Source organism: Stenotrophomonas sp. 220_Sma, from assembly GCF_056487375.1.
Window position 1 is genome coordinate 2,755,039 of the sequence record NZ_CM151348.1, and the last position, 226,362, is coordinate 2,981,400.

Here is a 226,362-nt window from a genome sequence, read left to right on the forward strand (position 1 = left end):
ACGCCCGTGACTGCCCGGCATGCAGGCACTGCACACTGCCATCGCCCGGCCGCACTTCGACCACACCCTCGCTGACCTGGGTGGTGACCGTGGTATCCAGCATCGACACACTGAAGGCGGTACCGATGTCACGTACCAGGCCGCCCACCGCCTCGACCTGGAACGGGCGCGCCTCGTGCGCCACCTGGAACCAGGCCTGGCCGCGCAGCAGGCGCAGGTGCCGCTGCTGGCCATCGAACTCGACCGCCAATGCGGTGCCCGCATCGAGCACGGCAGTGCTGCCGTCGTCCAGCTGCACCACGCGCGGCGCATCACTGCTGCGCAGGTCACTGCGCGCCAGCAACAGCGCGTGCGGTGCCGCCGTCACCATCAGTGCGACGGCGGCGGCACTGGCCAGCAGCCATGGCAGGCGACGGCGCGGCGCGATCGGGCGCAGGCCCTCGCGATCGGTGGTGAGCTCGGGCAGCGCCGCCAGCACGTCGGGCCCGGCGGCATCCAACCCCTGCCAGAAGGCCTGCTGCTGGCGCCAGGCCAGCGCATGGCGCGGATCGGCCCGCAGCCAGCGCTGCAGGGCTCGTTGCTGGCGTTCTGGCAGCGGGCCTGCACTGCACCGGATCACCCAGCGCAACGCCTGCCTGGCCTGACGCGGCGAGGGTTCGGACGTGGTCATGGTTGTGGCCTGCCGCACCACGAACGGGTGCGCTTTCCTGTTGTGACAACGGCGGGCGCGATCTGCCCACTGCAATCGCCGCTCATCGATGCATTCCCTGCTGGTGCTGCTGGATCAACAGTGCCGCGCGCAGCACATGCTTGCCGACCAAGCTCTTGGAAATACCCAGCCGTGTGGCGATCTCGCGCTCGCTCAGGCCCAGGTAGCGGTTGAGCACGAAGCACTCGCGGACCTGCGCTGGCAGCGCGAGGATGGTCTGGGTGATCTCGCGCAGCTGTGCCTGGTCCAGTGCCTGGGCCTCGCCGTCGTGGCCCGCCTCGGCCATGTCGGCGGCGTACTCGGCCATCGCGCGCCGCTCGCGGGCGTCGGCCTGGCTGCGGTTGAGCGCATGGTGATAGGCCATCCGGTACAGATAGCCGCGCGGCTCCAGGATCGGTGGATCACCGGGCACGCTGCTGGCCTTCAGGTACAGGTTCTGCAGGGTGTCCTCGGTACTGGCCGGGTCGAGATAGCGCGCGATGAAGCGAGACAACGCACGGCGCTCGCGGATCAGCAGCTCGACCAGCGCCAGGGCATTGGGAGACATAGGTGCCAAGGCCGGACCGGGGAATGATGGGCGTGATGGCGACGGTCCGGACATGGATTGTGGGCTGCGCGGCCGCAGGCGGCAAGCGAAAGCCCGTCGCGCGGCACCAGGATCTCCACGCATGGCGTGGATCTCCCAGGCGGCGCCGGATCCAGTAGATCCACGCCATGCGTGGATGCGGAGCCTACGGTTCGTCCAACGCCTCGAAACGCTCGGCGAGGTAATCGATCAACGCGCGTACCGCCGGCAGCAGCCCACGCCGCGAAGGGAACACCGCATGCACGATGCCGTGCTTCGGCACCCACTCGGGGAGCACCGGCAGCAGCGCCCCGCTCTCCAGCTCATCGGTGATCATCATCCGCGGCAGCATCAACAGCCCGACCCCGGCCACCGCGGCTGCGCGCAGCGCGATCATGTCATCGCTGACCAGGCGCGGGCGGTGATGCACGCTGGCCTGGATCTCGCCGGGCCCACTGTATTCCCACACATGCTGCTGACTGGGCGAGGCCAGATCGACGGTCGGCATCATCGCCAGGTCGGCCGGCACCTGCGGCGTGCCCAGCCGCTGCAGCAGCGCCGGACTGGCACTGGTGCACCACACCCGGCGCGCCAGCACACGCACCACCAGGTCGCTGTCCTCCAGCGGCGGCGGCCGTACCCGGATCGCCACGTCCACACCCTCGCCCACCACGTCCACGCGGCGGTTGGTGGCGTCCAGCTGCACCGTCACCTGCGGATGCAGGGCCAGGAAGTCGGCCAGCATCGCGCCGATGCGCGCGTGCAGGATCGCGATCGGGCACGCCAGGCGGATCGTGCCGCGCGGCTCGGCGCGTGACATCGCTATGGCTTCTTCGGCCGCCTCGGCCTCGACCAGCATTGCCTTGCAATGGCGGTAGTAGTCCTGGCCGACCTCGGTGACCGAGAAACGCCGGGTCGAGCGCTGGATCAGGCGCACGCCCAACCGTTCTTCCAGCAGCGCGATGCGCCGGCTCAGTTTCGACTTCGGCATGGCCAGCGCCCGGCCGGCCTGCGAGAAGCCGCCGTGCTCGACCACCATGGCGAAGTAGAACAGGTCGTTGAGGTCGCAACGGCGGATATCAGCGATGAACACGGGGCGATCTCCTGTGGCGCAAGGCCCGCACCAATTGTTCACCAGATAGGACTATGACGGCAAATATTGGCGTCTACCGGCCCCATTGTCGCGGCGATATCGTCCCCTGCAACGAAGAACAGCGGCCGGCAACCCCGGCCAGGAGATCGCCATGAAGCGTGTCACCGGTACCTACAGCGCCCCCCGCCCGCACTGGGTGGGCGACGGATTCCCCGCCCGTTCGATGTTTTCCTACAACACCCACGGCCAGCACCTGAGCCCGTTCCTGCTGCTGGACTATGCCGGCCCGTACAGCTTCGCCCCCAGCGATACCCCGCGTGGGGTCGGCCAGCATCCGCACCGCGGTTTCGAGACGGTCACCATCGTCTATGAGGGCGAGGTCGCCCACCGCGATTCGACCGGGGCCGGCGGCACCATCGGCCCGGGTGACGTGCAGTGGATGACGGCTGCCTCCGGCATCCTCCACGAGGAATTCCACACGCCGGAATTCAGCAAGCGCGGCGGCACGCTGGACATGGTCCAGCTGTGGGTCAACCTGCCGGCGCGGGACAAGATGGGCGCACCGGGCTACCAGACCCTGCTTGACGCAGAGATCCCCTCGGTGGATCTGCCTGAGGGCGCCGGCCGCGTGCGTGTCATCGCCGGCCGCTTCGACGGCCATGGCGGCCCGGCCCGCACCCACACGCCGATGGATGTCTGGGACATCCGCCTGCAGCAGGGCCACCACGCCGAACTGCCGGTGGCCGACGGCCGCACGCTGGCGCTGGTGGTGCTGAAGGGCTCGGTCCGGATCAACGGCGGCCAGCCGGTCGGCGAGGCGCAGCTCGTCACCTTCGATCGCAGCGGCGAGGACGTGTTCGTCGACGCCGACAGCGACGCCACTGTACTGCTGCTCAGCGGCGAGCCGATCGACGAGCCGGTGGTGGGCTATGGCCCGTTCGTGATGAACAGCCAGGCCGAGATCGCACAGGCGGTCAACGACTTCAACAGCGGCCGTTTCGGCCGGATCGCGCACTGAGCGCTTCCGCGCGGCGGGTAATGACCCGCCGCGCCAATGGGCCATCGCCCACCTTCCCCAGGAGACTGACCATGAGTACCCCCGCCAACTTCAATGGTGCCCGCCCGGTGATCGATCCGGACAACGCCGCGATGCTGCTGATCGACCACCAGAGCGGCCTGTTCCAGACCATCGGTGACATGCCATTCACCAGCGTGCGCGCCCACGCCACTGCGCTGGCGAAGATGGCCACGCTGGCAAAGATGCCGGTGATCACCACCGCCTCGGTCCCGCAGGGCCCGAACGGTCCGCTGATCCCGGAGATCCACGACGCGGCCCCGCATGCCCAGTACGTGGCGCGCAAGGGTGAGATCAATGCCTGGGACAACCCGGAATTCGTTGCTGCAGTGAAGGCCACCGGCCGCAAGCAGCTGATCATTGCCGGCACCATCACCAGCGTGTGCATGGCCTTCCCGTCGATCGCCGCCGTGGCCGATGGCTACCAGGTGTTCGCGGTGATCGATGCCTCGGGTACCTATTCGAAGATGGCCGAAGAGATCACCCTGGCCCGCGTGGTGCAGGCCGGCGTGGTGCCGATGGACACCGCCGCGGTGGCCTCGGAAATCCAGCGCAGCTGGAACCGCGACGATGCCCAGCAGTGGGCCGAGGTCTACACGAAGATCTTCCCGAACTACCAGCTGCTGATCGAAAGCTACCTGAAGGCGCAGGACGTGCAGAAGAACCAGGAGCAGCTGGATTCGCAGCGCAGCTGAGCTGCCCCCGGGGTGCCGGCCAGCCGCCGGCCCCCTCCCAACCGGAGACCCACCATGTCCAGTGAACCGATCCGCGACCCGGCCAGCGACCACCTGCTGACCCCGCAGAATTCCGCCTTCATCATCATCGACTACCAGCCGGTGCAGGTGAACTCCATCGCCTCGATGGACCGCCAGCTGCTGGTCAACAACATCGTCGGCACCGCCAAGGCCGCTGTGGCTTACGGTCTGCCGATCGTGCATTCGACGGTCAACGTCAAGACCGGCCTGAACAAGCCGCCGATTCCGCAGCTGCGCAAGGTGCTGGGCGACTACCCCACCTACGACCGCACCACCATCAATTCCTGGGAAGACGTCGAGTTCCGCAAGGCGGTGGAGGCCACCGGCCGCCGCAAGCTGATCATGACCGCACTGTGGACCGAAGCCTGCCTGACTTTCCCGGCCCTGGATGCGTTGAAGGAAGGCTATGAGGTGTATGTGGTGGTCGACGCCGTCGGTGGCACTTCGCTGGCGGCGCATGATGCCGCGCTGCGGCGCATCGAACAGGCCGGTGGCCAGCTGATCAGCGTGCCGCAGCTGTTCTGCGAGCTGCAGCGCGACTGGGCCCGTTCGGAAACGGTGCCGGCGTTCATGAACCTCTTCATCGAAACCGGTGGTACCGCCGGCATCCAGTTCTCGTACGATCGTACCGAGTGATTTCGTGGCGGCGCTGGCCTTGGCTGGCGCCGCCTTTTGGAGCAGTCGAGCACGGCTCGACTTTACAGTGGGTTGGTCGAGCATGGCTCGACGCTATAGACAGATGGAGACTCCGATGGCCTACGCGCGCATTGTTTCGACCGGCGACAACTACCTGCACCACATCAGCAATGGCAGCTTTGATGTGGACGCGGACGAGCCCGCCTCGCTGGGCGGCCAGGGCAAGGGCTTCGCCCCCTTCGATCTGTACCTGGCCTCGCTGGCCGCCTGCACCGCCATCACCCTGCGCATGTATGCGCAACGCAAGGGCTGGGAGCTGGGCGAGTTCCATGCCGAGCTGCGCTCGGAACGCGACGAAGATGGACGCTTCCACGTGCACCGCGTGCTGCATGCCAGCGCCGAGCTGAGCGATGCGCAGTGGCAGCGGTTGCTGGAGGTGGTGGAAAAGACCCCGGTGACGCTGGTGATGCGTGAAGGTGCACGGATCACCAGCGAGCGCGGCTGAAGGAGGTCTGGCCCACCTGCGGCGGATCTTGGCCGGTTCCTCGCTTGTTCCGGCCTCGCCCCTGTTCCAAGCTGCGCGTCCGCGTTCGGATGCAGTGAGCGCGCAGCAACAGGAGGACCGCACGCGATGTTACGTGCCCATGCTTTGGATCTGGATTTCAACGGCCGCGCCCTGCTGGCCGACGTCAACCTGCCCCTGCCCTCAGGTGCCCGCATCGCCCTGATCGGCGACAACGGCAGCGGCAAGAGCTGCCTGCTGCAGATGTTGGCCGGTACTCTGGTGCCCAGTGGCGGGACCATCATCCGCCGCGATGGCGCACGCATCGCCTACGTGCCGCAGCACGTACTGGATGACTCCTCTCGCAGCGGCGGCGAGCAGATGCGCCATGCGCTCGCCCGCGCGCTCGATGCCGCCCCCGATGTACTGCTGCTCGATGAACCCAGCAATCACCTGGACCGCAGTGCACGCCGCTCGCTGATCGCGCGCCTGCGCCAGTTCCACGGCGCACTGTTGGTGGCCACCCACGATGAAGCCCTGATCGATGCGCTCTGTAATGAGCTCTGGCACATACGTGGCGGGCGCGTGAGCCACTTCGGCGGTCGCTACCGCGACTATCAGGCGGACCTGCAGCAGCGACGCGAGGCCAGCGACCGGCAGCTGCGCCAGCTGGATCAGGAGCGCGGCCAGGCCCATGAGGCGTTGATGCGCGAACAGCAGCGCGCTGCCAGCTCGCGGGAACGCGGTGTGCGCAAGGTGGAACAGCGCAAGTGGGGCGGCGTGCGTTCAGCCACCAAGCTCGGCCGTGGCAATACCACCGCCGGCAGCAAGCAACTGCTGATCCGTGAGCAGCAGGAAGACATCGTGGCTCGTCGCAATGACCTGCAGCGGGAGACCATCATCGAGCCTACCTTCGCCTTGCCGGCCGGCTGGCGACGTGAGGGAGTGGTGGTGCAGCTGACCGACGCCAGCGTGGCGCATGCCACGGAAACGGTGCTGGGTGGACTGCATCTGCGCCTGGATGTCGGCGATCGCCTGGCGATCACCGGTGACAACGGCAGCGGCAAGTCCACGCTGGCACGCGCGCTGTGCGGCGACCCAAGCATCCGCCGTGATGGTGACTGGTTGCTGCCGCCAGCTGATCAGATCGCCCTGCTCGACCAGCACTACCGGGACCTGCCGATGCAGGCCACGCCTCTCCAGGCGCTGTCTGCCCAGATGCCGGACTGGAGCCAGACCCAGTGCCGGCTGCACCTGGCCGACTTCCTGTTCCGCGGCGATGCCACGGCGCAGACGCCCGTGTCCGCATTGTCCGGTGGCGAACGGGCGCGGCTTTCATTGGCATTGATGGCGGCCAAGCCCCCAGCGCTGCTGGTTCTGGACGAACCAACCAACAACCTGGACATGACGCTGCGGATGCACCTGCTGCAGGTGCTGCGGATGTTCCCGGGCACTTTGGTGGTGGTGTCGCATGACGACGCGTTTCTGCAGGCGCTGGAACCGGGACAGGTGCTGGCGTTGTAGCTGCGGCCGAGTGTGGCCTATCCACATACGGCGTGGATCTACTGTAGAGCCGAAGGCAACGGCAGGGGCTGTTGCCAACGTCGCGTGCACCCGCCCGAAAAGCCGAGCATGGGCTCGGCTCTACGGAAGGCTCAGCGCCGCGAATGCAGCACGGTGCGCTGGCGCATCGCGTTGAATTCCTGCTCCACCTGCTGGATGTCCTCGGCCTGGAAACCGGCCGCATCCAGCAGCTGGTCGGCGGCAGCCGCCGCCAGCGGATCATCGTCACGCTGGCGCCAGCAGCGCGCCGGCAGGAAATAGCCCACTTCGCTGCGCCCGCGCATGATCACCACCGGCCGGCCTGCGTACAGCAGGAACTCGGCCAGGTGCTGGCGCAGGCCCTCCACTGAAACATAGGCCGGTCCAACACCCAGCATCTGGCTGGACGGTTCGGGACTTTCGAACAGCTTGCGACGGCTCATCCACTCCTCCTTTTGAACAACGCGTGGTCTCCTTTCCTTAGACGGGCACATCGCTGCGCCCCCGCCACGCACTACGTGATCCGCATCACGCCCGCCACTCAGAAGCCGGTGTTGAACTCCAGCTGGAACACGTCGATCGACAGCGGCGCACCGGACACTTCCTTGGCCGCCATCCACTTGCCGCTGATCCAGCTGCGCGCGTCCAGCGCGTAGGCACCGCCCACGTAGTAACCGCGGGCGTTGGTGCCGCCCAGGTGGAAGTTCGGATCGTTGTAGGCGTCGGGCAGAGCGTCGGCCTCAATGTGCTTGTAGCCCAGCAGTGCCTGCCACTGGCCCTTCTCCTTCAGCTCGGTAGCACCGAAGGTGGCCTGCAGCATCCAGGCGGTGTCGCCGCTGCGGAAGGTATCGATGCCGACAGTATCGCCGGCGCCGTAGTTGTTGACGATGCCGTTCTGGGCACGACTGAACATGGCCTGCTTGTCGTAGGCCAGGTTGCGGATGTAGTCGCCATCCAGGCGCAGACCGATGCCCTGCGCCAGCTGTGTATCCCAGCGCAGGTTCAGCGTGGCCAGGCGGAAGGCCGAGGCCAGGCCGACATACTGCGGGGTCGGCGTACCGGCCGGATCCACCGGATTGCGCGCGATGTTGCGGATCAGCATCAGGGTGTTGCCCTTCTGCATGAACGCCGGGCGCGACCAGTCAGTGTCGCAGCCCACCGCACCCGAATACAGCGAGCACGTTGAGGACAGGCGACCGCTGATGTTCTTGAAGTCGTAGTAGCCCAGCGCAGCACGCAGCGCGTTGTCATCGTTGAAGCGCCAGTTCACGCCCACCTGGGCACCGGACAGCCACTTGTTCTCGTTCGGAGTCTTGACCTTGCTCTGGCTCGGCGAGCTGTCGGAGGTGTACTCCAGCGGTACCACCGCGAGGTTGCCGAACAGGTCGAGGTCGCCACCATCGAAGTCATACTTCAGGTTCGCGGCCAGGCCATCGAAATTGAGATCGCTGGAGAACAGCGTGTCGCTGGTCCAGAACGGATTGCCGAAGCGGCCGCCACGCAACGTCACCCAGTCCGCCGGGCTGTAGGCCAGCCAGGCCTGGTCCAGCCACACGTCCTTCTTGCTCAGGCCGCCCCCCAGCTGCTCGGTGGTCGACACCGGGCCATTGCTGCTGCCGCTGGCCAGGCGCACGCCGGCCGTGGTGTGCTGGCCAATGGTTGCCTCGATGCCCAGGCGGGCACGGATGCGCCACAGGTTGCGGCGGTCCTGGCGGGTGTTCAGCAGCGGCGGCAGCTGCAGGTTGGTATTGGTGTTGGTGTCGAAGCCGTTGCCGGCGTTGATCGACGACCAGTTGCTCACGATGTCGCTGTTGCGCTCGGAGTAGAAGCGCGACTCGCTGCGCACACGCATGTCACCGGTGACCTTGATGCGCTTGGTCCACTCGGCCACTTCGTTGGGTGCCGCCCAGCCTTCCGACTTCGCCTGCGCCATCACGTCCTGGCGCACTTCGTCGCGGATACCGTCGCGCACGCTCTGCGGTACGTACGGCACGCGCACGTCACCGGCCTCCAGGGCCACGCCACCGCTCGCCGCGGTGCTGCCCGTGGCTGCAGTGCGCTGTGCGGCCGCCGCTTCGGCTTCGGCCTGTACCAGCAGTGCCTGGCCGTCTTCAGGCTTCAGTGCACCGCTGGCGATCAGGCCCTTGATCAGCTTGACCATGGTGGTTTCGGCCGCCATCGCACCGGCCGGGGCGGCCAGGCTGAGCAGCACGGCGCAGCACAGCAGCGCCCGTCGGGCCGGCCGCGGGCGGCGGGAGTCGGTTCGTGCGCGGACGTGGTCGTTCATCACGGTTCTCATCGAAAGAAGGGAAATCACGGAGGTCGGGAATCAGGCCCCGGGCCGGCGGCCCTGGATCAGGACGCGGGCGGGGAAATCGAGTGACGGCGGCGGTGCCTGGTCAACCTTGCCGATGCGACGCAGGGCATCGAGCACGGCCGCGTCGGCCTCCTCGTTGCCACTGCCGCGTACCAGCTCGACCTTCTCCAGGCGGCCGTCGTTGGCCAGCCACACATTCACCTGCAGCTGGAACGCCAGGCGCTTGACCTTGTCGTCGCGCGAGATCGCCTGCTGCATCAGGTAGCCCAGGTAGCGGCCGTAGGTAGCGTTGCCGGCGCCACCACGGCCAACGCCGGACGAACCGCCACCACTGCCGGACTGGATACCGAAGTTGTCACCACCGGCCTGCGCATCGGCGTTCATCGTTACCGGATCGGCGTTGTCCGGCGTCGGCGTCGGCTCTTCGGCCGGCGTCGGCTGATCCAGCGGCTCCGGTTCGGGCATCGTCTCTTCCGGCGGCGTCTCCGGCTCCGGTGGTTTTTCCGGGGGCGGCGGGGGCGGCGGCGGAGGGGGTGGCAGCGCCAGCATCGGCGGCTGCACCACCGGCCGACGGGTGCTGGCGGTGTCCTTGAACAACAGCCACCACACCGCGATGCCGAGCACCAGCAACGCGGCCAGCACCAGTGCCACGGTCACCAGCAACTGGCGACCGCGCATGCCGGGCTCCGGCCGAGGGGGTTGATGGGCCGTCATGCCTCAGCCCTGCGCCTTGCCGGTGACCAGGCCGACCTGGGCCAGCTCCAGGCGCCGCAGCAGGTCCAGTACCTCGACCACGCGGGCGTACTGCACCTGCGCATCACCGCGCACGATCACCGGGAAATCCGGTGTGGTCGCGCGCTCGGTACGCAGGCGGTCTTCCAGCTCGGCCATCGTCACCGGGTAGGCATCCAGGAACACCTGGCCACTGGGGTCGATGGTGATCGCCTTGGTCTTCGGCTTTTCCAGGGCCACGCTGTTGCTGGCCTTCGGCAGGTTGACCTCGATGCCGGGGATGGAGGCGTTGCTGGTCAGGATGAAGATCACCAGCACCACCAGCAGCACGTCGACGAAGGGCGTTACGTTGATGCCCTTCTCGCGCTTCTTGATGCCGAACTTCGCCTTCTGGCCCATGGCGCGCCCCTCAGCCCTGGACCGCGGCCGGGCCGCGCCCGTCCTGCTCTTCGGCCAGGCGCGCGGCGAACTCGTCGATGAACACCGCCATGTCGGCGCCGATCGCTTCGGCACGCGCACCCAGGTAGTTGTAGCCGAACAGTGCCGGGATCGCGACGCCGAGGCCGGCAGCGGTACACAGCAGCGCCGCGGCCATGCCGGGCGCCACCGAGTTGATGTCCACCGCGCCGGCCATCGCCGCCACCACGAACACCAGCATGATGCCGATCACGGTGCCGAACAGGCCCACGTAGGGCGCACCTTCGATGGTGGTCGACAGCCAGTTCATGCGCCGCGCCATCGCCTCCTGCTCGCGCACCATCACCGCATCCATCGAGGAACGGATCGCGGCGATGGTGGCGCCACTCAGGTAGCCACTGTTGCCGTCGCGCTGGTGGCGCTGCTGCATTTCATCGATGGCCACCTGGTAGATGCGCCACAACGAGCCATCGTGCATCGCAGTCGGCGCCTTGCCCTGGCGATCCATGTCCGACAGGGTACGCAGCGGCACGCCGGACAGCTTGCCGAAACTCTCGGTGAACACCGCATTGGCCTTGCTGGTACGGCCGAAGTGGCGGCTCTTGGCGATCATGATCGCCCACGACAGCAGCATCATCAGGCCAAGGATGGCGACCACCACCCAGGCATCGAACGGCATCGCCTTGAGGATGAAGGCGAAGTGGCTCTGCCCGGCGGACTGTTCGTCGGCACCGTAGCTGATCAGGCGTGAATCGGCGCCCTGCGCGGTGGCGTCGGCCAGCAGCAGCGCCGCCGGGCGCGCCACCCGCGAGACGCGCAGCTCATCCAGCGCTCCTTCGAAGTTGGCCAGCGGCTGTGCCGCACCCGGGGCATCGGCGCCGACCACCGGCGCGGTGCCCAGCGCCGGCAGCTCGCCGCTCAGCTGGGCCACCACACGGCCGTTGAGGTACAGCTGCAACGCGCCCTTCTCCGCCGTCAGCGCCACGTGCGCCCACTGCCCTTCCGGAATCGGCTGTGCCGGCGTGCTGCGCTGGCCATTGAGTTGCACGAACGGCACCCGGTTCTCGATACCGACCACCAGCTCGGAGGCGCCATCGCGACGGGCATAGATCGCCTGCGCGGCAGTGTTGCTGCCCGGCTTGATCCAGGCCGAGACGGTCAGCGGCGCACCCGCTTCCTGGGCCAGCGACGCGCTGGCGGGCAGTGGCAGCGGGCCCGCACCCAGCTGCACGCCACGACCGATCACCGCGCCCTCGGACGGCGGCACGACGGCGCCGGCGTTGTTGCCGTAAGCGGTGGTGTCGCGCGCCGGCGCATTGGCCTCGGCAAAGTGGTAGACCAGCGTGTAGTCCGGGTCGAACACCTGCTGGCCGTTGCCGCTGGCCGGTGCCTTCTCATTGCCGTAGTACATCCAGATCGTCTGCGGCGCGGCGGCGCTGACTGCCGGCACGTCCACCCAGACCAGGGCCAGGCCCAGCTTGGGATCGAACTGTTCGATCTGATGGGCCAGCACGGTGCGGCCATCGCCCGACACGAAGCGCAGGTCGTTGCCCGCGTCCTGGGTACCGTCGAAACCGAAGTTGCCGGTATGCAGGCGCAGCAGCAGCGGCGTGCGGCCCGGGTCACCGGCCAGGCCCGCGCCCTGCGGGCCGGCGTCGACGGTGATCGGCTTGCGGTACTTCCATTCGGCCTGCCACCAATTGGCATCGGCCGCAGCAGCAGGCAACGCAACCAGCGCGGCCAGCAGCAGCAACACTCGGGAAAGCAAACGGTCCATGCGAGGGGTCTCCGGAGAACGCATGTTCAAGGGAAGGGTCAGTAACTGGTGCTGATGTTGAAATGCAGGCGCGGGTCGTCCTTGCGCGTGACCGGGCCATCGGCATAGGGCCAGGCGTAGTCCAGGCGCAGCTGCAGGTGCTCACCCAGGCGCAGCTGCGCGCCCAGGCCGACCGAGGCCAGGTTGTACTTGTCACGCTGCTCGGGCAGCGGCTGCCGCAGGCGCAGGTAGGCGGCGTCGGCAAAGCTGTAGACGCGCAGATCCGTGCCGCTCCACAGCGACCACGCCGGGGTACGCCATTCCAGGCTGGCCAGGCCGCCGTAGTCGCCGATCGCCTCGGCCGACAGATAGCCGCGCACGGTGTACATGCCACCGGCGGCGAACTGCTCGGCCGACACCAGCGGTGCGTCGGTCACCTGCAGCGAGCCGCGCGCGTACCACTGCCAGTCGTTGCCGAAGGTGTGGGTGTTGGCCACATCGGCCTTGAACGCGATGAAACTGGGGTCCGCCCAGTAGCGCTTCTGCCCGAATCCGATGGCATCGCTGCCATAGCCGAACAGGCGGCGGGTGCCGGCCACCAGCTGGGTGTTGATGCTCAACTGATCCTGCTCGCCCTGGCGCACACCGACAAACGCCAGGGTGATCGGCGCGTACTTCAGCGGCGTCTTCAGGCTTTCCTTGCCCATCTGCGTGTCTTCCTCGGTGTCCTTGAAGTCCACGCCGAGGCTGAGCTGGCGCCACCACTGGCTGCTGCCGGCCAGTCGATAGTTGAGCTTGAGACCGATCGAATGGCCGTTGCCGATCACGTTGGTACCGGTGCCGGTACCCACCTGTCCGCCCGCGTTCAGCACGCGGCTGTCGGACTTGTAGCCGGACGCTTCCAGGCTCCACGGCGTGCCTTCGAACGGCATCATGTACGAGGCCGAGAACACCTTGGCCTGCTTGGTATCTTCCGGCGCCAGGTACACGCCGATGTTGGCGCTATGGCTGCGCTTCCACAGGTTGTCGTAGGCCAGCGATGCACTCAGGCGCAGCTTCTCGGTATCGGCGCTGTGGTCGTTGTTGAGCGCCGCGCTGGCACGCCACGGCGACTTCTCCTCGACCTGCAGGTCCACATCCATCGTGCCCGGCACCTGGCCCTCTCGCACCAGCGGCATCACCTGGCGACGTCCGCCTTCATTCAGCGCGGTCAGTTCCTTCTGCGCCTGGTCGAAGTCCGGCACCTTGCCCTCGGCAAGTGCCGGCACGCGTTCGCGGATGCGTTCGGGCGATTCGTGCTTCGTGCCTACGACCCGCAGCTGCCCGATCGGCGTCTGCTGCACCTTCAGCAGCACCACGCCACCACTGACCTGCTGCTCGGGCAGCTCGACGTAGACCGACTGGTAGCCTGCCTGCTGGTACAGCGCATTGACGGCATCGCGCGCCTTCTCGACATCGGCCAGGGTCTTGCCCGGGCCGAGGAACGGCTCCACCGCACGTTCGATCTGGCGCGGATCGAGCACGGTGTTGCCGCGCACGATGTATTCATTGATGTTCACGCTGGGCGCAGGCGCCGCGTCCTGCGCGAACAATGGCAGCGGCATCGCGGCCAGAGCCAGCACCAGCGGATGCAGGCGCAGCGGAAGGCGGACGGCTCGGCACGGAACAGGAGTCATCGAAGGCATCGCGTCGTATCGAAGGGAGTGGCCAGGGAGCGGCGCGTGGGTCTATCAACAGGACGTGTACGTCGCGTCAAAACCGCCAACAGTTTTGTGACAGTGCTGTCATCTTTTGACAGCGCCGGAACAGTTGCAGGCGGACACTGTCTTCGCCATACGTCTTCATTGCTGAGCGTCGGTTTTCGCAGGAGATTCAAGATGAGTGAGTCGTTGAAGGCGGGCCTTCGCCCTGCCCTCGCCCTTGCCTTGTTGCTGGCGTTGCCATCGGCCTGGGCCGGAGAGACGAAGAAGCAGGACGATGCCGCACCCTGCATCGAAGTACAGGTCAACGGCGAGCGCATCCCCGCCTGGGAGTGCCTGCAACGCAAACTGGCCCCGGCGCCGAAATCGGCGAAGTCACCGGCGCTGCCTGAAGCCGAACGCCTGATGCGGCAGCCGGGCAACCAGCTGATGCAGTACAACCTGGAAGGCACACGACAGCGCATGGGCGATGCCTTTGGTCGTTCGGTGGAACCGCAGCGTCCGGCGCGCTGAGCCTGCGCAGCTGTAGAGCCGGGCCCGCGCTCGGCTGCGCCTACCTGCGTTGCGGACGGCACGCGAAAAGCAGCCGAGCGCGGGCTCGGCTCTACAGGGACCCGCCCGGCACGATGCCATCGGTCGGCACCGCTGGCAGCGCGGGTACCGGCAGGCTGCGCGATTGCCCGGCCTGGTTCAGTTCCACTGCGCTGGCACTGATGCTGGCCAGTACCGTGCAGGGTCCGAGTCGTTGGCCGGGCGCATACGCTTCCGCTGGGCGTCCATCTACCGAGAGCAGGGCCAATGGCGCATGGTCACCCGCCATCACGCCCAGCACGACCACCTCGGTCTGCACCGCACCGGGCGACAGCAGTCGCACCAGTGGCAGGCTGGCCACTGCATCGAACATCGGCCGTACCGGCGCCTCGGCATGCGCTTCGCTCGCGGCCGCCGCTGGCGCCACCGCAGACAGGGTGACGCTCCAATAGGCCACCACGGCCAGCAGCAGCGTCGCCGCCAGCAGGGTCAACATCCGATTCCGATCCCAGCGCCTGCCGTCCATGTTCCACATCATCGCCACGTTCGTGTCCGCCTACGCTAGCAGGTGCGGCTGACGCTTTTGTTTCATCATGCAGGCCTACGCTGGCACGCATCGGCAAGGGACAGGAGGCAATGTCGATGCGACGCATCCCGCGTGGATTCACCCTGCTGGAACTGATGGTGGTGCTGGTGATCATCGGCATCTGCACGGCAGGCATTGGCCTGGGCCTGGGCAGCCTGCTCGACCCCGCGCGCCAGCTGCGGCAGGAAGGCGAACGCCTGGCGCAGCGCCTGCAGGTGGCGCGCGACGAGGCCCGCATCGATGGCCGCCCCCTGCGTTGGCAGGCCGACGCCGCCGGCTATCGTTTCAGCCGCCTCGAAGGCAGCCGCTGGGTCACCGTTGAACGCGATGATCTGCTGCGTCCACAGAAGTGGCAGGCTGCAGGCATCACGGTGCAGCCCACCAACGCCATCGAGCTGAGCCCGGAGTGGATCGGTACCGCCTGGGAGCTTGGACTGTCGCTGGACGGCCGCGCACTGCGTCTTCGTGATGATGGCAGCGGACAATTGCAGGTCGTGCAGTGAAGCAGGCGGCGCGCGGTTTCACCCTGATCGAGGTGCTGATCGCGCTGGCGATCGTATCGATTGCACTGGCTGCGGTGATGCGCTCGGTGGCAGTGGCGACCGACGATCAGTCACGGCTGCGCGACCGTCGCCTGGCGCTGTTGTGCGCGCAGGACCGCTGGCAGGAGCTGCGCCTCGCCGGGCAGCCGCCGCGGGATGCGCGGCAGCGCTGTGTGCAGGGACGCGGCAACTTCCTGGTCCTGCAGCATCTGGGCACTGGCAGCGACGGGCAGCCGCAACTGGAATTGACCGTGGTGGCCGAAGATGCACCGCGACAGTCGCTGGCCCGGATGCAGCTGCCGTGGACTGCGGCGCAATGAGGCGCGCCGTGCGTGGCTTCACCCTGATCGAGGTGATGATCGCGATCACCATCATGGGCGTGCTGGCGCTGATCTGCTGGCGTGCGCTGGACAGCGTGGCCAACAGCGACCAGCGCCTGCGCCAGGCCGATGCCGAGACCACGACGGCGCTGCGCGTGCTGCAGCAGTTCCAGCGCGATATTGAAATGCGTGCCGACGATGCGCTGATGAATGGCGCGGTGCGCCCGGCAGATCGTCCGCAGCGATTGCTGCCCCCGTCGCTGGTGAGCGAGCGGCACCCGGATGGTAGCTTCGCACTGGAGATCACCCGCAGTGTCGGCAGTGATGGGCTGCACTGGCAGCGGGTGCGCTGGTGGCGGCAGGGCAGCACGCTGTGGCGGGCCAGTGGTGCGGCTACGGACCGGTATCCCCTGCCCGCACCGGATCCGTCGAAGGGCCTTGCGGTGGCGCGCGATGTGCAGCGGTTCGAGGTGCGGGCGTGGCAGCCTGGAACGGGATGGGCCGTGTTGCCGAGCGAGGGCGAGGTATTGCCGGCCACCGGACTTGAACTGCGGTTGGGCCTGCGCGATGGGCGTGGGCCGTTGAGTTACCGGCGGGTGCTGGAGCTTTAGGATTGGTTCGTGGCGCCGCATCCACGCATGGCGTGGATCTACTGCCGAGCCTGTTCCTGCTGCGCGGCCTGCTCTGGTGGGTGCCGACCTTGGTCGGCACTGAAGCTGGCCAAGCCATCCACGCATGGCGTGGATCTACTGCCGACCAAGGTCGGCATCTACCGTGACACATGCGCGCGTCCCTCCTGCCGCCGGGTGCTCTCCTGCACCCGGCGGCGCTGTGTCGGTGGTCCTCACCGCTGATGGCCTCTCCCTGCCCTCCGTGCCGTCCTGGCTGGGGCCGCCACCGCTCCCTGGCGGCTGGCCCGATGCTGTCTGTTCTTCCGGCCCGTTCGCGTCCATGCCTGCCGTGGATCTACTGCCGACCGAGATCGGCAGCGGTGTGTGCCGACCAAGGTCGGCACCTACCGGGATCGCGCGATGCCTACCGGCGCTGCGTGCCCTCGTCGCGGCTTGCCTGCGGGAACTGGAACGCGCTGTTGGCGTCGTAGCCGCTGTTGGCAGTAGTGCCGCGTGCCGGCGGCGCAATGCTGCTGGTGCCACTGCCGAAACCGAGGATCTGCACGCTGATCACCGAGGGCTGGTTGCGCCGCGCGTCGTCCTGGCTCTTGCGCATCACGTCCTGTGCCGCCTGGCTGGCGCTGTTCGCTGCCGCACTGGCCGAAGCCAGCGCATTGACGTTCACCGTGGCCAGCACCGGCAGGCCCTTGCTCTCACCCTGCACCTGGATGTTGGCCGCGTTGAGCACCTGCAGTGCGGCGAGGTTGATGTTGCCCGAGACACGGATGCCCGCTTCGCCCGCATCGATGGTGCCCAGCGGCGCGATCAGGTCGACGTCGCCCGGCGGCACTTCGGGAATCGGGTCCAGCGTAGCGAAGCCGGCACCGCTGACAGGTGCGAGCGGTGACAGACTGACGTTGCCCCAACGGTCGTACAGGCGGCGTGGCGGGGTATACACCAGCGTGGTGCGCGAGCCACGGCCCGCATTGATGTCGCCCTGTTCGGACCAGGCCAGGATGTCACCGCCAAAGGTGGTCATCACCCGCGACAGGCCCAACAGCACGCTGTCCTGGCTGAACAGCCGGATGTCGCCCTGCCCCTGGGTCACCAGGCCCGCGCTTGCCGGCGGCGCCTCGCCAACCACGCCCACCACGATCTGCCCGCCCGGCGCCATCAGCTCGATGTTGCCACCGGCCTCGGTGCGTACGCCGGCGCCGCCATACATCACGATATCGCCGGTGCGCTGGATCGTCTTGCCCGCTGCATCCTTGTCCGGCATCAAGGTGGCGATGGCCTCGCGGCCCCGCAGGTAGGAGCCTACCCGCGGGCCATCCGCATCGGTGTACTCGCGGCCGCCCTCGCGCAGTTCGGCGTAGTAGACCTGGCGCAGGAAGATGCGCTGCTGCTCCTGTGGCAGTGTGTCGAACAGGGCCAGTGCCTGCGCGCCGTCAGCGCTGATGTTGAAACGCTCCAGCAGCCACTGCTTCAGTTCCTTGTCATAGACCTTGACCACCTTGCCCGGCTGCGACGCCAGTGTCTGCGCAGGATCGGCCAGCCGGGTCGCATCCAGGTAGCGTGCACGCACGGCGCCAAAGTCGACCTGCTGGTTGCCGGCGGTCATCGCGATGCTGGCACCCGGGCGCGTGTCGCCCTGCACCAGGCCGCCGCGGCTGACGATGCTGCCGCGGTCTTCCTGGCGCAGCTGACGGCCGGCGCTGACATCGACATTGCCGCTGCCGTATACGGTGACGTTGGCATGCACGATGTCCCGCCCGGCCTGCAGCACCGTGACATCGCTGGCACTGTTGTTCAACGCAAGGACGGTGCTGGACAGGATGTCCTGGCCTGCACGCAGCTGCACCGGCGCAGCCACATCAATCCACTCGCGAACGGTGCGGCGGCTGCCACCGGCGGCGTTCAGCATCCATTGTTCGCCCGTGCGCAGACCGATGATGTCGCCCGAGCCTGCGTAGAAGCGGTTCGGCGTGCCCCCGGCGGTGCGTGTCACCGCCGCCATGGGACGGTTCGGCCCAAAGGCGAACAGCGGTATGGCATCGCCCCATGTGGGTACCCGAGCATTGATGCCATCGGGCGAAATGTTGCCGAGCAATTCGGTGCCCTTCGCGTCCCGTGCGGTGAACACCGGATCGAACGGGGATGGCAGGCGCGTGTCCGCACCGGAGCTGCTGATGTACGGCGACCGATCGCCGGCGATGATCGAATTGCCAGCCAGCAACTGCATGCTGCCCGTAGGGGAAGGAGCGGTAAGCAGTATGTTGTTCTCACCGCCTTCGCCCAACTTGATGTCGCCGCTGGTGGCCTGCACCTGCAGCCTGGAGGGATAGATCCAGTAGGCGAAATTGTCGCCGGTGGATTCCGATCGCAGATTCTGCCCCGGGGTGCTGGCATGCGCTGTCAGCGGGGTGGCGTCGCCGCCGAACGAAACCAGATTTACTGCCGTGGCCGCGGTCCACAGCGAGAAGCCGGTAGTACCCGCCGCAAGACCGCCTCCCGCCAGCGCCACCTGCGGCGCATTGAATTGCACCACACGGCCGGCATCGGCGACGCCGCCCAGGATGACGTCGCCCCGGGCGTGCAGGTTTGCCACGGCGTCGCCCAGCACCAGCACCGGACCACCCATCGCCTTGCCACCGAAAGCGCGGAACGGATCGCTGGGGCGCAGGCCACTGCTGGGATCAGTGTACTGGGAGATGCCGACGGCACTGCCGCCAATGCGGGAGGCCTCAAGACTCAGGCTGCCGCGCAGGTTCGTGAATGTGCCATTGAGTTCCAGGTCCTGCTCGTTGCTGACGTGATTGATCGTAGTGGCCATCAGGTTCGGGTTGAGTGCACCGCTGGCGCGCAGGCTCAGATCGCCACCACCTGTCAGCACCAGCCGCCCATCATCCACACGTCCGGTCGAGCCCACGGCTGCGTTGATCGCGGTGGAGAAACGGGTGCTGCTTGTGTTCTTCAGCGCGTCACCCTTGGCATCGGTCACACCGGCATGCCTGCCCGCATCAATCTCCAGATTGCCGCCACCCAACGTACCAAAGCCGGTGAAGCCGACCATGCGTGGACTGGGGTTGGAGAACGTGGACACATTGGCGTAAGTGCCGAAGTTGATCCACCAGGCGACAGGCTGCTGCTCGACGCCCGCAACCGCACCTGTGCCCTGGCGCCACAGCCAGTTGGCAACCGCGCTGCTGGCGTGGTTGGCCAGGTCACCCGCCGCCGAGCCGGACGACGACAGCGCACCCCATGTTGCCCCGGTCACGTCGCGGCCGGCCGCGATGCTCAGGTTGCCGCCGTGATCCGGATACCACGCGCGATAGGCGGCAAGTGCCGCGTCATAGTCACCGCTGGACTGCTGCAGCCCGAGCAATGCCTCGCGTCCGGACGGCGGCGCGCGCTCGGACTGGAAACGGGCATCGAGGCCATTACCCAGCGCGGTCGGCGTTCCCGCGGTATAGACGCCGTACACCGAGCGCATCGACAGATCGCGGCCGGCCATCAACTGCAGGTCGCCACTGCCGGTGCGCAGCACGCTCCACAGCGGCGTGCCATGTTTCGGTTGACCCATGGTCGCAACGTCACGCATCTCGCCGGGCATCACGCAGATGCCCGAACTGACCGAACCGCACAGCTCCTCTTCGGTCATCCCGAACATCTCGGCAGTTTCCTTCACGGGCATGCCGACCAGCGACGGATCGCCCATTTCATCGGCACCTTGCGCCGTGAACAAGTAAGGTGCCGCCTCGCAGCTGCTGCCAGCCGCGCAGATCGCAGACTCGGGCTTGCCCAGGTGCTCGGCCAGCGCCTTCACCGGCTTGCCGACCCAGCTTGCATCCACTCCTTCGCGCTGCGCGCCCAGGGCGGTCACCCGTTGTTCGCGCACGAACGTGGAGACCATGGTAGCCGCACGCACAACGCCGTAATGGGTATCGGCCATCACCAGATCGCCGCTGCCGATCCGCCGTGCGCGCGGGTCGGCCGCCTCGGTATCGGCGCCCGCAACGGCGGTCAGATCCCACGAGGTGGTGCCCTCGGGCAACATCTGCGCCAACGCCCAGTTGCGCCCCTGTCGACCATCGCTGCCCACCGGGCGCAGGTTGATCGGTTGCCCACCGGCCAGCTCCAGCGTGGTCATTGCCGGAATCAGTGAACCTCGCGCCAACGGGGTGCGCGTCGCCAGTCGCAGCTCCGTCGGCAATCGCGCGCCGGCCGGCCAGGTCGTGGCCCTTAAGTTGGCCTCGCTGCGCAGCTGGAAACCGGCGCCCAGGCGCGAACCAGCGGGCAGCTGCAGCGCCTGCGCCAGCACGCTGCCTGCGGCATGCACCTGGCCATCGGTCAGCGTGACGGAGGCCGGCAGCACATAGCCTGCCGGCAACGTAAGTGCCTGCCCCAGCGTCATCTCCACCGGCAACGTGGTGCCGGCAGGCAGCACCGCATCGCGCACCGCAATCGCGTAATTCAGCACGGCACCCGCCGGGAAGCGCGTACCGGCCTCCAGTACGACGTTGTCATTGGGCACCAGGATGTCGCTGCCGAACGGTGTAATGCCGGCACCGAAACTCTGTCCAGGCACCAGCTGCCAACCGCGATCATCCGGGCTGGCAGGTGGCGGCGCAAAGCCGTCGTTGATGCTGCCATGGATGAACAGGTCGCCGGCTGCGCGCAGGCGCAACGCGCCCGCCTCACCGAAGCCGCGTCGCGCGGGGTCCTGTCGATTGGCCTGCGGGCCGTAGCGATAGCCGGAAAGATCGATATCGCCGCTGACGGTCAGATCACCATGCGGGTTGCTGGACGAGATCGCGCCGACGACATCCACGCCGGGACGCAGGCGCACGGTCCCCAGTGTGGCCAGCCGTGCCGACAGCCCGGCATTGCCCAGCGCGGCGTTCATCCATGCAGTGTTGGCTGGGTCAACCACCGTATCCAGCCACGACTGGGTAACCAGCTGGCCGCGTCGGCCGTTCACATCCGCCGTATCAGCCAGGGGTGCGTCGTCATAGCGGCGCACGCCGGTCACGAAGATATCGCGCGCGCCGAGTACCTGCACGCCACTGCCGGTATCGACGCCGGCATCGTCGCTGCCCACTCGCGGCACGTTCAGCACGAACGTGCCGCGGGCGCGTCCATCGTTCTGCCCTGCTCCGGTACCGACGGCAACGCCGGTGCCGCTGCGAAGATCGATCCGCGCCGCCGAACCCAGCTGCACGCGCCCATCGCGGCTTTCCAGCTCGACGATGGCACGGTTCGGGCTGTCGATGATCTTGCCATAGCTGTCCACACGCAGTGCCGTGCCGTGGGCGTCCAGGCTTCCGTCCAACTGCAGGCCATCGCGCGCGGCCAGGCGGATGCTGCCAACCTGGTCGCCGCTGGCGTCGATGCGCCCGAGCACCCGAAGCGCACCACCGTCGACGCTGATATCCACCTTGCGCGCTTTCACTTCGTCGCCGATCAGCAGGTCTCCCTGCTTGATCTGGAAGCTGCGCGCTCCAGTGACACCGTCGCGGGTAAGGCGCTGGTTGAGGCCACTGAAGTCTGTCAGTTCACTTGCGCGCACCACCAGCTCACCGTTCTCATACGGCACCAGGCTGCCACCTGCGTCCAGCGTGCCGCTGGCCTGGCCAAGCAGCCGTCCTGCCAGGTCGACATGCCCGCCGGCAGTACCCAGCGCGGTCACAGTGAGACGACCCGCGCGGTTGTTCTGCGCCGACAGATCGACGCGCGATGCTGCGTCGCTGCGCACGTCACCTTCCGTTGCTGTCAGCGTGACGTCACCGCCGACACTGTAGGTATCCACATCGAACAGGCTGACCTTGCGCCCGGCCAGATCGAGGTTGGCGCTGCTGCCAAGCTGCACCGAGCGGGCCGCCGTGGCCGCCAGGCGGCCCGAGGCCAGCGCGATACGGGTGTCGAGGAGAATATCGTCGGCGTCCAGCGTCAATTCTGCGCCCAGAGCATCGGCCGCCGTCGAGGCGCCTGCGCCGTGCACGCGCAGCGTGCCACCAGCAGTCACCGCCAGCTTCGCGCCTGCTTCGGCAGTGACCAGCGGTGCCTGGATATCGAGGTTGCCGCCACTGTAGGTCCAGCCCTTGGCTGGGTCGTAGGCGCCCTGGAACTGATGCACATTCAACGCACCATTGCCGGCGAAGACCACCTGCTGTGCGGCACGCAGGTTCACCCCGGCGAAGCCGAGGACCTGGCGTCCGGCCACGACCTCCGAGGCGGGCCACGACTGTGGCGCCGGGCCGAGCCGCAACGTATCGGCAATGATGTCCAGCTGGCCACTGCCAAGGCGGTCGACCATCGCCGCCCCGCCGGGCTGCGCGGCATTCGAATCCGCAAACCCACTTGCCGCAAGTGCACCGGCCCAGGTGAGGTTGCCGGCGAAGATGCGCGCACGGTCGCTGCTGTTGCCATAGCCATGGATGGCCGGTGCGCCCAGCACCAGGGTGCGCAGGCTCGACTTGCCGGTCGCGCTGTCGCGCGTATCAAGATCGACACTGCCGAATACATTGATTGACTCGGCCGCCGAGAGCTTCAGCGTCTCCAGTGCCGGTGCGCCGGTGGCGGTATTGCCGCGCAGCAAGGTGGTCAGCACCTGCTGGTTCATCAGCATGCCCGGCGGCAAAGCGGCGGCCGCGGCGGCCTGCGCGATGGCATCGTCGCTGCCCAGATTGATCGCCGCCACGCTGACGCCGAGCTGGCGGGTGCCGTAGCTGGCCGTGTCGCGCAGCTGCAGGCCGCCATTGGTGGCGACGTTGATGCTTCCCTCCGACACCAATCGTGCCTGGCCCGCACACTGACGGCCCGGGTCGCAGGTGCCGATGTCGAAGCTGACCAGCGACGGATCGGCTCCCTCGCGCAAGGGCGCGGCCAGCAGATCGGTGCGCCCGTTGGACACCACCATCACTCCGCCTTCGGCCTGGTAGTAGAAACCGGCGTTGTCGGGCAACGGAGCGGCGCCGCGACCGAGCGTGTCGACGCCTGCGCCTGCCTCCACGCGCACGCCCTTGCCTCCGGCCACCGCCCCCAGAATCACCTCAGGCGCACGCAGGACCGCGCCGTCCCGCAACACCAGGTTCTGGCCGACACCGGCCACCTGCAGGCGCTGGTTGCTGGTCGCGCGGACCTGTGCGTTGAGCACCAGGCGCGAGGGCTGCAACGCGTTGAGCACGTCCGCCTCGATGGTGGCACCATTGCCAGTAGAACTGGGCGTGCGACCGGCCGCCACCACTTCCAGTTCACCCAGCCGGTTGACCAGGTTCACTTCCACCGAACCGCCAATGCCGGCGCTGCCCGCCGCCGGCGCAAACCGGGTCTGGCCCTGGAAACTCACAGCGGGCGTGCCGTCCCTGCCTGCGCCATTGCCAAGCCCGAGGCGCAGCGTTCCGGCATCGACGGTCTGCCAGCCGCGCGGCGTGCCCAACCGTTGTGCCGACGTGGTCACGAATGCGTTGTAGCTGGTCTCGTTGTAGCTGGAATGCCGGCGAACGGTATCGGCCGGGGTCAGCAGCAACGCGGTCAGCAAGGGCGAACGCAGGCCACCCAGCGTCGACCCCGTGTGTCCGCCGACCATCCAGGAGCCGGTGCCGGTGGCCAGCGGTGCACCGATACCGACCGCGCCGGTGCGCCCCAGCTCCACCCGGAACGCGCCCTGCTGCAGCGCGAAGCTGGCCGGCAACAACGTGTAGGTGCCAGCCGGCAATCCAGGCACGCCTGCGGGAATCGTGATCTGCTGGCCAATGCCAGGGTCCAGCGAGCCGTCACTCAATCCCAGCGGCGCTGCACTGCCGGTGTAGCCGGGCAGGATCGCATATACCGGACTGGCCGATTCGCTGAAGCCATAACGCGGATTGGCATCGGCCAATGCATGGCGCAGGATGTCGACCGAGCCACCGCGCCCGCTGACAAAGGCAGCACCGGTCAACTCGCCCCCGCCGGAGAGATCCAGCAGCGCCCCTTCGGCCACCTCGGTACGGCTGCTGATGATGGCGATGCCCTTGGGGTCCGCGCCGGGCGCGACACCGCCTACCGGCGGTATGGCATGGGCGCTGCCGTCCCTGCGCCAGTCCACGCCATCGACGGTGCCACCGAACGGCACACTGAGCCCCGCGCCGCTGGTGGAGGTCACGCTTCCGGGCAGCAGCGTCACCGAGCCGGCCCGGCGCCCGTCGGCATCGGTACCACCCAGGGTGATGGCGCCCAACGGCGCCCGGAGGATGCCGCCCTGCTCGATGGTCGCTGCCACCACTGACAGGCCGCCGGACACCGACAACGGCAGGACTGGAACCGCCCCGCCAAGACCATGGATGCGCACGATGCCTTCGGCATCATCCCAGCGGCTGATCGCACTGCCCGGCTGCGACACACCGGCCGCCAGCACGCCGCCCGCATCGGCCACCGGGTACAGCTGCGCTGCGGTTACGTCCAGGCTGCGCGGCGCGATCAGCTGCGCGCCGGTACTGCCGAGCGCTGCGCCACTGCCCAGGAAGCGCAGATCGCCGCGACTGCGCAGTTGCACGTCATCGAACCCCGCCAGCCAGGTGGTATTGCGCAGGTCGATCAGGTCCGCATCCACACTGAAGCGATGCTGGCGACCGGTATCCACCGCCACGGCAGCGGTACCGACCAGGGTATCGCCAGGCAGCCTCAACCAGCTGCTCTGCGCCAAGCGCACGTAGGGCGCGCTCAGCGCAAGCAGGCCGCCAGCGCTGCCGCCCTGCAGCATGCCCAGCCCATCCTGTTGCAGACCTTGGAAGCGCAGGCTCTGGCCGAGGCGCAGTTCCACATCACCTTCGGCACGCACGTTGCCGAACAGCGAAAGATTGTCGAAACCACCGGCACCGACCTGCGCCGCCGACAGACGTGCGTGCCCGTACTGCAGCTTCGCCGGCACGGCCTGCTCGCGATCGTCCTGGCTGAGCACGATGGCGCGCGGCGCCAACACATCTTCGCTGGCACCGCCCGCATGGATGCTGCCTCCGAAGGCGATACCCAGGGTTCCGCCCTGCGCGCCGGCGCCGCCTGCAGCGGCCTGCAGAGCGCCCTGCAAGTACAGCGCATTGGCCGAGCGCACCACGATGGTGCCGCCATCGCTGGCCACATCCTGGCGGCCGGCGCCATCGATGTCCAGCTGCGCCGAACTGCCGTTGGCCAGCAGTTTCGCACCGCGTTCAACCACCACGAATGCATCCACCGGCCGGTCAGGCACGTTGTCCTGGCCGTCCCAGTCGAGCGCGCCTCCAATCTCGATGCTGCCCCCCTTGCGCACCTGCCCGCGCAGGCGGCCACTGGCATCACGCGCAGTGAAGGCGTCACCGCTGACGTCGAGTACACCCTGTGCACCGATGCGGTAGGTGCGCTCGTTGCGCTGCGAATCGAACAGGCTGGTCGGTTCGCGAATGTCATCCAGGCGGATGCGGCCACCCGCCGCTTTCAGGCTGCCATCAACCGTGATGCTGCCCGCGCCGCGCAGGGTGATCGATTGACCGGCATCCACGCTGACCAGGGCGCCGCGACCGATGCGCAGATCACCACCGGCCTCGCCCTGCTGTGAACGCAGCGTCAGGCTCGCACCGTTGCGCTGACTGAACCTGCCGGTGATCGGATCCGCGCTGTACAGGGGTGCCGACCAGACCTGCAATGCGTCGTGCCGGTCGCGTGCCTGCATCGCTGCTTCGGCCAGGCGCAGGCCCGGCATGCGCACGGCGACGATGGCTCCGTCCGCCACCTCCACACCTTGCTGGCCATTGATGTCATAGCTGGCAAAGCCCTTGTTGAACAGGGTCTCCTGCAGGGTGAGTGCGCCGTCGGCCGGCTGCCCGCCGATCACGATACGTCCACCATCGCCCAACGACAGCGTGCCGCTGCCGCCGCCGAGCGCGCTCAAGCGTGCATCGCCGGACAGCTGCAGGCGACCGACCCGTCCACTGCTGTCGGCCACGCTCGCTGCCTGCAGGCTGACGTCGCCGCCCTTGCCGATCGTGACCTTGCCCTTTGCATCAACCCGACCGCCGCCATCGACGCGCACGTCGCTGCCCGGCACCACAACATCATGGCTGTTCTGCAGCCGCAGCTTGCCGCCGTCAGTCCACGCCATGCCCGGGCTGGACGCCGGTTCCAGCAACGCATTCACCCAGCGGCCACTGAGATCGATGCGCGTGCCCTCCGCCAGGGCCACGTGCGAACGGCCGCCCTGCAGCAGCCAGGCGGCGGGAGCGCCCACGCGGGTCAGTTCATTGCCCGCCTGCACCTGTCCACCCGCGATCTGAATGTCACCCCCCAGCAGTACATCGGCGGCCGTGAGCACCAGCTGGCCACCGTCCTGCAGGCGCAGCCCACCCTCCACCGCGATGCTGCCACCGCTGGCCAGATCGATGCGTCCCCACTGCTGCGCGCTGAGCTGGTTGGCATCCAGCCACAGCGTATTGCGCTGTTCCTGTTGCAGCGGCGCCTGCAGGGACACGTCGGCGGCAGGCAGCCCGCCATCGACGATCCGCACCTGTGTGTCGAACACCGCGTTTCTGCCGTTGCCGTCGTAGCGCCCAAGCCACAGCTGGGCATTGCGCGCTACGGCGGTCTGCGCCTGCGCGTAGCCGTCGCGCGCAGCATCGGGTGTCTTCGATTGCTGCGCACCCTGGAAAGTATCGGTCGCCACCTGACCCTGCAGTACCGCACTGGGCGCGGACACCAGCAGACGGCCCGCGTCGCGGCCCACGGTATAGCCGTTCTCCACCCGCTGTTCGGCACCGATCAGCGGATTGCGGAACACATCGGTGGCTCCCCAGCGCTCCTGCTTTACTTCAAAGCCCCGATACAAGCCGTCGTACCGCATCTCGGCCGGCGCATCATCCAGCCGGTACAGCTGACCGTCGGTGCCACGCAACCAGCTCTGCTTGATGGCACCGCTCTGCACATCCAGGCTGCCGCCAGCCAGGTTGATCCTCGAGCCGGCATGGGTGACCACTTCGCTGCCGGACAATTGCACGGTACCGCCCTGCGCGGCCCATTCGCCGATCGAATGGCCCTGGTTGTCGAGATACCCCCCGACTTCCAGCAGGCCACCACCGGCATACCAGCGCTCGGCGGTGTTGCCACCGGTGCCTGCGGCCACGTGCTGCAGCTGGCGGCGATCGATCCAGACCTCGCTGCTGATCAGCTTGCCGCTGTCGCGGTTGTCGGGCGAATCACGCAGTTCGTTGCCCTGCACCTTCACCTGGACGTTGTTGCTCTCCATCGCAACCCGCACGCCCACCGCACCGGACACATCAATGCGCGCGGCATTGCCGGCGTAAGTCCGGCGTGCGGCTTCCGCTACCACCTGACCGCCGGTGGCCACGGTCAGCGAACCGTCCTGGAAATTCACGTCGCCGCCGGACACAATCTCCACGCGTGACTGGTCACGCCGGTCCTGCATGCGCGAGAGATTGTCGAATGTGCCAGTGCTGCTGGCGCCGCGCAGCAGGTCCTGCTCGGCCGAAGCCTTGACCAACGCATCACGGCGGCTGTCCAGGGCCGTGTTCTTGCCATCGTCTTCGATCAGCACCGCCGTGGTCGCGCCGCTGGCCAGGGTGACCGTACCGGCACGGTCGCTGATGGCGTTGAGCAGGTGCACCGTGCCGCGCTGGTCCAGCGTGGTAGTGGCCACGGCTACGCCGGCCTGTTCCACCCTGCGCCCGGCCAGCGTGATGTCGCCCTCGCGCGCCTGGATCAGGCCGCTGTTGCGCACGCCGCCGGCATTGCTGCCGGCCGCGATGCGTGGCGCGATCTCGTTGCCGGCTGTGGTCGATGCGGTGTTCTGCGCGGTACCCACACCACGTCGTATCACGAACGCGTCACCAGCGGCCAACTGCGTCTGGCCCTTGCGCGTTTCAATCTGCCCTGCATTCTCCACGGTGTGGCCGGCCAGCAGCACATAACCACCGGCGCGGGTTGCCGAGGCAGGCGCCTGCGTGGTGATGCGTGCACCCTGCTCAACCAGGACCTTGCCGAAGGCATCGGTGAGCGCAGCGGTGTTGTTGTCGCCACTGTACAGGCCGTTGTCACGGAACTGCCCATCGCTGATCCGTGTCGCTGCCGCGACCAGATTGCCCACGTTGACCTGGCTGTTGTTGCCGAACACCACGCCGTTGCGATTGACCACGAACACGGTGCCGTTGGCCTTCAGCTGGCCGAGGATCTGGCTCGGACGCGCGCTCGGATCATTGACCCGGTTCAGCACCGCCCAGTCCGCATTCTGTTTGAAATCGAGCGTGGTGTTGCCGCCGATGTTGAAGGTTTCCCAGTTCAGGATCGCGCGGTCGGCGGTCTGCTCGATGCTGACCTGCACCTTGCCGTCGCTGCCCCGCGACTGGATGGCTTCGCGCGCATTCACCCAGCCACGGGTCAGCGGATTCTCATCAACCTTCAGGCCGTCCTTGCCGAGGCCGTCAGCAATCACGAACCCGGCGGCGCGCTGCTGCGTGCGCGCCTGCTCCTGCAAGCGCTGCTGCAGCGCAATGGCCTGCGCGGCGGTGCCCAGATTGTCGATCGACTGCTGCAGTTTCTGTCGCGCTGCATCCTGTTGCTGGACAGGCAACTGGAACTGGATCGGCACACCGTTGGGCATGCGCCCGCTCTGCGCGGCTGCGCCCTGCGCTGCACCGCGGTCGGCAAACCAGCCTGGCGAGAATGCCTGCTGCGCCTGGGCAGACACCATCGGCGCGGCCCCCAGGGCGAGCGCGATGGCCCAGGCCATCGGATGGCTGCGTGGCGCAGTGTGCAGGACGGGCATGTGCGGGTGCGACATCAGGACCTCGAGCGACCGACGGACGGTCTTCGGCATAGGAGGAGATTCGGCTGCCCGCAGGTACGGCCGGGCACTACCAGATAGACGGGGCATGCGCCAGAAAAACGACAGTGCCTTCACAGGCGAAGGACGCAAAAAAAAGCGCCGACCTCGCGGCCGGCGCCCGGTTCAGCAGGTACGGTGGATCAACGGCCGATACCGGCGCAGGTGCTGGCGTTGCCCAGACCGGTGGCCGGGGTGGCCGAGATCAGGTTGTTGGCAACGGCTTCACGCCAGGTCTGGGTCAGCGGGATGAAACCGTGCGCACGCACGGCAGCATCGTTGTTGCCATCGACGCCCAGGTTGTAGTGCTTTTCCAGGAAGTTGCGCACGGCCTGGCGCTGCGGCAGGGTGCGGTAGCACTGTGCGAACAGCAGGTTGGTGTAACCGGCGATCGGGTAGCCGGCGGTCGGGTTGGTGAACACCGGCACCCACTTGGCCGGGTTGGAGATGTCGGCACCGGTCGGCGGAGCGATGGTGTTCAGGGTGGCGGCAACGCTCACTTCATCCGGCGAGAAACCCTTCACCTTGGCAACCTTGGTCGCGTCCTGCAGGTTCGGGATCACGTCCGGGCCGACATAGCCGATGGCGCCGGCAACCTGGTAGACACGGTTGTACAGCGAGGTGCCGCCGGTGGCCGGGGCCGCTTCCAGGAAGGCCGGCAGGTTGTTCTGCGCATCGCGGGTGAACAGATCAGCGAAGGTCGACTTGACCTGGAACTTGCCGCCGACCAGACGGGTGGCGCTCAGGTCTTCGGTGGCGCAGGCGGCGGTCAGGAAGCGGGTCAGCAGCTCGCTGGTGCCGCTGCTTTCGCCGCGGTAGATGACCTTGATGGCGCCGCTGCGGGCGCTGTCCAGCTGCGACCAGTCGTTGATCTTGCCCGAGAACACGCCGCAGATCTTGGCCACGTCCAGGTTCAGATCACCACCGGCCTTGTTGTACGGCACGGTGACCGAGGTGGCGACCGACGGCAGCTGCAGCACCGGGCCGAGCGTGGAGGCCAGCGCCGAGTTGTTGTAGTTGGTGATCTCGGTGCTGCTCAGGACCGAGTCGCTGCCAGCGAAATGCACGTTGCCGGTGCCGTTGGTGATGAACAGGCCGATGGTGTTCTCGAGGAACGCCTTCTTGCCGGTGCCCGAGCCGGTCACGGCGTAGCTGAAGTTGGCCGGCAGGATGCTGTCGGCCTGGCCCTTGTACAGGTCGGCCGGCAGCGAGGCGCCGCCACCGTTGATGAGCGACTGCTGGGCCGAAGCGGCACCGGCGGTGGCGAGCAGCGCGGTAGCAACCAGCGCGGCCAGGGTCTTGTACTTGTTCATGATCTTCTCCTGAAGGGTTTACTGCGAAGGGAAACACCAAGGGAGGAACGGTCACTACACGCCTGCTGCCGCCGAGGGCCTCCCAGCCCACTCTGCGGCGACGTGGCTATGCTGGTCCGCGCCGATGACAGGCCGCTTAAGAAACCTGTGGAAGATCGAAAAAAGGTGTGGAGGATTGTGTGGAGAATCGAGAGCGTGCCGCGCTGCGCGCTCGCCGGGCATGGCCCGGCGCTACCCGTGATGTCCGTTGCGCATCACTGCACCAGCTGGTTCATTTCCATGATCGGCATCAGCACGGCCAGCACGATCGTCAGCACCACGCCGCCCATCACCAGGATCATGGTCGGCTCCAGCAGCGCGGTCAGTGCCATCGCGCGACGTTCGATCTCGCGCGAGATCGTCTGTGCAGCACGATCCAGCAGCGGTGCCAGCGAGCCGGTCTTCTCACCGCTGGCCACCAGGTGCACCAGGATAGGCGGATACACCTTCTGCACCTTCAACGCAGCACCCAACGCCGCACCTTCGCGCACGCGCGCGGACACGTCATCGGCACAGCGCGCCAGCAGCGCATTGCCAAGCGTCTGCCGCGCCGCCTCCAAGGCACGCAGCAGTGGCACACCGGCATCCAGCAGGATCGCCAGCGTCGAGGCAAAGCGCGCACTGTTCACGCCCAGCACGAAACGCCCGACCATCGGCACCCGCAGCAGCATCGCGTCCCATCGCAGGCGCAGCTCGGGCTTGCGCAGGGCCAACCGCCATGCCACCACCAACGCAGCGATGCCGAGCCCTGCCCACACGCCCCAGCTGCGCACGAACGCGCTGGCGGCCAGCATCACCTGGGTCAGCATCGGCAGCGTCTGCCGCGCCTGCACGAACGCGGTCACCACCTGCGGCACCACGTAGCTGAGCAGGAAGATCACGATCGCCACCGACACCAGGCTGATCGCCGCTGGGTAGATGAAGGCGGTCAGTACTTTGGCCTGCAGCGCGTTGCGTTCTTCGATGTAGTCGGCAAGGCGCTCCATCACCCGTGCCAGGTCGCCGGAGTCTTCACCGGCGCCCACCAGCGCCCGATAGATCGGCGGGAAATCGCGCGGCCGCGCAGCCAGCGCAACGATCAGGCGCTGGCCGGCACGCACGTCGGCGCGTACGGCGGTGAGTGCCTGGGCCACATGCGGCCGCTCGGCCTGTTCGATCACCGCAGTCAATGCGGCTTCCAACGGCAGGCTCGCGGCCAGCAGGCTGGCCAGCTGGCGCGTGGCCCAGGCCAGCTCGCTGGCAGACAGCCGGCGGGCGCCCCAGCCACTGCCCGCACCGCGCGCCGCGCTGACCTGCACGGGTGTCAGCCCGCGACCGCGCAGCAGCTGGCGTGCGCCGCGCGGGCTGTCGGCGTCCAGCTGACCCTTCTCGATGCGGCCCTGCGCGTTGGCAGCCTGGTAGTCGAACAGTGCCATGCAGGCCTCAGTCGTCGCCGGTGACGCGCAGGATCTCTTCCAGCGTGGTCACCCCGCTGTCGACCCAACGCTGGCCGTCCTGGCGCAAGGTCCGCATGCCGGCACGCCGCGCCGCCTCGCGCAGCGCAGGTTCACCCTGCCCTTCATGGATCAGCGCACGCACGCGATCGTCCACCACGAACAGCTCGTGGATGCCGGTACGCCCCCGGTAGCCGCTGTTGGCACAGGCCGCGCAGCCCACCGCGCGCCACACGGTACGGCCTTCACCGTCCACCTCGGCGCGCCGGCACTGCGTGCACAGCCGCCGCACCAGCCGCTGCGCCAGCACGCCGCGCAGCGACGAGGCCAGCAGGAACGGTTCCACGCCCATGTCGGCCAGGCGCGTCACCGCCGAAATCGCGTCGTTGGTGTGCAGGGAGGCCAGTACGCCATGGCCAGTCAGCGACGACTGCACCGCAATCTGCGCGGTCTCCAGGTCGCGGATCTCACCGATCATGATGGTGTCCGGATCCTGGCGCAGGATCGCGCGCAGCGCCGTGCCGAAGCTCATGCCGATACGCGCGTTGACCTGGATCTGGCCGATGCCGGCGAAGTCATACTCCACCGGGTCCTCCACGGTGAGGATGTTGCTGGTGCTGCTGTCGAGCTGGCCCAGCGCCGCATACAACGAGGTGGTCTTGCCGCTGCCGGTCGGGCCGGTGACCAGCACGATGCCGTGCGGCTGCCGGATCAATCCGGTGAACGTGGCCAGGGTGTCATCGGCCATGCCCAGCCGCTGCAGCTGCAGACGGCCGGCATCCTTCTCCAGCAGGCGCAGCACAGCACGCTCGCCATGCCCGGTCGGCACCGTGGAGACACGGATGTCCAGCGGACGCCCACCCACGCGGATCGCGATGCGCCCGTCCTGCGGCAGCCGCTTCTCGGCAATGTCCAGGTGGGCCATGATCTTGATGCGCGACACCAGCGCCGCGTGCAGTGCGCGCCGCGGCTGCACCATGTCGCGCAGGGTGCCGTCCACCCGGTAGCGCACCACCGAGTGGGTCTCGAACGGCTCGATGTGCAGGTCGCTGGCGCCATCGCGTGCGGCCTGTGCCAGCAGCGCGTTGATCATGCGGATCACCGGCGCATCGTCCTGCGCGTCCAGCAGATCGGTGACTTCCGGCATGTCCTGCATCAGCCGGTCCAGATCCACTTCACTTTCAGCAGCCCCGACCACGGCAGCGGCATCGCCGCCGTCACGGTACTGCTCACCCAGCCGCTGCTGCCAGGTCGCTGCATCCAGCGCCTGGAACGGCAGCGGGCCATGCCGTCGGCGCAGTTCGGCCACAGCCCACGCCGCGGTGTCGGCGGTGCCCAGCAGCACCGACTCGCCGCCAACTTCGGACAGCATCACGCCGTGGCTGCGCACCCAGGCGTACGGCAGCGGCGCGGCGGCGCTCACGGCCCGATCACCAGTTCCGGCGTGTAGCCGAGTCCGCGCAGCTGCTGCAGTGCCGGGTCCAGCGTCGCCGGATCGCGTGGCAATCGCACGCGCAGGCGTTGCCCGCTCTCGCCGGGCGTCGCTTCGGCATACGCCTGCAGGCCCAGTGCCCGCACCTGCGCCACGCCCTGGCTGGCACGCGCCGGGTCCAGCCCCTGTGCGAACTGCACCAGCTGGGCATCGCCCTCACCGGCCGGATACAACGCCGCCAGGCTGGTGTTCTGCAGCGGCTGGCCCTGCCCATCGCGCGCATTGCCTTGGCCGAGTACAGACAGGTCCTGCGGCGGCAGCTGCGGTGCCGACAAGGCGGGCAGTGCCCAGCTCTGTAGCGGCTGTGCACCGGCCTGTGCATTGCGCATGTAGTCGTAGCGGTCACGGGTCAGGCGCTGCCCGGCGGCCGGATCACGCACCACGTGCGGGCGCAGGAACACCATCAGGTTGGTCTTGGCGCGCTTGCGCGTGTCGCTGCGGAACAAGGCGCCCAGCACTGGAATCTTGCCCAGCCCCGGCACCGCATCACGGCCATGACTGACGCTGTCTTCCAGCAGGCCACCGAGCACCATGATCTGGCCATCGTCCAGCAGCACGCTGGTATCCAGGGCGCGTTTGTTGGTGATGATGCCGGCCGTGCTGTTCGCGCTCTGCGCGTCGATGCTGCTGACTTCCTGGTAGATGTCCAGCTTGACCGTGCCGCCCTCGGAAATCTGCGGGCGCACCCGCAGCTTCAGGCCCACGTCCTCGCGCACGATGGTCTGGAACGGGTTGTTGCTGCCGCCACCACCGTCGGTCACGTAGCGGCCGCTGACGAACGGCACGGTCTGCCCGACCATGATGCTGGCCGCTTCATTGTCCAGCGTCATCAGGTTCGGCGTGGACAGGATGTTGGCACCGCCCTTGCTCTGCAGCGCGTTGGCCAACGCCTTCATGTTGAGGATCTGGCCGACGCCGGGCAGGTTGATGGTGCCGTCGATCACGCCGATCTTCAGGCCATCCTTGGGCAGCACGTCCAGAGTGGTGCGTGCGGTGGTGTTCAGCCCGCTGCCACCGGTGGTGCCGCCGAAGTGGGTGCCGCCGAAGGTGCGGCCATTGCCCAGCATCCACTGCACGCCCAGTTCGGCCGCGTCGGTCTGGTTGACCTCCACGATCAGGCTTTCCACCAGCACCTGTGCACGACGCTGGTCGAGCTGGTCGATCACCCGCCGCAGGTTGCGGTACACCGGTTCCGGTGCCGAGATCAGCAGCGTGTTGGTGGCCACGTCCGCCTGCACCGAAATGCCGTTCTGGCTGAAGCCGGTGCTTCCGGCGTCGATCGGGTCGCGACGGTTCGGGTCCAGCCGCTGCGACTCCAGCGCATTGCCACCGGTCTTGGCCTGCGGTGGCTGCGACGGTTGCGCCGGTGCGGCGCGGTTGGCGTCACCCGGCAGTGGCGTGATGCCTTCGTTGCTGCCCATTGCCGGTGCATCGCTCTGCCCGGCCACCACGCCGCGCAGCACGCCGGCGAGCTGATTGGCCTGGGCATTGCGCAGGTAGACCACATGCAGGTTGCCGGATTCATCCTGGGCACGGTCCAGCTTCTCCACCAGCTGCCGCGCCAGGCGCGTTCGGCCCGGGCTGCTGGAACGCAGCAGCACGCTGTTGCTGCGGGGGTCGGCCATCACCACCACCTTCTGGCTGGGCTCGGCGCCCTGCGCATCCAGCAGCGGCGCGACCATCGCCGCTACGTCAACGGCAATACCCTGCTGCAGCTTCACCACATCGGTGTCCATGCCGGCCGGGGTGTCCACGCTGGCGATCACCCGCGCGATGCGCTCCAGGTTGTCGGCATAGTCGGTGATCACCAGGGTGTTGTTGCCCGGGTTGGCGGTGATCGGATTGTCCGGGCTGATCATCGGCCGCAGCACCGCCACCAGCGCGGCTGCGTTCTCGTAGCGCAGCGCGAAGGTGCGCGTGGCCACCTCACCGCCCGCACCGCCGGTGCCGACGCGCCCGCCCAACAGCTTGGCCTCGGCCTGCGGCACCACCCGGCTGACACCGCCGTTCTCGACCACGGCAAAGCCACGCATGCGCAGTGCGCCCAGCAGCAACTGGTACGCCTGGGTACGGCTGACCGGGCCATCAGAGACCACGGTCATCTTGCCGGTCACCCGCGGGTCGACCAGGAACTGGCGACCGGTGAAGCGTGCCGCCATGCGCAGTACGCCGCCGATATCCGTATCCACCAGGTTCAACTGCACCGGTTCATCGGGGGCGTCCTGCGCCTGTGCCGGTGCAACAACGTGAGCGCCACCCACGATCAGGGCCAGTACAGTGCTGCAGGCAAGGCTGCGCATCGCCCTCATGAATGGCCACCCGCAGTGAGTGCCATCACGATGTTTCCGGATATCCGTGCCGCCGGCATGTTCGCACCCCCTGTGCGTGTCAGTTGCAGCTGCTGCAGTTCGATGGCCGGATCGGCCAGCACGGGCAGCAGCCAGTTCCACAGTGCGTCAGCAGGTACGGCCTGCACCTGCAGGTGCCAACGCCCGTCGCGTGCTTCGACATGCAGTCCATCGGCGAGGCCGGCGGACTTGATTCCATTACGCAGCGCGGCCAGCGTCGGGCGCTGCCCCTGAACCTGCTGCTGGCGTTCGCGTGCACGCAGCAGCGGCGCCAGTGCGCGCGCCTGCGCCTGCAGCCGCGGCAGCTCAGCCTGCCAGTGCGCACGCTGTTTCAGCAGCGGCTCCAGCCAGAATGACCACAGCCCCGCTGCCAGCAGCGCCAGCACCATCACCCCCAGCATCCAGCGGTCGCGCGGCGGCAGGTGCTGCCAGCGCTGCTGCAGGCCGGCCAGACCCTCGCCCAGGCGCATGGCTCTGGCGGTCACTGTCCGCCCCCGCTCACGCGCAGGCGTCCACCGGCCTCGCGCGCCAGCTGCAGGCCCTGCGCCTGCGCCGCCTGCTGCCACTGCTCCAGCCGCTGCGCGTCATCGGCTACCGCCTGCGCATCGGCGTCCAGCTCCAGTTCCAGCTGGCCGGGTTGATAGCGCAGGCCGCGCACCTGGCCGCCCAACTCAGGAATCGCCTGCAGCGTCGTTGCGACCTGCCGCTGCACCGGTGGCAACGGCGGCGCCGGCAACGGCACGGCCAGCGCGCGCCGCGCCTGCAGCACCGGGTCCACCACATCGGTGATCTCCGGAAAGTGCGAGCTGAACTGCCGCGCCATGTCCTGCTGCAACGCCTCGCCCTCGCTGCGCCAGCGCGAGACCTGCAGCTGCAGCCCAAGCGCAGCCAGCAACACCGCCGCCAATGCGAGGCCGATCGCAACGCGTGGTGCCTGCCTGCTGCGGCCCGGCAGTGGCAACGACCACGCTGGCACGGGTCCGCACGCCTGCCGTTCATGCGCGACCACGGTGGCCGGCAGGTTCTCCGGCCACGCCGACGGCACGCTGTCGATCCACTGCACGGCCTGCACCCCGGATTGCTGAAGACGCGCCGCGAGCGACTGCAGCACCGCCGCTGTGTCGCGCCCACCGCACCACTGCACAAAGCCACGATCGCGCCCGCAGCGCACCAGCAGATGCTCACCGGCTGCCTGCAGCGTTGCCTGGCCGTTCTGCCACGGCAGCAGCAGCGGGGTCGGGTACAGTGCCTGCAGCTGCAGTGCACATGAAGCCAGCAGCTGTTGCGCCTGCAGGACGGCCTGCTGGCCAAGCCACGCCACAGGAACCGTGCCGTCCGCCGCCTGCATGCCGTGTGCCAACGCGACCTCCTGCAGGTCATCCAGCAGCATCGCCTCTACTTCGCCCTGCAATGCGGCCTGCAGCCTGCGGCCCGACAGCGGCGGCAGCTGCAGTTCCAGCAGGATCAGGTCCTGCGGATCGAGACAGGCCAGCACCTCGGCCTGCGGATGACGTTGCCCGAGCACGGCCAAGCCCTCGCGGCCATGGGCCAGCACCCCACCCTTGTGCATCTGCGCCCACTCGACCGTACTGTCGGCGCGCAGGTGTTCCAGCGCCGGCAGGCGCACCCTCAGCTGCACGCTCATGCTCCAATCCTCGTCCACACACGCTGCACGCGCACACTGTCATCGCGGTACTCGCGCCAGATCAGGGCCCGGAAGTCGACCGCATTGCCATCGGCCTGTACCTGGCCGACGGCAAGGAACCACTCGCTATGAATGCCAAGCGGCACCACGGCCATCTGCGCGTTGCTCAGTTGCAGTCGATTGGCGATATCGCCGCGGTTGAGCAGCCAATGGCCACCGTCGCGCTCACCGAGCAGCGCCTGCAGGCGCCCCGGCTCCACGCCGGGAGTGACCGCCTGCAACACGCTGATGTCACTGGTGTTGGCATTGACCAGGGTCTGGGCCGGCAGCACCACGGTGCGCCGTGCCAGTGCCTGCACCGCCACTGGGTCGGCGCCCGCAAGGGCCTGCTCGATCACCGATTCACGCGGCAACGGCGCCTGCGCCTGCAGGTCGCCATCACGCAGCCGCGCCTGGATGTGATCGGCAGCAGATGCACAGGCACCCTGCCCCAGCCCCTGCCCGGCACACAGCGCGATGAACGCGCGCCGTGCCTCCGGGTCCGGCTTGCCATAGGCCAGCAGGTTGCGCAGGTTGAACATGGACTGTGCATCGACCAGCTGCAACTGCACCGGCAGCGGCGCCTGCAGCGTCAGTGGACGCGCCCAACGGCCGCTGCGCACCGTGGTCAACTGCTCCTTTACATCGTCACGCAGCTGCTGCGCCGCGCGTTCCAGGGTGGCATCGACCGCCATGCGCACCTGCGCACGCAGCTGGTCGCCACGCAGCGCACGCAGCTGTGCCGACTGCCGGGTCAGCAGTGCAGTGGCAATCACCGCCACCAATGCCACCACCAGCAGGGCGACGATCACCGCCATGCCGCGCTGGCGGGTGCACGGGACCGAACGCGTCCGGGCTGTCATCTGCACGCCTCACAGCTGCCAGGAGCCGATGTCCGCGTTCCCGGCGTCGCCACCGGGCTTGCTGTCCGCACCCAGCGAGAACACATCGATGTCGCCATGGGTTCCGGGAATCTGGTACTGGTACGGATGGCCCCATGGGTCATTCGGCAGGCGATCCAGATACGGTGTCACCGGCATCGCACCGCCGCCCTGCGGCGGCTTCACCAGCGCCTGCAGGCCCTGTTCGGCGCTGGGATAGCGACCGTTGTCCAGCTTGAACAACTTCAATGCCTGCATCAGCGCCGCGATGTCCTGGCGCGCCGCCACCACGCGCGCCTGGTCGGGACGGTCCATCAACCGCGGCACGATCAATGCCGCGAGAATGCCGATGATCACCACCACCACCATGATCTCGATCAGGCTGAAGCCCTGCTGCCGAGCCCTGCGACCACCCACCTGCCTTGCCATTGTTCCGCCCTCGTCATCCTGGAAGAGACCGCTGCGCCATGGTCAGCGGTGCATGTGTCAGTACGATAAACATCCGCCTGCTATTCGCTGCGCGTGTGCCTGTGCAGGCGCAGCACGTGCCGCAGGTACACATGCAGACTCCAACAAGTGCTGCGGCACGCTGGCCAGCGCATCGTCGATGCAGCCGCGCAGCAACGGGTGCGCGCAGGCCTGCAGCAGGCGCACGCACTGCATCGGCGACCACGCGGTGCCATGGTCGAGGCCGATGAACATCCGGTAGGCCTGGTGGTAGCGCAGATCGTCGTACACGCGCTGCGCACTGTTGAGATCACGCACGACCACCAGCAACGCCGCACGTTGCAGCTGCCGCACATCGCCCGCGTCAAGCGGCAGCGCGTTCATGGCCGCTTCGGGCCAGGGCCGCAGCTGCAGATCGAGGGCGCGCCGCAGCGCGGCCAGCGGATGCGCGCTGCTGTCCAGTGCCGCCCAGCGTGCCGCATCGGCCCAGGCATCACTGGACAGCACCCAGACCCACGAGTGCCCATAGCGCTGCACGTTCACAGGCGTGTGCCGAGCCTGCTCCAGCGACTGGCTCAGGTGGCGATCCAGTTCCAGCATGCTGATCCTGCGACTATCTGCCATCGGCGCCGCCCGTGCTCCACGACGCGTGGTGCGTCGTACTCTGGAGAAGACGTCAGCAAGGCAGGTGAAGCGACAACGCGAATGCGTCTCTGTGCGCTGCGTGGCGTTTCATCAGCAACGTCATCGCAGCGTCATCTGCCTGCAGGCTTCGCGCTCCAGTCGCGGCGCTTCGCCCCCGCAACGGCGCGCCAGTATCGCCACATCGCTGCGTGCGGCGAACGTTGTCAGCGCATTGGACATATCCACGTCATCGCACCATGACGCCATCGCAACACGCAGCGCCGGCAGCTGCCAGCCATCCATCACGCCCTGGGTGCCGGCCACGAACCAGTGCCAAAGACGATGGTGCTGTACCTGTTCGTGCAGTTGCACGAGATCGTCGATGCCGTGCATGCCCATCAGCAGCAGCACGCGCGCCATCGCCGCAGGCGGCAGCGTGCCGGCCTCAGCGAGGGGCAGCACCTGCTGCTGCAGCCGCAACAGCATCGCCAACGGGTGGGACTGCGGATCGAACTCCAGCAGAACGGCCTGTTGCTGCCATTGCGCATCGGAGACCACGCACACCCACGGCGATCCATAGCGATGCACCATCAAGGGCCGTCGCTGCGTGGTTTCCAGCAACGCCGACAGATTGCGGCGCAGATCCAGCACACCGATGGTCTCGTTGCGCATCCTTGGCGTCTCCTTGCTTGCAACAGCCCTGCGCGGCGCGCACGGCCAGCGTCTTCACCTAACCAAGGACGGCAATGCCACCCGGAAAGCGACGCAGATCCAGCGACATCGTCAGTCGCAGCTGCTCCAGCGCCGCGTCCGGATCATCGATGCGGAAACGGCCGCTGACCGGGGCCCGCGCCAATGCCGATTCGCCCAGCAGCACCTTGCCGCGGCGGTAGCGGTTGATTTCATCCACCACCTCGCGCAATGGAGCGCGGCGGAACACCAGCATGCCCTCGGTCCAGGCGCTCACTTCCGACGCCAGGGCTTCGGCCACCACGCCACTGAGGCGCTCGTCGTACTGGGTCTGCTGGCCCGCCTGCAGCTGCAGGCGGCCCTGCGGGTGCTCGATGCGGGCGCTGCCCTGCAGGCAGGTTACCCGTACCTGGCCGTGGGTGTTGCGGACGTCCAGGCGCACCGCACCTTCATCGGCAATCACGCAGCCCGGCCCCGCGAACAGGGCAAGGCGCAGGCCTGCCTGGGTTTCGATCGCGGCCTGGCCCTGCACCAGCTCGAAGCCTTCGCCCTGCGTGTCCGAACGACGGCGCAGGCTGCTCTGCGTATCCAGCTCGATCTTCAGCTGCGGCAAGGGTGCGATCTGCAGCCGTTCACCGGTGCCGGTGTGGAAATCGGCCGCCATCGCCGTCACCGAGGGCCACAGCCCCAGCGGCGGGCGGATCGCCGCCACCACCACCAGACTGGCCGGTGCGGCAATCGCGGCGCCCAGGAAGGCGCGCCGGCTCCAGCGCTGGGCCGGCGTCGGCGCGACCGGCTGGCGCGCAGCGGCGGGCAGCTGCTCGCCGGCCAGGCGTACCTGCTCCCATTGCCGGCGCGCACGGCCGAATGCTTCGCGATGACGCGGATCAGCCTCGCACCACTCACGGAACCTGCGCCCATCGGCGGCGGTCGCCTCGCCCGAGGTCAACCGCACCACCCACGCGTGGGCCTGACGCTCGACGGCATCCAGCGGGCGTTGCGGGCGATCGTCAGGATCCATGGGGGCTCATGCCGGACCCGCACGCTGCGGGGTTCTGCTCGGCGTCAAAGTGTAGACGGATGCCGCCGCTCAGAACCGCACCTGACGCCCCTGTCCGCTGCGCTCGGCCAGGTAGTCCTGGGCCGCTTTCAGCTCGCGCTGCACAAGCCGCAGCGACACGCCCAGCTGGTCGGCGACGTCGCGCTGCTGCAGGCCATCGACGCGGATCGCCAGCAGGATGCGGCGTCGGCGCTCGGGCATGCGCTGCAGCAGGCCGACCATGTCCTCCAGCGCGAAATCCAGTTCGGCCGCCTGCGCCGGGCCCGGTGCAGGGTCGGCCATCTCCATCAGCGTATCCACCTCTTCCAGGCTCAGCAGGCGGTGGTCGGCACGCTGGCGGTCGATCACCGTGTTCATCGCCATGCGCAACAGGTAGGCCGCGGGGTTCTGCACGGCATCCAGGCGGTCACGGCGCGCACTCAGGCGCATCCAGGTGTCCTGCAGCGCATCGCCGGCCAGCTCCTCCGAGCCCAGCTTGCGCACCAGGCGGCGCTTCAGCTCGTCGTAGGCCCCCAGAAGGTGGTCCATCAGGTCAACTGCCCCAGCCGTACCGTTGCTCATGTTCGAATCCTTGAAGTCATGGAAGGGGCGCGCGCCGGCCACAGTCGTGGTCGGCGCCGGAAGGACGGATCTGCAGGGTCACCGGCTGCGGCAGCGCAGCGGCATCGCGCGCCAGCACCAGGCCCTGCAGCGCCTGAAGCAGGCGCGCATCGCGGCGGGCACTGCCACTGCCGGACAGCAGCTCGGGCTGCTGCACCTGGCCCTCGCCGTCGACGTGGAAGCGCAGCGTTGCGGCATAGCGGCCGGGCGCGATCTCGGGGTCGTCACAGAACGCCGCACGCAGGCGCTGCTGCAGCCCGCCATAGCGGCGCCGACGCTCGGCATCCGGGAGCTCGGCGCCAATACCGGGTTCGGCTGCCGCGGGCGTGCCCCGGCGCAGCACCACGCGCTGCTCGCCGATCACCTCGGCCTCGATACCGGAATCCTGCAGCAGCATCTGCAAGGCAGGCAGCGGCGCAAGACTGGCGCGCAGCGCATGGCTGCTACGGCCCGCGGCAAGATCGCCCGGGTACATCACCGACCACCCGCTGATGACGCTGAAGCGCTCGACCGCCTGCTCCAGCGGCTGCGCAGGGATGTCGTAGGCATGAACACCGTCCTGCGCCACAGCGGCAAAGGACAGCAGCAGCCATGCGGCGATGGCCACCTTCCAAGTTCTGACCGCATGGTGTCCATTCAGCCCCCTGACGTAGAACACATGACCCTCGGCAGCGACAGCAGCTGCAGTGGACGCGCGCCACGACCGGAACCCCGGCCCGCGCGCGACCAGCAAGCGGGCTCAAACCGTACCGGGGGCACATGTCATTGCGATGACCGCCGCCCACGGCCGACCGTCGGGCCAGCCTTCCTGGAGCCAGTCACGGATCAGGCATCAACGAGTCGAACAGACCATGTCCTCCAGGCGTGGGGTCAGAGCCCGTTGCACAGCAACGGGATCCGACCCCGACAGGTCGCGGGGAACTGTCAGGCGCGGGGCGGTGTGGGCAGGCAGGACCGTTGGCGCCATGGATGGCGCCATCGAGCCCCCATGGATGGGTCTACGGCGTGTCCTGCCTGGCCACACCGCCCCGCCGCCCTGGGAACATCGCCGTTGCAGTTGCTTCGGCCGTTGCCTCTGCGGGTGCCGGGTGCAACCCGGCCGGAACCCCCATCCCTCAAAGCGGCAACTGGGTCGTCTGCTTGATCCGCTGCATCGGAATCTCGGTCTTGGTGTTCTGCACCCCGGCAATCCGGTTCAGGTGCTGCATCTGGAACTGCCGGTACGCATCCAGGTCCGCCACCGCCACCCGCAACAGGAAATCGCAGTCGCCCGCCATCAGATGGCATTCAAGCACTTCCGGGAAAGACTTGATGCTGTTGATGAAGTGATTGGTGGTGTCCTCGTCCTGCCCGCGCAGCCAGACCCGCACGAACACGGTGAAGCCACGGCCCACCTTGGCCTCGTTCAACAAGGCCACATAGCGGTCGATGTAGCCGCCCTCCTCCAGCAGCCGCACCCGCCGCAGGCAGGCAGAGGGCGAAAGGCCCACCAGCCGGGCCAGCTCCAGGTTCTGCAGCCGTCCGTCACGCTGCAGGGCATCGAGGATGCGGCGATCGAGGTTGTCGAGCTGATACTGCACGGGATTTCACCTTTGGCGACCTTGGCCGCATGGAATCTCAATATTCCCGAATTGAATGGCATCAACGCAACCCGATTTCGCGATCGGACCGCTAGCATGGGCCACCCCCACCTCGTTGTGCCGTTCCATGGACGCCCGTACCACCCTCCCCCTGCCCGATACCTGCGATACCGCCCCGCGCGCCGAATTCCTGCGCGGCCTGCGCGCCGCCGTACCGGTGATGATCGGCTTCATTCCCTTCGCCCTGGTGCTCGGCGCCCAGGCCGCCCAGAAAGGCCTCAGCGCCCTGGAAGTGCCGCTGATGACCGGCCTCAACTTCGCCGGCGGCTCGGAGTTCGCCGCCGTCGAACTGTGGACCTCGCCGCCGCATATCGCGCTGATCGTGGCGATCACCGCGCTGGTCAACAGCCGCCACCTGCTGATGGGCGCCAGCCTGGCCCCGCTGCTGCAGCACCTGCCGCGCCGCCGCGTGCTGCCGGCACTGTTCTTCATGTGCGACGAGAGCTGGGCGATGGGCGTGGCCGATGCGCGCCGCCGTGCGCTCGGCTTCAGCCTGGCCTATTACCTGGGTGTGTCGGCAGGCCTGTACACGGTCTGGGTGGCCTGCACCGCGCTGGGCGCGATCGTTGGGCCGATGCTGGGCGACATCCACGCCTACGGCTTCGACATGGCCTTCCCCGCCGTGTTCCTGGTGCTGCTGCGTGGCATGTGGCAGGGCATGAAGGCCGCGCGCCCGTGGCTGGTCAGCCTGGTGGTGGCCGCTGCCACCTACCTGCTGGTGCCGGGTGCGTGGTACGTGGCCAGCGGCGCACTGGCGGGCCTGGCCGCGGCCTGGCTGCTGGCGGAGGACGCAGCATGATCTTCAACGGCCTGATCCACTGGACTTCGGTACTGACCATCGTGCTGATGGCCGCCGCCACCTACCTGACCCGCATCGTCGGCTTCCTCGCACTGCGCAACCGCACACTGAGCAAGCGCGCGGTAACGGTGATGGAAGCCGCGCCGGGCTGCGTGCTGATCTCGGTGATCGCGCCCGACTTCGTCGCCGACAAGCCCGCCGACCTCGCCGCGCTGGCGATCACCCTGCTGGCTGCCACGCGGCTGTCGATGCTGCCGACGGTGCTGATCGGCGTGTTCTCGGCGGGTGTACTGCGCTATCTGATGGGCTGACGCGCTCGCCGTTCCTGTAGAGCCGAGCCCATGCTCGGCTACTGGCATTCCCGCTTGCCGCGTGAGCCGAGCATGGGCTCGTCTCTGCAGAGATTCTCCCTGCGACACCCGGTCGCAGCCGATCCCGGCATCCACTTGATCAATGTCAAACCGCCCGCCGCCGTGCGGGCGTATTTCTATGCAGGACCCGAACACGCCGGCGTTACCGGCATTCACAAGGACCCTGCGATGAGCTACACCCCCGACAACGCCCAGCTGCTGAATGCCATGCAGAACGTCATGGTGATCTCCACCACCGACCTGCAGGGCAACATCACCTACGCCAATGACCTGTTCTGCACGCTCACCGGCTTCGCCCGCGAGGAGCTGATCGGCCAGCCGCACAGCATCGTGCGCCATCCGGATGTGCCCAAGGCGGTCTACAAGGACATGTGGGACACCATCAAGGCCGGCAAGACCTGGACCGGCATCGTTCCCAACCTTGGCAAGGGTGGCGTGCTCTACGTGGTCGACACCACCGTGCAACCGCTGTTCGACGCCGACGGCAACATCACCTCGTACATCAGCATCCGCCGCGTGGTGAACGACCTGATGCAGAACTACGACCTGGTCGAGTTCAGCAAGGAAAAGTTCGACGATTTCTACGAGGCCGCGTGAACGCTCTCCCGACCAGTACGCCCTTCAGCCGCCTGCTGGTGGGTTTCGCGTCCGAGTCGGGCAATGCCCGCGCCCTGGCCCAGCGCCTGGGCGCGGACCTGCAGCCGCACGCGCCGCAGGTGCTTGCATTCAATGACATCGACGTGGCCAGCCTCGGCCACGGCGACGTGCTGCTGGCGATCTCCAGCTCGTTCGGCGATGGCGAACCGCCGGCCAACGGCGAGCAGTTCTTCGAAACGCTGCGCCAGACCCCAACGCTGAGCGGCCTGCGCTATGCGGTGTTCGGCCTGGGCGACACCGGCTACCCCAGCTTCTGCGGCTTCACCAAGGCGCTGGATGCGGCGCTGAGCGATCGCCAGGCGCAGCCGCTGCTGCAGCGCGTGGATGCCGACCTGGGCTACGAGCAGTTCTTCCAGCAATGGCAGCCGGTGCTGGGCCAGGTACTGGATGGCGACGTGAACGCTGGCCAGGACCTGCACCTGCAGGTGACCGCGTATGGCGAAGACAATGCCTTTGCCGCCCCCATTCTCGAACGCCGCCGCTTGAACAGCAGCGACCCGGCCGCCTGGCATCTGCAGCTGGACATTGCCGGCAGTGGCATGGCGTACCGCGCGGGCGACACCCTGCACGTAGTACCCGAGAACGACCCTGCCCTGATGCAGGCATTGGCCCGCTGGTATGGCGACAACGCCACCGTGGCCGCACTGCACGACCGCGAGCTGCGCCTGCTGAGCAAGGGCGTGCTGCGCGAATTGGCCAAATTGGGCGGCAGCGAGGTGCTGAAGGGCCTGTTGAAGGTCAGCCAGAAGCGCGAACTGGAAGCCTACCTGCACGGGCTGGACCTGCTGGACGTGCTGCAGGACCACGCCACGCCGGACAGCGTGCCGCTGGCCCGCCTGCGCGAACTGCTGTCACCGCGCCTGCCGCGCGCCTATTCGATTGCCTCGCACCCGTGCGACGACCAGCTGAGCCTGTGCGTGCGCGAAGTGCGCTACACCCTGCGCGGCCGTGAGCGCTTTGGCACAGCCACCGGCAGCCTGCTGCACGGTGGCGACCACGCCCGTGTGTACTGCCGCTCCAATCCGGGCTTCCATCTGCCCGATACCGGCGAAGCACCGCTGCTGCTGGTCGGCACCGGCACCGGCATTGCACCGTTGATGGGGCTGATGCAGGAGCTGCAGGCCAGCGCCTGCGCGCGCGAAGTGCACCTGGTGTTCGGCGAGAAGCACAGCCAGCACGATTACCTGTACCGCGAACAGCTGCAGGACTGGCACACGCGAGGCGTGCTGGCCGGCCTGCATACTGCATTCTCGCGCGACGGCGCCGAAAAGGTCTATGTGCAGCATGTGCTGCAGCAGCGCGGCGATGACGTGCGCGATGTACTGGCCCGCGGCGGGCATCTGTACCTGTGCGGCAACAAGAGCCACCTGGAAAGCGCGGTGCGCGAGGCTATCGATGCCATCGTTGGCGAGGGCCAGTGGGACGCGCTGCGGGGCGAAGGCCGCACGCACTGCGAGTTGTATTGATCCATCACCACTGGACTGCACGAACCCTGGACCGGTAGAGCCCACCGCTGGCCGGCTGCGCTTCGCACCATGAAGCTGCCGGCCAGCGGCCGGCACTACCAGACCGCTCTACATCGGCACGCCCACGATCACGCTCGACGCCTTGAACAGCGCTGCGGTACTGGCGCGGGTGATCACCGTCGGTGGCCAGGGGCACTGGGACACGCTACGAGGTGAAGACTGCACGCACTGCGAGTTGTATTGATCCATCACCACTGGACCACACGAACCCTGGATCGGTAGAGCCGGCCGCTGGCCGGCTGCGCTTCGCACCATGAAGCTGCCGGCCAGCGGCCGGCACTACCAGACCGCTCTACATCGGCACGCCCACGATAACGCTCGACGCCTTGAACAGTACTGTTGCCGTGCTGCCTTCGCGTAGTTCCAGCGCTGCGGTACTGGCACGGGTGATCACCGCCACCACGCTGCAGCCATGGCCGATGTCCACCACCACCTCGTCATTCACCGCGCCCTCGGTGATCCGCTCCACCGTGCCGGCGAACTGGTTGCGCGCCGAGTAGCGCGCGCCCTCGCCCTGCGCCACGATCACCGACGAAGCTTTCACCAGCGCATAGGCCGGCACGCCCACCGCCAGGCCCAGCGATTCCACGCTGCCATGGGTGATGGTGGCGACCAGCGCCAGGCCCGGCGCCACTTCGATCTGCACTTCATCATTCACCGCACCGGTGGCCAGCGCGCTGACCCGGCCGTGGAACTGGTTGCGTGCACTGGTGATCATGCCGATTCTCCGGATCAGGGCCAGATCCTCGTCCAGCCCGGGGGTGGCCTGCAGCGACTGCAGGAACGTACGGTGCGCGCGCTCGACCTCCTCGAAACGGGCGATCAGCTGGTGGCCGCGCTCGGTCAGTCGTGCACCGCCGCCACCACGGCCGCCCACGCTGCGCGCGACCAGCGGTTCGCCGGCCGCGGTGTTCATCGCGTCCACCGCGTCCCAGGCGTTCTTGTAGGTCATGCCCATGCGCTTGGCGGCCTGGCTGATCGAGCCACACGCATCGATCAGGCCCAGCAGCGCGAAGCGTCCGCGGCCACCCACGCTCTGCCCGGCAATGCTCAGCCACAGGTTGCCCTGCAGCTCCAACGGCGGCTCGGCCTCACTCATCGTGCTTCGATCCCTGCGTTCGCGCGAGCGCCCAGTGTACGGCGTGGCCGCCCTGCACCGTGCTTGATATCGATCAAGGTGGCCGTGCCGGCCAGCGCCGAGAATCCCCGGGTCGGTCATCAAGTTGACCCCTGCCAACCGTTATATCATCTTGGATATAACGAACCCGAGGAATCGCGAGGATGCGTACCTGTCGTTTCGTTCTACCCCTGTCCGCCCTGCTGCTCCCGCTTGCCGCCACGGCGGCCGACACGGCCTCGCCGCCAGTGTTCACCCTGGGCACGATCGACGTGCATGCCGAGCGCGGCACGTCGCCCACCGTGGCCGAACGCAGCCTCGACGCCGAACGCATCCAGCAGCTCGACCGCAACACGGTCGGTGATGCGGTCAGCGTATTGCCGGGCGTGAGCCTGGCGCGCAACTCGCGCAACGAGGACATGGTCTACCTGCGCGGCTTCGATGCGCGCCAGGTGCCGGTGTTCCTCGACGGCATCCCGCTGTACGTGCCCTATGACGGCTACGTGGACTTCGGCCGCTTCACCACCTTCGACCTGGCCGAGATCCAGGTCGCCAGCGGCGGCGCCTCGCTGTTGTACGGACCGAACATCCTCGGCGGTGCGATCAACCTGGTCAGCCGCCGCCCGGAGCGCCCGCTGGAAGGCGACGTGCGGCTGGGCATCGCCGATGGCGGCGAGCGCAAGGCGGCGGTCAACCTCGGCGGGCGTCGTGGCGACTGGTACTTCCAGCTCGGTGCGTCGATCCTGAAAGCCGATGAGTTCCCGCTGCCGAAGGGCTTCGTCGACTACAAGCGCGTGCCCACCGACACCGGCAAGGACCGCCGCAACGCCTCGCGCGACGACCGCCGCCTGTCGTTCAAGCTGGGCTACACCCCGCGCGAGGGCGACGAGTACGCAATCGGCTACGCGCGCCAGGACGGCGAGAAGGACAACCCGGTCTACACCGGCACCGCGCGCAGCGGCATCCGCTACTGGCGCTGGCCGTGGTGGGACAAGGACAGCCTGTACTTCATCGGCAACACCCGCCTGGGCGAGCACACCACGCTGCGCACCCGCGTCTACCGCGATACCTATGGCAACGGCCTGGACGCCTATACCGACGGCAGCTACCAGGTGGCGATGGACAACAGCAGCTTCCCCAGCATCTACGATGACCGCACCGTGGGCGGCTCGGTAACCCTGGCCACCACGGCGCTGCCGCGCCAGGAACTGCAGTTCGCGATCCACTACAAGGAAGACCAGCACAGCGAGCGCAACCCGCACTCGCCCACCAAGGACTTCCGTGATGTCACCACCTCGGTGGCGATCGAGGACCGCATCGCGCTGACCGACACCTCGCACCTGCGCGTGGGCATCGGCCATGACCGCCGCGACGCCAAGCGCGTGTATTTCTGGCCAACCGGCAGCACCGATGCCACCAATGCGGTGCTGGAGTACGTGCAGCAACTGGCGCCGGACCAGCAGTGGTATGCAAGCGCCGCGCGGCGTACGCGTTTCCCGACCATCAAGGACCGCTATTCCGCGCGCATGGGTTCAGCCCTGCCCAATCCGGACCTGAAGGCCGAGCATGCGACCCACTTCGAAGTGGGCCTGCGTGGCCGCTGGTGGGAGGGCGGCCAGCTGCAGGCGGCGCTGTTCCAGAGCCGCATCGATGACCTGATCCAGAACGCCGTGGTGGCCTCGCGCGAATGCGGCGGCAGCACCTGCAACCAGGCGCAGAACATCGGCAAGGCCCGCCACCAGGGCGTGGAACTGGGCCTGCGCCAGCGCATCGGCGACGACTGGGACGTGCAGACCAGCTACACCTGGCTGCGCCGCACCAACCTGGAAGACCGCCGCGTGGCCCTGCTCGACAGTCCGCGCCAACGGTTGTTCATGGCGGTGGGCTGGCAGCTGCTGCCACAGCTGAAGCTGCAGGCCACGCTGGAAGCCGAACAGGGCCGCAAGGTCAGCTACGCCGATGCCGCACGACCGGTGCGCGAGCTGCCCGGTTATGGCATCACCGGCTTCAAGGCCAGCTGGAGCCCACGCGAGGCCTGGGATTTCGACCTCGGCGTGCGCAACATCGGTGACACGTGGTACGAGTTGGCGGACGGCTACCCGATGCCGGGCCGTACTTGGTTCGCCAATGCCAACTGGAGATTCTGAGCATGAGCGCTACACAGCCACCACGCATCGCGGCCATCGTGCATGACCACAGCGGCGAGCCCGATGCCCTGCTGGCCGCGTTCGCCGCACGCCAGCTGGCCGCCGGCCACCGCGTGCGCGGGCTGGTGCACCTGCCGCACGAACCCACCGCCAACGGCAACAAGCGCATGGCACTGATGGACGTGACCGATCCCGGTTCGCGTTATCCGATCAGCCAGGCGCTGGGCCCGGCCTCCTGTGGCTGCAACCTGGACCCGGGCGGCATCGCCGATGCCAGCGTGGTGCTGCGCCGCGCGTTGCAGGACCACGCCGCGCTGGCCATTGCCAACCGTTTCGGCACGCTGGAATCGGAAGGCGGCGGCATGGCCGATGAGCTGCTGGCGCTGATGCTGGCCGGCATCCCGTTGTTGACGGCGGTGAAGCTGCCCTACCTCGACGCGTGGCGCCAGTTCACCGGCGGCATGGCCGTCGAGCTGCCTGCCGATGACGCGGCGTTGCAGGCCTGGTGGGATGCCTGCCGCACCGCGCCGGAGGCCGCCGCATGAGGCGGCGCGCCCTGCTGCAGGCATTCGCGCTGGCACCGTTGCTGGTCGCCAATGCCAAGCTGCTGGCGATGCCGGCGCAGCGCGTGCTGCGGCTGGGTGCACCCAAGGCCACGCCCAAGCGCGTGTTCGCTGCCGGTCCGCCGGCCGCGGTACTGCTTGCCGCGGTGGCACCCGAACGCCTGCTCGGTTGGCCGATGAAGGTATCGCCCGAGGCACTGGCGCAGCTGCCGGCGTCGCTGCGCACGCTGCCGGTGGTCGGTCGCCTGGCCGGGCGCGGCAGCACGGTCAGCCTTGAACGCCTGCTGGCAATGCAGCCGGACCTGGTGCTGGATGCCGGTGACTTCGATGCCAATTACCGCGACTCGGCCGAGAGGGTCTGGAAGCAGACCGCGATTCCGTTCGAGCTGATTGCCGGCCGCCTGCCTGATCATCCGGCGCAGCTGCGCCACGTCGGCAGGCTGCTGGGCGTTGCCGCACGCGGCGAAGCGCTGGCCCAGGCGGCCGAGGCGCAGCTGGCACTGGTACGTGAGGTGCTGGCGACACGTCCCGCTGCGACACGGCCCACGGTGTATTACGGGCGTGGCAGCGACGGCCTGGAAAGTGGACTGTCCGGTTCGATCAACACCGAAGTCATCGAGTTCTGTGGCGGCCGCAACGTGGCCGCCAGCGCCGGTGCCGGCGGCCTCGCCCGCGTGTCGTTCGAGCAACTGCTGGCCTGGGATCCGGACGTGATCCTGACCCAGGATGCCGGGTTCGCTGCTCGTGCAACAGAGGACCCGCGCTGGCGCGCCTTGCGTGCCGTGCGCGAGCGTCGCCTGCACTGCGCGCCGGTATTGCCATTCGGATGGCTGGATGGTCCGCCCGGTGTCAACCGCCTGCCCGGCCTGCCGTGGCTGCTGTCCAGGCTGCATCCCGGTGCAGTGCCCGCGCTGGCACCCGCCGCACTCCACGCGCGCATCGGCGCGCTGCATCAGCTGCTGTGGGGCCAACCATTGCCCACCACGCTTGCACGCAGCCTGGATGCGAACGTCTGAGCATGCGCACGCTTCCACGTTGGGCCTGGCATGCCGGTGGCTGGAGCCTGCTGCTGGCGATGTTGTTGCTGGCGTTCTCGGTCGGCCAGTTTCCGGTACGTCCGGCGGCGCTGCTGCATGCCGTCGGCTGGCAGCTGTTCGGCATCGGCGAACCCAGCCCGCCTGCCGTGCAGGCCGCGCTCTGGCATATCCGCCTGCCTCGCGTGCTCGCGGCCATGCTGATCGGCGCGGTACTGTCGGCAGCCGGTGCCGCCTACCAGGCCATGTTCCGCAATCCGCTGGTGTCGCCGGACATCCTCGGCGTCTCGGCCGGCGCGGGCCTTGGCGCTTCGCTGGGGCTGTTCCTCGGCCTGCCGATGCTGCTGGTGCAGGGCATTGCCTTCGCCGGTGGGCTGGGGGCCGTGGGCCTGGTCTGCCTGGTGGCAGCGCTGGTACGGCGGCACGATCCGGTCTTGGTGCTGGTGCTCGCCGGCGTTGCGGTGTCGGCGCTGCTCGGTGCCGGCATCTCGCTGCTGAAACTGCTGGCCGATCCGTACACTCAGTTGCCGTCAATCACCTTCTGGCTGCTGGGTGGTTTGAACGCCGTGGTCATCGACGACCTCAAGGTCACCGCGCCGCTGCTGCTGGTCGGGCTGTTGCCGCTGGTGCTGCTGCGCTGGCGGGTGAACCTGCTCGGCCTGGGTGATGAAGAGGCCAGCGCGCTGGGCGTGGCGGTCACCCCGCTGCGCTGGACGCTGATCGCCGCCGCTACGCTATGCACCGCCGCGGCGGTGTCACTTGCCGGCATCATCGGCTGGGTCGGGTTGGTGGTTCCGCATATCGCGCGGCTGCTGGTCGGCGCTGATTTCCGCCGCCTGCTGCCGGCCAGCCTGCTGCTCGGTGCCAGCTTCCTGCTCGCCGCCGATACACTGGCACGCACCCTGGCGCCGATCGAACTGCCACTCGGCATCCTCACCGCCTTCGTCGGCGTGCCGTGTTTCCTGCTGGTGCTGGCACGCAGCGAGCGTCGCCCATGAATGCGGCGGCCCCGCTTCTGGAAGCCCGTGGTCTGGTCATCGGCCATGCCGGCGTGGCACTCGGCGCGCAGTTTGCACTGTCGGTGCAGCCCGGCGAGGTGCTGTGCCTGCTTGGTCCGAACGGCTGTGGCAAGACCACCCTGTTCCGCACCCTGCTCGGCCTGCTGCCTGCCGTACGCGGCGAAGTGGACCTGCAGGGCACGCCGCTGCGCGCGCATGATCGCGCCGCCCGTGCCCGCCGCATGGCGTACGTGCCGCAGGCCGCGCCACTGCCCTTCGCCTGGCGCGTGCGCGAGGTGGTGGCCATGGGCCGCGCCGCGCACCTGGGCCTGCTGTCCGCACCTGGCCGCGCCGACGAGGCCATCGCCGATGACTGCCTGCGCGAACTGGGCCTGCAGGCGCTGGCCGAACGCACCGTCACTACGCTCAGCGGTGGCGAACGCCAGCTGGTACTGATCGCACGTGCACTGGCCCAGCAGGCACAACTGCTGGTGATGGATGAACCCACCGCCAGCCTCGACTTCGGCAACCAGCTGCGCATCCTCGATACCGTGCGCCGCCTGGCCGAGCGTGGCATCGGCGTGCTGCTGTCCACCCATCAACCGCAGCACGCGCTGCAGGTGGCCGACCGCATCGCGTTGATGTCCACCGGCAGCCTGCAGGCGCTCGGTCCTGCCCGTGAGGTCGCAACGCCCGAACGCCTCGCCACCCTGTATGGCGTCGATGCCGCACGCGTCGCCGCCGCCCTGCCCGCTTCTGGAACGCCACTATGAGTACACCCCTACCGACCCCGATCGACCACAGCGCACGCTACCGCCAACATCTGCAGGCCTGTGGTTTCCAAGCCAAGCCGGCCAGTGCCTGGGATACGCGTGCCGCACAGTCCAGCTGGAGGCGGCGCCACGATGACTACAGCGAGGCATTCCTCGACCGGCTTGATCTCAGTGGTGTCGCCACGGTCCTGGATGTCGGCTGTGGCCCCGGCCTGCTGAGCCTGCCGATTGCCGCACAGGTGGGCCATGTGCACGCGCTCGACTACAGCACCGGCATGCTCGAAGGACTGCGCGCTGCGATCATCCGCGACGGCGTTTCCAACGTCACGCCGTGGGCGCTGTCGTGGACCGATGACTGGCACGACGTGCCGCGTTGCGACCTGGCGATTGCCTCCCGCTCATTGATGGTGCCGGATCTGGAGGCCGCGCTGCGCAGGCTGGATGCGCACGCCCGCCAGCGCGCTTGCATTACCTTCGCCACCGGCCCTCGTGCCGGCGTACCGGAGCTGGCCGGGCTGCTTGGCCGTGACTGGGTGCCGATGCCCGACCATCGCTACCCGATCAACATGCTGCTGGACATGGGGCGCGAGCCGCAGGTCGACTACCTGCCCGAATCAGTGCGTGATGTCGCACAGGATGCCGATGGCCTGGTGCGCCAGGCCGTGGAACTGTTCGGTGCGTTGGATGCGGATGAGGAAGCACGCGTGCGCGCATGGCATGCCCGCTCACCGCAGCATCGTTTCGGCATGGCGCCGACGCGACGCTGGGCGTTCATCCAGTGGGCGACGAACGGTTGAACCGGTAGAGCCGGCCGCTGGCCGGCTGCTCCGGATTCCATGGTTGCCGGCCAGCGGCCGGCACTACCATCAGATGTAGCCATTCATCGCCTGAGCCTCGCGGAACCCCTGAACCGGTAGAGCCGGCCGCAGGCCGGCTGCTCTGGATTCCATGGTTGCCGGCCAGCGGCCGGCACTACCATCAGATGCAACCATTCATCGCCTGAGCGTCGCTGAACCCCTGAACCGGTAGAACCGGCCGCTGGCCGGCTGCTCCGGAATCCGTGGTTGCCGGCCAGCGGCCGGCACTACCATCAGCTGTAGTCAACCCTCGCCTGTGCGTCGCGGAACCCCTGAACCGGTAGAGCCGGCCGCTGGCCGGCTGCTCCGGATTCCATGGTTGCCGGCCAGCGGCCGGCACTACCATCAGATGTAGCCATTCATCGCCAGTGCGTCCATCGCGGGTCAACCGCCGACGATGCGACCATCCACCACGCGTGCTACCTGCTGGCCGAACATGGCCACATCCTGCGGGTCGTGGCTGATCAACAGCAACGGAATACCAGTCTTGTCCAGCACGGTCTCAAGCTCCTGGCGCAGGTGCTGGCGCAGATCATGGTCCAGCGCGGAGAACGGCTCATCCAGCAGCAGCGCCTGCGGCTGTGTCACCAGGGCCCGTGCCAGTGCAGTGCGCTGGCGCTGTCCCCCGGATACCTGTGACGGTAGAAGATCACCGACCGTGTCGATGCGGAATGCGTGCAACCACTGCTCCACCGCTTCGAAGCGCTGCCCGGCGCGCGGATTCAACCAGCCCTTCTGCAGACCGAACGCCACGTTCTGGCGCACGCTCAGGTGCGGGAACAGTGCGTAATCCTGGAACACGTAGCCCAGCCGGCGGCGCTGCGGCGGCAGGTCCACGCCGGCCGCCGCGTCAAACAAGGTCTGCCCCTGCAGGCGCACGTGGCCCTGGCCCGGCCGCAGCAGCCCGGCCACCGCCTTCAGCGTCAGGCTCTTGCCCGCGCCCGAGGGCCCGAACAGCACCACCTGCCGCTGCGTGCACTGCAGCGATACGTCCAACACGAAATCCTGGCCGGCCGCCTGCAGCCGACGCTGCACCTGCAGGTCAAGCCACATCACGCAGCTCCCGGCGACGCCCGCCCACCAGCCGTGCGGCCAGCAGCAGGATCACGATGCACACCACCGAGGTCAGGATCACCAGCGCATTGGCCTTGCCGTCCTGACCGGCCTGCACCGCTTCGTAGATGGCGATCGACAGCGTCTGCGTGCGGCCCGGAATGCTGCCGGCCACCATCAGCGTGGCACCGAACTCACCCATCGCACGGGCAAACGCCAGCAGCAGGCCGGCGAGGATGCCGCGCCAGGCCAGCGGCAGCGTGATGCGGAAGAACACCGCCGCTTCGGACACACCGAGCGTACGTGCGGCCTGTTCCAGCTGTCCGTCCACTTCCTCGAACGCCGCGCGTGCCGGCTTGAACACCAGCGGCAGCGAGGCCACTGCGGCGGCGATCACTGCAGCCTGCCAGGTAAACACCAGGTTGATGCCAAACCACGACTGCAGCCACGCGCCGATCGGTCCGTTACGGCCGATCAGCACCAGCAGGTAATAGCCCAGCACTGTTGGCGGCAACACCATCGGCAGGGTCAGCAGCGAATCCAGCAGCTCGCGGCCGGGAAATCGCCGCCGCGCCAACAGCGCGCCCAGTGCCACGCCCAGCACCAGATTGATCGCGGTGGCCCAACCGGCCACCTTCAGCGACAACCCCAGCGCGCTCCAGTCGAGATCCATGCCTCAGGGCTTGCCGAACCCGTGCCTGGCCAGGATCGCCTGGCCCTGTGCCGAACGCACGAAGGCGGTGAAGCGCTTGGCTTCAGCCGGTTGCGTACTGGCCTTGGTCACCGCCAGCGGATAGGCAATGCGCCCCGCCACAGGCACCGCGAAAGCGCGGCGCACGCGGTCGGGCATCGCCTGCGCATCGGTGGCATAGACGAAGCCGGCATCCACTTCACCACGCGCCACGTAGTCCAGCGACTGGCGCACGTTCTGGGTGGTGATGACCCTGCCCTGCACCGACGGCCACAGGCCCGCCGCTTCCAGCGCGCCCTTGGCGTAGCGGCCGACCGGCACGCTGTCCGGGTTGCCCAGTGCGATGCGCTGCACGCCGGCACCGGTCAGGTCCTTCAAGCTACGCGGCGCGGCCTTGGCCTGCGGCGGCACCACCACCCACAGCGCGTTCACCGCGAATACCTCGCGGGTGCCCGCCGCCAGCAGGTCCTGCTGCTGGGCCTGGTCCATCGTGGTTTCATCGGCCGAGGCGAACACGTCCACCGGCGCGCCACGACTGATCTGCTGCAGCAGCACGCCTGAGGCGGCGAAGTTGAAATCGACCTTGGTTCCCGGGTGCGCCTTCTCATAGGCGGCGCCGAGTTCGCGGAAGCTCTCGGTCAGGCTCGATGCCGCCGACACCGTCAGGTCGGCCGCCCAGGCTGGCAGCGTGGCCAGCAGTCCCAGCAACAACAGTCCAGCGCGTTTCATCGTCGGCTCCCGGCCAGGTTCAGTTCGAATCGGATTCGTCGGCCACCGCCAGCGCCGCCAGGCGCTCGGGCTGCAGCAGCAGGATCTCGCGCTGCTTCACCGCGATGATCCCATCATCGCTCAGGCGGCGCAGCACGCGGCTGGCGGTTTCCGGCGCCATCCGCAGGTAGTTGGCGATCTCGGTACGCGCCATGGTCAGGTTGAAGCGCGTGGCGGAAAAACCGCGCCGCGCGTAACGCTCGGACATGTCGAGCAGGAACGCCGCCATGCGCTCTTCGGTACGGTGATTCGCGGCCAGCGTGGCGACCTTGCCGATCTCCGCACTGAGCAGGCTGAACAGCTTGGCCTGCAGCCCCGGCATGCGTGTGGCCAGCAGGCTCAGCTTGGGGAACGAGATGCGGCACAGGTGCACGGTGTCCAGCGCCACCGCATTGCAGGGGAAGCGCGAGCCGTGAATCGCATTCAGGCCGATCACTTCGCCCGGCAGGCTGAAGCCCAGCACCTGCTCGTTGCCCTGGCTGTCATCGACGAAGGTCTTGACCATACCGGCGCGCACCGCAGCAATCGAATCGAACGACTCACCGGCGCGGAAGATGTAGTCGCCGGCATGGAACGGACCGACGTGGTCGACCAGCACATGCAGGTCACCCAGCGCGGTCTTGTCGTAACCCTGCGACATGCAGGCATCGGAAAATGCACAGGTACTGCAGAAGTGCAGCGCGTCGCCATCATCGGCGGCGGCGGGGTTCGGCGTGGCCCGGCCGAGGCGACCCTGGGAAGGCGGAGTTGAAGACATCGGGGCAGGACTCAAGCGATGGCGGCCGCCGGCCGGAAGCATGCGGCCATCATACGCCACAGCAACCGCCCTTCTTCGGCCAGCCGCAGCACACGTGCATCCCACTGCGCCCAGCCGCGCGCCAGCAGCGGCGACAGCGCCGGCAGCTGTTCGGCGAAGCATTCCTCGAAGGGTTCATCATTACGCCACTCGAAGGCGGCCGCATCGAGGGCATGGTCGCAGGCGATGCTCTGTGCCACCTCGGCCGCCATCCGCTCGTCCTCGGACAGGATCAGGCCCGCGGCCACGCCCATGTGACCGGACTGCAATCGCGCCCGCCATTCGCCCAGCTCGTCCTCCAGCCGGTAGAACACTTCGCCGATCTGGCTGCAGGCGGACAGGCCAAGCCCGATGAAATCACTGCGGTCACGGCGCGGCACGCCGGCCAGGTCGCAGTGGCGCTGGCCATCGCCGGGCCCATGCGGATTGGGCAGGTCACCACGCTGGTAGTGGTCACCGCCGATGGGTTCATAACCGGCATCGCGCAGCAGGCGCCAGGCCTGCAGCCAATGCGCTGCCGACGGACGCTGCGGCAGCGCGCACGGTGCCGGCAGCAGGATGCGCTCGGGTGCCTCGGCCAGCACCTCATGCAGACGCTCGATGAAACCGGTGTCCTCACTGGCGGGAACGCGCAGCTGGTAGTAGCGCGCAGTGAAGCCGACCTGCCGCGCCTGTGCCAGCAGAGTCGGCCCCGGCGCATCGGCACGGTCGATCACGTTCAGGCGGGTGCACCCCACCGCGCGCAGCTGCGCCGGTGACAGCGCACTGCCGGCGTCCAGCCGCACTTCCACCTGCGGGCGCGCCACGGTGCGCAGGTGCTGCGGCACGGCGTCCAGCAGCTGGCCCAGCTGCGGCGGCGGCAACGTCTCGGCCAATCCCAGCTGCAACACCATCGCCACCACTTCGCGGTCCTCGGCCAGGGCATCGGCCTGCAGCTGCAGGGCCAGCAGCAACGTGTCCAGATACGCCTGCGGCGGCACATCGCGCCCGCCACGACCGGCCTGGAAGCCGAGCGTCAAGCCACGCGGGATCAGGTGCTCGTTGCTGGCACGCACGGCGGCACGCCAGCCGCTTTCGCCAAACCCGGTGCTGAACTGGTCAGCCGCCGGGAACAGCACATGCCGGGGCTGCCGCAGCAATGCTGCCTGCAGCGCAGTGTCCTCACTCTCATCGACGTGGAAGCTCATGGCACACATCTTCGGGCGTTCCTCTTCGCGTGGCCCTGATTGAAATCAAGCGTGGCGCATCGGCAGGTTCATGCCGGCCAGCGGCCGGCACTACCAGGCGCCGCGTGGCTCACCGCATTGGTAGTGCCGGCCGCTGGCCGGCAACCCCGTTCACCCGCCGCGCACCCGCTCGGCGGCGGCCGCATCGATGGCTTCGGGCAGGTCGGTCTCGCGGTCGATCTGCGGGAAGTGACGGCGCTCCATGCGACGGATCGCAAAATGCATCCACGCCAGTGCAGCCGCCACCAGCACGAACAGCAGCATGAAACAGCTGCTCCAGATGCCCACGGCATCGTTCAATGCCCCGAACACGATCGGCAGGATGAAACCACCCAGGCCGCCGATCATGCCGACCACGCCGCCCACCGCACCCACGTGCTTGGGGTAGTACACCGGAATGTGCTTGTAGACCGCGGCCTTGCCCAGCGACATGAAGAAGCCCAGCACGAACACCAGCACGGTGAACATCACCACGCCGATGGCCAGATGGAAGTGGATCGGGCCGTGGATGCCCTTCACCACGTACTCGGTATCCGGGTAGGCCAGCAGGAAGGTGCAGATGGCCGACACGCCGAAGGTCCAGTACATCACCCGCCGCGCGCCCATCCGGTCCGACATCCAGCCACCGACCACGCGGAACAGGCTGGCCGGGATCGAGTAGCACGCCGCCAGCATGCCGGCGTGGCCCACGTCCATGCCGTAGGCACCCACCAGATAGTGCGGCAGCCACAGCGCCAGCGCCACGAAGCCACCGAACACGAAGAAGTAGTACAGCGAGAACCGCCACACCTGCAGGTTTTTCAGCGGCGCCATCTGCTCGGCGAACGGCACCGGCTTCACGCCCTCGCGGCGACGCTGCTCCAGCGAGGGGTCTTCCTTGCTGAAGAGGAAGAAGAGCACCGCCGTGACCGCCAGCGCGACCGCCCAGACCTTGGCAACCATGGTCCAGCCCGCGGCCACCATCACCAGCGGCGCCAACAGCTTGGTCACCGCCGAGCCGATGTTGCCGGCACCGAAGATGCCCAGCGCAGTGCCCTGCTTGCTGGCCGGGAACCACTTCGACACGTAGGCCACGCCCACCGAGAAGTTGCCGCCGGCGATGCCCACGCACAGCGCGGCAATCAGGAACTGGGTGTAGGTCTGCGCGTAGGTCAGCATCCAGGTGGCCACGGCGCCACACAGCATCACCAGCACCATCACCTTGCGGCCACCGAACTGGTCGGACCAGATGCCGAGGAAGACGCGGCTGACCGAGCCGGTCAGCACCGGCGTGGCGATCAACAGGCCGAACTGGGTGTCGTTCAAACCGAGCTGTTGGCTGATCTGGATGCCGATGATTGAAAAGATCATCCACACCGCGAAGCACACGGTGAAGGCGAACGTGCTCAGCCACAGCGCACGCTGCTGCCCGGCACTGGCGGGGGCAAGGGCCTGGTTCATGGGGTCTCCTCGTTCAATGGGGGTCAGCCGATATCCGCTTCGGCGTCGATCTCGTCCAGCCCGCGCACGGGGTAGCGTTCCTGCAGCTGCAGCAGGTAGGCCTGCACCTCGCGCTGGCGTACCTGCAGCTCCAGGTACTCACGCAGCTGCGGCAGCACCGCCTCGAACGGCTGTGGCTGGCCTTCCTCGCGGGCATCGACGCAGACCACGTGGTAGCCCCAGCGCGATTCCACCGGGAAACCGGCCAGGCCCTCGCGCAGGCGGAACACCTGGCGGTCGAACTCCGGCGTGGTCTGCCCACGCTGCAACCAGCCCAGGTCGCCGCCTTCGCTGCTGGACGGGCAGCGCGAATGGCGCAGGGCGAAATCGGCGAACAGGTGCGGCGACTCCTTCAGCAGTCCGACCAGCCGCTCGCCTTCGGTGCGTGCGGCGAAGCGCCCGGCCACGTCGTCGGCCGGCGCAGCCAGCAGGATATGGCGCAGGCGCACGCGATCGGGCGAGCGGAAGCGCTCCGGGTTTTGCTCGAAGTAGCGGCGGCAGTCCTCGTCGGTCGGCACGCGGTCTTCGATCGCGTCTTCCAGCAGTTGCTGGATCAGCACTTCCTCGTCGCTGACCCGGTTGCCCTCCGGTGCCTGCAGGCCCAGCCGCTGCGCTTCCAGCCGCAGCAGCTCGCGCACCACCAGTGCACGCGCCGCTTCGGCGCGTGACTGTTCCGGGCGCATCGCCCGATGGTGCTGCATCTCGCGGGCGATGTCGGCCTCGCTGATCGCGGTCTCGTCCACGAACAGCCGGCAGGGTGCCGGCTGCCCGAGCGAGCGCGGCCCCTGCTCCGCCGCGTCGTGATGGTGCGAATGGGCCTCGGCCGGAACCGGGGCATTGGAGTCGATCACGGTGATCGGCAGGAATTTCGGCAGGCTGCCCATCGCTTACTCCCGCGGACCGTAACGCAGCGTGGCCTGGCGGCGGCGCACCACCTGGTACGGCCGCCACAGGTAGCTGATCGGGATGCTCCACACGTGCACCAGGCGGGTGAACGGCGCGATCAGGAACAGGGTCAGGCCCAGGAAGATATGCATCTTGTAGACCCAGCTGACGCCCTCGATGTAGTCGGCGGCACCGGCGCGGAAGGTCACGATGTGCTGCGCCCATTCGGCCAGCTGCACCATCACCCCACCGTCCAGGTGGCCGGACGAGATGCGGATGCTGTAGAGGCCCAGGCATAGCTGGGCGAACAGCAGCACCAGCACCAGGGTGTCACCGAAACTGCCGGTGGCCCGTACCCGCGCGTTGAACAGGCGGCGTACCAGCAGGATGCTGATGCCGATGAAGCACAGCGCGCCGAACACACCACCGACCACCATCGCCAGCATCTGCTTCTGCGACGAGGTGATGAAGTGCTCGTACACCGCGTGCGGGGTCAGCAGGCCGACCAGGTGGCCGCCGAGGATGGCCAGGATGCCGATGTGGAAGCAGTTGCTGCCGATCCGCATGCCCTTGTCCGACAGCATCTGGCTGGAGCCGGTGCGCCAGGTATACATGGCCTTGTCATAGCGGGCCCAGCTGCCGATCAGCAGCACCGCCACGGCGATGTACGGGTAGTACTGGAAGGCGAATTGATGCAGGGAGTAACTCATGGCTGGACCTCTCGATGCGAAGGACGGGCCGGCGAACGCACGGGGGGCTTGCAGTCTTCGGAGGGTGCTTCGGCGCCGAAGCGCACCGCCTCCTCCTCCCACAAGCGGTCCATGGCCTCGGCGGTATCGTCGCGGACTTCTTCGCTGGCACGCTGGCGCAGCGCCTGCAGATCGGCCTTGCCGTCGCCGGCTTCGACCAGGATCTCGAACAGCACCCGGTGCGGCAGCTCACGCTCGGCGGCACGCGCCGCCAGCATCCCGGCGATATGGCCGATGTGGTGCAGCCACTCGCGGGCCTCGCTGCCTGGGCGATGGGCCAGGAACTCCAGCAGCAACGGCAGGTAGTCCGGCAGCTCGCGCGCATCCAGTTCGAAGCCGTTGCGGCGGTAGGTTTCGACCAGATCGACCATGGCCTGGCCGCGGTCGCGCGACTCGCCATGTATGTGTTCGAACAGCAGCAGGCTCATCGAGCGGCCACGGTCGAAACTGGCCAGCCATGCGGCCTGTGCGTCCAGCGCATCGGTGTCCAGCAGCTGCTGCACGAAGCTGCGCAGCTGCTGGCGGCGGGCGGTGTTCAGCGCCGGGTCGTCGCAGGCGGCGAGCAGTTCCTCGCCGTGCTGCCACAGTTCTTCACGTGGGTAATCCAGCAGCACCCCAATCAGCTTGAGCACGCTCATCACACCACCTCCTTGCGGCGATGATTGGGGCCGTTGTCCACCACGAACGTTGTGCTCTTGCGCTGGCCGAACAGGTCGGCCGGGCTGTCACCGTTGCAGCCGTTGCCGAAGGTGAAGCCGCAGCCGCCGCGCTCGCCGAAGGCATCGTTGGCGTATTCGCGGTGGCCGGTCGGAATCACGAAACGGTCCTCGTAGTTGGCAATGGCCAGGTAGCGGTACATCTCTTCCACCTGGGCGATGCTCAGCCCGGTCTGTTCCAGCACCGCGGTGTCTTCCACGCCATCCACGTTCTTGGCCCGGCGCCAGGCACGCATCGCCATCAGACGCTCCAGTGCGCGTACCACCGGCGCTTCGTCACCCGCCGTCAGCAGGTTGGCCAGGTAGCGCATCGGGATGCGCAGCGAGGCCACGTCCGGCAGCTCGCCGCTCATGCCCACGCGGCCACGCTCGGCGGCGGACTGGATCGGCGACAGCGGCGGTACGTACCAGACCATCGGCAACGTGCGGTATTCCGGGTGCAGCGGCAGCGCCAGCTTCCAGTCGATCGCCAGCTTGTACACCGGCGACTGCTTGGCTGCATCCAGCCAGCTGTCCGGGATGCCCTCCTTGCGCGCGGCAGCGATCACCGCCGGGTCATTCGGGTCCAGGAAGATATCCAGGTGGGCCTGGTACAGGTCCTTCTCGGCGGCCACCGAGGCGGCCTCGGCGATGCGGTCGGCGTCGTACAGCATCACGCCCAGGTAGCGGATGCGGCCCACGCAGGTTTCCGAACACACGGTCGGCTCACCCATCTCGATGCGCGGGTAGCAGAAGATGCACTTCTCCGACTTGCCGCTCTTCCAGTTGTAGTAGATCTTCTTGTACGGGCAGGCCGACACGCACATGCGCCAGCCACGGCACTTGTCCTGGTCGATCAGCACGATGCCGTCTTCCTCGCGCTTGTAGATCGCGCCCGACGGGCACGCCGACACGCACGCCGGGTTCAGGCAGTGCTCGCACAGGCGCGGCAGGTACATCATGAAGGTCTTCTCGAAGGCGCCGTAGATCTCCTTCTGCACCTGGTCGAAGTTGTAGTCGCGCGAGCGCTTGCTGAACTCCGAACCCAGGATCTCCTCCCAGTTCGGGCCCCACTCGATCTTCTGCATGCGCTCGCCACTGATCAGCGAGCGCGGCCGCGCGGTGGGCTGGTGCTGGCTGTCCTTGGCGGTGTGCAGGTTCTGGTAGTCGAAATCGAACGGCTCGTAGTAGTCGTCGATCTGCGGCAGGTCCGGGTTGGCGAAGATCTTGGCCAGCATGCGCCAGCGGCCACCGGCACGCGGCACCAGCTTGCCGGCGCGGGTGCGCACCCAGCCGCCGTTCCACTTGTCCTGGTTCTCCCATTCCTTCGGGTAGCCGATGCCCGGCTTGGTTTCCACGTTGTTGAACCAGGCGTACTCGACGCCCTCGCGCGAGGTCCAGACGTTCTTGCAGGTGATCGAGCAGGTATGGCAGCCGATGCACTTGTCCAGGTTCAGCACCATCGCGATCTGTGCACGGACCTTCATCACACCACCTCCTTGGCGGCGGCCGGTACGGCCTCGCCATCTAGCCAATCCACCTTGTCCATCTTGCGCACGATCACGAACTCGTCGCGGTTGGTGCCGCAGGTGCCGTAGTAGTTGAAACCGTAGGCCAGCTGCGCGTAGCCGCCGATCATGTGGGTGGGCTTGAGCACGATGCGGGTCACCGAGTTGTGGATGCCGCCGCGGGTCCCGGAAATCTCCGAGCCCGGCACGTTGATGATGCGTTCCTGGGCGTGGTACATCATCGCCATGCCCGGCATCACGCGCTGGCTGACCACCGCACGTGCGGCAATCGCACCGTTGACGTTGAACAGCTCGATCCAGTCGTTGTCGACGATGCCGGCGCTGCGCGCGTCGTCCTCGCTGATCCACACGATCGGGCCACCGCGCGACAGCGTCTGCATGATCAGGTTGTCGCTGTAGGTGCTGTGGATGCCCCACTTCTGGTGTGGCGTGATCCAGTTCAGCACAATCTCCTTGTTACCGTTCGGGCGCTGGTTCAGCAGCGGCTCCACCGTGCGCGTGTTGACCGGCGGCCGGTAGCCCATGAAGGCCTCGCCGAAGTCGATCATCCACTCGTGGTCCTGGTAGAACTGCTGGCGACCGGTCACCGTGCGCCACGGAATCAGCTCGTGCACGTTGGTATAGCCGGCGTTGTAGCTGACGTTGTCGTCCTCCAGGCCCGACCAGATCGGCGAAGAGATGATCTTGCGCGGCTGTGCCTGGATGTCACGGAAGCGGATCGCCTCGTGCTCCTTGCCCACCGCCAGGTGGGTGTGCTCGCGGCCGGTGAACGTGCCCAGCGATTCCCACGCCTTCACTGCGACGTGGCCGTTGGTCTCCGGCGCCAGGTGCAGGATCACCTCGGCCGCGTCGATCGCGGTCGAAATGGCCGGGCGGCCCTGGCTCACGCCCGCGTCGTGCACGGTGTGGTTGAGCTTGCCGAGGAACTCGACCTCGTGCTTCGTGTCCCAGCTCATGCCCTTGCCGCCGTTGCCCAGCTTGTCCAGCAGCGGGCCCAGCGAGGTGAACTTGCGGTACAGGTTCGGGTAGTCGCGCTCCACCACCGTCATCGACGGCATGGTCTGGCCCGGAATGGCCTCGCACTCGCCCTTCTTCCAATCAGCCACGCCGAACGGCATGCCCAGCTCGTTGGGGGTGTCATGCAGGGTCGGCACCAGCACCAGGTCCTTCTCCACGCCCAGCACGCCCGGCGCCATCTCGCTCACGGTGCGGGCAACCTCCTTGAAGATCTCCCAGTCGCTGCGCGATTCCCAGGCCGGATCCACCGCCTTCGACAGCGGGTGGATGAACGGGTGCATGTCCGAGGTGTTGAGGTCGTCCTTCTCGTACCAGGTGGCCGTGGGCAGCACGATGTCCGAGTACAGCGCGGTGGTGCACATGCGGAAGTCGAGCGTGACCAGCAGGTCAAGCTTGCCTTCCGGTGCCTCGTCACGCCACGTCACCTCCTCCGGCTTGATCGCGCCCATCTCGCCAAGGTCCTTGCCCTGCAGGCCATGACGCGTGCCGAGCAGGTGCCGCAGCATGTACTCGTGGCCCTTGCCCGACGAACCCAACAGGTTCGAGCGCCAGATGAACATCATCCGCGGATGGTTCTGCTGTGCATCCGGATCGGCGAAGGCGAAGTCCAGCGAGCCGTCCTTGAACTTGCCCAGCGCGTAGTCGGCCGGGGCAACACCCGCCGCTTCGGCCTCGCGTACCAGCTGCAGCGGGTTGCGGTCCAGCTGCGGCGCACACGGCAGCCAGCCCATGCGCACCGCGCGCAGGTTGAGGTCGGCCAGGCTGCCGCTGTACTTGCTCGCATCCGCCAGCGGCGACAGCAGCTCGTCCACCTGCAGCTTCTCGTAGCGCCATTGCCCGGTGTTGAAGTAGAAGAACGAGGTGCCGTTCATGTGGCGCGGCGGGCGGCTCCAATCCAGGCCGAAGGCCAGCGGCTGCCAGCCGGTCTGCGGGCGCAGCTTTTCCTGGCCCACGTAATGCGCCCAGCCGCCACCGGTCTGGCCCACGCAACCGCACATGATCAGCATGTTGATCAGGCCGCGGTAGTTCATATCGTTGTGGAACCAATGGTTCATCCCGGCGCCGACGATGATCATCGAACGGCCATGGGTCTTGTCGGCGGTACGGGCGAACTCGCGGGCGATCTCGATCACTTCCGCACGCGACACGCCGGTGATGCGTTCCTGCCAGGCCGGGGTGCCCGGCACCATGTCGTCGAAGCTCGATGCCACGTTGCCGCCGCCAAAGCCACGGTCCACGCCATACTGGGCCAGCAGCAGGTCGTAGACCGTGGCCACCAGGGTCTCGCCACCCTCGGCCAGGGCCAGTCGACGCACCGGGATGTTGCGCTCAAGCACGTCGTCGGCCGGCGCAGCGGTCCAGCCCTCCGACTCGATGCCACCGAAGTACGGGAAGCTGACCGCCTCGATGCCCTCATGGCCATCGGCCAGGCTCAGGCGCAGGCGTGTATCGGCGCCCTTGCTTTCCTTCTCCTCGATGTTCCACTTGCCCTTCTCGCCCCAGCGGAAGCCGATCGAGCCGTTGGGCACTACGATCTGGCCACTGTTCTCGTCGTAGGCCAAGGTCTTCCAGTCCGGGTTGTTGGCTTCACCCAGCCCGCCCAGCTCACTGGCACGCAGGAAGCGCCCCGCCACCAGGCGGCCATCGTCGCGGCGCTCCAGGCGCACCAGCATCGGCATGTCCGAGTACTGCCGACAGTAGTCCTGGAAGTACTGCGAGGGCGAATCGACGTGGAACTCGCGCAGGATCACATGGCCGAAGGCGAAGGCCAGCGCCGCATCGGTGCCCTGCTTGGGGTGCAGCCAGTGATCGGTCAGCTTGGCCAGCTCGGAATAGTCCGGGCAGATCGCCACCGTCTTGGTGCCGTTGTAGCGCGCCTCGGTGAAGAAGTGCGCATCGGGCGTACGCGTCTGCGGCACGTTCGAGCCCCAGGCGATGATGTAGCGGCTGTTGTACCAGTCGGCCGATTCGGGCACGTCGGTCTGCTCGCCCCAGATCTGCGGCGAGGCCGGCGGCAGATCGCAGTACCAGTCATAGAAGGACAGGCAGGCGCCGCCCAGCAGCGACAGGTAGCGTGCACCGGCCGCGTAGGACACCATCGACATCGCCGGGATCGGCGAGAAGCCGACCACGCGATCCGGGCCGTACTGCTTCACCGTGTACAGGTTGGAGGCCGCAATGATCTCGTTGGCCTCTTCCCATTGCAGGCGCACGAAGCCGCCCATGCCGCGGCGGGTCTTGTACGAACGCGCCTTCTCCTTGTCCTCCACGATGCTGGCCCAGGCATCGACCGGGGCCTTGCTCTTGCGCGCTTCGCGCCACAGGCGCAGCAGCGTGCCGCGGATCAGCGGGTACTTCAGCCGGTTGGCGCTGTACAGGTACCAGGAATAGCTGGCGCCACGCGGGCAGCCACGCGGTTCATGGTTGGGCAGGTCCGGGCGCGTACGCGGGTAGTCGGTCTGCTGGGTCTCCCAGGTGACCAGGCCGTTCTTGACGTAGATCTTCCAGCTGCACGAACCCGTGCAGTTCACGCCGTGGGTGGAACGTACGATCTTGTCGTACTGCCAGCGGGCGCGGTAGCTGTTTTCCCAGTCGCGGCCCTCGCTCTTGGCGAATCCGTGGCCATCGGCAAAGGTCTGGGGGTCACGCTTGAAGAACTGCAAGCGATCGAGGAAATAACTCATCGGGGGTCTCCCTTTGCGGACATCGGCATCGTGGCTGTGTGTGTCATCTGGCTGCGGTGCGTTTTCATGTCGTCAGCAGGGTGTCTCGGCACCGCGCCGGTAGTACCACCACCAGGTCACGGCCAGGCAGGTGACATAGAAAACAACGAATCCGTACAGCGCCATGTCGGGGCTGCCGGTCAAGGTGATGGACGAGCCGTAGCTCTTGGGAATGAAGAAGCCGCCGTAGGCACCGATCGCACCGGAGAAACCGACCACCGCGGCCGACTCGATGCTGGCCTGGTGCGCGGCCGTGGCCTTGCCTTCGGCGTTGTCGTTGGCCGACCAGCGCTCATGCAGGGTGCGGAAGATCACCGGGATCATGCGGAACGTGGTGCCGTTGCCGATGCCGCTGAGCACGAACAGCGCCATGAAGCTGAGCAGGAAGCCATGGAAGTTGCCGCCCTGGCCGTGACTGGGCAGGAAGTGCAGCACGCCGAACACGGCCGCGATCATCAGCGCGAACACCCAGAAGGTCAGGCGTGCGCCACCCCAGCGGTCGGCCATGCTGCCGCCCACCGAGCGCATCAGTGCGCCCAGCAGCGGGCCGATGAAGGCGTAGGCCAGCGGGTTCACATCCGGGAACTGGCTCTTCACCAGCATCGGGAAGCCGGCCGAGAAACCGATGTAGGAACCGAAGGTGCCGATGTACAACCAGCACATCAGCCAGTTGTGCTTGCGGCGGAAGATCACCGCCTGCTCGGAGAACGACGAGCGGGCGCTGGTCAGGTCGTTCATGCCGAACCAGGCCGCGATGGCGCACAGCGCAATCGCCGGCACCCAGATGAAGCCGGCGTTCTGCAGGAACAACGGCGCCCCACCCTCCACCGTGGGCTGCGGTGCACCACCCAGCGCACCGAACACGCCCACGGTGATGACCAGCGGGATCACCGCCTGCGCCACCGACACGCCCACATTGCCCAGGCCGGCGTTCAGGCCCAGCGCCAGGCCCTGCTTCTGCTTGGGGTAGAAGAAGGAGATGTTGGACATCGACGACGAGAAATTTGCGCCACCGAACCCGCACAGGATCGCGATGGCCACGAACACCCCGTACGGCGTGGCCGGGTCCTGTACCGCAAAGCCGAGCCAGAGCGTCGGCGCCAGCAGCGAGGCCGTGGACAGCGCGGTCCAGCGGCGGCCACCGAAGATCGGAATCACGAACGAATAGAAGATACGCAGCGTGGCGCCGGACAGGCTGGGCAGCGCCACCAGCCAGAACAGCTGGTCGGTGCTGAAGTTGAAGCCGATCTTCGGCAGGCTGATCGACACCGCCGAGAACAGTACCCAGACCGAGAAGGCGAGCAGCAGCGAGGGGATCGAGATGACCAGGTTGCGGGTGGCGACCCGCTTGCCGGTGCGCTCCCAATAGCCGGGGTCCTCCGGCGTCCAGTCGCTGATGACGCGACCTGGACTGGCAGTGCTGCGGACAACAGGATCGCTACCGACGGTCATACATGGCTCCAAGGCTGTGGAATGACGTGGGTACTGCTTTCAAGTTGTGACCCGTCGTCATGCAGCCATTAGGCCGTGCAGCAACAACGACGGGGTTGATCTGGATCAATCAGGGGGCGGTTTCCACCCTGCCCCTGACAAATGTCAAACCGAAGGCGCGGTGGTGCGGCGGGTCACCCCGCGCTGGCGTACGCTGTCGCGCACGTCCACATCGAACTGCAGCTGAAGCTGGCCGCCATCTTCCAGGGCAATGTCGAATGGCAGCCCATCCCGGCACGGCAGCCGCGCCGCCAAGGCCTCGACTGCCGGGCGCGGCAGTACCAGGCGGCAGAAGGTGCCGCCATCGAGCAGCACCGGTTGATCGCCGCCATGCAACGACACCGCCATGCCCCAGCCCTCGATGCCGCCAAAGCGGGTCATGTTCTCGACAGATTCACCGGCCAGCAGGCGCGCCAGTTCGGCCTCGTCCAGGCGAAGCCGTACTGATTGATCCTGCAACTGCACTTTCATGACGCAACATCCTCCCATTGTTCGGGGGTATTGCAGTTGACCAGGCAGGCTTCGTCAACGCTTTCCAGCAGCAGCGCGTACATCTGCAGGCGACGCTGGAAGGCCTGTACCGAGCGCGGCCCCTGCGCATCATCCAGCATCGCGGCCAGCACGCTACGAGTGGCATTGTCCACATTCAACAGCATGGGAAAGGGATGCCCGTCAAAGATCGTGCACGCGCCCCGCCCCTCGGCGGCCAACCGTTGCAGCAGCCGCGGTGCCAGCAACGGCGTGTCCACCGCTACCACCCAGGCTGGGCTATCGGGCATCTGCTGCATCACGCTGTGCAGTCCACCCAGGGGACCGCAGCGCGCCACCTGATCGGGGATGCCGCCGAAGGCCGGATAGTCGCCGCTCACCCACACCCGTTCGGCGCCGGCCTGCAGCAGCAGGCCACGCATGTGTTCCAGCAGGGTGCGCCCCTGCCACGGCAGCAGCGCCTTGTCGCGCCCCATCCGGCTGGACAGGCCGCCGGCCAGCACGATGCCGTTGATGCTCATCGCAGTAGTGCCACGCCATGCGTGGCTGCGTCGGCCGGATTCATCGGGAAGGCCCCATCCACGCATGGCGTGGATCTACTGAACCCCACGGCCATCCAGACATTCGGTGGTAGAGCCACGCCATGCGTGGCTGCAGCGGACTCAATGGTGGTGGTCGTGCGCATGGTCATGGGCATGTGCGGGTTCGCTGTCCGCATGGCACAGGCTGCAGCCCTCGCTCCACTCGCTGTCGCCGTCCTCGTAATGCTCCTGCTTCCAGATCGGGCACTGGTGCTTCACCACCTCGATCAACTGCCGGCAGGCCCTGAATGCCTCGTCTCGATGCGGGCTGCCCGCCGCCACCACCACCGCCACATCACCAATGCCCAACCGGCCCTTGGCATGGGCCACATACAGCTTCAGCTTCGGACCGAACGTCGCCTCGACCTCGGCGGCCAAGCGCTTGAACTCGTTCAGCACCAGCGGCTCGAACAGGTCATAGGTAATCCCGTTCACCGGCCGGCCGATGTTGACGTCGCGCACTTTGCCGATGAACACATCGATGCCACCGAAACCCGGATCGGACACCGCAGCGATGCCCTCGGCCGGATCGATCGACGCCTGCGCGCGGTCCACCACCTTGGCGATGATCTTCTCGCTCATCGCTCAGCCCCCGCTTACCGGCGGCAGGATCGCCACCCGGCCATCGTCGGGCAGCGCCTCGTGGTCACGCAGCACGCGTTGCTGGTCGGCGAACGCCGAGTAGTCCAGCAGGCCCGCGCGGAAGCCCGGCCAGCGCGCAGGCAGCAGCTCGCGCAACGCCTGGCGCAGATCAGCCACAGTGCCACCGGCTACCTCCACCGCGATCTCGCGGCTGGCATCCAGATCGGAAAACGCACCAAACAACTGCAGATTCACCTGCTTCATCATGACTCCTGGCTCGCCAGCTGCACCGGGTCATGGTGACCCCAGCCCTGCACACGCACGTAGGTGCCAGCGTTGGCCAGGTCTCCCTCGGCCTCCAGCACCACCCAGGCGTTGGCCTGCAGCATGGACATCAAACGGAACGACTCCTGCCCGGACAGCACCCGCGCACTCAGGCGGCCCTGCGCGTCCACTTCCACCCGCGCACGCGCGTGGAAGCGCAGGCCCAGCGGCTTGCGCACGTCGGCCTGCAGCGGCAGCTGCAACACGGTTTCCGGTGCCAGCCCCAGCAGGCGGCGCAGCACCGGCTCCACGAAGAAGCGCTGGCCCACGGCGGCCGAGACCGGGTTGCCGGGCAGACCGAAATACAGCGCACCATTGGGCAGCACCGCGAACAACAGCGGCTTGCCGGGGCGGATCGCTACCTTGTGGAAGACGATGCGCGCACCACGTCCACGCAGCGCATCGGGAACGAAATCGTAGCGGCCGGCCGACACCGCGCCGGTGCTGATCAGCAGCTGCGCGCCGGCAGCCAGCGCGTCATCCAGCACCGCATTGAACGCGGCCACGTCATCACCCACCGTGCCCTGCCACACCACTTCGGCACCGGCGGCCTGCAGGCGGCCAACCAGATACGGCCGGTTGCTGTCACGGATCTGGCCGGATTCCAGCGTCTGCGCCGCCTCGGTCACCAACTCCTTGCCGGTAGCGATCACTGCCGCCTTCGGCCGCGCCACCACCGCCACCTGGCCCACGCCGATGGCATGCAGCAGGGTGCGCGCATTGATGTCCAGCACCTGCCCGGCCTGCAGCACACGCTCGCCGTCGCTCACATCCTGGCCGCGCAGGCGCACGTTCTGGCCGGGCTTCACCGTGCCCTTCAGGGCAATGCGGGTCGGGCGTCCTTCCTCGCTGGCGAGGATGTCCACGTTCTCGACCGGCACCACCGTATCCAGGCCAACCGGCATGCGCGCGCCGGTCATGATTTCCCAGGCACCCTCGCCGCCTTCGGCGCCTGCATCGCCGGCTGCCTGCCAGCCCTGCACGGCAAATTCGGTACCGGCTTCGAACGTCGCGCCGTTGGCGCGCAGCGCGAAACCGTCCATCGCAGAATTGTCGAACGGCGGCAACGACTGCCCGCTGTGGATGTCACTGGCCAGGGTACGGCCGCCGGCCTCATGCAACGGCAGGCGCTCGGCCGGCAGCGGCGTGGCCGCATCCAGCAGGTGCTGCAGGGCTTCGCTATAGGCAATCATCAGTGGCCACCACCATCGACCATCGCCAAAGCGTGGCCCAGCACCGGCGCCAGAATATCGAGGCACTGCGCCGCCGCCTTCGGGCTACCCGGCAGTGCGAACACCAGCATGTTGCCCAGCTGCACCACCTCGGCGCGGCTCAGCCAGGCCATCGGCGTGTGCTGTGCGCTCAGTGCCCGCACCATCTGCGCCAGGCCATGCACCGGCCGTGCGTTCAAGGAACGCAGCGCCTCCGGGGTCAGGTCACGCGGGCCCAGCCCGGTACCGCCGGTGCACAGGCACAGGCGCACGCCCTCGGCGGCCAGTGCCTGCAGGCGGCCCGCCAACGGCTCGATGCCGTCGGGCAAGATCTCGGCGGCCACGACCTCACCGCCCAGCTTTTTCAGGCCGCTTACCAGGGTTGGGCCGGACACATCTTCATAGGTGCCCTCACTGGCGCGATCGCTCAGCGTGATCACCGCGCAGGCCGCGCCCTCCAGGCCCTTCGGCGCACGCGGATTGAAGCGCGCGCGCTCGGCATCGTCCATGCCATCCGGGTGCAGCCACACACCGCGCTTGCCGCCTTCCTTGAACAGCAGGCGGATTCCTTCAATGCGCAGGGCCGGTTCCAGCGGCTTGCTCAGGTCGTACAGGGTCAGCAGCGCCGCGTTGACGCCAGCCAGTGCCTCCATCTCCACGCCGGTGCGCGCCTCGCTGGCGCACTCGCACCACACGCGGATCGCCTGCCGTTCCGGCACCGGCGCGTAGAACACCTGCACCAGTTCCAGCGGCAGCGGGTGGCACAGCGGCATCAGCATCGAGGCCATCTTGGCGCCCTGCAGGCCGGCAATCTCGGCCATCACCAGCGCATCGCCCTTAGGCAGGCGGCGCTCGACGATCAACGGATAGGCCACCGGACCAGCATGCAGCTCGCCCACCGCCACCGCACGGCGGCGGGTGATGCGCTTGTCGCGGACATCGGCCATATGGAAGGCCGCATTCAATTCCCCACTCATCGTGTTGCTCATCCTCCAATGGAGGCCAGGTGCGGGGTCAGCCCGGTCTGGCCCTGGTGCAGTCCATGCCCGGCCGCTTTCAGGCCAAGCTGTGTGGTGATGCGTGCCAGCAGCGCGTCGTGGTCATCGTCGCGCTGCAGCAGCGGGCGCAGCGGCACGCCGAACTCGCCGAACAGGCACAGCCGCAGGTCGCCCTTGGCGGTCACCCGCAGGCGGTTGCAGCCCTTGCAGAAGTCACGCGAATACGGGGCGATGATGCCGATGCTGCCGCGATGGTCCGGATGGCCGAACTCACGCGCCGGGCCGGCATCGGCCGCGCGCGGACGCTCGTGCCAGCCGGCCGCCAGCAGCTGCTCGATCACCACGTCGGCACGCAGGTGGTGGCGCTGGAAATAGGCTTCGTTGTCGCCGGTGCGCATCAGCTCGATGAAGCGCACGCTGAAAGGACGGTCACGCAGGTAGTCCATCCACTGCGGCAGCTCGTCGTCGTTCAGGCCACGCAGCAGTACCGCGTTGAGCTTGATCGCCGGCAGGCCCAGCGCCTGTGCCAGGGCCAGGCCCTGTTCGATCTCCGGCAGGCGGTCGTGCCCGGTGATGGTCCTGAAGCGTTCGCGCTGCAGGCTGTCCATGCTCACGTTCAGCGCGGTCAGGCCGGCCCGGTGCCAGCCCGGCAGTCGACGCGGCAGCAGCGTGCCATTGGTGGTGATGGCCACCTTGCGGATGCCCGGCACTGCCGCCACGGTGGCGATGATCTCGTCCAGGTCCTTGCGCAGGCTGGGCTCGCCACCGGTCAGGCGGATCTTGCTCATGCCCAGCGCGGCAAACGCACGCACCAGGCGCGCGATTTCATCCACCTGCAGGAAGCGTGGGCGGCCATCGGCCTGGTAACCATCGGGCAGGCAGTAGCTGCAACGGAAGTTGCAGGCTTCGGTCAACGACAGGCGCAGGTACGGAAAGCTGCGTCCGAAACCGTCGGTGAGTTGGCTCATGGCTGGTCCACCTTGTTGCTCCACCGTCTTGCCTGTACCCGGAACGGCCCGGAAACCCTCGTCTGCTGGAACGATTGCCAGAGTACGCGGCCGTCAGTTCCATGGGCATGACTTAAATCAATCGTCTTCGGCCCCGCGCGGCAGGCGTTATGGCAGCATGCGGCTTTCCGTGCAGCGGGCGTGTGACAACCCTCATGATGATGAACGATTTCCAGCAGCTGCTGCACGCCGCAGGCCAGCAGGCTGAACCGCAACGCTTGCTGTTCGTATTTGTGCGCGCCGAGCTGCCCGAATCGCCCACCAGCGACCAGCGCGACCGGCATGACCGTCGCGAGGGCGGCACCCTGTCGCCGGTGCTGTGCGTGGACAAGCTGCCGGCCGAGGTGGCCAGCTTCCAGGCGCTGGCCACCGAATCGACCACCACCGGCATCGACTGGGACCTGGTCTTCGTGGCCGCGCTGGACGGCCGCGCCGGTTTCGCGCCCAACAGCGATGAGGCCGCTCGCCCGCTGCAGCTGATGGTCAACGCCATCCATGACGGTCAGATCGGCCGCTTCGCCGCCTTCGACCGGGGCGGCGAGCCTGTTCAGTTCTATTGAGCCACCAGCTGCAGGGTCAGGAAGAAGATCACCAGCACGGTGTTCAGGCCCCAGGCCACGGTCAGCCCGCGCGCGGCCACGCCCAGATTGGGGTTGTGCGCAGTAGGCGCCGCCCGCCACACCGCCGGGATGATCCAGCCGGTATAGAGCAGCAGCACGGCGAATACCCCCAGCAGCAGCGGGGTGCGCTGGTTGGCCAACGCCCAGAGGGCGACCGCCCACAGAATGTTGCTGGGAATGACGCCCTGCAGCCAGAACACACTCCAGAGCCGTGAACGCCCCGGGGTATCGGGCGTCGGATGCAGGGAAGCGGTGGCGGTCATAAGTCTCCTTCTGGTTAGGAAACGTGCCGGACCAGCCTGCGCTTGGTGGCTGGGAACGTCAACCCGAGTCGCACGTCACGCTTTGGCGTCTGTAGCGTCGAGCGATGCTCGACTCAGGCCCCTGCGGAGCCTGTCGCCATCGCCCCTCCCCACCCGCGCCCTTCCCTCCCCCAACCTCGACACCTGTCGCAGATTGCACGGTGCGGGCGGATCACCACGCCAGCCCGCGCTGGCAGTGCTTAACAGCGTGGGAGAATGCCGAAAGCGTCTCCAATCGAGTGATGTTTGCAACTCTTCTGATTGGCATTGCACAGCGCCAGGGGCTCAGATGGCGTGCCACCGGAAAAGGGTGGCCGGGCTTCGAATCCCGTGTTGGCTTTGAGTAAGTGCGCTTGCCAGCCGGCGTCACCATGCGTGGCGCCGGCTGGCAATCCGTCTGCCGGCTATGGCGGGCGGTGCGTTGGGGGCGTTCGCGCCCGCCGGCTTGAAGCCAACCCGGATTCGAACCACGTACCGCCCGCCACCTTTCGGGTGGCGGCTACCGATTGCCCTGCACGGAGTTCTGCCATGAACGAATCGGACGTCCCCCACCTGCACGCCTACCGCAGCACCGCCCACGACGACGGTTCGCCACAGGCTGCACCCGCAGTGGACAGGAACACCTTCATTGCCAACCTCAACCGCATCGGCTCCGGTGCGGCGGCCGATGGCCAACCCTGGCCGGAGCGGCATCAACTGCCCGGCCGCTGCCTGGCCCTGGCCGATGCCGATTGCGCGTTGAGTGGATTGCGGGTGGTGCTGGAAATGCTGTTGGCGGCGGAGCGCACCCGCCAGAACGGCGAACCGGAAGAGTACGTGGGCGACCGCGTGATGGAGGGGTTGGTCATGGCCTGCCAGTCGTTGTGCGCGCAGGCGGTGGGGCGGTTGCAGGTGGGTGAGCAGTAGCCTCTATCGATGTCGCCTCTGCCCCCTTTTCGCCCCGGCGTTCGCCCGCACAAATGCGACGCCCTTCTCCTTACTCACCGTGCGAGGGCCGCTCCAGACCGGCGCGCGCCCCACCCTTCTGACGACACGACCATGCTGGCAAGGCTGATCAGGGCAATTGAATCGCTCGCCCCCTCAGAGTAGTGCAGGATGGAGACGCCGAAAAATCAATGAAGATTGTCAAGAGCACTTTTGCATTGCTCGTCGCAGCTGGTTGCTGCTCGATCCCCCACATCGCACAGGCGTATCAGCTGACCCGAGAAGAGGCAGATGTCAGGCTGATCGGAAGCATCCCTGCGATCTGCCTCCCGCAAAAAGCCCGGCGGCCGTTCCCAGTGTCCTACGTGATGATGATGGAGTCCCACGCACTCCAAGCTGGAAGGTGGACCATCGAGCTGAAGGACGGCGCCGATCCGATGAAACTCAGGCCTGGCAATTGCATTTCATACGATTCAATGCCTGACGGCTACCGGCATGATCCATCCGAAGACGGTAGAGAGAACTCTCCTTTGAGTTTGAACACAATCTACTACTTTCAAATGACCCGGAGAATTCCGATTCTCTGGTACATGCCTACCGCAATCTACGAAGCGACATTCTGCTTGAAAGAGGATACCGATGGCACCGTCAGCATTCAGAAGGAGTCAGCATGCCCCGACTCAAGCAGATGAGCCTTCCGATGCCAGCAGCAATCCTCGCCCTCCTGCTTCTGAGCGGCTGCCACCTTACCCGGAATCAAGCACTTTCACCCAAGCCGGAGGCTGGCACGGTCAAGGTGACCGTCAAGGTCCCCGAGGAGCTTGTGGCCAGAGACATGCAGGTGATCTACCGCTCGACGAAATGCACCACGACGTATCGGTCCACGCTGGACTGGGAAAAACGTACACGAGACAACTATGCGGGACTTGAGCTTCAGCCTGTGCGCCGCCCAGGAACGGATGTTTATGAGGCCACAGTGGCAGTCAATGGCGGCGGAGCATGTCGATGGCGACTAAGCAACGTAACTCTCGGAGTTCGTTACGAAGACGCTTCCAAGTTTGGCGATGACGTGAAACTCGGGGGCGGAGGCGACTTCATTGTAACGTTTGATGAGGCCAACTCTGCATATGGAGGGCCCAACGCCAGGCCCAGCACCAGCATTGATGGCTTTGTTTCGCTGAAGAAGGACTACTATCCTTGGCTATCAGAGCACTTCATCGGCACCCATAGGAAATGGATCAGTCTGACAACGAACGCAGAACAGCCCATCATTATCCGCGTATTCGATGTGCACACCGTCCACTTTGAGCCGATCCTTCATTCCAAGTATCTCGTTCGCTCCTTTGGAACTAAGGAGAAGCAAATAGGCGTCGGCCCAACTTACTACTACCCCGACGGCGGTAGTGGGTCATCGCGTTACCTCAGCAGACCCGACTTCGAGAGGCTTCAGGAAATCCGCATGGCAGGTGAGTCAAGTCATTGAAATGAGCCACTCGACAGGCCCCGCCAGCAAAGGGTCAATCACATTCGGACCCGCACCAGCTGCCGGATACTGCTTGGCCCTGGCCGATGCCGATTGCGGGTTGAGTGGATTAGGGGTGGTGCACGAAATCCTGCTGGCCGCCGAGCGGACCCGGCAGAACGGCGCACCGGAAGAGTACGTGGGCGACCGGGTGATGGAGGGGTTGGTCATGGCCTGCCAGTCGTTGTGCGCGCAGGCGGTGGGGCGGTTGCAGCCCGAAGGGTGAACGCCAGGCGCAACGGCCTTCAGCGAGGAACGCTTTCAACAGGCGTCAATGCTCGCTGAAAGCGCTTCTCAGATCGACGCCGATGATCGGAGAGAAGTCCACCTTGCACAGCTCCAGCTCGAAGAGCTGATCGTGATTATCCAGGCACAGGGTGACTCTCACCGGCACGCCGTCAGCATCGGCAAGCATGGCCGTAGCAATGTCACTGCCGAAAAGCTGGGTCGTGCTGGACAGGAACACCACGCCCCCGAATCCGACGACACCCACATCCTCCATCTGAGCGAGCGCCAGATCCTTCAACAACCGTTCGGACAGCTCGGTCGTCTCCGGCAGCAGCCTGTGGATGAGGGAGACCTCGTCGGGGGTGAGGAACCTGGGCATGGGATGTCCTTCAGGGCACCGCGTCCGCCATCGGCTGATTCTCGATCCGCCATGTCTTAGCGTAGATGAGAATGACGCTTCCGGTCGAGCTGGTCTCGATACGAAAACACTTCAGACCGGACAGCGGATAGCCGACCGCCTTCCAACGATCAAGAAGATCAGCGAGTCCCGGCTCGTCATCATCCACCATGGCGAACTCAATTCGCTCTTCACCCAGTAAAACTGGCAGAGCGTTCTGCGCGAGCAGACATCCTGTGCAGCATGAGCCGGATAGGAAACAGCCATGACAACGCATCGATGGAGAACTTCTTCCAGCGACAGTAGCGGGAACATACAAAGCAGAGGATCTAAAGCAATCTCGACGAGACACGCGCAAACGTCGCCCTGCACATCGAGATGTTCTAGAACCCAAGACAGCGCCACCGCTCCAGCGACGAGCCGCCCCAATAAAGTTCGAGACGCAGCAGGCACTTGGCGGCTGATGGCTACCCGGGGAACACTGGACGATTAACCTTTGGATCAGGCCCCGCCCAGCTTCTTAACATTCTTCTCCTTCACCACGTCCAGCATCGATTTGACCGCCTCAACTCCATGATTCAGGGCCACTATTAGAGAATCGCAAAGTTTCAGATCATGATCATCCAACGCCGGGACTAGTTCCTTCAGCAACTTCAGCGCTAGATCCGTCTTGCCTAATAGCGCCAATGCAGTTGCATGATTGATATGAGCGTGAGCACCTCTCAAGCCCCGCGTCTCAAGAAATGATGCAAATTCCATCAAGGTCATTGAAGACTTCGTTTCAATAACGTTTCGCAGCTCGATCGATGAAAGAATGCTCTCAACCACATCATCGTCTGCCATTTGATCCCTTCCGATAAACGGCCGATCCGCGATTCGGCTGCTGTAGGAAAGATGCGGCCCAAAGGAGTCAAACAATGGAAATACAAAATTCCATACATAGAGCCCCCTTGGGACGAACTCCAGAACAATTCCTTGTGCCACATAGTCATAGTCACTTCGGAAAAAATATCCGCTTGACCCGCCGATCAGGCCGGACCTTTTCCGCAGAAGGCTGCAAATGTATCGCTTGTTCATCTTATCAACGGCCTTCAGGCTTAAGTTCCACCACGAGAGTTCCCTCGGGGAGATTCTTGACGTACTTATTGTACTGATCCCAGGAGATGTAAGCCCAACCAGTCTTCAGATCGAAGATGGCTTGAGGTGCATCAACTGGGCCGTACACAGCGTCCGCCCGTGAGGACCCCGGGTACCCATACCTAACAACCCTACGGCCAGCGTAGCTCACCTCAGTCGCATACTGAGACGTCGGGCATGTGGTATCCACCAGGCGCTTGAACTCACTATGGATGAGCGTTCCGCGTATCCAAGGCAGTGAGCAACGCCATCCACAGGTGGCGTCAATGGTGGACGCTGCTTGGTTTGCCAGCCTCTGGAGCCGATTTCCGACCGCCTGCAACTCCGGTGAAACAGGTACGGCCTGAGGTATGTATTTTTTATCGGCCAAGCCTAGCGGATCGACACGGCCAGTGGGATCTCCGCTTCCATACGCGAACGAGTTCAGTCCACCCATCAACCCAATTGGATCGCTCTGGGTATACCGCCCCACTGCCGGGTCGTATTCCCTCCGATAGTTGTAGAACAGCCCACTCGCATCCGTCGCCTGTTGGCCCGGGAATCGCAGCGCCAACTCGAATGCCACGCCATCGCCGTCCGGGTCGGTACTCGGAATCTGGTTGCCGAACACCTCGCTCTTGTTGCTCCACTCCCAGATCGCCACATCGCGCGCCGGGTCGATCACCACGCGCGGCGTACCCAGATGGTCCGGCTGGATGTAGGCCAACTCCGGCACACCTGCGCTTGGCACGCTGATCAGCGCCACCGGGTAGTTGTCCAGCCAGATGGCCTGCTGCTGCGCCTGGCCCGTGGCCGAGTAGTTGCCCAGCCACTGCCCTGCTTCGTTATACAGAGTGATCTGTGCAGCGCCACCAGCCGGGGTGCGCAGCACGCGCTCGCCGCGATGGTTGTAGGCGTAGCTTTCCAGTACGGCGTTGCCTTGCTTCACCGCGTTCATGCGGTTGGCATCGTTGTAGATGAACGTCTTGCCGCCGATGCTGGTGGTGTTGCCCACCGCGTCATGGTTGCGCGCTTCACCATCCACCGCAGTCAGGCGATGACTGGTTGCGGGATAGGTGTAGCTGGCAGTGCCCGCCGAAGTGGTCAGCGCGGTGCGATTGCCGGTGGCGTCGTAGGCATAGGTTTCAATCGGCGTGCCGGTCGCGCCGTCCTGGGTCTGGGTCAGGCGGCCCAGCGTGTCGTAGGCGTACCTGGCCAGCACCGTCGAGCCTGCGCCGTTCTTCAGCTCGGTGATCGAACCGACGGGGTCATAGCCATAGCCCAGCGACAGGCCGCCTGCGGCCGGGTCGTGCACCGCTCGCGGGCGGTAGTCCAGATCCAGCGGACGCTGTAGCTGGCGGCCGTTGCCATAGGTCCAACCGGTCGCCGGGCCGAAGGCCGCGTAGGTCACGTTGTTCACCACGATCTGGCGAGCTTGGCCGGGCCGGGTCAGTCCGATCTGGCTGATGCGCCCCAGGGTATCGCGCACGTAGTCGGCCACAATGCCATCGGGGTACGTCAACGCCGTCAGGCGGCCCGACTTGCTGTAGGCATAGCGCAGGGTACTGGCCACCCCATTGAGCGTCTGCACCTTGCGGGTGACCTGACCGAAGCGGTCATGGCAGTACTGGGTGCTGCCATTGGCGTGCAGCACCTGCCCCAGGCGCCCCTTGGCAAAGCGCTCGTCGGCAGTACACGCAGCGGGCGCCACGTCGTAGCTGTAGCCCACGTCCAGATTGGGGTCCGGATAGGCGATGCCGATCAGCCGGTTGAGTGCATCGTAGTGATAGGTGGCGGTGACGCCACGCGCATCGGTGGCCGTCTTGCGGTTGCCTGCCGCATCGACGGTGAAGCTGCTGGCGCCACTGTCCGGGCTGACCTGGCCGGTGAGGTCACCGAAGCCGTTATAGGCGTATGTGGTTTGGAGGCCCTTCGGGTCGGTGACCTGGGTCACCTGGTCCAGCACGTTGTACTGGCTGCGGATCTCCGCCGCCACGCCACCCACGTCCTGCAGGGTCTGGGCCAGTCGGTTGAGCGGGTCGTAGTGCTGGCTGGTCACGCGCTGCAGGGCGTCGGTCACCGTCTGCAGGTTGCCGTTGGCATCGTAGGCAAAGCCGGTAGCGTGATTGCCTGCGTCCTTCAGCGCGGTCAGCTGGCCGAGCGTGTTGAACGTCCGTGCCAGGGTGCGACGCAGGGTGCCGCCGGTGTCCAGCGTGTCTTCCTTGAGGCGGTTGCCGGCGTTGTCCAGTGTGTAGTGAATCGTGTTGCCTGCGTTGTCCGCGATGTCGGTCAAGCGCAGGGCAGCATCGTAGACGTAGGAAACGCTACTGCCATCCGGCTCGGTGATCTTCTGCACCTGGCCGGTTGGCCAGTAGCTCAGGCGGGTAACGCGGTCCTCGGCCGTGCTGGCACCGCGTACGGTGATCGAGGTTGGCCAGCCGCGAGCATGGTAGGTGTAGTCGGTGACCACGCCGTTGGCATCCTTGACCGACAACGGCCGCCCGAACGCGTCGTAGGCCAAGGTATCGACCGTCTGGCCCAGCGCATTGGTCACGCTGCGCAGGTCGCCCTTGCGATAGCTGCAGGCACCTCCGGTCGCGCACCCTGCATCATCCGCCGAGTAATAGGCATAGGTAACGGCATCGGCCACATCCGTGCGCGGGCCATCCACACTCTTCAGCAGCCCCTCCACCGGGCAGCTGCCTGCCGCTGCCACATCAGCGGCTTCGCAGTACGTGTAGCTGGTAATGCGCGTCTGACCGGAAGCGGTGTCGGTCACCGTGTTGGCCGTCGGCTGGCGTCGGGAATTGAAGGCCGTGCGGGTTTCGCGGCTACCGATCCGGGTGGTCAGTACCGCATTGGTTTCGACGTCGCGCGCCGTGGTCACCACACGCTGCTCGGGCAAGCCGACCGCTTCGGTCACGGTATGGATGCTGACGGCACGACCGCTTACCGGATCGGTGCCCTGCGCATAGGCGTGCTTGGTCTGGATGCCGCGGCGATCGGTGTAGGTATCCAGACGCCGGCGGAAGTCGACACTCTGGTCGTAGTAGGTCCGGCTGACCGTTCCCTGCGAATCCGTCAGGCCGGTCACCTTGCGCGACGGAGCGCTATCGCCTCCGGGTGTCAGGATGTAGTCGGTCTGCCGCCCCAGCGCGTCGGTCACGACTGCACCACCGTTGGGGCTGTAGGCCAGTGTCACACCATCGGCACCGCCGGCATGCTGACTGGAGATCACACGACCGATGGAATCGTAGGTGAAGGTGCTGTAGCGGCGACCGTCCTCGGTGGTGATACCGGTCAAGTGCTGGGGGAAGTCCTGGTTCTCGTAGTGATACGTCCGCACACCACCACCCGCATAGGTCACCGTGGCGACCTGGTTCTGCGGCGTGTAGGTATAGGTGGCGAGCGCAACGCCTTCGACCAGCACCGAACTGATCAACGCCTCATAGTCGTTGGACTGGTAAACGAACTCGAGCGTGCGGCCACTGCTGTGGGTGACGGCCGCAAGGCGATCGCTGTCATCGTAGATGTAGGTCAGCGACGTGCCATCCGGGAAGCGCTTGGCGGCAAGACGCCCGTCCGCGCCGAAGGTAGAGATGGAGCCCGCTGAATACAGCGTCCAGTTGCCGTTCTGGACCAGACGATCGCCACTGTCGTCGTCCGCCTCATAGGCTTGCCCGATCTTCTTGAATGCACGCTGGAAACCAGTGCTTTCAATGATGCCCACACTGTCAACGCCATCCAGTGCCAGGTGGGCGCCCAGCGAATGGGTCCAGCCATAACCGAAGCCACCGGATGAGGTGGAGATGCCGGAGTGATAGAAACGCGTCAGTGCGATCCAGCCCAGATCAAAGTCCTGCGCGATTTCGTACTTCTCGCCGGTTTTGACGTCACACGGATTGCCGACATTGCCGTCGCAAGGTGCCTTATTCGTCGCCTCGCTGTCCTCTTCCGAGGGACAATTCGTACCGGCGCTGTCCTTGTCGCACTTCTGCGACTTCGAGGTGATGGTAGCAACGAATTCTTCGCTGACGCAGGCGTTGTGCTTGTTGGACCACTGCGTGAACGGGATGGGGCAGTTCAAGCGTCGCGCGCGAACAAGCCCTGTCGTTCCTGCGTCGAAGGGCACGCACGGAGACTCCGCCGAATTGCTGCCCAGCATCCAGGTGACCCGATACTCCCTGACCTCCGAAATTCCATCCATCTCAGGGGCAGTGGCGACCCAGTCTCCTTCCGGCACCGCGGTTTCCCCTGGACACTGGGGATTGATGTCCTGCAAGTCTGCAATGAGCGCTTCCAGCACTTCCTCTTCGGACAGGAAGCCACCATCACCCGCGCCGTAGTAAGTCCAGTCAGGGTCGGAGGGCTGCGTCTTTCCCATCCAGTAGGTAATCGACGTATTTCCGTTCAAGTCCACGACTTTGGACTTGATCTTGTCGACGTACTGCCAGCCGAACTGGAACTCCGGCGGGAACGGGCTGGGCGCCGGCAGATTCTTGATGGCGGCCACCGCCGCCTGCTGGGTCTTGTATTGGGTCGCATCGCCGCCGGGCTGCGAAATACGCCAGGTGATCTTGCTTTCCTGCGCCTGTGCCACAGCAGGGGCGACGAAGCCGACGGCAACAATCGCCAGCACGGCACGCGAGAGGGTCTTCAGTCGTTCCAACATCCCTGTTCTCCTTCCTGGACGAACACAGCGCCGGCGGGAACGAGAACGCGGGGGTAGAGCCCCATCACGTCATGCTTCGGATCGTCCCTGGTCCGGAATGCGGCAGTGCCACATGCCGCCTTTATCGTTGAAGGTGATGACATATTCAAGTCAAGGCCCGCGACATCCGTCACATTTCCACCCGCGCGGATTCCAGATCCAGCCGATTACCGCGACAGCTTTCGGAGCAGCCTGCGGGCAGGAAACACCTGCAACCGCCTGCACCCCTCACGCATCAGAAGATCCTGGACACCCATGGAACAGGATCATGAGGCGCATTCCCCCGCATCACCGTACCGCACTCGGCACTCGCCGTTGGCGCAGCACTGCCATCGCCATCCTCACTCTGCTGACGCTTCCCGTGGCCACCCTCGCCTCACCCGTGGCGGATAGCACCTGTACCCTCCCCGCCCGCCCGGGCGAGCGCATCATCGACGTTCCCTTTGACGTCATCGACGGGCGCATCCATGTGCAGGTGCAGGTCAACGGCAGCGGCCCGTACCGCTTCGCCATCGATACCGGCGCCAGCGGCATGGCCCGCGCGGACAGCCGCCTGGTGCGGAAACTGGCGCTACCCGCGGACGCCAGCACCCGCCACTCCGACGGCGTGCAGACAGCCTGGGCCGATACGGTGCGCATCAACGCCCTCGCGCTCGGCGGGCTGCGCCACAGCGACGTGACCGCGCTCACCCGCGACTACAACGCACGGCAATCCAAAGACCCAGTGTTCGACGGCATCCTTGCGCGCGGATTCTTCGCTGATGGCGTGCTGATCATCGATTACCCGCAACGGCGCCTGCAGTTCCGCCGCGACATCGACCTCCTGCCCGCGCAACCGGACACGCTCGCCTACTCACGCGCCTTCCGCATCCCGGTGACGATTGGAACAGTGACCACAGAGGCGCAGCTGGACACCGGCGCCAACGTCGCGATGGTGCTGCCCACGGCACTCTTCCGGCGGGCAGCCGGTGCCGCAGTGACCACCGGGGATCGACTGACCCTCAGTCACGGCGAGGTCGATGGCGGACGCGCACGGCTGGATGCCACCGTATTGATTGGCGGCCTGGCACTGCAGGGGTTGCACGTACGGGTGTCCGACCGCTATCCGGAAGCGGTGGTGGGCGCCCATGCGCTGCAGGAAGCAGTGGTGCTGATCGATCAGCGCAGCCAACAGGTGGCAGTCTGCCCAAGCAGGCACCACCGCAACTGAGTCACTGTCGGCGTGCTGCCCGCCATGCCGGCCACGCTTCAGCGATCACGCCCACTGCCGACCTCAGGAACAACAGGGCGATCACTGCGCCAACGACAATATCCGGCCAGCCGCGCCCGGTCATGGCCACGCCACCTGCGGCCACCAGCACCCCCAGGTTCGCGGCCACGTCATTGCGCGAGCACTCGAACGTGCTCTTCATGTTGATGTTCAACCCGCGGAAACGCCACAGCAGCGCCAGGCAGGTGAGGTTCGCCACCAGGGCAATGCCACCGAACACCAGCATCAGCGTGCTGGACGGTGGCACCCCATTGACCAGCTTGCCGGCCACTTCGAACACGATGAACACGAAGAAGGCCAGGATCAGCAGACCCTTGGCCAGCGCCGCGCCCGCCTCCCAGCGCGCGCCCCGGTTTACCGCCCACAGGCTCAGGCCATAGACGATGGCATCCCCCAGCATGTCGACCGCGTCGGCCTGCAGGGCGCTGGATCGCGCGGCAAGGCCCGCGCCGAACTCGATGAAGAACATCGCCAGGTTGATTGCCAGCACCGCCACCAGCACCCGCCGCTGGGCGCTGTGCAGCGCTATCGATGCCAGCTCCTGGCGTTTGTGGCCGCAGCACTGGTCCATGGGGGCGCTCCGCCGGGCGCGCCCGGGCTTGAAATGAAAGGGAGCTGCCTTTATCAACCTTGTAGCCCCTACAAGGTCAAGCCCATGACAGCCCCACTTACCATCGGCCAACTGGCCCGCCACACCGGCACCAAGGCAGAGACCATCCGCTATTACGAAAAGATCGGGCTGCTGCAGCCGCCGTTGCGTTCGCAGGGCAACTACCGCTGCTACGGCGCGCAGGATCAACGGCGGCTGGCATTCGTGCGCCGTGCGCGCGAGCTGGGGTTCGCCATCGAGCAGATCCGCGAACTGATCGCCTTCGGCGAACAACGCGAGCACCAGTGCAGTTCGGTGGATGACGTGGTGAAGGCACACATTGCCGACATCGCGCGCAGGATTGCCGACCTGCAGGCGTTGCAGGGCGAACTGCAGCGGATGATCGGCAACTGCCCCGGCGGGCGCGTGGCCGACTGCCGGGTACTGGAAGCCCTGCAGCCTGCGCCGGCTAGCTGTGATCTCTCTGTAGGTTGTTCATCCGGGACATCTTTGGAAAATGGCGGTTACCACACCTTTCCAGACCCCAAAGAGCCCGGATGAACCACCATAAAAATGCCCGTTTGACCGTCCATAGTCGAGCACTTCTTGTTCACCGCATCCTTCACGAGGGCCTGCGCCCGGAAGAAGCAGCTCAGGCGTGTGGCGTCAGCGTGCGTACGGCTTACAAATGGCTCGGCCGATTCCGGGAGTTGGGGCCATCGGGCTTGGAGAACCGCAGCTCAAAGCCTCACCAGACGCCGCACGCCACGCCGGAGCTGGTGGTCGAGCAGATCAAGGAACGCCGCCGTAAGCGGCAGACCTACCTGACCATCTCCAAGGCACTGGGGGTCGGCCACAGTACGATTTCAAGGCTGATGCGCGCCCACGGCCTCAATCGGCTGTGTCAGCTTGATTCGCCCAAGGAGGTCATCCGATACGAATATGATCAGCCAGGAGGGCTGCTGCACCTGGACATCAAGAAGCTGGGCAACTTCCAGCGGCCAGGGCACAGAACCGATGCCAAACGCCGGGGAAACGCCGCGGGCGGTGGCTGGGGCTACGTCCACGTGGCCATCGACGATCACTCCCGAGTGGCCTTCAGCAGCGTCCACCCCAACGAACAGGGCGAAACCGCCTGCCAGGCGTTGCTGGGCGCTCTGGAGTACTACGCCAGCCTGGGAATCACCTTCAAGCGGATCCTGACCGACAACGGTGCCTGCTATCGCTCCACCGCCTTTGCCAAGCTGCTCAAATCCCTTGGAATCAAGCACATCAGAACCAAGCCCTACACGCCGCGGACCAATGGCAAAGCCGAGCGCTTCATCCAGACCAGCCTGCGCGAGTGGGCCTACGCCTGCGAGTACGCATCCTCGGACCAGCGCAATTCCGTTCTGAACCAATGGCTGCACCACTACAACTGGCATCGTCCCCATATGGCGATCGGCGGCCAGCCACCTATCTCCAGAGTGCCGCTGAACAACGTAGTGGGTTTACACAGCTAGCTGAGCAGGAACCGCACGCGATTCGGCACCCGCCTTAGACGCCGGTCGCTCCCGCCGCCCGCGCCAGCTCCGCCGCCAACGCATCGCCCTTGCGCTCGCTGTAACGATCCACGAGGTAGTCGGCGCGGCCACGGGTGAGCAGCGTGAACTTCACCAGTTCTTCGACCACATCCACCACGCGATCGTAGTAGGGCGAAGGCTTCATCCGCCCGTCTTCGTCGAACTCCTGCCAGGCCTTGGCCACCGACGACTGGTTGGGGATGGTCAGCATGCGCATCCAACGGCCCAGTACCCGCAGCGTATTGACCGTCTTGAACGACTGCGATCCGCCGCAGACCTGCATCACCGCCAGCGTCCTGCCCTGGGTCGGCCGCACGCTGCCATCTTCCAGTGGCAGCCAGTCGATCTGGTTCTTGAACACACCGGTCACCGTGCCGTGCCGCTCCGGGCTGACCCACACCTGCCCTTCCGACCAGTGCGACCACTCGCGCAGCCGCTGCACTTCCGGGTGCCCCTTGTCCACGCTATCCAGTAGCGGCAAGGCATTTGGATCGAACACGCGCGTTTCGCAGCCCAGATGCTGCAGCAGGCGTTCGGCCTCCAGTGCCAGCTTGCGGCTGGACGATTGCGGACGCAGTGAGCCATACAGCAGCAGGATGCGTGGCGGTCCCTGGCGTTCGGCCGCCAACCGCTGGTGATCTGGCTGGGGAAGCGAAGCCTCCCTCAGATGGGGCAGCGAAGGACTTGTGATCGGCTTGTTCATTCGACTATTCTAGAAATATGGAAACGTCAAATGCAATCGCTGCGCTCACCGCGCTCGGCCACGCCACCCGCCTGGCAGCCTTCCGCCTGCTGGTCGAAGCCGGCCCGGCCGGTCGCATGGCCGGCGACATCGCCGCAACGCTCCAGGTTCCTCCCGCCACCCTCAGCTTCCACCTGAAGGAGCTGGTACAGGCCGGCCTGGTCGAGAGCGAGAGCCAGGGCCGCCACGTCTGCTACCGCGCGAATTTCAGCGCAATGACCGGCCTGATCGAGTACCTCACGCACAACTGCTGCGCCGGTTCGCCCAGCGAACAGTGCGCGCCGTTGGGCAATCCCTGCAGCTGCTGATTCGGAAACGCCTTCATGTCCCGCTCCATCCTGTTTCTCTGCACCGGCAACAGCGCCCGCAGCGTGCTGGCCGAAGCCACCCTGCGCGCGTGGGGCGGCGACCGCTTCACTGCCTTCAGTGCCGGCAGCCACCCGACCGGCCAGGTCAATCCATTCGCGCTTGCACAGCTTCGCGCCGAAGGCATGCCGGTCGCGGGACTGCGCAGCAAATCCTGGGATGAGTTCGCCGACGCGGCTCCGATGGATCTGGTGATCACCGTCTGCGATGCAGCGGCAGCGGAAGCCTGCCCCGTAGTGTTTGGTGATTTCATCCGTAGCCATTGGGGTCTGCCGGACCCAGCCGAGGCAGAGGGCAGCGATGCCGACAAGGCCGCCGCCTTCGCCCACGCGCATGCCATCGTGAAGGCACGCGTGCAGGCCCTGCTGGCACTGCCCGGGCACGTGTGGCAAGACCGCGGAATGCTGCAGCAGGCGCTGGACCAGATCGGCCACCTGCTGCCGGCAGCGCGCACGCCATGAGCACAGCGGCACCCATGGGCCTGTTCGAGCGCCACCTGACGCTCTGGGTCGCGCTGTGCATCATCGTCGGCACGCTGCTCGGGCACTTCCTGCCCGGTGCTTTCTCCTCCCTGGCGGCGGCTGAAGTGGCCAAGGTCAACCTGCCGGTGGCGGTGCTGATCTGGCTGATGATCATCCCGATGCTGCTGAGGGTGGATTTCGGTGCCATGCGCCAGCTGGGCCAGCACAGGAAAGGCATCGGGGTGACGCTGTTCATCAACTGGGCGGTGAAGCCGTTCTCGATGGCGCTGCTGGGCTGGCTCTTCCTGCGTCACGTCTTTGCGGACTGGCTGCCCGCCGGCCAGATCGACAGCTACATCGCCGGCCTGATCCTGCTGGCGGCCGCGCCCTGCACGGCCATGGTGTTCGTATGGAGCAACCTGTGCCGCGGCGATGCCAACTTCACACTGAGCCAGGTGGCACTGAACGACGCGATCATGGTGGTGGCCTATGCGCCGGTGGTGGCGCTGCTGCTGGGGCTGTCGGCCATCACCGTACCGTGGGATACGCTGCTGCTGTCGGTCGGCCTGTACATCGTGGTTCCGGTACTGGTGGCCGCATTGCTGCGGCGCTGGATCCTGTCGCGCCATGGCGAATCCGGGCTGCAGACGGCGCTGCGCCAGCTGGGGCCACTGTCACTGTCGGCGCTGCTGCTGACGCTGGTGCTGCTGTTCGGGTTCCAGGGCCAGCAGATCGTGCAGCAGCCGCTGGTGATTGCGTTGATCGCGGTCCCGATCCTGATCCAGGTCTATTTCACCTCCGGCCTGGCCTACCTGCTCAACCGGCGCCTGGGTGTGGCGCATTGTGTGGCCGGGCCGTCGGCACTGATCGGCGCAAGCAACTTCTTCGAACTGGCGGTGGCGACGGCCGTGGGCCTTTTCGGTGTCCACTCCGGTGCGGCGCTGGCCACGGTGGTGGGGGTGCTGATTGAAGTCCCCGTGATGCTTTCGGTGGTGAAGATCGTGAACCGGTCACGCAACTGGTATGAGGTACGCGAGCGCGCCTGAGGCAGCCATGCCGGAGGCCGCTGCGTCGTGCCCGAGCCGCAAATTGCAACGCCGTGGAATGCGCCCTGCTGCAACGGTGACAGCTCAAAAGTCCGTTCACACTCCCTGATCCATACTTCACGGCACGACGCCGCATGCAGCGGCAAGGCCCGGAGGTTGCGATGAACACCGCACGCTTGTTCGCCATCGTTTTGACCACGGCTGCCGCGCTGGCCGCGGCACCGGCCTTCGCCGATCCGCCGCACCATGCGCGCGGCAACGGGCCACCGCCGCACGCCGGTGGCCCGCACAACCGTGATGCACCGCCGCCGGGCTGGCAGAAGAAGGCCTGGCGTCGCGGCGAGCGCCTGCCATGGGCGGAAGTGGACCGCCGTTACTGGGTGGATGACTATGCGCGCTACCACCTGCGCGAGCCGGGCCGCGACCAGCGTTGGGTCCGGCAGTCCGATAGCGAGTACCTGCTGGTGGAGATTGCTACCGGGTTGATCATCGACGCGCTGCATCGTTGAATGAGAGGATCCGCCGGGGCACTGATGTAACGAAACGTCCCGACAGCATCCCCTTGTCCCCGGAAGCTGCAGATGCAGACATCAAGAGCACCACTCGCCCTCCTCGCGCTTCTGCTGTCAGCGTCGCCAGGCCATGCCGGCAACAACAGTCCAGCCCACAGTCCAGCCGATGGAAAAGCCATCGAACAGGTGGTCGAATCGTTCCGCACCTCGCTGATCAACAAGGACAAGCCGACCTACATGGGCCTGTTCTTCTCCGACAAACCGGAAGACATCGATCCGCGATTCACGCAGCCCGGCCGAATGAGTGATCTGTCAGACTGGTGCCCACCGTTCGTCCATGCCAGCCAGACCCGATGACCCGGATTGCCGACCTCAACGCCGACCAGCTCGCCCACCACGCGTTCAACATCTTCATCGCCCAGGGCCGTCACGTGGAAGGCGCCCGCGTGATCTACCGTGCGCTGCAACTGGACCCGCATCATCCCGCTGCACTGCGCTGCCTGAGCGATTTCCTGGCCCACCAGGGCACCGAGCCGTTCGCAGCGGCCACGCTGGAGCACGCCCTGTCCGGCGCCGTTCCACTGAATGACGATGCGCGCCGGATGCTGGATGACCTGCGCTTCCTCGACATCTGGTCCTGGGGATTCTCCCGGCACGTCTCCGGCGAAACCAACCTCAGCGGCGAAGCATTCAAGAACCGCGAGGATTTCGTGTTCGATGGCCCGGCCTATGCGGCCTTCCTCAACACGGTCACCGAGCCGGCCGGTTCTCTGCAGGGCGCCTTCCAGGCGGCCGTCCGCATCTGCGGGCTGATGTCCGGCCTGCTGCGCCACCCGGAGAAGGACAATCCGGCGTTCGATGATGTGCTGCGATCCTCCGCCTTCGTCGAGACCGAGGCGTACCCGGCATGGCTGGCCTCGCCGACGGACGATCTGGATGCCCTCGACCAGACCATCCAGGCGCAGCGCCAGGCCGGCTGAAGGAAAATCCAACGGGCGTCCGACGCTTTCCCGACGCCCGCCTGCACATCCTGTCGTGAGATCACTTCATGGCAGGACCGGCATGCAGCCACCCTCCCCCAAGGACAGCGGCAAGTACCCGCATGGCAAGACCGGCCTTCGCCGCATCTTCTACACGCTGATCCATTCGCGCGACGGCTTCATCGCCACCTTCCGTGGCGAAGCCGCCTTCCGGCAGCTGTTGCTGCTGCATGCGCTGCTGATCACCACCGCGTTCGTGCTGGACATCAGCCAGGTCGAACGCGCCGTGGTGCTGGCGGTCTGCTTCATCAGCCTGCTGGTGGAGCTACTGAACTCGGCCATCGAAGCGGTGGTCGACCGCATCTCGCTTGACCACCACCCACTGTCCAAGAACGCCAAGGACATGGGCAGCGCCGCCCAGACCACCGCACTGCTGATGGTCGGCACGGTGTGGGGCGTGATCCTGCTGGGTTAGCTCGCGCCCGATCCGCCGGGCATGGCCCGGCGCCACAACGCCGCAGCCGCTAGCGCCAATGCGAGATGGCGAGCTTGGTCAACATGGTTGCGGCGATGGCCCAACCGAAGCTGAGCATGGTACCGATGATCACATATTCGGTGTGTGCCCGCGCCTGCCGGTCGGCGAAGCGCAGCACCGATTTGGCGGCCAGCATCAACCCCACGCCCTCCGGCTGGCCCAGCAGCAGGAACATGAAGATCAAGCCTCTTTCCAGCCGCCCGATATAGCGCCCTGCGGTCTGCATGCCCTTGTGATCGTCGCTCTGCACGGCTGCGGTCGTAGGCGCCGATTCGGCGCTTCCCATATTGAGTCCTGCCGTGAACGGCGCAAGCAGCTTCTCCACCAGGACGCCGCCGACGTTGACCACCAGGATCAAGCCGCTCGCGATCGACATGCCCTGATACATCAACAGTTGGACCTGGGTCGGGATCATCCCGTACCAGCCATCGCGGGCAACGTGAGGGAACATCAACGCGATCAACACGATGAAGGCGATATGCACCAACTGGTCAATGACGAATGCGTGCACGCCATCGGGGAGCCAATGCACCTTGATCCAGTCCATCACCGCATGGCTGAAACCGATGATGAGATAGACCCATGGGTTGATTGAACCGGTCAGCGCGGCGATGACGAGCAGCACCACTGCTACGTGCAGCAGCAGGCCATGCAGTTCCTGCTTGCGCGCGATCATCTTCGTGGTCTGCAGCACGAAATCGGCGACAAGGTGAGCGGTCAACAGTACGAGCAGCGTTTCAAGCATGTCCTTTCTGCCTGTGAGTCCTTCCTGTGGCTCGCTTCGCGATAGCCAAGTCGCCGCGAAAAGCAACGAAATTTAGTTGCTTAAGCCAAAGCAACGCTATTTAGTTGCTTTTCCAGAACCGTGAACGCTCCCGTACGGCTGCATCAGTGCACGTTCAGCCGCGGTGATCAGCGCCAGCAAGGCAAAGACGCCAGCATCGTGATAGACCCGGTTCACCGATTGTCGGTGCCGGTTCAACGCATTGGCAGCTTCCAACTGCGAGGGGGCATCGGGGATCAGAAACAACGACGCCACCTCAGCCTGACTGCGTGTCCAGCGCGCGACAATAACATCGCAGGCAGACACCACTGCCGGTAACCAGTACAGATCCTCCCGTTGTACTGGCAGGGCTACGTCCATGTCCTGCGTGCGCCCCATGGATTCAAGCAACCGACCGGACAGCACGAATGCCTCACCCAGCGAACGCGACACCGCCTTCCGGTCCAATGCCTCTACCGTACCCAGTCCAATCGCGATCCGGGTGCGCGCCCGCGACTCCGATGCGGCAAGCTTGGCCTTGATCCAGGTCGCCAACCTCAGGAAACCGTGCGGCTGGGTGACCGCCAGCTGCCAGGCGTCGCCCCGGTAGAACTCGGGCCCGACAATGCCCGGCAAAGGCCACTCCATGGCCTGGGCCACGGCAACGGAAATCACTTCACGGACGTCATCAATGGTGGCCGCGTCCATCTCCGTGGACTTGACCAGGTCGCCGGTAAGCACGGCAATCAGATCAGACGATGTATCGGGCATGTTCATACCTTGGGCTGCACAGGCTGTACCTCACAGGACATCTGCGGCTGGGCAGCGCCGGCCACATCTGTGCCGGGCCCGCTCAACGCCATTCTACCGTCGTAGCGGTTGATCACCGCCTGCAGCCTGCCCGCGCCAGCGACCGGCGGAAAATCCAGCCGATACACGTTTGCCTCCACCTCCAGCCTGCCCGCGCGCGCGCTCGGACGGTTGACCCAGACCACCGACGCCTGGCCGGAGTCCAGGATCAACACCATCGGCGCCTGGGGCGTGGCGCTTGTGCTGCTGCAGGACAGCTGGATCACCCGCGGCGGCGTCAGATCAGGCGCCGACAGCTTGCATCCACCGAGTGCGGTCGTCGCCACCAGGACCGATACGAGTGATGGCCAGAGCAGAATCTTGATCGTGGTCATCGCCCGATCGTAACCCGACAATCGATCCTGTGACCCGGCGCATCGTGCAGGAACCTGCCGGGTCCGCTTGCACACCCACGTGCCTTACTTCGTCAGGGCGAAATCCAGGCCTGCGCACACCGCCGCCACCTGCGCATCATTGCATTCCTGCGGGTTGGTACGCGGGCTGTCCGGGTAGACCTCGGTGGTGGTGGCAAAGCGCGCGTCGGTGAAGCCGGCGCAGGCGCCGATCGAACGCGACTCACCCCAGACCACGCCTGGCGACTGCAGCGGCAGGCCGACCAGGTTGCCTTCGGCGTCTGCCGGGGCGATGTGGGTGACCGGGGCAACGGCGGTGATCAATGCCTTCTGGAATTCCGCCTGCGGATCTTCGCTGTTGCCGATCACGTAGAAGCCATCCGGAATGGTGTCGCGCTCGAACGGCTTGCCGTCGCGGGCGCAGCGCGCTGGATCGAACTCGTGCAGGTCGCTGTCGGTGGTCTCGTGCAGGTCCAGGTGCACCAGCAGGTTCGGCTTGCGCTCAGCCACCCAGCGCATCAGCGCGGCGGCCTCTTCGATCTGGCCACCGTCACGGAAGCTGCGGTTCGGGTCGATGGCATCCGGGTTCCAGCGCTGGATGCGCTCGTAGCCCCACGGGCTGACGCACGGCGCCACGATCAGGTTCAGCCGGCCCAGGTAACGCTCGGCCTGCTGCTCCAGGAACTGCAGGGCGCCATGCACGCCGCTGGTCTCGTAACCATGCACGCCGCCGGTGATCAGCGCGGTCGGCAACGCCGGGTTCCAGTCGTGGTTGACCACGGCGAACAGCGGGTAATGGTCCGGCGCATAGTCCAACTGGCCGTACTGGATCACGTCGAAGCTGTCGTCCAGGCGTTCAAGGGCGGCCACCACGTCGTCATGGTAGCTGCGCTGGCGCTGCTGGCGCGCCCGCCACTGTGCGCGTTCCGCGTCGCCCCAGGGCTGTCCGGGGGTGCCGATCGGGTAGAACTGCGCAACAGTCATTGGGTACTCCAAGGGTCGAACGGGATGGGTGCAGCCGGTCATTCTAAGCCTTGTCGCGCCTGCTGGTCCCCTCCCCCCGCCCCGCCTTCATCCAGGCCGGGTCATCTGGTTGTAAAATCAACGGTTTTTGGCCCCTCACCCCTTGATGGCGAACGCAGCGCAGCCGGTCCTGGGTGGACCGGAATTCCTCCGCCTGCTCGCCCGTCTCAGCGACGGCGCGATGCCGGCCAGCAGTCCCGCCCTGACCGATCGCCTCGGCCAATGGGTGGACTGGAGCCGTGCCGTGGCCCTGTCCGGGGCGCTCGGCGGACGCCTGCCCGAGCCGGGTGAGGCCACCGAAGCGGCCGGGGATGTGCTGGACGACTGCGCCCAGGCCCATGCCAGCCTGCTGGCCTCGATCAGTGAGGATGCCGAGGCCGAGCGCCTGCTGGACCTGGCCGAAGCCGCCGCCGCACCCAACTTCGCCTCGCTGCGCCAGCGCTACCGGGTACTGCAGCAGGCCATCCAGACCGCCACCGGGCGCCTGCGCGGCCGCCTGCGCGACCAGCTGGTGCAGGTTTCACCCGAGCTGGCACGGCTGGCCGAGGTCGATGCGGTGATGGAACAGACCCTCACCCCGCGCGAGCACAGCCTGCTGGCCACCGCGCCGGCGGTGCTCGGCGCCCGTTTTGAACGCGTGCATGGCCAGCCCGGCTGGCGCGCGGCCTTCCGCCATGACATGCGCACCCTGCTGCTTGCCGAGCTGCAGCTGCGCTTCCACCCGATCGAAGGGCTGCAAGACGCCCTGCGCTCCCACTGACCGGAACACCATGTCCAGAACTGCTTTCCATGTCGTTGTTTTCCTTGTCGGCCTGCTGGCCGTGTGCTGGATCGGCATTGGCTACGTTTCGGTGCATCCGCTGGGTGCAGCGGTGGCGGCAATCATCGCGGCCTGCTACATCGCCGGTGGCGTGGAGCTGTACCGCTATCGGCAGGCCAGCAGCGGCCTGCGCAGCGCGCTGAGTGACCTGTCCAGCGCGAAGGAGAGCCTTGCGCCCTGGCTGGAGCGCGTGCCGATGGGCCTGCGCAACGCCGTGCGCCTGCGCGTGGAAGGCGAGCGCACCGCCCTGCCCGCGCCGGTGCTGACCCCGTACCTGGTTGGCCTGCTGGTGCTGCTGGGCATGCTCGGCACCCTGCTGGGCATGATGGACACGCTGCGTGGCACTGGCCTGGCCCTGCAGAGCGCGACCGACATGGCCGCCATCCGCGGCTCGCTGGCCTCGCCGGTGCAGGGCCTGGCCGTGGCATTCGGCACCTCGATCGCCGGTGTGGCCAGCTCGGCCATGCTCGGCCTGCTGGCGGCGCTGCTGCGCCGTGACCGCCTGCAGGCCGTGCAGCAGCTGGACCGTGCCATTGCCGGCGACCTGCACCCGTACTCGCAGGCCTGGCAGCGCGCCGAATCGCTGCGCCTGCTGCAGGCACAATCTGCCGCGCTGCCGGCGCTGGTCGACCGCCTGCAGGCGATGACCAGCACCTTCGAACAGCACAGTGCGGCCGCCAATGAGCGCCTGCTGGCCGGCCAGGCCGAGTTCCTGACCCAGAGCCAGGCGCTGCAGGAACGCCTGGCGGTCTCGCTGCAGCAGTCGCTACGCGAAGGTGCCGAGGCCAGCGCCGCCGCCATCGGTGGCGCGCTGCAGCCGATGGCCGAGACCACCCTGGCCGGACTGGCCCACCATGGTGAGGCGCTGCATGCCCGTGTCGAACAGGCGGTGCAGCAGCAGTTGTCTGGCCTGAGCGAAGGCTTCGAGCGCAGCCGCGTGGCGACCGAGGCCAGCTGGGCCAAGGCGTTGAGTGAACAGAGCCAGACACAGCAGGCACTGGTCAGTGAACTGCGTCAGCACCTGCAGGCCTTCAGCGATGGCCAGGGCACGCAGGCCGAAGCACTGGTGACACGCATCGGCGAGCGCCTGCATGCCGATGCCAGCGGCAATGCCGAGGCCTGGCGCGCCGCCGCCGAACAGCAGCAGGCATTGAATACCGCGCTGGTCGAACGCCAGCAGCAGGCATTGCTGGCCACCAGCGAGCATCTGGACGCGCGTGCGCAGGCGCTGCTGCAGGCACTGGAACAGCACCACAGCGCCAGCCAGGCGCTGCTGCAGGATCACGAACTGCAGCGTTCGCAGCAGTGGCAGGCCGCGCAGGCCGCCACCGCCACCGCGCACGCCGAACTGCAGGCCAGCCTGGACAGCCGCGAGCAGCAGCGCCAGGCGCGCTGGGATGCGGTCAGTGCCGAACTACAGCAGGCCCACGCCGCGCTGCAGGCCCAGCTGCAGGCCGGCGACGAACAGCGCCTGCAGCGCTGGAGCGATGCCCTGCAGCATGTTTCCACCGATCTGGCCGAGCGCCTGCAGGCCAACGGCGAACGCCTGGCCACCCAGCAGCAGCAGGTCTGCGACACGTTGGCAGCCACCGCGCAGCAGATCGGCGAGAACGGTCGCGCCCAGGCCAGCGCCACGCTGGCGGAAGTGTCCACCCTGCTGCAGACCGCGGCCGCTGCACCGAAGGCCGCCGCCGACGTCATCAACGAGCTGCGCAGTACGCTCTCCGAGAGCCTGGTGCGCGACAACGCGATGCTGGAAGAACGCGGCCGGCTGCTGGCCACCGTGCAGACCCTGCTCGATGCGATCAACCATGCCTCGCACGAACAGCGCACCGCCGTGGACGCGCTGGTCGGTGGTTCGGCCGAGCTGCTGGAACGCGTCGGCAACCGCTTCACCGACCATATCGCCGCCGAGACCGGCAAGCTGGATGGCATTGCCGCAGCGCTCAGCGGCAGCGCCGGTGACGTCGGCCAGCTGGCCGGCACCTTCGGTTCCGCTGTCGAGCAGTTCGGTACGGCCTCGGCTGAGCTGTCCGGCCGCCTGGAACAGATCGGCGGCGCACTGGATGCCTCGCTGGCCCGCAGCGACGAGCAGCTGGCCTACTACGTGGCGCAGGCACGCGAGGTGGTCGACCTCAGCCTGCTGTCGCAGAAGCAGGTGATGGAAGAACTGCAGCAGCTGGCCACGCGCCGCGGCAAGGCCGGCAGCGCATGAGCGACGAGCTGGAGGTCGATGGCGGTTCGCACGCCCCGATCTGGGCCGCCTTTGGCGACCTGATGTCGGTGCTGCTGGGCGCGTTCGTGCTGATCCTGGTTGGCGTGGTCGCCGTGCAGCTGGAGCTGTCGCAGCGGCTGGACCTGGAAGTGAAGCAGCGCCAGGCCGAAGCCAAGCGCCTGCAGACCCTGGAACAGGCGCTGGCCGGCCCGTTGGCCGCCGGTCGCGTGACCCTGGTCGATGGACGCATCGGCATCAGTGGCAGCGTGCTGTTCGCGCTGAACTCCGACCAGCTGCAGCCGGAAGGCCAGGAGCTGCTGCGCAGCCTGGCCGCACCGCTGGCCGCCTACCTGGGCAGCCGCGAAGAAATCCTGATGGTCAGCGGCTTCACCGATGACGCGCCGGTGCGCGAAGGCAACCGCCGTTTCGCCGACAACTGGGAGTTGTCGGCGCAGCGGTCGCTGACCGTGACCCGCACGTTGATTGCCGATGGCGTACCGGCCGACGCGGTGTTCGCCGCCGCGTTCGGCAGCGAGCAGCCGGTCAGCTCCAATGCCAGCGAAGACGGCCGCGCGCGCAACCGGCGCGTGGAAATCGCGCCGATTGCCAAGCCCAAGGCCGCGGATGCCAAGTAAGCCGCCCGCACTGGAAGGCCTGCGCGCACTGGTGCGCGATCTCGATGCGGGGTCGCGCTCGCTGCCGCATTACCCGCAGGTGCCGATGCTGCAGCAGGTGCAGCGCGAGTGGTCGGAACTGCGCAGCGAACTGCAGGTGCGCCGCTCGCTGCGCACCGAAGCCCCCGCCGACGGCGGCCCGCTGAACTCGGCGGTGCTGGTGCAACGCATGCTCGATACGATGCAGGCGACCAGCCCCGGTTACCTGCGCCACTTCATCGACTACGTGGACACCCTGTCCTGGCTGCAGGCGCTGCAGGATGGCGCCGCCAGCGGCGGCGATACCGCGAAGCCAAAGCGCACGCGCAAGCCGCGCAACGCGGGTTGATCGCGCGTTGATGCCGACCTCGTTCGGCCCCCCTGGATACGACAATCCTGTTCCGCGCTCCTGGTAGACGCCAACCTTGGTTGGCGCTCCACCAACGATGCCGCGCATGCCAACCAAGGTTGGCATCTACCAATGCACGCGTCGGCATGCACGCGTGTAGCGGTGTCACCAGACAGTCATCTGTCTAGCGCACCATTTTCACGTTGATCCACGGCGCCTGCAGCGCCACCGGTCGCATCGCTTGTCTCCCCTTTTGAACTCCATGAGCTCCGCGCCCGTGCGGTGGCTCGTGCCTGCCTGAGTGTCCGTAACATGACGAAGACTTTGTTGGCCGCTGCGCTGTCGATCGCGCTCGCTCCCGCGGCCTGGGCGCAGGATGCTGCCCCGACCTCCACTGGCACGTCCGCCACCGATCTCGATGCGGTTTCGGTGATCGGCAGCGGTGAAGCGCGCCAGGTGCAGCGCATCACCCGCGAGAACCTCGACATCCTGCCGCCGGGCACCAGCCTGCAGAAGACGCTCAATCTACTGCCTGGCGTCAACGCGCAGTCGGCCGATGCGCTGGGCACCAACGAGCAGTCGATGACACTGAGCCTGCGCGGCTTCAACTCCACTCGTCTCGGTTACACGCTCGACGGCGTGCCGCTGGGCGACGGCGCGTACAACAACTACAACGGCCTGACCATCAACCGTGCGCTGATCAGCGAGAACATGGCCGGCGCGGAACTGGCGGTGGGCATCGGCAGCCTCGGTACGCCATCCACCAGCAACCTCGGCGGCACCATCTCGTATACCTCCGACCGCCCGGCCCAGGAACTCGGCGGCCGCGTGGTGCAGACCTTCGGCAGCGATGCCAACCGCCGCACCTTCGTGCGCGTGGACAGCGGCGAGTACAACGGCTTCTCCGGCTACGTTTCCGGCATGAATGCCGTCTCCGATCTGTGGAACGACCAGACCGCCTACAACAAATCCACCACCAAGCAGTTCAACGCCAAGGGCGTGTGGAACTTTGGCCGCGGCCAGATCACCGGTTTCGTCGATACCTCGCGCACCACCCAGGCCGACTACTTCTACCTGTCCAAGGACGAGATGTCGCGCGGCCTGGGCTGGGACTGGGGCGGCTACGCGCCGGACTGGAACAAGGCCGTGGCCAAGGCCTACTGCAACACCGCCAGCTTCAATGCGAAGAAGTGCGACAGCAGCGGCCCGGACAAGGATGCCGATGGTGCCTTCACCGCCGGGCAGATCCTGCGCGACGATAACCTGTACTACCTGGCCGGCGACTTCTTCCTGGCCGATGGCTTCAGCCTGCGCGCCCTGGCCTACCACCACGATGACCGCGGCGAAGGCCACAACTGGAACAGCGGCGCCTGGTCGAACAAAGGCACCGCACAGGAGATCCCGATCATCTTCCGCAACACCATCTACACCATCGACCGCGATGGCGGCACGCTGTCGTTCGACTGGGAGCTGGGCGCGCACCGCATCGAAGGCGGCGTCTGGTACGAGCGCAACACCAGCAGCGCCGAGCGCTACCAGACCGCCGTGGACGGCCCGCGTGACCTGAGTGGCATGAACACCCTGCCCTCCGATGTCGGCGTGTTTGCCCAACGCACGCGCTGGAAGACTCACCAGTTCTTCCTGAAGGACACCTGGCGCCTGCTCGATGACCGCCTGACTCTGGAGTTCGGCGCCAAGAGCCCGCACGCCACCTCCGATGCACAGGCACTGCCGGGCGATGCGAAGACGCCGATCTCGCCGACCTCCAACAACCAGTTCGCCACCGGTTCGCTGAAGGCCAGCAAGAACTTCCTGCCCAGCATCGGCGCCAACTTCCACCTGACCGAGCACCACGAAATCTTCGCCAGCTACGCCGAGAACATCGCCATGTTCCAGGGCGGCTTCAAGCTGGGCCCGCAGGCGGTCAGCCAGGCCACCTGGAATGCGCAGGGCAACCTGAAGCCGGAGGAGTCACGCTCGCTGGAAGCCGGCTACCGCTTCGTCACCGATACTCTGCAGGCCTCGATCGCGGCCTACAGCGTGCGCTTCGACAACCGCCTGCTGCAGTACAACCCCTGCGATTCGCGGCAACCGGTCGGCCCGACCTGCGGCAACCGCTTCTACAACGTCGGCGGCGTCGACAGCCGCGGTGCCGAGCTGACCGTGCTGTGGACCCCGAACGAGCACTTCAGCTGGTACACCTCGGCCTCGCTGAACCGTTCGACCTACGCCTCCAACTACGTGCAGGCCGGTGTCGAGCAGCAGATCAAGGGCAGGATCCAGACTGATACGCCCAAGCAGCTGCTGGCCACCGAGATCACCTGGCGCGACAACGGCTGGTTCGCCAGCCTGCGTGGCAAGTACACCGGCGAGCGCTTCTACACCTACACCAACGACCAGGGCTTCGGCGGCTTCACCGTATTCGACCTGGCCGGCGGCTACGACTTCGGCCAGCTCCGCTTCGCCAAGGGCATGCGCCTGTCGTTCAACGTGACCAACCTGACCAACAAGCGCTACGCCAGCAACCTGGATTCGAGCGTGTTCGCGCCCAGCGACCCGGCCGGCAAGCTGTACGTGTTCCATGCCTCGGCACCGCGCCAGGTGTTCGGTACGATCGACCTTCGCTTCTGATCTTCCGCCCGGAGTCCACTGATGCTCACGACCGCCCTGCTGCTGGCCACCCTCTCCGCCAGCGGATACTCCGCTCCGCATGAGGCAACGGGTGCACCACCGCGCACCCTGCAGCTGGGCGGTCGTACCTATGTGGACAAGGGCCTGGTCGCTGCCGGACGGTTGCCCGCGGGCACGGTGGACTTCCTCGGCGATACGCTGGGCTCGTTTTCGTCGCTGGCGGTGCAGCCCGGCACCTGGAAGCGCACCGCCAGCGGCTACGAAGGCGTGCTCTGGACCCTGCCCGACCGCGGTCGTAATGATCCCGAGGCCGGCCTGTTCTACGACTACGCCGGTCGCGTGGAGCGCATGCAGCTGCGCATCGACGTTACCCCGGGCAAGCCCGGTGCGCTCGGCGCGCTGACGATGGTGCCCGACAAGGGCGTGGTACTGAAGGATTTCAAGGGGCAGCCGTTCACCGGTGCCGACCCGGGTGAGCACACGATCACCCAGTGCGAGGTGGTGCTGCCCTCACCGGCCAGCGGCGCAGGCGCGGGCAAGGTCTCGCTGGATGCGGAGTCGCTGCAGTTCACCGCCGATGGCCACTTCTACATCGGCGATGAGTACACCGCCAACGTCTACTACTTCGATGCACAGGGCCAGCTGCAGGGCGTGATCGTGGCGCCGCCGGCGATCCGTCCGCAGCGCGATGGCAAGCCCGCCTTCGGTTCACTGGCGCCACCGCAGACCGGCCGCCGCAACAACCAAGGCGTGGAAGGCATGGGCCTGTCACCCGACGGCAGCCGCCTGTTTGTCGCCCTGCAGAGTGCAACGCTGCAGGACAGCGCGCAGGGCAATGCGGCCGGACGCATCAACACCCGCGTGCTGGTCTACGACGTGACGGCCTCGCCGACGCCACAGCAACCGATCGGCCATTACGTGATGGCCCTGCCCGCCTATGCACACGACGGCAAGGGCAAGCTGGACCGCACCGCCGCGCAGAGCGAGCTGCGTGCGTTGGACGACCATCGCTTCCTGCTGCTGGCCCGCGATGGCAATGGCCTGGGCAAGGATGGCGACGACCCGATCGTCTTCAAGTCGGTGCTGCTGGTGGATGTGGCCGATGCCAGCAACCTGGCAGGAAGCAACTATGAGTCCGGTACGGCCTCGGTGCTGGCCGACCCGGCGGGCACCGTGTTGAAGGACGGCATCGTGCCCGCACGCAGCGACGAACTGCTGAACCTGCTCGACCGCCCCCAGCTGGCGCGTGCCGGCCTTGACCTGAACACCAAGCGCGGCCCGCATGCCGGGCTGCTCTCGGAAAAGTGGGAAGCCATGGACGTACTGCCAGCGCTGGACCCGCAGCATCCGAACGACGTGCTGTTGCTGATCGGCAACGACAACGACTTCATCGCCCGCCACTGCCGCATGCAGGGCCAATCCTGCGACAGCCCGTACGACAACGACAATCGCGTGCTGGTTTACCGCTTCACGCTACCCTGACTGCAACGGGTAGTGCCGGCCCCTGGCCGGCAACCGCCATGTTCGAACCCCTGGTAGTGCCGGCCGCTGGCCGGCATCACGACCAGACCGACCACGCATACGGATAATTGCCAATCTGCCCAGCAACACCGGCGCGTACCGGATTCCCAGGATGTACAGCGCCTGCTCAGCCCTCACCGCAACCGGTAGTGCCGGCCGCTGGCCGGCATCACGTCCAGGCCGACCACGCATGCGGGTACTCGCCGATCTGCTCGGCAAGACCGGCGCGTACCGGATTCCCCAGGATGTACAGCGCCTGCCGCGCCAGCGACTCCTCGGCCCTCACGGCGTGGTCGAAGTAGCCAGGCTGCCACACCGTACTTCGACGACCCGCCAGGCGATTCAGGGCAAGCGCGCTCGACGACTTCATTCGGCGCGCAATGCCTGGAAGATGAGCTGCACGCAGCTCGAACATCCAGTGGACATGATCCGGCATGACGACCCATGCGAGTGACTGTACGAGCCCGCGCTGTTCGATGTAATGAAGCTGGTCGATTACACATGCCACTGCAGCTTCGCTTTCAAAGAGCCGGCGGCGCTGATGTGTGGTCGTTGTCAGAATGTAGACCTGACCGACAATGGAACGTCGGCCCAGGCGGAGGCGGTGGCTGCTCATGCCCCATGGTGGAGCGATCATTGCGCGTTGAACGTCAGGCCATGCCTCGAGGGGTGTTCGGAGTTGTCTGAAGTTGAATGAGGTTGCCGGCCAGCGGCCGGCACTACCGGAGACTATCGGCTGCCGGCCAGCGGCCGGCACTACCGGGAACTATGGGTTGCCGGCCAGCGGCCGGCACTACCGGGGCCATGGATTGCCGGCGGGTATCGACAGGACTCAGCCGCGCAGGGTGGCGCCGCCGTCCACGTACAGGTCGCTCATCGCCACGTGCCCGGCCTGCTCGGAGAGCAGGAACATCACCGAGTGCGCGATGTCTTCCGGGGTGGCCAGCTTGCGCATCGGGATGCCGGCCTTGTACGTCTCCAGGTTGCCGGCGATCACCCGCTCGGCCCCGTGCTCGTCCTGCCACATGCCGGTCTGCATCGGGGTCAGCGTTGAACCCGGGGCGACGATATTGCAGCGGATGCCCAGCGGCGCCAGCTCCAGCCCGAGGCAGCGGGTGAACATCGTGGCGGCGGCCTTGGACGCGGCATAGGCGGCCATGCCGTGCCGCGGCACGCCGGCGGCATTCGAACTGACGGTGACGATCGCGCCCTGGCCTCGCGGTGACATCACCCGCGCCAGCGCACGGCCAACATGGAACACACCATCGGCATTGACTGCGAACACCCGGCGCCAATCGGCATCGGTAGTCCCGGTCACCTCGCCCACGTGCAGGACCCCGGCCACGCTTGCGGCGAGACCGATCGGCCCAATGCTGGCTTCCACACGATCCACCAGTGCGTCCACCGCTACGCTGTCGGTCACATCGAGCGCAAGCGCCTGCACACGTGCATCCACTACCACGGGCGCCTCACGGTCGGTTGCCACGACCGTGCAGCCGGCCTCGGCCAACAGCCGTACCAGGGCCTCGCCGATGCCACCGGCGGCGCCGGTCACCAGTGCCACGCGACCTTCAAAGCCGGTCAACTGCATGTTGCGATCTCCTGTTGCTCATCCCAGTGGCGCAGGCGCGCCGACAACCACGGTGCCAGCTGCGCCACCGCATCGCGTCCGGTCAGCTCGGCATGCAGGAACGGCAGTTCCAGCGCCTGCACCCTGCGCGCGTGCGTGCGCCACAACGCCGACTGCAGCTGCGGCCGCGCCTGATGATCCCGGCCAGCGCGCACGTGCACCAGCGTGCCGTCGAACGGTTGGTGGATGTGTTCGCGAATCAACCGGTTGGTGCCGGTCACCGCACGCACCACGCCATCGAGCACTACATCCGGCAGGCTACCGAGCGCACTACCGCCACGGCGCAGGAAACCAAGAATGCGTTCACGGCTGTCCAGCTCCGGATGCGCCTCCGGGTCATGGCCTGCAATCGCCAGCAGCGCACGCAATGCGGCGATGGCATCGGGTTCCGGCTCAGCCCGCCAGCATTCGCTGGGGTAGGCGTCGAGCAGCACCAGTTCACCGACTTCACGCCCGATTTCATGCAGACGCACCGCCATCGCCTGGGCCAGGATGCCGCCCACCGACCAGCCCAGCAGATGCACCGGTCCCTTCGGTTGCAGCGTGACCACCCGCTGCACATAGTCATTGGCCATGGCTTCGATGCTGGACGGCAACGGTTGCTTCGGATCCAGCGCGGGCGACTGCAGGCCATATACCGGGCGTGCCGGCTGCAAGGCGCGCGCCAGCGTCCGGTAGTTCCAGGCGATGCCACCGGCCGGGTGCAGCACGAACAACGGAGTGGGCCCGTCAGCATCAGTGGCAGCCAACGAGATCACCGGCCCCAACGCGTGGTCGGCCAGCGCCGGCGGTTCGCCAATGCGCGTCGCCAATGCGGCCACGGTCGGCTGCGCGAACAAGGCACCGAGGCCGAGGTCACAGCGCCAGCGTTGTTCGATCGCCAGCAGCAGGTGCACCGCGGACAGCGAGTCGCCGCCGAGGCTGAAGAAGTCCGCATCCACTGCCACCGCTGCCTCGCGGCCCAGCGCCTGTGCGAACAGCATTGCCAGTTCCTGTTCCAGCGGCGTGCGCGGCAACAGTCCACCCGCTTCCTGCTGCGGTGGTTTCGGCAGCGCGTTGCGGTCCAGCTTACCGTTGGCGGTCACCGGCCAGTACTCCACGCCGACAAAGGCCGACGGCACCATGTAGTCCGGCACCCGCGTGGCCAGATGGCTGCGCAGCGTCGCCGCATCGGCAAGTGCCGAAGGCACGTAGGCCACCAGCCTGGCGTCACCGGGAGCGTCCTGGCGCAGCAGCACCTCCACCCGATCCATGCCCGGCAGCTCGCGCAATGCCGCTTCAATTTCACCGAGCTCGATGCGCAGGCCGCGCAGCTTTACCTGATGGTCGCTGCGGCCCAGGTATTCGACTGCGCCGTCGCTGCGCCAGCGCGCCACGTCGCCGGTGCGGTAGATGCGCTCCCCTGGCAGGAAGGGATCGGCCAGGAAGCGCTCGGCGGTCAAATCATCGCGACCGAGGTAGCCACGCGCCAGCTGCACGCCGCCCAGATACAGATCGCCCGGCACACCCACCGGCAGCGGCTGCATCCGCGCGTCAAGCACGTACAGGCGTGTGTTCCAGACCGGGAAGCCGATCGGTACCGGCCGTGAGCGGTCCTGCGCAGAGGCCGGCCAGTAGCTCACGTCCACGGCCGCTTCGGTCGGGCCATACAGGTTGTGCAGTTCGGCCTGCATGCGCCCATGGAAACGATCACGCAGCGATGCGTCCAGCGCCTCGCCACTGGTGAACACGCGGCGCAGCTGCAGGCCTTCGGAGGCAGGCGCGGCAAGGAACGCGTCGAGCATCGACGGCACGAAATGTGCGGTGGTGATGGCATGCGCACGGATCAGCCGCGCCAGCTCGGTCGGATCGCGATGCGCGTCCGGGCCCGCCACCACCAGCGTCGCGCCGCACAGCAGCGGCAGGAAGAACTCCCAGACCGAAACATCGAACGTGGCCGGGGTTTTCTGCAGAACACGGTCATCGGCACGGATGCCGTAGTGCTCGCGCATCCACAGCAGGCGGTTGACGATGGCGCGGTGCTCGATGACGACGCCCTTCGGCTCGCCGGTCGAACCGGAGGTATAGATCACATAGGCTGCATCGCTGGGCGCCGGATCGGCCCACGGTGCTGCGAAACTCAGCGCGGTCCATTGATCGGGGGCAAGCACCGGCACGCCGTCCGTGCGCGCCGATACCTCTGCCGCAGCCAGTACGCACGCCGGCTGCGCCGAGGCGAGAATACGCGCGAGGCGCTCATCGGGATGGGCAAGGTCCAGCGGCAGGTAGGCGGCACCCGCACGCAGCACCGCCACCAGCGCGATCACCAGTTCCAGCGAGCGCGGCAATGCCACCGCCACCACACTGCCCGGACCGACCGCCATCGCGCGCAGTTGTGCCGCCAGCGCGAAACTCCGCGCTTCCAGCGTTGCGTAGTCCAGCGTAGTGTCGCCGAACACCAGCGCAGGCGCGTGCGGACCACGGTCCATGCCCTGCTGCAGCAGTTCAACCAACGTAGTCTGTGGCAGCGCATGCGCGGTGGCATTGAAGCCATGCACCACCTGCTGCGCTTCTGCGACGGTGGCCAGCGGCACCGCCGCGATGTCTCCGGCCTCCAGCGCCGCCGATACGAAATGCAGCAACCGGGTCGCGTGCGCCTCGACATCCTCCCGACTGTACAACGCGGGATTGGCTTCGATCTCCAGATCCAGCAGGTGCTGGCCGTCGCCACGGAAGCCCAGCGTCAGATCATCCACCGGCCCGGTGCACAGCACCTCCAGCGTCGCCCGCACGCCGTTCAGTGCCAGTGGCTTGTAGAACGGCTGCACATTCACCAGCGGACCGTGCAGGCGCTGCTGCGCGCCCACCAGGCCCAGGTCGCGGCGCAACTGCTCGCCACGGTAGCGGCCGTGCTTGCGGCCCTGGCTGAGCTGCCGGCCCAATGCCCGGGTAAACGCCTCGACACTGCCCTCGCCGGCCGCCACCCGCAGCGGCAGCACATTCATCACCATCGCCGGCACCCGCGCCGATGCGTTGCCAAGCCGCCCCATGTAGGGCACCCCCAGCACCACTTCACCGGCGGCGCTCATCCGCCGCAGGTACTCGGCCGACAACGCGGCCAGCACATCCGGCCAGGGCTGCAGCCAACGCACCGATGCCTGCAGCAGCTGCTCACGGAATGCAGCATCGAGCGGCTGCACCCAGCGCAGCGCGTCGTCACTGGCCGCGAGCGTACCGGCCAGGCCCGCGCCCGCCGGCGCGCCCTGCATCTGCTCGCGCCACCACTGCCCGGCCTGCGTGCGACGCGGGTCGGCACGATAGGCGGCATCGTCGGCCAGCACGCCCGCCAGTCCCGGCAGTGCCTCACCCGCACGACCGGCATACAAGGCGCATACGCGATCAGTGAACAGCGCCATGCCATAGCCATCGGCTGCAAGGTGATGCACACGCAGATACCAGACCCAGCGCTGCCCACCCAGATCGAACAACACCTGCTGGCTTATGCGGTCGCGGGTCGGATCGACCGCGCTGAGCCGGTCGGCCTGCATCAGGGCACGCGCCGCCGATGCCGGGTCGGTATCGCCGGATAGATCGCGCACCGGCAGCAGCGGCACGTGCGACGGGTCATGCCACTGCAGCGGCTGGCCGTCGGCCCCCTCGGCAAAGCGCAGTGCGAAGGCCTGGGCTTCGCCCGCTGCCTGGTCTGCCGCGGCGACGAACGCGGCCACGTCCAGCGCACCCTCGATCCACACCGCATGCGCGGTATTGAACGACGGATTGTCCGGTGCCAGCCGCTGCGCGAACCACAGTCCGGCCTGGGCCTCGGTCAGTGCCACCGGCGTGGCCAGCACAGCGACGTTCATGCGTTCTGCGCGGCCTGCAGTTTCTGCACCACACCCCACCACTGACGCAGCGTGGTGTGTTCGGCCAACTGCGAGAACTCCAGCGGCAACCCGGTGTTGCCCCAGGCCAGGACCAGGCCGAGCATGCGCATCGAGTCCAGGTCCAGGTCGATCAGGTTGTCGTCGTCACCGATCTCGGCCGGCGTGCACTCCAGCACGCGCGCAACGTCGGTACGCATCCGCTCCAGATCCAGCGCATCACCCGTGGCAGCCATCACAGCACCTCCAGCAACTGATCGGTGGTCATCGGCACGCCACAGGTGCGTGCGATCCAGTGCAGCGCCTGATCGTGATCGGCACGCGAAAAGTCCGCCACCGCATCGGCGGCGATGAAGGCCTCGATGTCACGCTGGAACGCCTCCACCACGGTCGCGGTGCAGCCGATATGCGCGTACACACCGGTCACCAGCAGCTGGTCGCGGCCACGCACCCGCATCAGCGTCTCCAGGTTGCTGCGCTGGAACGCGCTGTAGCGGTGCTTCACCAGCACGTGCTCACCCGGCTGTGGTGCCAGCGCCTCGATGATCGGTTCATGGTCGGCGCTGCGGCGCATTCCGGGCCCCCACAGATCGGCCTGCAGGCCACGGTCACGGCGATCCTGGTCGCCATGCTGGGCGGTGTAGAACACGGGAATGCCGTGCGCGCGGCAATGCGCCAGCAGGCGCACGATATTGTCCACCGCCGGCCGCAGCGGCGTACTACCGGCGTCGAATGCCGCCAGGAAGTAGCGCTGCATGTCATGCACCAGCAGCGCAATACGATCACGCTGCGGGCGCCACGGGCCACGGGCCTGCGGCAGTTCGGCGGCGGTCGGCAAGGGGTAATCGGTGATACGGGGCAGCGCCATCAGCGCGTTCCTCCTGTCTGTTGCAGATGACGCGCACGCAGCTGCGCACGCAGTTCGCGGCGGCTGATCTTGCCGACCGCAGTGGTATCGAAACTGTCGACGAACACGACCTGGTCCGGCACCTTGAACGCCGCCAGGCCGCGCGTACGCATCCAGGCTTTCAGTGCCGGCGCCTTGATCGGCTCCCCCTGCTGGATCACGAACGCGCAGCTGCGCTCACCGAGATACTCGTCGGGAATGGAGACCACGGCGGCGTCGAACACGCCGGGGTGGGCCAGCAGGTGATCTTCAATCTCCTCGGCGGAGATCTTCTCGCCCGCGCGGTTGATGTGGTCACCGGCACGGCCCTGCACCACCAGATAGCCGCCGGGCAACTGCTGCACGCGGTCACCGGTGCGGTAGAACCCATCGTCGGTGAACGAGCGCGCGTTGGCCACCGCATCGTTGTGATAGCCACGGATGGTGTACGGGCCGCGGGTCAGCAGATGGCCCACTTCGCCTTCGGCCACCGGCTGGTCGTGGTCATCGACCACGCGCACTTCGTCGTCCGGACTGATCGGACGGCCCTGGCAGGCCACGATCAATTCCTCCGGATCATCCAGGCGGGTGTAGTTGACCAGGCCTTCGGCCATGCCGAACACCTGCTGCAGGGTACAGCCCAGGCCGTCAATCACTCGCCGTGCGGCTTCCGGTACCAGTTTGGCGCCGCCTACCTGCAGTACCTGCAGGCTGGACAGATCGTGCGGAGTGGTTGCCGCCGCCTGCGCCCACAGCAGCGCCAGCGGCGGCACCAGTCCGCAGCAGGTCACCTGTTCGCGGGCGATCAGCGGGAAGGCCGCATCCGGGCCGGGACCGGGGCTGAGCACCACGCGGGCGCCGGCATACAGCGCACCGAAGAAGCCGGGCGAACTCATCGGGAAGTTGTGCGCGGCCGGCAGCGCGACCAGGTAGACGCTGTCGCGGTCGATGCCGCAGAGGTCATTGCTGGCGCGGAACGAATAGATGTAGTCGTCGTGCGTGCGCGGGATCAGCTTGGACAGGCCGGTGCTGCCACCGGAGATCTGCAGGAACGCCACCGACTGCGGATCCGGGTCGGCCGGCAGCTCGCTGCGATCGCCCTGCAGCGCCTCCAGCGCGGTGAACTCCGCCGCATCGCCGTCGATGACCACGTGGCGCAGTGCCGGCACCTCGGCCTGCAGCGCCCGCGCCAGCCCGCGATGATCGAAGCCATCGTGCAGGTCGGCAGTGATGTAGGCACTGGCCTCGGCCTTGTTGGCGAAGTGCACCAGCTCGGTGATGCGATGCGCCGGCAACGCGTATACCGGCACCAGACCCGCACGGAACAGCCCGCATATGGTGGTGATGAAGCCGGCGGTATTGCCCAGCTGCACCAGCACCCGCTCACCCGGCTGCAGGCCGAGTGCCAGCAGTCCGGCACCGATGCGGCCGGCTTCGTGCCACAGCTGCGCGTAGCTCAGGCGGACGTCACCGGCAACCACCGCGATGTCATCCGCATAGCGTTCCGCGCGCTCGCGCAGGAACGCCGGGAAGGTCTCGCCGCGCCAGTGACCGGCCTCGCGATAGCGCGCCATCAGTTCATCAGGCCACACCTGCTGCAGTGGCAGGCGGGAGGGATCAATGGAGGTAGTCATGCGGCAGGCTCGATGGCGGGCGCGGATTCATGGACACCCAGCGCGTTCAACAGGGCAGCGAACTTCGCCGCGGTTTCGGCCACCTCGGCCTCGGGTTCCGAGTCGGCGACGATGCCGGCACCGGCATACAGGCGCAGCTGCGTGCCCTGCAGGCGTGCGCAGCGGATCGCCACGTACCAGTCGCCGTCACCCTGCGCATCCAGCCAGCCCACGGCGCCGGCGTAGAAGCCGCGCGGCACCGGTTCCAGTTCGCGGATGCGCTGCAGTGCCGCCAGCCGCGGCGTACCGCAGACCGCCGGCGTGGGGTGCAGCTGTGCCAGCAGTTCGGCGGCAGACGTCTGCGGATCCTTCAGGGTGGCATGGATGCGGGTGCCCAGGTGCCACATGCTGGCGGTGGCATGCAGCACCGGCCGTGGCTGTGCATCGATGTGGCTGCAGTACGGTGCCAGGCCCTCGACGATGGCGTCCACCACATGGCGATGCTCGTCATGGTCCTTGGTCGAGGCCAGCAGCGCCTGCGCGGCACGCTCGTCCTCGGCAGCATCGGCGCTGCGGCGTGCTGAACCGGCGAGTGGATGCGACAGCAGTTCGGCACCGCGCTTGCGCAGCAGCAGTTCCGGGGTTGCCCCCACCAGCCACGCCGGCGCCTGGCCCAGCTCCACCGGCAACGGCACCGCGTAGGTCGCCACCGACGGATCCGCGCCCAGGCGCGCCAGCAGCACGTCCGGCGACAGCGCCTGGCGGGTGCGTGCCAACAGGCTGCGCGCCAGCACCACCTTGTGCAGGTTCTGCTCGGGCGCACGCAGGACCTGCACCGCCGCGGCAACCGCTGACGCATAGTCCTGCGGCACAGGCTCGGCCCGCAGGGCGCCGTCCAGCGGCGGTGCGGCCTGCGGTTGCAGTGCCAGCGCAGGCAACAGGCGCTCGGGCTGGTACAACGCATCGTCCGCACGCGGTTCGAACGGCACCGCGCCAACCAACAGGCCCGGACCACCGCGCTGCTGGGCAAAGAACTCCGAAACGCGCTCTGCCAGCGTCGCCAGTGCACCGACCGGCAGCGCGGCGCGGCACCCGCGTGCGTGCACGTGCTGGCCCGCATGCTGCAGCAGGAACAGCGACGCGTCGTCGGTGCTTTCCAGCGCAGCCGGCGCAGCCTCCGGCCACGCGCCCTGCATCAGGGAATCGTTCATGGGGTCTCCTTCATCCGATGCGCTGCGGCCAGCGCGCACAGCAACAGCAGCAGCGCGCCGACCAGCAGGTAAGGCAGGCTTGGCCCGCCGCGATACAACAGCGTGCCGAGCATCGGCCCGGCCACCATGCCCAGCCCCTGCGCGGCCGCCACCGTGCCGGCCGCGGCGCCCTGCTCGTGCGCCTCCACCGCATCGGCGGCCAGCGCCTGGAACGAGGGGAATACGAAACCCATGCCGAACGCGGCCAGCGCGTACGCCGCCGGCAACTGCCAGGCCTGCTGCACGCCCGCCACCGAAGCGAAGCCGATGCCGGAAATGAGCGCGCCGAGGACGATCCAGCGGCGTGGATGTACCTCCAGCTTCATCACCAGCGCCTGCGCCAGGATCAGGCCGACGCCAACCGCTGTGAGTGCAATGCCGGCCATGCGCGCGCCCGCCGCTGCATCCAGGCCGAGGCGGTCGATTGCGAAGAAGCCGACCGTGACCTGCGCGATGGTCACCGAGATCATGGCGATGAACGCCGCCAGCTGTGGCAGGCGCAGACGCGGGTCGAGACGGCTCATCGGCTGGCGGCGTTGCGCAGCAGCGCTCTCCACCGGCGGTGTGGCCGGCAACCGCCACGCCAGCAATGCCAGTGCCAGCACCGGCAGCAACGCGGCCACATACAGCGCCAGCGACAGATTCGTATAGGCCAGCCAGCCAGCGGCGGCCGGGCCAAGCACCATCCCCAGTGCGTTGGCGCTGCCCAGCCGGGCGAGGAATTTCGCACGCTGCCCGGTCGGTGCCTTGTCAGCGATCAGCGCGGCAGCGGTAGGAGGCACCGCGGCGTAGAACAGGCCGATCAGGCCACGCGCACCGACCAGCACCAGCACCGATACCAACACAGGCGGCACCGCCTGCAGGGCCACGTCGATGAACACCGCCAGCGCGATGTAGACCACGGTGTAGGCACTCATCGCCAGCATCAGCACGCGCTTGCGGCCGATGCGGTCGCTGAGCTGGCCCCACGGGCGCGCGGCCAGCATCCACAACACACCGGCGGCGGTGACCGACAGGCCGGCATGCCACTCGGACAAACCGAGCATGCGGACCACCGGGCCGATCACGGCGACGAAGGACATCATCGCCATGGTGCCGATCAGGGCAGCCAACACCAGCGCCGGCAAGCCGGGAACGACGGGACGTGCGTGCATGAAACACCAGCCGTAACAGGAAAGGATGGCCGGGCGCGTCTGTACGCCCCCGCCCGGCATCAGTCCTGCTCAGGGCCCGATGCCATCCTTAAATGATAACGGCTCGTATTTGCATTTGATACCCATTCTCTTGAATGGGCATGCAACAGTGGGTTCAGCGCATTGCACGCAGGCCCAGCAGGCCACGGCGCTTGAACCACCACTCCAGCGGCAGCGTCACCAGCGGCGGGATCGCCGCCAGCAGGGCCAGGGCACTGGCCCACCACGGCCAACGCAGGCGTACTGCCGCGAACAGCGTCACCGCCACATAGACCAGGAACGCCACGCCGTGCAGGGGTCCGAACAACTTCACCAGCGCCACGTTGGCCATCGGGCCGTATTTCATCCACATGCCGATGAGCAGGCCGGCCCAGGTCACGGCCTCGATGAAAGCGACCGCCGCGAACAGGCGTCCAGTTGGGTGCATGGGGGAACGTTGGGTCACGCGGAGCTCCGGCATCGGGATATCAAATGCGAATGATACGCAGATGCGAACCCCATGTAGAGTCGAGCCGTGCTCGACTGCTGGAACGTGTCCACCAAGGTGGACACCTACCGGAGCACATCCGGCAGAACCTGCTCGCCGATCTCGCGCAGCACCGCGTCCATCGGCCGTCCATTGTCGACCAGATTGAACATCACGTGCGCCACACCCTGCGCATGCACGCGCAGCAGGTAGTCACGCAGGCCATCGCGGCCGACCTTCAGGCCCAGCGGCAGCGGCTCGGATGGCGCCTGCGGATCCGCCTGCAGGTCCAGCAGCATCGACTGCACGAACGGCTTGCCCGGCCCGCCGCGCTGCACCAGCGCCTGCTGCCACAGGCCGATGCGTCCTTCCTGCGCAACCTCCTCGCGGTGATAGGTTGCCCAGCCTTCGCTTTCACGCGCGATCCATTGCAGGCTCTGCCGCGCAGTACCCACCACCAGCATCGGAATCCGCGTTGCCGGCGCCGGCAGCACGTCGAAACCACCGGTCGCCTGCAGTACGGCGGTCCGTTCATCGGCCTCTGGTGACAACGCTGCGCGCAACAACGTCCAGCGCTCACGGAACGCCGCCGCCCTGCCCTCCAGATCCTCACCGAACGCGGCAAATTCTTCCGGGCGGTCACCCGAACCCAGGCCCAGCACGAAGCGCCCGCCACTGATCCGGTCCAGGCTCAAGGCCGACTTCGCCACCTGCAGCGGCTGGCGCAATGGCAGCACGATGGCTGCGCTGCCGACCACGATGCGCTCAGTCGCGGCAGCCAGCATGCCCAGCCACAGGAACGGGTCATCCAGCGCACTCGCTGTTGCATCCGGGCCCTGCGGCACCATCAACGGTACATCGCGGGTCCAAAGCGCGGCGAAGCCAAGATCATCGGCCAGCCGTGCGATCCGCCTGGCTTCATGCGGATCGGCCAGCCCATGTGCGGCGACAGGCGTCATCAGGCCCAGGCTCAGTCCTTGTTGAGGAAACAACGAAGCATGGGCGGGATTGAATTCACTCATGACGCCAGCTTAGCCTGCAGGTCTGCGGCAACGATGATGCGCCGCCCACCACAGGAAGAACACTGCATGCCAAGGATCCGCCCTGCCCACGTCGATGACCTGCCTGCGATCAGCGCGGTGTGCCTGGCCGCGTTCAACCAGGCAGTGGCGCCGTCTCTCAGCGCGGCCGGCATAGCCACCTTCGGCAGTGTCGCAGCAGCCGACGCATTTGGTGCGCGCCTGCAGGGTGACAACCACATCCTGGTGGCCGAACAGGATGCGCGCGTGGTCGGCGTGGTCGAACTGAAGGAGGGCCGGCACCTGGCAATGCTGTTCGTCGATCCCGCCTGCCAGGGCCAGGGCATCGGCCATGCCTTGTTCGAAGCCGTGCTGCCGCAGGTACGCGAGCCGGTACTGACAGTGCGCGCCTCGCTCAACGCAGTGCCTACCTACCTGCGCTATGGCTTTTTGCTGGATGGCGAGGTCGGCGAGTTCAACGGGCTGGTGTACCAGCAGATGGTGCGGGCAGCGGCCTGAAGGCATCCGCCCGGCAATGCCCGGTGGGCGTCATGCCCTGCGGCACGCCTGTCATAAGCAAACTGAATCAGCAGGCTCCCCGGCGGTTCCTACAATGGCCTGTCACCCTGCCCTTCGAGATGCTGCCGATGCGCGTCGCGCTTTCCGTGTTGCTGCTGGCTTCGGCGCTGAGCGCCTGCACCCCGGCCCCGGTATCCACCGCCAATTCCGCCGAGGCACCCGCGCCGGCATCCGCCATCGCCTGGCGCCAGGGCGATGTGGACGATGCCTTCGCCGAAGCCGCCGACAGCGGCAAGCCGGTGCTGCTGTACTGGGGCGCGGTCTGGTGCCCGCCGTGCAACCAGCTCAAGGCGGGCCTGTTCAAGGACCCGGCTTTCATCGCGCTGACCAGCAAATTCGTTCCTGTCTACCTGGATGGCGACGAGGAAGGTGCGCAGGCCTGGGGCGAACGCTTCGGCGTACGCGGCTATCCGACCCTGATCGTGCTGGACCCACAGCGCAACGAAATCACCCGCGTGGCCGGTGGCAATGACGCCGCCGAACTGACCCGGGCACTGACCGTCGCCGCTGGCCGCCGCAGTGCTGTTGCCGCCACCTTGGCCACCGCGCTGGCAACGCCGGACCGGCTGGCCGCCGAAGACTGGCAGGTGCTGGGCGACTATGGCTGGGAAGTGGACGCCAACCGCCTGGCCGGCGAGCGCAGGAGCCAGGATGTGCTGCGCCAGTTGTCCAAGGCGGCACCCGACGCCGCCCTGCAGCGCCGTTTCGCCCTGCTGGCTCTGGCTACAGCCGAAAAGCCCGATACCTCGCCCACCGAAGTGCGCGAGCTGCTGCAGGCCGTACTGGCACAACCGGCGGAAGTGCGCCGCAACCGTGAATTGCTCGGCTATGCAGGCGTGCAGCTGGTCAAGCAGGCCAGTGCCGGGCCGGCCACGTCCAACACCCTGGGCCAGCAATTGCTGGTCGCACTGGAGCGCGCCGATGCCGAGCGCGGTGATCGCGCCGACGACGCGTTGTCGCGTGCGCTGACCGAAGTATCGCTGGCCCGTCAGCAACAGCCCAAGGGCGCACTGCCCGCGGCGCTGGTCGAGCGGGTCAAGCAGCGCGTGGCCGCTGCCGATTCCGCCGCCACCGATGCGCATGCACGCCAGGCCACGATCAGCAGCGCGGTGTACGCATTGCGCGAGGTAGGTGACGACGCGGGTGCCGAGGCACTGTTGCTGGCCGAGCTGAAGCGCAGCGAGCAGCCGTACTACTACATGCCCGAGCTGGCCGAACTGGCCGAGCAGCGCGGCGACGCCGCCGGCGCGCTGGAGTGGTTGAAGCGCGCCTACGATGGTGCACAGGGCCCGGCCACCCGCGTGCAATGGGGCGTGCTGTACGTGGAAGGCCTGCTGAAGCTGGCGCCGGACGATGCACCACGCATCGAGCAGGCCACCGCCTCGCTGATCGCCGAACTGGAAGCGCAGCCGTCGGGCTACCACCAGCGCACCCGCCAGCGCTTCGAGCGACTTGCCGGGCAGTTGAAGGCGTGGAGCGGCAAGCACCAGGGTGCGGAGACGCTGGCACGGCTGCAGCAGCGGATGCAGCAGGCGTGCGGTGACCAGGTGGATGGCGCGTGCAAGGACTGGTTGAGTTGAGTTGATGAAAGCGCTGGCGGCGGGTTCGCCTGCCGGCGCTTTTGTTGATCCGTGTGTGAGGGGGCGGGGGCAGCGCATCAGCGCGCCGGTGAGGGTTCGGAAAGCGGGTTCTGGTAGTGCCGGCCGCTGGCCGGCAACCCGACCTTCGCTGAATGCCGGCCAGCGGCCGGCACTACCATGCCTCCGTCTTGACCTCTTGATCTCTTGACCTCAACCAATGTTGAGGTGCGATAACAGTCTCCCCACGGCCAGCCCTCTTGGCCTTCCCCACGGAGATTGCTTCGATGTCGTACTCGCTTCCCCCGCTCCCCTATGCCTATGACGCCCTTGAGCCGCATTTCGATGCGCGCACGATGGAAATCCATCACAGCAAGCACCACCAGACCTACGTCAACAACCTCAATGCCGCCATCGAGCAGGCCGGCATCGCCGAGCAGCCGGTCGAGGCGCTGATCGCCAACCTCGATGCAGTGCCCGAGGCGCAGCGTGGCGCGGTCCGCAACAACGGTGGCGGGCACGCCAATCACAGCCTGTTCTGGACCGTACTCAACGCCAACGGCGGCACGCCCGATGATGAGCTGGCCGCCGCCATCGGCCGCGATCTGGGTGGCTTCGATGCCTTCAAGGAGGCCTTCACCAAGGCCGCGCAGACCCGCTTCGGCAGTGGCTGGGCCTGGCTGACCAGCGATCGCGACGGCCGCCTGAAGGTTGAAAGCAGCGCCAACCAGGACAGCCCGCTGATGGGTGCAACGGTCGGCCTGTCCGGCAATACCCCGATCCTCGCACTGGACGTCTGGGAACACGCCTACTACCTGCACTACCAGAACCGCCGCCCGGACTACATCGGTGCGTTCTTCAACATCATCAACTGGGCCGAGGTCGGCCGGCGCTACCGCCAGGCCCGGGCCTCATGAGCGGCGAGACACTGCCGTACGCCGGGCCGTGGGCGGGGGTCTTCCCCGCCCCGGCCCCGGTGCCGTCGGTCGAGATGCCGCCGCGGGCACTGCGGCGGCTGCTCGGCCACTTTCCTACCGGCGTGGCCATCGTCTGCGCGCGCGATGCGCAGGGCAAGCCCATCGGCCTGACCATCAATTCGTTCGTGCCGGTGTCATTGCAGCCGCCACTGGTGCTGTGGAACCTGGCGTTGCACGCGCAGAGTCTTTCCACCTTCCAGCGCGCCACCCGCTTTGCGATCAGCGTGCTGGCGGCCGACCAGGAAGCACTGGCCCGGCGCTTTGCCGATCCGCAGGTACGCAACCGCTTCGACGGTCTGGCATTGCTGGATGACGACGAGGACGCCCCGCCACGCATCGCCGGTGCGGTAGCGCATCTCACCTGTACCCGCCACGCACAGTGGCCGGTGGGCGATCACCTGTTGCTGGCCGGCCGCATCATCGAAGTGCACGAGAACGGCGGCGCGCCGCTGCTGTTCCATCGCGGCCGCTTCCAGCCGGGACCGGCCGAGCTGCTGGTGGAGGTGCGCTGATGAACATCGAGGCTCTGGAATGCATGCTCGCCAGCGGCAAGGACGGCGCGCTGCTGCGCTTCGGCCTGGGCAAGGGCTGGCTGGATGCCGGCAACCCGGTGCGCGCGGCAACCCATCTGGGCCGTTGCGTGGTCCTTGATCCGCAGTATTCGGCGGCGTGGAAGCTGCTGGGCAAGGCCTGGCTGGCCAGTGGCCAGCCGCAGGCGGCGCGCGAAGCGTGGCAACGCGGGCTGAGCGTGGCCGGCAGCAAGGGCGACCAGCAGGCACGCAAGGAAATGCAGGTATTCCTGCGTCGCCTGGACCGCGAACAGGCGGCCCTGGCGAAGGCGGGCTGAGTCGATCAGCCCGCGTTGGCCGATGCCGGTGCGGACATGATGTCCGACATCGGCAGGCGGCGCGGCTTGCTCGGGAACGCGTGGCGCAGGATGCGCCAGACCACCTGGCCGAACTGGCGCGGCAGCGAGCCGTTGTTGTAGTGCTGGCCGTAACGGCGGCAGATGTCCTTCACTTCCTTGGCGATGGCCGCATAGCGGTTGGCCGGCAGGTCCGGATAGAAGTGGTGCTCGATCTGGTGGCTGAGGTTGCCCGACAGCACGTTGATCAGGAAACCGCCACTGATGTTCGACGAACCGCGCAGCTGGCGCAGGTACCAATGGCCGCGCGACTCATTGCGCAGGCACTCCTTCGGGAAGGTTTCCGATTCGGCGGTGAAGTGCCCGCAGAAGATGATCACGTAGGTCCAGATGTTGCGCAGGCCGTTGGCGACCAGGTTGCCCAGCATCACCGTGAGGAAGAACGGACCGGCCAGCAGCGGGAAGAACACGTAGTCCTTCAGCACCTGGCGCAGCATCTTGCGCGCCACCGGGCGGGTCTGCATCCACATCGCACGGCCACTGATGCGGCCCTTCAGCCAGCGGCCCAGGCGCAGGTCCTGCGCGGCCACGCCCCACTGGAACAGCAGCGCGAAGATCGGCGCGATGATCGGCTGCAGCAGGTAGAACGGCTTCCAGCGCTGTTCCGGGAAGATGCGCAGCAGGCCGTAGCCGATGTCATCGTCCATGCCACGCACGTTGGTGTAGGTGTGGTGGCGGAAATTGTGGGTCTTGCGCCAGTTGTCGGCGGTGGCAACGATGTCCCACTCGTAGGTGTTGCCGTTGAGCTTGGGGTCGCCGGTCCAGTCGAACTGGCCGTGCATGACGTTGTGGCCCAGCTCCATGTTCTCCAGGATCTTCGACAGCGCCAGCAGCAGCGTGCCGGTGATCGCGGCCGGCCACAGCAACGGCATCCAGAACAACGGCGAGAACGCCGCCAGGAACAGCAGGCCACGGCCACCCACGCCGAACCAGCGCACGGCGGCGGCCACGCGGCGGATGTAGCGGGTATCGGAGGCGCCGAGGCTGCCGATCACACGGTCGCGGATCGCGTCGAGTTCCTCACCGAAGGCATGCATCTCGGCGGTGCTCAGGGCACGGTCGGTAGCGCGGGTCATGGCAGGCGTCCTCAGAGATCCAGGGTCAGGTCGGTGGTCGGTGCGCTCACGCAGATCCGCACCGGCTGTGCCGATTCGGACTGCAGGTCGCCGGTGCGCAGGTGGCGGGTGGCGCCACTGACGCGGTCACAGCTGCAGCTGTTGCAGATACCCATGCGGCAGCCGTGTTTGGGCTTGATGCCATGGGCTTCGAGGCTTTCCAGCAGCGAGCGGCCACGCGGCACGCTCAATTGGCGGCCACTGCGCGCAAGCGTCAGCGACACCTCACCTTCGCTGCTGGCATCGCGCAGCGGCGCCGGCGGTGTGAAGGCTTCGGCCTGGAAACCGGCCACCTGGTGCGCCAGACGCTCGCGCGCAGCGGCAACGAAGCCGTCCGGGCCGCAGGCCAGCACATGGCGCTGCGCCAACGGCGTGTCATCGCCGGCCACCTGCAGATCATGGGTATCGATACGCGCGGCCGGCGCCTCACCCTCGCGGGTGGTCAGCAGATGCACGCGCAGGTTCGGATGCGCTGCGGCCAGCGCCTGCAGTTCATCACGGAACTGCAGATGGGCAGCGGTACGCTCCCAGTAGAACAGGTCCACGGGCGCGGCCAGCGGGCGCTGGCAGGCGTCGCGCAACAGGCTGCGCATCGGCGTGATGCCACTGCCGGCCGCCAGCAGCAAGACCGGCGCCGCGGCCGGCATATGGAATTCGCCGAAGGCGGCATCGAGGCGGAACAGTTCGCCCGGCTGCGCATGATTGACCAGATGCTGGCTGACCCGGCCGCCATCGACCGCCTTGACGGTGATCGCCAGCTCGCGCCGACCCAGTGCGGTAGGGCTGTAGCTGCGCTGCCACAGGCGTCCTTCAATCTCGACGCCGAGGGTGACGTGCTGGCCAGCGCGCATGCCAGCCCAGTGCCGGTTGGTGCGCAGGACCAGGGTCGCCGCGCCCTCGCCGGCCGGCTCGCGCCGGACCAGGCGGGCCACCGGCTCGCGCAGGGTCCACAGGGGATTGAGCTGGCCCGCCCAGAAATCGAACAGCGACGGCGAGACCCAGCGGTATGGAGAGAACAGGGACGGACGGACGACAGCGCTCATGGGCGCACTATACGGGCGCACATACACCTGTGTATACATGTGTATATTGAACCGGATTGGGTATGATTCAGCCTCGCCCCACCGGAACCCCCATGGCCGCCGCCACCGCCTTGTCGACGCCCGAAGATGCCAACAGCCCGGCCCGCCGTACGGTGAGCCGTGAGGATCTGCTGGCAGCCGCCCTGAAACTGATCGGGCCGCACCGCAGCCTGTCCACGCTCAGCCTGCGCGAAGTGGCACGTGAGGCTGGCATCGCGCCGAACAGCTTCTACCGGCAGTTCCGCGACATGGACGAACTGGCCGTGGCGCTGATCGATGCGGCCGGCCGCTCGCTGCGCACCATCATCGGCGAGGCCCGGCAGCGCGCCACCTCCACCGCCACCAGCGTGGTGCGGGTCTCGGTGGAGACCTTCATGGAACAGCTGCGCGCCGACGACAAGCTGCTGCACGTGCTGCTGCGCGAGGGCGCAGTCGGCTCGGACGACTTCAAGCATGCGGTCGAACGCGAGCTGCACTACTTCGAGGAAGAGCTGCAGCACGACCTGGTGCGCCTGGCCGCACTGGATGGCGCCGTACTGCATGCCCCGGAACTGGTGGCCAAGGCCATCACCCGGCTGGTGTTCGCGATGGGCGCCACCGCCATGGACCTGCCGCCGGAGAAGGATCCGGAGCTGGTCGAGCAGATCTCCACGATGATCCGCATGATCATCGTCGGCGCCCGTACCCCCGCCGCGTTCCGCCGCGGCTGATCGAGGCCCCTGGGTCGGATCCCTTTCCAGAGGAAAGGGCTCTGAGCCGTCCCCGACTCCATGCCCCCCCGCCACGCAGCGCCACGGCGCCGATGAACTGTGGCCGCTGTCACGGATTTACATTGCAGATGCGCAGCTTGAGCATCCTGCACGCGCCATTCACTGCGCTCTCACGCACGCTGAACTATTCAGACCACGCGCTCCATTCAGTTTGGTGAGTTATTGAACGGGGTTTGAATCCGGCAAGTGCCGCTGCAGTCGTTTCAAATTAATTGCATGGCCCAGGCAAGACCCGATCCGCACAGTGCCGCCTCCGGTCCTGCGGATGCAGGTCCACCCCAATAGGCTTCAAGGAGAAACACCCATGCGCATGATGCAGTTCACGCCGAAGTTTCCTTCCACGTTTGTCCGTTCACGGTTGGGTCTGGCCGTAGCCAGCTCATTGATGCTCGCCGCCATGGGCACCGCAAATGCTGTCGACGTCGGCCCAGGCCAGACCGTCACCATTACCCCAGGAAGTGCATTCGAAGGACAGAATCTCTCCGTCCATGGAGGAACCGCCAATGTTCTCGGCGCTCGCATGGGTGCACTGGACTCGTACTCTGCAGGCGGCACCTACCAAACAATCATCAATGCAGATGGTGCTGCCTTCACGTCATCCACGAGCAATTTCGTACGGAGCTCAACAGCGGTCTTCCGCAATTCGGTGCTGAGCGCTACAACCGGCCCGGCCCTTGGTTTGGCACGATCAGGCGCCGTCGATGGCAATGGGCGGCCCTATCCCAGGGCGACGTTGATCAATAGCTCCCTCACCTCCACGCGCGTTGGATTGCAGGTGTTCGCCGGCGGTTACGCCGATGCCGACAGTTCGACCATTTCCGGCGGTACGTATGGGGTCTCTGTCGGTGCGGGCTCCGTTTCGCTGCGCAATGGCTCGACGGTCAACGGAGTCACGGCTGGGATCCTGATCCTCTCAAGCCCAACCATCGAAGAGAATCTTGCGGACTGGGGCGTCACGGTCGATGGCTCACACATCGAAGCAAGCAACGGCAGTGCCATTTTGTTCGGCGCTCATCTGCCTTCTGTATCCCGCCCGGATACGCTGTTGATACAGAATGGTGCGACTCTGGTGGGGAGCAATGGCGTCCTCATCTCCACCCGCAACAACGCCCACTTCGACGTCACCGCCCGCACCTCCACGCTCAACGGCGATATCACCATCGCCGATACCGCCACCGGCACGCTGCGCTTCCTTGACGGCCTCGACCTCACCGGCCGCATCCTCGGCCCGGCCGACGTCATCGTCGACCAGGGCGGCCGCTGGACGCTGTCCGGCGACAGCAACACCGGCAACCTCACCCTGGGTGCAGGCAGCAATATCTTCCTCGGTGCCGCGGGTACGGCTGCCTATCCGCAGCTGACCGTCAACGGCAACTACGCCGGCAATGGCGGCACCCTGCACTTCAACACGGTGCTGGCCGGCGACGACGCAGCGAGTTCGCGCATGCACGTGACCGGTGATACCAGCGGCACCACCCAGGTCACCGTCAACAACATTGCCGGCGCTGGTGCACAGACCGTCAACGGCATTCCGCTGGTGCAGGTGGATGGTGCCAGCAATGGCAGGTTCACTCTGCAGGGCCGTGCCATCGGCGGCATGCACGAGTACTTCCTGCACAAAGGCTCGCCGGGCGCAGCCAATGGCAACTGGTACCTGACCTCGGCCTACACCGGCAATCCGTGCGACATCAATCCGGCGCTGCCGGAGTGTGCGCCGGTGGATCCGGTCGATCCTGTTGACCCGGTCGATCCGGTGGATCCGGTGGACCCGGTCAATCCCGTCGATCCGGTCCCCGTGCTGCGTCCGGAGCCGGGCGCGTACCTGGCCAACCAGGCCGCGGCCGTGCAGATGTTCCAGCTGCGCCGCCATGACCGCGGCGAGCCCGGCTTCGACCGCGCCCGCATCGGCACCTGGGTGCGCGCCGGGCGTGACCAGCTGCAGGCGAACGTGGCCGGCCAGGTTGACGCCCGTACCCACATCAACACCCTGCAGCTGGGCAGCGATGTCTGGCGCTGGGGCGATGGCCGTGGCCAGGTCGGCCTGATGCTCGGCACCGGCGAGGCGACCACGCAGGCGGTGTCGACGCTGAGCGGTTATGGCACCCGCGGCAAGGTCAAGGGCAAGTCGGCCGGTGTCTACCTGGGCTGGGTGCAGGATGCACAGAGCAGTGCCGGCCTGTATGTGGACGGCTGGCTGCAGGCAGCACGCTTCGACAACGAGGTGCAGGGCGAAGGCATCGCCCGCGAGACCTACGACTCCAGGACCCGCAGCGCATCGCTGGAAGCCGGATATGCCTGGGCCATTCGCAGTAGTGAGGCCAGCACGCTGTACCTGCAGCCGCAGGCGCAGCTGACCTGGACCGACTACGACGGTGACAGCCTGATCGAAAACAATGGCACCACGGTCGAGGATGGTCGCGGCGGCGGCCTCAACAGCCGCCTCGGCGTACGCCTGTTTGGCCAGGGCACGCTGCAGGGCAACCGCGTGCAGCCGTTCCTGGCGGCGAACTGGCTGCGTGGCCAGCGCGATGAGGCCATGCGCTTCAACAGCGAGTCGCTGAGCGCGAAGACGCCGGAGAACCGCTACGAAGTGCAGGCCGGTGCCCAGCTGCAACTGGGCCAGCGCTGGAGCGCATGGGGTGACCTGCGTGTGCAGCGTGGCGACAGCGGCTATCGCAACCACGGTGCCCAGGTGGGCCTGCGCGCCGCCTGGTAATCCCCTCGCCGCCCCGGGGCCAGACCGGGGCGGCGTTCCTCGATTTCGATCGCACCCTGCCGGGCATGACATCCGGCAGGGTTCTGCCGCCTAATTGTAATGCTATAACACCGTCGTCCGCGATGTTCTGATCCGGCTTTCGGCTTCGTGATTGCATGGACTTATTTATATAGCCGTTGCTATATCTATGACCCTCTGCTTTCATATGCGTCAGCCAGGTCGCCCTCGCCGCCTTTCCTCTCCCAAGGACGACGCCCTCATGCCCGTTTCCAGACCCCTTTCCCGCCGGCTGCCTCTGGCTGCCGCCATCGCCCTGACCCTGCCGTTGCCCGTGCTGGCAGCCACACCGAAGCCGACCGAGTTGGACCGCGTGCAGGTCAAGGTCAGCACTGCAACCCGCAGCGAACGCCTGCTGTCCGATGTCCCGATCCGCACCGAAGTGCTGCGCAAGGAAGACATCGCGCTGCGCGCGGCCACTGACTTCTCGCGTGCCGCCGAACTGATCAATGGCCTGCGCGTGGAAAGCAACTGCCAGAACTGCAACACCAGCGAGGTACAGCTGCTGGGCCTGCCCGGCGCCTACAACCAGCTGTTGTTCGATGGCATCCCGTTGCTGTCCACATTGGGCAGCGTGTACGGCCTGGAACAGATCCCGGCCGGGTTCGTCGACCGCATCGAAGTGGTCAAGGGCGGCGGCTCGGCACTGTACGGCCCGGGCGCGGTGGCCGGAGTGATCAACCTGATCCCGCCGCTGCCGGCGCGCAGCGGTGGCCATGTGCAGGCCGGCGTGGATGTCTTGAAGGGTACGCCGCAGAAGAACGCCGACGTGCGGCTGGACCTGGTGGCCAAGGACGCCGATGCCGGGCTGTCGGTGATCGCCCAGCGCAACTGGAACAGTGGCATCGACTACAACGGCGACGGCTACACCGAGATCACCCGCAAGAACCTCAAGGTCGGCGGGCTGCAGGCCTGGTACGCGCCCACGCCGGGCACACGGCTGCGCCTGGACCTGCAGGTGACCGATGAAACCCGCCGCGGCGGCAACCGCCTGGACCAGCCCGAATACCTGGCCAACATCGCCGAATCGCTGGATACGAAGTACCGGCGCGGCAGCGTGTCGTGGGATCAGGAGATCAATGCCGACGTCGATTTCCGCTTGGCCTATGCCTTCGCCGACATCGACCGTGACAGCTTCTATGGCGGCCTGGGCGATGTGGTCACCAATCCGTCTGCGCCCGGCTATGACCCGTCGCAGCTGGACCCGAACGTGGCCGGCAGCGCGGCCTCGCGGTCGTGGCGCCAGTACGGCCGCACCCACAATCCGCTGCACTACATCGACAGCCAGTTGAACTGGCGGTTGGGGGCGCACGCGCTGGCCTTCGGCGTGCAGTACAAGCACGAGGCGCTGCGCGACGACAACCGCAGCGGTGACGGCCAGCGGCTGGCGGTGCTGGAAGATGCCACCTTCCACAACCTCGGTGCCTTCATCCAGGACGAGTGGAGCCTGCGCGACAACGTCGACCTGGTGCTGGGTGCGCGCGTGGACAAGAGCTCGGAGCTGGACAGCGCGGTGTTCTCGCCGCGCATCGCGCTGGCCTGGCAGGCCACGCCCAACCTGAAGTGGCGGGCAGGCATTGCCACCGGCTTCCGTGCACCGGAGATCTTCGTCGAGGATGTGCATGTCGATACGCTGGGGGCCGAACAGGTGCGCGTGCGCAACACCGACGGCCTGAAGGAAGAGCGCGCGTTGACCACCCTGTTCGGCTTCGACTGGCGATCTGACCCGGCCAATCCGGTGTGGAGCTGGGATGCCACCGCCTCGTATGCGCGCATCCGCGACACCTTCGCACTGGGCGAGATCCAGCGCGGCGACGACGGCCAGCTCAGCCAGCTGCGCTACAACGCGTCCGGTTCCAATGTGCTGGGCGCGGAAACCAACCTCGGCTGGCAGCCGTCGCCGCAGTGGCGCCTGACCGCGGGTGCCTCGTGGTACCGCTCGCGCTTCCGCGAACCGCAGCGCATCTTCGACGACACCGGCGACGGCGGCGACACCGTGATCGAAAGCCGCGACTACCTGAAGACCCCACGCTGGACCGGCCTGGCCCAGCTCAGCTGGATGCCGGCCGAGCCGTGGGAGACCTTCGTCGCGCTGCGCCACACCGGCCCGATGTCGGTGCTGAACAACCGGCTGGGCGAACTGCACCGCACGCGTTCGTTCCTGGTCACCGACCTGGGTGCGCGCTGGCACCGTCATATGGGCGCGCGGGCGCAGCAGGAAGTGTCGGTGGCCGCAGGCGTCAAGAACGTGTTCGATCAGCGCCAGAAGGATCTGGAAGTGGGCGCGTTGCGTGACAGCGACTATGTCTACGGACCGCGTTTCGCGCGCTCGTGGTACGTCAACCTGCGCTATGCGTTCTGAGCTGCATCGAGCGTTGTTGCTGGCCTGTGCCGTGCTGCTGGCCGCACCGGCGATGGCTGCGGACCTCCATGCGCAGGTCTCGGCCTCGCTGATGCGGCCGGAACAGCGCTCGCTGCGGCCGATGCAGTGGTCATCGCCACCGAAGCTGGTGGCGTTGTACTTCGGCGCCGACTGGTGCGCGCCCTGCCATGCTTTCGTACCCACCCTGCGCAGCGTGCGTGACGCGTTGCGCGAGGCCGGCGCCGATACCGAAGTGGTGTACGTCAGCCTGGATGAGAGCGAGGCCGCGCTGCGCCGCTACATGCACGCGCAGGACATGCCATGGCCGGTGCTGGACCCGCGCCGCGCCGCGCGCATGCCGGCACTGCAGGCGTTGGCGGGGCTGGCACCGCCGAATCTGGTGCTGATCGATGCCGACGGCGCCGTGCTGGCCAATGGCTGGCAAGGCCGGCGTTATGAAGGCCTGCAGCCGGTGTTGAAGGAATGGGCAAAGCAGGCGTGTGCGCAGCAGCAGGCCCGTTGTCCCAACGCCGGCATCCAATCGCGGTAGCGCCGGGCTATGCCCGGCGAAATGCGTGACGCAACATTACGGCCGCCGGGCATGGCCCGGCGCTACCGTTACGGCGTCTCGCCCTCGGCCTTGCGCACGAACGCTTCGAACAGCGCCAGCGTCTGCTCGCTTACATGGTGCTCGATACCCTCGGCATCGCGCCGCGCGGTATCCGGGTCCACGCCCAGCGCCAGCAGGAAACGCTCCACGGTCTGATGACGCTGGCGACTGGCATGCGCCAGCGCCTCGCCTTCCGGGGTCAGGAACACGCCGCGGTACGGCCGCTGTACCACCCAGCCATCCCGGGCCAGCCGCCGCAGCATCTTCGCCACAGTGGGCTGGGCCACGCCCAGGCGGGTGGCGATGTCGACCTGGCGGGCCTCGCCGCCGTCGGCCAGCAGGTCCGAGATCAGCTCGACATAGTCCTCCACCAGCTCCATCCGGTGCGCCTCGCGCACTTGCCGGAAGCTCTCGACCTGGCGCTCGGCCTCGATCAAGGGGGTGCTTTTCAGCGATGTCGAATCGTCGGTCTTGCCCACGCCTGCGCCTGTCCTTCCGGTTGTTCCGGTGTTGAACCTGAATTCTGGACCAGTAACGCGATAAAGACGATTGTTTCACATTGCTAATGACTATAGCAGGAGCTATATTCGGAGCCATGAATACCCTGGCACCCCGCGACCCTTCGGCCTCCACTCCGGCCAGCCTGGGTGCGCTCAACGCCTCGGTGGCGGTGCCCGACAAGGGCCATTGGTGGTTCCGCCTGCTGGCCTTCCTCGGCCCGGGCTACATGATCTCGGTCGGCTACATGGACCCGGGCAACTGGGCCACCGACCTCGCCGGCGGTTCGCGCTTCGGCTACCTGCTGCTGTCGGTCATCCTCATTTCCAACCTGATGGCGGTGATCCTGCAGGCGCTGTCGGCGCGGCTCGGCATCGCCACCGGAATGGACCTGGCCCAGGCCTGCCGTGCCCGATACCCGAAGCCGGTGAACCTGGCGTTATGGGCGCTGTGCGAGGCGGCGATCATCGCCTGCGACCTGGCCGAAGTGATCGGCACCGCGATCGCGCTGAAGCTGCTGTTCGACCTGCCGTTGCTGTGGGGCGCGGTCATCACCGCGCTGGACACGCTGCTGGTGCTGCTGCTGATGAACCGCGGTTTCCGTGCGCTGGAAGCCTTCGTGATCGCGCTGCTGATGGTGATCTTCGCCTGCTTCGTGGTGCAGATCGCGATGGCCGCACCACCGGTGATGGCGGTGCTGGGCGGCTTCATTCCGCGCGCGCAGGCGGTGACCGATCCGCATGCGCTGTACATCGCCATCGGCATCATTGGCGCCACGGTGATGCCGCACAACCTGTACCTGCATTCGTCGATCGTGCAGACCCGTGCCTACCCGCGCACCGATGAGGGCCGTCGCAGCGCGCTGCGCTGGGCGGTGACCGACAGCACCATTGCGCTGACCCTGGCACTGTTCATCAACGCCAGCATACTGATCCTGGCGGCGGCGGTGTTCCATGCCAATGGCCGATTTGATGTGGAAGACATCGAGCAGGCGCACCAGCTGCTGGCGCCCATGCTCGGCGTAGGCGCGGCGGCGACACTGTTTGCGATTGCGCTGCTGGCCTCGGGCCTGAATTCAACGGTGACCGCCACGCTGGCCGGGCAGATCGTAATGGAAGGCTTCCTGCACCTGCGTCTGCCGCCGTGGCTGCGGCGGCTGATCACGCGGGCGCTGGCGATCATTCCGGTGGTGGTGGTGATCATGCTGTTTGGCGACCAGGGGGCGGTAAAGCTGCTGGTGCTGAGCCAGGTGGTGCTGTCGATGCAGCTGCCGTTCGCGATCATCCCGCTGGTGCGGATCGTGACCGACAAGGTGACGATGGGCGCGCTGGTGGCCCCGCGCTGGCTGGGCAGCATCGCCTGGGTGATCGCACTGGTGATCGTGGTGTTGAACGTGAAGCTGCTGGTGGATACCTTCAGCGGCGGGTAATGCCAAACGCCGGGCTCGGTCCTGCCCCAAGTAGATCCACGCCATGCGTGGATGCCTTTGTAGAGTCGAGCCATGCTCGACTCATCGCACACCGCGCGCAAAGCAGTCGAGCATGGCTCGACTCTACAGAAAGCAAATCCCGCCAGCAGATCCGCGCCACGCGTGTATGCCTTTGTAGAGTCGAGCCATGCTCGACTCATTCCATCACCGCGCGAACAGCAGTCGAGCATGGCTCGACTCTACAGAAAGCAGATCCCGCCAGCAGATCCGCGCCATGCGTGGATGCCTTTGTAGAGTCGAGCCATGCTCGACTCATTCCATCACCGCGCGAACAGCAGTCGAGCATGGCTCGACTCTACAGAAAGCAAATCCCGCCAGCAGATCCGCGCCACGCGTGTATGCCTTTGTAGAGTCGAGCCATGCTCGACTCATTCCATCACCGCGCGAACAGCAGTCGAGCATCGCTCGACTCTACAGATACAGCGCAATGGCGGCTTCAATCTGCTGCGGCGACTGGAACCCGGCCAGGCGCGTGCGTTCGTCGCCGTCACGGAACAGGGACAGCGTCGGCGTCTGCCGCAACCCCAGTCCGCTGAAGAACGCTTCACCCAGCACTTCCAGCTGCACGCGCAGCAGGGTGATGCCCTGCCCTGCACTGCTGGTCGCCACGCGGTGCAGCGACATCTCCAGCATCCGGCACCCTGGGCACTGATCCTTGTGGAAATCCACCAGCACCCGCGGGTGTGCGGCCAGCAGCTGCTGGAACTGCTCAGGCGTGGTGGCGTCGATGATCTGCATCGGTGTTGCTCCAGTAATGGGCCAGGACCGCGTCGGTCCAGGCCTCGATGGCCGCGGCATGGCGAACGCCATGCGGCATCTGTTCGATCTCCAGCGGCGGGTAGTCGCTGCGGAAGTAGCGGATCAGCCGGTGCACGGCGCCGCAGTAGTACTCCTGCCCCCACTGCGTTTCGCCGGTACCGAACACCGCCAGCTGCCGTGGCCGCTCGCCGCGCTCCGTAATACCGGCCACCCACGCCTTCATCTCCGCCGGCGTGCGGCCGGCGTTGTCGGTCCAGCAGCCCAGCAGCACCAGGTCGGCCTCGTCGGCCGCCAGGGGGGGCGCCTGGCGCAGATCGTCGGCCTCCTGCCAGTGCACCGCATGGCCCGCTGCGCGGCAACGCTCGGCAATCTGCCGGCCGAGCTCGCGGGTGTTGCCACTCAACGAGGCCACCACCAGCAGGATGCTCAGCGCTTCGCTGGGCTCAGAGGTCATCGAAGCCGTTGTCGACGTTGGTCTTCTTGTAACTTGCATTGCGCATCTCGAAGAAGTCGGTCTTGGTTTCGGTGAAGTTGTCCGCGTAGGCCTTGATCCACGGCATCACGTTGTCGGTGGTGTCGCTGTACAGGCGCTCGATGCCGAGCATGCCGGCCATCTTGTTGGCGCGGTACTTCACGTAGCGCACCATCTCGTCCACGTCGATGCCGTCGATACCGTCCAGCACCTCCGACGACCACTGCGTCTCCAGCTCGATCGCGTGTTCGAATGATTGGTGCACGTAGGCGGTCAGCTCGTTGGTCTGCAGCTCAGGGTTCTCGCCGATGATGGCGCGGATCAACTCGCTGATGAACTTGGTATGCGCCAGCTCGTCACGGTTGATGAAGCTGATGATCTTGCCCGTACCGTTCATGCGGTTCTGCCGCACCATGTTGTAGAAGTAGGCGAAACCGGAATAGAAGTTGATGCCTTCCAGGATCGAGGACTGGATCAGCGACTTCAGCAGGGTCTCGGCGGTCTTCTCGCGCATGAAGTCGTCATACGCGCCCATGATCGGTGCGTTGCGCTTGATGATGGTCGGGTGGGTGCGGGCGATCTCGAAGATGCGGTTCTGGTTCGGCAGGTCGGTGATAGAGGCCAGCACGTAGCTGTAGCTCTCGTTGTGGATCACTTCCTGCTGGCCGATGATCGCTGCATTGGCATGCGCGGCGGGATCGGTGATGTACTCGGCCACGTTGTAGATGAAGCGGGTCTGCGGTGAGTCGAGCGTGGCGAGCAGGCCGATGATCGAGTCGTAGGCGTTCTTTTCGCGTGCGTTGAGCTCGCCGTACTGGCGGGCATCGAGCTTCATGTCGACCTCGTCAGGTATCCAGAAGTTGGTCGACAGCTCCTTGTAGGCCCGATAGAACGACGGGTACGGAATGTCGTTCCAGTTGAGGATGCCGCTGGTGCGGCCGTTGATGATGCCGGTGCTGCGGTTGGGATGGCGCGGTTCGAGGATCTTGATGCGGTCGAGGGGGGTTGCCATGGGTTTCTGCCTTCGTTCTCTTTCTATCGTGTTGCCGGCCAGCGGCCGGCACTACCGTGGGTCGCCGGTGGTCAGCTGGAGCACCACTCGCATTCGCTGATGTCGATGTCGTTGGAGCGCACGTAGTAGGTGGTCTTCAGGCCCTCGCGCCAGGCGCTCAGATGCAGCTCCAGCAGCGTGCTGGCGCGGATCGTGCTGGGCACGTACAGGTTGAAGCTGATCGACTGGTCGACGTGGCGCTGGCGGCGTGCGTTCTGGCGCACGCTGGCGAACTGGTCGACCTTGTAGGCGCCCTTCTCGTAGTACGGCCAGGTTTCCAGCGACAGGCCCGGCGCGGCCACCGGCCGCCGGAAATCCTTCTTTTCCTCGTAGTAGAACGCGCTGTAGATCGGGTCGATGGAGGCGGTGGAACCGGCAATCTGCGCGGTGCTCATGTTCGGCGCCACCGCCAGCAGCCAACCGTTGCGCAGGCCGTGCGTGGCGACCTCGCGGGCCAGGCTGTCCCAGGCCGCGCCGCTGTAGTCGCGGTCACTGAAGTAGCGGCCGTTGTGCCAGTCGCTGCCGGTGAACATCGGGTAGCTGCCTTTCTCCTTCGCCAGCTGCGCGCTGGCCTGGATGGTCAGGAAGTTGATGCGCTCGTAGAGGCGGTCGGCCAGCTCTTCGGCATCCGGCGATTCCCACTGGATCGCCTGCTGCGCCAGCAGGTGGTGCCAGCCGAAGGTGCCCAGGCCGATGGCGCGGTATTTGCGGTTGGTGATGGTGGCCTGCGGCACCGGCAGCGCATTGAGGTCGATCACGTTGTCGAGCATGCGCACCTGGATCGGGATCAGGCGCTCCAGCACGTCGGTGGCCAGCAGGTCATCCGGCGCACTGATCGCACGTCCGAGGTTGATCGAGGACAGGTTGCAGACCACGAAGTCACCGGCCCGGCGTGTGGTGACGATCTGGTCGCCGCTGACGATCTCCTGGATCATCCGCGTCGGGCTCATGTTCTGCAGGATCTCGGTGCACAGGTTGCTGGAATAGATCATGCCCGCGTGCTTGTTCGGGTTCCTGCGGTTGACCTCGTCGCGGTAGAACAGGAACGGGTTGCCGGTCTCCAGCTGGCTGAGCATGATCCGCTTGAACAGATCGATGGCCTTCACCGTGCGGCGGCTGATGCGCTCATCGGCCACCAGCTCGGCGTAGCGGTCACGGAAGCTGCCAGAACCACGCTTCTCGTCGTAGAAGTCCTGCAGGTACCAGCCCTTGGCCTGCTTCACCTCGTGCGGATCGAACAGGTACCAGTCGGCGCGGCGTTCGACCGCTTCCATGAACAGGTCCGGCACGCAGACCGAGGTGAACACATCGTGCGCGCGCAGGCGCTGGTCGCCGTTGTTGAGGCGCAGGTCCATGAAGGCTTCGATATCGCGGTGCCAGATGTCCAGGTACACCGCCACCGCGCCCTTGCGCTGGCCGAGCTGATCAACCGACACCGCAGTGTTGTTGAGCTGCTTGATCCACGGCACCACGCCACCGGAGGAATTGGCAACGCCACGGATCGGCGCGCCGCTGCTGCGCACATAGCCCAGATAGGCACCAACGCCGCCGCCGTGTTTCGAAACACGGGCGATATCGGTGTTGGAGTCATAGATGCCCTGCAGGCTGTCGTCCACCGTGTCGATGAAGCAGCTCGACAACTGCCCGCCCACCTTGCCGGCATTGGCCAGGGTCGGCGTGGCCACCGTCATGTACAGGTTGGACAGCGCCCAGTACGCCTCTCCGACCAGCTGCATGCGCCGCTCGCGCGGCTTTTCCTCCTGCATCAGGTACAGCGCGATGGTCAGCCAGCGCTCCTGCGGCAGTTCATAGACCTCGCGGCTGCGGTCGCTGGCCAGGTAGCGCGTGGCCAGCAGGTACAGGCCGTTGTACGCGAACAGGCGATCGCGTTCCGGATCGATCATCTCGCCGGCCTGCTGCAATTCTTCCTTCGAGTAGCAGCGCAGGATGTCGTTGCTGTAGATGCCGCGATCGGCCAGGCTTTCCTGCAGGCCCACGTAGGAGCCGTACTTCAGGCCGACGTCGTAGAAGCGGTTGCGGCTGGCGCGCTTGTACAGGCGGCGCAGGTAGATGCGCGCGGCAAACTGTTCCCACTCCGGCGCGACCAGGTCCACGCGCGATTCGGCCTCGCGGATCAGCAGATCGACCAGGTCATCGGCGCTGATGCTCGGTTTGCGTTCGACCATCGACTGCACTACACGGCGGTAGTCGCTCACATCCAGCTGCGGGAACTCGGCATGCACGGCGTCGATGCTGCGCTGCAGGCGCTCGGCCTCGAACGGCAGGCGACGGTTGCCGGCCTCCTTGGTGATCCAGGTCGGCACGCGCTCGCCACCGGCGCGCAAGGCGTCGCCAGCGCCGGCCAGATCGGCCACGCGGAAGGTACTGTCGGTCATGGTGGTGAAACTCCAGGCTCGCACGCGCGTTGGCGGTCGATGCCATGGCGGCCCTGCACGCGATACCGGCGCACGGGGCGGTCGGGGTGGGATGCCAAAGCGCGGGAACACCAGATCGTCGGCAACAGCCTGCGCCTGCGGCCGGTATCCGGGCCGTGGGGGCGATCTGGGTCCGCTCGATGGCGGCCGCGTCGACACGGCAAGCCTTCAGGGGCGGGCCGCGGGACGTTTGCTGCATGTCCGGCGGCGGCGGCTGACCGGGAGTGACGGACACAACATAGTGGGGATATTCCAACCCGTCAACACAAGATGCGGTAATCAGCACATGTCGCGACGATCAGTCGCAGGATGCCGTGTTGCACCTGCGGCGCCTTGTCGACAACGCCTGCGTCCCCAGTTCGGTACAACATCAACTTTCCCCGGAACACCGCCCATGCGCGCTGCCCAGTACCCCTCCTTCGGCGACCCGGCCGACGTCCTTGCCATTGCCGATGCCGCCCTGCCCGAGCCCGGCCCCGGCGAGGTGCGCATCCGCACCGTGCTGGCCTCCATCCACAATCACGACCTGCTGACCGTGCGCGGCCTGTATGGCTACAAGCCAACGCTGCCGGCGATCGGGGGCAGTGAAGCACTGGGCGTGGTCGATGCACTTGGCGACGGCGTCGACGGCCTGCAGATCGGCCAGCGGGTGGCCGCCGCCTCGGTGCACGGCACCTGGGCCGAGGCCTTCATCGCCCCGGCACGCATGGTGATTCCGATGCCGGAGGCGATCCCGGACGAAATGGCCGCGCAGCTGATCGCGATGCCGCTGAGCGCGCTGATGCTGCTGGAATTCCTGCACGTCGAAGCAGGCCAGTGGATCGTGCAGAACACCGCCAACGGCGCGGTGGGCAAATCGCTGGCGATGCTGGCGCGGGCGCGTGGCGTGCATGTGGCCAACCTGGTGCGCAATGCCGATGCGGTCGCACAGTTGAAAGTGCTGGGCATCGATCATGTGTTCGACACCTCGGTGGACGGCTGGAAGGATCGCGTGCGTGAGGCGACCGGCGAAGCGCAGGCCGCGGCCGCGGTGGATTCCATCGGCGGCGACGCCAGCGGCGATCTGGTCGACCTGCTTGGCCACCACGGCACCCTGGTGTCGTTCGGTGTGATGAGCGGCGAACCCATGCGCATTCCCGCCGGCGGCCTGATCTACAAGGAAGCCACGGTGAAGGGTTTCTGGGGCAGCAAGGTCAGCCAGGCGATGGCGGTGGAGGACAAGCGCCGGCTGGTTGGCGAACTGCTGAAGCGCGCGGCGAGCGGCGAACTGACCCTGCCTGTGGAGCAGATCTTCGCACTGGACGACATCGCCCAGGCAGCAAAGGCCGGTGCCGGTTCCGGCCGCAATGGCAAGGTGCTGCTGCGGCCTTGATGGCCGGACAACCGGGGTCAGATCCCTTTCCGTTGGAAAGGGATCTGACCCGCACAGGAGTGCGGACCAACGGTCCGCACCCACCGAAGCACAGACCGCCCCACCGAGGCCACAGACTTTCGTTAAGAACCTGTGATGTATAACTGAATGCGCTTTCGTCATTGGAAGGCGCACGTGGCTGCGTGCGGTACTGACGGCTCCTCCCCCGTTTGGCGTTGTCGCTTCCATGTACCGCACCACCCTGAACCTGCTTGCCGGCGCGATCGCGCTGGGCCTCACCGCCGGCGCTGCCGGCGCCGCTGAAACCGCCGATTCCGGCAAGGACAGCACCACCCTCGGCACCGTGCTGGTGACCGGCTCCAACATCAAACGCAGCGATACCGCCGGGCCCAACCCAGTGCAGATCGTGAGCCGCGAACAGATCGAGCAGACCGGCCGCTCCACCCTCACCGACGTGCTGCGCAACCTGTCGGCCAATGCCGGCAACAGCTTCGACGAGCAGTACACCGGCAGCTTCGCCGCCGGTTCTGCATCGATCGGCCTGCGTGGCCTGTCACCGAAGAACACGCTGGTGCTGGTCAACGGCTATCGGGTGTCCAACTTCGGCTTCGCGCTCAACACCCAGGACACCTTCGTTGACCTCAATGCGCTGCCGATCAGTGCGGTCGAGCGCATCGAAGTGCTGAAGGATGGCGCCTCGGCGGTGTACGGCTCCGACGCCATCGCCGGCGTCATCAACATCATCCTGCGCAAGAACTTCCAGGGCGTGGAAGTCGGCGGCGGCTTCGGTACCGCCACCCAAGGCGGCCTGAACGAACGCAAGGCCAACCTGCTGGCCGGCTTCGGTGATCTGGAACAGCAGGGCTGGAACGTGCTGTTCGGGTTGGACCTGCTCAAGCGCGACCGCCTCGATGGCGATGACCGTGCCTATACCCGCAGCGGCGATTTCCGCGACAAGCCCGGTGGTCGCCTGGCCGGGTGGTCCACTGCCGGTGGCAACTGGCTGAGCAACCCGCGTGCGCCGCAACCGTTCGCCAACTGCCCCGACGGCAGCCAGCTGCGCCCGTACAGCGACTTCGGCAGCACCCTGCCCGGCCAGGCCTGCGCCTTCAATGCGCAGCCGTTCAAGACCCTGCAGCCCGGCGCCGAGCGCCTGCAGGCGTCGCTGAGTGCGACCTACCGCTTCAATGACAGAGTCGAAGCGTTTGCCGATGTGCTGTACAGCCACAACAAGGCCGACCAGATCTTCAGCGCGCCGTTGACCGTCGGCCCCGGCCTGCGCGCCTACAACCCGGCCACCGGCACCCTGATCGATGTGCCGGCGGTGCTGCCGGTCGGCCACCCGAACAACCCGGGCAGCACGCCGCTGCCGTTCGAGTACACCTTCTTCGATCTCGGCCCGCGCCTGAAGGACAACACCCAAGTGTTCTACCGTGCCCTAGCCGGGGTGCGTGGCAGTGGCGAGCGCTGGGACTGGGAAGTGGCAGCGCTGACCTCGCAGAGTGCACAGCGCGAGTACGTCGACAACTTCGTCAACCGCTACGCCTTCGAGCAGATCCTGCGCGATGGCAGCTACAACTTCCTCAACCCGTCCAGCACGCCGGGGGCGCTGGATGCACTGCGCCTGCAGACCAAACGCCCCGGCTGGTACAAGCTGCACTCGTTGAACGTAAAGGCGTCGACCACGCTGTGGGAGCTGCCGGCCGGTGCAGTCGGCTTCGCCTGGGGCGCCGAGTTCCGCAAGGAATCATTGGATGCGCGCACCAGCGCCCAGGTGCTGTCGGGTACCGAGCTGCGCCCGGCCATCAACGTGGTCAACGGCGAGCGCCAGGTCAGTGCCGCCTACGCCGAACTGAGCGTGCCGCTGCACCGCACGCTGGAACTGCAGCTGGCCGGTCGCGGCGACCGCTACGATGACTTCGGCAAGGCGTTCTCGCCGAAGGTGGCATTGCGCTGGCAGCCGCTGGACAGCCTGCTGCTGCGCGGCTCGTTCTCGCGTGGTTTCCGCGCCCCCTCGCTGCCGGAGATCGCGCCGGGCCAGACCGTCAGCTACGGCTCGGTGATCGATCCGTTCGACCCACTGCAACCGGGTGGCAGCCGCGGCGTGACCAACATCCGCACCGGCAACCCGGACCTGAAGGCCGAGCGCTCGCGTAACTTCAACGTGGGTGCGGTGTGGTCGCCGGATGGCGATACCAGCATCGGCCTGGACTGGTACCGCATCGAACAGGACAACCTGGTCAAGCCTGACAGTGCGCAGTTCATCGTCGACAACCCGACCCTGTTCCCGGGCCGCGTACAACGCGAGAACGGTCGCATCCAATTCATCACCAACCAGTACGCCAACCAGGGCGAACTGACCACCTCGGGGCTGGACCTGGACGCCAGCCGTACCTTCCGCACCGACGGTTGGGGCAACTTCACCGTCGCCGGCAGCTGGACCCACCTGCTCAGCTTCAAGCAGCCGCTGGTGGCCGGCCAGGCGCCCTATGACGGGGCCGGCAACAACCGCCACGGCGCACTGCCGCGCACCCGCGGCACCACGTCGTTGAACTGGGCGGTGGGCGACTGGAGCAGCACGCTGAGCCTGCAGTACGTGAGTGGCTACGACCAGCGTGTGGCGACGGTCACCAGCAACCCGGGGCTGCGTGACCGCATCAAGCCGTATCACCAGCTGGATCTTTACGTGGCCTACGAAGGTATTCCCAACACCACGCTGTCGCTGTCGGTGCTGAACCTGACCGACAAGGACCCGCCGTTCGACCCGGCCGGTGGCTCCAACGGTTTCGACATCAGCCAGTACAACCTGCGCGGGCAGTTCGTCTCGCTGGGGGCGCGCTACCGGTTCTGATGCGATATCGGGGCGGCGGTGATGCGCCGCCCCAATTGTGCTGCCGGCCAGCGGCCGGCACTACCACTGACCGCCGGGGCCAGCCCGGCGGTCGTGCATCAACGGCTCAGGTGCAGGAACTGCAGGTGCCGTTCGTACTGGCTGATGATGTCGTTGATGATCTGCTTGCGGCTGTAGCCGACCAGGTCGTAGTCCTGACTGCCTTCGAACAGGTGTACTTCAGCGCGGTAGTAGCGCTGGTTGCGCAGCTGCTGCGCGGCGAACGACGGGGTCAGGTAGCCACTCAGGATCACCCGGTACAGGAAGTCCTGCTGCTCGCCGTGGTTCACCGTCAACTCCATGTCGCCGGCCTCGAACCGCGTGGCCACATCCCAGCCCTGCCCGCGCAGCTGCTCGGCCACCGCCTCCATCGCTGGCTTCACGGTGTCGTCCATGAAGCGGTAGACCTGGTCGCGCACCGGGAAGTGCATGGCCTGGCTCAGGCGCTGGCGCCAGCCCTGATGGTGGCGGTCGTCACCGATCAGCGGCGAGGGCCGGTACTGCAGCGCGCGCTTGCGGTGCGATTCGTCACTGAAGGCGCGGGTCAGGCCCCACATCATCAGCAACAACACCGCCGAGAACGGCAGCGACGCCAGCACCACCGCCGATTTCAGCGCATCGATGCTGCCGGCCAGCAGCAACCCGGCGGTCAGCACCGCGATCACCGTGCCCCAGAACACGCGCAGCCAACGCGGACCATCATCCTCCGGCGCCCCGCCATGCGAGGACAACGTGGACAGCACCACCGCGCCGGAGTCAGCCGATGTCACGAAGAAAATGAAACTGACGAACACCGTCACCGCGATCACCGCCTTGCTCCACGGATACCCATCCAGCAGGGCATACAGCACGGTGGGGGGATCATCTACCGCCAGTTGCGCCAGTTGCTGCTGGCCATGGTGCAGCACCTGGTCCAGTGCACTGTTGCCGAAGATCGACAGCCACGCCAGGGTGAAGCCGAGCGGGATCAGCAGCACGCCGAACACGAATTCGCGGATGGTGCGGCCACGCGAGATGCGGGCGATGAACAGGCCGACGAACGGCGCCCAGCCGATCCACCAGGCCCAGTAGAACACCGTCCAGCCGCCCAGCCATTCCGGTCGGCCGCCATAGGCGTACACATCGAAACTCTTGCCGACCACGCTGCCGAGGTAGTCACCCAGGTTCTGCATCAGCGTGCTGAGCAGATACTGGGTGGGGCCGGCGCACAGCATGAACAGCACCAGCGCGATCGCCAGCAGCATGTTGATGTTGGCCATCCAGCGCACGCCCTTCTCCACGCCTGAAACGGCCACGGCCACCGCCGCGCCCATCATGCTGACCACCAGGATGATCTGCACCAGGTTGGAGTGCGGGATGTTGAACAGGTGCGACAGGCCAGCGTTGAGGTGCAGCACGCCGAAGCCCATGTCGGCGCCGATGCCGAACACGGTGGCGACAATGCCCAGCGCATCCACGGTATAGCCGATCGGGCCATTGATGCGCTTGCCGATCAGCGGGTACAGCGCCGAACGCAGCGCCAGCGGCAGGTTGTGGCGGTAGGCGAAGTAGGCCATTGCCATCGCCGCGAGTGCGAACACGCCCCAGCCATGCAGGCCCCAGTGCAGGAACAGCAGCTGCATGGCCTGGCGCGCGCCGGCCTCACTGGCCGCCGGATCGCCCTGCGGCGGCTGCAGGTAATGGGTCAGCGGTTCGGAGACACAGAAGAAGAACAGGGTGATGCTGATGCCGGCGGCGAACAGCATGCCGGCCCAGGAGAGATAGCTGAACTCCGGCTCGTCATGGTCGGCACCGAGCTTGATGCCACCGTACTTGGACAGCGCCACGCCGACCACGAACACCAGGTAGAGGGTCATCGCCAGCAGGTAGTACCAGCCGACATTGAGTGCGGCCCAGTCCTGCGCCTTGACCAGAAGGCGGCCCGCACCGAGCGGGAACAGGCTGACAAACAGCGCGAACGCCACGACAACAATCGCCGCGAAGGCGAACACAGGTCGAAGGGTGCGCACCGGGGATTGTTGCGGCTCCAGTACTTCCATGGGGCGGCGTTCTCCGGTAGATCAAAGGGTTAGCCGACCGATTCTGGCTGAACCGCAGTGGACAGAGCATGAAGTTGCGGCCTGTGGTCGCAGGCCCTGCCCACCATTCCGTGTTATCACGCGCGCGCCGAAGCGTGCCTGCGAGCGCAGCCGCGCGCGGACCGCGTGCATCGCGGCCACGCGCGTACTGTCCAATCACGACATCACATGCACCGCGCACAGCTTGTTGCCATCCGGATCGCGAAGGTAGGCCAGAAACAGCTGCCGCCCGGCCATGTTGCGGATGCCGGCCGGGTCTTCGATGGCGGTGCCACCGTGGCTTACGCCTGCGTCCTGCCAGCCACGCACGGCATCGGCACTGTCCAGGGTGAAGCCGATGGTGCCGCCATTGGCATGGCAGGCCGGCTCACCATCGATCGGTGCGGTGACGATGAACATGCGACCGTCCTTGAAATACACCAGGCGCCCCTTGTCATCGAAGACACCGGGACGGGCGCCCAATGCGGTGAACAGGGCATCGTAGAAGCGATGCGCGACGTCCATGTCGTTGGTTCCAACGGTGATGTGGCTGAACATGCGGGCACTCCCTGCGGAAAGACCGCAGTGTCGGCGAGCCCGGCGGTCATCGCAAACGCCCTGGCCGTTGCCCCCCTGCACAGGGTTTGTCGTACACCTCCCGATCACACTATAATGGGAATCATTCTCATTAATGATCGATGCCGATGGCCGTGCCCGCCGCCTCCAGCACCGCGCTGGCGGGGTTCTACCGCGAACACCATGGCTGGCTGCTGGGCTGGCTGCGCCGCCGCACCCACAACGCCGACTGCGCTGCCGACCTGACCCAGGACACCTTCCTGCGCCTGCTCAGCCGTCGCGTCGATCCGTCCGAACTGCGCCTGCCGCGCGCTTACCTCAGCACCATCGCGCACGCCCTGCTGGTCAACCACTGGCAGCGCGCGGATCTGGAGCGCGCCTACCTGACGGCCTTGGCCGCGCAGCCGGAGCCGGTGCATCCATCGGCGGAAGAACGCACGCAGGCACTGCAACTGCTGCACGCCATCGCCGACATGCTGGCCGGCCTGGCCGAACGCCCGCGGCGTGCGTTCCTGCTGGCCCGGCTGTCCGGCCTGGGCTATGCGGAAATCGGCCAACAGCTGGGCGTGTCCGAACGCATGGTCAAGAAATACATGGCGCAGGCGATGCTGCATTGCCTGCGCCTGTCCGGCGACGCAACGGCATGAGCGCCGCATTGGCCAGCCCGGCACTGGAGCAGGCGGCAGAGTGGTTCGCGCTGCGCCAGCAGGGCTGGACTGATGACGAGCAGTACCGCTGGCGCGCATGGCTGCAGGCTGATGCCGGCCACGCCGATGCGTGGCGTCGGGTCGAGTCGGTCTGGCAGTCCTTTGCGCCCCTGTCGGCGCCGGCCGCCGCCACCGCGCTGGATGCCGCAGGCCGTCGTCGCCGGCAGGCTCTGCGCAGCCTCGGTGGTGCACTTGGCATCGGCGCGGTTTCACTGCTGGGCCTGCATGGCCTGCAGGCGCAACGCGGCCTGCAGACGCAGCGAACCGTTGCCGGGCGCACCGGGCACTGGAGGCTGATTGATGGCAGCCAGTTGTGGCTCAACGCCGACAGCGAAGTCACCATCGACATCGACATCGGCAGCGGCCGCCGCGCCCTGCATCTGCTGCGTGGCGAGCTGCTGCTGCAGACCGGCCATCACCCTGCGTTCGCCGGCCAGCCGTTGACCGTGCATGTGCCGGGCGCACGCCTGCAGCCGATCGGCACCCGCTTCGCGGTCGGTCGTGAGGCGCAGGGCAGCCGCCTGGATGTGTTCGAGGGCGTGGTGCGCTGCCTGCCGATGTTTGGTGTGGCGCTGGATGTGGCTGCCGGAGGCGCGGTGCGGATCGGCCCGATGGGCGGGCTCACAACGGTCGCTGCCGATCCTCTGCGCGGTGACTGGCAGGACGGACGCCTGCAGGTACAGGACACGCCTTTGATCCGCGTCATCGATGAGCTGGCCCGCCACCATCAGGGCTATCTGGGTTGTGATCCGGCGCTCACCGCATTGAAAGTCACAGCGGTACTGCCACGCCTGGACAGCACCCAGGCGCTGCATCTGCTGGCCCGCGCCCTGCCGATCCGTGTCGAGCAGCGCTGGCCGTGGTGGACCGTCGTGCGTCCGCTTTGAAATCGCGGTTCCCTTTCTGCGCGCTCACCGGGCACTACAAGGGAACCCATTGCGGATGTTGCCGCCCCCATGAAACTGCCCTGCCCCTCCCCTCGCCCCCTGGCCATCGCGCTGTGCCTGGCCATGGCCTCCCCGTGCCTGCTGCCGGCCGCCGCCCATGCACAGGACACTGCGGCCGCCATTCGCTGGCAAATCCCGGCTGGCCCGCTCGACCAGGCCCTGACCGCATTCGGCCAGCAGTCGGGCCTGTCCATCGCTGCCGATGCGCGTCTGACCCGCGGCCGCCACAGCAGCGGTGTGCAGGCCACGCTCGGTACTGACGCCGCATTGGCGCAGCTGCTGGCCGGCACCGGCCTGGCCTTCCAGCGTGATGCCAGCGGCGTGGTGCTGCAGGCGGCACCCACCGCTGAAGCCGGGGTACGCCAGATCGGCACCCTGCGCGTGGCTGGCCAGGCCGGCGAAGGCGCTTCACCGTGGGGGCTTGCCGATGCCGATGCGGTCTACCGTGACAGCGGCTCGCGCGTGCACCTGGACCATCAGCAACTGGAACGCTTCCGCGGCCAGTCGATCGGCGACGTGCTGGCCGGTGCGGTGGGCGTGCACACCGCTGACGTTCGCAACGGCGGTGCGCTGGACGTCAACATCCGCGGCCTGCAGGGCCAGAACCGGGTGCCGGTGATCATCGACGGCGGCCAGCAGGCCATCGACGTGTACCGCGGCTATGCCGGCGTGCAGCAGCGCAGTTATCTCGACCCGGACCTGATCAGCGCGATCAGCATCGAGAAGGGGCCGAGCCTGGCCGCCAACGCGGCCAGCGCGATCGGCGGCGTGGTCTACATGGAGACGCTGAAGGTCGATGACATCCTCGACGATGGCCAGACCTGGGGCCTGCGCGTGCGCGGCGGCGTGGCCGACAACAGCATCGACCGCACCCGCACCTTCAAGCAGATCGCGCGCGGCAGCGACAACCGCAACAGCCTGCGCGACCCGCGCGACTGGAATGGCAGCGTGGCCTTCGCCCAGCGTGGCGAAGACTGGCAGCTGGTCGCGGCCTATGCGCGGCGCCGCCAGGGCAACTTCTTCGCCGGCAGCAACGGCGCGCATCGCTACGACAACCAGCACCTGTCCAGCGGCGGTACCGGCATGTCCAGCCAGGCCGTATCCAAGCTCTTCCATCCGGGCGATGAGGTGCTCAACACGCATACCGACAACGAATCGGCATTGCTGAAATTCACCTGGACGCCCAACCCGGACCAGCGGTTGGAGCTGAGCCATCGCTACTTCAACTCCAGCTTCGGCGAGATCATGCCGTCGGCGATCGGACGCGTGGGCGAGTCCAACGAATGGGTGACCTACGTGGACAAGGCCAACACCATGTTCCAGTTCGAGCCGGGAAAAATGCGGGTCAACGCCACCTCGCTGCGCCACCGCTACCGGCCCGAGGCACATCCGTGGCTGGACCTGAGCAGCACGCTGTGGTTCACCACCGCCACCAGCCGCATGTTCAACAGCAACATCGCCAACACGCCGCTGTTCAAGGACGTGCCCAACGACCAGATGCCCGACACGCTGGGCGAGACCTATGGCCCGGGACTGCAGTCGGACGTGAAGACCCAGCGCTGGGGCGTGGACAGCAGCAACACCACGCGCTTCAGCAATGATCTGGGCGACTGGACGCTGCGCTATGGCGCCTCCTTCCAGCACGAGGACACCGCGCCCAACTCACCGGTGCTGCCGGTGGATTTCAACAACAACCGCTACCTGCGCTCGGGCACGCGCCGCGAGGCCAGCGTCGTCGCCTCGCTGCAATGGCAGCCGTGGGACTGGCTGTCGCTGACTGCCGGCGGCCGCTTCACCGACTACCGCACCCGCGACCGCAACCGCGTCGCCTTCGTCAGTGAATCGCGCGACCTGCGCTACACCTTCGCGCGCCTGAGCAAGGGCGGCCAGCTGCTGCCGGGCTGGTACAAGGAGTGGTACCCGGATGCACAGGGCAATTACACCTATGACTCGCTGCGCGCCACGCCCTATGGCGACAGCACGCTGGGCCAGGCCTACGATTTCGACGGCTTCATTCCTGATCCGCGCGGTACCAACGGCTTCTATACCAAGCAGATTCCCACCGCCTGGGGCTACAAGCCGGCGATCCGGCGTTCCGGCCACGGCTTCGCGCCGTATGCAGAGGCGCGCTTCAACCTCGACCAGGACATGTTCTTCTACGTGAAGTACGCGCAGGGCTGGAAGATGCCCAGCCTGTTCGAGTCGACGCTGGGCAACAGCACATCGGCGCCGGTGGCTGACCTGAAGCCGGAGAAGAACCGCTCGTGGGACATCGGCTTCAGCCTGCTCAAGCAGGACCTGTGGCGCGACGGTGACCGCCTGGCGTTCAAGGTGGCCTGGTTCAAGAACGATATCGACAACGCGATCACCCGTCGCTTCGATTCCAGCAACTGGGCGTTCTATGTCGACAACGTCGACAATTACACCGTGTCCGGCTATGAGCTGCAGTCCGGCTATGACGCCGGCATCGCCTACCTGAACCTGTCCGCCAGCTACTACCAGCGCGCGCGCACCTGCGATGCGGCCACCGCCAAGCGCCTGCGCGAAGACCCGTATGCGAAGTGGAGCAAACTGGACACCACTCCGGACTGCGTGGACGGCGGCTTCGGCACCTCGTTCGTCAACGCACAGAACCCGCCGAAGTACTCGATCCACAGCACGCTGGGCTTCCGCCTGTTCGACAAGCGGCTGGATACCGGCATCCGCCGCACCTACAACAGCGGCCCCACCCACGAACTGGACAAGCCCTGGAACACCACCGGCTCGACCGGCCTGCAGAACATCTACCTGCCGACCGCGATCTATGACTTCTACGCACGCTGGCAGTTCACGCCGCGCAGCGAAGTGGAGCTGGTGGTCAGCAACCTGCGCAACACCTACTACATGGACACGCTGGCGATGAGCCTGATGCCGGGCCCGGGGCGCACCACGCGGCTGAACTTCACCGCACGCTTCTGAGTGCTTCAGAAACAGCAACGCCCCGGGGAGATCATCCCCGGGGCGCTTGCTTGCGGCCGCTCACGCTCTGGAAGGTGCCAACCGTGGTTCTGGTAGGCGCCAACCTTGGTTGGCGCAACGATGCATCACTTCGCGGTACTCAGCAGCAGCACTGCAATAGTGACCAGCGCAATGCCGACCCAGCCGATCGGACGCAGGCGGTTGCCGAACAACAGGCGGCCGCAGGTAGCGGTACCGATCACGCCGATCGCACCCCACATCGCATAGGCGGTGGCCAGATCCATGTAACGCACGGCCTGGCCCAGCAGGGCAAAGGCGATCCAGACCATGACGATCGCAGCGACGCCCCAGCGCCAGCGGCGGAAGCCTTCCGACTTGGCCACCATCATGTTGGCGGCGACGTCGATCAAGGCCGAACAGATCACGAAAAACAGGGCCAGGGTATTCATCAGTGCGCCTCCCCGAGGGTGACGCAGACGATGCCGACCACTGCCAGCACCAGGCCGGCCAGCTGCTGCAGCGACAGGCTTTCACCGAAGACGGTGAGGCCGACCACAGTGAGCAGGGTCAGGCCGAGGCCTTCCCATACCGCATAGGCCACGCCCACGGCGATGCGGCGCACCGACTGCGCCAGGAAGAAGTAGGACAGCGCCAGCGCGCCGGCCATGATCAGGTAACCGGTCCAGCCACCATCGCGAGCGGCATGGGCCATGAACGAGGTGCCGACCACTTCGGCGACGATCGCCACGGTCAGGCAGGCCCAGGCGACCAGCGCGCCACGGGCGGGAACAGTACGGGACATGTGAAGCTCCTTGCAGGGCGGGGACCACACCGCCTCATCAATGGGTCCACGCCATGCGTGGAGGGTCCGGAACGCCCCGCAGACAGGGGCGACGGCGGCCAGTATCATCGTCTTTTACGGTGGGATCAAAATGGATTCCATCGACAGGAGCGATGGATCAATGCCCTACTCCCCTGAATCCCTGCAGGCCTTCGTGGAAGCCGCCGCGCTGGGCTCGTTCTCGGCGGCGGCGCGGCGCCTGCGCAAGACCCAGTCGACGGTCAGCACCGCCATTGCCCACCTGGAAGCGGACCTGGGCGTGAGCCTGTTCGACCGCAGCGGGCGCTACCCGCAGCTGACCGAGGCCGGGCGCCAGGTAGTTGGGCACGCGCAGGAAATCCTGGCTGCCGATGCCCGCCTGCAGCAGTTGAGCGTGCGCCTGGCCGCACCGGTCGAGCCGCGCTTGACCGTGGCATTCTCCGACGTCTACCAACTGGCCCCGGAACAACGGGTGTTGCAACGCTTCGCCGAGGCATTCCCGGAGATCGAGCTGGAATGGCTGGATGCCGAGGGCGAGGACGTGCTGGAACTGGTGAGCAACGGACGCGCCGCGCTGGGTCTGCTGCCACGGCAGGAGCACTATCCGGACGGACTGGTGGCACGTCCGCTGGCGCACCACAGCGAACTGTCGGTGTATGTGGCGCGCGAGCATCCGCTGGCCAGCGCTGGCCGTCGCGCCGCCGCACAGCTGGCGCGGCATAGACAGGTGCGCTTGAGCGCGGAAGTCGATCAATCCCGCGTGGTCACCGGCCTGGCCTGGACCGCAACCGATTACCTGATGGTGATGGAGATGGCCGAGGACGGCCTCGGCTGGGCCGAACTACCGCGCGCACTGGTACAGCGCTACGACCGCGGGCGGCTGGTGGAACTGGTACTGCCCGGCTGGCCGCGGCGCATCCACAGCGACCTGCTGTGGCGCCGCGACGCGCCGCCAGGCCCAGCCGCACTATGGTGGGCCGACGCGTTGGGGTGAACCGAAAAAAGGGGACGGAGGGGATTAAGTCGTTTGTGGCACAAACGACTTAATCCCCTCCGTCCCCTTTTTCAGTTGCCGGCCAGCGGCCGGCACTACCGATCAGCGATGGGCCAGCGCGTAATCCATCGCCGAGCACACCGCCGCCACCTGTGCGTCGTTGCACTGCTGTGGGGTCGCACGCGGGCTGTCCGGGTAGACCTCGGTGGTGGTGGTGTACTTCGCCCCGGTAATGCCGGCGCACAGGCCCAGCTTCACCAGCGGGTACTCGATCACGCCATGCGCCACCACCGGCGAACCGATGATCTCGCCCTTCTCGTCGGCCGGCGCGATGTGGGTGACCTTCTCCACCGCGGCGATCACCGCCTGCTGGAACGCCGCCTGCGGGGCCTCGCTGTCGTCCACCAGGTAGAAACCATCTGGAATCAGGCCCGGCTCGAACGGCTTGCCGTCACGCGCGGCCAGCGCCGGGCGGAACTCGCTCTCGTCGCTGTCGGTGGTTTCGTGCAGGTCGATGTGCAGCACGAACTGGTCCTTGATCGGTGTGATCAGCTCGATCAACGCGGTCGACTCGCGGGCCGGGCCGTCGGCGCGGAAGTTGCGGTTCGGGTCGATTGCATCGAAGTTCCAGCGGTTGATGCGCTCGAAGCCCCACGGATTCACGCACGGTGCCACCAACAGGTTGGCCTTGCCGGCGTAATCGGCGGCGTGCTTTTCGAGAAACTCCAGCGCGCCCATCACGCCGCTGGTCTCGTAGCCGTGCACGCCACCGGTGACCAAGGCGGCAGGCAGCGCCGGGTTCCAGTCGCGGCTGCGCAGGGCGAACAGGGTGTAGGTCTCGCCAGCGTAGTCGAGCTGGCCATAGGCCACCTTGTCGAAGCGCGAGGCCAGCGCCTCGATGCGCGGCAGCACCTCCTCGTCGTAGCGACGCAGGCGCTGCTGGCGGCCACGCCACGCCTCCCGTTCCGCCGCTCCCCACGGCTGGCCAGGGGTTCCGACGGGGTAGAAAGCGGCTTGGGACATGGCAGATCTCAGCGAGTCAGGAAGCAATCACCCACTTTACCACCGGCCCATCAGCATGAACCGGAGGCGCATTCCATTGGCGAATGGAATCAGCAATAATTCTCATTTACGCCCTTCCACGACCTGCATCGATGCCCATCCACGCCCCGCAAACGGCCCGCCTGCCACTGGCCGCCGCCCTCGCCCTGTGCCTGCTCCCGGCTGTCAGCGCCTTCGCCCAGGACGGCGCCACCACGCTGGACAGCATCCAGGTCTCCGGCAGCTGGCTGGGCACCGGCCTGCACGACAGCGTGAAGAGCTTCGCTGGCGCGCGCACCGTGGTGGACCGTCAGCGCATCGAAGCCAGCGGCGCGGCCAGCATCGGCGATGCCATGCGCCGCATCCCCGGCGTGCAGGTCACCGACAACTCCGGCACCGCCGGCAGTTCGGTCTCGCTGAACATCGGCGTGCGCGGCCTGACCGGGCGCTACTCGCCGCGCTCGACCGTGCTGCTCGATGGCGTGCCGCTGGCAGTGGCGCCGTATGGCCAGCCGCAGCTGTCGTTCGCGCCGACCAGCCTGTCCAACATCGAATCGATCGACGTGGTGCGCGGTGGCGGCGCGGTGCGCTACGGCCCGCAGAACGTGGGCGGCATCATCAACTTCAGCACCCGCGCCATTCCCACCGAGGCCGGCCTGCACGGTGAGGCCGGCGTGCGCTACACCGCCTACGACCACGGCGGCGGCGACAGCACCCAGTACAACGCCTTCCTCGGTGGCACCAGCGACAACGGCCTGGGCGCGGCCCTGCTGTACTCCGGCCAGGATGGCCGCGGCTGGCGCCAGGGCAGCGATGACCGTTTCAACGACCTCGCGCTGAAGTTCGCCTATGCCATCGACGAACAGCAGGAACTGCGCGCCAAGCTGTCCTACTACGATGTGCGTTCGCTGACCCCGGGTGGCCTGACCCGCGCCCAGTACGAGGCCGACCCGTTCCAGAACACCCGCCCCACCGATTTCTGGAAAGGCCACCGCACCGGCATCGACCTGGGTTACACCAACACGCTGTCGGCCAACAGCGAGTTCGAGGTACTGGCCTATTACAACGAAAGCAGCCGTGCCAGCTCGCTGATCAACACCGCCAACACCCAGCTGACCGTGCAGCCGCGCGACTACCGTGTGCTCGGCATCGAGCCGCGCTACACCCAGCGCCTGCACTGGGGCAGCACGGTGCATGACATCACCGCCGGCTACCGCTTCCTGCGCGAGCGTGGCAACGACCGCAGCTACACCGTCACCCGCCGCACCGGCGCGGCCAGTGCAACCACCCGCTTCGACAACGCCACCGATGCCCACGCCTTCTACATCGACGACCGCATCGCGATCGGCCAGTGGCGCATCACCCCGGGCGTGCGCATGGAGTGGATCAACATGGACCGCCGCCAGGCCGGGGGCGCGGCGACCTTCAGCAGCCGCAACGACAAGGCCCTGCCCTCGCTCAACGTCGCCTACCTGCTGACCCCGCAGCTGACCGTGTTCGGCAACTACACCACCTCGTTCGGGCCGGTGCAGAACATCCAGCTGAACTCACAGACCGCCAGCAACCCGCTGAATCCGGAAATCGCCAAGACCACCGAACTCGGTGCGCGCTGGCAGGACGGTGCACTGCGCGCGGAAGTGACCGTGTTCAAGATGCGCTTCGACAACCAGATCCTGCAGGTGCCAGGCATCACCCCGCCGACCTTCCAGAACATCGGCGCCACCGACCACAAGGGCGTGGAAAGCGCGCTGGAGTACCGCTTCGCCGAGGGCAGTGCGCTGGCCGGGCTGGAGCTGTACGCCAACTACACCTGGACCAAGGCGATCCAGCAGTCCGGCGACAACCGTGGCCTGGACGTGCCGTTCTACTCGCGCGACACCGACAGCGTCGGCGCACGCTATGCACTGGCCGGCTGGACCTTCAATGTCTCCAGCACCCACCAGAGCGGCCAGTTCTCCGATGCGGCCAACACCTGGGCCGAGAGCGCCGATGCGCGCGTGGGCCGCGTGCCGGGCGTACGCCTGTGGAACGCGCAGGTGGCCTGGCAGGTGCCGGGACTGGGTGACAGCGAGATCGCGCTGGGCGTCAACAACCTGGCCGACAAGCGCTGGTATACCCGCAACGTCGATGGCAACGCCGGCCGCATGGTGGCCGCGCCGCGCACCTTCTACGTGCAGGGCCGCTACCGCTTCTGACGCAGTAGCCGCCCGATGCAGTGACGGCGGCGATCACGGTGGCGGCGTATCATGCCGCCACCATGTCACTGCCTGTTTCGCCATCGCGCCTGCATGCGGCCTTCCAGGGCCTGCGCCTGCGGCTGCGCGGCAGTGACTTGTGGTTCATTGCGCTTGCCCTGCTGGTCGGCCTGATCGCCGGCTACCTGACCCTGCTGCAGTCCGGCATCGCACGCTGGCTGCAGGGCACTCTGTACGGGCTGGACGACGGCATGCGCCTGAGCTCCCTGCCCTCGCTGACCTGGACCGCGCTGCTGGTGCTGCCGCTCGGTGGCCTGCTGGTCGGGCTGGTCAGCCTGGCTGCGACCCGGCTCAAGCGGCCCCTGCTCGATGCGGTGGAAGCCAACGCCCTGCATGGCGGCCGCATGTCGATGCGCGACAACCTGATCGTGCTGACCCAGACCCTGCTGTCCAACGGCTGTGGCGCCTCGGTCGGACTGGAGGCTTCCTATACGCAGATGGGCGCCGGCAGCGGCTCGCAGCTGGGCCGGGTGATGCGCCTGCGCCGCAACGATGTGCGCATCCTGGTCGGCGCCGGTGCCGCCGGTGCCATCGCCGCCGCCTTCGGTGCACCCTTGGCCGGTGCGTTCTACGCCTTCGAGATCGTCATCGGCGCCTATACCCCGGCCGCACTCGCCCCGGTCGCGGTCGCCGCACTGGCCGGCGCGTTCGTGGCCGACCAGGCCGGCATCGAGGCCTACCTGCTGCCGGCGGCCTCGACGATTGATGTCCGCGCCGCCGACTACGCCATCTACGGTCTGCTGGGGTGCTGCTGCGCGATGGTCGGCATCGCGGTGATGCGGTTGATCGCCTCGATCGAAGGCACGGTCAAGCGCAGCCCGTTGCCACTGTGGGGCCGGCCGGTGGTGGGCGGCCTGCTGCTGATTCCGCTGGCACTGGCCAGCCCACAGGTGCTGTCGTCCGGCCATGGCGCGCTGCACCTGGACCTGACCACGCATCTGCCGCTGATCTGGATCGGCGGCCTGCTGACCCTGAAGTGCCTGGCCTCGGGCATCTCGCTGGGCTTCGGCTTCCGCGGTGGCCTGTTCTTCGCCTCGTTGTTCATGGGCACCCTGGTCGGTGCCCTGTTCGCCGGCCTGCTCGCCATGGCCACCGGCGTGCCGGTGATCGACGCCACCTCCGCCGCGCTGGCCGGCATGGCCGCACTGGCCGCTGCGGTGGTCGGCGCACCGATGACCATGGCCATGCTGGTGCTGGAAGGCACCCACGACTTCCTGCTGACCAGCGTGGTGATGAGCGCGGTGCTGGTCTCCAGCACGCTCGTGCGGCAGTGGTTCGGCTATTCGTTCTCGACCTGGCGCATGCACCTGCGCGGCGAGACCATCAAGAGCGCCCGCGACGTGGGCTGGGTGCAGAACCTCAACGCCGGCCGGTTGATGCGCAAGGGCGTGGCCACCGCCCCGGCCGACCTCGATGCCGCCGCCTTCCGCCAGCGCTTCCCGCTGGGCTCGGGCAGCCGCGTGATCCTGATCGACAGCGAAGGCCATTACGCCGGGATCGTGCAGATTCCGCGCGTGTACGGCGACGGCGTGAAGCCCGAAACCACGATCGGCGAACTGGCGGAAAACCGCGACGTGTCACTGCTGCCAAGCGCGGACGTGGTCACCGTGATGCAGCGCTTCGACCACACCCAGGCCGACGAACTGGCCGTGGTCGCTGCCGACGGCCAGGTGCTGGGCGTGGTCTCCGAAGCCTTCGTACGCAAGCGCTACGCCGAGGAACTGGACAAGCGCCAGCGCGAACTGATGGGCGAGCGCGTCGAGGACGCCGACTGACCCCGCAAAAAGGGGACGGAGGGGATTAAGTCGTTTCTGGCCCCCTCGAAATCCACGTATGGCGTGGATCTACTGTCACCTCGACCGGGTAGACTCCGGCCATGCGCTTCATTGAAACCTTCCAGGCCGGCCCCTTCGCCGACACCGTGGTCAGCCTGCTGGCCGCCTTCGTGCTCGGCACGCTGATCGGCGCCGAGCGCCAGTACCGGCAACGCACCGCCGGCCTGCGCACCAACGTGCTGGTGGCGGTCGGCGCCGCCGCCTTCGTCGACCTGGGCATGCGCATCGCCGGCAGTGCCGAGGCGGTGCGGGTGATCTCCTACGTGGTCTCCGGGGTCGGCTTCCTCGGCGCCGGCGTAATCATGAAGGAAGGCATGAACGTGCGCGGCCTGAACACCGCCGCCACCCTGTGGTGCTCGGCGGCGGTCGGCAGCTGTACCGGCGCGGACATGCTGGCCGAAGGCGTGCTGCTGACCGTGCTGATCATCGCTGGCAACACCCTGCTGCGGCCGCTGGTGAATGCGATCAACCGCATCCCAATCAACGAGGCCGCCACCGAAGCGACCTACGAAGTGCGCCTGAGCGTGGATGCCGAAGCCGTGCCGCGCGTGCGCGAGCGCCTGGTCGATGCGCTGGAGGCCGCGCAGTATCCGGTCGGCGACGTACAGGTGGTCGAGCATGCCGACGCGCCCACCGATGTGATCGCGGTGCTGGTCAGTACCGCCGTCAGTGCCGACGAGCTGGACGTGGTGCTGGCACGGATGGAACACGTGCCGGGCGTGCTGCACGCCACCTGGGAAGTCAGCACCCGCGACTGATTCATCCACGCAGGGCGTGGACCTACCGAGGTCGCGACGCAGCAGATCCACGCCATGCGTGGATGCTCGTCTCTCACCCACCCGCCATGCGCTGCTGTGCCCGCAGCAACTTGCGGAATGAACCGCACTGCCGCGCGTCCTGCGCTTCCGGGCAGGCCGCCGCACGTTGCAGGTGCCGGCGTACCCGCTGCAGCTGGCTGATCTGTTGCTGCAGCACATCAGCCTGCGCCAGCAGGGCTTCGCGATCCAGCGTAATGCATCCGTGCTGAGGCGGCAGCGACAACCCGATCTGCTGCAGCGACAACCCGGCCGACTGGCCAAGGCCGATCAACGCCAGGCGCTCCAGCACCTGATCGTCGTACTGCCGGCGCAGGCCGCGACGGCCCAGCGACTGCAACAACCCGAGCTGCTCGTAGTAACGCAGGGTCGAGGCCGGCACGCCACTGAGCTTGACCACCTCGCCGATATCCAGTTCACGCATGGGCTTGACCTCAAGTCGCCTTCAAGCATCAACCTATGGGCAACTTCCCGGCAGGACAAGGCCATGGCCAGTACATCCCCCGTTGATCAGAATGCGCTCTGGAATGGACCTGGCGGCCAGATCTGGGTCGCCCAGCAGGCCATCCTCGATGGCCTGTTCCAGCCCATGGCCGACCTGCTGGTGGCCGAGCTTCCGCAGACCGTCACGCAACTGCTCGATATCGGCTGTGGCACCGGCGCGAGCCTGCTGGCATCAGCCGCCGCTCGCCCGGCGACACACAGCACCGGCCTGGACATCTCCGCGCCGATGCTGGCACTGGCCCGCCAGCGCGCCGAGGCGGCCGGACTGGACGCGGACTTCATCGTGGCCGATGCGCAGCAGCATCCGCTGCCCTCCGCGCACTTCGACTGGATCCAGTCGCGGCTGGGTGTGATGTTCTTCGAGGATACCGGCGCGGCCTTCGCCAACCTGCACCACGCCGCGCGACCGGGTGCCGGCCTGCGTTTCATCGCCTGGCGCAGCGCAGAGGAGAACCCATTCATGACGACGGCCGAGCGTGCCATTGGCGATGAACTCGATCTACCCCCACGCGTGCCAGGAGCAGCCGGCCAGTTCGCCTTTGCCGATGGCCAGCGCGTGCAGCGCCTGTTGCAGGCCGCCGGCTGGAAGGATGTGGAGTTGGTCGCGGTAGACCTGCCCTGCTCGATCGCCCGCGATGAACTGCCGACCTATGTCGGCCAGCTGGGCCCGTTGGGCTTGGCGCTGCGGAACCTGCCCGAAGACCGCGCCGACGCACTTCGAAACAAGGCGCTGGCCGCGTTCGCGCCCTTCATCGAAGGCGACCGTGTGCGCGTCGATGCCGCCTGTTGGCTGGTCCGCGCCCGCGCCTGTGACTCGTCCTGCCATAGGTTGACACCGATGGGTGGATGGTCCGGCCGCCGTCAGGCGGCCAAAGACGCCCGATGCATCGCATCGGGCGTCTGCATTTTAAGGGACAGGTGGGGGCGCTCAGCGTTGTAGATGTCTACGGCCTCAGCCACCATCTGGCGGGCTTGCCCCAGGTCCCGTGGGCGATGAAGCAGGAACTCGCACTTGAGGATCCCGTTGACTCGCTCTGCCAGAGCGTTCTGATAGCAGTCGTAGCCGTCGGTCATCGAGCAGGTCAGGCCGTGCCGCGCATGGATCTTCTGGTAGTAATCCGAGCAGTACTGGATTCCACGATCAGAGTGATGGATCAGCTTCTGCGATGTCTTTCTCCCTTTCAGCGCCATCTCCAGCGCCTGAGCTACCTGCTCTGTCTGTAGCGTTTCATGCACGCTCCAGCCCACGATCTTGCGCGACCAGGCATCGGTGACCAGGCTCAGATACACGAACTTCCCCTGCGTCGGCAGATAGGTGATGTCCGCCACCCACACCTGCTCGCTACCGGTTGGTATTACGCATCCTTGGCCAGGTTTGAGCAGATTCGGATGCCTGCGAAAGCGATGATGGCTGTCGGTAGTCTTGTGATAAGCCCGACGTTTCGGTACCAGCAGGCGCGCTTCCCGAAGTACGTCAAACAACCGGTCACGTCCCATGGTGATTCCCGCCGCCTGCAGCTTCGGTCCGATCAAATGGTGCAACTTGCGCGTCCCGATCCGTGGCTGCCGCACGCGGCAATCGCTCACCAGCGCCAGTGCTTTGGTCTCGCTGGCGCGTCGTCGTTGATGCCGGCACCCCGCTTGATAGAACGCCTGTCGACTGATGCCGAAATGGCGGCAAGCCCTTGCCACGCTTACGCCTTTGAGGCGCCCTTGCGTGAGGACTTGCCTGAAGGCTTTTTTACGATGCGCACCCCGTAATCCTCTTTGAGGACATCCACGATGGCTTCGAAAAGCTGTGCTTTCTCGTTGGCCTCCCGTAACTGGACCTGCAGGGCCTTGATCTGTTGTTCCGGCGTCAGCGGCGTGGCCGGTCCACTTTTGGGAGAAGTCGTCATGGGGGCAGATGATGCACCACCTGACCAATCCTGCCGACCATGGCGGCGAAGCCACTTCAGAACCGTGCTGCTGCCTTGGATACCGTATCGCTCCTGAGCCTTCTTATAGGTCAGTTCTCCACGCTCGACCTGATCGACCACGGACAACTTGAAGGCCAGCGAGTAATCCCGCTGACTGCGCCTGATTGTTGATTTCATTGAACATTCCTTTTCCAGAGGGAAAAGGTGTCAACCCAATTCAGGACGGGTCACTGATACAAAAAAGGGGACGGAGGGGATTAAGTCGTTTCCGGCACAGCCGGGGCGAGAACGACTTAATCCCCTCCGTCCCCTTTTTCTACTACAGCGCCTCGCCGGCGTCCGCCAGGCGCGATTCAATCAGCGCATACCACTGCTGCAGCACGTCGATCAGCATGTCCAGCTCGGCGTCGGTGCGCTGCGCGCGCCCACTGCGCAGGCAGGCCTGGGCTTCCTGCAGCTGGGCCAGGAAGCCGGCCACGGTGTCTGCCTGCAGTATCAATCCCGGCAGTCGCCGCCCGGGAATGCGCACCACCGCATGATTGCCGAGCTGGCCGTACACACTCAGTGTGGTTTCCGTCTTCATGGAAAGAGGCAGGAATTGGGCGTTCATCGCGTGCACCATGGAAAACCTGAGCCGCCGGCAGGCGTGGACAACGGGGGAGACGTGGCCACGTCCTGCCGGCGGTCAGGGGGGACTCGGGATGCCGGGGACTTGCCCCGGCGCAGGATTCTCAGCGTGGCTGCGCCACACCCGCGATCTGCACGCGCCGGTTCGGCGCCAGGCAGGCGATCAGCTCGCGACGGTTGCGCTGCTCGCACTGCACGATCGGCTCGGCCGCGCCGCGTCCTTCGGCACTGATGCTGGCTGCAGGCACGCCGCCCTGCACAAGCGCGCTGCGCACGGCCTCGGCACGTCGCTGCGACAGGGCCTGGTTGTAGCTGGCACTGCCGATACGGTCGGTATACCCGGTCACCCGGATTGACTGCACCTGACTGGCCTCGCGCACCTGCGCCAGTACGCCCTGCACGGCCTGCTGGCCTTCGGCACTGAGCACCGCGCTGTCGAAACCGAACAGCGCATCGGCGGACAGGCGCAACGGCTGCTCCGGCAACGGCGCCGGTGCAGGCGGGGCCGGCGGCCGCGGCGGGTCCAGCACCGCCGCACATGATTCAGGCTTCCAGTAGCCGCCCTGGGCAATGCCCTTGCTGTCGAAGCGGACCTGGAACTGGCAGGTGAAGTATTCGGCCCCCTGTGCGGTGCGGAAGTTGAACAGGTAGTTCCACTCGCGCACGCCCCACATGCCTTCATTGAAATGCGGCGTGCCCAGCAGCGTGTACAGCTGGCGCTTGCTCATGCCCGGCGCGAAACGGCGCAGGTCGGCGACGTCGGGATAGATGCCTTCCTTCAACGAGGCCTTCGAGGCCTCCGGGAACTGCACGGCGGTGGTTTCGGCAGGACCCTCGGCGGCCGGCGCATGGCTGCGGCAGGCGGCCAGCAGGCCCATTCCCAGGACCAGGCCCAGCACTGCGGCCATCTGGCCGGTGCGGGCGATGCGATGCTGTTTCATGTCATTCCCCCTTTGGACGTTTCCGCGATGCCGGGCCGCGCGTGCGGCCCGGCGGCGGGGATCACCACTGGATGCCTGCACCGACGGCCACACCGGCCTCGCCACGGCTGTTGGTGGAGCCGCTGAACTTGTAGATCCAGCGCCCTCCTTCGGAGACACCGGAGATACCAACCGCCACGCCCGACTCGCCGTTGTAGCTGCCGGCGGCGACCGAGGCCATGCTGCGGCCCGCTTCGCTGGGCTGCGGCAGTGCTGCGGTGGCCATAGCCGAGGCGATACCGGCCGAGGCGCGGTTGTCGGTCTTGCGCAGGTCGCGCTCGAAGCCACCCATGCGCTCGTCGGTGTAGGCCTTCGACCAGTCCAGGGTCTGCGCCATGCCCGACTTCAGCTGGTCGACGTTGACTGCGTCGGTACCGGCGGTGCCGGCGGCGACGTTACGCACCGTGGTCGGGCCGCTGTTGGTGCTGCCCAGCGTGACACTGTTGTAGTTGGTCGCGCCGTTCACCGTGGTGTCGTAACGGATCGTGCCCTGCTGCGAGGCCTGCAGCTGGCGTACGTTGACCGCATCGGTCGCCTGCGAACCGTCGGCCACGTTGACCACCTGGCGTTCGGCACCGGCGGCACCCACTGAGACCGTGTTGGCCCGGTTCGCCACCGAACCCGCACCCAGCGCCACCGAGTTGTCGGCCTGCGCCTGCGAACCATTGCCCAGCGCGGTCGAGTTGGCACCGGCGGCGGTGGAGCCAGCGCCACCTGCGGCCGAGTTGGCACCGCTGGCGGACGGATCGGCCAGGTTGTTGGTGTTGTTGGCGCGGAAGCTGCCGGCCACGTTGGTGATGTTCTGGATCTTCTGGTCGGTGTACTTCTTCGATTCGTCGATGGCGTAGTTCACGCCGTTCTTCAGCTGGCCGACATTGGTTGCGTCGTACGTATCGGAACCGTCGGCGACATGGGTGATCTTGCGCTCGCTGCCGGTGCTGCCGACCGAAACCTCACCGGCCGAGTTGCTGGCGCCGGTCTGGCCATAGGCGCCGGTGTAGCCGCTCTGCGCACCGACGCTGGCCACCGACCCGGCACCCAGGGCGACGCTGTTGCCGGCACTGGCGCTGGCGCCGTTGCCGACCGCCACGCTGTTGGCACCGGCCGCACTGGCCTGCGGGCCGACCGCCACCGCTTCCGCACCGGCAGCCGTTGCAGGCGCTGCGGTCGAGTTCACTGCCAGGTAGGCACTGCCACCGCTGTTGTTGGTGATGCGTTGGTTGAGGACCTTCAGCGAGCCGTCCACCGCAGTGAAGGCGGCGGTGACATTGTTGTAGTCGCCGCTGGTGAAGGTGCCGTCGGTGGCGATGCTGGAGATGCTGAACTTCGGCGCGGTCCACACGTTGGTGGTGCCGTTGTACGCGGTGGTGCCACCGAAGTAGTTGGCGATGGTGCTGTTCGTGCTGAACAGCTGGTCGCCGGTGATGGCATCACTGCTGCCGGCCAGGATGCTGCCGGCGGCGACGTTGGTGATCTTCACCGCGCCGGTGCCGGTACCCGTCAGCGTCACGCTGTTGAGCACGTTGCCACTGCCATCGACGTCGTACTTCACGGCCAGCTTGTCGATCTCATCGGTCTGGTCGGCAACGTTGGCCAGCGAGTTGCTGACCGCATCGAAGGCGGTACCGACGTCGTTGTAGCTGCCCTTGGTCACGGTGCCGTTGGCGGCGACGTTGTTGATCGAGTAGGTCGGTGCGGTCAGCAGGCCGCTGGCGTTGACCGCCGCGCCACCACCGAGGTGGGTGGCCACGGCCTGGTTGGCCGCAAACAGCTGGGCACCGTTGATGGCCTCGCTGCTGGTGGCACTGACCTGGCCCGGGCCGAGGTTGCGCAGCGTGGTGGCGGTGCCGCTCTGGCCCAGCGTGGCACTGGCGTAGTTGACGCTGCCGTCGCCGTTGAGGTCATAGCGCAGGGCACCCTGCTCCGACGCCTGCAGCTGGCCGACGTTGACCGCATCGGTGGCGGCGGTACCCGCAGCCAGGTTGGTGACCTGACGCTCGGCACCGGCGGCACCGATGGACACGCTGTTGGCACGGTCAGCCAGGCTGCCGGCCCCCACCGCGATGCTGTTGGCGGCGGTGGCGCGGGCGTTGGTACCGACCGCGATCGAGTCGGCGCCGCTGGCCAGTGCCTCGGTACCGGTCGAGTTCACCCGCAGGTACTTGGTGCCACCGTTGCGGATATCGGTGATCTGCGTATTGAGGTTGACCAGCGAGCCGTCGACCGCCGCGAACGCATCGGTGGCGTTGGTATACAAGCCCTTGGCAATGGCGCCACCGGTGGAGATGGTGCTGATCTCGAACAGCGGCGCGGTGAAGGCGCCACTGGCCGGATCAAACGCTGCACGGCCGCCAAAGAAGCTGGCGATGGCGGCGTTGGTCGCGGCCAGCTGGCCGCCGTTGACCGCTTCCAGGCTGCCGGCGGTGACCGCACCGCCGGCCAGGTTGCCGATGGTGGTAGTGCCGGTGCCCGCACCGAGCGTGACGCGGCGATAGTTCGGATTGCCGGCACCGTCCAGATCGTAGGTCACCGCAGCGGCCGCCACATCATCAATCAGGCTGATGGCACCCTTCAGCTGGGCCACGTTGACCGCATCGGTATTGACACTACCGGCGGCCACGTTGGTGATCTGGCGCTCGCCGCCACCGGCGGTACCCACCGACACTTCACCGGCCGAGACCTGCGGCGCAGTGAGGCCATAGGCGCTGTAGCTGGCCTGGGCACCGCGCAGCGCGGCCGAACGGTAGCCCAGTGCAACCGAATTGGCCTGGTTGGAGGTCGCCTCGGCACCGAGCAGGGTCTGCCCGTTGGCCGTACCCACCGCGCTGTCGCCGACGATCACCGAATGGCCCATGCGTGCGGCGTAGTCCGCGGTCGGCACGCCGGTCGGGTTGCTCGGGTCATTGGTGCCTGCACCCGGGAAGGCCACGTTGGCATCGACCTTCGGCAGTTCGTGCCGTGCATTGGCACCGATCACCACTTCCTTCGAACCGTTGGCGAAAGCACCGTCGCCCATCAGCACCTGGTAGTCCTGCGCGGCGTTGACGGCCCAGCAGGAAATGTCGGCCAGGGCGATGTCCAGGCACTTGGCCGCCCACGCCGGCGAGTCCTTCGGCAGCAGCAGGCCGAGCAGGCCGCCCGGATTGCCGTTGTTGATGTTGTAGATGTAGCTGTCGGAGGTGACACCGCCGATCAGGGTCAGGTGCGAGCTGCCGCCGGTGACGGCGCCGCCCAGGCCATTGAGGGTGCTGCCGACCGGCGACAGGTTGACCACCGGCAGGCCCAGCACATTGACCGTCGAGTAGGTCTGCATCACGTTGGCGTTGCTGAGCTTGAGGTTGCCGTTGCTCAGGTAGCCGTTGCCGCCGAACAGGCTGGTGGTGGTCGGGCCGATCAGCTGCCCGACATTGCCGACCAGGCCACCGGTGCCGATGATCAGGCCCGCGTTCGGATCGGCCGGAGCCGGCGCCTTCGGGCTGGTCGGCGGGATTGCCGAGGGCTTGGTCAGGCCGAGACCGCCGAGGGTGCCGCCGACCAGGCCGCCTACGGCACTGCCGAGATTGCCGATGGTGCCGTTGAGGTTGCCATTGAGCAGGTTGCCGACGGCGCCGCCGACATTGCCAAGCGTATCGCCCAGCAGGCCACCGAGGCCGCCGGTGCTGCCACCTGTAGCGCCATTGAGTACACCGCCGACGGTGCTGCCCACCGCACCCACTGTATTGTTGAGCGTGCCGCCCACGGCGCCACCAACTGCACCCACCGTGCCAACCGCACCATTGAGTGCGCCGCCGACGGTGCTGCCGACCGAACCGACCGTGCCGTTGAGCGCACCACCCACGGTGCCGCCGACCGCACCAACCGTGCCAACTGCACCGTTGAGTGCCCCGCCGACTACGCTGCCGACCGAACCGACCGTGCCGTTGAGCGCACCACCGACGGTGCCGCCGACTGCACCCACCGTGCCAACCGCACCGTTGAGTGCGCCGCCGACGGTGCTGCCGACCGCACCAGCCGTGCCGTTGAGTGCACCACCCACAGTGCCGCCGACTGCACCAACCGTGCCAACCGCACCGTTGAGTGCGCCGCCGACGGTGCTGCCGACCGAACCGACCGTGCCGTTGAGCGCACCACCCACAGTGCCGCCGACTGCACCAACCGTACCAATGGCGCCATTGAGCGTGCTGCCCACTGCTCCGCCCACCGCACCAACCGTGTTGCCTACGGTGCCATCAAGCACGCCACCCACGGCGCCACCTGCCGCGCCGACAACGCCGCCCACCAGGCCACCCACGCCCAGTGCGCTGTTCTGCGCTGCCACAGTCGCTTGGCCGGCCAGCTTCAGATTGCGGTCGGCCACGACTTCCTGGCCATCGGGCGCCTGCACGCGCACTTTGCCGGCAACACCGGTATCGAAAGCTGCGGTGATCGCACGATCATGGGTCTCGCCCGGCAGCTCCTCCTTTGCCGGCAACGTGACCGCTGCCGTCGCCTTGACCTGCCCCTGACCGTCGATCTGGTGGCCCGCCAGCTTCAGCTGCGAATCCACCTTGCCGTCAACGGACGCCTTGAGGCCGGACAGCGAGCCAGCGGATGCGCCAGCAACAGCGGCGGCCGCCTTGGCACCGGTATCGATCGAGGCCACCTGGGCACCGGCGATGCCAACCCTGGCCTTCGCCTGCGCATCCGCAGCCACACCGCGCGGTGCATGCGCGGACGGCGCAACGTTGGCCGCCAGTGAGGCATCCATCTTCGCCACATTGGACGCTGCGTGCCCCAGCCCGACATTGGCGCGAACATCGGCGGCCAGTGCAGGAACCGCGACCTGCTTCGGCGCGGCGTTCGCCGCCAGCTTCACCTGTACGGTAGCCGGCAGCACGTCGCGCACGATCGGCAGCGAGGTCGTACTCAGCTGCAGGCCCACACGCGCGTCTGCGCTGATCGCCGGACTGCTCTGCGCCTGGCGCGATGCCGCGGCCAGCGCGACTTCTGCGTCGACCTTGACCGGCATCGGCTGCGCGTACTTCGCGGCCAGTGCCTGCAGATCACGCAGCGACTGGTTGGATTCGGATGCTCCTGCATGCCCGCTGGCCAGCGCACACAGCAGGGCCAGGGCCAGTGCGGTCGGCATCAGCAGGACACTGCGCGGATCGCGGGCGGCGCTGCCGCCGCTATCGCCGGTGGCCAGTTCCGAGGCCACAACCAGAGCATTGAGCTGGCGGTTCCATACACGCCGGTAGATGCGGTTCATGAGCATTTCCCCCGTAGGCGAACAACTGGAATGTCAGTGGACTTGCCGTTAGGCAGGTGACTGACATTTCAGCGTTTGCAACGGCGGCTGCGCACTTCATTCCGGCACGGCAATCGCGCATTCCGGCAAATCCACGGTCGGAATCGGCAGCCGGTTATGCAGAAGCGGCAACCATATCGGCAAGCGGATATGCAATTCCGGCAGGAACCGCCGGGAAACCCTTATGGGGCCTGGATCAGGCGGGCTGGCCGATCTGCGCGGGTGCGCGCATCAGCGTGTCACGCGGCAGTTCACCGAAGACCTTGCGGTAGTTGTCGGCGAAACGCGAAAGGTCCCACAGGCCACAACTGAGGGCGATGGCCTTGACCGAACGGCGGCTGGAATCGGCCATCGACAGGCTGCGGCAGGCTGCGCACAGGCGCAGCATCGACAGGTAACGATTGGGCGACGTACCGAACAGGTCCTCGAACGCGTAGCGCAACCCACGCTCACTGACGCCGGCAGCGTCGCAGATCTCATTCATGTAGATATTGCGGCGCAGGTTGAGGCGCATGAAGTTTTCCGCCCGCTGTGCGATCAGATAATGCGTGCGCCGCGCACGGCTGCAACCCGGGCGTTCGGCGGAACCCGCACCCAGCAGTGCCTGCACGTGTTCGTGCAGCAGCCGCTCGGTTTCTTCCGGCTGCAGGCCCGTGCCCTGGCCCAGCTGCAGGTGCAGCTGCTGGTAATGCTGTGCCAGCGGGGCGGCCTCGCTGGCGAGATTGAACAGTGAAAGCGCCTGGCCGGCCGGCGGCGTGCTGCGCAGGCTCAGTTCGGTCAGCTTGCGTTGCACCCGTGCCACCGGCACCAGCATCAGGGTCATGTGCGTGCCCGGGCTCAGGGTGAACTCGCTGATGCCCTCGGGCATCACGGTCAGCGCCATCCCAGGGGCAAGCGGTACGCCATGGCACCAGCTCAGGGTTTCATCGGTCGCATGCAGATACCCCAGCATCGCCCAGTCCGGCGGCAGCATGAAACGTCCACGGCAATGGAATCCACAGCTGATGCTGCAGAACAACGCCTCCTCGTGCACGCGTGACGCGAAGGCCGCCCGCGGCCCATTGCCATCGAGCAGAAGCAGTTCGACATCACATACACGAAGCACGCCGCTCAGCGTCGCCAGGTCGATCGACCGCAGGCCGCTGTCGTCGCTGTCTCCTACCCCACCATCGACCATGACAGTGTCGTCCCCCCGATTATCCGCCGTGCGGTACGGCCCCCACTGCCTGACAGGGCGCGCACCTCTCATGGAATCTCTTCCATCACCGGGATGCGCGCCGCCAAGGTGCGCACCCCAAAAGAAACGCGAGTACTTGAATGCGAGTATGCCCGATAATTCAACGGGGTAAACATCTGCACCGCGTTGAATAAGAGGGATACAGAGGTGAAAATCAGATTGTCGCGTTTGGCACAGTTTTCGCATGCGATCTGAAGCCTGCCTCACATTATCTGCACGTCGATGAATCGTTGTGCGGGCGAACGGATTTCCGTCACAGAACCCGGCTTTGAAATTAAGGACCAATGGGATTCTGCCGAATTTGCATATAGGTTCCGGTTGCAGCCGGCCGCCATTCAGGCAAAGTCGATAACACGGTGATCCGGTCTTTGATAATGACCGCACCCAGGGGGACAGCATGACCATGCACGTATCGCTCGACACGTCGACCACCGGCCCCGCGCCGCGCGGTCGCGGTTGCGCGAACGGCGTCCCGCCTGGAAACGATCACCCTGCTTGAGCACAGCGGGTCCATCCCGCCGTGCCTCCTCCGCCAGGACGTGCGGAGGTCCACGGACGATCCCGGCGGAGCCGGGCCACCGCCCAACAGGTGTCCTGTAGCAGACAGGTAGAGGGAGACAAACGTCATGAACGCATCGATCCGCAAGTTCCTGAAGGAAGAAGATGGCGTCACCGCACTCGAGTACGGCCTGCTGGCGGCTGTGATTGCCGGCATCCTGATCGCGGTCGGCAATGCGCAGATCAAGTCTTTCTTCGAGACCTTGTTCACCAATCTCTCCGCATTGGCCACCAAGGCCTCCGGTAGTGCAACACCGCCTGCCGGTGGGAACTGACCGGGACCGCGCAGCCGTCGGCTGCGCTTGCGGCTCATTGCAGAAGGCGGCGGCTGACCGTCCACTGACGGACAATGGAGGGTGCGATGACACTGCTGGGATTGCTGGCCATCGGTGTGTGCCTGCGGATCGCGATCAGCGATCTGTACGCCCGTCGGGTGCCCAACGCCTGGCTGCTGTCCGCATGCGCGATCACCGTTGTCGTGCTCATCGCCGGACAGTTCAACGCGCCGCGCCTGCCGTGGGCTTCCCACGTTGCCGGCGCGGCGCTCGGCCTGGTCGCATTGCTGCCTTTCCATGCAGTGCGCTGGATGGGCGCCGGTGATGTCAAATTCTTTTCGGTACTGGGATTGATGCTGGGCTGGCAGGCACTGCTGCCGATCTGGATCGCGGCCAGCCTGGCAGCGGGCGCACATGCCGCACTGGTGCTGGTATCGCGACGGTTGGGTCCAGTACTGCCCATCGGCCTTCAAGCCCATATGCATCGGGCAAGTTCGCAATGGCATTCGCACCCGGCGCTGCGCGGGATGCAGAGCGCCCGCCAGGGACGCCAAGGCATTCCCTACGCCGCCTACCTGGCGGTATCCGCCATCGCCTGGGTCCTCATCAGCACGTACGGAGGTGTGGCATGAACATCCACAACCGACGCCGGCAACGTGGCGCGGCCAGCATCGAGTTCGCGCTGATGTTGATGCTGGGCCTGCTGCCGCTGCTGCTGTTCACGTTCTCCGGCGTAATGATCATGGCGGCCCAGCAGACGTTGGCAACCGCCTCGGCCGAGGGTGCACGTGCATCGCTGCGCTATGGCAGCGCCAACGAACGCCGTACCGCTGCCTGCGTTGCGGCGCGTAGTTCGATGCAGTGGCTGCTGAACTTCTCGGGTCAGCCGGTCGACTGCAGCAATGGCGGAAACAACGCCATTCTGGTTTCCGCGCAGGCCCCCTGCGCCGGACTGGCCAGCGCCCAGTGCATGACCGTGACGGTCAGCTACGACTACGCAAGCCATCCCTTCCTGCCAGGCACCGCCACGCTTTACAAGTGGGTGATGCGGGCTCCCATCCGCAGCGTCGCGGTCGCTCAGCTCGACCTCGGCAGCGGCAACTGACGTTCGGTACAGGAGACGGTTCCATGCTCAAGTTGACCCGCATTGCTGCCGTCGCCCTGATCGGGCTGGCCGTGCTGCTGGCGGTGATCGCCTTGATGATCGGGCGCAGGCCGGCCGCACCGGCCACGGTTGCCCCGGTAGCGCAGAGCGAAGCCCAGGCGATCACCGTGGTGGAAGCGGTGGCGCGACTGCCGGCTGGCGAACCGATCTCTGCCAACGGACTGCGTCTCGCACAGCGCAGCGCCCCGGTTTCCGGTGCCGCCACCAGCATTTCCGCCGTGGTCGGAAAGGTGCCGGTGCAGGACATCGCCGAAGGCACGGCGATCAGCAGCAACGCACTCGCGCAGGGATTCTCGCTGCAGCTGCGCCCCGGGGAACGCGCACTGGCGGTCCCGGTCGACGAGCTGGTGGGGGCCGGCAACCGCATCCTGCCCGGTGATTTCGTCGACGTGTTCCTCAACCTGCGCAATGCCCAATCCACTGCCGGCGGCCCGGCCGACGCAGCACAGACGCGCCTGCTGCTGTCGCGCCTGCGCGTGCTCAGCTATGGCCAGCAGGACATCGCCCCAGCCAACCATGACGCTGTTGCCAGCAACGAGGCCGATGGCCGCAACGATCCACGCGCCGCCGACATCACCGGAAGCAGCAGCACCCAGAGCACGGGCAGCGGGACCGCCCAGCCGGCACGCAGCGCGGTACTGGCGGTGCCGGTGGCCGATGCCAACCGGCTGCTGCTGGGTGCACAGCAGGGCAAGCTGTTCCTCGCCCTGCGCAACCCTGCCGATTCCGGCCAGCCCGATCTGGCGCTGTTCCCGCAGGCACGCGGGGTGATTGATCCACTGCGTGGCCTGGATGCGGAACAGCAGCTTGCGCTGCAGCGGCCAGAGAATCACGCCTTCGCCGGCATCGACGGCGATGCATTGGCCGGCCGCAGCAACGCGCCCGCGCGCAGCACCCAGGATGCCCCGGCACGCGTACCCGCACCACGGCGCAGCGCCCCACGCGCATCGGGCATCGAAATCATCCGAGGTGACAGCTCCGCCCCCCGTGGTTCCCTTTGACCTGCATCGAGCGCATCCATGACCGAACGTCGCCGCAGTCCACGCCCTTCCCCCCGCCAGCGCTGGCTGGCCCTGCTGCTGGTGCTGCTGGCACCGGCGACAAGCGTGGCCGCCGACGACCTGGTGCTGCAGGCGCGTGAGCAGCGCCCCTGGACCCTGCCGGGTGATCTGGAGCGGGTCGCCATTGCCGATCCGGGCGTGGCCGATATCGTGATGCTGCGCGGCCAGCGCCAGGCCCTGCTGGTCGGCAAGGCGCCGGGCACCACCACGCTCCTGCTCTGGCACCGCAAGCAGACCGAACCACAGCGCCTGCAGGTGCGGGTACAAAGTGCGGTGCAGGGTGCCGCCGACGCCGGCGCGAACGGGCTGGTATTCACCCAGCAGGACAATCAGGGCCTGCTGCAGGGAAGCACCGAGAGCGTGCTGTCGCACATGCAGGAGCAGAAGGCTGCCGCCATGGCCCTGGGCAAGGATGGCCTGCTTGCCGACGCATCCACGGTGAGCAGCGGCGGCGTGGTCCAGGTCGAGGTCAAGGTGGTCGAGTTCAACAAGACCGCACTGAAGCAGATCGGCATCAGCTTCCAGAACCGCAATGGCAACTTCGCCTACGGCTTCGCCCGCCCGGGCGGCCAGCTGCCGGGCAATACCGGCATCCTGCCCGGCATGAAGGAAGGCAACTCCGGCAACGAAGCCGAATCGCCCATTTCTTCGGCCTTCCGCCTGGTGTTCGGCTCGACCAAGGGCCTGTGGAATGCCGACGTCGACCTGCTGCAGAGCAATGGCATGGCGCGTGTGCTGGCCGAACCGACACTGGTCGCGCTGTCCGGGCAGAGCGCCAGTTTCCTGGCCGGCGGCGAGCTGCCGATCCTGGAACCGCAGGGACTGGGCACCACCACCATCACCTACAAGCCCTTCGGCATCGGCCTGACCGTGACACCGACGGTACTGGCACCGAACCGCATCGCCCTGAAAGTCGCACCGGAAGCCAGCGACCTGGACTACAGCAACGCCATCGCGCTCAACGGCGTGCAGATTCCCTCCATCACCACCCGCCGCGCCGACACCACGGTCGAACTGGGCGATGGCGAGAGCTTCGTGATCGGTGGCCTGGTCAGTTCCAACGTGGTTTCCAGCGTCGGCAAGATCCCGCTGCTGGGTGACCTGCCGATCATCGGCTCGTTCTTCCGCAACTTCGACTACAAGCGCCAGGACAAGGAACTGGTGATCATCGTCACGCCACGCCTGGTGAAGCCGCTGGCACGCAACACCGAGCTGCCGCTGCCCGGCGACCGCGAGGCCAAGCCGCACATGCCCGAATGGGGCGCCTGGCTGCTGGGTCCTATCAGCCAGGACCCGGTGCCCGGCTTCTCACGCTGATTCCATGATGCCTGCGATACCACGCCCATGCCCTACGCCACTGCCCAGCCGCTGCATCCGCAAGGACCGCCGATGAACCTGGTCCTGTACGGAATGGATCGCGAACTGCTGCCCCGGCTGGCGGCGAAACTGCCGCCAACCACCACCCTGCACTGGCAGGACAGCAGCACGCCGACCTCCGCCCAGGACCTGCAACGCGGGCCGCAGAGCCTTGTGCTGCTCGACTTCCGCCCGGAACATGCGGCCGCCTCCAGCGTGCTGGCGCAGCAACTGCAGCAGACCGAGCCGGATCTGGCATTGGTTGCAGTCGGTGCCACCAGTGCCGGCCAGGTGGAAGGCGTTGTCATCGCATTGCGGGCGGGCCTGCGTGATGTGCTGGACCTGGACAGCGACAACGTCGGCATCGAGGCCGCGCTGCGTCGCGCCCTGTCACCACGACCGGCTGCCGCCGCGCAGCAGGCGCACAAGGCCCGCCTGATCGTCCTGCTGGGCGTGCGCGCCGGGGTCGGCACCAGTACGCTGGCCGCGCATCTTTCGGTGCTGGCACAGCAGACCCGTGCACTGGCACAGGGCGAGGCACTGCAGCAGGATGGCCTGCTGATGGAGCTGGCCCAGCCTTCGGGCGACCTCGCCCTGTACCTCAACCTGGACAGCCGCTTCCACTACGAAGACGCGCTGCGCAACGCCAGTCGCATCGACGCCACCCTCGCCCGTACGGCCATGGCCCGTCACGATTCCGGACTGGTGCTGCTGGACCGCGCCAGCGGCAGCGATGCGGTACCGCCGTCCGATCCGGGTGCGCTGCTGCAGCGCCTGCGCACCGTGTTCGCCAGCGTGCTGTGTGATGCCGGTGGCTGCCCGCTGCGTCAGCTGCCGCCGCTGCTGCTGGACCAGGCCGACGAGATCTGGCTGGTCACCGATGCCTCCATTGCCACACTGGTGTCGCTCGACCAGGCACTGAAGCATCTTGCCGGCCAGCGCGAACGCGAAAAGCGCCTGCAGCTGGTGATCAACCGCCACGATGACAGCAGCGGCATGAGCCCGGAGCAGATCGCGCGCCGCTTCGAGGTTCCCCTGCTGGCCACGCTTCCCGAACGACCGCGCGTGCGCCTGGCTGCCAGCCAGGGCCACCTGCTGCTGCAGGATGCGCCGCGCGACCCCTACCTGCGTGCCCTCGCCCCGCTGGTTTCGCGCCTGGATCCGGCTGCCTGCCCGGTCCAGGCGCAGGGCCTGCGGGAAAGACTCTCCCTTGCCCTGGGTGGATCGCAATGGAAGACAAGGTAACCCCGTTCCCGCATGCCGTTGCCCGGCCGGTGCTGCCCGAAAGCTCGCCGGGCCATCAGCCGTTCGCGCAGACCGAGCAGTACCAGAAGGTGCTGTCGGCCGCGCATGAGCACCTGCTCAACAGCATCGAGGACGAGCGCATCGACATCGATTCCTGGGCCCCCGACACCATCGCCCGCTGGGTGCAGGTGCAGACGGTGGGCTTCATCCAGGAGTGGCGCATCCCGATCAACGAAGAGGAGATGCAGGTGGTCGCCGACGGCCTGGTCAAGGAGCTGACCGGCTTCGGCCCGCTGGACGACCTGCTGCACGACCCGTCCATCGAAGACATCCTGATCAACGGTTTCAAGGATGTGCACGTGTCCCAGGGCGGCCAGCTCAAGCGGGCCACCCAGCGCTTCACCGACGATACGCATCTGCTGCGCATCCTGCGCCGCATCCTCGCCCCGCTTGGACGCCGCCTGGATGACTCCAATCCGATGGTCGATGCGCGCCTGCCCAACGGCGGCCGTCTCAACGCGATCATCTCGCCGCTGGCGGTGGATGGACCGATGGTGTCCATCCGCAAGTTCCGCAAGGACCCGTTCACCCCCGATGAACTGCTGGCCAAGGGCACCTTCGATGCGCCGATGCAGGCCTTGCTGAAGGCGATGGTACTGGGTCGCTGCAACATCCTGGTGTCCGGCGGCACCAGCTCGGGCAAGACCTCGCTGCTGAACGCCCTGGCCAGCTACGTCCCCGCGAACGAGCGCGTGATCACCGTCGAAGACACCGCCGAGCTCTCGCTCAACCACCCGCATGTAGTTCGCCTGGAAAGCCGTATCGGCGGCGCCGAAGGGCACGGTGCGGTCAGCATCCGCGATCTGGTCCGCAACAGCCTGCGCATGCGCCCCGACCGCATCGTCGTCGGCGAAGTGCGCGGTGCCGAGGTGCTGGAAATGCTGCAGGCGATGAACACCGGCCACGACGGCTCGATGGCCACCATCCACGCCAATTCGCCCCGCGACTGCCTGTACCGGATCGAGATGCTGGCCGGCTTTGCCGGCTTCCAGGGCAGCGAGGACAGCCTGCGCCGGCAGATCGCCAGTGCCATCGACTTCATCGTGCAGATCTCGCGCCTGGGCAGCGGCCGCCGCGTGCTGGTCTCGATCACCGAGATCACCGGTGTCAGCGACAACCTGATCACCACCCAGGAAATGTTCCGCCACGAGCTGCAGATCGACGGCAACGGCAAAGAGATCGATCGCTGGGTCGGGCTGGGCTTCCATCCGCACTCGCACAAGCTGGAGCCGTTCCGCCAGCAGCTGCGCGAATCGCTCTACGGAGACTTCTGAGCATGGGAACCGGCGCGCTGCTGGGCATGCTGAGCATCATCGCGGTGCTGCTGGCGCTGGCAGCCTGGCTGTGGGGCACGGCCAGCAGCCGTGAGCAGCGCCAGGTTTCAATGCGGCACGCCGAGCAGCAGCTTTCGCGCGGAAGCGCCACGGGCGGAGCACCCGCCGGGCCGTCCGTCACCGCTGCCAACGACCCGGCGCGGCCCGCCAGCGCCGGGCGCCGCGTGCTGCCGTTGGATGGCCTGCTGCAGCGCGCAGGGCTGCAGACCGGCTGGAAAATTCCCATCATGCTGCTGGTACCGGGGCTGGTACTGTCGGTGGTGGCGATGCTGCGGCTGGGCACCGCATGGATGTTTCCGCTGACCCTGCTGCTGTACCTGCTTGGCTGCTGGCTGTGGGTGATGCGGCGGACCACCAAGCTGCGTGCGCAACTGCTGCATCAGCTGCCGGACTTCCTCGACAACCTGGTGCGGCTGACCGCACTGGGCAACAGCCTGCAGGCCGCGTTCCAGGTTGCGTCGATGCAGACGAGCGCGCCGTTGCGCGGGCTGCTGGACACCACGGTGCGCTTTGCACGCAGCGGCATGGAGCTGGACCGTGCACTCGCACAGGCCTCGCATCCCTATCGCATGGATGTGCTGAAGGTGTTGTCGGTGGTGATCGGTGTCAGCGTGCGCATCGGCGGGCGCTCCGACCAGATCCTGCAGCGCATGGGCGATTTCATGCGCGATCTGGAACAGGCCCAGCAGGAGCTTGCAGCGACCACCTCGGAGACGCGGATGTCAGCGTGGGTGCTGGGCCTGTTGCCACCGGCCTGCGCGGTACTGATGGCGATCACCAGCCCGGACTTCTTCCAGCCGGTGCTGCACGATCCGCTCGGCCACAAGATCCTGCTGCTTGCACTGGGCATGGAACTTGTCGGTGGCTTCCTGCTGTATCGCCTGGCCAAGTCGCTATGAACCCCCTTCGCCCCGCCGGAGACAACCGATGAGCGCCAGCGCCTGGTTCGCCCTCTCCCTGCTCGTGCTGGCCGCCGGTATCGCCCTGCTCGGTATCGGCGGCTGGGTACGCAGCCATCGTGAGCAACGTACAACGGCCACCTTGAAGACCGCCCTGCAGCCGCGCGAGGCGTCCCGTGACACCGAGCCTGCGCGGCACGATTCGCTGGGCTGGCTGGAACGCTTCGGCCGTGCCCTCAGCGGCGGCCGGCTGGAAACGGCGTTGCTGGCCAATGAAGACCGGCTGCTGTTGGATCTGGCCGGGTGGAACACCCGCCGCGGTACGGCCATCTACCTCGGCCTGCGCCTGCTGCTGGCCGTGCTGGTGCTGGTACTGGTGCTGACATTCAGCAGCGTCACCGGGCTGGCCAGGATCATGGTGATCATCGGCGCCCTCGCCGCCGGCCTGCTGCTGCCCAAGTTCGTTCTCTCCTCCTGGGTGAAACGGCGCCGACGAGCGGTCGACAACGAGCTGCCGCTGCTGATCGACCTGCTGCGTCTGCTGCAGGGCGTGGGCTTCAGCATGGACCAGAGCCTGCAGACGCTAGGCGACAAGCTGCGCGATGCATTGCCGGTCCTCGGCGGCGAGCTGCAGGAGGCCAACATCGCCTATACCCACGGCCGCACGCGCGCACAATCCCTGCGCCGGCTGAGCGAGGTCTATGCCGACGATGACCTGACCAGCCTGATGCAGCTGATCCTGCAGGTGCACGCCCATGGCGGCGCGGTGCAGGAGCCCCTGCGGCAGTTCAGCATCCGCCTGCGCGAACAGCGTCGCAACACGCTGAAGGAAAAGGTCGGCAAGCTCTCGGTGAAGATGACCGTGGTGATGATGCTGACCCTGCTGCCAGCGTTGATGCTGGTCCTTGCCGGTCCGGCGCTGGTCGCGCTGGCCACCACCATGTCCAAGATGGGGTCCCCCTGATGCCTGCCCTGCGCACTTCCTGCCTGATTGTTGCCCTGGCTGCCGTTGCCGGCGCCAGCGGCTGTGCATCGACCACGCCGAAGTACCTGCGCGCGCCCAGCCTGGCCGCGCCCGAACCGGCACCGCAGGACAGCCGCAATGCCTACCTGGAGCTGATCGAGCGCATGCAGCAGCAAGGCGCATGGTATGCCTCGCTCGCCCACGTCGACGCCTTCCGCCAGCGCTACGGCGATCCGCCGGCGTTGCGCCTGCTGCAGGCCGACGCGCTGCGCGAGACCGGCCAGGCCGATGCCGCGGTCACCCTGTACCGCGATCTTTCCAGTGGCCCCCAGGCCGCCGCGGCCGCCCATGGCCTGGGCCTGATTGCCGCGCGCCGCGACGACGACGCCGGCAGTGAGCAGGCGTTGGCGCGGGCGACCGAACTGCAGCCATTGAACACAAGTTATCTCGGCGACCTGGGCTATGCGCGGCTGCGCGCCGGGCAGTTCGAGCGCGCGCGCGAACCCCTGGCCAAGGCGCTGGAGCTGTCGCCGGGCAATGCCAAGGCCACCGCCAACCTCGCCCTCTGGGCGGTGCTGCGGGGCGACACCGCCACTGCCGAACGCCTCGCCCAGCAAGCGAACCTCAACGACGAGACCCGGCTCAGCATCCAGCAGCAGGCGGCGCAGATCCGTGCCCGCCTGCAGCAGCGCCAGGCCGCAGCGGCAGCCGCCGCAGTCGTGCCGGCCACTGCCCGTGCTCTCGCCAGCGATGCCGCCGGCAACCCGCCCGGCGCCACGCGATTGGCGGCGGAACCGCGCCGCGACAGCCGCGATGAACGCGATCCGCAGCGCCTGCCGCCCTCGATGCTGGAACGCTTCAGCGCCTCCGACCATCCGAACGGGAACACACCATGACCGCGACGCCCCTGACCCGACGCCTGCTGCCCGTTCTGATCTGCCTGCTGCCGGCCGCCGCCGTGCAGGCGCAGCAACAGCCGCTGACCGGGCAGATGCTTGGCGGCAGCACGCCGGCTGCGTCGGCTTCGCAGCCGCTGCAGTCCGAGTCACTGCCCACCGTGGACCTGGCGGCCCCGCCAGCACCGGTGCCGCAGGCGGCGCCTGCAGCAGTGGCCAACACCGACGGCAGCACTGCAGCCCCGCGGCCCGGCCGCAGCCAGATCGGCGATACCACGCGCAACCTGTTCCGCCTGCAGGCATCGGGGCAACAGGCCGGACAGCATCTGCCGATCCTCGGCGACCAGGCGACGCTGAGCTACGCCCGCTACATGAAGAGTTTCGAACACGAGATCCCTGACTTCTTTGAAGCCGATGTCGCCAAGTCCAAGGGATCATCCTCATCCGGACGCTGAGGTAGGCCATGAAACGCCCACGCCAGTTCAGTTTCAGCCGCCCACGGGGCGGCATGTCGATCACCATGATGCTGGTCATGCTGGCGCTGCTGGCGATGCTGGGCCTGATCGAGATCGGTTACCTGTTCTGGGCCAAGCGCGATGCACAGAAGGTCGCTGATCTGGCCGCACTGGCCGGAGCGCAGCGACTGGAACTGTGCACCTCGGACAACAGCGACAACAGTGCTGCGCGGCAGAGCGCACTCACCCAGAACACCTTCGCAGGAAGCCTGGAAATCCGCTGCGGAAACTGGAACGTGACCCGCGCCACCGAAGGGCACTTCAGCCCGGTCGTCGATGCAGCGAATCAACGCAACGCTGTCCGTGTCATCACCCGCCGCGCGGTGCTTCCCTTCTTCGGGCAGAACAGCAGCCTGCCGACCGTGACCGCCCAGGCGGTGGCGCGCCGTGCAGAACCCACGGCGGTTTTCAGTGTCGGCTCGCAACTGCTGCGCATCAATGGCAACACGCCACTGGGAAATGTCCTGAAACTGGTGGGCGCCGACCTCGACAAGACCACCCTGCTCGGCTACGACGGCCTTGCACAGGCGCATATCACCCCGAATGGACTGCTGCAGGCACTGGGCATTCCGATCGACGTCAACATGGGCGTGGCGGAGTTCAACAATCTGCTGGCCGGCCGCAAGGTCAAGCTGGGCAAGATCCTTCAGGCGACCGTTGACCTGCTCACCCAGCAGGGCGTTGCCCACGTGGACCTGAGTGCACTGGAGAATGCCCTGGTCGTGAAGGGCATCGACCTCAAGCAGCTGGAGGTGAAACTCGGCTCCGATGACAGCGGTGGCGGCCTGTTCGCACGCGTGGTCGCGCCGGATGGAACGATTTCCAGCGCGCTGCAGGCCGATGTCAATGTGCTGGACCTGATCGGCACCAGCATCAGCATCGCCAATGGCGGCCGTGCGGTCTCGGTCGATGAACTCAACCTGCTGGGCCTGGTCAATGCCAAAGCCGCTGTGGTGGAACCGCCGTCCATCGCCATCGGTGGCGTTGGCTCGCGCGCTTACAACGCGCAGATCCGTGTCTTCCTCGACATCGACACCAACAACATTCCCGTTGCGGGCGGCGTGCTTTCACTGCTGGGCATCCGCCTGAAGCTGCCGGTCCATGCGGACGTGACCAATGCAATGGCGACCCTGACCAGCCTGCAATGTGGCAGCACGCCTCCCACGGCGACGATCAAGGTCGAGTCTTCCGTGCTGCGCGCCTGCGTCGGCAAGGTGGCCGACAGCGAGCGGTTCTCCAAGCAGAATGTCTGTGGCGACACCCTGCAGAAGGAACAGATGCTCACACTGCTCGGCGCCCCGTTGATCAATGACAGCATCAAGGTCAATACGCTGACCGACACGCAAAGCCTCACCCTCCCCGCCGGCGCGACCGGTTCAACCCAGGTCAACTCCCTGGAGGTGGGCACCGCGGTGTCCGAGCTGGTCAGCGAACTGCTGCGCGTACTGTCCGGCATGCTCGATCCGCGCGACGATGGCATGAGCCAGGGCTCGACCGCAGCGCAGTTGGCCGATCGCTACCTGAAAGCAGCCAATGTTGGTCGCAATCGCTACGACGTCGATGCGTCCATCAAGCTGCTTGAACTTGGCGACCAGACGCGGGGGTTGAAGCCTTTGGGCGCGTGGGATGTACCCAAGGGTGTTCCAAAACCCTGCCTGGTGGGCCTGCTCACATGCTGGGAGGATGGCTCGGTCTGGAAAGGCTATCGCACGGCTGTGACTGGCGAAGGGCTGGGCGTGCTGCCGGCACTGCTGGGTAGCCTGCTCGGCGGACTGACCGTCAACCGGTGTGCAAGCCTGCTGATTTCCTTGAGCGACCAGGCCTACAACAACTGCATGACGCAGAACCTCGCGTCTTACCTGCAGACCGCCCACGACGGCTTCCTGGACCAGTTCGCCGGCGACGGCGTCACCGCTCCCGGCAATGGCCCGGTCAGTTGTTCGGGCCTGCTGTGCTTGCTGCTGAAGCCCGCCCTGGACGTCCTGAAGCCGCTGCTCAACAGCGTCGGCTCCCTGCTGCGCTCGCTGCTGGCGCAGGTGCTGGGCCTGGAACTGGGCCGTACGGATGTGCATGTCCAGTCCATCCAGTGCACGCCCGCACAGCTGGTCTACTGACCCGTGACGGGCGCCCTTGGCGGCGCCCGCGCACATGCTAGACTCCCGGCGGGGAACCACCTTCATCTCAACCCACACTCATCCGTGGATGGTCTAGACATGCGAGAAACTTCAGGGGGCGCGGTCTTCGCCCGGCACGCGCGCGGCGCGGCACTGCTGGCCGTGGCCATGATGCTGGTGGCACCGGCGGCGATGGCTGCCCGTGGCGACCGCGAAGCAGCCGCAGAGCCGGCCGCACGTACCGCACCGGTGGTGCGCAACACCGTTGACGAGCTCAAGCAGCTGATGGATGCCCGCCAGCTGACCGAGCTGCGCACCACCTACAACGGCAACTACGGCGCCAGCCTGCTGTTCAATGCCAACACCCTGACCTACTACGTCGCCCTGTTCCAGGAGAAGAACTTCTGGCGGGTGATCAAGACCGATGCCGTCGACAACGCCGAGCGTGTCTACCGCACCTTCGCGCAGCAGTCAGAGCAGCTGGCCCAGGTCTACATCGACACCACCCGACTGGAAGCCGGCAAGCGTTATACCGAGCGCCTGGTGGCCTACAACGAGGAGCGCCTGCGCACCCTGCAGCAGGAAATGGAACAGCAGCAGGCACAGTCGGCCCAGGTCAGCGCTGCCCTGCAGCAGGCCCAGCAGCAGGCGGTCAGCCTGAGCAGCGACGTGCAGAGCACCAACAGCCAGCTGGATTCCCTGCAGCGCCGCATCCAGATCCTGCAGGCCGAACAGGGCAACCCGGAGCTGAGCCTGCCCAAGCCGGACAGCGTGCCCTCGCCGGCACCGGCGGCCGCCAGCGACGGTCGCTGAGGTCCAGCGCCTGGCGTGCCGTCCAACGGCGCCTACGGGCGCCGTTGTCGTTTTCGGCACCATTCCATTTCAACGGCACGCCTCATGCACGGCATCGTCCAGTTGCCGGCGCTGCACGAAATCCATGCGCTTGCCATTGGCCAGCACCTTCCCACGATGCTGCCGCGCGCGCTCACAGGCGGCGGGATCCGCGCTGATCGCTATCAGTGCAGCCCGCGCACGCCGCTGCTGCACCACACGCGGACGCATTGAAGCTGGGCTCGCTGCCTTGGCCGCGCTCGTACCTGTCGAGGGCGGCTCCGCCGGCACCTCCCAGCGCCATTCCGCGCGCCCCTGGCACGGCGTCTGCTGGTAGACCGGATGCGGCCCGTCCACACATTTGTAGACGTTGGTCTGAGCATGCGCCCCCGTGGCCAGCAGCAGGTACAACAGCGGGCTCCAACACGCGTTCGACATTGCAGGCTCCTCGTCAGGGCTGCCGCCATCCTCGATGCCGGCACGGCTTCGTGCCAGAGCGATACACGTCACATCCGGCGTAATCCAGCACAGCCGTGCAAGTCATCGGTCTGGCGCTGCGCTGTACTGCCGAAGGCACCGGCATCCACGCCAGCGCCTTCCCTCCCTTCCGTCAAGGAAACCACAATGAGCAACTTCGTCACCGTCGCCGACGGCGCGCGCATCTTCTACAAGGATTGGGGTACCGGCCAGCCGATCGTGTTCGCGCACGGCTGGCCGCTGTCGTCCGATGCCTGGGACCCGCAGATGCTGTTCATGGGCCAGAACGGCTTCCGCGTGATCGCTCACGACCGTCGCAGCCACGGCCGTTCCAGCCAGACCTGGGACGGCAACAACATGGACACCTACGCCGATGACCTGGCCGCCGTGCTCGAGGCGCTGGACCTGAAGGACGCGATCCTGGTCGGCCACTCCACCGGTGGCGGCGAAGTGGCCCATTACATCGGGCGCCACGGCAGCAAGCGCGTGGCCAAGGTGGTGCTGGTCGGCGCCGTGCCGCCGCTGATGCTGAAGACCGATGCCAACCCGGCCGGTACCCCGCTGGAGGTCTTCGACGGCATCCGCAAGGGCACCGGCGGTGACCGCTCGCAGTTCTTCAAGGACCTGACCACGCCGTTCTTCGGCGCCAACCGCGACGGCAACAGCGTTACCCAGGGCATGCGTGATTCGTTCTGGCTGCAGGGCATGCTCGGTGGCGTCAAGGGCCAGTACGACTGCGTGCACGAATTCTCGGAAGTGGATTACACCGAGGACCTGAAGAAGATCGATGTGCCAGCGCTGGTGGTGCATGGCGATGACGACCAGATCGTGCCGTTCGATGCCTCAGCCAAGCTGTCCTCGCAGATCATCAAGGACGCCGAGTTGAAGGTGTACGCCGGTGCGCCGCACGGCCTGACCGTCACCCACGCCGACCGGTTCAACGCCGACCTGCTGGCGTTCGCACGCGGGTGAGGCACTGCGGCGGCGCCACCCAGCGCCGCCGCCCCTGTGGTAGAGCCGGCCGCTGGCCGGCTGCGCAGGATCGGGATGGATTGATCGCGCAAAAAGGGGACGGAGGGGATTAAGTCGTTTGTGCACAAACGACTTAATCCCCTCCGTCCCCTTTTTTGTCAGATATCGCTGTGGTGGTGCGGGACCCCGGTCTTCGGCAGCGGGTCATGCCCGCCCACGAAGTGGCGTACCACCGGTGCACGCTCACCGCGATGCAGCCCGCGCAGCACTTCCTGGATCGCCTTGTCATCGGCGGTGATGCGCTCGTGCTGGCGCAGGTGCTCCAGCCACGATGGGGTCACGAAATACTCCAGGTGGATGCCCGGACTGGCCACATCCTCGACCACGCCCCAGACCACCGCGCCATCGCGGCGGCGGATCGTGCCCAGCGCGCGCATCTGCGCCTGGAACGCGGCGCGGTCAGCCTCGTCGATGCGGTACTCCAGGGTGACCAGTACCGGGCCGCGATCGTTGGATACCGGCACCGACAGTTCCGGTGCAGGCCAGTGCCCGGCCGGACGCAGGTTCAGATCCTCGGTGCCAGCGATGCGCACGCGCCACACCAGCAATCCGCCGATCACCGCGCCGGCAGCCGCCACCAGCAACGCCAGCTCCGGCGAGGTGCGCTGCGCCAGCGCGCCCCAGCTCAGGCCACCGGCCGCCATGCCAGCGGAGAACACCATGATGTACAGCGCCAGTGCACGCGCCCGTACCCACGCTGGCACTGCGGTCTGCGCGGCAATCTGCAGCGACGACAGCACGGTGATCCAGGCAAAGCCATTGATCAGCATCACCAATGGCAGCACGTACCAGCTGCGGGTCAGCGCCAGCCCGACCAGGCTGAGCGCCAGCGACAGCGTGGCCAGCAGCACCAGCAGGTCGCGATCCATCTGCGCGCGCAGCTTCGGCAGCAACAACGCACCACCCACGGCACCGATCCCGATGCAGCCGAGCAGCATGCCGTACTGCCCCGCCCCACCCTGCATCTGGCCGCGTACCACCACCGGCAGCAGTGCATTCATTGCTGCAGCAAAGAAGAAGAAGCCGACCGACTTGATCAACACCGCCTGCAGGCGCCCGGCTCGGCTGGCATAGCGCAGGCCCGCCTTCAGGCCGGCACCGAAGCCTTCCGGCGGCAGGCTGGACTGTTTCGGGTCGCGCTTCCAGCCCCACACCACGAACAGCATCGCGGCAAAGGTGATGGCGTTGAAACCGAACGCCCAGACCGCGCCGAGCTGGGCCACGATCACGCCGCCGATGGCCGGGCCGATCGAGCGCGCGATGTTGATGCCGATCGAGTTCAGCGCCACCGCCGAGGCCAGCATCGGCTGCGGCACCAGTTCGGATACGATCGCGGCCTGCGCCGGCATCGCCATCGCCGCACCGCAGCCCATGCAGAAGGTCAGCAGCACCAGCAGCTGCGGGGTCAGCATGTCCAACGCAGTCAGCGCCGCCATCACTGCCGCGACCAGCAGCATCCAACCCTGGGTGGCCAGCAGATACCTGCGGCGATCGACGATGTCGGCCAGGGTTCCGGCGGCCAGTGCCAGCAGCACGATCGGTACGGTGGTGGCCGACTGCACCAGCGCCACCATCAACGGTGAGCCGGTACGCTCGGCCATCACCCAGGCAGCGGCCACGTCATTGACCCAGGTGCCGATGTTGCTGGCCAGGATCGCCAGCCAGATCGAGCGGAACATCCGGATTTTCAGCGGGGACCAGGCACCTGCGGCCTGTGCGGGGGGTTGCGACGCGGTTGCGTTCACCATTGCCATGCTCCAACGATCGAGGCGAACAGCGTGTCCTGGCCTCCGGCCTGCTTCAGTGCAGGACCGGCATCGACCCAGGCCAGCTGAAGCTGCCATTGCCAGTGTTCGCTGGCCTGCCAGCGGGTTTCGGATTTGTACTGATTACCGATGCGGCGCGCGCCACCGGCGCTGCCTGGCAACGCCACCAGCGGTGCCGGCGTGGTGTAGACCGCATCGGCACGACGATGCTTCCAGGCCATCTGTACGCCCAGTTCCGTCGTCACCGCGTCGTGCAGGCGCAGGGTCAGGGTCGGCTGAAGGTCCATCAGGTTGGCCGGGGCCAGCAGGCTGGCCTCGCTGAAATAGGCCGACTTCGGGAACAAGGCGTTGAAGGTTCCCAGGCGGCCGTCATGCAGGTTGCCATCGCCACTGGCGATGTCGGCCTTCAACCCCAACCGCGGCTGCAGCGGCAGGTTCGTCCAGCGCCACCCCGTATCGGTCGCCAGCGTCCAGGCGCGGATATCGAGGGTGCCGGCGGTCGTCCGCAGTTCACCGCCCTGCGCCACCAGCTCGCTGTTCCAGTCCAGTGCACCGGCATGGCCGAACCAGCGCGTGCCCAGAGTGTGCCGACGTTCGGTACCCACACCCGCGGCGAAGCGCGCGCCCTCACGGCGGTAGTCCAGAAGATACAGATCCCACTGACCCGCCCGCTGCCCGCGCGCCGTCGTGGCATACGCGCCCCAGAGATGCGCGCCGTGTTCGCCGCGATCATCGAAGGCACCTGGTCGGTTCTCCACCGGACGCAGCGCCATCAGATCCAACGTGCCGAAGCGGCCTTTCCAAGCCACACGCGCACCGTCGAACGCCAGGCGGATGTTCGGCCCGTCGCGCACTGACAGCAGCCGTGAACTGCCATAGCCGGCTTCCTGCCGGCCGAGTTGCAGGTGGAAGCCATCGCGCTGCCAGCGCCAGTACGCCTGCTGCACATCCAGCGCGCTGCGATCGGTACGGCCAGGGCCGCCGGCCTTGCCATTCTCCCCGTGCACACCCAGCTGCAGCTTCGCCTGCCAGGTCTCTTCCACATAGGTGGCCGAGGCCAGCGCGCGCAGCAGGCCATAGCCATCCTCGCTACCGCCAATGCCGAACCGGGTCGGGTCGTAGTACAGCCCACGCACGCGCAGCGACGCATCCCATTGCAGTTGCCCGTCACCGGCGTCGCTGCAGCGGCCCCCCTCGCAGGCCAGCGCCAGCGATGGCACGGCCAGCAGTGCCAGGCTCAGAACGCGAAGCACGAGCATCCCATCGCGCCCCAGAACGCGGTCAGGTCGTCGGTGGGTGCAGCATGCCGGGCCGCATGGCCGTGCGCGCCGTGGGTGCTGCAGGCCACACCGTGATGGTGGTGATGCGCGGCGGCCAACCCGGTGGCGGTACCGCCGACGTGGTAGCCGCCGAACCGGTTGACCGGCGACCAGTTGGGCATCGCCGGCGGCAGCTGCGGCGCAAGCCCTGCATAGTCGGCGTCGGCATGCACGATGCGGCCACCGACCACGGTCAACACGCTGGTGATGTCGGCGATCTGCGCATCATCCACGCGGAAGAAATCGGCCGAGAGCAGGATGAAATCGGCCAACTGGCCGACCTTCAACGTACCCTTCACCGCTTCGTCGCCGGAGAACCAGGCACTGCCCTGGGTCCACAGGCGCAGCGCCTGCTCACGTTCGAGCAGGTTCTCATCGCCATACAGGGCCAGCCCGCCCACGGTGCGTCCGGTCACCAGCCAGGACAGCGCCACCCACGGGTTGTAGCTGGCCACGCGGGTGGCATCGGTTCCAGCACCGACCGGCACGCCTTCTGCCAGCATGCGCTTGACCGGCGGCGTATGCCGCGCGGCCTGCACGCCGTAGCGCTCGACGAAGGCTTCGCCCTGATAGGCCATGCGATGCTGCACGGTGATGCCGCCACCCAGCGCACGGATGCGCTCAATGTTGCGCGGGGTGATGGTTTCGGCGTGATCGATGAACCAGTGCAGGCCATCGAACGGCACCTCGCGGTTGACCTGTTCGTACACATCGAGGATGCGGGTGATGCTCTCGTCGTACGTCGCATGGATGCGGAACGGCCAACGCTTCTCGACCAGCAGCTTCACCACATCGTGCAGTTCCGGCTCCAGCTCCGGCGGCAGTTCCGGGCGCGGCTCGTTGAACAACTCGAAGTCGGCCGCGGAGAACACCAGCATCTCGCCGGCACCGTTGTGGCGCAGCAGGTCATCACCCTGCCGCGGCTGCAGCATCTCGCTCCATCCGCGGAAGTCATCCACTTCCTTGCCCTTGTTCTGGGTGAACAGGTTGTAGGCGATGCGCACGGTCAGCTGGTCATCGCGGTGCAGCTGCTCGATGACCTGGTAGTCCTCGGGGTAGTTCTGGAAACCACCGCCGGCGTCGATCACCGAGGTGATGCCGAGCCGGTTCAGTTCACGCATGAAGTGACGCGTCGAATTGGCCTGGTACTCGATCGGCAGGCGCGGCCCCTTGGCCAGCGTCGCGTACAGGATCAGCGCATTCGGCTTGGCCAGCAGCAGCCCGGTCGGGTTGCCGAGCGAATCACGCACGATCTGCCCGCCCGGCGGATCCGGGGTGTCCTTGGTATAGCCACAGGCACGCAGTGCGGCGCGGTTGAGCAGCGCACGGTCGTACAGGTGCAGCAGGAATACCGGCGTGTCCGGCGCGATGTCGTTGAGCTCCTGCAGCGTGGGCAGGCGCTTCTCGTTGAACTGGGTGGCGGTGAAGCCACCGACCACGCGCACCCACTGCGGTGCAGGCGTGCGGTCGACCTGCGCCTTCAGCATGTCCAAGGCATCGCCCAGCGAACGCAGGCCGTCCCAGCGCAGTTCCAGGTTGTAGTTCAGGCCACCACGTATCAGGTGGGTATGGCTGTCGTTGAGGCCGGGCAGCAGGCGCCGGCCCTGGGCGTCGATCAGGGTCGCTTCATTGCCCCAGCCACGCATGATCTCCTCGTCGCTGCCGACGGCGACAATCCGCCCTTCCTGCACGGCCAGTGCCTGTGCATGCGGCTGCTGTGGGTCAAGGGTGGTGATGCGGGCATTGCGGATGACCAGCGTGCTCATGCGACGCTCCTTGGAAGTGGAATCGAGTGCGGCACCGGCACGGCCGGCCAGGCCCAGCGCCACCGCGGCGCTGCCGGCCAGCACCACGTTGCGGCGGCCGTGATCGAGTGGATCGTGACTCATGCGAGATCTCCCGGAAGGCGTTGGCCGTCCAGTGCCCAGGCGCCGGGCCCGGTCAGCGCGAGGGCCAGCAGTACCGTGGTCCACATCAACGGGTACTCACTGCCACCGCGCATCCAGAACCAGCCCCTGGGCAGGGCCAACAGAACGGTGAAGCCGATGAAGGCCGCCGCTGCAAGCGCGGCGACGCGGGTCTGCCAGCCCAGCAGCACGGCCAGCCCTGACAGCACCTGCAGCAGGGCCAGCAGCAGCGGCAGCGGTGCCACCGCTGGCAGGCCGAAGCCGCGCAGTTCGGTGGCGAAGCCGGCCAGCCCAGGACCGCCGAACCAACCGAACAGCTTGCCCAGCGCGTGTGGCAGCAGGAATCCCCCGGCTGCCACGCGCAGCATCAGCAGGGCCAGGTCGAGGCCATGGCCAGCCAGCATGCTCAGTGCCCGCCTTCCTGCGCGCCGAACATGCGCTTGGCGTACTGGATGCCGATGCCATAGCCACCGGCGTGGTCGCGGGCGATGCCGGTGGTCAGCTCGTAGGTCTCGCCACGCGCCCAGTCACGCTGCAGCTCCAGCAGGTACTGCACGCTGGTCATCGGCACCGCACCGGCCTGCACCATGCGGGTGATCGCACGCTCGTGGGCTTCTTCGCTGACATCGCCGCAGGCATCGGTGATCACATAGACCTCGAAACCCTGCGCCAGCGCCGACAGCGCCGGGCCGACGATGCAGACGCTGGTCCACAGGCCGGCAAGGACCAGGCGACGCTTGCCGATGCGGTTGATCTCATCGATCACCGGCTGGTCTTCCCAGGTGTTCATCGAGGTGCGGTCGAACACCGTCTGGCCCGGGAAGATCTCCGGCAGTTCCGGGAACATCGGGCCGGAGAACGACGCTTCGGCGACGGTGGTCAGCAGCACCGGCACGTTGAAGCCCTTGGCGCCCTTGCTGATCAACGATACGTTGTTGCGCAGCGCGGAGATTTCGATGGTGTGGGTGGCGAATGCCATCTGCGACTGGAAGTCGATCAGCACCAGGGCATGGTCGGTGGGCGACAACAGGGCCGGGGCGGGCGTGGCGGTGGCAAGGCTCATGGTTGGACTCCGTTGGAAACACGATCAGGGGGAAGCAACAGGGCCGCGTCGCCGGCCAGGTACTGGCCGGGGCTGCAGCCGGTCTCGGCGCGGAAGCTGCGGACGAAATGACTCTGGTCGAAGAAACCCAGCTGCTGCGCCAGGCAGGACATCGGCAGCTGCGCGACCGGCAACAACTGGCGCGCACGTTCGATGCGGCGACGGCGCACGTAGCGCAGCGGGCTGGCGCCGGTACCGGTCCGGAACAGGCGCACCAGATGGAAGCGGCTGACGCAGGCGGCTGCGGCCAGCTCGGTCACCCGCAGCGGCTGCGACAGGTGCTCATCGACATAGCGCAGGGCGCGCTGCAATGCGGCGGCCTGCTGCGGTGCCAGCGCCACGGCGGGCGGATCGGGCGAAAAGACGGTGGCCATGCGGGACGCCGCGAGGGGGTGCCCCATGGTGCGTGGCCGCCGCACGATGCCCTACCCCCGTCGGTCGAGGCCAGCACCTACCCGAATGGGGGAGGCCGACGGCCGAGCAGGCGACGACCGAACAACCGCGCATCCAGTGAATAGGCGCCAGGGCCCAACATCAACAGCGCCAAGGGCAGCACCACCTGTGACCACGGCGCCTGCTGCGCGAACAGGCCCACGGCCGCCATCAGCACGGCCAGTGGCGTCAACACACCGAGCGTGAGCATCGGCACTGCCAGCAGGCACAGCGCCGACCACCCGCCCGCGTGCGTGCCGGGCGTGCACAGTGCCGCGGACAGGCACAGCCGCAACCACAGCAGGCCGATGCCCGGCCCGCGGTCGGGGAACATCACGAACAGGCGCTGCATGGCCGGGCTCCACAGGGCATGCCGGGGTGATAACCGACCGCGGCGGCCGCCGCCTACCCCGTTCGGGTCACCCCGGACTGCCCCGCACCTGCCAGAATGCGCGCCATGCGTGGCCGCCCCTTCCCGTTCCTGCGTCGCCTGCCGACGCTGCTGACGTGCCTGCTGCTGTGGACCGCCCTGCCCGCTCTTGCCGTGCAGCGCCCGCCGGTGAGCGGCGGGCTGCCCGGTTACGAGCACACCGCGTGGCGGGTCGGCCAGGGTGCACCCGGCGATATCTGGGACATCACCCAGGACCGCGACGGCCTGCTGTGGCTGGCCACCGGCTCGGGCCTGTACCGCTTCGATGGCCGTCGCTTCGAACGGCAGGCAGCGCCCGTCGGCAGCCAGTTCCCGTCCACCAACATGGTCACGCTGGCGCATGCCGCCGACGGTGCCCTGTGGATCGGCTACTTCCAGGCCGGCATCAGCCGGCTCGCACAGGGGCGGCTGCACAACTACGGCCGCGAGCAGGGGGTGCCGGTCGGCGTGGTCCCACGCTTCAGCCAGGATCACCAGGGCCAGCTGTGGGCGGCGATCAATGGCGGGCTGCGCCACTTTGATGGACAGCGCTGGCAGCCACTGCCGGCCGCAGCCGGCCTGCCCGAGCGCCGTGTGCAGTGGGTGCTGCACGACAGCCGGGGCAGGTTCTGGGTGCTGGCCGACCTGAAGATCTGGATGCGTGCGGCCGGCCAGACCACGTTCGAGGACACCGGCATCGCGGTCTCGCAGATGGCAACGCTGGCCGAAAGCCCGCAGGGTGAAGTGTGGTTGGCCGACCGGGTGCGCGGCACCTCACCCCTGGCCAACGCGCAGGGCCTGTTGGCGGCCAGCGAACGTGAAGCGCGGCGTCTTCCGGAACTGGTTGCTGCACGCCTGCAGTTCACTGCCGATGGCGCGCTGTGGGCCACGATGAGCCCGCACGGCGGCGTCGCCCGCATCACCTTCGACGGCAGCCGCGCCGTGCGCATGGAGCGTTTCGATTCGCCGCACGGGCTGACCGCCACCTCCGCGGTGCCGATCATCGTCGATCGCGAAGGCAATCTCTGGGTCGGCACCAACCTCGGCCTCAACCGCTTCCGCGCACGCAGCGTGCACACCCTGGCAGTGGGCCCGAGTGATCCCTACCGCTCGCTGGTGCGGGCCAGCGATGGCCGCGTGTATGGCTATGGCGAAGACCTCAAACCCTACGATCTGCGGCGCACTCTGCTGGATGGCAGTGCCCCGCAGCTGCAGGCCGCCGCGCGCCAGGCGCCCACGCCGATCTGGCAGTTCGACTGGGTCAATCTTGCGCGCACGGTCGCCGGCCACACCTCGTTTATCCCGCTGCCGGCCCCGTTCACCGGGCAACCGCTGCACGCCCTGCTGTTCCCCGACGACGCGCAGGCCTGGGTATGCACGGGTGAACGCGGCGTCCTGCACTACCTGCATGGCCAATGGCAGCGCGAGGTCCGCCTGCCCGAGCAGGCCTGCTCATCGCTGGCGCTGGATGCCCATGGCCAGCTGCTGCTCGGCTATGCCGACGGCCGCCTGCGCCGGATGAGCGCGGGCCACATCGAGAGCTTCGATGCCAGCCAGGGCCTGTCGGTCGGGCCGATCACCGCAATGCTGCATCACCAGGACCTGCTGCTGGTCGCCGGCGAAGCCGGTCTGGCTGCGCGCGTTGGCAACGGTCGTTTCGTTCCGGTGCGTACCGACATGGCCGGCGTGCTGGAAGGCATCACCGGCATGGTGGCCGATCCGAACGGACACCTCTGGTTCAATGGCAGCCGTGGCCTGGTCCGGCTGGGGAGCCATCAGCTGCGACGGGCGCTGCGCACCGGGCAGCCGGTGACGCCACGCCTGTTCGATGCGGTCGATGGCATGCCGGGCATCGCCCTGCAGAGCGGACCGATCGCCACCGCCACGCTGGCCGATGACGGACTGCTGTGGCTGGCCACCAACCAGGGCCTGGCCTGGCTGGACACCACCCGCTCGCACGTCAACACCATGGCGCCCAGCGTGCGCATCGGCGAAGTACTGTATGGCAGTGAGCACGAGCCACTGCGCGATGGCCTGCGCCTTCCGGCCGGCACCAGCCAATTGCAGATCGATTACGTGGCGCTGTCGCTGGCACGTCCGGAGCGCAACCGCTACCGCTATCGCCTGTCCGGCGTCGACGACGGCTGGCAGGATGCCGGCAGCAGCACGCGGGCGTACTACACCAACCTCGCCCCGGGCAATTACCGGTTCGAGGTGGAAGCCGCCAACGAAGACGGCATCTGGAGCACTGCACCGGCCAGTCGCAGCTTCCGCATCGCCCCCACTTTCATGCAGACGGTGTGGTTCAAGCTGCTGTGTGCGGCCGCGATCCTCGCACTGCTGGTGATGGCGGTGCGCATCCGCAGCGGGCAGCTGGCCGCGCTGTTCCGCGCGCGCCTGCAGGAACGCAATGGCGAACGCGAACGCATCGCACGCGACCTGCACGACACCCTGCTGCAGGGCAGCCAGGGCCTGATCCTGCGCCTGCACGCGATCAGCCAGTCGCCGCAGACCCCGGAGCAGGTACGCGGCCAGCTGGAATCGGCGATGCAACTGGCCGAGCGCAACCTGGCCGAGGGCCGCGAGCGGGTCAATGCCCTGCGTGAGGGACCGTTCGCTGGCCGCGACCTCGCTTCGGCACTGGCCGATGTGCATGCCGAGTACGCCGGGCATGGCACCAACCCACTGCGCCTGACCGTGGAAGGTGCAACGCCACCGCTGCAGGCCGACGCGGCCGAAGAAGTGTTCCTGATCGGGCGTGAGGCGATCCGCAATGCGTTGCGTCACGCCAACGCCAGCGCCATCGAAGTGGAGCTGTCCTACGGCACGCGGTGCTTCCTGCTGCACGTGCGCGACGATGGTGTCGGCATCGCCGACGACAATGCCGGCCATGGTCATTGGGGCCTGCAGGGCATGCGTGAGCGCGCGCAGCGCCTCGGTGCGGAACTACAGCTGTGGACCCGCGCCGGACTGGGAACCGAAGTCGCGCTGGCGGTTCCCGCCCGGCGCCTGTATCACCGCCGCCCATCGCGCTGGCGCTGGCCCTGGAGTAAAGCAAACCATGACTGAGTCCCCTGCCCTGATCGGCGTGCTGGTGGTCGACGACCACCCGCTGCTGCGTGACGGCCTGGCGGCGCTGCTGGGCGCACAACCCGATCTGCGCCTGCTCGGCGAAGCCGCCGATGGCGAGGAAGCCATCGCCTGCTACCAGCGGCTGCAGCCCGACGTGGTGCTGATGGACCTGCAGATGCCACGGCTGGATGGTGTGGAAGCGATCGTGCGGATCCGCGCGATGGACCCGCGCGCGCGCATCATCGTGCTGACCACCTACCGCGGTGACGTACGTGCGGTAAGGGCACTGCAGGCCGGCGCCAGCGCCTATCTGCTGAAGGACATGCTGCGCCATGAGCTGGTCGATACGATCCGCATGGTCGCTGGCGGCCGCCGCGCACCGATTCCCCCGGCGGTGGCGGCCAGCATCGCCGCGCATGTGGTGGAAGACCGGTTGTCGCCGCGCGAAACCGAGGTACTGAGGCATGTGGCCGGCGGCCTGTCGAACAAGCGCATCGGCGAGCGCATGCAGATTTCCGAGCAGACGGTGAAGGCGCACATGAAGAGCCTGATGGACAAGCTGGGCGTGGGTGATCGCACGCATGCGGTGACCCAGGCGCTGCGGCGCGGGATCATCAGCCTGGACGACAGCGGTCACGATTAGGGGTTGTTCGGCAGGGCTTGCAGCCCTGCACCCGCGGTAGTGCCGGCCGCTGGCAGGCAACCTCTACAGCAACAGCGGGCTTTCCGTGGGATGGCGGGGCGGTGTTGGTAGGTGTCGACCTTGGTCGACACGTTAGATCCACGCCATGCGTGGATGAAGCGCAATCGGATCGGAATCGAGCATCTGGCAGTTCGACTGAAGAACAGGGGTCAGCACTTTCGGCTACAGCGCCTCGGCAAGGAACGCCAGCACCGCTGGCCCTACCTCTCGGTCCGCGCGGGCATGACCCTCGGCCGTGCCCCCCACTTCAATGTACGGGCCTACATCATGGCGATGGGTGGTCGGCTGCAGGAACGGTGTGATCAGATGCCCCGCATCCGAGTAGTACAGGAAACGGTCACGGTCACCGCGCCCTGCCGCTGCAAGCCGACGCTGTGCAACAGCCAGCATCACGCCTGAGTCACCCAGCCGATCGTCACCACCTCCGATCCACAACGTGCGTGCGGCAATGTTCTCGATGGGCAGCATCGCGGTACGCAATGCCGATTCCCAGTGCGGTCCCGGCCTGCCCCAGTCAACCTCCTCGCGATACGGCAGCCACGGCAGAGGTTCGCCCTGCCAGCTCAACGGCGAGCGGTCCACCGCTCGGAAATCGGCTGGGACCACGTCACGGGCGATGCCACGAAACGGGGCTGGACTGCCCACCCAGGACACAGCGACGCGGAGCTCAGGCAGATGCACCGCCGTGGCCATGGTCACGATGCCGCCCCAGGAGCCACCCATCAGCCCTACCCGCCGTGGATCCACCCGGGGATGGCGCTGCAGCCAGTGCACTGCGTCGCGCACGGTTTCCAACGGAACCTCGATCAGGTCCTTGGGCACGCCCGGCCCGCGATACCACGCCACCGACACCGCGACATAGCCGTTGCTGGCCAGCCAGGCGGCATAGAGGTCACCACCGTCGAATCCGCCTTCGGCACCGCCCAGCGTCACCAATGCTGGCGCCCGTGCATCAGCCTGCTGGCCCGATGGCAGGTACAGATGTGCTTCGCGGCCACCGATTTCGACCCGTTGCACCTGCACGCCCGGCAGCATCAGATGGCGCTGCAGGGCCCGCCGTGCGACTACCGATCCTGCATGTTCCACCTCCAGTTCGAAGGCCTGCGACTGGAATCCCAAGCCGTCATCGGAGCGCTGCCACTGCAGGGGAAGTGCGTTGGCCCTTCCTTCCTGCGGCTGCATCGACCAGATCAGCGCGCTCGCATCGACGCCTCGATAGCTGCCCTGCTCCGAGCCGCTGCGTGCGGTGTCGACCGTCCCCTGCAGATCCGCGCGCAGTGCCGCCTGTGACTGCCAGCGCTGGCCCCGGCTGTCCTGCATCGACAACCGTAGTTGCACCACTTCGGCCGCCGCCAGCCCTTCGACCGTAATGGCTGGAGCACGATCGGCGCGCCCCTGATGGTCATCGACAATGATCCGCACATCGGCCAACGCAGGCAGCGCCAGCACGCCCAGCAACACACCCAAGCACCACCGCATCCGCATGCTCCACCCTGATCTGGAAATGCGCAGGGTGCACTGGCCGCAACGACTGGATTGCGTACTTCGGCGACGATGGCACCAACCGTGCCGCTGCAGGCACCAGCCGTGTGTCAGGTGCGTGCCGCCAAGGCCGCCTCCAGCGCCGGCCGGTAGCTGCGGCTCACCGGCAGCTGCACGCCATCGGCCAGTTCAAGCAGCGCATCGCCGTTGTGGCGCTCGATCAGTGATCGCACCCGCAACGGATTGACCAGCGCCGAGCGGTGCACGCGCAACAGTCCTCCATCCGCCAGCCGTTCGGCCAGCTGCGCCAGCGGCTCACGCAGCAGGTGCAGTCGCTGCCCCACGTGCACGCACGCGTAATGACCGGCCATGTCGATGTAGTCGATCTCCGCCAGCGGTACATACTGGACACCACCACTGCCAGGCACCGCCAGGGTCTGCGCACAGTCCTCCGTACGCGGTGCCAGGCCTGCCAGGCGGCGCACGCGCTCGATCGCTTCACGCAACCGCTGCGCTGCCACCGGCTTGAGCAGATAGTCTGCGACGCCCAGTTCGAACGCGCGCAGCGCATGCTGCGGCAGCGCGGTTACGAAGATGGTGTGCGCGGCCAGCGCCGGCTGCTGCTGGGGCAACTCCCAGCCACGACCGTCGGGCAGGACCAGATCCAGCAGCAGCAGATCGAAACGGCGCCCCTGAAGCTGCTCGCGTGCCTGCGCGAGGGTGGCGGCTTCGGCATCGATCCTGACCTGCGGAATGCCCGCCAGCAATTGGCGCAGGCGATCACGTGCCAGCGCCACGTCATCCACCAGCAGCACGCTCAGCGGACGCATCACGCGATGCACTCCGGCAAGGTCACGCGTGCACGATAGCCGCCGCCCTCGCTGGCGGCCTGCAAACGGCCTCCCATCATCGCCAGGCGCCGCTGCAGTGCAGCCTGGCCAGTGCCCAGTCCATCGTTCGTGCCGGGACGCAGGCAGGGATTGAACAGCATCACATCAAGCAGGCCGTCTTCCACACCGGCCCACAGCTCGATCCGCAATGGCCCGTCCCCCGGCTGCCAGCCACTGTGCAATACCGCATTCTCGATCAATGGCTGCAGCAACAGGCCAGGGACTGTCCAGGCCAATGCGTCAGCGCTGGCCTGCAGATGGAGATGCACTTCCTGATCGTGCAGCAGCGACTGCAGCGCGACATAGTCCTGTGCTGCGCCCAGTTCATCGGCGAAGCAGCGCTGCGGCGGGCATTGCAGGGTATCTCGCAGCAGCGACGACAGCTGTGCCAGTGCGGCATCCGCCGCGCGTGGACGTTGAAGCGCCAAACCGCCGATGGCGTTGAGCGCATTGAACAGGAAGTGGTGCTGCAGATGCTGGCGCAGCGCTGTTTCACGGGCCTGCTGCAGCACCTCCGACTGCGCCTTCAGCCGCTGCAGTCCGGCCAGGCCATGGCCCACGCCCGTCACCGCAATGAAGGTCGGCAACGCAAACAGCGCGGTGATGCCGATTGCGCGCAGCACCTGCTGCGGTGCTGGCCAGGGTTGCCCCTGCCACAGCTGCAGCAGCATGTGGCCCAGGGTCCACCCCAATGCCGTCAGCAGCGGAGTCAGCAACAGGCACAGCGCCAACCATCCGGCCAGGTGCCGGCGTCCAGACAATGGCCAGCGCCGGCACGCGGCCCACAACAGCGGCGTCGCCAGCATCCAGGGCAGCTCGGCGCCGAGGATGAACAACGCTGCGGGCATCAGGCCACCTGGTTGCTGGCTGAGGTGTACCGCTGGAATGGACGTGGCAATCAGCAGCCCCCACAGGGCCAGCATCACCCAACACGGGCGTGGCAACGAAAGCGGTGGCTCCGCGGCAGGCAGCAAGACGGCAGGGGAAACAGGCATGCAGGGATTCAAACCGGAAACGGGCACCATGCTAGGTGCCCGCATCGGATCGTTCCCGTGCCGGAAGCAAGGGGCTCATCCACGCATGGCATGGATCTACTGCTGACCGCAGGTATGGAGGCCTTGACGGTTATGGGTAGATCCACGCCATGCGTGGATTCTGCCCCGCCCCGCAATCAGTTGGCCTTGGCCGCCTCGGCATTCCAGGCCGCGACCTTGTCCTTGGTATCGGCCAGCATCTTGTCCAGCGCTGCACGGTCATACACGGTGCCACGCAGAATCACGCTGTCGATCTTCTCAGTCGCTGCAATGTCCCCAAGCGGATTGGCGGTCAGCAGCACCAGATCGGCAGCCTTGCCCTGCGCCACACCACCGTAGCGGTCCATCTGGCCGAACCAGGCCGGGCCGGAACGGGTCGCGGCAGACAGCGCCTGCGGAGCACTCAGGCCTTCCTTCACGAACAGCTGCAGCTCCTGGTGCAGGGCGATGCCCGGGAAGTTGAACGAGTTGAGGAAGCCTGCGTCCGTGCCAGCGATGATCGTCACGCCGGCTTCCTGCAGCATCGGCAGCACCGCCGCGACCTGGTGGTACTGCGCGTGACGCGCTTCGATCTGTGCCGGCGTGGCCTTCGCCGCGCGGTCCACGCGCCACTGGTAGGTCGCACGCAGGCCAGGGCCGATGTAGGCCAGGTACGGATCGTTGGCGTGGTCATCCTGGTCAAGGAAATCGAGGATGCGGCCACCGTTGAGGGTCGGGGTCACGAACACACCACGCTTGGCGAAATCACGGTAGGCGTGCATCGCCGTGTCGCGGTCGAAGCTGGCGTCGAGGCGCCGGTTGGCTTCGGCGCGGTCGATGCGACCGGCACCGAAGTCGGCGGCGATCTGCGCTTCGTCCTTGCTGCCGGCCTTGAATGCGTAATCCAGATGCTCGATCGAGGCCAGGCCCGCATCGACCGCCTGCTCCACGGTCAGTGCCATCGGAATATGCCCCGAGGCCTTGAAGCCGGCCTTGCGCGCAGCACTGGCCGAGTACAGGAACAGTTCCGGCTTCAGCGTGCTGTCGGTGATCTTCACGAAATCAACCTTGTCGTGCTGCAGGCGGGTGATCGCCTTGTCGGCGTCAGCCTCGCTACCCACTTCGATCGTACCCTTCCAGACCGGCTTGATGCCTTCGATCTTCGCGCCCGAACTCAGCAGGCGCGGGCCGAACAGCGTGCCCTTGGCGATCTCGCCGCGCCACTGCAGTACCTGTTCGGGCAGGTCGCCGGAGCAGTCACGCACGGTGGTGATGCCGTGCGCGATGTACAGCGGCAGCAGCGCCTTGTTCTCTTCGATCAGCGCCGGGCCGCCGCCGAAGTGCACGTGCATGTCCCACAGCCCCGGAATCAGGTACTTGCCCTTGGCGTCGATCTGGCGGGCCGTACTCCACTGGCTGCGCAGCTGTGCATCCGGGCCGACGGCGACGATGTCCTCGCCGCGGATCACCACGCTCTGCCCCGCCAGGGTGCTGGCGTGCTCGACATCGACCACGGTGGCATTGCGGATCAGCAGGTCGGCGCGCTCAGCGGCAGACACCGACAGCGGTGCCACCGCAAGGAGGATGGCAAGTGACAACGGACGGGAACGGAACATGGACAGCATCCTGATGGGCACGACCAGCGTGCGGGTGGAAGGGAACAGTCTTCAGCGCACTGCGCCGTGCTGGCGCAGCAGGGTTTCAATTCCGGTATAGCCGCGCTGGCGCGCATGGGCCAGCGGCGTTACGCCATCGCCATCGGCCAGCTCCGGGTCGGCACCGGCATCCAGCAGCAGCTCCACGATCTGCACGTGACGCGCGCCGCCGTCACCAAGCAGGATCGCTTCCAGCAGCGCGGTCCAGTGCAGGCGGTTGACATGATCGACCGCCACGCCCGCGCGCAGCAGCGTACGTACGGTGGCGACATGGCCGCGTTCGGCGGCCGGAATCAGCGCGGTGCCGCCATAGCGGTTGGTGCTGCGCAGGTCGGCGCCATGCGCCAGCGTCATCGCCAGGATCTCGTCCAGTCCACGCGCGCCGGCGTACAGGTAGGCGCTGTCCTGCATGGCGTCCTTGGCATTGACGTCGGCGCCGGCTTCGATCAGTTCACGCGCGGCGTCTACATTGTTGCCATGCGTGGCAAGCAGCAGCGCGGTACGACCCTGGCCATCACGCGCCTCCAGATCGGCGCCGTCCTCCAGCGCCCCACGCACTGCCTCGGCATCGCCGCGGGCGGCGGCATCGCGCAGGCGGGCATCGGCCGAGCCCGCGGTGGCCGAACAGGCTGGAATGACCATCGCCAGCAGACACAGCAGCAACAGGCGCCCCACCGGAGCGGGCCAGCGATGGCAACGATGGATTCGCATCTTCGGTTCTCCTGTGCGGCGAGCACTGCGGGCGATGCCGGTACAACCGGGGCGCGGTGCTTGCTGCCCCCTCCCCTGCATGGTAGAAGTCGTCACGCGCATCCAGAAGTGAAATGTTCAAATGCAAGACAGTGCCAAATCGAATAGAACGCTGTTCGAACTGGACCTGCTGCGGGCGCTGGTGATGGTGGCCGACTGCGGCAGCTTCACCACGGCGGCCACGCGCCTGCATTCGACCCAGTCCACGGTCAGTCAGAAGGTGCGCCGGCTGGAGGAACTGGCCGGGCATCGCCTGCTCGAACGCGGCCACCGCGACGTACACCCCACCGACGCCGGTCACACCCTGCTCGGCTACGCGCGGCGCATGCTCGACCTGAACGAGGAAATGGCACAGGCGCTGGCCGGCGCCACCGTGGAAACCGCGGTGCGCATCGGTGTCCCCGAGGACTTCGTCAACGCACAGACCACACGCATGCTGGCCGCTTTCAGCCGTCGCCACCCGCAGGTGAAGCTGGAGATCAGCAGCGGCCTCAGCCGTGACCTCGCGCAGGGCTTCGACCACGGCGAGCTGGACCTGGTGCTGGTCAAGCAACGCCGCAACAGCCGCCAGGCGGTGCATTGCCGGCGCGAGCCGATGCACTGGATCGACAGCCTGCGCAGCAGCTGCCTGCTGCAGGACCCGCTGCCGCTGGTCACCTTCCCGCCACGCGGGCTGTACCGCGACGAGATGATCCACGCCGTGGAAGCGCTGGGCCTGCGCTGGCGCATCGCCTTCACCAGTTCTTCGCTGAGTGGCATCCAGGGCGCGGTGGCCGATGGCATCGGCATCAGCCTGCTGCCGCGCCGCGCGGTCACCCGCGAACACCGCATCATCGATGGCGAGCGCGAGCTGCCGGTGATCGACAATTACGAGATCGGCCTGCTGCATCGTGCCGACGCAGATGATGCCGTGCGCGCGCTGGCCAGCGAACTGTGGCGCCAGGTGCAGCGCGAACCGGATTGACCGCGGTAGATCCACGCCATGCGTGGATGGAAACGAGCATCCGGCATCGAAAAGGGCACTGGTGCGCCAGCAAATACATGCTTGTCGCAAATGGCCCACTGATGGCGTACCCAAAGTCTGGGCGATAGGGTAGCGAACGCCCTTCTCCAAATTACCTCGCCCATGACCAACACGTACCAGGTTACTTTGACCCCTGCTCCGAAGGACGAAGCCGACATCCAGTTCGATCCGCTGCCACCTGCGCTCATCGCCCACATGCAGCAGCAGCGTGCACAGGTTGCTGCCCTCGTCGCATCTGCGTTCCCTACCGTGCCTGTTCAATGGCCGCTGCTGCCGAGCACGCTGCAACGCGTAGTCGATGCAGAACTGATCGATCACGATGATTGTGACGGTTGGGAAGCACTGGGGGTCGCATTTGGTGATTGTCTGGCACAGCGTGTACCGGAACTTGCCTGGGCCCAGGTAACCGATGCCTGGGGCGTCGATGCGGTTCTCCGCTATGGAGACGTCAATATCATGGTCAGCGCCGGCACCCTGTTGATCAAACGCGTCGAAGAAAGCAAGACCATCGAGATCAACCATCTGCTTGAAGCTCTGGAGGAGATCGTCATCCAGCAAGCGCGCAAGTCCGGCTGAGCCCTTGAGAGAACGATTGAGCTGCGCAGAATGACGTATTCGCACATTGATGCTGCGCATGCGGAAGCAATCACAGTTCGCGCACTGATCATCGATATCTGATCAGACCTGCCGCACCAGGGCACTACATCGCCGGCTACAGTCGCCCAAGTTTCCGTGCCCCACGGCGCCTCGCCATGTCCGATGAAATCCCCACCCGCTTCGATCCCCTGCCCGCTGCACTGCAGACGCATCTGCAGCACCAGCGCTCGCTGATCGCTGCGCGCGTGGCCGCCGGCTTTCCCTCCCTGCCGGTGCAGTGGCCGTTGGCGGCCACCACGTTGCAGCGCGTGGTCGATGCCGAGCTGATCGACCGTGATGACGGCGATGGCTGGGAAGCGCTGGGCGTGGCGTTCGGTGACATCCTGGCCCAGCGCGTGCCGGGCCTGGCCTGGATGCAGGTCACCGATGCCTGGGGTATCGACGCGGTGCTGCGCTATGCCGACAGCAGCCTGCAGATCGGCGCCAGCACGCTGCTGCTCAAGCGCGTCGAGCAGGGCGAGATCATCGACATCGCCCACCTGCTGGCGTGGCTTGAGGAATTCGTCGTCACCCGTGCCGACGATTACGTCTGAAAGGCCGCCGAGCATGGCTCGGCGCAACCGGAACTGGCGTGGCGTCGTGGGTAGATCCACGCCATGCGTGGATGGAACCACCGCGCGGCCACATTCATCCACGCATGGCCTGGATCTACAGCCAACGGCCATCAACTACCACGCGTCGCTCCACCGGCACTGCGGCCACAGCGGCCGGGCCGTGGTCGGCACGCACCGCCACGAAAGTGGCCGGATGCCCTTCCACAAGACCGTACTGCGGCAGCCCGATCACCTGCGCGGCATGGGTGGTCACCATGTCCAGCGCCAGCATCAGGTCGGCATCGGTATGGAAGCCGGAGCGGTAGCCCAGCAGCATCGCCCGCTGCAGCAGGTCGCCGTTGCCATACGGCCACCAGCAGTCACGGATGTTGTCGTTGCCCGCGAACACGCGCACACCGGCATCATGCAGCGCGCGCAGCGGCGGGAATGGATGATCGCCCGGCGCGTTGCTCATGATCGCCACACCCGCCGTCGCCAGCGCCTCGCCCACCTGCAGCGCGCGTGCCAGCGGCACGTCGCCCAGCGAATAGGCATGGCTGACCGCCACCCGACCCTGCAGGCCAGCGGCCCGGGTGCGCGCGGCGATGCGCAGCAGCTGCGCCAGGCCGGTTTCGCCGGGCTCATGCAGATGGATGTCCAGCTGAACGCCGTAACGCTCGGCCAAGCCGAACAGCAGCGCCAGCTGGCCTTCGGCATCACCGTCGAGCGTGGTCGGGTCGATGCCGCCGAGCACCTCCACGCCCGCAGCAAGGGCCTGCTCAAGCACCGCTGCGGTACCAGAGCAGGACATCACCCCGGCCTGTGGGAACGCCACCAGCTGGATGCGCATGATGTCGGCACAGCGCAATGCGGCCTCGCGTACCGCTTCCAGGTGACGCAGGCCGGTGCTGCCATCGATATCGACATGGCAGCGCATTGCCACTGTGCCGAAGCCGCTGCATTGGCGGATCAGCGCCTCGGCGCGATCGACCATCGGCGCCGCAGCCGCCACTGCCGCCTTTTCCACCGCCAACCGCTCACGCAGGCTGTTCACCGGCTGATGCGGATGCCAACGGTCGCCGACGAAGCTCTTGTCGAGGTGAATGTGGCCGTCGACCAGCCCGGGCAGCACCGCGAAGCCCTGCAGGTCGACGCATTCCGCCCCTTCAGCCGGCGCCGCCTCGCCATTGAGCCCGCTGATGCGGCCATCACGGATGTGGAAATGCAGTTGCGCGCCGTCGCGGTCGACACCGCCGTGGATGAACTGCAGGGTCATCGGGAATTCCCGGAAAGCCAAGACTGGCGCCATCCTGCGCCTCGATAGTGCCATCGGCCAACGAAATATCTGGATGGCACGCATTCACCAGAACGATGATTCCCCCTGCGACAACCGGTCGCAGCCACGCCGTGCACACCCCTGAACGGGTAACATGGGCGCCTGTTTCCGCTGTGATGCCGCATGGGCCCGTCCGACCGCCACGATCGTCTCCGCCGCTGGCAGGCCGCGTCCCTGCTTGCCGCCGCTCCGATCGCCAGCCTGTCCGCCACTGATGCTGCGGCCGCCGCGCCGCTGCAGTCGCCGCCAGGCCAGCAGCGCATCGCCCCGGCTGCGCTGGTCGAGCGCCTGCACCAGCGCGTGCTGTCCGGGCAGAGCGCCACCGCCACGCTGGAACACTGGTGCGCCGAGCACGGCCTGGCCGAACAGGCGCGGGTGCGCGCCGTGCGCATACACGGCCAGGACAAGCCGGCCCCCGCCGACGTGCTGCAGGCGCTGGGCGTGAAGCCGGGTACCGACCTGCGCTATCGCCGCGTGCAGCTGGTCTGCGGCAGCCGCGTGCTGTCCGAGGCCGACAACTGGTACCTGCCTGGCCACCTCAGCCCGGCCATGAACCAGGTGCTGGACAGCACCGACGAACCGTTCGGTCGCGTGGTCGGCCCGCTCGGCTTCCAGCGCCAGACCCTGGCTGACCAGACGTTCTGGCCGCCGCGGGGCGAAGGCGATCACGGCGTGATCCTGGAAGTGCGTGCCCTGCTGCGCGACCGCCAGCAGCAGCCTTTCAGCTACGTCATCGAGTCGTACCTGCAGCAGGCGCTTCCGTAACGCGCCGCGGCGCCGGGCATCCGCCGGCTACGGGCCAGTGATGGCGTTGGCTGCAGGATCCACCGAGAACACGAAGCGCCCACCACGCTGGTCCCTGCCCCATGTCATCGGCGCCGTGGTCAGACTGTAGACCGGGGCCGCCTTGTCCGTGCCGATCGCCTCGGACCAGGCACTGAAATCCTCATCGGTACGGCTTCGGATCTCGCCAACACACAGGCTGTAGCCACAGGCGAAAGACACCAGCGTGCCGTCGCTGCCGATGAGCCGGGTCGCGGCCGTCCTGTAGAGCCGGGTCAGGTCCTGCACTTCCGGGTGGCCAGCCGCATCGCGCTCGAACTGGCTGATCGCCTGCGCGAAAGCCTTGTCGGAACCCAGCAGCGCCTCGCTCTTCTGCACGGACACCGCACCCTCGCTCAGCAGCATGCGCTCGCCCTCGAGGAAGTGCCCCTCCGGTTGCGCGAGCCCAGCTGCCGCCGTCGTGGCACTCGATGCCGTTGCCGCGCGCGATGGCCCAGCGTGCTCCGCTGGCTGCGCGTGAGACTGCGCAGGCGCGGCATTGGCCACCTCCGCGGCATCCTCCACGCTGGCCGCCTGCCTGCCACTGCAACCTGCAATGGCCACCACTGCAATCACGCTCCACACCCTGACATCCATGCGCATCCTCCTCCGGGTAGCGCCACAGCATGCCACGCGCGCAGCGGCAACACGGGTGCACTGCACAAAGAAAAGCCCAGCAATGCTGGGCCTTTCGTTCGCCTGCGGAATCAGCGGAACCGGTAGTCCAGTTGCACCCAGTACTGGCGGCCATATGGGTCGTAGTTGCCAACCGGATAGAACGGCCAGCCGCCTCCGTTCTTGTCCGCCGGCGGGCGGCTGTCACGCAGGTTGTTGACGATCACACCCACCGACAGGTTCTCGCCGAACTGGCGGAACACGCTGGCGTTGTAGGTCATGTACGGCGCGATGCGGCCACTGCCATCGGTCTTCGGCAGCGAGCCGAAGCGGTTGCCGTACAGCGTGGTGGTCCAGTCACCCTGGTTCCAGGTGATGCTGCCGTTGGCCTTGCTGCGCCACTGGTAGTCATCCAGCGAATTGCGGATGTCACGCTCCGGATCATCGGAGAACTGTCGGTATTTGTGCTCCAGCACCACGGTGTAGGCCAGGCGCGTGGTGAAGCGGCCATAGCGGCCGGCATCGAAACGCCAGTTGCCCTTCAGGTCCAGACCGCGAACCGATTCGGAGGCCGCGTTGATCGGATTGATCAGCACGCGGGTCACCTGGTCCGGCTGCACGGTGGCATTGGACGGATTGCGGATCACCCGCGACAGCGCGTCCTGGCACAGCGGCGAACCGATATCGCGCGCTTCGCCGCCCAGCGTCCGGCCCAGGCGGCAATCGGCCTCATCACGCAGGATGCGGCTGGTATCGAGGCTGGTCACTTCGTTGTCGATGCGGATGTCGTAGTAGTCAGCGCTGAAATCCAGGCCGGACAGCGGCGACCAGACCACGCCGAAACCATACGACTTGGCCGATTCCGGCTGCAGCTGCGGGTTGGCGCGGTTGCTGTAATCAATCGACAGGCCGTTGTAGTCGCAGTTGTCATACGACTGGCCCGCCGTGCGGCAGCGCCAGTAATCGGTCATGCCCGGGTTGTAGCCGCGGGTTTCGGTGGCAAACACGTAGTTCATGTCCGGCGCACGGAAGCTGGTCGCCGCCGTACCACGGATCAGCAGGCTCTCGATCGGACGGAACTCGACGCCGAAACTCCAGGTGGCCTTGCCGATGTGCTCGCCACCGGCACGGTACTGGTCATAACGACCGGCCAGGGTGGTGGTCAGCGACTGCAGCAGCGGCAATTGCAGCTCCACACCTGCAGCGTAGCGGTCACGCTCGCCACCGGCGCCGACGCCTGCACTGGTGTTCCAGAACTCGCCGCTGCCCAGGCGCGGGTCCGGTCGGTTGCGATAGCCCTGGCTGCCGGCCTCGACCACCGCTGCCAACGCCGCATCGCCCCCAGGCAGCGCGAACAGGCGGCCGTTGACGCTGGCGCTGAAGGTCTGCAGCCATGCCGCGTTACGGCTTTCCTGGTAGTCGGACAGCCCCTCGTATTCGTTCGGGGTCAACGGCTGGAACAGGCGCGCCGGGTCCGGCGCATAGACCTCAACGCCGTTGCGCACACCCAGCTTCGGGCCGAGCAGGTATTCGTTGATGCCGGCCAGCAGCACCGGGCGGCGGGTGCGGTTCTCGTATCGCGAGCGGCTGTAGACCGCCTCATAGTCCCAGCCGCTGTCGCCGATCTGGCCACGCGCGCCGACGTTGAACGACCACGAGTTTTCCAGGAAGCGGTTGGCATTGCGCGGCAGGCCGCCGATTTCCTCCGGCGCGAAGCGGCGGTACCAGCTTTCCAGGTTGCCGGTGGTCTGGTTGTAGAAGTAGTTGCGGGCCGAGGTCCAGGTCGGCGCACGCGTGTTGTTGTAGATCCGCGCGCTGCCCACGGCGACATCGGCGAACAGGTCAGTGGTCTCGTTGACGTGGAAGGTCAGCAGGCCATAGCCATTGAGGTTGCGCTTCTGGGTCTGCACGGTCCAGTAGCTGGCGGCGGCCTCGTTGCTGCCGCAGTACCAGCCCTGGCGAGGGTTGAAGGCGCGGAACACGCTGCCGCCATAGATGTCAGACGCCCCGTCGCAGCCAGTGACGCCCGGATCGATGTTGCGGCCGGTGGCGGCATTGCGGCGATAGGCGATCGCGGTCGCCTGCGGTGCCTTGCCGGCCGGATCATCGTCCAGCGAATCCATGAAATCGCGCTGGCGCGCGTGGATCGCCTTGCGCACATCGAACTCGAAGCCGAACAGCGCATCCCAACGCTCGCCGGAACTACCACCGACCACCTGCGCGCGCTGGTTGTCGCCGCCGCCCTGCTGGGTGCCACCGGCGCGCACGTTCACATCCACGCCCTCAAAGCGGTCCTTGAGGATGATGTTGACCACGCCGGCGATCGCATCGGAGCCGTATACCGCAGACGCACCTGCCGCCAGGACCTCGATGCGCTCGATCAGCGCACTGGGAATGTTGGCCAGGTTGACCACGTTCACCGAGCCCTCGTAGGCCAGCGGGTAGTCGGCCTGGCGGCGGCCGTTGACCAGCACCAGCGTGCGGTTCGGGCCCAGCCCGCGCAGGTTGATGGTGTTGGCGGCCGGGGTGAAGGTGTTGCCGAAGTCCTCGCCCTGTACGTTGCCGGTGTTCTCGGTCAGCGCGCTCAGTGCGTCGAAGGCATTGCGGTAGCCCTGCGCATCGATCTGCTCGCGGCTGATCACCGTCACCGGCGACGGGCCCTCGACACTGGCGCGTGGAATGCGCGAGCCGGTGACCTTCACTTCCTGCAATGTGGTGGGTGCGCTTTCCTGCGCGAAGGCCGGCATCGAGACCAGCATCAGGGACGACAGTGCGAGCACCAGCGGACGCGGGCGCAGCGCCTTGTGGGAGGCGGACATGGGCTTCCTGGGGAGTTGGGCGGGTGGAGGTACGGGGGCAGCGGCCTGTACGGCGCATAACGATCCCGTAACGAAAGTGTCCTGAATGGGGGGGTTCAACGGAAATGACCAGGCCTGATGGCCTTATGCCTGAACCGAATCAGACCCGCAGTGCCATCCACCACACTTTTGCAATGTTTTGAATGGTGCAGGGCTGCAGGCACGGCCATCGTGCCGGGGATGATGACCCCGTACCCCACTTCCCTCCTTCCCCCATTGCGCCCGGTGCTGCGCCGTCACCTGCTGCAGCTGCAGGCCGCACCGGTCACCCTGCGCCCTTTCCAGCGTGCCGACCTGCCGCGCTGGCGCCTGTTCGATGACCGCCGCCGGCGCGGCCGCCGCGATCCGTCCGTCATCGATGAGGAAGCGCGCTTCCTCGCCCACATGCATCGCTCACGCCTGGAACAGGACAACGACCAGCTGCTGCTGGGGGTGTTCGATGACGAGCACGGCAACGTACTGGACCAGCTGCACGTACGGCTGCAATCACTACACGCGCGCAGCGCCGAACTGCTGTCGCTGCAGCATTGGCACCCGCATGCCGACGCGGCGCTGCAGGCGCTGTGCCCGTTCCTGTTCGAGGACGTCGGCCTGCATCGCCTGTTCGTGATGCTGCCACCGGACTGCAGTGATCCGTTCGCCACCGCGCTGCGGGCCTTCGGCTTCGAGCAGGAAGGCCTGCTGCGCGACCATCATCTGGATCTGGATGGCTGGAAGGATCGCCAGCTGCTGGCGCTGACCGCAACCATGTGGCGGAGCAAGCACAGGATGCTGGACTAGCGCACCCGCTCCAGCGCGTTGCCGGCACCGGTCAGCACCGAGCAGGCGTGGTCCTGCAGCTCTTCGGCGCTGGCCTCGTTGCCGGTGCCCGCGTCCACACGGGTGGCCAGCAGGATGAAGCCCGGGACGCCCTGCACGGCGTCCCGGCCCGCCACAACCAGGCTCCACTGGCCGACGTCGTCCACGCCTGCGAGGTCGTAGGCCAGCAGATTGAGCGGATTGGCGGTCAGTTCTGCGCCCGGCAGCAGGCGTGCCTGGTACTGATGGCCGCGCAGCAGCCCCGGCAGCGGTGTCCACTGGCTGCCCAGAGCGGCAGCATGCGTGTCCAGCGCCTGCAGCACGTCGGCACGCAGGCAATCCACGTGAATATGCAGCTGATGTTGCGAGCGGCCATGCGGTGAATTCAGCGCCAGGCTGGCAACGTTGCGCGGCAGCGGTTGGCCCAGCGCCCGTTCGGTGTGGGTGCGGGCCAGCCAGGCCGCGCCGAAGTAGTTGGGTGCACCACGCTGGTACAGGCTGCGGCTCTCGATGCCGCTGACCTTGTCCAGCGGCATCAGCAGGAACTGGTAGTCGCCGTGCGCGTCCTTGACCAGCACATCGCGGCGGTCTGCTGCCGTCTCCACCCGCAGGCAATCGCCACGCGGGCCTTCGGCGCCCTGGCAGTCACGTTCAATCAATCGCCACAATGCATCGGAATGGGCCGGCGGCGGCGGCGCACTGGCACAGGCAGACAACAGCAGCAGGGACGACAGCAGGAAGGGGCGCAGGGACACGGCAACGACTCACGGAGCAGGCACGGCAGACAGCGCCGCGCTGCATTCTAGCCAGTGCGAAGCTGCAATCAGTAGGTGCCGAACGGCACTTCAACCACGATCGGGGCGGCACCCTCGCCGGCCTGCAGGCTGTAGCGGTCCAGCGCGCCATCGTCATCGGCGTGCGGCTGGCGCTGGAAATGCAGCGGGTAGCGGCTGTCCCCCAGGCGCACGGCACTGCCGTCGGCCTCCAGCGCGGCACCTTCCGGAATCAGCAGGCCTCCCAGGTCACTGTAGGCGCCAGGCACATCGGCGAAGCTGTAGTCGGCCAGCTCGTCCACCCGCTGCATCGCATAGACGTGCGGCACATAGGGACGTGCGGGGCTGCGGCCATTGCTCAGGTCGGTCACCCAGGCCTGCGGCAGGTGGTACTGCTCGCGCAGCGCGGCCACGCCCAGCGAGGGGCTGGCCACCTGCAGGCAGCACACCGTGCGCTTGCCCTCACGGTCAAGAATGGCGAAACGGTCACCGCGGGTGGCCGCCTGCGGCAGCATGGCGAAGGCCAGGTTACGCTGGGCCGGCGCGTAGCCGGATTCGGTCTGCAGGTTGCGCCAGGCACCGAATACCGGGGTTTCGACCGGCGCGGGTTCCGGATCGGCAGCGGAGGCGGCAAACGCCATGCCCAGCAACGACAACACCAGCGCCGTCATCGTCTTGTCCTTGCCGCGGAAACTGCCTGCCGTCATACCGTATCCAACACCTGCGCCGGAAAGGCCCGGCCTGCCCGCTGGCGTACTGCCAGCCATTGCTCCCACTATGCAATGACCACGCTGTGCCGGCAATGACCGGGGCGCTGACGCCTTTCGCACGCTCGGTGCTATCGTTCCCGCCATCTTCCCCTGCGCAGGAGCGCTCGCATGTCTGCATTCCGTCTGTCCCTGTTGCTGCCGGCCTCCGCCCTGCTGCTGTCAGCCTGCGTCAGCACCCCTGGCCCGGAAGTCAAAGGCAGTGGCCGCTGCGACGCCAGCCAGCTGGGCTGGGCGATCGGCCAGCCGGCCAACGAGCCCAACATCCGCCGCCTGTCCCGCGAGAGCGGTGCCGGCCTGGTCAACCCGATCGGCCCCAGCACCATCACCACCAAGGACATCCGCCAGGACCGCCTGCGCGTGTTCGTGGACAAGGACAACATCATCACGTCCACCCGCTGCGAGTAAGCGCGGCAGCAGGCTTTTGTAGAGTCGAGCCATGCTCGACTGGTTTTCGGATGGGTCGCGCAGAAAACCAGTCGAGCATGGCTCGACTCTACATTTCAGGGTTCGGTATACCCCGCACAATCCGGCAGCGCCTGGTCGGGGTGGAATACCCCATCGCTGAAGCGGAACAGCCGCGTGTAGGTGCACGCCGGGTCCTGCTCGGTGCGCAGATCCTGCTTCTTCAACGGCCCCTTGGCCAGCGAATCCTCGAAGCGCGAAACACCGGCCGGGAACCGGGTCGCCACGGTCTGGTAGCGCAGCACCGGCATGCCCTCGGCGACCGTATCCAGCGCCAGCTTCGCCGAGAAGCCGTATTCGTCATGGCAGGAACCTGCGCGCTGCTTGATGTCCTGTTCGCTGAAACAGGCGCGGATCATCGCATTGCCCAGCCATGGCACGGTCAACACGTCGTCGTCCACCTGGATGTCGTCCTGCAGGTGGCGCACGCGTGCCAGTTGCAGCGTGGACGCGTCGGCACCTCCACCGGAGTACATGGCGCTGAACGTGACGATGCCACCCACCAGCACATTCTGGCGGGCGCGCTGCTGCGGGTCGGTCACCGGTTCATCGCTGCCCACGCCAGGTGCCAGCCGCACGATCCACGGCCACAGCGACAGCTCGCTTTCCTGCGGCACGTCGATGCTGACGTGGTAGGTGTGTGGCGTGCCCTGGCCCGGTGCCTTCTCAAGCACTTCCAGCACGGTCGGCCGGTCACCATCTTTGGCAACCGGCTGCACGCGCACGCACCAGTTGCCGTCCCGCGTGCACTCGTAGAGCCCCGCCGGCCCCGTCTCATGGGCGATCAGCACCTGCCCCAACGGCTCCATCACGTTGCCCGCAGCGTCACGCTGCTGCGGCAGGATCGAGCCCTGCGCCAGCGCCAGCATCGGGGTGGCCAGCAGTGCAACGCACACGGTCGTGCGGGCAAGGACGGGGGGCATGGATGAGATTCCTGCTCGTGGAATCAAGATGGTAGCGCAGGAATAACGGAACGATCGCGACCAGCCCGGTCAACCGGAACCCAAGCGGCGCACTACCTGTCAGAACGGCGCTCCCAACTACGCCCCTCCAGCAGTACGGAGAATGGCCGGGGGAGCGAAGCCGTCATCAGTTGACGACTCGAAATTCTCACCATCCCAGCTTGCCTGAGTGATCCACTCCACAGCCTTCTCAGCGAAGTCAGCGAAAGTGGGAGCAAGAAGGTACTTGGTGTCTTCATCCGCACCAAAGGCAATCATCTGTCCTTCAGCACCGTCAATATCGGGATCGAAATCCAATCCCATGTGATTGCCGCCACCATCGTGAGTCAGCGGTATCCAACGTGCATTGGTATACATCGGCTTCACCACCCCCGCAGGACTGGACTTCATGAACTCCGCGCAGTCCTCGTTCATGCCGTCGGCCTCGATCTCACGCCAACCCTGCCACTGCCGCCTGATCTCCATGGACGAGAGCATCTGAGTGCCGAACAGAAGCCCGGCCCCATCCTGCCCGTCGTGAATCATCAGCAGCTGCCTGAGCAGATCTGGCAAAGCGACTCCAAGCTGAGCTTCCAGTTCAACCAGCTCGCTTTCGGAAGCTCCCGGTCGCAACTGCACTTCATCCAGACAATTCTTCTCGTGAAGCGACGCTTTGATGGACGCCCATATCTGATCTGCACTCTGCATTGGTTCTGTATCCGTTTCAGCCAAGACCTCAGCCTAGTGCGAGCCCGATCAGTGATGAATGCAACAGATCCGAATTTTCAGAGAGTGCGCCGCTAATGCCCACTACAGTCGCAGCCACCCCACCCCTTCGCCTTCGACGTCTGGCCGATACCCGGGTTGAAGGTATTGCTCGGGTCCAGCTGCCTGTAGAACCCGGCCAATGCAGGCTTGGCCGGGTACAGGTGGCCGACGTTGTGCTCGGCTGGATACTCGGCGCCACGCTGGTCCAGCAACGCCCACATCGCATGCTCGATCGCCATCGGGTCTTCGCCTTTGCGCGCGATGTAGTCCTGGTGGAACACGTGGCACAGGAAGTGGCCGTAATACAGCTTGTGCAGCAGGCGGCCATCGATATCGACCGGCAACTGCTCGAACCAGTCGGCATCATCGCGGCGCAGGGCGATGTCCAGCGCGACGATGTCCTGCACCTGGTCGCGGTGTACCTCGCGGTAGCGCACCGCGGCGCCGGCCACAGCGAAGCGATGCAGGAACGCCTTGCGCCCCTCATCGGCCGTGCAGTGGAAGTAGCCGCCCTCATGGTCGGCGAAGAAGCCGCGCAGCCAGGCCTCGGTTTCCGCGGCGTCCTGCGCGGAGACCTTCAGCAGCAGATGATGCTCGTAGCGCTGGCGGAACTCGCCCATGCGCTTGGGCAGGTGCGAGGGCAGCAGGCCGGTCAGCACCTGCATCACCCGGTCGGTCACCCCGCGCAGGCCCAACCGCTCGAACCAGCCATCGACGCGGCTCTTCAGTGCGAAGGCGGCCGGCACGCGGGCGGTGCCGAGGCGGTCGATCAGCAGGAAACTGTCCTTGCCGTAGCGCTCGCCGATGTCATAGGCATCGCGGTGGATGTATTCGCCGGCAATCGGCAAGCGTTCGAAGCCGGTCAGCAGCTGGCGCCGGATCGCGGTGAGGCTGTCGGTGCGGTTGCTGCCGATGTAGAAGACTTCGGCGGCCTCCTTCTCGAAGGTATCCAGGCGCACCGCGAATACTGCCAGCTTGCCGGCAGACCCCGCTGCCTCGAAGTGGCGGCTGGGGTCGGCATTGAAGCGTGCCGGCGTATCGGCATCGACCCGGCGCACTTCCTCGGCGTAGCGTGGATCGGAGGCGGCGCGGCCATCGCCGTCCCCAACGTCGGCAGCAGCATAGTCGCCAGCCTGCAGGCGCTGCAGGATCTGCTCGGGCGTATCACCCAGCGCGATGCCCAGATGGTTGACCAGCTGCAGCTGGCCCTGCGCATCGACCTGCGCGTACAGTGCCAGTTCGGTATAGGCCGGGCCACGGCGCACCAGCGCGCCGCCGGAGTTGTTGCAGATGCCACCGAGTACCGACGCACCGATGCAGGACGAGCCGATCACCGAATGCGGTTCGCGGCCGAGCGGTGCCAGCGTCTGCTCCAGGCGGTCCAGCGTCGCGCCAGGCAGGCACAGCACCTGGCGGCCCTCGTTCAACAGCTGGATGCCGGTCAGGCGCAGCGTGCTGACCAGCACGATAGGACGCCCATAGTCGTTGCCATCCGGGGTCGAGCCACCGGTCAGGCCGGTGTTGGCCGCCTGCAGGATGATCGCTGCCCCGCCCTGCACCGCCGCCTGCAGCACACGCCACAGCTCCAGCAGCGTCCCCGGGCGCACCACCGCCAGCACCGGGCCGTCGCCGAAACGGTAGCCACGACGAAAACGGCGGGTGGCCTTGTCGCCTGTCAGTACATGGCGGTTGCCGACCGCATCGCGCAACTGCGCCAGCACGGCATCGTAGCCACTCATGGCAGGCTGACCAGCGAATCGCGACCGATGTCGGCGATGCGGCGCGCGCCGGTCAGCGTCATCGCCACGCGCATTTCCTTGGCGATCAGGTCCAGCAGGTTTGCCACGCCGGCCTCGCCCTGCGCGGCCAGCGCGTAGACGAAGGCACGGCCCAGCAGCACGGTGTCGGCGCCCAGCGCCAGCATGCGCACCACGTCCAGGCCGGTGCGGATGCCGGAATCGGCGAGGATCTTCAGGTCGCCCTGCACCGCATCGGCAATCGCCGGCAATGCACGCGCGGTGGACAGCACGCCGTCGAGCTGGCGGCCACCGTGGTTGGAGACCACGATGCCATCGGCGCCGAACTTGACCGCATCGCGCGCGTCATCCGGGTCGAGGATGCCCTTGATCACCATTGGGCCCTTCCAGAACTCGCGGATCCACTCCAGGTCCTTCCACGAAATGGACGGATCGAAGTTGCTGCCCAACCAACCGATGTAATCCTCCAGCCCGGTCGGGTTGCCGCGGTAGGTGGAGATGTTGCCCAGATCATGCGGACGGCCGAACAGGCCGACGTCCCACGCCCAGTGCGGGTGGGTGATGGCCTGGCCGATGCGGCGCAGCGAGGCATTCGGTCCGCTCATGCCGGAGTGAGCATCGCGGTAGCGCGCGCCCGGCACCGGCATGTCCACGGTGAACACCAGGGTGGTCACGCCCGCGGCCTGCGCCCGCTCCAGCGCGTTGCGCATGAAGCCCCGATCGCGCAGCACATACAGCTGGAACCACATCGGCCGCTGGATGGCCGGTGCCACTTCCTCGATCGGGCAGACCGATACGGTGGACAGGGTGAACGGGATGCCTCGGCTGTCGGCCGCGCGCGCCGCCTGTACCTCACCGCGCCGGGCATACATGCCGGTCAGGCCGACCGGCGCCAGCGCCACCGGCATTGCCAGCGTTTCGCCGAACAGCTCGGTTTCCAGGCTCAGGTCGGACATGTTGCGCAGGATGCGCTGGCGCAGCGCGATGTCGGACAGGTCGGAAACGTTGCGCTTCAGCGTGTGCTCGGCATACGCGCCGCCATCGATGTAGTGGAACAGGAACGGCGGCAGCCGGCGTTGCGCTGCGGCACGGTAATCGGTGGAGGCGGAGATGATCATGGGGTCAACCGTGTGGGGAAGGTAGACGCGAGGCCCGCGCACGCCGGGCTTCGTTGTCATCGAGGGTGCGCAGCGTGGTGTGCACGAACTCGAGGTGGGCATGCGCGGCGGCGCGCGCGCGTTCGGGGTCGCCGGCCAGCACCGCGTCCATCATCTCGCGGTGCTGGTCGGACAACGGCGAGAAGGTCCTCGCCGAGGTGTAGAGCTTTTCGCGGCTCTGCGAGATGTTGGTCTGCAGCAGGTCGAACAGGCCGCGCATCACCTGTAGCAGCACCAGGTTGTGCGAGGCCTCGGCGATGGACAGGTGGAAGGCCGCGTCGGCCTCGGCTTCACCGGTGGGGTCATCCTTGCCGTGCGCGTCCATCATGGTCTGGAAGGCCTGCGCGATGCGCGTACGGTCCTCATCGGTGGCGCGCAACGCTGCATGCCAGGCGGTGGCACCTTCCAGCGCGTGGCGGATCTCCAGCACGTCGAAGCGGTATTCCGGGTCGCCCTGGAACAGCGGCAGGTACGGCGCCAGCGGTTCATCCAGCGCCTGCCGCGCGCGCCGCACAGGTTCGGCTATATAGGTGCCGCCACCGACGCGTGCGGTCAGCAGGCCCTGGCTGGCCAGCTGCGCGATGGCTTCGCGCAACGCCGTGCGCGAGACCCCCAGCTGCACCGCCAGGGTGCGCTCGGCCGGCAGCCGGTCACCGGGCTGCAGCTGTTGTTCATGCACCAGACCGCGCAGCTGTGCGGCCACCTTGTCGGAAATGCGTTGCGTGCTCATGGCGCCATTGTGGCCCGAAGCGCGCAGCGGGTGGTCGGCTGACCGTGCATGGCTCAGGGAATCATCCAGGTCAGCCAGTAGGCCTGGGCCAGGGTGATCAGGCCGACCATCGTGGTGAAGATCAGGCTGTGCTTGACCGTGAAACGGAACAGGTCCGATTCCTTGCCGGCCAGGCCGACCGCTGCGCAGGCAATGGCGATCGACTGCGGCGAGATCATCTTGCCGGTGACACCGCCAGTGGTGTTGGCCGCCACCAGCAGCACGTCGGACACGCCGATCTGCTGCGCGGTGGTTGCCTGCAGGGCCGAGAACAAGGCGTTGGATGAAGTATCCGAGCCGGTCAGGAACACGCCCAACCAGCCCAGGAACGGCGAGAAGAACGGGAACGCATCACCGGTGTGCGCCAGTGCAAGCGCCAGCGTCGCCGAAAGGCCCGAGTAATTGGCGATGAAGGCGAAGGCCAGCACCATGCCGATCGAGTAGATCGGCATGCGCAGCTCACGCACGGTCTCACCGAAGGTCTGCAGCGCCGAACGGGCCGGCATGCGCAGCGCGATGATGGCGATCACAGCGGCGAGGATGATCGAGGTGCCGGTGGCCGAGAACCAGTCGAACTTGTAGATCGCCTCGTAGCTGAGCGGTGCATCCACGATCGGCGGCATCTTCTGCACCCTCTGGTCCAGGCCCGGCACCGGGATCTTGAGCACCCAGCTTTCCAGCGGGCCACCCGCCGCGAACAGCGACTTGAACGGCTTGATGCTCCACAGCGTGACCATCGCGGTGAGGATCAGGAACGGCGACCACGCCTTGGCGATCTGGCCAACGCTGTAGCGGGGCGCTTCCAGTGCCTGTGCGGCCGCCTCGGCGCTGGTTTCGGTGTCGAAGCGGAAGATCCGCACCGGCTTCCAGCGGCGCAGGAACAGCGTCAGGCAGACCAGCGAGGCCAGCGACGCGGTGATGTCCGGCAGCTCCGGGCCGATGAAGTTGGAGGTCAGGTACTGCGCGATGGCGAACGAGCCACCGGCCACCAGCACTGCCGGCCAGGTTTCCTTGATGCCGCGCCAGCCATCCATGATCGCCATGATCCAGAACAGCACGATGATCGTAAGGAACGGCAGCTGGCGCCCAGCCATCTGGCCGATCTCGAAGGCATCCAGACCGGTGACCTGCCCGGCCACGATGATCGGAATGCCCATCGCACCAAAGGCGACCGGCGCGGTGTTGACGATCAGGCACAGGCCGGCGGCATACAGCGGTTTGAAGCCCAACCCGACCAGCAGTGCCGCGGTGATCGCCACCGGTGCACCAAAACCGGCTGCACCCTCCAGGAAGGCACCGAAGGCGAAGCCGACCATCAGCATCTGCAGGCGCTGGTCCTCGGTGACCGACAGGATCGAGGCGCGGATGATGTCGAACTGCCCGGTCTTGACCGAGACTTTGTAGAGGAATACCGCGCCGATGATGATCCAGGCGATCGGCCACAGGCCGTAGACGAAGCCGAAACCGGCCGCGCCCAGCGCCTGGCTCAGCGGCATGCGGTAGAACAGCAGGGCGACGCCGAGCGCGATGGCCACGGTGATCGTGCCGGCCAGCCAGCCCTTCATGCGCAGCACGGCCAGGGCGACGAAGAAGAACGCGATCGGCAGCAGCGCGATCAGGCTGGACAACCACAGGTTGCCGGCGGGGTCGTACAGGTGTTGCCAGGGCTGCATGAAGACTCTCGACTGGGGACGGGTTCAACACCGCAGGGGTGGGCGGTCATGGGCTCCAGCATTATTGGTCGTACCAATAATGGATTTATGGAGCCACTGGACGCAGATTGAACCGCTGATTGCGCGAAGAGCCTATTAGACCATAGGGCTAGAATCAATTATTGGTACGACCATTAAGACGGTTGAGACAGTGGCGCGCATCCACCACACTGGATCCTGCCCCATCTCTGGTACACGAATGACACTCGCCCCCACCCGCGACCTGCAGTCCATGCAGCAACAGGCAGCTGACTGCCTGGCCGGCTACGCTGAAGCGAACCTTCTCAATCATGCAGGCTTGGATGCGCTCATCGCCCACCTGCGCGCATATCCGGATTCGGGCGAACCCATGGCCCTGCCAGACTGGGATCAGGCAGGCTCAGAGCTTCAGATCGCGGGTCGAGGCGATCCATTGCCGCCATCTCTGTTGGGGCAGATCGCCACAGACAAGCACGAGGAGTTGAATGACCTGATCTGTTCCTGCGTTGAAGTGGGAATCGCAGATCTGTACGGCGCTACGACGGATGTTCCTGACCAGATGCTGGCCAGAGCACTGGCCATCCTGCAGCGCAACACTTCGCAGCAGACCTGACTGCTTCAACTCCGCCTTGGAATCACGATCAGATCCCCCGAAGGGACTCTGATCCCACTCCCTCAACCCCTTAGATCTTCTTCTCCAACCGCCGCATCACCGCCAGCACCAGCACGCACAGCACGCTCACGCCGATGGCGATCACGTACTTGCTGATCCCCACCGCAATCCCGATGGCCGCCGCCATGATCAGCGAGCTGGCCGTGGTCAGGCCGCTGACCTGGTCCTCGCGTGACCCACGCAGGATGGTGCCAGCGGCAACAAAGCCGACACAGGCCACCACCGCTTCGATCAGGCGCACCGGATCAACCTGCAGCAGGTCGCGGTAGCGCTCCTGCTGGAAATGCTCGGCCACCGAGTCGCCAAGGCCGACGATCAACGCGGCGGCCCCTGCGATCAGCATGTGCGTACGCAGGCCAGCGGCGTGCTTGCCCATCTCGCGCTCGACACCGAGCACGCCGCCGAACAGCATCGCTGCGGCCACGCGCAGCAGGATCGAGACATCCTGGGTGAGTTCCATGGGCAGGCTCCGGGCGTTTCCCGGAGCGTTGCTCGGCAGCCGTGGGATGGCGGTGAAGACGATGGCACGCCCTCTTCACCGCATGCTTCACCGCATGCGCTCATCCACGCATGGCCTGGATCTACTGGCCATCGCCATGCGTAACCTTCACGCACTCGATCATTGCGCCAGGTAACCACCATCGATCGCATAGTATGTGCCGGTCGCGAACGAGGCGTCGTCGCTGGCCAGCCAGGCAACCAGCGCCGCCACTTCCTCGGCCGTGCCCAGCCGCTTCAACGCGTGGCGGCCTTCCAGCGTGGCGCGCACCTTGGGGTCCATCTTCTCCAGCAGTGGTGTGCTGATGAAGCCCGGGCCGACCGCGTTGACACGGATGCCGTCGGCCGCATGCTCCCAGGCGGCGGTCTGGGTCAGCCCGACCACGCCGTGCTTGGCCGCCACGTACGCGGTGGAACCGGCATAGCCCACCTGGCCCAGGATCGAGGCCATGTTGATGATGCTGCCACCGGTTCCGGCCGTGCGCATCGCCTGGATCTGCGCACGCTGGCACAGGAACACACTGGTGAGGTTGACGTCGATTACCCGCTGCCAGCCATCGATCGGATAGTCACCGCTGCTTGCGGCCGGCCCGCCGATACCGGCGTTGTTGACTGCCACATGCAGGCCGTCGAGTTCCTTGATCGTGCGCTGCACCGCCGCCTCCACGGCCGCGTCGTCTGTAACGTCCAGCGCAATGCCGATGGCCTGTGCACCGGCACTGCGCAGCTGCGTCACGGTGGCATCGACTGCATCCTGCTTCAGGTCCCAGACCGAAATACGGGCACCGGATGCGGCCAGCGTCTGCGCCACGGCCAGGCCGATACCGGACACGCCGCCGGTCACGATCGCGGTCTTGCCGGTGAGCTGGTAGTCAATCATCTGCGTTCTCCATCAGTGGGGGTATCGATGTGACCTGCAATGGCCAACCGCCCCACCCTACGCGCCCGCTCGTGATGGCCCGGCCGACATCGCGTCTACGGGTGATCGTTCCAGCCATGAAACCTCAACTCAAGTTGATGTATGGAATTGCGTACGGATATGCATGCAAAACGCTGGCGTATGTTCGGCGGCATTTTCACTTTGGCCGTAATCGTCAATCGTTTTGACCATATTGAAATCAAAAGCGCGCGAATCAAGGCGACAATGGGAAACGTTTCCAGTTTCTTCGACACATTCCATTCAACCTGGTGTTCCCCCACCATCCAGCGTGCCCACGCCCCTGCTTCCCAGCATGTCTGCACGGGTAACGACGGGATCTGCATCTGCATTGCAGAACGCGTGGGCGAGGTAATGCCAGCGTCCACCTCCAAAGCACGTGCCGAGCGATGTCCCGATATTTCACTTTTGCTGATTACCGCCGCTTCGGCCACCGCCATGGCTTCGATTACCGCGCCGACCCGGAACACCTGCGTGACGACCAGTGGGCCGGCCATGGCGAGGTCAACGAGCAGTTCCTGCGCGGCGGCATGAGCCTGATCGCCTCCGACGTCCATAATCGCTTCCCTTATGTCGCCACCGCCCAGCAGAGTCCCGGCCTGGCCATCCGCGTGATGCTGCAGGGCCAGGTCGATGTGCGCATTCCGCGACGTGGTGGTTTCACCCTGCGTGCTGGTACGGCGATGACCGCGCACCACCGCGAACAGGTTGAGATGACGGGTGCGCATCCTGGCGAAACGCGCATGCGCGGCGTCAGCGTGATGGTGCCCGGCCAGATCGATCCGGACCTGTTCCAGCTGCCACAGTTGGAGACCGCGCTCAACACCCACCTGGAATGCCGCCACTGGGCCATTCCGCATACCCTGCTGCCGGTGCTGGGCCAGCTGTTCGAAAGCCCATGGGAGGACGGCATCGACGCGTTGTGGCGCGAAGGCGTCGCACTGCAGCTGCTGGCTGTTGGGCTGAAGGCCGAGGATCTGCAGACCGACCATGTACGAACGCTGCGGGCTGGCCAGCGCGAGCGCCTGGAGCGCGTGCGTGCCTACCTGCATGACGATCCCAGCCACGCGCATAGTCTGATCGAACTGGCCCAGTTGGCCTGCATGAGCCCAAGTTCGCTGCGCCGTCATTTCGCCCAGCAGTACGGCTGCTCGGTGTTCGACTACCTGCACGAACAACGCATGCGCCACGCCGAGCAGGGCCTGCGCGAAGACGGCTGGACTGTCGAGCAGGCTGCGGCCGCCAGTGGTTACCGCCACCCCAGCAACTTCGCGGCTGCATTCCGTAAGCGTTTCGGCCTGGTACCCAGCCGCTGGCGCACCGGACCATCGAAAGTGGGCTGAAGGCCTCGGTAGGTGTCGACCTTGGTCGACACGCTTTGGCACCATCGCGGATGCCGGCCAGCGGCCGGCACAACCGCGGCCGCCTGAATCGACCTGCCATGGCTCCGCTCTGGTAGGTGTCGACCTTGGTCGACACGCTCTCACACCATCGCGGATGCCGGCCAGCGGCCGGCACAACCGCGGCCGCCTGAATCGACCTGCCATGGCTCCGCTCTGGTAGGTGTCGACCTTGGTCGACACGCTTTCACGCCATCGCGGATGCCGGCCAGCGGCCGGCACGACCGCGCACCGCCGGGTATCGCGCACCCGGCGCACCCCATCAACCTCAATACACCGGCAGATCGATGTAACTGGCCTGCGCCGCGCTGTGCCAGACCCGCTGCGTGGCCTTCTGGTAATCGTCGGGCTTGGCCAGGTAGACGTTCGGCACGTAGGTCTGCGGGTTGCGGTCATACAGCGGGAACAGACTGGACTGCACCTGCACCATCACCCGGTGCCCCTTCTGGAAGGTGTGGTTGGCATTGGGCAGGTCGAAGCGGTACGGCAGCACCTCGTTGGCGGCCAGCGGCTTCGGATCGCTGAAGCTCTCGCGATAGCGACCACGGAAGATCGCCAGCGACACCGGCAGCTCGTAACCGCCCATCTCCGGCGTCGACGCTTCCTGGTCCGGATACACGTCGATCAGCTTCACCACCCAGTCGCTGTCGGTGCCACTGGTCGACGCCTGCAGGTGCACCACCGGTGCGCCGCCGATGCGCAGCGGCGCGGCCAGCGGTTCGGTGATGAAGGTCAGCACGTCCGGGCGGCCATCAACGAAACGCTGGTCCTTGACCAGCCAGGTGGTCCACATGTCTCGGTCGCCGAAGCGGACCGGGCGCGGCACGAACGGCACCGGCTTGGCCGGGTCGGACACGTACTCCTCGAAGTCACCCTCGTCCGCCGCCGGCGCCTGGAACGCCAGCTTGCCGCCGGCACGCAGGTACAGCGGCTTGCTGCTGGCGGTACAGCCCTTGTCGCAGCTGCGAGGCCAACCCTTCAGGCGATCCCAGTGGTTCTCGCCGGTGTTGTAGATCAGCACCGGCGGCGTGTCCGCCTTCGGCGCACCGTCCACCAGGTACTGGTCGAAGAACGGCTTGAGCACGTCACGGCGGAACTGCAGTGCGGTATCACCATCGAACTTCAGCGCGCCCAGCTCGCTGCCACTGTAGTTCACCTGGCTGTGCCGCCACGGCCCCATCACCAGGTAGTTGCGGTTGTTGCCACTGTCGTGCCCTTCCATTGCCTGGTAGGCGTGGTTGGCACCCCACATGTCCTCCTGGTCCCACAGGCCCTGCAGCCACATGGTCGGCACCTTCAACGGTGTTTTCGCCATTACCGCGTCCAGCGCCTGGCCCTGCCAGAAGCCGTCATAGGCCGGGTGCTCCACCAGTTTCTTCCACCAGGTCAGCTGGTCCACGCCGGTGAAACGCGCGTAGTCGCCAGCCGAACCGATACGCAGGAAGGTGCTGTAGTCATCGTAGCCGAGGCTGGGCAGCGGCGTGCCCTTGCCGCGCTTCTCGGTCTGCATCGCGAAGTAGTTGAAATTGACCTGGCGGAACGCGCCGTAGTTGAGCCAGTCGTCGCCCATCCAGCCATCCACCATCGGGCTCTGCGGCGCGGCCACCTTCAGCGCCGGGTGCGGGTCGGTCAGCGCCATCACCACGGTGAAGCCCTCGTACGACGAGCCGAGCATACCGACCTTGCCGTTGCTCTCCGGCACGTTCTTCACCAGCCAGTCGATGGTGTCCCAGGCGTCGGTGGAGTGGTCCACCTTGGTGTTGTTCAACGGCCCGCGCAGCGGCCGGGTCATCACGTAATCGCCCTCGGAGCCGTACTTGCCGCGGATGTCCTGGAATACGCGGATGTAACCGCCATCGACAAATACCTCGTCGCCCTGCGGCAGCAGGTCGCGCATGCGCGGCGAATCACTGCGGCTGGCGCGACCGGCAGCATCGTAAGGCGTGCGGGTGAGCAGGATCGGGGCATTGCGCGCACCCTTGGGCACCACGATCACCGTATACAGCTTGGTGCCATCGCGCATCGGCACCATCACCACGCGCTTGTCGTAGTCACGACCGACATCAGGGGCAACGAAGGGCTTGCCGCTGATGTCCGGGGTCATCGGCGGGGTTTCGGCGGCCAGCACTGTGCTGGACAGGCAAAGGGCAATGGCTACAGCGACGGCACGCACACGCATGGACAACCCCTCCCGGCAGGAAAGCCTCAAGCCTACTCCTGCCTTGAGCCGTGAAGTGTGTGCGTGCTTTGCATTCTGCGGTGGATGCAGGCAGGACTGATGGCACATGTGCGACCAGCTGCTGCGCTCGTCGGCAACCGGTAGTGCCGGCCGCTGGCCGGCAACTTCATCCACCTCGGGCACGGTACGCGGTTGCCGGCCAGCGGCCGGCACTACCGATCAGGCTGCCGTTACCTCATGCAGCGCCAGCCAGCGCCAACGCCCCTCTTCCTGCCGCAGCACCGCCAGCGATTCCCGCCATACGGGCTCGCCGCCATCGATCGCATGCCCTTCGCGATAGCGCAGCACCGCCAGCGGTGAAGGCGCTTCCACCGCCTGCACGGCGTCGATGGAAATCTGCAGCCCTGGACGCGCGCCATGACCACCCGCGAACAGTGCCTGCACGGCCTTCCGGTCCAGCCTGCGACCCACGATGCCGACCATGCTGAAGTCCGCGCAGAAATGCGCCATCAGGTCCTCCAGCGCGTCGGTGCCGGCGTCGGCGCGGAACCAGGCCTGCAGCTTGTCGTGCAGGTGGTGGACTTCGTGTTCTGCGGTGGTATCCATCAGGTGTTCTCCGGTTGCGAAAGGGTGAGCAACTGCGGCCGGCGCAGCAACGCCATCGGCAGCAGGGTAAGTAGAGCGGCCAGACCCAGCGCCACGCCGGTGGCGCGGACCGGCAGCCACTGCATGGCCAAGGCCAGCAGCAGCGCGATGGCCGCGGTGCCCAGGCAGAAACTGAGCTGACGGTTGAGGTTCCAGAGTGCGCTTGCATCACCCAGCGCCTCGCCCTCGACCCCATGGAAGGCCAGCGTCTGCGCCGTGCTGCTGCACAGGCTGCCGCCGGCGCCCATCAAGGCAAACAGTAATGCTGCAATGGCAAAAACCGGGTGTGGCAGCAGCGCCATCAACAGCAGGCCGCTGGCCTGCAGAAGCATGCCCGTACGCAGTACCGTGGCTGGTCCGAAGCGAGCCAGCAGGCGCTTGCTGGCCGTGATCGCAATGGCCGAGGCCAGCGCCCACGGCAGCATCAGCGCGCCGATGTGCGCGGCACTATAGCCGGCCTGGTGCAACTGCAGGGTACTGACCAGCTGGCTGCCGATGAACACACCGGGTACGGCCAGATAGATCAGCATCGCCAGGCGCAGCCCGCGATGGGACAGCAGCGACCAGCGCAGCAGGGGCTGCGCCTGCTGCCGTGCATGCCGCAGGTGAGCCGCCGCCAACAGCATTGCGATCAACAGCAGTACGGCACCGGCGGTCCGATGTCCGGGCTCGCCCAGCCAAGTCAACGCCAGCAGCAGCGCGCCCAGCGCCGCCATCGCGGTGGACAGCGCATAGGCCTGCAGGCGTGGCGCACTACGCGCGCCATCGGCCGGCATCCACGCCAGCACCAGTCCAATCGCCACCACGGCCAGCGGCAGGCTGGCCCAGAGCACACCGCGCCAGGACAACCACTGCACCAGCAGCCCACCGAGCGCAGGCGCCAGTGCCGGCACCAGCAGCGCCACCAGCAGGATGCGGCGGGTCAGCGCGCCACGCTGGTCAGGCGTGCACTGTCGGTACGCTGCCGCTTGTGCCACCGGAATCAGCAGGCCACCGGCCAGGCCCTGCAGCAGGCGCCAGCCCAGCAGCCAGCCGATACCCGGTGCTGCGCCGGCCAGCGCAGCGGCAACCGCGAACAGCAGCAACGCCACCAGCAGCAGGCGACGCTCACCGCAGCGTGCGGCCAGCCAGGGCGCCAGCGGAATCACCACGCTCAGGCCCAGCATGTAGGCGGTGCCGACCCAGGCCAGGGTACCGACGTCGGCATGCAGTTCCGCCGCCAGCGCCGGATAGGCCACCGTGGCGATGAACATGTTGACCAGATCCAGGGCGAACACCAGCAGAAAGATCGCCTCATGGCGCAGGCGGGGGGACGGCATCGGCGGCGCTCCAGCGGGGAAGCGGCCAGCATGCCGTCCGGACCTTGTTGGAAAAACCCGACGGCAGCTGCAACACTGTCAAACCTGTTTTGACAATGGATCATCATGGTCAGCCTCGATCGCTTCGATATCTTCCGCGCCGTGGTCGACGCCGGCAGCCTGACTGCCGCGGCTGATCGGCTCGGCCTGAGCCGCGCGGTGGTCAGCTTCAACCTGAAGCGGCTCGAGCAGGAGCTGGGCGTGACCCTGCTGCTGCGCAGTACCCGCCACCTGGCCCTGACCGACGCCGGCGAGCAGTTCCTGCAGCACTGCGTGCAGGCGCTGGATGCAGCACAGGCGGCGATTGACGCCGCCCGCCGCGACCAGCATCAGCTGCAGGGCGTGCTGCGCCTGACCACCACGCCGGAGTACGCACAGCTGCGCCTGATTCCCGCACTGGAAGCCTTCCGTGCGCGGCATCCGGCTCTGCAGCTGCACCTGTCGACGTCACCCGCGCCGGCCGACCTGATTCCCGAACGCTTCGACCTGGCGATCCGCCTCGGCCGTCTGCCCGATTCGGGCCTGCGCGCCAGCGAACTGGAACGGCACCCACTATGCGCGGTGGCGGCTCCGTCCCTGCTGGCACGCCTGCCCTCTGCCGATGCTGCCGATGACCCCGTGCAGCTGGGCACCCTGCCCCGCCTCGGCTACCCACGCCTGGCCGACGTGCCGGTGATTGCACCTGACGGCAACGACGCCCTGTTCGCCACCAACCCGGGCAACGCAGTGGTGCGCGTGGATGGTGCCAGCAGCCTGCGCGCCTTCGCCGTGGCCGGCGCCGGGGTCACCGTGCTGCCACGCTGGCTGATCGAGGACGACCTGGCCCAGGACCGGCTGCGTCCGGTGCTGCGTCAGCACCGCTTCCCGCAGCAGAGCGTGTACGCGGTCTACCCTCACAGCACGCAGCCCTCGCCGAAGGTACGGCAGCTGATCGATTTCCTGCACGGGTGGTTTGGCTGAGGATATTTATCGCCATCTCCACGTATGCACACCCTGGGAGACATCACTCGGACTGGAGCCTTCGCTGCGCTGAGGCCGCCACCATCCTGTCCGGGTCGACGGAAAGCAGCTCTAGAATCCGCGGGGTCACTTTGGGGTTGCAGGCGATACGATGCCGAACGGTTGCATCAGCATCGTGCGCCAAACGGAACATGAGCTCCTCACTCAGCCGGCGTTTGCACGCGATGCTCCAACGAACGTCGACGTCTTCGCTGGCAGCCAGTTGTTCGATGATGAACTCGGGAATTGTTTTGTTCCCGGCGACACAGCGCGCCAGCTCAGGGTAGGCTGAAAGGACATCGATCCACGTCTGATCCTCGGCCTGCTGCCAGGCAAATGATGTATCTGACTCGTTTTCGCACAACTGCTTGAATGCCCATGCGCTCGTGATCATTCGCTGGTCCTTCTTCGGCAGCCGGTCAGTATTGACTGAGCAGAAGAATGCCTCCAGTGGCAGAAGCGACATGGCGTTCTGCCTGGATGTCCCTCTCTCCAGCGCCCGCCAGGCGTGGCCCGGCGAGCGCAGCGAGAGTCAGCAAACAGACACGGCCCCTTGCGGGGCCGTGTCTTCAACCCTCAATACCGCGCCGTATCAGCGCAGCACCTGCTCCACCAGCTGCACATCCACCGTCTGCAGCGGCTCGGCAGCGTTGCGCGACAGCTGCACCTGGTAGGTGCCGCCATCGATCTTCCACTGGCGGGCCTGCGCATCGTAGTGAGCCAGCGTCTTCGGCTCGGCTTCGATGCGGATGCGGCGCTGTTCGCCCGGCTGCAGGGTCACCTTGTCGTAGCCGATCAGGCGGATCGGCGTGGTGCTGCCAGCCGGCAACTTCAGGTACAGCTGGGCCACGTCGGCACCGGCGCGCTTGCCGGTGTTGCGGATGTCGACGCTGGCGACCAGGCGCGAGCCTTCCACGCTCACCTTCAGGTTTTCATAGGCGAACGAGGTGTAGGACAGGCCATGGCCGAAGGCGAAGGTCGGGGTCAGGCCCTTGGCCGCCATCCACTTGTAGCCGACGTTGGCGCCTTCGATATCGAAATCGAACACATCACCGAACGGCTTGGCCGGCTTGAAGCCGAGGCCGTCGATGTGCGGGCGCGGCAGCTGCGATTCGTCCACCACCCAGGTCACCGGCAGGCGGCCGGACGGATTGACCTGGCCGGTCAGCAGCGCGGCAATGCCTTCGCCACCGCGGATGCCCGGGTACCAGGCCTGCAGCATCGCCGGCACCTGCGCCAGCCACGGCGTGCGCACCGGGCCATTGGTTTCCAGCACCAGCACGGTCTTCGGGTTGGCCTTGGCCACCGCCGAAATCAGCGCGTCCTGGTTGTCCGGCAGCTGCATGTCCGGCAGGTCCACCGATTCGGCCGCCCACTGGGTGGCGAACACGATGGCCACATCGGCCTGCGCGGCGGCCTTGGCCGCAGCGGCGGCATTGGTGCCATCCACATACTCGAAAGTTGCATCCGGACGCGCCGCACGCAGCGACTCCAGCGGCGAGGACGGGTGGAAGATCACCGGGCCCGGCCAGGTGGTCGGCAGCACGCCCGGCACCGCGTTGGTGCCCTTGGCGGTCACGCCTACCATCGACGAACCACCACCACCGATCACGCCCTTGTCGGCGTGGCCACCGATGATGACGATGCGCTTCACGCTGTCGGCCAGCGGCAGCAGGTTGCCTTCATTGCGCAGCAGCACGCTGCCTTCTTCCACCGTGCGCTGGGCGACGGCGAAGCCAGCCTCGGCATCGACCTTCTGGTGCTGCGGCGGGTTGTCGAAGTTGCCGTGCAGGAACATCGTGCGCAGGATGCGCGCCACCATGTCGTTCAGACGCGCCTGTGGCACCACGCCACCGTGTACTGCCAGGCGCAGCGGCTCATCGAAGAACACCGCTGCGTCGAACACTTCACCGGCAGACTGCTGGTCCAGGCCGGCCAGCGCCGCCTTGGAACCACTGTGCACGCCGCCCCAGTCGGACATCACGAAACCGGGGAACTTCCATTCCTGCTTCAGCACCTGGTTCATCAGGTAGCCGTTCTCGCAGCCGTAGGTACCGTTGATCTTGTTGTACGAGCACATCGCCACGCCCGGGCGGCCGGCGTCCAGCGCGATCTCGAAGGCCAGCAGGTCGGACTCGTGCATGGCCTGTTCGCCGATGCGCACGTCGTGGAAGTTGCGGCGGGTCTCCATGTCGTTCAGCGCGAAGTGCTTCATCGAGGAGATCACGTGCTGGCTCTGCACGCCCTGGATCAGCGCGCCGACCATCGAACCGGCCAGCAGCGGGTCTTCGCCGGCGTACTCGAAATTGCGGCCGTTGCGCGGGTCGCGCTGCAGGTTGACGCTGCCCGACAGCAGGATGTTGAAACGCTGCTGCCACGCCTCACGGCCCATCGTTGCGCCGCCGGCGAAGGCGACCGCACGGTTCCAGCTGGAGGCGGTGGACGGGCCCGACGGCATCGCCGTGGCGAAGTCGCCCGGGCGGATGCCGCCTGGATTGGTCACGCCGACGCCGGCATCGGCCGACTGCTGCGATGGAATGCCCAGCCGCGCCACGCCCGGCACGAAACCGGCCGACCCGACCGCGCCTTCCGGCAGCGGGCCACCGTCCTTGCCCAGCCCGAAGTAGCTGTGCAGCATCTGGAACTTCTCATCCTCGGTCATCGCCTTCAGCAGCAGCGCAGCGCGCGCATCGGCGTTGAGGGTGGTGTCCATCCACGGCGTTTCGCCGTGCTTGTCGGCGGCATAGGCCAGGGTCAGCAGCGTGGCACGCAGGGCGCTGCCTTCCACCTTGAACGGTGCACTGCTGGCGGCCTGGAAGCCGTCGCTGAAATAGCTGGCATCCGCTTCCAGCGCCACACGCGCCGGATCAAAGCCTGCCGCCTTGGCCGATTCACCGGCCACCGCGCCAAGCAGCACCGCCGGTGCGCCCAGCCGCGAGCGCGTGACCAGCGCCGGCAGCTGCGCGGCACCTGCACCAGCATCGGTGTAGACCGCCACGGTGTGGCGACCATCGTCCAGGCGCAGGTAGTTCAGGCCCGGCTGGTCCGGGCCGGACTCAGCGGCAATCGGCAGCCGGGTCAGCACGGCCTGACCGCGCTGGGTCTGGCCATCGTCCTTGCCCGCCGCAATGAAGCGGTACGCGTAGCCCAAGCCGTCGGCCAGCACCTGCAACGGATCGACCTGGCCGATGCCGCGCTGCACCTGGCGCACGCTCACCGCGTCCACCTGCAGGGTCTTCAGCTGGGCGGCCAGGGCCGGCATGGCCTCGGCGGTCGGGGCCTGTTCCAGGGTCAGCACAGTGAACGCGGCGGGGTCGGCCCAGGCCGGGGCGGCCAGTGCGGCTGACAGGGCCAGGGACAGTGCAAGCGGCTTTGTAAACGTTTTCATCGGCAGGCGTAATTCCGTTGCCAAGGCAATCGGTCCAGGGAAAGTGCCGCCGAAGGGTGCAGCGTTCATGCCGCGCAGGGGTTGCCAGGCAACGCCCCGCAGGCCGAAGGACGGGCCGGTCTGCGCCTGGGACCCTCCTCCCGGCGTGACAACCTGCCTGTCCGGGCCGCGCAGGGCGACCCAATCATGTGAAGATTGTGCGAGGGCGTTCACACCTGTCAACAGGACCTAAGTCACAGGCCGACCCCAGCCACTGGTTATCAGGCCATCACCGGCGGTCATCAGTGCGCCGCGCGAGGCTGCTGATAATGAGGGTCCCTGGCCACGAATCGAGCCCATGACCGTACATCGCGACTTCGACCATCTCTGGCGCGACCGCTGTG

The 226,362-nt window shown here is 66.8% G+C and carries 200 protein-coding genes and 2 pseudogenes (2 of these 202 cut by a window edge); 86 read left to right on the forward strand and 116 right to left on the reverse strand.

Translation table 11 applies throughout. The annotated features are described in order from the left end of the window. The 3 genes from ACZLIB_RS12960 to ACZLIB_RS12970 form a co-directional block, all read right to left on the reverse strand. Positions 1–670 carry the 5' portion of a FecR family protein gene (locus ACZLIB_RS12960; RefSeq protein WP_478467800.1) on the reverse strand. Its footprint begins 287 nt before the window's first position, so only the first 670 of its 957 coding nucleotides appear in the window; the start codon lies at positions 668–670; the stop codon falls past the left edge of the window. Positions 671–752: 82 nt separating this feature from the next. Continuing rightward, positions 753–1,256 carry an RNA polymerase sigma factor gene (locus ACZLIB_RS12965; protein WP_049462496.1) on the reverse strand — a complete coding sequence of 168 codons (504 nt, stop codon included), beginning with the start codon at positions 1,254–1,256 and terminating at the stop codon, positions 753–755. A 184-nt stretch (positions 1,257–1,440) separates the two neighbouring features. Further along, the gene (locus ACZLIB_RS12970; RefSeq protein ID WP_164080273.1) at positions 1,441–2,367 is read right to left on the reverse strand and encodes a LysR family transcriptional regulator; all 927 of its coding nucleotides are present in this window, start codon (positions 2,365–2,367) and stop codon (positions 1,441–1,443) included. A gap of 151 nt (positions 2,368–2,518) precedes the next feature. On the opposite strand from ACZLIB_RS12970, the gene ACZLIB_RS12975 reads away from it, so the two are divergent. The 5 genes from ACZLIB_RS12975 (at position 2,519) to ACZLIB_RS12995 (ending at position 6,859) form a co-directional block, all read left to right on the forward strand. Then, positions 2,519–3,385, forward strand: a complete 867-nt coding sequence (locus tag ACZLIB_RS12975; RefSeq protein ID WP_478467801.1) for a pirin family protein — start codon at positions 2,519–2,521, stop codon at positions 3,383–3,385. A 71-nt stretch (positions 3,386–3,456) separates the two neighbouring features. Further along, positions 3,457–4,137 carry a hydrolase gene (locus tag ACZLIB_RS12980; RefSeq protein ID WP_071227966.1) on the forward strand — a complete coding sequence of 227 codons (681 nt, stop codon included), beginning with the start codon at positions 3,457–3,459 and terminating at the stop codon, positions 4,135–4,137. Between the two features lie 54 nt (positions 4,138–4,191). Continuing rightward, positions 4,192–4,833, forward strand: coding sequence for a hydrolase (locus ACZLIB_RS12985; RefSeq protein WP_005409869.1), 642 nt, complete (start codon positions 4,192–4,194; stop codon positions 4,831–4,833). Positions 4,834–4,948: 115 nt separating this feature from the next. Next, the gene (locus tag ACZLIB_RS12990) at positions 4,949–5,338 is read left to right on the forward strand and encodes an OsmC family protein (RefSeq protein ID WP_032129425.1); all 390 of its coding nucleotides are present in this window, start codon (positions 4,949–4,951) and stop codon (positions 5,336–5,338) included. A 126-nt stretch (positions 5,339–5,464) separates the two neighbouring features. Beyond that, on the forward strand, positions 5,465–6,859 hold the full coding sequence (locus ACZLIB_RS12995; protein WP_478467802.1) for an ABC-F family ATP-binding cassette domain-containing protein: 1,395 nt from the start codon (positions 5,465–5,467) through the stop codon (positions 6,857–6,859). Positions 6,860–6,990: 131 nt separating this feature from the next. Here ACZLIB_RS12995 and ACZLIB_RS13000 read toward each other — a convergent pair whose 3' ends face one another. The 6 genes from ACZLIB_RS13000 to ACZLIB_RS13025 all read right to left on the reverse strand — a co-directional run bounded on the left by ACZLIB_RS13000 (position 6,991) and on the right by ACZLIB_RS13025 (position 13,775). Next, positions 6,991–7,320, reverse strand: coding sequence for a hypothetical protein (locus tag ACZLIB_RS13000; RefSeq protein ID WP_005409871.1), 330 nt, complete (start codon positions 7,318–7,320; stop codon positions 6,991–6,993). Positions 7,321–7,418: 98 nt separating this feature from the next. Then, the gene (locus ACZLIB_RS13005; protein ID WP_478467803.1) at positions 7,419–9,164 is read right to left on the reverse strand and encodes a putative porin; all 1,746 of its coding nucleotides are present in this window, start codon (positions 9,162–9,164) and stop codon (positions 7,419–7,421) included. Positions 9,165–9,206: 42 nt separating this feature from the next. Further along, a complete protein-coding gene (gene tolA, locus ACZLIB_RS13010; protein ID WP_049462486.1) occupies positions 9,207–9,872 on the reverse strand; it encodes a cell envelope integrity protein TolA in 666 nt (221 codons plus the stop codon). A 39-nt stretch (positions 9,873–9,911) separates the two neighbouring features. Then, positions 9,912–10,325: an ExbD/TolR family protein gene (locus ACZLIB_RS13015; protein ID WP_005409874.1), complete on the reverse strand. Its 414-nt coding sequence runs from the start codon at positions 10,323–10,325 to the stop codon at positions 9,912–9,914. Positions 10,326–10,335: 10 nt separating this feature from the next. After that, entirely contained in the window at positions 10,336–12,120 is a 1,785-nt protein-coding gene (locus tag ACZLIB_RS13020; protein WP_478467804.1) for a DUF2341 domain-containing protein, read from the reverse strand. Positions 12,121–12,158: 38 nt separating this feature from the next. After that, positions 12,159–13,775, reverse strand: coding sequence for a ShlB/FhaC/HecB family hemolysin secretion/activation protein (locus ACZLIB_RS13025; RefSeq protein ID WP_478467805.1), 1,617 nt, complete (start codon positions 13,773–13,775; stop codon positions 12,159–12,161). Positions 13,776–13,976: 201 nt separating this feature from the next. On the opposite strand from ACZLIB_RS13025, the gene ACZLIB_RS13030 reads away from it, so the two are divergent. After that, positions 13,977–14,312 carry a hypothetical protein gene (locus ACZLIB_RS13030; RefSeq protein WP_107433699.1) on the forward strand — a complete coding sequence of 112 codons (336 nt, stop codon included), beginning with the start codon at positions 13,977–13,979 and terminating at the stop codon, positions 14,310–14,312. Between the two features lie 91 nt (positions 14,313–14,403). Here the strand turns inward: ACZLIB_RS13030 and ACZLIB_RS13035 are convergent, their stop codons facing one another. Next, a complete protein-coding gene (locus ACZLIB_RS13035; RefSeq protein WP_189721131.1) occupies positions 14,404–14,868 on the reverse strand; it encodes a general secretion pathway protein in 465 nt (154 codons plus the stop codon). 104 nt (positions 14,869–14,972) lie between these two features. Between ACZLIB_RS13035 and gspH the strand changes: the two genes are divergently transcribed. From gspH to ACZLIB_RS13050, 3 genes are read left to right on the forward strand one after another with little or no spacing between them, the layout of a single operon-like run. Further along, on the forward strand, positions 14,973–15,419 hold the full coding sequence (gene gspH / locus ACZLIB_RS13040) for a type II secretion system minor pseudopilin GspH (RefSeq protein WP_107433742.1): 447 nt from the start codon (positions 14,973–14,975) through the stop codon (positions 15,417–15,419). Further along, positions 15,416–15,778 (forward strand): type II secretion system minor pseudopilin GspI, encoded by a 363-nt coding sequence (gspI, locus tag ACZLIB_RS13045; RefSeq protein WP_478467808.1) that lies wholly within the window; start codon positions 15,416–15,418, stop codon positions 15,776–15,778. The genes gspH and gspI overlap by 4 nt, the downstream gene beginning before the upstream one ends. Beyond that, a complete protein-coding gene (locus ACZLIB_RS13050; RefSeq protein ID WP_478467809.1) occupies positions 15,775–16,389 on the forward strand; it encodes a prepilin-type N-terminal cleavage/methylation domain-containing protein in 615 nt (204 codons plus the stop codon). Before gspI ends, ACZLIB_RS13050 begins: the two co-directional genes overlap by 4 nt. A 424-nt stretch (positions 16,390–16,813) precedes the next feature. Here the strand turns inward: ACZLIB_RS13050 and ACZLIB_RS13055 are convergent, their stop codons facing one another. From ACZLIB_RS13055 to ACZLIB_RS13125, 15 genes are all read right to left on the reverse strand, one after another. Next, positions 16,814–29,188 (reverse strand): filamentous haemagglutinin family protein, encoded by a 12,375-nt coding sequence (locus ACZLIB_RS13055; RefSeq protein ID WP_478467811.1) that lies wholly within the window; start codon positions 29,186–29,188, stop codon positions 16,814–16,816. A 185-nt stretch (positions 29,189–29,373) separates the two neighbouring features. Further along, positions 29,374–30,543, reverse strand: a complete 1,170-nt coding sequence (locus tag ACZLIB_RS13060) for a substrate-binding domain-containing protein (RefSeq protein ID WP_164080112.1) — start codon at positions 30,541–30,543, stop codon at positions 29,374–29,376. Positions 30,544–30,797: 254 nt separating this feature from the next. After that, positions 30,798–31,997, reverse strand: a complete 1,200-nt coding sequence (gene gspF / locus ACZLIB_RS13065; protein ID WP_478467813.1) for a type II secretion system inner membrane protein GspF — start codon at positions 31,995–31,997, stop codon at positions 30,798–30,800. A gap of 7 nt (positions 31,998–32,004) precedes the next feature. Beyond that, positions 32,005–33,438, reverse strand: a complete 1,434-nt coding sequence (gene gspE, locus ACZLIB_RS13070; protein WP_478467814.1) for a type II secretion system ATPase GspE — start codon at positions 33,436–33,438, stop codon at positions 32,005–32,007. Then, on the reverse strand, positions 33,435–35,816 hold the full coding sequence (gspD, locus tag ACZLIB_RS13075; protein ID WP_478467815.1) for a type II secretion system secretin GspD: 2,382 nt from the start codon (positions 35,814–35,816) through the stop codon (positions 33,435–33,437). Before gspD ends, gspE begins: the two co-directional genes overlap by 4 nt. Next, positions 35,813–36,340 (reverse strand): type II secretion system protein GspM, encoded by a 528-nt coding sequence (gene gspM, locus ACZLIB_RS13080; RefSeq protein WP_478467816.1) that lies wholly within the window; start codon positions 36,338–36,340, stop codon positions 35,813–35,815. The genes gspD and gspM overlap by 4 nt, the downstream gene beginning before the upstream one ends. Then, complete coding sequence (gene gspL / locus ACZLIB_RS13085) at positions 36,337–37,500, reverse strand: type II secretion system protein GspL (RefSeq protein WP_478467817.1); 1,164 nt, start codon at positions 37,498–37,500, stop codon at positions 36,337–36,339. The genes gspM and gspL overlap by 4 nt, the downstream gene beginning before the upstream one ends. Next, the gene (gene gspK / locus ACZLIB_RS13090) at positions 37,497–38,402 is read right to left on the reverse strand and encodes a type II secretion system minor pseudopilin GspK (RefSeq protein ID WP_125893666.1); all 906 of its coding nucleotides are present in this window, start codon (positions 38,400–38,402) and stop codon (positions 37,497–37,499) included. The genes gspL and gspK overlap by 4 nt, the downstream gene beginning before the upstream one ends. A 9-nt stretch (positions 38,403–38,411) precedes the next feature. After that, complete coding sequence (gspG, locus tag ACZLIB_RS13095; RefSeq protein ID WP_110712520.1) at positions 38,412–38,849, reverse strand: type II secretion system major pseudopilin GspG; 438 nt, start codon at positions 38,847–38,849, stop codon at positions 38,412–38,414. Positions 38,850–38,906: 57 nt separating this feature from the next. Beyond that, positions 38,907–39,467, reverse strand: a complete 561-nt coding sequence (locus ACZLIB_RS13100; protein ID WP_478467818.1) for a hypothetical protein — start codon at positions 39,465–39,467, stop codon at positions 38,907–38,909. A gap of 144 nt (positions 39,468–39,611) precedes the next feature. After that, on the reverse strand, positions 39,612–40,163 hold the full coding sequence (locus tag ACZLIB_RS13105; protein WP_049463065.1) for a hypothetical protein: 552 nt from the start codon (positions 40,161–40,163) through the stop codon (positions 39,612–39,614). A gap of 58 nt (positions 40,164–40,221) precedes the next feature. After that, positions 40,222–41,202, reverse strand: coding sequence for a FecR family protein (locus ACZLIB_RS13110; protein ID WP_107433708.1), 981 nt, complete (start codon positions 41,200–41,202; stop codon positions 40,222–40,224). 69 nt (positions 41,203–41,271) lie between these two features. Then, the gene (locus ACZLIB_RS13115; protein ID WP_032128154.1) at positions 41,272–41,802 is read right to left on the reverse strand and encodes an RNA polymerase sigma factor; all 531 of its coding nucleotides are present in this window, start codon (positions 41,800–41,802) and stop codon (positions 41,272–41,274) included. 16 nt (positions 41,803–41,818) lie between these two features. Next, complete coding sequence (locus ACZLIB_RS13120) at positions 41,819–42,499, reverse strand: TonB-dependent receptor (RefSeq protein WP_032128127.1); 681 nt, start codon at positions 42,497–42,499, stop codon at positions 41,819–41,821. 457 nt (positions 42,500–42,956) lie between these two features. Continuing rightward, positions 42,957–43,421, reverse strand: a complete 465-nt coding sequence (locus tag ACZLIB_RS13125; RefSeq protein ID WP_005413654.1) for an Lrp/AsnC family transcriptional regulator — start codon at positions 43,419–43,421, stop codon at positions 42,957–42,959. A gap of 127 nt (positions 43,422–43,548) precedes the next feature. Here ACZLIB_RS13125 and ACZLIB_RS13130 point away from each other — a divergent pair, with 127 nt between their 5' ends. The 4 genes from ACZLIB_RS13130 to ACZLIB_RS13145 all read left to right on the forward strand — a co-directional run bounded on the left by ACZLIB_RS13130 (position 43,549) and on the right by ACZLIB_RS13145 (position 46,774). Then, complete coding sequence (locus ACZLIB_RS13130) at positions 43,549–44,280, forward strand: AzlC family ABC transporter permease (RefSeq protein ID WP_014037422.1); 732 nt, start codon at positions 43,549–43,551, stop codon at positions 44,278–44,280. Next, a complete protein-coding gene (locus ACZLIB_RS13135; RefSeq protein WP_107433709.1) occupies positions 44,277–44,591 on the forward strand; it encodes an AzlD family protein in 315 nt (104 codons plus the stop codon). Before ACZLIB_RS13130 ends, ACZLIB_RS13135 begins: the two co-directional genes overlap by 4 nt. A gap of 228 nt (positions 44,592–44,819) precedes the next feature. Beyond that, positions 44,820–45,248 (forward strand): PAS domain-containing protein, encoded by a 429-nt coding sequence (locus ACZLIB_RS13140; RefSeq protein ID WP_005409905.1) that lies wholly within the window; start codon positions 44,820–44,822, stop codon positions 45,246–45,248. Continuing rightward, on the forward strand, positions 45,245–46,774 hold the full coding sequence (locus ACZLIB_RS13145; protein ID WP_478467819.1) for a diflavin oxidoreductase: 1,530 nt from the start codon (positions 45,245–45,247) through the stop codon (positions 46,772–46,774). The genes ACZLIB_RS13140 and ACZLIB_RS13145 overlap by 4 nt, the downstream gene beginning before the upstream one ends. Before the next feature lie 352 nt (positions 46,775–47,126). Here the strand turns inward: ACZLIB_RS13145 and ACZLIB_RS13150 are convergent, their stop codons facing one another. After that, positions 47,127–47,933: a TOBE domain-containing protein gene (locus tag ACZLIB_RS13150; RefSeq protein ID WP_097047732.1), complete on the reverse strand. Its 807-nt coding sequence runs from the start codon at positions 47,931–47,933 to the stop codon at positions 47,127–47,129. Positions 47,934–48,115: 182 nt separating this feature from the next. Here ACZLIB_RS13150 and ACZLIB_RS13155 point away from each other — a divergent pair, with 182 nt between their 5' ends. The 6 genes from ACZLIB_RS13155 to ACZLIB_RS13180 are packed head-to-tail and all read left to right on the forward strand — an operon-like array spanning position 48,116 to position 54,263. Then, on the forward strand, positions 48,116–50,098 hold the full coding sequence (locus ACZLIB_RS13155; protein WP_478467821.1) for a TonB-dependent receptor plug domain-containing protein: 1,983 nt from the start codon (positions 48,116–48,118) through the stop codon (positions 50,096–50,098). Positions 50,099–50,100: 2 nt separating this feature from the next. Continuing rightward, a complete protein-coding gene (locus ACZLIB_RS13160) occupies positions 50,101–50,643 on the forward strand; it encodes a DUF2478 domain-containing protein (protein WP_329913346.1) in 543 nt (180 codons plus the stop codon). Next, positions 50,640–51,677 carry an ABC transporter substrate-binding protein gene (locus ACZLIB_RS13165; protein WP_478467823.1) on the forward strand — a complete coding sequence of 346 codons (1,038 nt, stop codon included), beginning with the start codon at positions 50,640–50,642 and terminating at the stop codon, positions 51,675–51,677. The genes ACZLIB_RS13160 and ACZLIB_RS13165 overlap by 4 nt, the downstream gene beginning before the upstream one ends. Positions 51,678–51,679: 2 nt before the next feature. After that, on the forward strand, positions 51,680–52,693 hold the full coding sequence (locus tag ACZLIB_RS13170) for a FecCD family ABC transporter permease (RefSeq protein WP_478467824.1): 1,014 nt from the start codon (positions 51,680–51,682) through the stop codon (positions 52,691–52,693). Beyond that, a complete protein-coding gene (locus ACZLIB_RS13175; protein WP_478467825.1) occupies positions 52,690–53,466 on the forward strand; it encodes an ABC transporter ATP-binding protein in 777 nt (258 codons plus the stop codon). The genes ACZLIB_RS13170 and ACZLIB_RS13175 overlap by 4 nt, the downstream gene beginning before the upstream one ends. After that, positions 53,463–54,263, forward strand: coding sequence for a class I SAM-dependent methyltransferase (locus ACZLIB_RS13180; protein WP_478467826.1), 801 nt, complete (start codon positions 53,463–53,465; stop codon positions 54,261–54,263). Before ACZLIB_RS13175 ends, ACZLIB_RS13180 begins: the two co-directional genes overlap by 4 nt. 444 nt (positions 54,264–54,707) lie before the next feature. Here ACZLIB_RS13180 and ACZLIB_RS13185 read toward each other — a convergent pair whose 3' ends face one another. From ACZLIB_RS13185 to moaA, 19 genes are all read right to left on the reverse strand, one after another. After that, positions 54,708–55,376 (reverse strand): sulfate/molybdate ABC transporter ATP-binding protein, encoded by a 669-nt coding sequence (locus tag ACZLIB_RS13185; RefSeq protein ID WP_049422059.1) that lies wholly within the window; start codon positions 55,374–55,376, stop codon positions 54,708–54,710. After that, the gene (gene modB, locus ACZLIB_RS13190; protein WP_006371078.1) at positions 55,366–56,049 is read right to left on the reverse strand and encodes a molybdate ABC transporter permease subunit; all 684 of its coding nucleotides are present in this window, start codon (positions 56,047–56,049) and stop codon (positions 55,366–55,368) included. The genes ACZLIB_RS13185 and modB overlap by 11 nt, the downstream gene beginning before the upstream one ends. A gap of 3 nt (positions 56,050–56,052) precedes the next feature. Beyond that, a complete protein-coding gene (gene modA / locus ACZLIB_RS13195) occupies positions 56,053–56,796 on the reverse strand; it encodes a molybdate ABC transporter substrate-binding protein (RefSeq protein ID WP_478467828.1) in 744 nt (247 codons plus the stop codon). A gap of 19 nt (positions 56,797–56,815) precedes the next feature. Continuing rightward, complete coding sequence (locus ACZLIB_RS13200) at positions 56,816–57,592, reverse strand: helix-turn-helix domain-containing protein (protein ID WP_049401325.1); 777 nt, start codon at positions 57,590–57,592, stop codon at positions 56,816–56,818. An 11-nt stretch (positions 57,593–57,603) separates the two neighbouring features. After that, positions 57,604–58,818: an oxygen-independent coproporphyrinogen III oxidase gene (locus ACZLIB_RS13205; RefSeq protein WP_049401265.1), complete on the reverse strand. Its 1,215-nt coding sequence runs from the start codon at positions 58,816–58,818 to the stop codon at positions 57,604–57,606. Between the two features lie 150 nt (positions 58,819–58,968). Next, positions 58,969–60,297 carry an MFS transporter gene (locus ACZLIB_RS13210; protein WP_478467830.1) on the reverse strand — a complete coding sequence of 443 codons (1,329 nt, stop codon included), beginning with the start codon at positions 60,295–60,297 and terminating at the stop codon, positions 58,969–58,971. Positions 60,298–60,320: 23 nt separating this feature from the next. After that, positions 60,321–61,220, reverse strand: coding sequence for a peptidylprolyl isomerase (locus ACZLIB_RS13215; protein ID WP_478467832.1), 900 nt, complete (start codon positions 61,218–61,220; stop codon positions 60,321–60,323). Between the two features lie 3 nt (positions 61,221–61,223). Then, positions 61,224–61,931 carry a respiratory nitrate reductase subunit gamma gene (gene narI / locus ACZLIB_RS13220; protein ID WP_010485313.1) on the reverse strand — a complete coding sequence of 236 codons (708 nt, stop codon included), beginning with the start codon at positions 61,929–61,931 and terminating at the stop codon, positions 61,224–61,226. Continuing rightward, positions 61,928–62,608 carry a nitrate reductase molybdenum cofactor assembly chaperone gene (gene narJ, locus ACZLIB_RS13225; protein WP_478467833.1) on the reverse strand — a complete coding sequence of 227 codons (681 nt, stop codon included), beginning with the start codon at positions 62,606–62,608 and terminating at the stop codon, positions 61,928–61,930. The genes narI and narJ overlap by 4 nt, the downstream gene beginning before the upstream one ends. Beyond that, entirely contained in the window at positions 62,608–64,152 is a 1,545-nt protein-coding gene (gene narH / locus ACZLIB_RS13230; protein ID WP_065723460.1) for a nitrate reductase subunit beta, read from the reverse strand. Before narH ends, narJ begins: the two co-directional genes overlap by 1 nt. Continuing rightward, on the reverse strand, positions 64,152–67,895 hold the full coding sequence (locus ACZLIB_RS13235) for a nitrate reductase subunit alpha (protein WP_478467834.1): 3,744 nt from the start codon (positions 67,893–67,895) through the stop codon (positions 64,152–64,154). Before ACZLIB_RS13235 ends, narH begins: the two co-directional genes overlap by 1 nt. 72 nt (positions 67,896–67,967) lie before the next feature. Beyond that, positions 67,968–69,386, reverse strand: a complete 1,419-nt coding sequence (locus tag ACZLIB_RS13240; RefSeq protein WP_478467836.1) for a NarK family nitrate/nitrite MFS transporter — start codon at positions 69,384–69,386, stop codon at positions 67,968–67,970. Between the two features lie 144 nt (positions 69,387–69,530). Next, positions 69,531–69,896 (reverse strand): hypothetical protein, encoded by a 366-nt coding sequence (locus tag ACZLIB_RS13245; protein WP_329893602.1) that lies wholly within the window; start codon positions 69,894–69,896, stop codon positions 69,531–69,533. After that, a complete protein-coding gene (mobA, locus tag ACZLIB_RS13250) occupies positions 69,893–70,435 on the reverse strand; it encodes a molybdenum cofactor guanylyltransferase (protein WP_478467838.1) in 543 nt (180 codons plus the stop codon). Before mobA ends, ACZLIB_RS13245 begins: the two co-directional genes overlap by 4 nt. Positions 70,436–70,576: 141 nt before the next feature. Then, positions 70,577–71,077 (reverse strand): molybdenum cofactor biosynthesis protein MoaE, encoded by a 501-nt coding sequence (locus ACZLIB_RS13255; protein WP_049401277.1) that lies wholly within the window; start codon positions 71,075–71,077, stop codon positions 70,577–70,579. Positions 71,078–71,080: 3 nt separating this feature from the next. Beyond that, positions 71,081–71,341, reverse strand: a complete 261-nt coding sequence (locus ACZLIB_RS13260; RefSeq protein WP_006371550.1) for a MoaD/ThiS family protein — start codon at positions 71,339–71,341, stop codon at positions 71,081–71,083. Continuing rightward, positions 71,341–72,594, reverse strand: coding sequence for a molybdopterin molybdotransferase MoeA (locus ACZLIB_RS13265; RefSeq protein ID WP_478467839.1), 1,254 nt, complete (start codon positions 72,592–72,594; stop codon positions 71,341–71,343). The genes ACZLIB_RS13260 and ACZLIB_RS13265 overlap by 1 nt, the downstream gene beginning before the upstream one ends. Then, a complete protein-coding gene (moaCB, locus tag ACZLIB_RS13270; RefSeq protein WP_478467840.1) occupies positions 72,594–73,589 on the reverse strand; it encodes a bifunctional molybdenum cofactor biosynthesis protein MoaC/MoaB in 996 nt (331 codons plus the stop codon). The genes ACZLIB_RS13265 and moaCB overlap by 1 nt, the downstream gene beginning before the upstream one ends. Positions 73,590–73,597: 8 nt before the next feature. Then, positions 73,598–74,578, reverse strand: a complete 981-nt coding sequence (gene moaA, locus ACZLIB_RS13275) for a GTP 3',8-cyclase MoaA (protein WP_014037448.1) — start codon at positions 74,576–74,578, stop codon at positions 73,598–73,600. A gap of 194 nt (positions 74,579–74,772) precedes the next feature. Here moaA and ACZLIB_RS13280 point away from each other — a divergent pair, with 194 nt between their 5' ends. After that, positions 74,773–75,177, forward strand: a complete 405-nt coding sequence (locus tag ACZLIB_RS13280; protein ID WP_329893665.1) for a ribonucleotide reductase subunit alpha — start codon at positions 74,773–74,775, stop codon at positions 75,175–75,177. Here the strand turns inward: ACZLIB_RS13280 and ACZLIB_RS13285 are convergent. Next, on the reverse strand, positions 75,171–75,500 hold the full coding sequence (locus tag ACZLIB_RS13285; protein ID WP_197611958.1) for a hypothetical protein: 330 nt from the start codon (positions 75,498–75,500) through the stop codon (positions 75,171–75,173). The two genes, ACZLIB_RS13280 and ACZLIB_RS13285, sit on opposite strands and share 7 nt — an antisense overlap. A 567-nt stretch (positions 75,501–76,067) precedes the next feature. On the opposite strand from ACZLIB_RS13285, the gene ACZLIB_RS13290 reads away from it, so the two are divergent. The 4 genes and pseudogenes from ACZLIB_RS13290 to ACZLIB_RS13305 all read left to right on the forward strand — a co-directional run. Beyond that, on the forward strand, positions 76,068–76,445 hold the full coding sequence (locus ACZLIB_RS13290; RefSeq protein WP_336685610.1) for a hypothetical protein: 378 nt from the start codon (positions 76,068–76,070) through the stop codon (positions 76,443–76,445). A 209-nt stretch (positions 76,446–76,654) separates the two neighbouring features. Then, positions 76,655–77,155 carry a hypothetical protein gene (locus tag ACZLIB_RS13295; RefSeq protein ID WP_329893597.1) on the forward strand — a complete coding sequence of 167 codons (501 nt, stop codon included), beginning with the start codon at positions 76,655–76,657 and terminating at the stop codon, positions 77,153–77,155. Further along, positions 77,134–77,946 carry a hypothetical protein gene (locus ACZLIB_RS13300; protein WP_050509875.1) on the forward strand — a complete coding sequence of 271 codons (813 nt, stop codon included), beginning with the start codon at positions 77,134–77,136 and terminating at the stop codon, positions 77,944–77,946. Before ACZLIB_RS13295 ends, ACZLIB_RS13300 begins: the two co-directional genes overlap by 22 nt. A gap of 50 nt (positions 77,947–77,996) precedes the next feature. Next, positions 77,997–78,211: pseudogene (locus ACZLIB_RS13305) on the forward strand (hypothetical protein); the annotation flags it as partial. 45 nt (positions 78,212–78,256) lie between these two features. Here the strand turns inward: ACZLIB_RS13305 and ACZLIB_RS13310 are convergent. The 4 genes from ACZLIB_RS13310 to ACZLIB_RS13325 form a co-directional block, all read right to left on the reverse strand. Continuing rightward, on the reverse strand, positions 78,257–78,592 hold the full coding sequence (locus tag ACZLIB_RS13310; RefSeq protein ID WP_478467843.1) for a DUF6984 family protein: 336 nt from the start codon (positions 78,590–78,592) through the stop codon (positions 78,257–78,259). A 10-nt stretch (positions 78,593–78,602) separates the two neighbouring features. After that, positions 78,603–78,782, reverse strand: coding sequence for a hypothetical protein (locus ACZLIB_RS13315; RefSeq protein ID WP_478467844.1), 180 nt, complete (start codon positions 78,780–78,782; stop codon positions 78,603–78,605). 329 nt (positions 78,783–79,111) lie between these two features. Further along, the gene (locus ACZLIB_RS13320) at positions 79,112–79,687 is read right to left on the reverse strand and encodes a hypothetical protein (protein WP_478467845.1); all 576 of its coding nucleotides are present in this window, start codon (positions 79,685–79,687) and stop codon (positions 79,112–79,114) included. A 4-nt stretch (positions 79,688–79,691) separates the two neighbouring features. Next, positions 79,692–84,398, reverse strand: a complete 4,707-nt coding sequence (locus ACZLIB_RS13325) for an RHS repeat-associated core domain-containing protein (RefSeq protein ID WP_478467846.1) — start codon at positions 84,396–84,398, stop codon at positions 79,692–79,694. A gap of 307 nt (positions 84,399–84,705) precedes the next feature. Here ACZLIB_RS13325 and ACZLIB_RS13330 point away from each other — a divergent pair, with 307 nt between their 5' ends. After that, positions 84,706–85,647 (forward strand): aspartyl protease family protein, encoded by a 942-nt coding sequence (locus tag ACZLIB_RS13330; RefSeq protein ID WP_478467847.1) that lies wholly within the window; start codon positions 84,706–84,708, stop codon positions 85,645–85,647. A 1-nt stretch (position 85,648) separates the two neighbouring features. Here the strand turns inward: ACZLIB_RS13330 and ACZLIB_RS13335 are convergent, their stop codons facing one another. After that, positions 85,649–86,278, reverse strand: a complete 630-nt coding sequence (locus ACZLIB_RS13335) for a cation efflux transmembrane domain-containing protein (protein WP_257470772.1) — start codon at positions 86,276–86,278, stop codon at positions 85,649–85,651. A gap of 84 nt (positions 86,279–86,362) precedes the next feature. Between ACZLIB_RS13335 and ACZLIB_RS13340 the strand changes: the two genes are divergently transcribed. Beyond that, positions 86,363–86,857, forward strand: coding sequence for a MerR family transcriptional regulator (locus ACZLIB_RS13340; protein ID WP_478467848.1), 495 nt, complete (start codon positions 86,363–86,365; stop codon positions 86,855–86,857). Further along, entirely contained in the window at positions 86,854–87,798 is a 945-nt protein-coding gene (locus ACZLIB_RS13345) for an IS481 family transposase (RefSeq protein WP_478469928.1), read from the forward strand. The genes ACZLIB_RS13340 and ACZLIB_RS13345 overlap by 4 nt, the downstream gene beginning before the upstream one ends. 34 nt (positions 87,799–87,832) lie before the next feature. Here ACZLIB_RS13345 and arsH read toward each other — a convergent pair whose 3' ends face one another. Then, complete coding sequence (gene arsH / locus ACZLIB_RS13350) at positions 87,833–88,561, reverse strand: arsenical resistance protein ArsH (protein WP_478467850.1); 729 nt, start codon at positions 88,559–88,561, stop codon at positions 87,833–87,835. Between the two features lie 17 nt (positions 88,562–88,578). On the opposite strand from arsH, the gene ACZLIB_RS13355 reads away from it, so the two are divergent. The 7 genes from ACZLIB_RS13355 to ACZLIB_RS13385 all read left to right on the forward strand — a co-directional run bounded on the left by ACZLIB_RS13355 (position 88,579) and on the right by ACZLIB_RS13385 (position 92,440). Further along, positions 88,579–88,908: an ArsR/SmtB family transcription factor gene (locus tag ACZLIB_RS13355; protein WP_478444730.1), complete on the forward strand. Its 330-nt coding sequence runs from the start codon at positions 88,579–88,581 to the stop codon at positions 88,906–88,908. 15 nt (positions 88,909–88,923) lie between these two features. Beyond that, positions 88,924–89,427: an arsenate reductase ArsC gene (locus ACZLIB_RS13360; protein WP_132810281.1), complete on the forward strand. Its 504-nt coding sequence runs from the start codon at positions 88,924–88,926 to the stop codon at positions 89,425–89,427. A gap of 14 nt (positions 89,428–89,441) precedes the next feature. Then, complete coding sequence (arsB, locus tag ACZLIB_RS13365; RefSeq protein ID WP_478469930.1) at positions 89,442–90,473, forward strand: ACR3 family arsenite efflux transporter; 1,032 nt, start codon at positions 89,442–89,444, stop codon at positions 90,471–90,473. Positions 90,474–90,634: 161 nt separating this feature from the next. After that, the gene (locus tag ACZLIB_RS13370) at positions 90,635–90,982 is read left to right on the forward strand and encodes an RcnB family protein (protein WP_180844400.1); all 348 of its coding nucleotides are present in this window, start codon (positions 90,635–90,637) and stop codon (positions 90,980–90,982) included. Between the two features lie 72 nt (positions 90,983–91,054). Then, a complete protein-coding gene (locus ACZLIB_RS13375) occupies positions 91,055–91,342 on the forward strand; it encodes a hypothetical protein (protein ID WP_404830378.1) in 288 nt (95 codons plus the stop codon). Further along, on the forward strand, positions 91,339–91,965 hold the full coding sequence (locus ACZLIB_RS13380) for a hypothetical protein (RefSeq protein ID WP_478467851.1): 627 nt from the start codon (positions 91,339–91,341) through the stop codon (positions 91,963–91,965). Before ACZLIB_RS13375 ends, ACZLIB_RS13380 begins: the two co-directional genes overlap by 4 nt. An 82-nt stretch (positions 91,966–92,047) precedes the next feature. Then, positions 92,048–92,440 (forward strand): diacylglycerol kinase, encoded by a 393-nt coding sequence (locus ACZLIB_RS13385; protein ID WP_180844397.1) that lies wholly within the window; start codon positions 92,048–92,050, stop codon positions 92,438–92,440. 49 nt (positions 92,441–92,489) lie between these two features. Here the strand turns inward: ACZLIB_RS13385 and ACZLIB_RS13390 are convergent, their stop codons facing one another. From ACZLIB_RS13390 to ACZLIB_RS13405, 4 genes are all read right to left on the reverse strand, one after another. Continuing rightward, entirely contained in the window at positions 92,490–93,245 is a 756-nt protein-coding gene (locus ACZLIB_RS13390) for a DUF3307 domain-containing protein (RefSeq protein ID WP_134951469.1), read from the reverse strand. 96 nt (positions 93,246–93,341) lie between these two features. Continuing rightward, the gene (locus ACZLIB_RS13395; RefSeq protein WP_152907374.1) at positions 93,342–94,040 is read right to left on the reverse strand and encodes a hypothetical protein; all 699 of its coding nucleotides are present in this window, start codon (positions 94,038–94,040) and stop codon (positions 93,342–93,344) included. Then, a complete protein-coding gene (locus ACZLIB_RS13400) occupies positions 94,037–94,447 on the reverse strand; it encodes a hypothetical protein (protein WP_478467852.1) in 411 nt (136 codons plus the stop codon). The genes ACZLIB_RS13395 and ACZLIB_RS13400 overlap by 4 nt, the downstream gene beginning before the upstream one ends. Positions 94,448–94,531: 84 nt before the next feature. Beyond that, positions 94,532–95,449, reverse strand: coding sequence for a M14 family metallopeptidase (locus ACZLIB_RS13405; protein ID WP_125895728.1), 918 nt, complete (start codon positions 95,447–95,449; stop codon positions 94,532–94,534). Between the two features lie 145 nt (positions 95,450–95,594). Between ACZLIB_RS13405 and ACZLIB_RS13410 the strand changes: the two genes are divergently transcribed. The 6 genes from ACZLIB_RS13410 (at position 95,595) to ACZLIB_RS13435 (ending at position 103,638) form a co-directional block, all read left to right on the forward strand. Continuing rightward, positions 95,595–96,248, forward strand: coding sequence for a DUF3348 family protein (locus tag ACZLIB_RS13410; RefSeq protein ID WP_049401300.1), 654 nt, complete (start codon positions 95,595–95,597; stop codon positions 96,246–96,248). 10 nt (positions 96,249–96,258) lie between these two features. Beyond that, the gene (locus ACZLIB_RS13415) at positions 96,259–98,523 is read left to right on the forward strand and encodes a DUF802 domain-containing protein (protein ID WP_478467853.1); all 2,265 of its coding nucleotides are present in this window, start codon (positions 96,259–96,261) and stop codon (positions 98,521–98,523) included. After that, positions 98,520–99,158 carry an OmpA family protein gene (locus ACZLIB_RS13420; protein ID WP_478467854.1) on the forward strand — a complete coding sequence of 213 codons (639 nt, stop codon included), beginning with the start codon at positions 98,520–98,522 and terminating at the stop codon, positions 99,156–99,158. The genes ACZLIB_RS13415 and ACZLIB_RS13420 overlap by 4 nt, the downstream gene beginning before the upstream one ends. Then, positions 99,076–99,525, forward strand: a complete 450-nt coding sequence (locus ACZLIB_RS13425) for a DUF2894 domain-containing protein (RefSeq protein ID WP_329913325.1) — start codon at positions 99,076–99,078, stop codon at positions 99,523–99,525. Before ACZLIB_RS13420 ends, ACZLIB_RS13425 begins: the two co-directional genes overlap by 83 nt. A gap of 312 nt (positions 99,526–99,837) precedes the next feature. Further along, positions 99,838–102,156, forward strand: a complete 2,319-nt coding sequence (locus ACZLIB_RS13430; protein WP_478467856.1) for a TonB-dependent receptor — start codon at positions 99,838–99,840, stop codon at positions 102,154–102,156. A gap of 21 nt (positions 102,157–102,177) precedes the next feature. Continuing rightward, positions 102,178–103,638 carry an esterase-like activity of phytase family protein gene (locus tag ACZLIB_RS13435; RefSeq protein WP_478467858.1) on the forward strand — a complete coding sequence of 487 codons (1,461 nt, stop codon included), beginning with the start codon at positions 102,178–102,180 and terminating at the stop codon, positions 103,636–103,638. Positions 103,639–103,846: 208 nt separating this feature from the next. Here ACZLIB_RS13435 and ACZLIB_RS13440 read toward each other — a convergent pair whose 3' ends face one another. The 10 genes from ACZLIB_RS13440 to ACZLIB_RS13485 all read right to left on the reverse strand — a co-directional run bounded on the left by ACZLIB_RS13440 (position 103,847) and on the right by ACZLIB_RS13485 (position 115,597). Next, on the reverse strand, positions 103,847–104,293 hold the full coding sequence (locus ACZLIB_RS13440) for an REP-associated tyrosine transposase (protein WP_164080072.1): 447 nt from the start codon (positions 104,291–104,293) through the stop codon (positions 103,847–103,849). Positions 104,294–104,509: 216 nt separating this feature from the next. Then, positions 104,510–105,268, reverse strand: a complete 759-nt coding sequence (locus ACZLIB_RS13445) for a 2,3-dihydro-2,3-dihydroxybenzoate dehydrogenase (RefSeq protein ID WP_478467860.1) — start codon at positions 105,266–105,268, stop codon at positions 104,510–104,512. Next, complete coding sequence (locus ACZLIB_RS13450) at positions 105,259–109,149, reverse strand: amino acid adenylation domain-containing protein (RefSeq protein WP_478467861.1); 3,891 nt, start codon at positions 109,147–109,149, stop codon at positions 105,259–105,261. The genes ACZLIB_RS13445 and ACZLIB_RS13450 overlap by 10 nt, the downstream gene beginning before the upstream one ends. Further along, entirely contained in the window at positions 109,146–109,403 is a 258-nt protein-coding gene (locus tag ACZLIB_RS13455; RefSeq protein WP_049401311.1) for a phosphopantetheine-binding protein, read from the reverse strand. The genes ACZLIB_RS13450 and ACZLIB_RS13455 overlap by 4 nt, the downstream gene beginning before the upstream one ends. Then, positions 109,403–110,035, reverse strand: a complete 633-nt coding sequence (locus tag ACZLIB_RS13460) for an isochorismatase family protein (RefSeq protein WP_032129987.1) — start codon at positions 110,033–110,035, stop codon at positions 109,403–109,405. Before ACZLIB_RS13460 ends, ACZLIB_RS13455 begins: the two co-directional genes overlap by 1 nt. Next, complete coding sequence (locus tag ACZLIB_RS13465; protein ID WP_478467862.1) at positions 110,035–111,687, reverse strand: (2,3-dihydroxybenzoyl)adenylate synthase; 1,653 nt, start codon at positions 111,685–111,687, stop codon at positions 110,035–110,037. The genes ACZLIB_RS13460 and ACZLIB_RS13465 overlap by 1 nt, the downstream gene beginning before the upstream one ends. After that, entirely contained in the window at positions 111,684–112,877 is a 1,194-nt protein-coding gene (locus ACZLIB_RS13470) for an isochorismate synthase (protein WP_478467864.1), read from the reverse strand. The genes ACZLIB_RS13465 and ACZLIB_RS13470 overlap by 4 nt, the downstream gene beginning before the upstream one ends. Then, complete coding sequence (locus ACZLIB_RS13475; RefSeq protein ID WP_478467866.1) at positions 112,874–114,070, reverse strand: MFS transporter; 1,197 nt, start codon at positions 114,068–114,070, stop codon at positions 112,874–112,876. Before ACZLIB_RS13475 ends, ACZLIB_RS13470 begins: the two co-directional genes overlap by 4 nt. Before the next feature lie 154 nt (positions 114,071–114,224). Further along, the gene (locus tag ACZLIB_RS13480; RefSeq protein WP_032129991.1) at positions 114,225–114,536 is read right to left on the reverse strand and encodes a DUF3817 domain-containing protein; all 312 of its coding nucleotides are present in this window, start codon (positions 114,534–114,536) and stop codon (positions 114,225–114,227) included. 125 nt (positions 114,537–114,661) lie between these two features. Beyond that, the gene (locus ACZLIB_RS13485) at positions 114,662–115,597 is read right to left on the reverse strand and encodes a TIGR03571 family LLM class oxidoreductase (RefSeq protein WP_478467868.1); all 936 of its coding nucleotides are present in this window, start codon (positions 115,595–115,597) and stop codon (positions 114,662–114,664) included. A 66-nt stretch (positions 115,598–115,663) separates the two neighbouring features. On the opposite strand from ACZLIB_RS13485, the gene ACZLIB_RS13490 reads away from it, so the two are divergent. The 5 genes from ACZLIB_RS13490 (at position 115,664) to ACZLIB_RS13510 (ending at position 119,574) form a co-directional block, all read left to right on the forward strand. Next, positions 115,664–116,113 carry a GNAT family N-acetyltransferase gene (locus ACZLIB_RS13490; protein ID WP_032129993.1) on the forward strand — a complete coding sequence of 150 codons (450 nt, stop codon included), beginning with the start codon at positions 115,664–115,666 and terminating at the stop codon, positions 116,111–116,113. A gap of 119 nt (positions 116,114–116,232) precedes the next feature. Continuing rightward, positions 116,233–117,753 carry a thioredoxin family protein gene (locus ACZLIB_RS13495; protein WP_478467870.1) on the forward strand — a complete coding sequence of 507 codons (1,521 nt, stop codon included), beginning with the start codon at positions 116,233–116,235 and terminating at the stop codon, positions 117,751–117,753. Between the two features lie 284 nt (positions 117,754–118,037). Then, positions 118,038–118,667 carry a superoxide dismutase gene (locus tag ACZLIB_RS13500; RefSeq protein ID WP_478467871.1) on the forward strand — a complete coding sequence of 210 codons (630 nt, stop codon included), beginning with the start codon at positions 118,038–118,040 and terminating at the stop codon, positions 118,665–118,667. Continuing rightward, complete coding sequence (locus tag ACZLIB_RS13505) at positions 118,664–119,239, forward strand: flavin reductase family protein (RefSeq protein WP_033833194.1); 576 nt, start codon at positions 118,664–118,666, stop codon at positions 119,237–119,239. The genes ACZLIB_RS13500 and ACZLIB_RS13505 overlap by 4 nt, the downstream gene beginning before the upstream one ends. Next, entirely contained in the window at positions 119,239–119,574 is a 336-nt protein-coding gene (locus ACZLIB_RS13510; protein ID WP_008267331.1) for a tetratricopeptide repeat protein, read from the forward strand. The genes ACZLIB_RS13505 and ACZLIB_RS13510 overlap by 1 nt, the downstream gene beginning before the upstream one ends. A 5-nt stretch (positions 119,575–119,579) precedes the next feature. Here the strand turns inward: ACZLIB_RS13510 and ACZLIB_RS13515 are convergent, their stop codons facing one another. Together ACZLIB_RS13515 and ACZLIB_RS13520 are read right to left on the reverse strand one after the other, a co-directional pair. Next, positions 119,580–120,728 carry a fatty acid desaturase family protein gene (locus tag ACZLIB_RS13515; RefSeq protein ID WP_088026244.1) on the reverse strand — a complete coding sequence of 383 codons (1,149 nt, stop codon included), beginning with the start codon at positions 120,726–120,728 and terminating at the stop codon, positions 119,580–119,582. 11 nt (positions 120,729–120,739) lie between these two features. After that, positions 120,740–121,810, reverse strand: a complete 1,071-nt coding sequence (locus tag ACZLIB_RS13520; RefSeq protein WP_478467873.1) for a ferredoxin reductase — start codon at positions 121,808–121,810, stop codon at positions 120,740–120,742. Between the two features lie 92 nt (positions 121,811–121,902). Here ACZLIB_RS13520 and fabR point away from each other — a divergent pair, with 92 nt between their 5' ends. The 4 genes from fabR (at position 121,903) to ACZLIB_RS13540 (ending at position 128,304) form a co-directional block, all read left to right on the forward strand. Next, positions 121,903–122,559 (forward strand): HTH-type transcriptional repressor FabR, encoded by a 657-nt coding sequence (fabR, locus tag ACZLIB_RS13525; RefSeq protein ID WP_005409961.1) that lies wholly within the window; start codon positions 121,903–121,905, stop codon positions 122,557–122,559. A 793-nt stretch (positions 122,560–123,352) separates the two neighbouring features. Continuing rightward, complete coding sequence (locus ACZLIB_RS13530; RefSeq protein WP_478467875.1) at positions 123,353–125,335, forward strand: autotransporter family protein; 1,983 nt, start codon at positions 123,353–123,355, stop codon at positions 125,333–125,335. Between the two features lie 259 nt (positions 125,336–125,594). Continuing rightward, complete coding sequence (locus ACZLIB_RS13535) at positions 125,595–127,754, forward strand: TonB-dependent receptor plug domain-containing protein (protein WP_478467876.1); 2,160 nt, start codon at positions 125,595–125,597, stop codon at positions 127,752–127,754. Next, a complete protein-coding gene (locus ACZLIB_RS13540) occupies positions 127,744–128,304 on the forward strand; it encodes a thioredoxin-like domain-containing protein (protein ID WP_478467878.1) in 561 nt (186 codons plus the stop codon). The genes ACZLIB_RS13535 and ACZLIB_RS13540 overlap by 11 nt, the downstream gene beginning before the upstream one ends. Positions 128,305–128,372: 68 nt before the next feature. Here ACZLIB_RS13540 and mntR read toward each other — a convergent pair whose 3' ends face one another. Then, positions 128,373–128,843 carry a manganese-binding transcriptional regulator MntR gene (mntR, locus tag ACZLIB_RS13545; protein WP_478467879.1) on the reverse strand — a complete coding sequence of 157 codons (471 nt, stop codon included), beginning with the start codon at positions 128,841–128,843 and terminating at the stop codon, positions 128,373–128,375. Between the two features lie 116 nt (positions 128,844–128,959). Between mntR and ACZLIB_RS13550 the strand changes: the two genes are divergently transcribed. Further along, on the forward strand, positions 128,960–130,291 hold the full coding sequence (locus ACZLIB_RS13550) for an Nramp family divalent metal transporter (protein ID WP_478467880.1): 1,332 nt from the start codon (positions 128,960–128,962) through the stop codon (positions 130,289–130,291). A 471-nt stretch (positions 130,292–130,762) separates the two neighbouring features. On the opposite strand, the gene ACZLIB_RS13555 is transcribed toward ACZLIB_RS13550, so the two are convergent. The 4 genes from ACZLIB_RS13555 to ACZLIB_RS13570 all read right to left on the reverse strand — a co-directional run bounded on the left by ACZLIB_RS13555 (position 130,763) and on the right by ACZLIB_RS13570 (position 135,029). Continuing rightward, on the reverse strand, positions 130,763–131,089 hold the full coding sequence (locus ACZLIB_RS13555) for a thioredoxin family protein (RefSeq protein WP_478467882.1): 327 nt from the start codon (positions 131,087–131,089) through the stop codon (positions 130,763–130,765). Beyond that, positions 131,061–131,564, reverse strand: a complete 504-nt coding sequence (locus ACZLIB_RS13560) for a flavodoxin (RefSeq protein ID WP_478467884.1) — start codon at positions 131,562–131,564, stop codon at positions 131,061–131,063. The genes ACZLIB_RS13555 and ACZLIB_RS13560 overlap by 29 nt, the downstream gene beginning before the upstream one ends. Beyond that, the gene (locus ACZLIB_RS13565; RefSeq protein ID WP_024957408.1) at positions 131,554–132,594 is read right to left on the reverse strand and encodes a ribonucleotide-diphosphate reductase subunit beta; all 1,041 of its coding nucleotides are present in this window, start codon (positions 132,592–132,594) and stop codon (positions 131,554–131,556) included. Before ACZLIB_RS13565 ends, ACZLIB_RS13560 begins: the two co-directional genes overlap by 11 nt. 71 nt (positions 132,595–132,665) lie before the next feature. Further along, positions 132,666–135,029 carry a ribonucleoside-diphosphate reductase subunit alpha gene (locus ACZLIB_RS13570; RefSeq protein ID WP_071229075.1) on the reverse strand — a complete coding sequence of 788 codons (2,364 nt, stop codon included), beginning with the start codon at positions 135,027–135,029 and terminating at the stop codon, positions 132,666–132,668. 433 nt (positions 135,030–135,462) lie between these two features. Between ACZLIB_RS13570 and ACZLIB_RS13575 the strand changes: the two genes are divergently transcribed. Beyond that, complete coding sequence (locus ACZLIB_RS13575; RefSeq protein WP_049400603.1) at positions 135,463–136,440, forward strand: zinc-binding dehydrogenase; 978 nt, start codon at positions 135,463–135,465, stop codon at positions 136,438–136,440. 226 nt (positions 136,441–136,666) lie between these two features. After that, the gene (locus tag ACZLIB_RS13580; RefSeq protein ID WP_478467886.1) at positions 136,667–139,291 is read left to right on the forward strand and encodes a TonB-dependent receptor; all 2,625 of its coding nucleotides are present in this window, start codon (positions 136,667–136,669) and stop codon (positions 139,289–139,291) included. Between the two features lie 98 nt (positions 139,292–139,389). Here ACZLIB_RS13580 and betT read toward each other — a convergent pair whose 3' ends face one another. Beyond that, the gene (betT, locus tag ACZLIB_RS13585) at positions 139,390–141,369 is read right to left on the reverse strand and encodes a choline BCCT transporter BetT (protein WP_478467888.1); all 1,980 of its coding nucleotides are present in this window, start codon (positions 141,367–141,369) and stop codon (positions 139,390–139,392) included. 195 nt (positions 141,370–141,564) lie between these two features. Continuing rightward, the gene (locus ACZLIB_RS13590) at positions 141,565–141,945 is read right to left on the reverse strand and encodes a VOC family protein (RefSeq protein ID WP_006372781.1); all 381 of its coding nucleotides are present in this window, start codon (positions 141,943–141,945) and stop codon (positions 141,565–141,567) included. A 146-nt stretch (positions 141,946–142,091) separates the two neighbouring features. Here ACZLIB_RS13590 and ACZLIB_RS13595 point away from each other — a divergent pair, with 146 nt between their 5' ends. From ACZLIB_RS13595 to ACZLIB_RS13605, 3 genes are all read left to right on the forward strand, one after another. After that, positions 142,092–142,610 (forward strand): sigma-70 family RNA polymerase sigma factor, encoded by a 519-nt coding sequence (locus tag ACZLIB_RS13595; RefSeq protein WP_032130501.1) that lies wholly within the window; start codon positions 142,092–142,094, stop codon positions 142,608–142,610. Further along, entirely contained in the window at positions 142,607–143,557 is a 951-nt protein-coding gene (locus tag ACZLIB_RS13600; protein ID WP_478467890.1) for a FecR family protein, read from the forward strand. Before ACZLIB_RS13595 ends, ACZLIB_RS13600 begins: the two co-directional genes overlap by 4 nt. Before the next feature lie 69 nt (positions 143,558–143,626). Further along, entirely contained in the window at positions 143,627–146,575 is a 2,949-nt protein-coding gene (locus tag ACZLIB_RS13605; protein ID WP_478467891.1) for a TonB-dependent receptor, read from the forward strand. 125 nt (positions 146,576–146,700) lie between these two features. Here ACZLIB_RS13605 and ACZLIB_RS13610 read toward each other — a convergent pair whose 3' ends face one another. Together ACZLIB_RS13610 and ACZLIB_RS13615 are read right to left on the reverse strand one after the other, a co-directional pair. Continuing rightward, entirely contained in the window at positions 146,701–147,024 is a 324-nt protein-coding gene (locus ACZLIB_RS13610; protein ID WP_032128064.1) for a DMT family transporter, read from the reverse strand. After that, a complete protein-coding gene (locus ACZLIB_RS13615; protein WP_010485170.1) occupies positions 147,024–147,377 on the reverse strand; it encodes an SMR family transporter in 354 nt (117 codons plus the stop codon). The genes ACZLIB_RS13610 and ACZLIB_RS13615 overlap by 1 nt, the downstream gene beginning before the upstream one ends. Before the next feature lie 160 nt (positions 147,378–147,537). Between ACZLIB_RS13615 and ACZLIB_RS13620 the strand changes: the two genes are divergently transcribed. After that, on the forward strand, positions 147,538–148,389 hold the full coding sequence (locus ACZLIB_RS13620; protein WP_478467892.1) for a LysR family transcriptional regulator: 852 nt from the start codon (positions 147,538–147,540) through the stop codon (positions 148,387–148,389). 102 nt (positions 148,390–148,491) lie between these two features. Here the strand turns inward: ACZLIB_RS13620 and ACZLIB_RS13625 are convergent, their stop codons facing one another. Then, entirely contained in the window at positions 148,492–149,412 is a 921-nt protein-coding gene (locus tag ACZLIB_RS13625; protein ID WP_478467894.1) for a M14 family metallopeptidase, read from the reverse strand. Positions 149,413–149,543: 131 nt separating this feature from the next. Between ACZLIB_RS13625 and ACZLIB_RS13630 the strand changes: the two genes are divergently transcribed. The 3 genes from ACZLIB_RS13630 (at position 149,544) to ACZLIB_RS13640 (ending at position 154,278) form a co-directional block, all read left to right on the forward strand. Further along, positions 149,544–151,625, forward strand: coding sequence for a TonB-dependent receptor family protein (locus tag ACZLIB_RS13630; RefSeq protein WP_478467896.1), 2,082 nt, complete (start codon positions 149,544–149,546; stop codon positions 151,623–151,625). 62 nt (positions 151,626–151,687) lie between these two features. Then, positions 151,688–153,460, forward strand: coding sequence for a chloride channel protein (locus ACZLIB_RS13635; protein ID WP_478467897.1), 1,773 nt, complete (start codon positions 151,688–151,690; stop codon positions 153,458–153,460). Positions 153,461–153,561: 101 nt separating this feature from the next. Next, the gene (locus ACZLIB_RS13640) at positions 153,562–154,278 is read left to right on the forward strand and encodes an MgtC/SapB family protein (RefSeq protein ID WP_005409984.1); all 717 of its coding nucleotides are present in this window, start codon (positions 153,562–153,564) and stop codon (positions 154,276–154,278) included. A gap of 73 nt (positions 154,279–154,351) precedes the next feature. Here ACZLIB_RS13640 and ACZLIB_RS13645 read toward each other — a convergent pair whose 3' ends face one another. Continuing rightward, positions 154,352–154,759 carry a MerR family transcriptional regulator gene (locus tag ACZLIB_RS13645; RefSeq protein ID WP_478467898.1) on the reverse strand — a complete coding sequence of 136 codons (408 nt, stop codon included), beginning with the start codon at positions 154,757–154,759 and terminating at the stop codon, positions 154,352–154,354. Positions 154,760–154,822: 63 nt separating this feature from the next. Here ACZLIB_RS13645 and ACZLIB_RS13650 point away from each other — a divergent pair. Further along, positions 154,823–155,647 (forward strand): annotated as a pseudogene (locus tag ACZLIB_RS13650) (class I SAM-dependent methyltransferase); the annotation flags it as partial. 53 nt (positions 155,648–155,700) lie between these two features. On the opposite strand, the gene ACZLIB_RS13655 reads toward ACZLIB_RS13650, so the two are convergent. From ACZLIB_RS13655 to ACZLIB_RS13675, 5 genes are all read right to left on the reverse strand, one after another. Then, positions 155,701–156,935 (reverse strand): IS3 family transposase gene (locus ACZLIB_RS13655; protein WP_251476039.1). Its coding sequence is split into 2 segments (ribosomal slippage): positions 155,701–156,584 and positions 156,584–156,935, totalling 1,236 coding nucleotides; the frame shifts between segments, so codons are not numbered across the junction. 142 nt (positions 156,936–157,077) lie between these two features. After that, positions 157,078–157,368, reverse strand: a complete 291-nt coding sequence (locus ACZLIB_RS13660) for a DUF6959 family protein (protein WP_019659952.1) — start codon at positions 157,366–157,368, stop codon at positions 157,078–157,080. Positions 157,369–157,489: 121 nt separating this feature from the next. Beyond that, positions 157,490–158,326 carry an OmpA family protein gene (locus ACZLIB_RS13665; RefSeq protein ID WP_012511335.1) on the reverse strand — a complete coding sequence of 279 codons (837 nt, stop codon included), beginning with the start codon at positions 158,324–158,326 and terminating at the stop codon, positions 157,490–157,492. Positions 158,327–158,387: 61 nt separating this feature from the next. Next, positions 158,388–163,613, reverse strand: coding sequence for an ESPR-type extended signal peptide-containing protein (locus ACZLIB_RS13670; RefSeq protein WP_478467899.1), 5,226 nt, complete (start codon positions 163,611–163,613; stop codon positions 158,388–158,390). Positions 163,614–163,848: 235 nt separating this feature from the next. Continuing rightward, positions 163,849–164,829: an AraC family transcriptional regulator gene (locus ACZLIB_RS13675; RefSeq protein ID WP_032128070.1), complete on the reverse strand. Its 981-nt coding sequence runs from the start codon at positions 164,827–164,829 to the stop codon at positions 163,849–163,851. A gap of 686 nt (positions 164,830–165,515) precedes the next feature. On the opposite strand from ACZLIB_RS13675, the gene ACZLIB_RS13680 reads away from it, so the two are divergent. From ACZLIB_RS13680 to ACZLIB_RS13740, 13 genes are all read left to right on the forward strand, one after another. Continuing rightward, positions 165,516–165,722 carry a Flp family type IVb pilin gene (locus ACZLIB_RS13680; RefSeq protein ID WP_107432184.1) on the forward strand — a complete coding sequence of 69 codons (207 nt, stop codon included), beginning with the start codon at positions 165,516–165,518 and terminating at the stop codon, positions 165,720–165,722. An 86-nt stretch (positions 165,723–165,808) separates the two neighbouring features. Then, positions 165,809–166,354, forward strand: coding sequence for an A24 family peptidase (locus tag ACZLIB_RS13685; RefSeq protein WP_032128071.1), 546 nt, complete (start codon positions 165,809–165,811; stop codon positions 166,352–166,354). Next, entirely contained in the window at positions 166,351–166,827 is a 477-nt protein-coding gene (locus tag ACZLIB_RS13690; RefSeq protein WP_049398481.1) for a TadE/TadG family type IV pilus assembly protein, read from the forward strand. The genes ACZLIB_RS13685 and ACZLIB_RS13690 overlap by 4 nt, the downstream gene beginning before the upstream one ends. A gap of 23 nt (positions 166,828–166,850) precedes the next feature. Further along, positions 166,851–167,888, forward strand: a complete 1,038-nt coding sequence (gene cpaB, locus ACZLIB_RS13695; protein WP_478467901.1) for a Flp pilus assembly protein CpaB — start codon at positions 166,851–166,853, stop codon at positions 167,886–167,888. Positions 167,889–167,906: 18 nt separating this feature from the next. Beyond that, positions 167,907–169,265, forward strand: coding sequence for a type II and III secretion system protein family protein (locus ACZLIB_RS13700; protein WP_049423074.1), 1,359 nt, complete (start codon positions 167,907–167,909; stop codon positions 169,263–169,265). Positions 169,266–169,292: 27 nt separating this feature from the next. Beyond that, positions 169,293–170,549, forward strand: coding sequence for a CpaE/TadZ family protein (locus tag ACZLIB_RS13705; RefSeq protein ID WP_032128075.1), 1,257 nt, complete (start codon positions 169,293–169,295; stop codon positions 170,547–170,549). Beyond that, positions 170,534–171,883 carry a TadA family conjugal transfer-associated ATPase gene (locus tag ACZLIB_RS13710; protein ID WP_049398477.1) on the forward strand — a complete coding sequence of 450 codons (1,350 nt, stop codon included), beginning with the start codon at positions 170,534–170,536 and terminating at the stop codon, positions 171,881–171,883. The genes ACZLIB_RS13705 and ACZLIB_RS13710 overlap by 16 nt, the downstream gene beginning before the upstream one ends. 2 nt (positions 171,884–171,885) lie before the next feature. After that, positions 171,886–172,842 carry a type II secretion system F family protein gene (locus ACZLIB_RS13715; RefSeq protein WP_032128077.1) on the forward strand — a complete coding sequence of 319 codons (957 nt, stop codon included), beginning with the start codon at positions 171,886–171,888 and terminating at the stop codon, positions 172,840–172,842. A 28-nt stretch (positions 172,843–172,870) separates the two neighbouring features. Next, positions 172,871–173,806: a type II secretion system F family protein gene (locus ACZLIB_RS13720; protein WP_032128078.1), complete on the forward strand. Its 936-nt coding sequence runs from the start codon at positions 172,871–172,873 to the stop codon at positions 173,804–173,806. Continuing rightward, entirely contained in the window at positions 173,806–174,702 is an 897-nt protein-coding gene (locus tag ACZLIB_RS13725; RefSeq protein ID WP_164080795.1) for a tetratricopeptide repeat protein, read from the forward strand. Before ACZLIB_RS13720 ends, ACZLIB_RS13725 begins: the two co-directional genes overlap by 1 nt. Next, positions 174,699–175,157, forward strand: a complete 459-nt coding sequence (locus ACZLIB_RS13730; RefSeq protein WP_032128080.1) for a DUF3613 domain-containing protein — start codon at positions 174,699–174,701, stop codon at positions 175,155–175,157. Before ACZLIB_RS13725 ends, ACZLIB_RS13730 begins: the two co-directional genes overlap by 4 nt. Positions 175,158–175,165: 8 nt before the next feature. Continuing rightward, the gene (locus ACZLIB_RS13735) at positions 175,166–177,331 is read left to right on the forward strand and encodes a TadG family pilus assembly protein (protein WP_329894109.1); all 2,166 of its coding nucleotides are present in this window, start codon (positions 175,166–175,168) and stop codon (positions 177,329–177,331) included. A gap of 99 nt (positions 177,332–177,430) precedes the next feature. Next, positions 177,431–178,144: a DUF2968 domain-containing protein gene (locus ACZLIB_RS13740; protein ID WP_043402505.1), complete on the forward strand. Its 714-nt coding sequence runs from the start codon at positions 177,431–177,433 to the stop codon at positions 178,142–178,144. 69 nt (positions 178,145–178,213) lie between these two features. Here ACZLIB_RS13740 and ACZLIB_RS13745 read toward each other — a convergent pair whose 3' ends face one another. Then, the gene (locus tag ACZLIB_RS13745; protein WP_032128083.1) at positions 178,214–178,600 is read right to left on the reverse strand and encodes a hypothetical protein; all 387 of its coding nucleotides are present in this window, start codon (positions 178,598–178,600) and stop codon (positions 178,214–178,216) included. Between the two features lie 186 nt (positions 178,601–178,786). On the opposite strand from ACZLIB_RS13745, the gene ACZLIB_RS13750 reads away from it, so the two are divergent. After that, positions 178,787–179,611, forward strand: coding sequence for an alpha/beta fold hydrolase (locus ACZLIB_RS13750; RefSeq protein WP_049423090.1), 825 nt, complete (start codon positions 178,787–178,789; stop codon positions 179,609–179,611). Positions 179,612–179,769: 158 nt separating this feature from the next. On the opposite strand, the gene ACZLIB_RS13755 is transcribed toward ACZLIB_RS13750, so the two are convergent. The 7 genes from ACZLIB_RS13755 to ACZLIB_RS13785 all read right to left on the reverse strand — a co-directional run bounded on the left by ACZLIB_RS13755 (position 179,770) and on the right by ACZLIB_RS13785 (position 186,549). Beyond that, on the reverse strand, positions 179,770–181,419 hold the full coding sequence (locus ACZLIB_RS13755; protein WP_478467902.1) for an MFS transporter: 1,650 nt from the start codon (positions 181,417–181,419) through the stop codon (positions 179,770–179,772). Further along, positions 181,413–182,696, reverse strand: a complete 1,284-nt coding sequence (locus tag ACZLIB_RS13760) for an alginate export family protein (RefSeq protein WP_478467904.1) — start codon at positions 182,694–182,696, stop codon at positions 181,413–181,415. Before ACZLIB_RS13760 ends, ACZLIB_RS13755 begins: the two co-directional genes overlap by 7 nt. After that, positions 182,675–184,522, reverse strand: a complete 1,848-nt coding sequence (locus ACZLIB_RS13765) for an amidohydrolase (RefSeq protein ID WP_478469932.1) — start codon at positions 184,520–184,522, stop codon at positions 182,675–182,677. The genes ACZLIB_RS13760 and ACZLIB_RS13765 overlap by 22 nt, the downstream gene beginning before the upstream one ends. Before the next feature lie 119 nt (positions 184,523–184,641). Beyond that, entirely contained in the window at positions 184,642–185,067 is a 426-nt protein-coding gene (locus ACZLIB_RS13770; protein ID WP_049443357.1) for a DoxX family protein, read from the reverse strand. 2 nt (positions 185,068–185,069) lie between these two features. Then, positions 185,070–185,726: a hydrolase gene (locus tag ACZLIB_RS13775; RefSeq protein WP_478467905.1), complete on the reverse strand. Its 657-nt coding sequence runs from the start codon at positions 185,724–185,726 to the stop codon at positions 185,070–185,072. Then, positions 185,723–186,166, reverse strand: coding sequence for a helix-turn-helix transcriptional regulator (locus ACZLIB_RS13780; RefSeq protein WP_053091059.1), 444 nt, complete (start codon positions 186,164–186,166; stop codon positions 185,723–185,725). The genes ACZLIB_RS13775 and ACZLIB_RS13780 overlap by 4 nt, the downstream gene beginning before the upstream one ends. 50 nt (positions 186,167–186,216) lie before the next feature. Beyond that, positions 186,217–186,549, reverse strand: a complete 333-nt coding sequence (locus ACZLIB_RS13785) for a hypothetical protein (RefSeq protein ID WP_032128091.1) — start codon at positions 186,547–186,549, stop codon at positions 186,217–186,219. A 96-nt stretch (positions 186,550–186,645) separates the two neighbouring features. Between ACZLIB_RS13785 and ACZLIB_RS13790 the strand changes: the two genes are divergently transcribed. Together ACZLIB_RS13790 and ACZLIB_RS13795 are read left to right on the forward strand one after the other, a co-directional pair. After that, a complete protein-coding gene (locus ACZLIB_RS13790; protein WP_478467906.1) occupies positions 186,646–189,675 on the forward strand; it encodes a sensor histidine kinase in 3,030 nt (1,009 codons plus the stop codon). Beyond that, entirely contained in the window at positions 189,668–190,321 is a 654-nt protein-coding gene (locus ACZLIB_RS13795; protein WP_107432195.1) for a response regulator, read from the forward strand. Before ACZLIB_RS13790 ends, ACZLIB_RS13795 begins: the two co-directional genes overlap by 8 nt. 222 nt (positions 190,322–190,543) lie before the next feature. On the opposite strand, the gene ACZLIB_RS13800 is transcribed toward ACZLIB_RS13795, so the two are convergent. From ACZLIB_RS13800 to ACZLIB_RS13820, 5 genes are all read right to left on the reverse strand, one after another. Continuing rightward, entirely contained in the window at positions 190,544–191,860 is a 1,317-nt protein-coding gene (locus ACZLIB_RS13800; RefSeq protein WP_478467907.1) for an acyl-CoA thioesterase/bile acid-CoA:amino acid N-acyltransferase family protein, read from the reverse strand. 113 nt (positions 191,861–191,973) lie between these two features. Continuing rightward, positions 191,974–192,693, reverse strand: coding sequence for a LytR/AlgR family response regulator transcription factor (locus tag ACZLIB_RS13805; protein WP_478469933.1), 720 nt, complete (start codon positions 192,691–192,693; stop codon positions 191,974–191,976). Then, positions 192,693–193,676, reverse strand: coding sequence for a sensor histidine kinase (locus tag ACZLIB_RS13810; RefSeq protein ID WP_478467908.1), 984 nt, complete (start codon positions 193,674–193,676; stop codon positions 192,693–192,695). The genes ACZLIB_RS13805 and ACZLIB_RS13810 overlap by 1 nt, the downstream gene beginning before the upstream one ends. 248 nt (positions 193,677–193,924) lie before the next feature. Further along, a complete protein-coding gene (locus ACZLIB_RS13815; RefSeq protein WP_478467909.1) occupies positions 193,925–195,382 on the reverse strand; it encodes an amidohydrolase family protein in 1,458 nt (485 codons plus the stop codon). 51 nt (positions 195,383–195,433) lie between these two features. After that, entirely contained in the window at positions 195,434–196,132 is a 699-nt protein-coding gene (locus ACZLIB_RS13820; protein WP_478467910.1) for an ankyrin repeat domain-containing protein, read from the reverse strand. 121 nt (positions 196,133–196,253) lie between these two features. On the opposite strand from ACZLIB_RS13820, the gene ACZLIB_RS13825 reads away from it, so the two are divergent. The 3 genes from ACZLIB_RS13825 to ACZLIB_RS13835 all read left to right on the forward strand — a co-directional run bounded on the left by ACZLIB_RS13825 (position 196,254) and on the right by ACZLIB_RS13835 (position 198,385). Next, entirely contained in the window at positions 196,254–197,135 is an 882-nt protein-coding gene (locus ACZLIB_RS13825) for a LysR substrate-binding domain-containing protein (RefSeq protein WP_164081225.1), read from the forward strand. A gap of 162 nt (positions 197,136–197,297) precedes the next feature. Next, positions 197,298–197,771 carry a DUF3806 domain-containing protein gene (locus ACZLIB_RS13830; protein ID WP_478467912.1) on the forward strand — a complete coding sequence of 158 codons (474 nt, stop codon included), beginning with the start codon at positions 197,298–197,300 and terminating at the stop codon, positions 197,769–197,771. Between the two features lie 176 nt (positions 197,772–197,947). Beyond that, positions 197,948–198,385: a DUF3806 domain-containing protein gene (locus ACZLIB_RS13835; RefSeq protein WP_478467913.1), complete on the forward strand. Its 438-nt coding sequence runs from the start codon at positions 197,948–197,950 to the stop codon at positions 198,383–198,385. 115 nt (positions 198,386–198,500) lie between these two features. Here the strand turns inward: ACZLIB_RS13835 and ACZLIB_RS13840 are convergent, their stop codons facing one another. After that, entirely contained in the window at positions 198,501–199,661 is a 1,161-nt protein-coding gene (locus ACZLIB_RS13840; RefSeq protein ID WP_478467915.1) for an amidohydrolase family protein, read from the reverse strand. Between the two features lie 183 nt (positions 199,662–199,844). On the opposite strand from ACZLIB_RS13840, the gene ACZLIB_RS13845 reads away from it, so the two are divergent. Further along, the gene (locus tag ACZLIB_RS13845; protein WP_049398456.1) at positions 199,845–200,486 is read left to right on the forward strand and encodes a hypothetical protein; all 642 of its coding nucleotides are present in this window, start codon (positions 199,845–199,847) and stop codon (positions 200,484–200,486) included. A gap of 27 nt (positions 200,487–200,513) precedes the next feature. Here the strand turns inward: ACZLIB_RS13845 and ACZLIB_RS13850 are convergent, their stop codons facing one another. Next, the gene (locus ACZLIB_RS13850) at positions 200,514–201,146 is read right to left on the reverse strand and encodes a hypothetical protein (RefSeq protein WP_239683447.1); all 633 of its coding nucleotides are present in this window, start codon (positions 201,144–201,146) and stop codon (positions 200,514–200,516) included. Between the two features lie 104 nt (positions 201,147–201,250). Next, positions 201,251–203,977, reverse strand: coding sequence for a TonB-dependent receptor plug domain-containing protein (locus ACZLIB_RS13855; RefSeq protein WP_478467916.1), 2,727 nt, complete (start codon positions 203,975–203,977; stop codon positions 201,251–201,253). A 219-nt stretch (positions 203,978–204,196) separates the two neighbouring features. Between ACZLIB_RS13855 and ACZLIB_RS13860 the strand changes: the two genes are divergently transcribed. Beyond that, a complete protein-coding gene (locus ACZLIB_RS13860; protein ID WP_478467918.1) occupies positions 204,197–204,796 on the forward strand; it encodes a GNAT family N-acetyltransferase in 600 nt (199 codons plus the stop codon). On the opposite strand, the gene ACZLIB_RS13865 is transcribed toward ACZLIB_RS13860, so the two are convergent. Further along, positions 204,793–205,569: a CDP-diacylglycerol diphosphatase gene (locus tag ACZLIB_RS13865; RefSeq protein WP_164081234.1), complete on the reverse strand. Its 777-nt coding sequence runs from the start codon at positions 205,567–205,569 to the stop codon at positions 204,793–204,795. The genes ACZLIB_RS13860 and ACZLIB_RS13865 overlap by 4 nt on opposite strands. A 68-nt stretch (positions 205,570–205,637) precedes the next feature. Continuing rightward, positions 205,638–206,294, reverse strand: coding sequence for a decarboxylase (locus tag ACZLIB_RS13870; protein WP_478467920.1), 657 nt, complete (start codon positions 206,292–206,294; stop codon positions 205,638–205,640). 171 nt (positions 206,295–206,465) lie between these two features. On the opposite strand from ACZLIB_RS13870, the gene ACZLIB_RS13875 reads away from it, so the two are divergent. After that, the gene (locus ACZLIB_RS13875) at positions 206,466–206,762 is read left to right on the forward strand and encodes a hypothetical protein (protein WP_005413768.1); all 297 of its coding nucleotides are present in this window, start codon (positions 206,466–206,468) and stop codon (positions 206,760–206,762) included. A 95-nt stretch (positions 206,763–206,857) separates the two neighbouring features. On the opposite strand, the gene ACZLIB_RS13880 is transcribed toward ACZLIB_RS13875, so the two are convergent. The 6 genes from ACZLIB_RS13880 to lldP all read right to left on the reverse strand — a co-directional run bounded on the left by ACZLIB_RS13880 (position 206,858) and on the right by lldP (position 213,884). Further along, positions 206,858–207,742, reverse strand: a complete 885-nt coding sequence (locus ACZLIB_RS13880; protein ID WP_478467922.1) for a hypothetical protein — start codon at positions 207,740–207,742, stop codon at positions 206,858–206,860. 117 nt (positions 207,743–207,859) lie between these two features. Further along, positions 207,860–208,468, reverse strand: a complete 609-nt coding sequence (locus ACZLIB_RS13885; RefSeq protein WP_478467923.1) for an SMI1/KNR4 family protein — start codon at positions 208,466–208,468, stop codon at positions 207,860–207,862. A gap of 92 nt (positions 208,469–208,560) precedes the next feature. After that, positions 208,561–210,267 carry a D-lactate dehydrogenase gene (gene dld / locus ACZLIB_RS13890; RefSeq protein WP_478467924.1) on the reverse strand — a complete coding sequence of 569 codons (1,707 nt, stop codon included), beginning with the start codon at positions 210,265–210,267 and terminating at the stop codon, positions 208,561–208,563. Beyond that, positions 210,264–211,403, reverse strand: coding sequence for an FMN-dependent L-lactate dehydrogenase LldD (gene lldD / locus ACZLIB_RS13895; RefSeq protein ID WP_014037557.1), 1,140 nt, complete (start codon positions 211,401–211,403; stop codon positions 210,264–210,266). Before lldD ends, dld begins: the two co-directional genes overlap by 4 nt. A gap of 4 nt (positions 211,404–211,407) precedes the next feature. Next, positions 211,408–212,172 carry a transcriptional regulator LldR gene (lldR, locus tag ACZLIB_RS13900; protein WP_478467925.1) on the reverse strand — a complete coding sequence of 255 codons (765 nt, stop codon included), beginning with the start codon at positions 212,170–212,172 and terminating at the stop codon, positions 211,408–211,410. 53 nt (positions 212,173–212,225) lie between these two features. Next, on the reverse strand, positions 212,226–213,884 hold the full coding sequence (gene lldP / locus ACZLIB_RS13905) for an L-lactate permease (RefSeq protein WP_369353638.1): 1,659 nt from the start codon (positions 213,882–213,884) through the stop codon (positions 212,226–212,228). Between the two features lie 238 nt (positions 213,885–214,122). On the opposite strand from lldP, the gene ACZLIB_RS13910 reads away from it, so the two are divergent. Further along, positions 214,123–214,515, forward strand: coding sequence for a hypothetical protein (locus ACZLIB_RS13910; RefSeq protein WP_049422813.1), 393 nt, complete (start codon positions 214,123–214,125; stop codon positions 214,513–214,515). Between the two features lie 70 nt (positions 214,516–214,585). On the opposite strand, the gene ACZLIB_RS13915 is transcribed toward ACZLIB_RS13910, so the two are convergent. From ACZLIB_RS13915 to ACZLIB_RS13925, 3 genes are all read right to left on the reverse strand, one after another. Next, positions 214,586–215,035, reverse strand: a complete 450-nt coding sequence (locus ACZLIB_RS13915) for an MgtC/SapB family protein (RefSeq protein ID WP_049422814.1) — start codon at positions 215,033–215,035, stop codon at positions 214,586–214,588. A 159-nt stretch (positions 215,036–215,194) separates the two neighbouring features. Continuing rightward, positions 215,195–215,953: an SDR family NAD(P)-dependent oxidoreductase gene (locus tag ACZLIB_RS13920; protein WP_049398446.1), complete on the reverse strand. Its 759-nt coding sequence runs from the start codon at positions 215,951–215,953 to the stop codon at positions 215,195–215,197. 95 nt (positions 215,954–216,048) lie between these two features. Next, positions 216,049–216,342: a hypothetical protein gene (locus tag ACZLIB_RS13925; RefSeq protein WP_125894599.1), complete on the reverse strand. Its 294-nt coding sequence runs from the start codon at positions 216,340–216,342 to the stop codon at positions 216,049–216,051. A gap of 57 nt (positions 216,343–216,399) precedes the next feature. Between ACZLIB_RS13925 and ACZLIB_RS13930 the strand changes: the two genes are divergently transcribed. Further along, positions 216,400–217,353, forward strand: coding sequence for a helix-turn-helix transcriptional regulator (locus ACZLIB_RS13930; RefSeq protein ID WP_049398445.1), 954 nt, complete (start codon positions 216,400–216,402; stop codon positions 217,351–217,353). A 325-nt stretch (positions 217,354–217,678) separates the two neighbouring features. Here the strand turns inward: ACZLIB_RS13930 and ACZLIB_RS13935 are convergent, their stop codons facing one another. The 3 genes from ACZLIB_RS13935 to ACZLIB_RS13945 all read right to left on the reverse strand — a co-directional run bounded on the left by ACZLIB_RS13935 (position 217,679) and on the right by ACZLIB_RS13945 (position 221,553). Further along, on the reverse strand, positions 217,679–219,589 hold the full coding sequence (locus ACZLIB_RS13935) for a CocE/NonD family hydrolase (protein WP_478467927.1): 1,911 nt from the start codon (positions 219,587–219,589) through the stop codon (positions 217,679–217,681). A 219-nt stretch (positions 219,590–219,808) separates the two neighbouring features. Further along, positions 219,809–220,195 carry a DUF4440 domain-containing protein gene (locus ACZLIB_RS13940; protein WP_478467929.1) on the reverse strand — a complete coding sequence of 129 codons (387 nt, stop codon included), beginning with the start codon at positions 220,193–220,195 and terminating at the stop codon, positions 219,809–219,811. After that, positions 220,195–221,553: an MFS transporter gene (locus tag ACZLIB_RS13945; protein WP_478467931.1), complete on the reverse strand. Its 1,359-nt coding sequence runs from the start codon at positions 221,551–221,553 to the stop codon at positions 220,195–220,197. Before ACZLIB_RS13945 ends, ACZLIB_RS13940 begins: the two co-directional genes overlap by 1 nt. A gap of 105 nt (positions 221,554–221,658) precedes the next feature. On the opposite strand from ACZLIB_RS13945, the gene ACZLIB_RS13950 reads away from it, so the two are divergent. Then, a complete protein-coding gene (locus tag ACZLIB_RS13950; RefSeq protein WP_107432368.1) occupies positions 221,659–222,552 on the forward strand; it encodes a LysR family transcriptional regulator in 894 nt (297 codons plus the stop codon). A 43-nt stretch (positions 222,553–222,595) separates the two neighbouring features. On the opposite strand, the gene ACZLIB_RS13955 is transcribed toward ACZLIB_RS13950, so the two are convergent. Beyond that, a complete protein-coding gene (locus ACZLIB_RS13955) occupies positions 222,596–223,057 on the reverse strand; it encodes a HEAT repeat domain-containing protein (protein ID WP_478467933.1) in 462 nt (153 codons plus the stop codon). Positions 223,058–223,183: 126 nt separating this feature from the next. Further along, positions 223,184–225,979 carry a beta-glucosidase family protein gene (locus tag ACZLIB_RS13960; RefSeq protein ID WP_164080217.1) on the reverse strand — a complete coding sequence of 932 codons (2,796 nt, stop codon included), beginning with the start codon at positions 225,977–225,979 and terminating at the stop codon, positions 223,184–223,186. 337 nt (positions 225,980–226,316) lie between these two features. Between ACZLIB_RS13960 and ACZLIB_RS13965 the strand changes: the two genes are divergently transcribed. Beyond that, on the forward strand, positions 226,317–226,362 hold the 5' end (the start) of the coding sequence (locus tag ACZLIB_RS13965; RefSeq protein ID WP_021204492.1) for a VOC family protein. Its footprint extends 389 nt past the window's final position; only the first 46 of its 435 coding nucleotides appear in the window; its start codon is at positions 226,317–226,319; its stop codon lies off the right edge, out of view.

Excerpts from the sequence above, each read along its gene's own strand:
- ACZLIB_RS13475 (WP_478467866.1), bottom strand. The coding sequence starts at position 114,070 with ATGCACGCACGTCCCGTCGTTCCCGGCTTGCCGGCGCTGGTGTTGGCT.
- arsB (WP_478469930.1), top strand. The coding sequence starts at position 89,442 with ATGGGCCTGTTCGAGCGCCACCTGACGCTCTGGGTCGCGCTGTGCATC.
- ACZLIB_RS13715 (WP_032128077.1), top strand. The coding sequence starts at position 171,886 with ATGGGAACCGGCGCGCTGCTGGGCATGCTGAGCATCATCGCGGTGCTG.
- ACZLIB_RS13440 (WP_164080072.1), bottom strand. The coding sequence starts at position 104,293 with ATGAGCAGCCACCGCCTCCGCCTGGGCCGACGTTCCATTGTCGGTCAG.
- ACZLIB_RS13260 (WP_006371550.1), bottom strand. The coding sequence starts at position 71,341 with ATGAAGCAGGTGAATCTGCAGTTGTTTGGTGCGTTTTCCGATCTGGAT.
- ACZLIB_RS13370 (WP_180844400.1), top strand. The coding sequence starts at position 90,635 with ATGAACACCGCACGCTTGTTCGCCATCGTTTTGACCACGGCTGCCGCG.
- ACZLIB_RS13785 (WP_032128091.1), bottom strand. The coding sequence starts at position 186,549 with ATGCAGCGCCTGTTCGTGATGTTCCCCGACCGCGGGCCGGGCATCGGC.
- ACZLIB_RS13845 (WP_049398456.1), top strand. The coding sequence starts at position 199,845 with ATGGGCCCGTCCGACCGCCACGATCGTCTCCGCCGCTGGCAGGCCGCG.
- ACZLIB_RS13805 (WP_478469933.1), bottom strand. The coding sequence starts at position 192,693 with ATGCGTCCGCTGAGCGTGCTGCTGGTGGATGACGTGGCGCTGGCACGT.
- tolA (WP_049462486.1), bottom strand. The coding sequence starts at position 9,872 with ATGCGCGGTCGCCAGTTGCTGGTGACCGTGGCACTGGTGCTGGCCGCG.
- ACZLIB_RS13310 (WP_478467843.1), bottom strand. The coding sequence starts at position 78,592 with ATGCCCAGGTTCCTCACCCCCGACGAGGTCTCCCTCATCCACAGGCTG.
- ACZLIB_RS13155 (WP_478467821.1), top strand. The coding sequence starts at position 48,116 with ATGCGTACCTGTCGTTTCGTTCTACCCCTGTCCGCCCTGCTGCTCCCG.
- ACZLIB_RS13495 (WP_478467870.1), top strand. The coding sequence starts at position 116,233 with ATGCTGCCGATGCGCGTCGCGCTTTCCGTGTTGCTGCTGGCTTCGGCG.
- ACZLIB_RS13005 (WP_478467803.1), bottom strand. The coding sequence starts at position 9,164 with ATGAACGACCACGTCCGCGCACGAACCGACTCCCGCCGCCCGCGGCCG.
- ACZLIB_RS13610 (WP_032128064.1), bottom strand. The coding sequence starts at position 147,024 with ATGAATACCCTGGCCCTGTTTTTCGTGATCTGTTCGGCCTTGATCGAC.
- ACZLIB_RS13390 (WP_134951469.1), bottom strand. The coding sequence starts at position 93,245 with ATGCTTGAAACGCTGCTCGTACTGTTGACCGCTCACCTTGTCGCCGAT.
- ACZLIB_RS13205 (WP_049401265.1), bottom strand. The coding sequence starts at position 58,818 with ATGAGCTTCCACGTCGATGAGAGTGAGGACACTGCGCTGCAGGCAGCA.
- ACZLIB_RS13765 (WP_478469932.1), bottom strand. The coding sequence starts at position 184,522 with ATGAGCACGCTGGTCATCCGCAATGCCCGCATCACCACCCTTGACCCA.
- ACZLIB_RS13700 (WP_049423074.1), top strand. The coding sequence starts at position 167,907 with ATGACCGAACGTCGCCGCAGTCCACGCCCTTCCCCCCGCCAGCGCTGG.
- ACZLIB_RS13100 (WP_478467818.1), bottom strand. The coding sequence starts at position 39,467 with ATGCTGGAACTGGATCGCCACCTGAGCCAGTCGCTGGAGCAGGCTCGG.
- arsH (WP_478467850.1), bottom strand. The coding sequence starts at position 88,561 with ATGAACAAGCCGATCACAAGTCCTTCGCTGCCCCATCTGAGGGAGGCT.
- ACZLIB_RS13705 (WP_032128075.1), top strand. The coding sequence starts at position 169,293 with ATGCCCTACGCCACTGCCCAGCCGCTGCATCCGCAAGGACCGCCGATG.
- ACZLIB_RS13450 (WP_478467861.1), bottom strand. The coding sequence starts at position 109,149 with ATGAACGTCGCTGTGCTGGCCACGCCGGTGGCACTGACCGAGGCCCAG.
- ACZLIB_RS13925 (WP_125894599.1), bottom strand. The coding sequence starts at position 216,342 with ATGCAGATGCAGATCCCGTCGTTACCCGTGCAGACATGCTGGGAAGCA.
- ACZLIB_RS13265 (WP_478467839.1), bottom strand. The coding sequence starts at position 72,594 with ATGATTGCCTATAGCGAAGCCCTGCAGCACCTGCTGGATGCGGCCACG.
- ACZLIB_RS13255 (WP_049401277.1), bottom strand. The coding sequence starts at position 71,077 with ATGAGCGAGAAGATCATCGCCAAGGTGGTGGACCGCGCGCAGGCGTCG.
- ACZLIB_RS13245 (WP_329893602.1), bottom strand. The coding sequence starts at position 69,896 with ATGAAAGTGCAGTTGCAGGATCAATCAGTACGGCTTCGCCTGGACGAG.
- ACZLIB_RS13690 (WP_049398481.1), top strand. The coding sequence starts at position 166,351 with ATGAACATCCACAACCGACGCCGGCAACGTGGCGCGGCCAGCATCGAG.
- ACZLIB_RS13955 (WP_478467933.1), bottom strand. The coding sequence starts at position 223,057 with ATGTCGCTTCTGCCACTGGAGGCATTCTTCTGCTCAGTCAATACTGAC.
- fabR (WP_005409961.1), top strand. The coding sequence starts at position 121,903 with ATGGCCGCCGCCACCGCCTTGTCGACGCCCGAAGATGCCAACAGCCCG.
- ACZLIB_RS13840 (WP_478467915.1), bottom strand. The coding sequence starts at position 199,661 with ATGACCCTGCAGTTCATCCACGGCGGTGTCGACCGCGACGGCGCGCAA.
- ACZLIB_RS13620 (WP_478467892.1), top strand. The coding sequence starts at position 147,538 with ATGCCCTACTCCCCTGAATCCCTGCAGGCCTTCGTGGAAGCCGCCGCG.
- ACZLIB_RS13240 (WP_478467836.1), bottom strand. The coding sequence starts at position 69,386 with ATGACCGTCGGTAGCGATCCTGTTGTCCGCAGCACTGCCAGTCCAGGT.
- ACZLIB_RS13385 (WP_180844397.1), top strand. The coding sequence starts at position 92,048 with ATGCAGCCACCCTCCCCCAAGGACAGCGGCAAGTACCCGCATGGCAAG.
- ACZLIB_RS13745 (WP_032128083.1), bottom strand. The coding sequence starts at position 178,600 with ATGTCGAACGCGTGTTGGAGCCCGCTGTTGTACCTGCTGCTGGCCACG.
- ACZLIB_RS13885 (WP_478467923.1), bottom strand. The coding sequence starts at position 208,468 with ATGCAGAGTGCAGATCAGATATGGGCGTCCATCAAAGCGTCGCTTCAC.
- narJ (WP_478467833.1), bottom strand. The coding sequence starts at position 62,608 with ATGAGCGTGCTCAAGCTGATTGGGGTGCTGCTGGATTACCCACGTGAA.
- ACZLIB_RS13795 (WP_107432195.1), top strand. The coding sequence starts at position 189,668 with ATGACTGAGTCCCCTGCCCTGATCGGCGTGCTGGTGGTCGACGACCAC.
- ACZLIB_RS13855 (WP_478467916.1), bottom strand. The coding sequence starts at position 203,977 with ATGTCCGCCTCCCACAAGGCGCTGCGCCCGCGTCCGCTGGTGCTCGCA.
- ACZLIB_RS13320 (WP_478467845.1), bottom strand. The coding sequence starts at position 79,687 with ATGAACAAGCGATACATTTGCAGCCTTCTGCGGAAAAGGTCCGGCCTG.
- ACZLIB_RS13300 (WP_050509875.1), top strand. The coding sequence starts at position 77,134 with ATGCCCCGACTCAAGCAGATGAGCCTTCCGATGCCAGCAGCAATCCTC.
- moaA (WP_014037448.1), bottom strand. The coding sequence starts at position 74,578 with ATGAGCCAACTCACCGACGGTTTCGGACGCAGCTTTCCGTACCTGCGC.
- ACZLIB_RS13910 (WP_049422813.1), top strand. The coding sequence starts at position 214,123 with ATGACACTCGCCCCCACCCGCGACCTGCAGTCCATGCAGCAACAGGCA.
- ACZLIB_RS13345 (WP_478469928.1), top strand. The coding sequence starts at position 86,854 with ATGAACCACCATAAAAATGCCCGTTTGACCGTCCATAGTCGAGCACTT.
- ACZLIB_RS13940 (WP_478467929.1), bottom strand. The coding sequence starts at position 220,195 with ATGGATACCACCGCAGAACACGAAGTCCACCACCTGCACGACAAGCTG.
- ACZLIB_RS13735 (WP_329894109.1), top strand. The coding sequence starts at position 175,166 with ATGAAACGCCCACGCCAGTTCAGTTTCAGCCGCCCACGGGGCGGCATG.
- ACZLIB_RS13565 (WP_024957408.1), bottom strand. The coding sequence starts at position 132,594 with ATGGCAACCCCCCTCGACCGCATCAAGATCCTCGAACCGCGCCATCCC.
- ACZLIB_RS13420 (WP_478467854.1), top strand. The coding sequence starts at position 98,520 with ATGAGCGACGAGCTGGAGGTCGATGGCGGTTCGCACGCCCCGATCTGG.
- ACZLIB_RS12965 (WP_049462496.1), bottom strand. The coding sequence starts at position 1,256 with ATGTCTCCCAATGCCCTGGCGCTGGTCGAGCTGCTGATCCGCGAGCGC.
- ACZLIB_RS13930 (WP_049398445.1), top strand. The coding sequence starts at position 216,400 with ATGTCCCGATATTTCACTTTTGCTGATTACCGCCGCTTCGGCCACCGC.
- ACZLIB_RS13295 (WP_329893597.1), top strand. The coding sequence starts at position 76,655 with ATGAAGATTGTCAAGAGCACTTTTGCATTGCTCGTCGCAGCTGGTTGC.
- ACZLIB_RS13050 (WP_478467809.1), top strand. The coding sequence starts at position 15,775 with ATGAGGCGCGCCGTGCGTGGCTTCACCCTGATCGAGGTGATGATCGCG.
- ACZLIB_RS13395 (WP_152907374.1), bottom strand. The coding sequence starts at position 94,040 with ATGAACATGCCCGATACATCGTCTGATCTGATTGCCGTGCTTACCGGC.
- ACZLIB_RS13405 (WP_125895728.1), bottom strand. The coding sequence starts at position 95,449 with ATGACTGTTGCGCAGTTCTACCCGATCGGCACCCCCGGACAGCCCTGG.
- ACZLIB_RS13130 (WP_014037422.1), top strand. The coding sequence starts at position 43,549 with ATGGACGCCCGTACCACCCTCCCCCTGCCCGATACCTGCGATACCGCC.
- ACZLIB_RS13510 (WP_008267331.1), top strand. The coding sequence starts at position 119,239 with ATGAACATCGAGGCTCTGGAATGCATGCTCGCCAGCGGCAAGGACGGC.
- narH (WP_065723460.1), bottom strand. The coding sequence starts at position 64,152 with ATGAAGGTCCGTGCACAGATCGCGATGGTGCTGAACCTGGACAAGTGC.
- ACZLIB_RS13035 (WP_189721131.1), bottom strand. The coding sequence starts at position 14,868 with ATGATGTGGAACATGGACGGCAGGCGCTGGGATCGGAATCGGATGTTG.
- gspG (WP_110712520.1), bottom strand. The coding sequence starts at position 38,849 with ATGGCAAGGCAGGTGGGTGGTCGCAGGGCTCGGCAGCAGGGCTTCAGC.
- ACZLIB_RS13115 (WP_032128154.1), bottom strand. The coding sequence starts at position 41,802 with ATGAGCAACGGTACGGCTGGGGCAGTTGACCTGATGGACCACCTTCTG.
- ACZLIB_RS13485 (WP_478467868.1), bottom strand. The coding sequence starts at position 115,597 with ATGAGTGAATTCAATCCCGCCCATGCTTCGTTGTTTCCTCAACAAGGA.
- ACZLIB_RS13430 (WP_478467856.1), top strand. The coding sequence starts at position 99,838 with ATGACGAAGACTTTGTTGGCCGCTGCGCTGTCGATCGCGCTCGCTCCC.
- ACZLIB_RS13710 (WP_049398477.1), top strand. The coding sequence starts at position 170,534 with ATGGAAGACAAGGTAACCCCGTTCCCGCATGCCGTTGCCCGGCCGGTG.
- ACZLIB_RS13560 (WP_478467884.1), bottom strand. The coding sequence starts at position 131,564 with ATGACCTCTGAGCCCAGCGAAGCGCTGAGCATCCTGCTGGTGGTGGCC.
- ACZLIB_RS13290 (WP_336685610.1), top strand. The coding sequence starts at position 76,068 with ATGAACGAATCGGACGTCCCCCACCTGCACGCCTACCGCAGCACCGCC.
- ACZLIB_RS13460 (WP_032129987.1), bottom strand. The coding sequence starts at position 110,035 with ATGGCGCTGCCCCGTATCACCGATTACCCCTTGCCGACCGCCGCCGAA.
- ACZLIB_RS13820 (WP_478467910.1), bottom strand. The coding sequence starts at position 196,132 with ATGCGAATCCATCGTTGCCATCGCTGGCCCGCTCCGGTGGGGCGCCTG.
- ACZLIB_RS13235 (WP_478467834.1), bottom strand. The coding sequence starts at position 67,895 with ATGAGTTATTTCCTCGATCGCTTGCAGTTCTTCAAGCGTGACCCCCAG.
- lldD (WP_014037557.1), bottom strand. The coding sequence starts at position 211,403 with ATGATCATCTCCGCCTCCACCGATTACCGTGCCGCAGCGCAACGCCGG.
- ACZLIB_RS13750 (WP_049423090.1), top strand. The coding sequence starts at position 178,787 with ATGAGCAACTTCGTCACCGTCGCCGACGGCGCGCGCATCTTCTACAAG.
- ACZLIB_RS13375 (WP_404830378.1), top strand. The coding sequence starts at position 91,055 with ATGCAGACATCAAGAGCACCACTCGCCCTCCTCGCGCTTCTGCTGTCA.
- ACZLIB_RS13435 (WP_478467858.1), top strand. The coding sequence starts at position 102,178 with ATGCTCACGACCGCCCTGCTGCTGGCCACCCTCTCCGCCAGCGGATAC.
- ACZLIB_RS13150 (WP_097047732.1), bottom strand. The coding sequence starts at position 47,933 with ATGAGTGAGGCCGAGCCGCCGTTGGAGCTGCAGGGCAACCTGTGGCTG.
- ACZLIB_RS13730 (WP_032128080.1), top strand. The coding sequence starts at position 174,699 with ATGACCGCGACGCCCCTGACCCGACGCCTGCTGCCCGTTCTGATCTGC.
- ACZLIB_RS13550 (WP_478467880.1), top strand. The coding sequence starts at position 128,960 with ATGAATACCCTGGCACCCCGCGACCCTTCGGCCTCCACTCCGGCCAGC.
- ACZLIB_RS13720 (WP_032128078.1), top strand. The coding sequence starts at position 172,871 with ATGAGCGCCAGCGCCTGGTTCGCCCTCTCCCTGCTCGTGCTGGCCGCC.
- ACZLIB_RS13465 (WP_478467862.1), bottom strand. The coding sequence starts at position 111,687 with ATGACTACCTCCATTGATCCCTCCCGCCTGCCACTGCAGCAGGTGTGG.
- ACZLIB_RS13445 (WP_478467860.1), bottom strand. The coding sequence starts at position 105,268 with ATGCAGTTGACCGGCTTTGAAGGTCGCGTGGCACTGGTGACCGGCGCC.
- ACZLIB_RS13830 (WP_478467912.1), top strand. The coding sequence starts at position 197,298 with ATGACCAACACGTACCAGGTTACTTTGACCCCTGCTCCGAAGGACGAA.
- ACZLIB_RS13520 (WP_478467873.1), bottom strand. The coding sequence starts at position 121,810 with ATGAGCGCTGTCGTCCGTCCGTCCCTGTTCTCTCCATACCGCTGGGTC.
- ACZLIB_RS13160 (WP_329913346.1), top strand. The coding sequence starts at position 50,101 with ATGAGCGCTACACAGCCACCACGCATCGCGGCCATCGTGCATGACCAC.
- ACZLIB_RS13600 (WP_478467890.1), top strand. The coding sequence starts at position 142,607 with ATGAGCGCCGCATTGGCCAGCCCGGCACTGGAGCAGGCGGCAGAGTGG.
- ACZLIB_RS13030 (WP_107433699.1), top strand. The coding sequence starts at position 13,977 with ATGAGTGAGTCGTTGAAGGCGGGCCTTCGCCCTGCCCTCGCCCTTGCC.
- ACZLIB_RS13060 (WP_164080112.1), bottom strand. The coding sequence starts at position 30,543 with ATGAACAAGTACAAGACCCTGGCCGCGCTGGTTGCTACCGCGCTGCTC.
- ACZLIB_RS13625 (WP_478467894.1), bottom strand. The coding sequence starts at position 149,412 with ATGTCCCAAGCCGCTTTCTACCCCGTCGGAACCCCTGGCCAGCCGTGG.
- ACZLIB_RS13505 (WP_033833194.1), top strand. The coding sequence starts at position 118,664 with ATGAGCGGCGAGACACTGCCGTACGCCGGGCCGTGGGCGGGGGTCTTC.
- ACZLIB_RS13515 (WP_088026244.1), bottom strand. The coding sequence starts at position 120,728 with ATGACCCGCGCTACCGACCGTGCCCTGAGCACCGCCGAGATGCATGCC.
- ACZLIB_RS13015 (WP_005409874.1), bottom strand. The coding sequence starts at position 10,325 with ATGGGCCAGAAGGCGAAGTTCGGCATCAAGAAGCGCGAGAAGGGCATC.
- modB (WP_006371078.1), bottom strand. The coding sequence starts at position 56,049 with ATGGATCTCGACTGGAGCGCGCTGGGGTTGTCGCTGAAGGTGGCCGGT.
- ACZLIB_RS13210 (WP_478467830.1), bottom strand. The coding sequence starts at position 60,297 with ATGAACCAGGCCCTTGCCCCCGCCAGTGCCGGGCAGCAGCGTGCGCTG.
- ACZLIB_RS13800 (WP_478467907.1), bottom strand. The coding sequence starts at position 191,860 with ATGCGGTGGTGCTTGGGTGTGTTGCTGGGCGTGCTGGCGCTGCCTGCG.
- ACZLIB_RS13810 (WP_478467908.1), bottom strand. The coding sequence starts at position 193,676 with ATGCTGGCCCTGTGGGGGCTGCTGATTGCCACGTCCATTCCAGCGGTA.
- ACZLIB_RS13315 (WP_478467844.1), bottom strand. The coding sequence starts at position 78,782 with ATGGTGGATGATGACGAGCCGGGACTCGCTGATCTTCTTGATCGTTGG.
- ACZLIB_RS13570 (WP_071229075.1), bottom strand. The coding sequence starts at position 135,029 with ATGACCGACAGTACCTTCCGCGTGGCCGATCTGGCCGGCGCTGGCGAC.
- ACZLIB_RS13780 (WP_053091059.1), bottom strand. The coding sequence starts at position 186,166 with ATGGGGCACCCCCTCGCGGCGTCCCGCATGGCCACCGTCTTTTCGCCC.
- ACZLIB_RS13410 (WP_049401300.1), top strand. The coding sequence starts at position 95,595 with ATGGCGAACGCAGCGCAGCCGGTCCTGGGTGGACCGGAATTCCTCCGC.
- ACZLIB_RS13575 (WP_049400603.1), top strand. The coding sequence starts at position 135,463 with ATGCGCGCTGCCCAGTACCCCTCCTTCGGCGACCCGGCCGACGTCCTT.
- mobA (WP_478467838.1), bottom strand. The coding sequence starts at position 70,435 with ATGAGCATCAACGGCATCGTGCTGGCCGGCGGCCTGTCCAGCCGGATG.
- ACZLIB_RS13665 (WP_012511335.1), bottom strand. The coding sequence starts at position 158,326 with ATGAAACAGCATCGCATCGCCCGCACCGGCCAGATGGCCGCAGTGCTG.
- ACZLIB_RS13770 (WP_049443357.1), bottom strand. The coding sequence starts at position 185,067 with ATGCTGGCTGGCCATGGCCTCGACCTGGCCCTGCTGATGCTGCGCGTG.
- ACZLIB_RS13870 (WP_478467920.1), bottom strand. The coding sequence starts at position 206,294 with ATGACGGCAGGCAGTTTCCGCGGCAAGGACAAGACGATGACGGCGCTG.
- gspF (WP_478467813.1), bottom strand. The coding sequence starts at position 31,997 with ATGGCACTGTTCGACTACCAGGCTGCCAACGCGCAGGGCCGCATCGAG.
- lldR (WP_478467925.1), bottom strand. The coding sequence starts at position 212,172 with ATGAGCACGCAACGCATTTCCGACAAGGTGGCCGCACAGCTGCGCGGT.
- ACZLIB_RS13825 (WP_164081225.1), top strand. The coding sequence starts at position 196,254 with ATGCAAGACAGTGCCAAATCGAATAGAACGCTGTTCGAACTGGACCTG.
- ACZLIB_RS13950 (WP_107432368.1), top strand. The coding sequence starts at position 221,659 with ATGGTCAGCCTCGATCGCTTCGATATCTTCCGCGCCGTGGTCGACGCC.
- ACZLIB_RS13685 (WP_032128071.1), top strand. The coding sequence starts at position 165,809 with ATGACACTGCTGGGATTGCTGGCCATCGGTGTGTGCCTGCGGATCGCG.
- ACZLIB_RS13340 (WP_478467848.1), top strand. The coding sequence starts at position 86,363 with ATGACAGCCCCACTTACCATCGGCCAACTGGCCCGCCACACCGGCACC.
- ACZLIB_RS13490 (WP_032129993.1), top strand. The coding sequence starts at position 115,664 with ATGCCAAGGATCCGCCCTGCCCACGTCGATGACCTGCCTGCGATCAGC.
- ACZLIB_RS13165 (WP_478467823.1), top strand. The coding sequence starts at position 50,640 with ATGAGGCGGCGCGCCCTGCTGCAGGCATTCGCGCTGGCACCGTTGCTG.
- ACZLIB_RS13140 (WP_005409905.1), top strand. The coding sequence starts at position 44,820 with ATGAGCTACACCCCCGACAACGCCCAGCTGCTGAATGCCATGCAGAAC.
- ACZLIB_RS13555 (WP_478467882.1), bottom strand. The coding sequence starts at position 131,089 with ATGCAGATCATCGACGCCACCACGCCTGAGCAGTTCCAGCAGCTGCTG.
- ACZLIB_RS13680 (WP_107432184.1), top strand. The coding sequence starts at position 165,516 with ATGAACGCATCGATCCGCAAGTTCCTGAAGGAAGAAGATGGCGTCACC.
- ACZLIB_RS13415 (WP_478467853.1), top strand. The coding sequence starts at position 96,259 with ATGTCCAGAACTGCTTTCCATGTCGTTGTTTTCCTTGTCGGCCTGCTG.
- ACZLIB_RS13935 (WP_478467927.1), bottom strand. The coding sequence starts at position 219,589 with ATGCGTGTGCGTGCCGTCGCTGTAGCCATTGCCCTTTGCCTGTCCAGC.
- dld (WP_478467924.1), bottom strand. The coding sequence starts at position 210,267 with ATGAGTGGCTACGATGCCGTGCTGGCGCAGTTGCGCGATGCGGTCGGC.
- lldP (WP_369353638.1), bottom strand. The coding sequence starts at position 213,884 with ATGCAGCCCTGGCAACACCTGTACGACCCCGCCGGCAACCTGTGGTTG.
- moaCB (WP_478467840.1), bottom strand. The coding sequence starts at position 73,589 with ATGAGTGGGGAATTGAATGCGGCCTTCCATATGGCCGATGTCCGCGAC.
- ACZLIB_RS13425 (WP_329913325.1), top strand. The coding sequence starts at position 99,076 with ATGCCAGCGAAGACGGCCGCGCGCGCAACCGGCGCGTGGAAATCGCGC.
- ACZLIB_RS13835 (WP_478467913.1), top strand. The coding sequence starts at position 197,948 with ATGTCCGATGAAATCCCCACCCGCTTCGATCCCCTGCCCGCTGCACTG.
- ACZLIB_RS12985 (WP_005409869.1), top strand. The coding sequence starts at position 4,192 with ATGTCCAGTGAACCGATCCGCGACCCGGCCAGCGACCACCTGCTGACC.
- ACZLIB_RS12995 (WP_478467802.1), top strand. The coding sequence starts at position 5,465 with ATGTTACGTGCCCATGCTTTGGATCTGGATTTCAACGGCCGCGCCCTG.
- ACZLIB_RS13945 (WP_478467931.1), bottom strand. The coding sequence starts at position 221,553 with ATGCCGTCCCCCCGCCTGCGCCATGAGGCGATCTTTCTGCTGGTGTTC.
- gspL (WP_478467817.1), bottom strand. The coding sequence starts at position 37,500 with ATGAGCGTGCAGCTGAGGGTGCGCCTGCCGGCGCTGGAACACCTGCGC.
- ACZLIB_RS13645 (WP_478467898.1), bottom strand. The coding sequence starts at position 154,759 with ATGCGTGAACTGGATATCGGCGAGGTGGTCAAGCTCAGTGGCGTGCCG.
- ACZLIB_RS13595 (WP_032130501.1), top strand. The coding sequence starts at position 142,092 with ATGGCCGTGCCCGCCGCCTCCAGCACCGCGCTGGCGGGGTTCTACCGC.
- ACZLIB_RS13790 (WP_478467906.1), top strand. The coding sequence starts at position 186,646 with ATGCGCGCCATGCGTGGCCGCCCCTTCCCGTTCCTGCGTCGCCTGCCG.
- ACZLIB_RS13135 (WP_107433709.1), top strand. The coding sequence starts at position 44,277 with ATGATCTTCAACGGCCTGATCCACTGGACTTCGGTACTGACCATCGTG.
- ACZLIB_RS13860 (WP_478467918.1), top strand. The coding sequence starts at position 204,197 with ATGATGACCCCGTACCCCACTTCCCTCCTTCCCCCATTGCGCCCGGTG.
- ACZLIB_RS13360 (WP_132810281.1), top strand. The coding sequence starts at position 88,924 with ATGTCCCGCTCCATCCTGTTTCTCTGCACCGGCAACAGCGCCCGCAGC.
- ACZLIB_RS13280 (WP_329893665.1), top strand. The coding sequence starts at position 74,773 with ATGATGATGAACGATTTCCAGCAGCTGCTGCACGCCGCAGGCCAGCAG.
- ACZLIB_RS13660 (WP_019659952.1), bottom strand. The coding sequence starts at position 157,368 with ATGAACGCCCAATTCCTGCCTCTTTCCATGAAGACGGAAACCACACTG.
- ACZLIB_RS13400 (WP_478467852.1), bottom strand. The coding sequence starts at position 94,447 with ATGACCACGATCAAGATTCTGCTCTGGCCATCACTCGTATCGGTCCTG.
- ACZLIB_RS13630 (WP_478467896.1), top strand. The coding sequence starts at position 149,544 with ATGCCCATCCACGCCCCGCAAACGGCCCGCCTGCCACTGGCCGCCGCC.
- ACZLIB_RS12975 (WP_478467801.1), top strand. The coding sequence starts at position 2,519 with ATGAAGCGTGTCACCGGTACCTACAGCGCCCCCCGCCCGCACTGGGTG.
- ACZLIB_RS13025 (WP_478467805.1), bottom strand. The coding sequence starts at position 13,775 with ATGACTCCTGTTCCGTGCCGAGCCGTCCGCCTTCCGCTGCGCCTGCAT.
- ACZLIB_RS13725 (WP_164080795.1), top strand. The coding sequence starts at position 173,806 with ATGCCTGCCCTGCGCACTTCCTGCCTGATTGTTGCCCTGGCTGCCGTT.
- ACZLIB_RS13105 (WP_049463065.1), bottom strand. The coding sequence starts at position 40,163 with ATGCGCAACGAGACCATCGGTGTGCTGGATCTGCGCCGCAATCTGTCG.
- gspH (WP_107433742.1), top strand. The coding sequence starts at position 14,973 with ATGCGACGCATCCCGCGTGGATTCACCCTGCTGGAACTGATGGTGGTG.
- ACZLIB_RS13285 (WP_197611958.1), bottom strand. The coding sequence starts at position 75,500 with ATGACCGCCACCGCTTCCCTGCATCCGACGCCCGATACCCCGGGGCGT.
- ACZLIB_RS13380 (WP_478467851.1), top strand. The coding sequence starts at position 91,339 with ATGACCCGGATTGCCGACCTCAACGCCGACCAGCTCGCCCACCACGCG.
- ACZLIB_RS13355 (WP_478444730.1), top strand. The coding sequence starts at position 88,579 with ATGGAAACGTCAAATGCAATCGCTGCGCTCACCGCGCTCGGCCACGCC.
- narI (WP_010485313.1), bottom strand. The coding sequence starts at position 61,931 with ATGAGTTACTCCCTGCATCAATTCGCCTTCCAGTACTACCCGTACATC.
- ACZLIB_RS13200 (WP_049401325.1), bottom strand. The coding sequence starts at position 57,592 with ATGTCTTCAACTCCGCCTTCCCAGGGTCGCCTCGGCCGGGCCACGCCG.
- ACZLIB_RS13775 (WP_478467905.1), bottom strand. The coding sequence starts at position 185,726 with ATGAGCCTTGCCACCGCCACGCCCGCCCCGGCCCTGTTGTCGCCCACC.
- ACZLIB_RS13215 (WP_478467832.1), bottom strand. The coding sequence starts at position 61,220 with ATGGGCAGCCTGCCGAAATTCCTGCCGATCACCGTGATCGACTCCAAT.
- ACZLIB_RS13590 (WP_006372781.1), bottom strand. The coding sequence starts at position 141,945 with ATGTTCAGCCACATCACCGTTGGAACCAACGACATGGACGTCGCGCAT.
- ACZLIB_RS13605 (WP_478467891.1), top strand. The coding sequence starts at position 143,627 with ATGAAACTGCCCTGCCCCTCCCCTCGCCCCCTGGCCATCGCGCTGTGC.
- ACZLIB_RS13455 (WP_049401311.1), bottom strand. The coding sequence starts at position 109,403 with ATGGCTGCCACGGGTGATGCGCTGGATCTGGAGCGGATGCGTACCGAC.
- ACZLIB_RS13755 (WP_478467902.1), bottom strand. The coding sequence starts at position 181,419 with ATGGTGAACGCAACCGCGTCGCAACCCCCCGCACAGGCCGCAGGTGCC.
- betT (WP_478467888.1), bottom strand. The coding sequence starts at position 141,369 with ATGGAAGTACTGGAGCCGCAACAATCCCCGGTGCGCACCCTTCGACCT.
- ACZLIB_RS13325 (WP_478467846.1), bottom strand. The coding sequence starts at position 84,398 with ATGTTGGAACGACTGAAGACCCTCTCGCGTGCCGTGCTGGCGATTGTT.
- ACZLIB_RS13500 (WP_478467871.1), top strand. The coding sequence starts at position 118,038 with ATGTCGTACTCGCTTCCCCCGCTCCCCTATGCCTATGACGCCCTTGAG.
- ACZLIB_RS13760 (WP_478467904.1), bottom strand. The coding sequence starts at position 182,696 with ATGCTCGTGCTTCGCGTTCTGAGCCTGGCACTGCTGGCCGTGCCATCG.
- ACZLIB_RS12990 (WP_032129425.1), top strand. The coding sequence starts at position 4,949 with ATGGCCTACGCGCGCATTGTTTCGACCGGCGACAACTACCTGCACCAC.
- ACZLIB_RS13185 (WP_049422059.1), bottom strand. The coding sequence starts at position 55,376 with ATGTGGCTTGACCTGCAGGTGCAGCGTCGGCTGCAGGCGGCCGGCCAG.
- modA (WP_478467828.1), bottom strand. The coding sequence starts at position 56,796 with ATGAAACGCGCTGGACTGTTGTTGCTGGGACTGCTGGCCACGCTGCCA.
- ACZLIB_RS13335 (WP_257470772.1), bottom strand. The coding sequence starts at position 86,278 with ATGGACCAGTGCTGCGGCCACAAACGCCAGGAGCTGGCATCGATAGCG.
- ACZLIB_RS13740 (WP_043402505.1), top strand. The coding sequence starts at position 177,431 with ATGCGAGAAACTTCAGGGGGCGCGGTCTTCGCCCGGCACGCGCGCGGC.
- ACZLIB_RS13330 (WP_478467847.1), top strand. The coding sequence starts at position 84,706 with ATGAGGCGCATTCCCCCGCATCACCGTACCGCACTCGGCACTCGCCGT.
- ACZLIB_RS13920 (WP_049398446.1), bottom strand. The coding sequence starts at position 215,953 with ATGATTGACTACCAGCTCACCGGCAAGACCGCGATCGTGACCGGCGGC.
- cpaB (WP_478467901.1), top strand. The coding sequence starts at position 166,851 with ATGCTCAAGTTGACCCGCATTGCTGCCGTCGCCCTGATCGGGCTGGCC.
- ACZLIB_RS13875 (WP_005413768.1), top strand. The coding sequence starts at position 206,466 with ATGTCTGCATTCCGTCTGTCCCTGTTGCTGCCGGCCTCCGCCCTGCTG.
- ACZLIB_RS13000 (WP_005409871.1), bottom strand. The coding sequence starts at position 7,320 with ATGAGCCGTCGCAAGCTGTTCGAAAGTCCCGAACCGTCCAGCCAGATG.
- ACZLIB_RS13535 (WP_478467876.1), top strand. The coding sequence starts at position 125,595 with ATGCCCGTTTCCAGACCCCTTTCCCGCCGGCTGCCTCTGGCTGCCGCC.
- ACZLIB_RS13580 (WP_478467886.1), top strand. The coding sequence starts at position 136,667 with ATGTACCGCACCACCCTGAACCTGCTTGCCGGCGCGATCGCGCTGGGC.
- gspK (WP_125893666.1), bottom strand. The coding sequence starts at position 38,402 with ATGACAGCCCGGACGCGTTCGGTCCCGTGCACCCGCCAGCGCGGCATG.
- ACZLIB_RS13170 (WP_478467824.1), top strand. The coding sequence starts at position 51,680 with ATGCGCACGCTTCCACGTTGGGCCTGGCATGCCGGTGGCTGGAGCCTG.
- ACZLIB_RS13675 (WP_032128070.1), bottom strand. The coding sequence starts at position 164,829 with ATGGTCGATGGTGGGGTAGGAGACAGCGACGACAGCGGCCTGCGGTCG.
- ACZLIB_RS13850 (WP_239683447.1), bottom strand. The coding sequence starts at position 201,146 with ATGCGCATGGATGTCAGGGTGTGGAGCGTGATTGCAGTGGTGGCCATT.
- ACZLIB_RS13880 (WP_478467922.1), bottom strand. The coding sequence starts at position 207,742 with ATGCCCCCCGTCCTTGCCCGCACGACCGTGTGCGTTGCACTGCTGGCC.
- ACZLIB_RS13110 (WP_107433708.1), bottom strand. The coding sequence starts at position 41,202 with ATGGATCCTGACGATCGCCCGCAACGCCCGCTGGATGCCGTCGAGCGT.
- ACZLIB_RS13815 (WP_478467909.1), bottom strand. The coding sequence starts at position 195,382 with ATGTTCCGTTCCCGTCCGTTGTCACTTGCCATCCTCCTTGCGGTGGCA.
- ACZLIB_RS13020 (WP_478467804.1), bottom strand. The coding sequence starts at position 12,120 with ATGGACCGTTTGCTTTCCCGAGTGTTGCTGCTGCTGGCCGCGCTGGTT.
- ACZLIB_RS12980 (WP_071227966.1), top strand. The coding sequence starts at position 3,457 with ATGAGTACCCCCGCCAACTTCAATGGTGCCCGCCCGGTGATCGATCCG.
- ACZLIB_RS13470 (WP_478467864.1), bottom strand. The coding sequence starts at position 112,877 with ATGAACGATTCCCTGATGCAGGGCGCGTGGCCGGAGGCTGCGCCGGCT.
- ACZLIB_RS13180 (WP_478467826.1), top strand. The coding sequence starts at position 53,463 with ATGAGTACACCCCTACCGACCCCGATCGACCACAGCGCACGCTACCGC.
- ACZLIB_RS13635 (WP_478467897.1), top strand. The coding sequence starts at position 151,688 with ATGTCACTGCCTGTTTCGCCATCGCGCCTGCATGCGGCCTTCCAGGGC.
- ACZLIB_RS13670 (WP_478467899.1), bottom strand. The coding sequence starts at position 163,613 with ATGAACCGCATCTACCGGCGTGTATGGAACCGCCAGCTCAATGCTCTG.
- ACZLIB_RS13640 (WP_005409984.1), top strand. The coding sequence starts at position 153,562 with ATGCGCTTCATTGAAACCTTCCAGGCCGGCCCCTTCGCCGACACCGTG.
- gspD (WP_478467815.1), bottom strand. The coding sequence starts at position 35,816 with ATGAGGGCGATGCGCAGCCTTGCCTGCAGCACTGTACTGGCCCTGATC.
- ACZLIB_RS13540 (WP_478467878.1), top strand. The coding sequence starts at position 127,744 with ATGCGTTCTGAGCTGCATCGAGCGTTGTTGCTGGCCTGTGCCGTGCTG.
- ACZLIB_RS13615 (WP_010485170.1), bottom strand. The coding sequence starts at position 147,377 with ATGTCCCGTACTGTTCCCGCCCGTGGCGCGCTGGTCGCCTGGGCCTGC.
- ACZLIB_RS13480 (WP_032129991.1), bottom strand. The coding sequence starts at position 114,536 with ATGCACCCAACTGGACGCCTGTTCGCGGCGGTCGCTTTCATCGAGGCC.
- ACZLIB_RS13175 (WP_478467825.1), top strand. The coding sequence starts at position 52,690 with ATGAATGCGGCGGCCCCGCTTCTGGAAGCCCGTGGTCTGGTCATCGGC.
- ACZLIB_RS13960 (WP_164080217.1), bottom strand. The coding sequence starts at position 225,979 with ATGAAAACGTTTACAAAGCCGCTTGCACTGTCCCTGGCCCTGTCAGCC.
- ACZLIB_RS13055 (WP_478467811.1), bottom strand. The coding sequence starts at position 29,188 with ATGTCGCACCCGCACATGCCCGTCCTGCACACTGCGCCACGCAGCCAT.
- ACZLIB_RS13915 (WP_049422814.1), bottom strand. The coding sequence starts at position 215,035 with ATGGAACTCACCCAGGATGTCTCGATCCTGCTGCGCGTGGCCGCAGCG.